The 229,565-nt window shown below is 65.7% G+C and carries 199 protein-coding genes, 2 tRNA genes and 5 pseudogenes (2 of these 206 only partly in view); 93 read left to right on the top strand and 113 right to left on the bottom strand.

Annotation, left to right across the window (positions count from 1 at the left end; all coding sequences use genetic code 11):
• From ACQR1E_RS28710 to ACQR1E_RS28690, 5 genes are all read right to left on the bottom strand, one after another.
• Positions 1-2,475, bottom strand: partial view of a strawberry notch-like NTP hydrolase domain-containing protein gene (locus ACQR1E_RS28710; protein ID WP_434885788.1) — the 5' portion only. Its footprint begins 1,833 nt before the window's first position; the window shows 2,475 of its 4,308 coding nt (coding positions 1-2,475); it begins with the start codon at positions 2,473-2,475; the stop codon falls past the left edge of the window.
• Between the two features lie 205 nt (positions 2,476-2,680).
• Complete coding sequence (locus ACQR1E_RS28705) at positions 2,681-4,804, bottom strand: ParB/RepB/Spo0J family partition protein (RefSeq protein WP_316165473.1); 2,124 nt, start codon at positions 4,802-4,804, stop codon at positions 2,681-2,683.
• A 110-nt stretch (positions 4,805-4,914) separates the two neighbouring features.
• Positions 4,915-5,871, bottom strand: a complete 957-nt coding sequence (locus ACQR1E_RS28700) for an ArdC family protein (RefSeq protein WP_316165474.1) — start codon at positions 5,869-5,871, stop codon at positions 4,915-4,917.
• 218 nt (positions 5,872-6,089) lie between these two features.
• Entirely contained in the window at positions 6,090-8,249 is a 2,160-nt protein-coding gene (locus tag ACQR1E_RS28695; RefSeq protein WP_316187180.1) for an exonuclease domain-containing protein, read from the bottom strand.
• A 386-nt stretch (positions 8,250-8,635) separates the two neighbouring features.
• The gene (locus tag ACQR1E_RS28690) at positions 8,636-11,986 is read right to left on the bottom strand and encodes an autotransporter outer membrane beta-barrel domain-containing protein (RefSeq protein ID WP_434885789.1); all 3,351 of its coding nucleotides are present in this window, start codon (positions 11,984-11,986) and stop codon (positions 8,636-8,638) included.
• A gap of 191 nt (positions 11,987-12,177) precedes the next feature.
• On the opposite strand from ACQR1E_RS28690, the gene tnpA reads away from it, so the two are divergent.
• From tnpA to ACQR1E_RS28665, 5 genes are all read left to right on the top strand, one after another.
• Entirely contained in the window at positions 12,178-12,654 is a 477-nt protein-coding gene (gene tnpA, locus ACQR1E_RS28685) for an IS66-like element accessory protein TnpA (RefSeq protein ID WP_410051294.1), read from the top strand.
• A complete protein-coding gene (gene tnpB / locus ACQR1E_RS28680; protein ID WP_315773810.1) occupies positions 12,651-13,004 on the top strand; it encodes an IS66 family insertion sequence element accessory protein TnpB in 354 nt (117 codons plus the stop codon). Before tnpA ends, tnpB begins: the two co-directional genes overlap by 4 nt.
• Before the next feature lie 50 nt (positions 13,005-13,054).
• Positions 13,055-14,569 carry an IS66 family transposase gene (gene tnpC, locus ACQR1E_RS28675; RefSeq protein ID WP_316170819.1) on the top strand — a complete coding sequence of 505 codons (1,515 nt, stop codon included), beginning with the start codon at positions 13,055-13,057 and terminating at the stop codon, positions 14,567-14,569.
• A 41-nt stretch (positions 14,570-14,610) separates the two neighbouring features.
• Positions 14,611-15,234 (top strand): UPF0149 family protein, encoded by a 624-nt coding sequence (locus ACQR1E_RS28670; protein ID WP_316192228.1) that lies wholly within the window; start codon positions 14,611-14,613, stop codon positions 15,232-15,234.
• Positions 15,235-16,020: 786 nt separating this feature from the next.
• Positions 16,021-16,515, top strand: a complete 495-nt coding sequence (locus ACQR1E_RS28665) for a UPF0149 family protein (protein WP_316170806.1) — start codon at positions 16,021-16,023, stop codon at positions 16,513-16,515.
• Between the two features lie 221 nt (positions 16,516-16,736).
• Here the strand turns inward: ACQR1E_RS28665 and ACQR1E_RS28660 are convergent, their stop codons facing one another.
• The 3 genes and pseudogenes from ACQR1E_RS28660 to ACQR1E_RS28650 form a co-directional block, all read right to left on the bottom strand.
• Positions 16,737-18,422 (bottom strand): recombinase family protein, encoded by a 1,686-nt coding sequence (locus ACQR1E_RS28660; protein ID WP_316187182.1) that lies wholly within the window; start codon positions 18,420-18,422, stop codon positions 16,737-16,739.
• Positions 18,423-18,913: 491 nt separating this feature from the next.
• The gene (locus ACQR1E_RS28655; protein ID WP_316170804.1) at positions 18,914-19,171 is read right to left on the bottom strand and encodes a TRCF domain-containing protein; all 258 of its coding nucleotides are present in this window, start codon (positions 19,169-19,171) and stop codon (positions 18,914-18,916) included.
• Positions 19,172-19,259: 88 nt separating this feature from the next.
• A pseudogene (locus ACQR1E_RS28650) lies at positions 19,260-19,382 on the bottom strand (hypothetical protein); the annotation flags it as partial.
• 567 nt (positions 19,383-19,949) lie between these two features.
• Here ACQR1E_RS28650 and ACQR1E_RS28645 point away from each other — a divergent pair.
• Together ACQR1E_RS28645 and ACQR1E_RS28640 are read left to right on the top strand one after the other, a co-directional pair.
• Positions 19,950-20,243 carry an excisionase family DNA-binding protein gene (locus ACQR1E_RS28645; RefSeq protein ID WP_316160999.1) on the top strand — a complete coding sequence of 98 codons (294 nt, stop codon included), beginning with the start codon at positions 19,950-19,952 and terminating at the stop codon, positions 20,241-20,243.
• Positions 20,244-20,375: 132 nt separating this feature from the next.
• Positions 20,376-21,087 (top strand): annotated as a pseudogene (locus ACQR1E_RS28640) (transposase); the annotation flags it as partial.
• A gap of 531 nt (positions 21,088-21,618) precedes the next feature.
• Here the strand turns inward: ACQR1E_RS28640 and ACQR1E_RS28635 are convergent.
• From ACQR1E_RS28635 to ACQR1E_RS28605, 7 genes are all read right to left on the bottom strand, one after another.
• Entirely contained in the window at positions 21,619-22,689 is a 1,071-nt protein-coding gene (locus ACQR1E_RS28635) for a hypothetical protein (protein WP_434897867.1), read from the bottom strand.
• A 10-nt stretch (positions 22,690-22,699) separates the two neighbouring features.
• On the bottom strand, positions 22,700-23,857 hold the full coding sequence (locus tag ACQR1E_RS28630) for a hypothetical protein (protein ID WP_434897866.1): 1,158 nt from the start codon (positions 23,855-23,857) through the stop codon (positions 22,700-22,702).
• A gap of 46 nt (positions 23,858-23,903) precedes the next feature.
• Complete coding sequence (locus ACQR1E_RS28625) at positions 23,904-24,152, bottom strand: hypothetical protein (RefSeq protein ID WP_315716235.1); 249 nt, start codon at positions 24,150-24,152, stop codon at positions 23,904-23,906.
• A gap of 91 nt (positions 24,153-24,243) precedes the next feature.
• Positions 24,244-25,260, bottom strand: coding sequence for a hypothetical protein (locus ACQR1E_RS28620; RefSeq protein ID WP_316202555.1), 1,017 nt, complete (start codon positions 25,258-25,260; stop codon positions 24,244-24,246).
• A 101-nt stretch (positions 25,261-25,361) separates the two neighbouring features.
• Complete coding sequence (locus ACQR1E_RS28615; protein ID WP_315736163.1) at positions 25,362-25,667, bottom strand: hypothetical protein; 306 nt, start codon at positions 25,665-25,667, stop codon at positions 25,362-25,364.
• 261 nt (positions 25,668-25,928) lie between these two features.
• Entirely contained in the window at positions 25,929-28,046 is a 2,118-nt protein-coding gene (locus ACQR1E_RS28610; protein ID WP_434897865.1) for a S8 family serine peptidase, read from the bottom strand.
• 17 nt (positions 28,047-28,063) lie between these two features.
• The gene (locus tag ACQR1E_RS28605) at positions 28,064-29,188 is read right to left on the bottom strand and encodes a phosphatase PAP2 family protein (RefSeq protein ID WP_315751494.1); all 1,125 of its coding nucleotides are present in this window, start codon (positions 29,186-29,188) and stop codon (positions 28,064-28,066) included.
• 230 nt (positions 29,189-29,418) lie between these two features.
• On the opposite strand from ACQR1E_RS28605, the gene ACQR1E_RS28600 reads away from it, so the two are divergent.
• From ACQR1E_RS28600 to ACQR1E_RS28515, 18 genes are all read left to right on the top strand, one after another.
• Positions 29,419-31,122, top strand: a complete 1,704-nt coding sequence (locus ACQR1E_RS28600; RefSeq protein WP_434897864.1) for a hypothetical protein — start codon at positions 29,419-29,421, stop codon at positions 31,120-31,122.
• 300 nt (positions 31,123-31,422) lie between these two features.
• Positions 31,423-32,922, top strand: a complete 1,500-nt coding sequence (locus tag ACQR1E_RS28595) for an AfsR/SARP family transcriptional regulator (protein WP_315751492.1) — start codon at positions 31,423-31,425, stop codon at positions 32,920-32,922.
• A 196-nt stretch (positions 32,923-33,118) separates the two neighbouring features.
• Positions 33,119-34,375 (top strand): cytochrome P450, encoded by a 1,257-nt coding sequence (locus ACQR1E_RS28590; protein ID WP_316226887.1) that lies wholly within the window; start codon positions 33,119-33,121, stop codon positions 34,373-34,375.
• A gap of 82 nt (positions 34,376-34,457) precedes the next feature.
• Positions 34,458-35,537 (top strand): PEP/pyruvate-binding domain-containing protein, encoded by a 1,080-nt coding sequence (locus ACQR1E_RS28585; protein ID WP_315751486.1) that lies wholly within the window; start codon positions 34,458-34,460, stop codon positions 35,535-35,537.
• 43 nt (positions 35,538-35,580) lie between these two features.
• Complete coding sequence (locus ACQR1E_RS28580; RefSeq protein WP_316165501.1) at positions 35,581-37,389, top strand: PEP-utilizing enzyme; 1,809 nt, start codon at positions 35,581-35,583, stop codon at positions 37,387-37,389.
• Between the two features lie 54 nt (positions 37,390-37,443).
• On the top strand, positions 37,444-38,046 hold the full coding sequence (locus ACQR1E_RS28575) for an HD domain-containing protein (RefSeq protein ID WP_316165503.1): 603 nt from the start codon (positions 37,444-37,446) through the stop codon (positions 38,044-38,046).
• Between the two features lie 16 nt (positions 38,047-38,062).
• Complete coding sequence (locus ACQR1E_RS28570) at positions 38,063-39,508, top strand: aldehyde dehydrogenase family protein (protein WP_434897863.1); 1,446 nt, start codon at positions 38,063-38,065, stop codon at positions 39,506-39,508.
• Positions 39,505-40,122 (top strand): HD domain-containing protein, encoded by a 618-nt coding sequence (locus tag ACQR1E_RS28565; protein WP_434897862.1) that lies wholly within the window; start codon positions 39,505-39,507, stop codon positions 40,120-40,122. Before ACQR1E_RS28570 ends, ACQR1E_RS28565 begins: the two co-directional genes overlap by 4 nt.
• A complete protein-coding gene (locus ACQR1E_RS28560; protein ID WP_434897861.1) occupies positions 40,119-40,880 on the top strand; it encodes an SDR family NAD(P)-dependent oxidoreductase in 762 nt (253 codons plus the stop codon). Before ACQR1E_RS28565 ends, ACQR1E_RS28560 begins: the two co-directional genes overlap by 4 nt.
• A 16-nt stretch (positions 40,881-40,896) precedes the next feature.
• Complete coding sequence (locus ACQR1E_RS28555) at positions 40,897-41,220, top strand: 2Fe-2S iron-sulfur cluster-binding protein (protein ID WP_434897860.1); 324 nt, start codon at positions 40,897-40,899, stop codon at positions 41,218-41,220.
• Positions 41,221-41,646: 426 nt separating this feature from the next.
• Complete coding sequence (locus ACQR1E_RS28550) at positions 41,647-43,131, top strand: aromatic/alkene/methane monooxygenase hydroxylase/oxygenase subunit alpha (RefSeq protein WP_434897859.1); 1,485 nt, start codon at positions 41,647-41,649, stop codon at positions 43,129-43,131.
• Between the two features lie 91 nt (positions 43,132-43,222).
• Positions 43,223-43,468 (top strand): toluene-4-monooxygenase system B family protein, encoded by a 246-nt coding sequence (locus ACQR1E_RS28545; protein WP_315716251.1) that lies wholly within the window; start codon positions 43,223-43,225, stop codon positions 43,466-43,468.
• Complete coding sequence (locus ACQR1E_RS28540; protein ID WP_434897858.1) at positions 43,461-43,841, top strand: Rieske 2Fe-2S domain-containing protein; 381 nt, start codon at positions 43,461-43,463, stop codon at positions 43,839-43,841. Before ACQR1E_RS28545 ends, ACQR1E_RS28540 begins: the two co-directional genes overlap by 8 nt.
• A 9-nt stretch (positions 43,842-43,850) precedes the next feature.
• Positions 43,851-44,150: an MmoB/DmpM family protein gene (locus ACQR1E_RS28535; protein WP_434897857.1), complete on the top strand. Its 300-nt coding sequence runs from the start codon at positions 43,851-43,853 to the stop codon at positions 44,148-44,150.
• A 21-nt stretch (positions 44,151-44,171) separates the two neighbouring features.
• On the top strand, positions 44,172-45,197 hold the full coding sequence (locus ACQR1E_RS28530) for an aromatic/alkene monooxygenase hydroxylase subunit beta (protein WP_434897856.1): 1,026 nt from the start codon (positions 44,172-44,174) through the stop codon (positions 45,195-45,197).
• Positions 45,198-45,254: 57 nt separating this feature from the next.
• Positions 45,255-46,244, top strand: a complete 990-nt coding sequence (locus ACQR1E_RS28525; protein ID WP_315826576.1) for a 2Fe-2S iron-sulfur cluster binding domain-containing protein — start codon at positions 45,255-45,257, stop codon at positions 46,242-46,244.
• A gap of 7 nt (positions 46,245-46,251) precedes the next feature.
• The gene (locus tag ACQR1E_RS28520; RefSeq protein WP_315826575.1) at positions 46,252-46,782 is read left to right on the top strand and encodes a luciferase family protein; all 531 of its coding nucleotides are present in this window, start codon (positions 46,252-46,254) and stop codon (positions 46,780-46,782) included.
• A gap of 21 nt (positions 46,783-46,803) precedes the next feature.
• Positions 46,804-47,301 carry a 2Fe-2S iron-sulfur cluster binding domain-containing protein gene (locus tag ACQR1E_RS28515; RefSeq protein WP_315716258.1) on the top strand — a complete coding sequence of 166 codons (498 nt, stop codon included), beginning with the start codon at positions 46,804-46,806 and terminating at the stop codon, positions 47,299-47,301.
• Between the two features lie 297 nt (positions 47,302-47,598).
• On the opposite strand, the gene ACQR1E_RS28510 is transcribed toward ACQR1E_RS28515, so the two are convergent.
• From ACQR1E_RS28510 to ACQR1E_RS28485, 6 genes are all read right to left on the bottom strand, one after another.
• Positions 47,599-50,703 (bottom strand): DEAD/DEAH box helicase, encoded by a 3,105-nt coding sequence (locus ACQR1E_RS28510; protein WP_315826743.1) that lies wholly within the window; start codon positions 50,701-50,703, stop codon positions 47,599-47,601.
• An 875-nt stretch (positions 50,704-51,578) separates the two neighbouring features.
• Complete coding sequence (locus ACQR1E_RS28505; protein WP_434897855.1) at positions 51,579-53,462, bottom strand: hypothetical protein; 1,884 nt, start codon at positions 53,460-53,462, stop codon at positions 51,579-51,581.
• Positions 53,455-59,124, bottom strand: a complete 5,670-nt coding sequence (locus tag ACQR1E_RS28500; RefSeq protein ID WP_434897854.1) for a hypothetical protein — start codon at positions 59,122-59,124, stop codon at positions 53,455-53,457. Before ACQR1E_RS28500 ends, ACQR1E_RS28505 begins: the two co-directional genes overlap by 8 nt.
• A 37-nt stretch (positions 59,125-59,161) precedes the next feature.
• A complete protein-coding gene (locus tag ACQR1E_RS28495) occupies positions 59,162-62,458 on the bottom strand; it encodes a hypothetical protein (protein ID WP_434897853.1) in 3,297 nt (1,098 codons plus the stop codon).
• A gap of 51 nt (positions 62,459-62,509) precedes the next feature.
• The gene (locus ACQR1E_RS28490) at positions 62,510-66,016 is read right to left on the bottom strand and encodes a DUF6603 domain-containing protein (protein ID WP_434897852.1); all 3,507 of its coding nucleotides are present in this window, start codon (positions 66,014-66,016) and stop codon (positions 62,510-62,512) included.
• Positions 66,009-68,525, bottom strand: a complete 2,517-nt coding sequence (locus ACQR1E_RS28485; RefSeq protein ID WP_316202545.1) for a M64 family metallopeptidase — start codon at positions 68,523-68,525, stop codon at positions 66,009-66,011. Before ACQR1E_RS28485 ends, ACQR1E_RS28490 begins: the two co-directional genes overlap by 8 nt.
• A gap of 1,273 nt (positions 68,526-69,798) precedes the next feature.
• Here ACQR1E_RS28485 and ACQR1E_RS28480 point away from each other — a divergent pair.
• Positions 69,799-70,041 carry a hypothetical protein gene (locus ACQR1E_RS28480; protein WP_315716267.1) on the top strand — a complete coding sequence of 81 codons (243 nt, stop codon included), beginning with the start codon at positions 69,799-69,801 and terminating at the stop codon, positions 70,039-70,041.
• Positions 70,042-70,155: 114 nt separating this feature from the next.
• Here the strand turns inward: ACQR1E_RS28480 and ACQR1E_RS28475 are convergent, their stop codons facing one another.
• The 5 genes from ACQR1E_RS28475 to ACQR1E_RS28455 form a co-directional block, all read right to left on the bottom strand.
• Positions 70,156-70,782: a hypothetical protein gene (locus ACQR1E_RS28475; RefSeq protein ID WP_315716268.1), complete on the bottom strand. Its 627-nt coding sequence runs from the start codon at positions 70,780-70,782 to the stop codon at positions 70,156-70,158.
• Between the two features lie 85 nt (positions 70,783-70,867).
• On the bottom strand, positions 70,868-71,089 hold the full coding sequence (locus tag ACQR1E_RS28470; protein WP_315716269.1) for a hypothetical protein: 222 nt from the start codon (positions 71,087-71,089) through the stop codon (positions 70,868-70,870).
• A gap of 126 nt (positions 71,090-71,215) precedes the next feature.
• A complete protein-coding gene (locus tag ACQR1E_RS28465) occupies positions 71,216-72,448 on the bottom strand; it encodes an MFS transporter (protein ID WP_315716270.1) in 1,233 nt (410 codons plus the stop codon).
• 100 nt (positions 72,449-72,548) lie between these two features.
• A complete protein-coding gene (locus ACQR1E_RS28460) occupies positions 72,549-73,238 on the bottom strand; it encodes a substrate-binding domain-containing protein (RefSeq protein WP_315826569.1) in 690 nt (229 codons plus the stop codon).
• A gap of 91 nt (positions 73,239-73,329) precedes the next feature.
• The gene (locus ACQR1E_RS28455; protein ID WP_434897851.1) at positions 73,330-75,369 is read right to left on the bottom strand and encodes an NAD(+) synthase; all 2,040 of its coding nucleotides are present in this window, start codon (positions 75,367-75,369) and stop codon (positions 73,330-73,332) included.
• 189 nt (positions 75,370-75,558) lie between these two features.
• Here ACQR1E_RS28455 and ACQR1E_RS28450 point away from each other — a divergent pair, with 189 nt between their 5' ends.
• Both ACQR1E_RS28450 and ACQR1E_RS28445 read left to right on the top strand, forming a co-directional pair.
• Positions 75,559-76,410, top strand: coding sequence for an NAD-dependent epimerase/dehydratase family protein (locus ACQR1E_RS28450; RefSeq protein ID WP_434897850.1), 852 nt, complete (start codon positions 75,559-75,561; stop codon positions 76,408-76,410).
• Positions 76,411-76,536: 126 nt separating this feature from the next.
• Entirely contained in the window at positions 76,537-77,016 is a 480-nt protein-coding gene (locus ACQR1E_RS28445; protein WP_434897849.1) for a hypothetical protein, read from the top strand.
• 95 nt (positions 77,017-77,111) lie between these two features.
• Here ACQR1E_RS28445 and ACQR1E_RS28440 read toward each other — a convergent pair whose 3' ends face one another.
• The 4 genes from ACQR1E_RS28440 to ACQR1E_RS28425 form a co-directional block, all read right to left on the bottom strand.
• Positions 77,112-77,738: a hypothetical protein gene (locus ACQR1E_RS28440; protein WP_434897874.1), complete on the bottom strand. Its 627-nt coding sequence runs from the start codon at positions 77,736-77,738 to the stop codon at positions 77,112-77,114.
• Positions 77,739-77,919: 181 nt separating this feature from the next.
• A complete protein-coding gene (locus ACQR1E_RS28435) occupies positions 77,920-78,186 on the bottom strand; it encodes a hypothetical protein (RefSeq protein ID WP_434897848.1) in 267 nt (88 codons plus the stop codon).
• 82 nt (positions 78,187-78,268) lie between these two features.
• Positions 78,269-79,240 (bottom strand): NAD(P)H-dependent flavin oxidoreductase, encoded by a 972-nt coding sequence (locus ACQR1E_RS28430; RefSeq protein ID WP_434897847.1) that lies wholly within the window; start codon positions 79,238-79,240, stop codon positions 78,269-78,271.
• A gap of 57 nt (positions 79,241-79,297) precedes the next feature.
• Positions 79,298-79,927: a hypothetical protein gene (locus ACQR1E_RS28425; protein WP_434897846.1), complete on the bottom strand. Its 630-nt coding sequence runs from the start codon at positions 79,925-79,927 to the stop codon at positions 79,298-79,300.
• 154 nt (positions 79,928-80,081) lie between these two features.
• On the opposite strand from ACQR1E_RS28425, the gene ACQR1E_RS28420 reads away from it, so the two are divergent.
• On the top strand, positions 80,082-81,644 hold the full coding sequence (locus ACQR1E_RS28420; RefSeq protein WP_434897845.1) for an AMP-binding protein: 1,563 nt from the start codon (positions 80,082-80,084) through the stop codon (positions 81,642-81,644).
• Between the two features lie 1,248 nt (positions 81,645-82,892).
• Here ACQR1E_RS28420 and ACQR1E_RS28415 read toward each other — a convergent pair.
• Together ACQR1E_RS28415 and ACQR1E_RS28410 are read right to left on the bottom strand one after the other, a co-directional pair.
• Entirely contained in the window at positions 82,893-83,909 is a 1,017-nt protein-coding gene (locus ACQR1E_RS28415; protein WP_434897844.1) for a hypothetical protein, read from the bottom strand.
• 547 nt (positions 83,910-84,456) lie between these two features.
• Positions 84,457-84,870: a DUF1801 domain-containing protein gene (locus ACQR1E_RS28410; RefSeq protein ID WP_316185446.1), complete on the bottom strand. Its 414-nt coding sequence runs from the start codon at positions 84,868-84,870 to the stop codon at positions 84,457-84,459.
• 112 nt (positions 84,871-84,982) lie between these two features.
• Between ACQR1E_RS28410 and ACQR1E_RS28405 the strand changes: the two are divergent.
• A pseudogene (locus ACQR1E_RS28405) lies at positions 84,983-85,156 on the top strand (methyl-accepting chemotaxis protein); the annotation flags it as partial.
• A 334-nt stretch (positions 85,157-85,490) separates the two neighbouring features.
• Here the strand turns inward: ACQR1E_RS28405 and ACQR1E_RS28400 are convergent.
• From ACQR1E_RS28400 to minC, 4 genes are read right to left on the bottom strand one after another with little or no spacing between them, the layout of a single operon-like run.
• Entirely contained in the window at positions 85,491-86,264 is a 774-nt protein-coding gene (locus ACQR1E_RS28400; RefSeq protein WP_315826564.1) for a thioesterase family protein, read from the bottom strand.
• 21 nt (positions 86,265-86,285) lie between these two features.
• Entirely contained in the window at positions 86,286-86,561 is a 276-nt protein-coding gene (gene minE / locus ACQR1E_RS28395) for a cell division topological specificity factor MinE (protein WP_315716282.1), read from the bottom strand.
• Positions 86,558-87,373: a septum site-determining protein MinD gene (gene minD, locus ACQR1E_RS28390; RefSeq protein ID WP_315716283.1), complete on the bottom strand. Its 816-nt coding sequence runs from the start codon at positions 87,371-87,373 to the stop codon at positions 86,558-86,560. The genes minE and minD overlap by 4 nt, the downstream gene beginning before the upstream one ends.
• Positions 87,374-87,393: 20 nt before the next feature.
• Positions 87,394-88,089, bottom strand: coding sequence for a septum site-determining protein MinC (gene minC / locus ACQR1E_RS28385; protein ID WP_315716284.1), 696 nt, complete (start codon positions 88,087-88,089; stop codon positions 87,394-87,396).
• Between the two features lie 520 nt (positions 88,090-88,609).
• On the opposite strand from minC, the gene ACQR1E_RS28380 reads away from it, so the two are divergent.
• From ACQR1E_RS28380 to ACQR1E_RS28365, 4 genes are all read left to right on the top strand, one after another.
• Complete coding sequence (locus tag ACQR1E_RS28380) at positions 88,610-89,245, top strand: hypothetical protein (protein ID WP_315716285.1); 636 nt, start codon at positions 88,610-88,612, stop codon at positions 89,243-89,245.
• Between the two features lie 44 nt (positions 89,246-89,289).
• Complete coding sequence (locus ACQR1E_RS28375; RefSeq protein WP_434842376.1) at positions 89,290-90,900, top strand: ABC transporter substrate-binding protein; 1,611 nt, start codon at positions 89,290-89,292, stop codon at positions 90,898-90,900.
• A gap of 131 nt (positions 90,901-91,031) precedes the next feature.
• Positions 91,032-92,564, top strand: coding sequence for an ABC transporter substrate-binding protein (locus tag ACQR1E_RS28370; RefSeq protein WP_434863068.1), 1,533 nt, complete (start codon positions 91,032-91,034; stop codon positions 92,562-92,564).
• A gap of 212 nt (positions 92,565-92,776) precedes the next feature.
• Positions 92,777-94,348, top strand: a complete 1,572-nt coding sequence (locus tag ACQR1E_RS28365) for an ABC transporter substrate-binding protein (RefSeq protein WP_315716288.1) — start codon at positions 92,777-92,779, stop codon at positions 94,346-94,348.
• 81 nt (positions 94,349-94,429) lie between these two features.
• On the opposite strand, the gene ACQR1E_RS28360 is transcribed toward ACQR1E_RS28365, so the two are convergent.
• The 5 genes from ACQR1E_RS28360 to ACQR1E_RS28340 form a co-directional block, all read right to left on the bottom strand.
• Entirely contained in the window at positions 94,430-95,398 is a 969-nt protein-coding gene (locus ACQR1E_RS28360; RefSeq protein ID WP_315716289.1) for an NAD(P)H-dependent flavin oxidoreductase, read from the bottom strand.
• A 143-nt stretch (positions 95,399-95,541) separates the two neighbouring features.
• On the bottom strand, positions 95,542-96,171 hold the full coding sequence (locus ACQR1E_RS28355) for a hypothetical protein (protein WP_434897843.1): 630 nt from the start codon (positions 96,169-96,171) through the stop codon (positions 95,542-95,544).
• Positions 96,171-96,752, bottom strand: coding sequence for a YqaA family protein (locus tag ACQR1E_RS28350; RefSeq protein ID WP_315716459.1), 582 nt, complete (start codon positions 96,750-96,752; stop codon positions 96,171-96,173). The genes ACQR1E_RS28355 and ACQR1E_RS28350 overlap by 1 nt, the downstream gene beginning before the upstream one ends.
• A 69-nt stretch (positions 96,753-96,821) precedes the next feature.
• Positions 96,822-97,223 carry a phosphoribosyl-ATP diphosphatase gene (hisE, locus tag ACQR1E_RS28345; protein ID WP_315716291.1) on the bottom strand — a complete coding sequence of 134 codons (402 nt, stop codon included), beginning with the start codon at positions 97,221-97,223 and terminating at the stop codon, positions 96,822-96,824.
• Between the two features lie 105 nt (positions 97,224-97,328).
• A complete protein-coding gene (locus ACQR1E_RS28340) occupies positions 97,329-97,730 on the bottom strand; it encodes a hypothetical protein (RefSeq protein ID WP_315716292.1) in 402 nt (133 codons plus the stop codon).
• Positions 97,731-98,006: 276 nt separating this feature from the next.
• On the opposite strand from ACQR1E_RS28340, the gene ACQR1E_RS28335 reads away from it, so the two are divergent.
• The 6 genes from ACQR1E_RS28335 (at position 98,007) to ACQR1E_RS28310 (ending at position 105,777) form a co-directional block, all read left to right on the top strand.
• Positions 98,007-99,062: an ABC transporter substrate-binding protein gene (locus tag ACQR1E_RS28335; protein ID WP_315751428.1), complete on the top strand. Its 1,056-nt coding sequence runs from the start codon at positions 98,007-98,009 to the stop codon at positions 99,060-99,062.
• Between the two features lie 85 nt (positions 99,063-99,147).
• Positions 99,148-100,938 (top strand): glucan ABC transporter ATP-binding protein/ permease, encoded by a 1,791-nt coding sequence (locus tag ACQR1E_RS28330; RefSeq protein WP_316170784.1) that lies wholly within the window; start codon positions 99,148-99,150, stop codon positions 100,936-100,938.
• Between the two features lie 173 nt (positions 100,939-101,111).
• Positions 101,112-102,527 (top strand): D-alanyl-D-alanine carboxypeptidase family protein, encoded by a 1,416-nt coding sequence (locus tag ACQR1E_RS28325; RefSeq protein WP_434897842.1) that lies wholly within the window; start codon positions 101,112-101,114, stop codon positions 102,525-102,527.
• A gap of 191 nt (positions 102,528-102,718) precedes the next feature.
• Complete coding sequence (locus ACQR1E_RS28320) at positions 102,719-104,410, top strand: long-chain fatty acid--CoA ligase (protein ID WP_316170782.1); 1,692 nt, start codon at positions 102,719-102,721, stop codon at positions 104,408-104,410.
• 144 nt (positions 104,411-104,554) lie between these two features.
• Positions 104,555-105,040 (top strand): peroxiredoxin, encoded by a 486-nt coding sequence (locus tag ACQR1E_RS28315; protein ID WP_315716297.1) that lies wholly within the window; start codon positions 104,555-104,557, stop codon positions 105,038-105,040.
• 263 nt (positions 105,041-105,303) lie between these two features.
• Positions 105,304-105,777, top strand: coding sequence for a YcxB family protein (locus tag ACQR1E_RS28310; protein WP_315826555.1), 474 nt, complete (start codon positions 105,304-105,306; stop codon positions 105,775-105,777).
• A gap of 124 nt (positions 105,778-105,901) precedes the next feature.
• On the opposite strand, the gene rnhA is transcribed toward ACQR1E_RS28310, so the two are convergent.
• From rnhA to ispH, 3 genes are all read right to left on the bottom strand, one after another.
• Positions 105,902-106,366, bottom strand: coding sequence for a ribonuclease HI (gene rnhA, locus ACQR1E_RS28305; protein ID WP_316165535.1), 465 nt, complete (start codon positions 106,364-106,366; stop codon positions 105,902-105,904).
• On the bottom strand, positions 106,363-107,337 hold the full coding sequence (locus ACQR1E_RS28300) for a homoserine kinase (protein ID WP_316165536.1): 975 nt from the start codon (positions 107,335-107,337) through the stop codon (positions 106,363-106,365). The genes rnhA and ACQR1E_RS28300 overlap by 4 nt, the downstream gene beginning before the upstream one ends.
• A gap of 147 nt (positions 107,338-107,484) precedes the next feature.
• On the bottom strand, positions 107,485-108,453 hold the full coding sequence (ispH, locus tag ACQR1E_RS28295) for a 4-hydroxy-3-methylbut-2-enyl diphosphate reductase (RefSeq protein ID WP_315716301.1): 969 nt from the start codon (positions 108,451-108,453) through the stop codon (positions 107,485-107,487).
• Between the two features lie 267 nt (positions 108,454-108,720).
• Between ispH and ACQR1E_RS28290 the strand changes: the two genes are divergently transcribed.
• Entirely contained in the window at positions 108,721-109,416 is a 696-nt protein-coding gene (locus tag ACQR1E_RS28290) for a DUF1013 domain-containing protein (protein ID WP_315716303.1), read from the top strand.
• 286 nt (positions 109,417-109,702) lie between these two features.
• Here ACQR1E_RS28290 and ACQR1E_RS28285 read toward each other — a convergent pair whose 3' ends face one another.
• The 5 genes from ACQR1E_RS28285 to ACQR1E_RS28265 all read right to left on the bottom strand — a co-directional run bounded on the left by ACQR1E_RS28285 (position 109,703) and on the right by ACQR1E_RS28265 (position 115,250).
• Positions 109,703-110,434, bottom strand: coding sequence for an OmpW/AlkL family protein (locus ACQR1E_RS28285; protein WP_315751420.1), 732 nt, complete (start codon positions 110,432-110,434; stop codon positions 109,703-109,705).
• Positions 110,435-110,617: 183 nt separating this feature from the next.
• Positions 110,618-110,890, bottom strand: a complete 273-nt coding sequence (locus tag ACQR1E_RS28280; protein ID WP_315716305.1) for a hypothetical protein — start codon at positions 110,888-110,890, stop codon at positions 110,618-110,620.
• A 98-nt stretch (positions 110,891-110,988) separates the two neighbouring features.
• Entirely contained in the window at positions 110,989-112,893 is a 1,905-nt protein-coding gene (locus ACQR1E_RS28275) for a propionyl-CoA synthetase (RefSeq protein WP_434897841.1), read from the bottom strand.
• Between the two features lie 123 nt (positions 112,894-113,016).
• Positions 113,017-114,399 (bottom strand): tetratricopeptide repeat protein, encoded by a 1,383-nt coding sequence (locus tag ACQR1E_RS28270; protein ID WP_434897873.1) that lies wholly within the window; start codon positions 114,397-114,399, stop codon positions 113,017-113,019.
• A gap of 101 nt (positions 114,400-114,500) precedes the next feature.
• Complete coding sequence (locus ACQR1E_RS28265; protein ID WP_434897872.1) at positions 114,501-115,250, bottom strand: tetratricopeptide repeat protein; 750 nt, start codon at positions 115,248-115,250, stop codon at positions 114,501-114,503.
• A 325-nt stretch (positions 115,251-115,575) separates the two neighbouring features.
• Between ACQR1E_RS28265 and ACQR1E_RS28260 the strand changes: the two genes are divergently transcribed.
• Complete coding sequence (locus tag ACQR1E_RS28260; protein WP_316175709.1) at positions 115,576-116,346, top strand: hypothetical protein; 771 nt, start codon at positions 115,576-115,578, stop codon at positions 116,344-116,346.
• A gap of 147 nt (positions 116,347-116,493) precedes the next feature.
• On the opposite strand, the gene ACQR1E_RS28255 is transcribed toward ACQR1E_RS28260, so the two are convergent.
• From ACQR1E_RS28255 to ACQR1E_RS28235, 5 genes are all read right to left on the bottom strand, one after another.
• A complete protein-coding gene (locus ACQR1E_RS28255) occupies positions 116,494-117,294 on the bottom strand; it encodes an SDR family NAD(P)-dependent oxidoreductase (protein WP_315716309.1) in 801 nt (266 codons plus the stop codon).
• Positions 117,295-117,317: 23 nt separating this feature from the next.
• On the bottom strand, positions 117,318-117,692 hold the full coding sequence (locus ACQR1E_RS28250; RefSeq protein ID WP_315716310.1) for a DUF1850 domain-containing protein: 375 nt from the start codon (positions 117,690-117,692) through the stop codon (positions 117,318-117,320).
• Positions 117,689-119,782, bottom strand: coding sequence for a TRAP transporter permease (locus tag ACQR1E_RS28245; protein ID WP_315826740.1), 2,094 nt, complete (start codon positions 119,780-119,782; stop codon positions 117,689-117,691). The genes ACQR1E_RS28250 and ACQR1E_RS28245 overlap by 4 nt, the downstream gene beginning before the upstream one ends.
• A 156-nt stretch (positions 119,783-119,938) precedes the next feature.
• Positions 119,939-120,901: a TAXI family TRAP transporter solute-binding subunit gene (locus ACQR1E_RS28240; RefSeq protein ID WP_315758862.1), complete on the bottom strand. Its 963-nt coding sequence runs from the start codon at positions 120,899-120,901 to the stop codon at positions 119,939-119,941.
• Positions 120,902-121,108: 207 nt separating this feature from the next.
• Entirely contained in the window at positions 121,109-121,585 is a 477-nt protein-coding gene (locus ACQR1E_RS28235; protein WP_315716312.1) for a hypothetical protein, read from the bottom strand.
• Positions 121,586-121,758: 173 nt separating this feature from the next.
• On the opposite strand from ACQR1E_RS28235, the gene ACQR1E_RS28230 reads away from it, so the two are divergent.
• Positions 121,759-122,061 (top strand): hypothetical protein, encoded by a 303-nt coding sequence (locus ACQR1E_RS28230; RefSeq protein ID WP_315716313.1) that lies wholly within the window; start codon positions 121,759-121,761, stop codon positions 122,059-122,061.
• Between the two features lie 18 nt (positions 122,062-122,079).
• On the opposite strand, the gene ACQR1E_RS28225 is transcribed toward ACQR1E_RS28230, so the two are convergent.
• A complete protein-coding gene (locus tag ACQR1E_RS28225) occupies positions 122,080-123,261 on the bottom strand; it encodes a hypothetical protein (protein ID WP_434871647.1) in 1,182 nt (393 codons plus the stop codon).
• Positions 123,262-123,286: 25 nt separating this feature from the next.
• Positions 123,287-123,916 (bottom strand): NUDIX hydrolase, encoded by a 630-nt coding sequence (locus ACQR1E_RS28220; protein WP_315751410.1) that lies wholly within the window; start codon positions 123,914-123,916, stop codon positions 123,287-123,289.
• Between the two features lie 80 nt (positions 123,917-123,996).
• Between ACQR1E_RS28220 and ACQR1E_RS28215 the strand changes: the two genes are divergently transcribed.
• From ACQR1E_RS28215 to ACQR1E_RS28205, 3 genes are all read left to right on the top strand, one after another.
• Positions 123,997-124,419 carry a PaaI family thioesterase gene (locus ACQR1E_RS28215; protein WP_315716316.1) on the top strand — a complete coding sequence of 141 codons (423 nt, stop codon included), beginning with the start codon at positions 123,997-123,999 and terminating at the stop codon, positions 124,417-124,419.
• Between the two features lie 158 nt (positions 124,420-124,577).
• Positions 124,578-125,588, top strand: a complete 1,011-nt coding sequence (locus ACQR1E_RS28210; RefSeq protein ID WP_434897840.1) for an aldo/keto reductase — start codon at positions 124,578-124,580, stop codon at positions 125,586-125,588.
• A gap of 2 nt (positions 125,589-125,590) precedes the next feature.
• Positions 125,591-126,904 carry a tetratricopeptide repeat protein gene (locus tag ACQR1E_RS28205; RefSeq protein ID WP_316165539.1) on the top strand — a complete coding sequence of 438 codons (1,314 nt, stop codon included), beginning with the start codon at positions 125,591-125,593 and terminating at the stop codon, positions 126,902-126,904.
• A 6-nt stretch (positions 126,905-126,910) separates the two neighbouring features.
• Here ACQR1E_RS28205 and ACQR1E_RS28200 read toward each other — a convergent pair whose 3' ends face one another.
• Positions 126,911-127,876: an NAD(P)-dependent oxidoreductase gene (locus ACQR1E_RS28200; RefSeq protein WP_315716320.1), complete on the bottom strand. Its 966-nt coding sequence runs from the start codon at positions 127,874-127,876 to the stop codon at positions 126,911-126,913.
• A gap of 155 nt (positions 127,877-128,031) precedes the next feature.
• A complete protein-coding gene (locus tag ACQR1E_RS28195; protein ID WP_315826546.1) occupies positions 128,032-129,333 on the bottom strand; it encodes a M24 family metallopeptidase in 1,302 nt (433 codons plus the stop codon).
• A gap of 122 nt (positions 129,334-129,455) precedes the next feature.
• Here ACQR1E_RS28195 and ACQR1E_RS28190 point away from each other — a divergent pair, with 122 nt between their 5' ends.
• Genes ACQR1E_RS28190 through ACQR1E_RS28180 form a run of 3 tightly spaced genes read left to right on the top strand, consistent with a single transcriptional unit; the run spans position 129,456 to position 132,139 of the window.
• Positions 129,456-130,517, top strand: coding sequence for a LacI family DNA-binding transcriptional regulator (locus ACQR1E_RS28190; protein ID WP_316226664.1), 1,062 nt, complete (start codon positions 129,456-129,458; stop codon positions 130,515-130,517).
• A gap of 57 nt (positions 130,518-130,574) precedes the next feature.
• A complete protein-coding gene (locus ACQR1E_RS28185) occupies positions 130,575-131,393 on the top strand; it encodes a CoA transferase subunit A (protein WP_434897839.1) in 819 nt (272 codons plus the stop codon).
• Complete coding sequence (locus tag ACQR1E_RS28180; RefSeq protein ID WP_315716324.1) at positions 131,390-132,139, top strand: CoA-transferase; 750 nt, start codon at positions 131,390-131,392, stop codon at positions 132,137-132,139. Before ACQR1E_RS28185 ends, ACQR1E_RS28180 begins: the two co-directional genes overlap by 4 nt.
• Positions 132,140-132,499: 360 nt before the next feature.
• On the opposite strand, the gene ACQR1E_RS28175 is transcribed toward ACQR1E_RS28180, so the two are convergent.
• Together ACQR1E_RS28175 and ACQR1E_RS28170 are read right to left on the bottom strand one after the other, a co-directional pair.
• Positions 132,500-132,958: a hypothetical protein gene (locus ACQR1E_RS28175; protein ID WP_315716325.1), complete on the bottom strand. Its 459-nt coding sequence runs from the start codon at positions 132,956-132,958 to the stop codon at positions 132,500-132,502.
• Positions 132,959-133,070: 112 nt separating this feature from the next.
• Positions 133,071-134,543, bottom strand: coding sequence for a radical SAM protein (locus tag ACQR1E_RS28170; protein WP_434897838.1), 1,473 nt, complete (start codon positions 134,541-134,543; stop codon positions 133,071-133,073).
• 79 nt (positions 134,544-134,622) lie between these two features.
• On the opposite strand from ACQR1E_RS28170, the gene ACQR1E_RS28165 reads away from it, so the two are divergent.
• The 4 genes from ACQR1E_RS28165 (at position 134,623) to ACQR1E_RS28150 (ending at position 137,008) form a co-directional block, all read left to right on the top strand.
• Positions 134,623-135,084, top strand: a complete 462-nt coding sequence (locus tag ACQR1E_RS28165; RefSeq protein WP_315716327.1) for a DUF1843 domain-containing protein — start codon at positions 134,623-134,625, stop codon at positions 135,082-135,084.
• 19 nt (positions 135,085-135,103) lie between these two features.
• Positions 135,104-135,574 carry a hypothetical protein gene (locus ACQR1E_RS28160; RefSeq protein WP_315751390.1) on the top strand — a complete coding sequence of 157 codons (471 nt, stop codon included), beginning with the start codon at positions 135,104-135,106 and terminating at the stop codon, positions 135,572-135,574.
• A 94-nt stretch (positions 135,575-135,668) separates the two neighbouring features.
• On the top strand, positions 135,669-136,097 hold the full coding sequence (locus ACQR1E_RS28155; protein WP_315826541.1) for a hypothetical protein: 429 nt from the start codon (positions 135,669-135,671) through the stop codon (positions 136,095-136,097).
• Complete coding sequence (locus ACQR1E_RS28150; RefSeq protein ID WP_434897837.1) at positions 135,986-137,008, top strand: caspase family protein; 1,023 nt, start codon at positions 135,986-135,988, stop codon at positions 137,006-137,008. The genes ACQR1E_RS28155 and ACQR1E_RS28150 overlap by 112 nt, the downstream gene beginning before the upstream one ends.
• A 5-nt stretch (positions 137,009-137,013) precedes the next feature.
• Here ACQR1E_RS28150 and ACQR1E_RS28145 read toward each other — a convergent pair whose 3' ends face one another.
• Positions 137,014-138,486 (bottom strand): N-acyl-D-amino-acid deacylase family protein, encoded by a 1,473-nt coding sequence (locus tag ACQR1E_RS28145; protein ID WP_316204437.1) that lies wholly within the window; start codon positions 138,484-138,486, stop codon positions 137,014-137,016.
• 255 nt (positions 138,487-138,741) lie between these two features.
• Here ACQR1E_RS28145 and ACQR1E_RS28140 point away from each other — a divergent pair, with 255 nt between their 5' ends.
• On the top strand, positions 138,742-139,779 hold the full coding sequence (locus ACQR1E_RS28140) for a zinc-dependent alcohol dehydrogenase family protein (RefSeq protein ID WP_315826538.1): 1,038 nt from the start codon (positions 138,742-138,744) through the stop codon (positions 139,777-139,779).
• A gap of 26 nt (positions 139,780-139,805) precedes the next feature.
• Here the strand turns inward: ACQR1E_RS28140 and glgA are convergent, their stop codons facing one another.
• The 10 genes from glgA to ACQR1E_RS28090 form a co-directional block, all read right to left on the bottom strand.
• On the bottom strand, positions 139,806-141,272 hold the full coding sequence (glgA, locus tag ACQR1E_RS28135) for a glycogen synthase GlgA (protein ID WP_315716333.1): 1,467 nt from the start codon (positions 141,270-141,272) through the stop codon (positions 139,806-139,808).
• Entirely contained in the window at positions 141,269-142,534 is a 1,266-nt protein-coding gene (glgC, locus tag ACQR1E_RS28130; RefSeq protein ID WP_315716334.1) for a glucose-1-phosphate adenylyltransferase, read from the bottom strand. Before glgC ends, glgA begins: the two co-directional genes overlap by 4 nt.
• A 144-nt stretch (positions 142,535-142,678) precedes the next feature.
• Complete coding sequence (locus ACQR1E_RS28125) at positions 142,679-143,626, bottom strand: carbohydrate kinase family protein (RefSeq protein WP_315716335.1); 948 nt, start codon at positions 143,624-143,626, stop codon at positions 142,679-142,681.
• Positions 143,626-145,275: an FGGY-family carbohydrate kinase gene (locus ACQR1E_RS28120; RefSeq protein WP_315716336.1), complete on the bottom strand. Its 1,650-nt coding sequence runs from the start codon at positions 145,273-145,275 to the stop codon at positions 143,626-143,628. Before ACQR1E_RS28120 ends, ACQR1E_RS28125 begins: the two co-directional genes overlap by 1 nt.
• 31 nt (positions 145,276-145,306) lie before the next feature.
• Positions 145,307-146,080 (bottom strand): SDR family NAD(P)-dependent oxidoreductase, encoded by a 774-nt coding sequence (locus ACQR1E_RS28115; RefSeq protein WP_315716337.1) that lies wholly within the window; start codon positions 146,078-146,080, stop codon positions 145,307-145,309.
• 47 nt (positions 146,081-146,127) lie between these two features.
• Complete coding sequence (locus ACQR1E_RS28110; protein WP_315716338.1) at positions 146,128-147,135, bottom strand: ABC transporter ATP-binding protein; 1,008 nt, start codon at positions 147,133-147,135, stop codon at positions 146,128-146,130.
• A gap of 14 nt (positions 147,136-147,149) precedes the next feature.
• Entirely contained in the window at positions 147,150-147,980 is an 831-nt protein-coding gene (locus ACQR1E_RS28105; protein ID WP_315716339.1) for a carbohydrate ABC transporter permease, read from the bottom strand.
• 2 nt (positions 147,981-147,982) lie between these two features.
• On the bottom strand, positions 147,983-148,855 hold the full coding sequence (locus tag ACQR1E_RS28100) for a carbohydrate ABC transporter permease (protein ID WP_315716340.1): 873 nt from the start codon (positions 148,853-148,855) through the stop codon (positions 147,983-147,985).
• Between the two features lie 304 nt (positions 148,856-149,159).
• Complete coding sequence (locus tag ACQR1E_RS28095; RefSeq protein ID WP_315716341.1) at positions 149,160-150,491, bottom strand: ABC transporter substrate-binding protein; 1,332 nt, start codon at positions 150,489-150,491, stop codon at positions 149,160-149,162.
• Positions 150,492-150,654: 163 nt separating this feature from the next.
• Positions 150,655-151,602: a sugar-binding transcriptional regulator gene (locus ACQR1E_RS28090; RefSeq protein WP_315716342.1), complete on the bottom strand. Its 948-nt coding sequence runs from the start codon at positions 151,600-151,602 to the stop codon at positions 150,655-150,657.
• Positions 151,603-151,888: 286 nt separating this feature from the next.
• Between ACQR1E_RS28090 and ACQR1E_RS28085 the strand changes: the two genes are divergently transcribed.
• Positions 151,889-152,224, top strand: coding sequence for a hypothetical protein (locus ACQR1E_RS28085; RefSeq protein WP_315716343.1), 336 nt, complete (start codon positions 151,889-151,891; stop codon positions 152,222-152,224).
• Between the two features lie 116 nt (positions 152,225-152,340).
• Positions 152,341-152,751 carry a flagellar basal body rod protein FlgC gene (locus ACQR1E_RS28080; RefSeq protein ID WP_434897836.1) on the top strand — a complete coding sequence of 137 codons (411 nt, stop codon included), beginning with the start codon at positions 152,341-152,343 and terminating at the stop codon, positions 152,749-152,751.
• Between the two features lie 27 nt (positions 152,752-152,778).
• Here ACQR1E_RS28080 and ACQR1E_RS28075 read toward each other — a convergent pair whose 3' ends face one another.
• A complete protein-coding gene (locus tag ACQR1E_RS28075) occupies positions 152,779-153,483 on the bottom strand; it encodes a hypothetical protein (RefSeq protein ID WP_434897835.1) in 705 nt (234 codons plus the stop codon).
• 134 nt (positions 153,484-153,617) lie between these two features.
• Positions 153,618-154,370 (bottom strand): aquaporin Z, encoded by a 753-nt coding sequence (gene aqpZ, locus ACQR1E_RS28070; RefSeq protein WP_316202928.1) that lies wholly within the window; start codon positions 154,368-154,370, stop codon positions 153,618-153,620.
• Between the two features lie 953 nt (positions 154,371-155,323).
• On the opposite strand from aqpZ, the gene ACQR1E_RS28065 reads away from it, so the two are divergent.
• Positions 155,324-155,707: a hypothetical protein gene (locus ACQR1E_RS28065; protein WP_316185491.1), complete on the top strand. Its 384-nt coding sequence runs from the start codon at positions 155,324-155,326 to the stop codon at positions 155,705-155,707.
• Between the two features lie 926 nt (positions 155,708-156,633).
• Here ACQR1E_RS28065 and ACQR1E_RS28060 read toward each other — a convergent pair.
• From ACQR1E_RS28060 to ACQR1E_RS28015, 10 genes are all read right to left on the bottom strand, one after another.
• A tRNA-Phe gene (locus ACQR1E_RS28060) sits at positions 156,634-156,709 on the bottom strand.
• A 174-nt stretch (positions 156,710-156,883) separates the two neighbouring features.
• Complete coding sequence (yacG, locus tag ACQR1E_RS28055) at positions 156,884-157,090, bottom strand: DNA gyrase inhibitor YacG (RefSeq protein WP_315717867.1); 207 nt, start codon at positions 157,088-157,090, stop codon at positions 156,884-156,886.
• Positions 157,091-157,141: 51 nt separating this feature from the next.
• Positions 157,142-157,771, bottom strand: a complete 630-nt coding sequence (locus ACQR1E_RS28050; RefSeq protein ID WP_006613056.1) for a Maf-like protein — start codon at positions 157,769-157,771, stop codon at positions 157,142-157,144.
• A gap of 181 nt (positions 157,772-157,952) precedes the next feature.
• Entirely contained in the window at positions 157,953-158,423 is a 471-nt protein-coding gene (locus ACQR1E_RS28045) for a low molecular weight phosphatase family protein (protein ID WP_316170749.1), read from the bottom strand.
• Positions 158,424-158,477: 54 nt separating this feature from the next.
• Entirely contained in the window at positions 158,478-158,984 is a 507-nt protein-coding gene (locus tag ACQR1E_RS28040) for a UPF0262 family protein (protein WP_315717869.1), read from the bottom strand.
• The gene (gene hisD / locus ACQR1E_RS28035; RefSeq protein WP_316202000.1) at positions 158,981-160,276 is read right to left on the bottom strand and encodes a histidinol dehydrogenase; all 1,296 of its coding nucleotides are present in this window, start codon (positions 160,274-160,276) and stop codon (positions 158,981-158,983) included. The genes ACQR1E_RS28040 and hisD overlap by 4 nt, the downstream gene beginning before the upstream one ends.
• Positions 160,277-160,363: 87 nt before the next feature.
• Positions 160,364-160,813 carry a DUF2948 family protein gene (locus ACQR1E_RS28030; RefSeq protein ID WP_316170747.1) on the bottom strand — a complete coding sequence of 150 codons (450 nt, stop codon included), beginning with the start codon at positions 160,811-160,813 and terminating at the stop codon, positions 160,364-160,366.
• Between the two features lie 24 nt (positions 160,814-160,837).
• Positions 160,838-162,127, bottom strand: a complete 1,290-nt coding sequence (murA, locus tag ACQR1E_RS28025; RefSeq protein WP_316170746.1) for a UDP-N-acetylglucosamine 1-carboxyvinyltransferase — start codon at positions 162,125-162,127, stop codon at positions 160,838-160,840.
• Positions 162,128-162,276: 149 nt separating this feature from the next.
• Entirely contained in the window at positions 162,277-163,977 is a 1,701-nt protein-coding gene (locus ACQR1E_RS28020; RefSeq protein WP_410051255.1) for an FAD-dependent oxidoreductase, read from the bottom strand.
• Positions 163,978-164,020: 43 nt separating this feature from the next.
• The gene (locus tag ACQR1E_RS28015) at positions 164,021-164,203 is read right to left on the bottom strand and encodes a hypothetical protein (RefSeq protein ID WP_316165560.1); all 183 of its coding nucleotides are present in this window, start codon (positions 164,201-164,203) and stop codon (positions 164,021-164,023) included.
• Between the two features lie 351 nt (positions 164,204-164,554).
• Here ACQR1E_RS28015 and ACQR1E_RS28010 point away from each other — a divergent pair.
• From ACQR1E_RS28010 to ACQR1E_RS27985, 6 genes and pseudogenes are all read left to right on the top strand, one after another.
• Positions 164,555-164,629: transfer RNA gene (locus ACQR1E_RS28010), tRNA-Thr, on the top strand.
• Positions 164,630-164,688: 59 nt separating this feature from the next.
• Positions 164,689-165,081 carry a hypothetical protein gene (locus tag ACQR1E_RS28005; protein ID WP_316201997.1) on the top strand — a complete coding sequence of 131 codons (393 nt, stop codon included), beginning with the start codon at positions 164,689-164,691 and terminating at the stop codon, positions 165,079-165,081.
• A 201-nt stretch (positions 165,082-165,282) separates the two neighbouring features.
• A pseudogene (locus ACQR1E_RS28000) lies at positions 165,283-165,456 on the top strand (nuclear transport factor 2 family protein); the annotation flags it as partial.
• 489 nt (positions 165,457-165,945) lie between these two features.
• Positions 165,946-166,680, top strand: coding sequence for a sensor histidine kinase (locus tag ACQR1E_RS27995; RefSeq protein ID WP_315751346.1), 735 nt, complete (start codon positions 165,946-165,948; stop codon positions 166,678-166,680).
• Positions 166,661-167,347: a response regulator transcription factor gene (locus ACQR1E_RS27990; RefSeq protein WP_315751344.1), complete on the top strand. Its 687-nt coding sequence runs from the start codon at positions 166,661-166,663 to the stop codon at positions 167,345-167,347. Before ACQR1E_RS27995 ends, ACQR1E_RS27990 begins: the two co-directional genes overlap by 20 nt.
• A gap of 196 nt (positions 167,348-167,543) precedes the next feature.
• A complete protein-coding gene (locus tag ACQR1E_RS27985; RefSeq protein ID WP_315717877.1) occupies positions 167,544-167,897 on the top strand; it encodes a response regulator in 354 nt (117 codons plus the stop codon).
• A 113-nt stretch (positions 167,898-168,010) separates the two neighbouring features.
• Here the strand turns inward: ACQR1E_RS27985 and ACQR1E_RS27980 are convergent, their stop codons facing one another.
• Positions 168,011-168,184, bottom strand: coding sequence for a hypothetical protein (locus tag ACQR1E_RS27980; protein ID WP_315717878.1), 174 nt, complete (start codon positions 168,182-168,184; stop codon positions 168,011-168,013).
• A gap of 164 nt (positions 168,185-168,348) precedes the next feature.
• On the opposite strand from ACQR1E_RS27980, the pseudogene ACQR1E_RS27975 reads away from it, so the two are divergent.
• Positions 168,349-169,018, top strand: a pseudogene (locus ACQR1E_RS27975) (IS3 family transposase); the annotation flags it as partial.
• A 342-nt stretch (positions 169,019-169,360) separates the two neighbouring features.
• Here the strand turns inward: ACQR1E_RS27975 and ACQR1E_RS27970 are convergent.
• From ACQR1E_RS27970 to ACQR1E_RS27960, 3 genes are all read right to left on the bottom strand, one after another.
• Positions 169,361-171,436, bottom strand: a complete 2,076-nt coding sequence (locus tag ACQR1E_RS27970; RefSeq protein ID WP_316172615.1) for a methyl-accepting chemotaxis protein — start codon at positions 171,434-171,436, stop codon at positions 169,361-169,363.
• A gap of 130 nt (positions 171,437-171,566) precedes the next feature.
• Positions 171,567-171,914, bottom strand: coding sequence for a hypothetical protein (locus ACQR1E_RS27965; protein WP_434897834.1), 348 nt, complete (start codon positions 171,912-171,914; stop codon positions 171,567-171,569).
• 16 nt (positions 171,915-171,930) lie between these two features.
• Entirely contained in the window at positions 171,931-172,659 is a 729-nt protein-coding gene (locus ACQR1E_RS27960) for an SDR family oxidoreductase (protein ID WP_315751340.1), read from the bottom strand.
• A gap of 120 nt (positions 172,660-172,779) precedes the next feature.
• Here ACQR1E_RS27960 and ACQR1E_RS27955 point away from each other — a divergent pair, with 120 nt between their 5' ends.
• The gene (locus ACQR1E_RS27955) at positions 172,780-174,063 is read left to right on the top strand and encodes a hypothetical protein (protein ID WP_434845124.1); all 1,284 of its coding nucleotides are present in this window, start codon (positions 172,780-172,782) and stop codon (positions 174,061-174,063) included.
• Positions 174,064-174,270: 207 nt separating this feature from the next.
• On the opposite strand, the gene ACQR1E_RS27950 is transcribed toward ACQR1E_RS27955, so the two are convergent.
• The gene (locus ACQR1E_RS27950) at positions 174,271-175,308 is read right to left on the bottom strand and encodes a magnesium and cobalt transport protein CorA (RefSeq protein WP_316170741.1); all 1,038 of its coding nucleotides are present in this window, start codon (positions 175,306-175,308) and stop codon (positions 174,271-174,273) included.
• Positions 175,309-175,565: 257 nt separating this feature from the next.
• On the opposite strand from ACQR1E_RS27950, the gene ACQR1E_RS27945 reads away from it, so the two are divergent.
• Positions 175,566-176,270 (top strand): SDR family oxidoreductase, encoded by a 705-nt coding sequence (locus ACQR1E_RS27945; protein ID WP_434897833.1) that lies wholly within the window; start codon positions 175,566-175,568, stop codon positions 176,268-176,270.
• Between the two features lie 15 nt (positions 176,271-176,285).
• Here ACQR1E_RS27945 and ACQR1E_RS27940 read toward each other — a convergent pair whose 3' ends face one another.
• Both ACQR1E_RS27940 and ACQR1E_RS27935 read right to left on the bottom strand, forming a co-directional pair.
• Positions 176,286-177,725 (bottom strand): glutamine synthetase family protein, encoded by a 1,440-nt coding sequence (locus tag ACQR1E_RS27940; protein ID WP_434897832.1) that lies wholly within the window; start codon positions 177,723-177,725, stop codon positions 176,286-176,288.
• Between the two features lie 193 nt (positions 177,726-177,918).
• On the bottom strand, positions 177,919-179,277 hold the full coding sequence (locus ACQR1E_RS27935; protein WP_434897831.1) for a Rieske 2Fe-2S domain-containing protein: 1,359 nt from the start codon (positions 179,275-179,277) through the stop codon (positions 177,919-177,921).
• A 211-nt stretch (positions 179,278-179,488) separates the two neighbouring features.
• Here ACQR1E_RS27935 and ACQR1E_RS27930 point away from each other — a divergent pair, with 211 nt between their 5' ends.
• The 3 genes from ACQR1E_RS27930 (at position 179,489) to ACQR1E_RS27920 (ending at position 182,161) form a co-directional block, all read left to right on the top strand.
• Positions 179,489-180,289 carry an IclR family transcriptional regulator domain-containing protein gene (locus ACQR1E_RS27930; protein WP_315751330.1) on the top strand — a complete coding sequence of 267 codons (801 nt, stop codon included), beginning with the start codon at positions 179,489-179,491 and terminating at the stop codon, positions 180,287-180,289.
• Between the two features lie 827 nt (positions 180,290-181,116).
• Entirely contained in the window at positions 181,117-181,818 is a 702-nt protein-coding gene (locus tag ACQR1E_RS27925; RefSeq protein ID WP_315751328.1) for an alpha/beta fold hydrolase, read from the top strand.
• Between the two features lie 46 nt (positions 181,819-181,864).
• Positions 181,865-182,161, top strand: coding sequence for a zinc-ribbon domain-containing protein (locus ACQR1E_RS27920; protein ID WP_315751326.1), 297 nt, complete (start codon positions 181,865-181,867; stop codon positions 182,159-182,161).
• A gap of 281 nt (positions 182,162-182,442) precedes the next feature.
• On the opposite strand, the gene ACQR1E_RS27915 is transcribed toward ACQR1E_RS27920, so the two are convergent.
• On the bottom strand, positions 182,443-183,033 hold the full coding sequence (locus ACQR1E_RS27915; protein WP_315751324.1) for a TetR/AcrR family transcriptional regulator: 591 nt from the start codon (positions 183,031-183,033) through the stop codon (positions 182,443-182,445).
• A 196-nt stretch (positions 183,034-183,229) separates the two neighbouring features.
• On the opposite strand from ACQR1E_RS27915, the gene ACQR1E_RS27910 reads away from it, so the two are divergent.
• The 3 genes from ACQR1E_RS27910 to ACQR1E_RS27900 are packed head-to-tail and all read left to right on the top strand — an operon-like array spanning position 183,230 to position 187,033.
• Positions 183,230-183,724: a (2Fe-2S)-binding protein gene (locus tag ACQR1E_RS27910; protein ID WP_315717890.1), complete on the top strand. Its 495-nt coding sequence runs from the start codon at positions 183,230-183,232 to the stop codon at positions 183,722-183,724.
• Positions 183,721-184,779 (top strand): FAD binding domain-containing protein, encoded by a 1,059-nt coding sequence (locus ACQR1E_RS27905; protein ID WP_434897830.1) that lies wholly within the window; start codon positions 183,721-183,723, stop codon positions 184,777-184,779. The genes ACQR1E_RS27910 and ACQR1E_RS27905 overlap by 4 nt, the downstream gene beginning before the upstream one ends.
• A complete protein-coding gene (locus tag ACQR1E_RS27900; RefSeq protein ID WP_434897829.1) occupies positions 184,769-187,033 on the top strand; it encodes a xanthine dehydrogenase family protein molybdopterin-binding subunit in 2,265 nt (754 codons plus the stop codon). Before ACQR1E_RS27905 ends, ACQR1E_RS27900 begins: the two co-directional genes overlap by 11 nt.
• Positions 187,034-187,114: 81 nt before the next feature.
• Here ACQR1E_RS27900 and ACQR1E_RS27895 read toward each other — a convergent pair whose 3' ends face one another.
• Complete coding sequence (locus tag ACQR1E_RS27895) at positions 187,115-189,103, bottom strand: methyl-accepting chemotaxis protein (RefSeq protein WP_315751316.1); 1,989 nt, start codon at positions 189,101-189,103, stop codon at positions 187,115-187,117.
• Between the two features lie 286 nt (positions 189,104-189,389).
• On the opposite strand from ACQR1E_RS27895, the gene ACQR1E_RS27890 reads away from it, so the two are divergent.
• The 6 genes from ACQR1E_RS27890 to ACQR1E_RS27865 all read left to right on the top strand — a co-directional run bounded on the left by ACQR1E_RS27890 (position 189,390) and on the right by ACQR1E_RS27865 (position 199,513).
• Positions 189,390-189,701: a hypothetical protein gene (locus ACQR1E_RS27890; RefSeq protein WP_315717894.1), complete on the top strand. Its 312-nt coding sequence runs from the start codon at positions 189,390-189,392 to the stop codon at positions 189,699-189,701.
• Positions 189,702-189,920: 219 nt separating this feature from the next.
• Positions 189,921-190,655, top strand: a complete 735-nt coding sequence (locus ACQR1E_RS27885; protein ID WP_315717895.1) for an outer membrane protein — start codon at positions 189,921-189,923, stop codon at positions 190,653-190,655.
• Between the two features lie 243 nt (positions 190,656-190,898).
• On the top strand, positions 190,899-193,037 hold the full coding sequence (locus ACQR1E_RS27880; RefSeq protein ID WP_434897828.1) for a methyl-accepting chemotaxis protein: 2,139 nt from the start codon (positions 190,899-190,901) through the stop codon (positions 193,035-193,037).
• Between the two features lie 191 nt (positions 193,038-193,228).
• Positions 193,229-194,287, top strand: a complete 1,059-nt coding sequence (locus tag ACQR1E_RS27875; protein WP_315717897.1) for an MBL fold metallo-hydrolase — start codon at positions 193,229-193,231, stop codon at positions 194,285-194,287.
• 209 nt (positions 194,288-194,496) lie between these two features.
• Positions 194,497-195,726, top strand: a complete 1,230-nt coding sequence (gene hemA, locus ACQR1E_RS27870) for a 5-aminolevulinate synthase (RefSeq protein WP_315717898.1) — start codon at positions 194,497-194,499, stop codon at positions 195,724-195,726.
• Between the two features lie 268 nt (positions 195,727-195,994).
• Complete coding sequence (locus ACQR1E_RS27865) at positions 195,995-199,513, top strand: PAS domain-containing hybrid sensor histidine kinase/response regulator (protein ID WP_434897827.1); 3,519 nt, start codon at positions 195,995-195,997, stop codon at positions 199,511-199,513.
• 14 nt (positions 199,514-199,527) lie between these two features.
• On the opposite strand, the gene ACQR1E_RS27860 is transcribed toward ACQR1E_RS27865, so the two are convergent.
• Positions 199,528-200,460, bottom strand: a complete 933-nt coding sequence (locus ACQR1E_RS27860; RefSeq protein ID WP_315717900.1) for a LysR family transcriptional regulator — start codon at positions 200,458-200,460, stop codon at positions 199,528-199,530.
• 103 nt (positions 200,461-200,563) lie between these two features.
• Here ACQR1E_RS27860 and ACQR1E_RS27855 point away from each other — a divergent pair, with 103 nt between their 5' ends.
• Positions 200,564-201,535: an alpha/beta fold hydrolase gene (locus tag ACQR1E_RS27855; RefSeq protein WP_315717901.1), complete on the top strand. Its 972-nt coding sequence runs from the start codon at positions 200,564-200,566 to the stop codon at positions 201,533-201,535.
• Positions 201,536-201,561: 26 nt separating this feature from the next.
• Complete coding sequence (locus ACQR1E_RS27850) at positions 201,562-201,936, top strand: alpha/beta fold hydrolase (protein WP_315717902.1); 375 nt, start codon at positions 201,562-201,564, stop codon at positions 201,934-201,936.
• Between the two features lie 1,106 nt (positions 201,937-203,042).
• Here ACQR1E_RS27850 and ACQR1E_RS27845 read toward each other — a convergent pair.
• Positions 203,043-203,717 carry a response regulator transcription factor gene (locus ACQR1E_RS27845; protein ID WP_315717903.1) on the bottom strand — a complete coding sequence of 225 codons (675 nt, stop codon included), beginning with the start codon at positions 203,715-203,717 and terminating at the stop codon, positions 203,043-203,045.
• Positions 203,718-204,069: 352 nt separating this feature from the next.
• Between ACQR1E_RS27845 and ACQR1E_RS27840 the strand changes: the two genes are divergently transcribed.
• A complete protein-coding gene (locus ACQR1E_RS27840) occupies positions 204,070-205,740 on the top strand; it encodes an MFS transporter (protein WP_315717904.1) in 1,671 nt (556 codons plus the stop codon).
• 108 nt (positions 205,741-205,848) lie between these two features.
• Here the strand turns inward: ACQR1E_RS27840 and ACQR1E_RS27835 are convergent, their stop codons facing one another.
• The 3 genes from ACQR1E_RS27835 to ACQR1E_RS27825 form a co-directional block, all read right to left on the bottom strand.
• Positions 205,849-206,316: a secondary thiamine-phosphate synthase enzyme YjbQ gene (locus ACQR1E_RS27835; RefSeq protein ID WP_315717905.1), complete on the bottom strand. Its 468-nt coding sequence runs from the start codon at positions 206,314-206,316 to the stop codon at positions 205,849-205,851.
• 24 nt (positions 206,317-206,340) lie between these two features.
• The gene (locus ACQR1E_RS27830; protein WP_315828027.1) at positions 206,341-206,907 is read right to left on the bottom strand and encodes a hypothetical protein; all 567 of its coding nucleotides are present in this window, start codon (positions 206,905-206,907) and stop codon (positions 206,341-206,343) included.
• 102 nt (positions 206,908-207,009) lie between these two features.
• The gene (locus ACQR1E_RS27825) at positions 207,010-207,633 is read right to left on the bottom strand and encodes a 2-hydroxychromene-2-carboxylate isomerase (RefSeq protein ID WP_316195045.1); all 624 of its coding nucleotides are present in this window, start codon (positions 207,631-207,633) and stop codon (positions 207,010-207,012) included.
• Positions 207,634-207,917: 284 nt separating this feature from the next.
• On the opposite strand from ACQR1E_RS27825, the gene ACQR1E_RS27820 reads away from it, so the two are divergent.
• From ACQR1E_RS27820 to ACQR1E_RS27800, 5 genes are all read left to right on the top strand, one after another.
• A complete protein-coding gene (locus ACQR1E_RS27820; protein ID WP_315717908.1) occupies positions 207,918-208,295 on the top strand; it encodes an AtpZ/AtpI family protein in 378 nt (125 codons plus the stop codon).
• Between the two features lie 87 nt (positions 208,296-208,382).
• Complete coding sequence (locus ACQR1E_RS27815) at positions 208,383-209,126, top strand: F0F1 ATP synthase subunit A (RefSeq protein ID WP_315735910.1); 744 nt, start codon at positions 208,383-208,385, stop codon at positions 209,124-209,126.
• Between the two features lie 40 nt (positions 209,127-209,166).
• Entirely contained in the window at positions 209,167-209,394 is a 228-nt protein-coding gene (locus tag ACQR1E_RS27810) for a F0F1 ATP synthase subunit C (RefSeq protein ID WP_006615622.1), read from the top strand.
• A gap of 28 nt (positions 209,395-209,422) precedes the next feature.
• Positions 209,423-209,998, top strand: coding sequence for a F0F1 ATP synthase subunit B family protein (locus tag ACQR1E_RS27805; protein ID WP_315717910.1), 576 nt, complete (start codon positions 209,423-209,425; stop codon positions 209,996-209,998).
• Complete coding sequence (locus ACQR1E_RS27800) at positions 209,998-210,489, top strand: F0F1 ATP synthase subunit B family protein (RefSeq protein WP_315717911.1); 492 nt, start codon at positions 209,998-210,000, stop codon at positions 210,487-210,489. The genes ACQR1E_RS27805 and ACQR1E_RS27800 overlap by 1 nt, the downstream gene beginning before the upstream one ends.
• 107 nt (positions 210,490-210,596) lie before the next feature.
• On the opposite strand, the gene ACQR1E_RS27795 is transcribed toward ACQR1E_RS27800, so the two are convergent.
• The 4 genes from ACQR1E_RS27795 to thrC form a co-directional block, all read right to left on the bottom strand.
• The gene (locus tag ACQR1E_RS27795; protein ID WP_315717956.1) at positions 210,597-211,214 is read right to left on the bottom strand and encodes a hypothetical protein; all 618 of its coding nucleotides are present in this window, start codon (positions 211,212-211,214) and stop codon (positions 210,597-210,599) included.
• 142 nt (positions 211,215-211,356) lie between these two features.
• Entirely contained in the window at positions 211,357-211,944 is a 588-nt protein-coding gene (locus ACQR1E_RS27790) for a GNAT family N-acetyltransferase (RefSeq protein ID WP_434897826.1), read from the bottom strand.
• A 114-nt stretch (positions 211,945-212,058) separates the two neighbouring features.
• A complete protein-coding gene (locus tag ACQR1E_RS27785; protein ID WP_315751523.1) occupies positions 212,059-213,348 on the bottom strand; it encodes a M16 family metallopeptidase in 1,290 nt (429 codons plus the stop codon).
• The gene (gene thrC / locus ACQR1E_RS27780; protein WP_316170726.1) at positions 213,348-214,763 is read right to left on the bottom strand and encodes a threonine synthase; all 1,416 of its coding nucleotides are present in this window, start codon (positions 214,761-214,763) and stop codon (positions 213,348-213,350) included. Before thrC ends, ACQR1E_RS27785 begins: the two co-directional genes overlap by 1 nt.
• Positions 214,764-215,543: 780 nt before the next feature.
• On the opposite strand from thrC, the gene ACQR1E_RS27775 reads away from it, so the two are divergent.
• The gene (locus ACQR1E_RS27775) at positions 215,544-215,786 is read left to right on the top strand and encodes a hypothetical protein (protein WP_434897825.1); all 243 of its coding nucleotides are present in this window, start codon (positions 215,544-215,546) and stop codon (positions 215,784-215,786) included.
• Between the two features lie 412 nt (positions 215,787-216,198).
• Here the strand turns inward: ACQR1E_RS27775 and ACQR1E_RS27770 are convergent, their stop codons facing one another.
• Positions 216,199-216,687: a hypothetical protein gene (locus ACQR1E_RS27770; RefSeq protein WP_315735897.1), complete on the bottom strand. Its 489-nt coding sequence runs from the start codon at positions 216,685-216,687 to the stop codon at positions 216,199-216,201.
• 242 nt (positions 216,688-216,929) lie between these two features.
• On the opposite strand from ACQR1E_RS27770, the gene ACQR1E_RS27765 reads away from it, so the two are divergent.
• From ACQR1E_RS27765 to ACQR1E_RS27750, 4 genes are all read left to right on the top strand, one after another.
• Positions 216,930-217,253 carry a heavy metal-binding domain-containing protein gene (locus tag ACQR1E_RS27765; protein WP_316204366.1) on the top strand — a complete coding sequence of 108 codons (324 nt, stop codon included), beginning with the start codon at positions 216,930-216,932 and terminating at the stop codon, positions 217,251-217,253.
• Entirely contained in the window at positions 217,250-217,477 is a 228-nt protein-coding gene (locus ACQR1E_RS27760) for a hypothetical protein (RefSeq protein WP_315735893.1), read from the top strand. Before ACQR1E_RS27765 ends, ACQR1E_RS27760 begins: the two co-directional genes overlap by 4 nt.
• Positions 217,478-217,744: 267 nt before the next feature.
• Entirely contained in the window at positions 217,745-218,578 is an 834-nt protein-coding gene (locus ACQR1E_RS27755) for a PhzF family phenazine biosynthesis protein (RefSeq protein WP_316172612.1), read from the top strand.
• 86 nt (positions 218,579-218,664) lie between these two features.
• Positions 218,665-219,252, top strand: a complete 588-nt coding sequence (locus ACQR1E_RS27750) for an NADPH-dependent FMN reductase (protein WP_316175751.1) — start codon at positions 218,665-218,667, stop codon at positions 219,250-219,252.
• 25 nt (positions 219,253-219,277) lie between these two features.
• Here ACQR1E_RS27750 and ACQR1E_RS27745 read toward each other — a convergent pair whose 3' ends face one another.
• The 10 genes from ACQR1E_RS27745 to coxB form a co-directional block, all read right to left on the bottom strand.
• Positions 219,278-219,682: a carboxymuconolactone decarboxylase family protein gene (locus ACQR1E_RS27745; protein WP_315827985.1), complete on the bottom strand. Its 405-nt coding sequence runs from the start codon at positions 219,680-219,682 to the stop codon at positions 219,278-219,280.
• The gene (locus ACQR1E_RS27740) at positions 219,621-220,100 is read right to left on the bottom strand and encodes a MerR family transcriptional regulator (protein WP_434897824.1); all 480 of its coding nucleotides are present in this window, start codon (positions 220,098-220,100) and stop codon (positions 219,621-219,623) included. The genes ACQR1E_RS27745 and ACQR1E_RS27740 overlap by 62 nt, the downstream gene beginning before the upstream one ends.
• 84 nt (positions 220,101-220,184) lie before the next feature.
• The gene (locus ACQR1E_RS27735; RefSeq protein WP_316165578.1) at positions 220,185-220,946 is read right to left on the bottom strand and encodes an SURF1 family protein; all 762 of its coding nucleotides are present in this window, start codon (positions 220,944-220,946) and stop codon (positions 220,185-220,187) included.
• Between the two features lie 205 nt (positions 220,947-221,151).
• Positions 221,152-221,541 carry a DUF983 domain-containing protein gene (locus ACQR1E_RS27730; RefSeq protein ID WP_315717920.1) on the bottom strand — a complete coding sequence of 130 codons (390 nt, stop codon included), beginning with the start codon at positions 221,539-221,541 and terminating at the stop codon, positions 221,152-221,154.
• A gap of 166 nt (positions 221,542-221,707) precedes the next feature.
• The gene (locus tag ACQR1E_RS27725) at positions 221,708-222,565 is read right to left on the bottom strand and encodes a cytochrome c oxidase subunit 3 (RefSeq protein ID WP_315751289.1); all 858 of its coding nucleotides are present in this window, start codon (positions 222,563-222,565) and stop codon (positions 221,708-221,710) included.
• An 87-nt stretch (positions 222,566-222,652) separates the two neighbouring features.
• Positions 222,653-223,312 (bottom strand): cytochrome c oxidase assembly protein, encoded by a 660-nt coding sequence (locus ACQR1E_RS27720; protein ID WP_409977986.1) that lies wholly within the window; start codon positions 223,310-223,312, stop codon positions 222,653-222,655.
• Between the two features lie 7 nt (positions 223,313-223,319).
• Positions 223,320-223,496: a CoxF protein gene (locus ACQR1E_RS27715; RefSeq protein WP_315717922.1), complete on the bottom strand. Its 177-nt coding sequence runs from the start codon at positions 223,494-223,496 to the stop codon at positions 223,320-223,322.
• Between the two features lie 20 nt (positions 223,497-223,516).
• Complete coding sequence (locus ACQR1E_RS27710) at positions 223,517-224,455, bottom strand: heme o synthase (RefSeq protein WP_315717923.1); 939 nt, start codon at positions 224,453-224,455, stop codon at positions 223,517-223,519.
• A gap of 147 nt (positions 224,456-224,602) precedes the next feature.
• Positions 224,603-226,216 carry a cytochrome c oxidase subunit I gene (gene ctaD, locus ACQR1E_RS27705; protein ID WP_315717924.1) on the bottom strand — a complete coding sequence of 538 codons (1,614 nt, stop codon included), beginning with the start codon at positions 226,214-226,216 and terminating at the stop codon, positions 224,603-224,605.
• A gap of 67 nt (positions 226,217-226,283) precedes the next feature.
• Complete coding sequence (gene coxB / locus ACQR1E_RS27700) at positions 226,284-227,120, bottom strand: cytochrome c oxidase subunit II (RefSeq protein WP_315717925.1); 837 nt, start codon at positions 227,118-227,120, stop codon at positions 226,284-226,286.
• 526 nt (positions 227,121-227,646) lie between these two features.
• Here coxB and ACQR1E_RS27695 point away from each other — a divergent pair.
• A complete protein-coding gene (locus ACQR1E_RS27695; protein ID WP_409999275.1) occupies positions 227,647-228,228 on the top strand; it encodes an invasion associated locus B family protein in 582 nt (193 codons plus the stop codon).
• Positions 228,229-228,312: 84 nt separating this feature from the next.
• Here the strand turns inward: ACQR1E_RS27695 and ACQR1E_RS27690 are convergent, their stop codons facing one another.
• A complete protein-coding gene (locus ACQR1E_RS27690) occupies positions 228,313-228,819 on the bottom strand; it encodes a GNAT family N-acetyltransferase (protein ID WP_434897871.1) in 507 nt (168 codons plus the stop codon).
• An 84-nt stretch (positions 228,820-228,903) separates the two neighbouring features.
• Here ACQR1E_RS27690 and tldD point away from each other — a divergent pair, with 84 nt between their 5' ends.
• On the top strand, positions 228,904-229,565 hold the 5' portion of the coding sequence (tldD, locus tag ACQR1E_RS27685) for a metalloprotease TldD (RefSeq protein WP_315717927.1). It continues 763 nt past the right edge of the window; 662 of the gene's 1,425 nt are visible here — the first part of the coding sequence; it begins with the start codon at positions 228,904-228,906; its stop codon lies off the right edge, out of view.

Below are 229,565 nucleotides of genomic sequence, written 5' to 3'. Positions count from 1 at the left end.
CAGCCGGCGCTCCATCAGGGCTTCACCTGTGGAGACGATCTGGACGACCGCGGCGTGGCCAGCATCGAGATCGCGCTTGATCGCCTGAATCAGCGTCGGCGTCTTCATCGAAGTCAGGAGGTGCCCGAAGAAGCGCTGCTTGGCCGACTCAAAGGCCGAGCGCGCGGCCGATTTGGCCTGGGCGTTGAGCGTGCCGGTTGCGCCGGTGATGTTGGTCGCCTGCATCGCGGCCTCGAGATTGTTGTGAATGACCGCGAACGCCTCGGCATAGGCGTCATAGATCCTGACCTGCTCGTCCGTGAGCCGGTGCTCGAGCGGCTCGTATTCGACGCCCTCGAAGGACAGCGAGCGCGCCGCATAAAGCCCGAGGGCCTTGAGATCGCGCGCCATCACCTCCATGGCCGCGACGCCGCCCTGCTCGATCGCCGCCACGAAGTCCGCCCGCGTCGCAAACGGGAAATCCGCGCCGCCCCACAGTCCCAGCCTCTGGGCATAAGCCAGATTGTGAACGGTGGTCGCGCCTGTCGCCGAGACGTAGACGATGCGGGCATTGGGCAGCGCATGCTGCAACCGCAATCCGGCGCGGCCCTGCTGTGAAGCCGCCTGATCGCCCCGATCGCCCTTGTGGCCTGCGGCGTTCTGCATCGCATGGCTCTCGTCGAAGATGATCACGCCATCGAAATTCCGTCCCACCCAGTCGACGATCTGGCGCACGCGGGAAAGCTTCTCGGCCTTCTCGTCGGTCCGCAGCGTGGCGTAGGTCGTGAAAAGGATGGCCTCATCGAGCCGGATCGGCGCCCCCTGGCGGAAGTGCGACAGCGGCGTGACCTGAAGCCGCTCCATGCCGAGCGCTGCCCAGTCGCGCTGCGCGTCCTCGATCAGCTTGTCGGACCTGCTGATCCAGACCGCCCGGCGCCGGCCCTTCAGCCAATTGTCGAGCAGGATGCCGGCGACCTGGCGGCCTTTTCCGGCGCCCGTGCCATCACCGAGGAACCAGCCGCGCCGGAAGCGGACCGCCGTCTCCGTGTCCTCGCCGACCGCACGGACCTGGTCGAAGGTCTCGTCGACCGTCCAAAAGCCGGCGAGGAATCCACCATGCGCTTCGCCGGCAAAGATGAGACTCTCGAGCTGCGCTCCGGACAGCACGCCTTCAGTGACGATCCTGGCCGGAAGATGCGGCCGATAGGACGGCTTTGGCGGTGCGACGGAGGCCATCGCCGCCGACTGCACGAGCTTCGTGGGATGAGGCTGCACGCCCGGAATCCGGATCGACTGCAACTGATACGTCTCATAGAGCGCGTCAGTCAGGCGAGTTCCTTCGTCGGAGACCTCATCCACGATGTCGTAGGCAAGCTCGCAGCCCTCAGGCTCACTGGACGTCGGCAACGGAGAGGAGCATGCGGGATCCAGATCCCGTCTCGAACGAATTTTTGCACGCTGACCCACCTGAGCGACAAACCGGCTGGCCATCGGCGGCCGCGGTGGCACGAGCGCCGTGATCCAGCCGAGCAAGGTCCTGACATCAGGTGCCACCCCGGCAGATTGCGGAAACACACGAGCGTCCGGAGCTGGGCGCTTGTCGATCACGAGCATCCGTGTGGCGGTCGTCGTGCCCTGCCGCGCATAGACAGTGCCATCGATCGCCGCGGAGAACACCAGACGACCGCGCTCCTGCAGATGCACGAAGGCATCCGTCCAGGTCGGATTGTCGGGCGCAAGGCCGGCGGCCGTGATTGCGACCAGTCGCCCACCGTCTCCAAGCCGTGCGAGGGCCGAAGACACATGGCGCAACGCCGTATCGGCCAGCGGACGGTCCACACTCGCGGTCGCCGAGAACGGGGGATTCATCAGAACCACGCTTGGAACGAAGGCCGCATCGAGATGATCATCGATCTGCGCGGCGTCGAAGCGGGTCACGGTCAGACCCGCGAACACCAGATCGAGCAAGGCTGCGCGACTTGCAGCGAGCTCATTGAGCAGAAGCGAGCCGCCAGCAAGCTCCGCAAAGACGGCCAGGATTCCTGTCCCCGCCGATGGCTCGAGCACCCGATCGACCGAAGTCACTTGCGCCGCCGCGGCCGCAGCGAACGCCAATGGCAGCGGGGTCGAGAACTGCTGAAGACTCTGGCTCTCGAGTGAGCGCCTGGTGTGGCTCGGCAGTAGGGCCGCGACCTTTGCGACCATCGGCAGCATGGCCGGGGGAGTGCCTTTGCTGGCCTTGATCATCGCTGGACCGTGCTTGACGAGGAATAGGACAGAGGCGATCTCACAGGCGTCGTAGGCCGTCTTCCAATCCCAGCTTCCATCGGCGTCACTGGCGCCAAATGCGGTCTGCATGGCCAGGCGCAGGCACCTGGCATCGATCCGCTCGCCCCGGGTAAGGCTTGGCAGCAGCAGCTCGGCTGCACGAAGGACGGCCTTGGCGCGCGCAAGCAGCGCGAAGGGCGCAGCCGGACAGTTCGTCTCGGTGATCATGTCGAGGAACCTTCAAGGAGAGCGGAACACGGAAGAGCTCCGCCGAACGCTCTCTCCGGTCCGGCGGACTCAATCGCGCTGCTCCGCCTCTCTCACTCTCGAGCTGCTCGACGCGACAGTGACCTCCATGAAAAAAGCCCGGCCGATCTGACCGGGCTTGCACTTCGGTTTCTTCAGGTTGGGATCGGCCGCGAAGGCAAGCTGATCATTCCGCGGCAACGATCTCCTCCACGTCATCAGCGCCTCCCGTCGCCTCCTCATCCTCACTGAGGAACGCCGGCAGGCTAGCGGAATCGACGCCATCGACCGCCCGCGTTACCTCGGCATCCGCGCCACGCAGCGGCTCGGGCAACCAGCGACTGCCTTCGAGCAACCGCTCGGCTTCGCGCGCCATATCCGGTTTCCTCAGATGCTCGATGAGCTGCGCCGACGCTTCGCCCTTCGCTTCTCGCACGGCCTGCAGGATGCGGTGCTTGGTGACGCGACCGAGATAGTTGGCGGCAGTTGGCTTCCAGCCGGCGCTGATCATGTCGAGCCCGACGGCGCGCGACAGATGGTCGGCCTGTCGGAGGCGCCCGCGGACGCCATGGGCGGACAGGCGGCCTTGATGCACGCGGTTGGCCGGCTCAAAGATCGCGTTCACCGCATGCGCGGCGCAATGGGCGAACAGCTCTGCCTGGGCCGCTCCGTCCATCGTCGTCAACGCTGCCCAGAGGTCCTTGTCGTTGGCCGGCAGCTTCGCCTTCCAGGCCGCATGACGCGCGGCGATCGCCTTTGCCGGAGCGCTGTCCTGCAGGCCCGGCGGCTGCGCCGGGAAGCTCGGGGTGCGCAGCGAGATCTCCAGGCAGTAGAAGACTGACCCGTAGGGATAGAAGGCCGCGAGCACGAAGGTGTGCAGCACCGCCTTGAAGGCGATGGATGGCTCTCGGCCGAGTGCCTCACGAAGGGCGAGCGTGCGATACGCCGAGAGCTCGCTGATCAACCGGTCGGGGAGCGGCCGCTCGACATCCTCCGCGTCGGCGGGCGCTTCCTGCTCGCCGTGACCGATGACGATTGTCGCCGCCGGCACCCCGCCCTCCATATCCGGAATGGCGGTCGCAGTGCCCCTGTCGTGACTAGCTTCGGTCTCCGGCTCATCTTCCGACACCACGGCCTCATCCTCGGGTCGGACGAAACCGCGGGCGACGCGCAGTCGGCCTTCCGAGTCGATGCTGACGAACGCGCCAGCGCGCGCCATCTCGGCTGCATCGAAAATCATCGGCCGCTCGTCAAAGGACTGCAGCGCCGCCTCGATCTCACCGAGACGCTGATCGATATCCTCAGGCAGTTCATCGGCCTGACCGTGTTCGGCCTCGAGCCTGGCCTGCTCAGTCCGCAGCGCTTCCATGGTCGCCCGCTCGTCGGCGGTGAGCTCTGCCGGCTGCCCATGAAGCTCGCGCAAGCCATGAGTATGCCCGAAAGGGAAGTCGACGGCGGCCGCGATCCACTTCCAGCCCTCAAGGCCAATCCGCTCCGCTTCCGCCTTCAGCTTCTCCGCCACGAGCCGGTCCAACAGCGCGACATCGTGGAGCCAGCCGCCATCGTCGGCCTCGAACAGATCCCGCAGCACAGCGCCACCGGCCGTCTCGTAGGCAGCCAGCCCTATGAACTGGACCCTGCGGTCGAACGCCCGAACCGTCTGCTCGGTGAGCTGCCGCCGGATCTGGTAGGGCGTATCGCCGCCGGAACGGCTGACCTTGTCCCAGACCTCCTGTTGGCGTGCATGATCCGACGTCACCGAAAACGCCATCAGCTGCTCCAGGGTCATGCCGTCGGCGGCATACACGTCCTGAAGCGCCGGCGAGACCGCGGCCAGCCGCAGCCGCTGCTTGACGACCGCAACGGTCACGAAGTGCCGCGCCGCGATCTCCTCCTCTCCCATGCCGCCGTCACGCAGGGCCTGGAACGCCTGAAATTGATCCAGGGGATGCAGGCCGACACGCTGGTCGTTCTCGGCGAGCGAGTCGTCCAGGGCCGAACCGGAATCGCGCACCACGCAAGGCACAGCTTGCGTTTTCGCCATTCGCTTCTGCTTCACCAGGAGCTCCAGCGCCCGGTAGCGCCTGCCGCCCGCGGGCACTTCGAACATCCCGGTCTCCCTGCCCTCGGCATCGAGGACAGCCCGAACGTTCAGGCTTTGCAGCAGCGTCCGCTCGGCGATGCTCTCGGCCAGTTGCTCGATCGAAACGCCGCCCTTGATCCGGCGCACGTTGGACTGGCTGAGCACGAGCTTGTTGAAAGGAATGTCGCGCGATGGCGACAGCGTGATCTTGTGAGCGGCCTTGGTCATGTCTTCGTTCTCCACGACGGGCGGCCCGGAGCCTCTCTCTCAGGCCTTCAACCCGTCGCAGAGCACCTCTCGCCCTCTCCCTCTCCTCTGTTCTCCCAAGCGTGCAGGGTTCACGCGGGTACGCGATCCGGAGCGCTCGGCTGAGCGAGGCCAGCAGCACTCGGTGCAAAGCCGAGGAGATAGTCGGCCACGCGGCTCGCCTGGCTTGCCGCCCGGACAATGGCGCGACTATCCTCGCGCAGGACGTCGAGCCAGAAGCCGAGATAGTCGGCATGGCGCACGGTCGGCACGATGCCGAGCGCGGCGCAGCTGAAGGCGGCTGCGATCTCGGCGATCAGCTCCTCGAAGGCGTATTTGCGGCTGCCGAACCGACCCGAGAGATCCCGATTCAGCCGCGAGGCATGACCGCTCGCATGGGCGAGCTCATGCAAAGCGGTGCGGTACCAGTTGATCGGCTCGAAGAACGCCGCTGGCAGTGGCACCTGCACGAAATCTTCGCCTGGCGCATAGAACGCACGATCACCCCCGATCCGGAAGTCGACGCCGCTGTTGACAATCAGGGTCTCGACCACAGGCTCCATGACACCCGGCGGCGGAAGCGGTGCCACGGTTGCGATATCATCTGGCAGACCATCGCATTGGTCGGTGTTGAATACAGTAAACCGCTTCAGGAACGGAATGGCTTGCGCCTCCTCGCCGACCTCGCGGGCACGCTGCCGTTCATCCGATGGCACAAAGCGGTCGGCGTAGACGACAGAGACGCCGCGCTCGCCCTTGCGGACATGACCGCCAAGCGAGAGAGCTTGCCGGAAGGTCAACCAGCTCTGGCCCGTCAACCCGCGCTCGATGACTGCCCCCCAGAGGATGAGAACGTTGATCCCCGAGTACGGCCGACCCGTAGCCCCATTCCGTGGCAAGGCCAGCTGAGCCTTCGCCGCTTGCGTCCCCCATGGCCGGACCCAGGGCACCCGGCCAGCCTCCAGCTCACCGATGATCTTGCTCGTGATCTCTTCATAGAGGCTCGCCCGGCTCTCGCCGGCGCGCGCACCAAGTCTCCGTCCCTGCATCGCGGATCTCCGCGACGGGCGCGGCGGAACCCTCTCGCCACTTCCAACCCGTCACGGCCAACCCGGCTGCACTCTTGCTCTCAACGAGCTTCACGCCCATCCAGGGCGGACGGCTCATGAATTCCCTCCGGAGCTTCCGGGAGGACATCGCCGTTTGACGTCCACCGGGATGATGAGCTGTAGGCGTGTATTGCCTCTCTGGGGACAGCGCCGCATCTTTAAGCGGCCTGTTCCTCCGCCAGCGGGCCCTCACTTTCGCGCTTCCTGTTGATCAGATTGAGCAGCTGGCCGGCAGCCTTCGCATCGCAGAGTGCGCGATGATGGCTCTCGAGTTCGATGTCGTAGATCTGGCACAGATTTCCGAGCCCGTAGGACTTATGGCCGGGATATCGCCGTCGCATTCCGGCGCAGGTGCAAAGCTTTGGAAAGCGGAACTTTCGATCGAGACGGCTGAACTCGTAAGCGATAAAGCCATAGTCGAAATTGACGTTGTGCGCGACGAAGACGCCGTCACCCATGAATTCGAGAAAGCTGTCTGCAACAGATGCGAAAACCGGAGCATCGCGAACCATCTCGTTTGTGATGCCCGTGAGCCGGGTGATATTTGCAGGAATGGGACGCTGAGGATTGAGCAGTGAGTGCCACTCATCGACAACCTGATGATTGCGGATCTTGACCGCGCCAATCTCGGTTATGCGGTCGCCAGAGGCCCAGCTCCCGGTCGTCTCGATATCGACAACAATGTAATCCTGCCCGGGGTCGAAGCAAAACTCGACCCTGCAGATCTCGGCCTGGAGCCCGGCTGATTGCAGTTGCCGCAGGCGGGTGAGCTGATTGCGGCGGATGACGTCACCCTCTGCCTTGATCTCCACGAATGAGACCGCGCCATCGCGAAGCAGCATCAGATCAGGGAATCCGTCGCGCATAGCGCGGAAATCCTCGCACATCGCGTGCAAGATCGCGGCAACCCCGTGAGGGCTGGCGTGATCGAGAAGCGTACGGACAGCCTCGATCTGAAAGCGATCCCAGTTGAAGATGCCATTGGGCCGCCCCCAGCGCGCAGCGAGCGCACGCAGGATCAGCGGAAGGGCATCACCCGATCGGACGGCGGCAAGCTTCACGTCCACCTGGGCCTTGAACAATCGGATGAACGTGCGATCTTTGAGACATTGAGGGACCCAGTCGAAGCCGCTGTGCAATTGACCGGATTCGAACAGCTCGTCCCAGAACAGAAGGCCGAACAGGGTGTGCCACAATGCGTTCTCGGCAAAGTATACCTGACTGCCCTGACGGCGCATGACCCCAGCGACACCGGCCTCCGGGTTGCCCCGATGTGTGTCGTCGACCGCGACGACGCGCCCCGAGCGCAGGAGTTCGGTGCAAAGCCCCGTTCGCTGACCGCCAAACTTGCGCGCATAGAAGTCGACCGCAAAAACGTGCTCTTCGTCGCTCGCCGGATCATCAATGATCCGGCGCAGAAGCGCTTCAGATTCGCTTTTCGCGCCCAGACTGTAGTGAAGGCGCACGAGGCGCTCGCGGCATTCGGGGGACGAACCGGCACGATAAAGTTGAAGCGCGAGCGCAGTATCGGCGCCCTTCTCGAAGAACTGGCCAAGCTTGAAGGCCGCGCGGCTTCTCAGATCCTGAGCGTAATCTGTCGGACCTGGCGGTCCGCCGAGCAGGTCGACCACTCCCTGGCGATAGATCGCCTCGGCTTCGGTTTCGAGTTGGTCGAGCAGGCTACTATAGTGAAAGCAGGCGTGGGCTTCATCGCCATCCGCAAAGCGTGCACTGAACGAGGTCGCACTGTTGGTGCGCATGATGCCGAGATCGCGTAGCGCGAAGGTCTTGAGATCCCGCTCCGTCTTGCCAAAATAGAGATAGAGCAGAAATTCGATCGGCCTCGTGTTGTGAAGCGCGATGAAGTTTTTCCCGCCACAATGCTGAGCAGCGACCTCAAAAGGAACATTGGCGAGAAAGTATTCGATGAGCTTGGACTTCGACCAGGATTTACGAATATCGGATCTTCCGGATGCATGCGCCGCCGTCACAAGGGTGTCTTTGGGCAAGCATGTTACGAAAGCGGCGTAATCGTCGACCTGCAGAACACGAGCATGGGCGCTGGCAAGCAGATGCCGAGCCGCGGCTTCAACATCTGCAATCTCTGGATATTTGAAGAGCGTGCGATTGAAGATCGCTCCCCGCCGATTGACCATGCGGACAAGAAGGCATTGTGCATCCCTGGGAAGACCGTCAAATTGCTCGATGAAGACATGGTGCTCCGGGGTCAGGACAGCACCGTAAGTCTTCTTCACGAAGCCGAGCATCTCCGTGAAATGATCGAGATAGTAATAGACAGGAAGAACTTGCGGCTTCATCCGGGGCGCTCTTTTCATGCCTTCTGTTGCGCAGCGTAGCGCGGTTCAGCCCTTCAAGCCTTCTGAGGTGAGGGTGGGCATTGGGCTCTCTTGACGGTGCGGCCACCCCGTTCTATTTTTGTTCTTTCATGCCCCGATTTGTCAAGTGAGTGCCGCTTGAGCCCTCGCCGTCATCGTGCGAATGCGCGCCCCTCCTGATCGACGGACCCATCGAGGAATCTGCGTCGGAATGACTAAATGGCGCGCCCGATTTTCATCTCGAGGCGAGCCAAGCACGACCCCTATTCGAAGGATCGTGAGCTTCCGCAGAGATATGACTCTGTCCCACTCGTTCCCGATGATCCCGCCGCTCGTGATGATTCTCATCGATTCTTGCGAAATCGCGGTCACCAGACATAGCGCATGGAGGCTCTACCGGAATAGGAACGTGTGGTGCTCGAGAACTCTCCATCGAGGGTGGCAGCCGCGGTCCAGCCATTGCTCCAATGTCGTTCGAGACCCAGAGTGGTCAACGCAGCGTCCGGCGCCGGCTGCGCGCCGCTGACGGTAAAGCTTGCCCCCGGCAGCGATTGGAAAGTTGCAGCGACGCTGCGATCCGGGTTGAAGTCATGAGCCCACGCGATACGGCCTCGCCAGTTGAGCACGCCATCCTTGTCCCCCAAGGACAAGCCGGTCCGAAGTCCTATTTCGGTCCGATAATCTGTCACCCGCTTGGCGGAATAGCTCAGGGCGAATACCGAGGCGCCAGCGACCGACTGCTCGGCGTATTGGGGCAGATCAAGATGGGCGGCCTGGCCTGCTGCATAGGGCGTCAGACTGAAATTGCGGATCAAGGGCACCGACAGACGATAGCCGGCTTCAACGCGTCCGGAATAGGCGTTCGCTTTGAACGACGCCTTCAACCGATCGACACCGGCTATGGTGCGATCTGTCGTTACATCCTGCCAACCGTAAGCCAGGGCGGCGCTCAGATAGGCCGGCCCTTGGACGTGTCGAACATAGGCGCCAGCCTGAAACAGATCAGATCTCCCTGTTCCGAGGGCGTTGACACTAAGACCTGTGCCGCCACCCGCGAGAGCGAATCCCGCGACCGTGGCCGGCGTCAACAAATAGTCTGCCCCGACCGCAGTGCCGTAGATGCGGCTGGTGGAGCGAGCTGATCCGGCCCCAGCGCTTCCATCCGTCGACTGCGACCCGCCAAATCCGTCAACCCAAACACTCCAGCGCGGCTCGAGCGATTCTGGTTGCCTGCTCATCGACGCAAACGCGTTCCCCGCCGGCCGGCTCGGTGTCCTGCCAGCCTCGGCATAGGCCAGCGGGGCAACTTCGCCAACGCCGTCGCGCCCGGCCTGACCGTGATCCCCGAGCAGGCTGACAAACTGCCCCATCGCATTGAACGTGGCCTGCTGCGGAGCTGACGCGAGCTCTCCCGATACTTGGGTCAGTCCCGAAGGCGAAAGTGTGCCAAACACGAGCGGAATACTGCCCGTCGTATCGAAGAACCGCGTCAGTGCGTTGGCAACATTCCGCTGGTTCGCGGACAGGCCGCCACCGTAGTTCGGCGCGCTTGCCGGAACGAAATCAAGCGATAGGTCGAGATAAGCAGCATTTGCGTCATAGCTGAGGGCGGATTTGAAACCAGCCGGGAGATTGGTATTCGCCAAGGAGGCAAACGTCCCGCTGACGCCGCCACCGGCGGTCAAGATCGTATAGCGCTTGGCGACGTAGCTGCCCGCAGCAAAGATTGCCTCGACCGTTGCCCCGCCCGCCGTCAGCGTGCCGCTGATACTGGCGAAACTCGAGGCTGTCGGATTGAGCTGAATGAGATAGATCGCGCCAGATTGAAATGCGAGATTCCCCACGATCGCCATCGAACTCCCGGCTGTACCGTTTCCGGGCGCGAGGACGGTGCCACTATTGATGCTGACCGTCAGGGGATCAATTGTCCCGGTGCCGGTTATCATCCCGGAATTCAGGTTGACTGCCGACGTCCCAGTGAGCGCTCCGTCCACCTGGAAAACGCCGCCGTTGATATTCGTTGCTCCGGTGTAGCTGGCCGTCCCCGCGAGGACGAACGTACCCGAGCCCGTTTTCGTGAGACCGCCGGCACCGCTGAGATCGAGGTTTGCAGTGCCGGATTGAACGACAAAGTCTGTATTGGATGCGATCACACCATTTCTGACCAACCCACCCGTCAGAAAGAAACCTCCATTTTGCGTCTGAGTGGTCCCGCCAAGGTCGAGGATTCCGCCTGCGACCGTCGTTGATCCGCTAGCCGCACCGAGCGTACCGCTGCCCGAAAGCCGCAAGGTCCCCGCGTTGACAACCGTTCCCCCGGTGTAGGCGTTGGCAGCAGCCAGCACCATCGTTCCGACGCCGTCGAACACCACCGTTCCAGCAGAACCTCCATCCGAGATCGTCCCCTGGATGGTCTGCGTCGTGCCTGCCGGCGCCGCAAAATGTCCACTCCCCGTGAGCTGAATCGCATTGCCGATTGCAAAGTCGGCCGTGTTCGCGAAAGAGAGGCTCGTTCCGTTCGCCATATTGAGCGTGCCGCTGCCCAAGGCGTTATTGTTGGCAATGACCAAAGAGCCGGCGTTCAGCTGGGTCCCTCCTGAATAGGTGTTGTTGCCGGACAAGATCAGCGCGCCACCTCCAACCTTCGTCAGACTGCCACCGGCCCCCGATATGACACCCGAAACCTCGGTGTCCGTATTCGACAGTCCGGTCGCCAAGGTTTTCGAGCCGAGAATAAAGTTGCCGGCGCCAGCAATTGATCCAACGCTTATCCCGCTGGATGTCAGCCCAGAAATGTCGACAGAGCCGCCGAGATTGGTCACGAGCTGAGCGGTGCCGCCGCTACTGGTGTCGGTAAAGCGCGTGACTCCGAAGGCGCCCGTGGTGATGACCGCGTCACCCGCCGTCGCCGAATTGGCAAACTGGAGCGTACCTAGATTGCCAGAGATTCCTGACACCATGAAGCTCGGGCGATTGCCGGACTGATCGTCAATCCCTGCCCCGCTGATCACCAGCGACGCGGCGCCGCCGGAATTGCCCGTCACGTTGAATGTATAGGCCGGTGCGCCGCTCAGAAAGCTCAAACCAGCCACCTGCGTTGCCTGCCTGACGTCGATTGCGGTGACAGTCGAGGCGCCGAACCGGGCGGTGTCTGTCGCAAGGGGGACCGATCCGACAGTCCAATTCGCTGCCGTGTTCCAATCGGAATTGATGGGTGTGGCAAGCCATCCGGGCGCGACGGAAACCACCGTCCGCGTCGCCGTAGCCACATCGTTCCAGTTGAACGTTGCCGTGGGATTGGTGCTCAGCCACATCTGAATCTGTTGCTGACTGGGCGTAGACCAATTCACCCAGATCCGCTCGAAATTCAGCTGCAGCAAGACATCGTAGGTGCCAAACCCGGGAACAACGTCCGGGACGGAGAAAATCACGCGACACTCCGCCGGCGTACAGTTCGTCCCAGACAAGCTCCCCAACGTGTAGTGAGCGGTCCCCAGCACGCCTCCTGCATCGATCGTGATATTCGCCCCGACCACATTGAACGTGGACGGCGAGCCAGCTGATACCGGAATGACGAAATTGGCCGGGTTGATCAGAAACTGCCCGCCGCCGCGCGAGGACGTAAAATCGAACTGCCAAAGATCGGTCGCCAAAGCTGGAAACGCTGGGCAGCAACCCAACGCGACCGCGATCGTTACGCGAGACAACACCTGACGCATGAACCACCCCCAGATACCAAATTATCTGAGGTTACCATTCGTGTCATCATGTTACCGGAGGTTTCCAACAATCCACCTGCTCTGCCGGCCCGGCCAGCCGACGAGCCGTAACCGGCATGAGTCCCCCACCTGGGCATCGCGCGACTGAGCTGCGATAGATCCTGGCATGAACTGCTTTTTGGAGGTGGACTATGTCAGAAGCCATGCATGAAGCCATGCTTGATGCCAGGCAGGAAGGCGGCTGCTATCGTCGCATCGAGGTGATCACGGGGCATCGTCGGCGACGGCAGTGGACGGCTGAGGAGAAGGCTCGGATCGTGGCGGAGAGCTTCGAGGAAGGGGCCAATATCTCCGAGGTCGCTCGGCGCCATGGCGTTGTCCGTGGGCTGCTCACGGTTTGGCGGCACAAGTTTGCGACGGCAGCGGTCCCTCAGGCACAAGGCTTCGTGCCGGTCCGGATCACTTCCGAGAGCGGTCAGGCGACGGCAGACGAGCCGGACCGGCTGGCTTCTACGCATAAGGAGGTGCCGCTGCAGATGGCACTGCCCCCAGGCAAGCCTGGCGGGGTGATCGAGATCGAGGTGAGAGGGGCACGCATCCGGGTTGAGCCGGGAGTGGAGCTGGCGACGCTTTCCACGGTGCTATCGGCGCTTCGGGGCATCCGTTGATTGCCTTACGGCCCGACCTCAAGGTGGTGCTGGCGGCACAGCCAGTCGACTTTCGTAAGTCGGTGCACACGCTGTCGGCGTTGGTGAGCGAAGCACTGCGCGCGAACCCATATTGCGGCGACGTCTTCGTGTTCCGCAGCAAGCGCGCGGACAGAGTGAAGCTTCTGGCATGGGATGGCAGCGGTATGGTTCTGGTGACGAAGTGGTTGCACCAGGGACACTTCACTTGGCCGCCAATCCGCGACGGAGTGGTGCATCTGAGCGCCACACAACTCGCGATGCTACTCGACGGGCTCGAGTGGACGCGTGTTTCACCCAAGCCTGTGAAGCAGCCGGCCGTTGTCGGCTGAGAGGCAACGATTTTGCTGGAGCCTGTGATGCGTGGATATATCGTTCGATCATGGCGATTCGCCCCGAAGCTCTCCCGACCGACGCAGCGGCTCTGACCGAGATGGCGCTCGCGCTCGACGCCCAGAACGAGAAGCTGCGTGTGGCGATGCAGACGCTCAAGGAGATGATCTTCGGCAAGCGCTCGGAGCGGCTGGCGGCGATCGTGGCCGAGCAGCTCGCGCTCGAACTGGACGATCTCGCGACCGGCGTCACACCACCTGCGCCAGCCAACGACGATGTGCCTGCGACGAAGCCGGCTGGGAAGCCGTGCAAGAAGGCAAGGCGCAACATCGGCGCGCTGCCCAAGCATCTGCCGCGCTGCGAGCAGGTGCTCGAGCCGGACACGACAGCGTGTCCGTGCTGCCAGGACGTTCTGCACCGGATCGGCGAGGACGTGAGCGAGGTGCTGGACGTAATTCCGGCGATCCTGCGCGTGCTACGCACGATCCGTCTCAAATATGGCTGCCGCGGCTGCACTGACGGAGTGGTCCAGGCGAAGGTGCTGCCGCGTCTGATCGAGGGCGGCATGGCCTCGACGGCGCTGGTGACCCACGTGGTGGTGTCGAAGTTTGCCTGGTATCTGCCGCTGTACCGGCAGGTGCAGATCCTGGCCGGTCAGGGCATTCATCTCGACCGCGCAACGCTTGCCGGCTGGGTGAAGCGTGCGGCATGGTGGCTCAAGAGCCTTTACGAGCTTCAGCTGCGGACGATCCAGGCTTCGCCGCGGCTGTTCTGCGACGAGACGCCGATGCCGGTGCTCGATCCCGGACGACATCGCACCCGTATCTGCCAGTTCTGGGCGCATGCGATGGATGATCGCCCATGGGGCGGCCCATCGCCGCCGGCGGTCGCCTATGTGTTTGCCGATGGCCGCGGCACCAAGGAGATCGCCGGGCAGCTGACCAGCTTCCCGGGCATTCTGCAGGTGGATGGCTATGCCGCCTACAAAGCGCTCGCCCGCGGTCATGGCGGTGCGATCCAACTGGCTTTTTGTCTCGCCCATGCCCGACGCAAATTCGTCGAGGTGTACAAGACGATGCAGTCGCCGTTCGCTCGCGAAGTGATCGAGCGCCTGCAGGCAGTCTACGCCATCGAGGCCGAGATCCGCGGCAGCGGCGCCGAACAGCGGCTTGCGGCCCGCCGCACCAGGACCGCACCATTGATGGAGGCGCTCAGGACACGGCTGACGGCAATGGTCGGCCAGCTGTTCTCCCAGTCGAAGCTGGTGGAGGCCATCAATTATGTGCTCAATCACTGGGACGGGCTGACGCTGTTTCTCCGCGACGGCCGCGTCGAGGTCGATACCAATACGGTCGAGCGTTCCATGCGCCCGACTGCAATGGGCCGCCGCAACTCATTGTTCAGCGGCAGCGAAGGCGGCGCCGAGAGCTGGGCGATCCTGGCCTCGCTCGTCAACACGGCAAAGCTCCACGAACTCGATCCGCAGGCCTATCTGGCCGACGTGCTGGAGCGCATCGTTTCCGGGCGGACTAAAAGCCACCAGTTGCACGAACTGCTGGCCTGAAACTGGAAGGCTGCCCACGCACGCACCGCGCAGGTGGCCGCATGAGCCGGCGTCGCCATTCGGCTTCGTCCTCGACCACGGCCGCCACTATGTCGCTCGCGGAACTCGATCGATGGCTGCAGGACCGCGCCGAGCGGCGTCCTGTCGTCATCAGCCTGCCGATGCTGGACGGCTACGTTGCCGCGATCGTGGCCGGGCCGGTGTCGATCAGTCCGCTCGATTGGATCTGTCCACTACTTGCCATCGACGCCGACGCCTTCAACCACGGCGGCACGGCGGAGTTCGCGGCGATCTCCGCCGTCGTGCAGCGCCACAACGCCATCAGCAATACCCTCTCGACCAACCCGAAGCAGTTCGAGCCGATCCATCCGCGCAAGCCGAACGGCGACGTCGATGCGCGTCCCTGGTGCCGGGGATTCCACGCCGCCATGCAGCCGCGACTACCGGCTTGGGCACCACTGCTCGACACCCGCAACATCAACCACGGCCTGCTGCTACCCATCCTGCTGCACTGTGTTGACGATCAGGGCCGTCCGCTGCTCGGACCGGCAAGGAAAGGCCGGGAGACCAAGGAATTTCTGCGCAACGCCCATACCGATATCCCGGCGGTTGTCGAAGCCATGCGCCAGTACTGGATGCCGACCCGCTACGCCCGTACTGGCTGATTGCTGCCTACGTGGACGCTCATGCCGGTTACTTACATTCCGCATGTCTCGAGGTGAATATCCGGGCAATTTCCGGGCCGCGGGACAGTCAGGATTCGCGGGCAGACCCGGCGTCGATCAATCGCCCAGTTTCATCCTCCCATGACTGCGATGGGATGGATCAAGGCCGCTGTGTTGCGCTCCCTGGCAAGTACCTCGAGCCGCAGTATGAGGGAGACCAATGCACTGGTCGACGGGCCATTGAACATGGCATGTGCGGATTTGCGATACGTTCCGCCTTACTTATTCTGTCGAACGGCCAGCAACTTGGTGTGCATTGGCGCGCCAGTCGCTTCCGGGGTGGGCAGAGGCGCGCCTTGGAGGGGCGCAGAGGCCTTGCAACCTGTGATGGCTTCCGGCAAATATGTTCTACCTGGGGCGACACCGCCGCCAGCGCCACAACGAGGGACTATAGCCATGAATACGAGGATGATGGTATTGGCCGTAGGGGTGCTTGCCACTCTCGCGACCGGCGGAAAAGCGTTGGCAGTAAATTGCAAGCTTAATGCACCGGAGAAGGAGTGTTGCGCTGATATTTTTTGCGACGGCAAACGCTTGCGTGTAAATATATCAGAACGGGATTGTAAACGTAAGGAAAAGGATGCCAAAAGCTGGCATGATAAACATAGTGGGGTATGTGTAAAGTTTTAGCCGGGTCAAAGCGGCTTGAACTGATTTTTGATCGCTGGGAGAGAAAAACGCAGTCTGTCCCCTATTCTGCTCGATCCACCTGACTGGATCTGCCCGTTGCTCGCTATCGGCGCCGACGCGTTCAATCACGGCGGCACGCAGGAGTTCGCCGCCATCTCCGCCGGCGCCATGCGGCACAACCACATAAGCGACACGCTCTCGGCCGCGCCCGACAAGTTCAGGCCCGTGCATCGGCGCAAGGCCAACGGCGACGCGCGCCCCTGGTGCCGAGGATTCTACGCGGCGATGCAGCTCAGGATGCCCGCCTGGGCGCGGCTCCTCAATCTCGCCGACATCAACCACGGCCTGCTGCTACCGATCCTCCTGCACTCAGTCGATGACCACGGCCGACCGCTCTTTGGACCGACCAAGAAAGGCCGCGAAGGCAAGGATTCCTGCGTAATGCCCACGCGGATATTCCGGCCGCCGTCGAGGCCATGCGCCAATACTGGACGCGAGCAGGTATTGCCGCAGATCCCGCCGCCGTGGTCTGCTCGCCCCGCTTACGACGAACCTCCATACCAAATCCGGCCCTCCTGCCTGAAACGGTGACCCCGGCCCTCGTGCGCACGCCGGATCAAATTCGAAAAAACAGAATTTCTGTCTTGCGCCGACGGGCAAATCAGTGGTTCATAGGGTGCTGACTCAACTAAGGGAGACAGCAATGGCTGACTACTCAGGTCCGAAGTCTGACCTCGTTCATATTTCGAAACTGAACGGCGACTTCCGACGAAACTATGGGCCGCTGCTCGGAGCGTATCTTTATCTTCGTTCTATCGACGCCGCCGGCCGGCGCCCTGTTCGTTGGTTGGGGTTTCTTTCAGTGCTCGGATCAGCGCTTGCGGCCGTGTTCGCCCGGTATGGTTCCGCGTGGTGACGAGACGAGCAACTGCACGAGCCAGGGCGCCCTCTGTCTTGAAGTACAAGACGCCATGATCCACGCGTCCCTGCTCCTGAAATCTGATCGTCAGACTGGCGTTAGCGACGGTCGGGAGAACAACATAATCCAGAATCGATCCGTTGCGCTCGCCAAGTCGGATGGCAATGATCAATCCCTCCGGCAGGTGCCGGCAAGATACTGTCCAAAATGGAGAAACACTTCGCCGACATGCTGCGGTCCAAAAGGCTATTCGGAAAAAGAGATGGCACTTGGACCCGACGACCAGATGGTGTTCCGGAGCAGAATAGACGTATCCTCTGACTTTGCCGAAGCGGACACTGATCCTCGACTTCCTTTTTATCTCCTCGCAGATGCGCGACGATAGCGTCACGAGGTCGCTTGACCAGGTGCGTCGCACATCGAAATAGTCGCAGCGCCGGCTTGACGTATATCCGACCAGTTCATATGCCCTTCTGAGAGACCCGAAGTGATCCAAGTATGTCTTGCAGCACGGCAGACCAATAGTTGAATTGATGATCGAGGGGCTGAGGCACCCCTTCTTCTTCAGTGTCTGTCGCAACCGGAGCAGCATTTCCTCCTCGGAAAGGTCGACCCGCCGTTCCGCTATGATCTTTTGCACCTGCCGGAAGAGATCTTGATCGATAGTCGGCTCAAGGGCGGCTTCGCCACGAACCCAATCCTCTGGCGGGTTGTAAACCGAGACACCGCCGAGCCTGCGAGAACGACGATTGTAGACGATGTTTCCCAGATAGTTCTCGTTGCGCAGAATCCTGCCCACCATCGCCCGATTCCAGACTCGGCCGTTGGCGGTGGGCGCCCCCCGGTCGTTGAGTTCGCGGGCAATCGCTGTTTCGGATCGCAACTCGATAAAGCGTCTGAAGATCCACGCGATCGCAGCACGATCATTCATTTCGCCCGGCCGCAGCCTGACGTGATCGGTCATCAGGTACTTTCGGTCTCCCCTGACCAACACCTTTTTCTGCTGCAGCTTCTCGTCGACGAGTACACGCTGAAGGCCGAACATCGTTTGGCCACCCAGCGCGAATCCCATCCGCGCAAACCTGCATGAACCGGCGTGAACCTTTTGCGAGAGCTCGCGACTATATTCCGCGGCCATAACCCTCTTCAGGTTCTTCACGATGTTGGACAGCATGCTGCCGTCATTGTCGAACTGCTCAGCGCAATAGCTGACCCTGATCCCTGCCTGCTTGCAGATGAACTCATAATGTGCGGCTTCGTCGACATCCTGAAAGCGCCCCCACCGGCTGATGTCATAGACCAGGATATGGTCAAAGTCGGCCCGCCTGTTGCTGACGTCTTCGATCAGCTTGGCGAGCCCCGGCCTGTTCTTGATCTTGAGACCGCTCTCGCCATGATCCGCATAGGTCTTGACGATCGAAAGCCCGTGGGCGTGAGCATAGGCCGCAATCACTGCAGCCTGATTCTGGATGGAGTAGCGCTGATAGTCCGTCGACATGCGAACGTATTGCGCTGCACGCCCGTTTGGTGATTGCGGAAGGTGGGTCTCGCGAACGATGAGCGCATTGACCATCATCATGCCCCCAGCAGCTGCGTCGGCAGGATCAAACGCCTCCTTTGGTGAGCTGACAAGAACAATTGCGTCATGATAGGGAGCTCTGCTGGAAGGCCCATCATCGCTATCCCGCTGTGAGCTCGGGCAATTGCTGGGAGTTGGCCGGAGGCCTAGATCTCCTCCCCATCCATTTCAATTTGGCCATCTAGCCGATTTGCCCGCCGGTACCGGGGAGATCGTCCTTCAAAGAGACGGATCGATACCTTGCAAAGGAAGATTTCCATCCAGCTTCGTTACGGGCGCGTCGAGCGCGGTTTGTCTCAATACCGAGCATCAGAGATGCCGTAGTGGCAACCGCTATTCATCCAGCAGATCCAAAAACTGTTCGATTCTTTTGCAAGACAGGCGCGCTGCTCCGCCCGGCATGATGACCCAAATGCCATCGCTGCAGCAACCGTGAGCACGACCTCCGGATCCGTCCCCCGGCAGCAGCATTGCCGCAATCGCTTCCGGCCTCACGTCAAGAGAGGCATGATCCCGCACTCTCTGCAACTCATCCTGAGCGTGGCAATTGCGAAAAAGTTGCTTGCCGCCGGCGGCAGCGGTCCGAAGCGGCGCTGCGTTTCGTCCTGCAGCTCCTCCAGCTCATCATCGGTCCGGCATCGAGCGGCGCGCGCGTAGATATCGAGCCTGACTGCTTGAGACTGCACATAATCTGAGGGAAGAAGCTCCGCGATCGGCAGGTTCAGCTCCGGAATCCAGAGAGCGGACATTCCGTCTCGATCGCCCTTGAGAGCAGATGACGAGCCCCAGATCGGCACAATTGATCTCCTTCGATGCGAGCGAAAGCGTCCCAACCACGACCTTGAGCTCACCGCTTCTCTGTCCCTCTCGCACCTTGCGCTCCTCGGCCGTCGAGGCGACCCGCGGCAGATTTCCGACCTCAATGCCGAGCGTCGCAAAGCGCTTGCGGAACGTCTCCACATGCTGCCGAGCCAACACCGTCGTCGGGACCACGATAGCGACCTGCTTTCCCGCCAGGACGGTAGCTGCGGCACGCTCTAAGTATCAGCCGGAGCGGAGCGAAGGCAGAGAAGGCACCCGTAGGAGGGTCGGCATGGCGGTCACTGCGCCAGCGGTGGGACCCGGGGCCGAGTGCAGTCGCGAGACCGGTTAACAAGGCACCCGCGTTCGGGGCAGTGACAGCGATGCCGCGAAGCGGGAGCCCCTAACGCGAGAGCCTCCGGCGAGCGACACCATATGTAGTCGGCCGTGTCCGGACGAATTCTGCGGGGTCAACTCGCCGGCCCCGCTTGTGTTCGAGGTCGTTGCAAAGGGCCAAAATGACTTAATTCTACGCCACCGTATCCGAAGCACACATCGAAGCATTGTCGCTCTTCCAAATTCGTACGGAGGCAAATTGACTGCATTCCGCAAGGCAGAAGGCGCTGCGAACTTCAAGCAGTCACGAGCGTCCCTGCCTGCGACGCGCGTGCACGATTACTCACATCGATATCGCGCAAAGCCCTCCAGGAGTGGAGCATCTGCAACGTGGTCAGAATCAATTTTCCTGTTCAAGCGTCGAATCCACTCGATCAAGGCACCTCAATTGGCAAAACCGATAACGACAACATCAAGCAGCGCCGTCTCGTCGAGTTCAAGGAAGGCTGCCGTTATGGCAAATTCGGCAAAACAAAGGCCTATGAACTGATCGCGCAGGGGCGGATCAGGGCGTACAAAATGGGAGGCAAGACACTCATCGACCTCGACAGCATTGATGAATATCACGCCGTGCTGCCGCGCGTTGAATCGCGGGCAGTGGTCGTGTCCGCGGAGGTGGTGTAGCTCGGTATAGCAAACCTGTCCGCACGCTCGCCCTCAAATAGCGCCGTAGCGGGCGGACGGGTTTGCAGTGGTCACCGGCGATTGCCCGGTAGGGTCGGAGTGCTGACCCCAACCTTTTTCCGGGGACCACCGATGATCGAAAAGATGATGCACCGTCGTGCGCTCGTGGAGAAGGCCCCGATGCCGATGTCCTGCGCGAGATGATCGGATTTGTCGCCCAGCGGCTGATGGAGATGGAGGTCGGCGATCTGACGGGCGCGGCCTATGGCAAGAAGAGCGCCGAGTGGCTGGCGCAGCGCTACAGCTACGCGAGCGGAGCTCGGAAACCCGGGTCGGCAAGGTCGAGCTGCGCATCCCCAAGCTGTGCAAGGGAAGCTAGTTCCCGAGCCTCCCGGAGCCGTCCATCCCACAAATAGGGTCAATCGCCGTCGACCGGACGGCTGAGAAAGGCTTTCACCCCCGCCTTCGCGGGGGCAGGCTCTTGTCGTAGATCTCCCCGCCGACGAGGGCGCGACGTGCTCGGCATAGACATCGGCCCGTCCGAGACCGAGACGTTCTGGACTGCGTTCCTGCGCAAGCTCGCCCGCCGGGGGCTTCGCGGCGTCAAGCTGGTGATCTCGGACGCTCACGAGGTCATCAAGGCCGCAGTCAGCAGGGTGCTCAATGTCACTTGGCAGCGCTGCCGTGTGCACTCATGGGCAACGTGCTGGCGCATGCCAGCAAAAGCGGGCGCCGCGTCGTCTCCGCCTTCATCACCACCGCCTTTGCCCATACCCGGGCCGCCAGGGCGCAGCGGCGCAGGGTCGCTGACCAACTCCGTCCCAAACTCCCTAAGCCCGCCGCTGGCGCGCGAGTGCGCGTCGGGGCCCGCAGTTTTTCATGCCCGCTATACCGGGTGTCATCTTGTTGGTATTTCTGTTGGTATCGAGAATAATTGGTACCGGAAAATACTTTATATTCAAATGCTTGCTTGTCTAGTGGACTATCGGCCAGGGGCACCATTTGGGCGTTCGCCCGCATCCGCCGACGTTCGTTTCCCCCTCAAAATCAAAGATCGACCGCCGTCTGCCCGTCGCCGGCGTCCGCCCGTTTTGTTGGTATCCGCCCCCTCTGCTGGTATCCTTGATGGTAGCGCGCGGGGGTCATGATATCGCGAGCCTTGGGTGGAATCGAACCTATGCCGGCCAAATCCGCCCCCTATTTCCGGCACCTGAAGCCGGCAACGAAAGACTACAAGCGCTCAAATGAAGGCGGGCTCTTCATGCTCGTCACCGCGACCGGATCGTAACTTTGGCGCTTCGCCTACTGCTACGACGGCATGCAGAAACCGCTCGGAAACTAACCTCCATAGGCTTCCTTCGCTGACAAGCGTGGGTCAGTCAGACGCTGGTGGAAGCCCCAACTCGGGAATCCTGTCGCGCTGCGGATCCTGGAAGTCGAACAGCATGCGGCCAGGGATCTTGCCAATCTCGAGATTTTCGATGAGGAACGCGCGAACACCGAAGTGGCCCTTGAAGTCCTGCCGCACCTTGTCCCAGTCCGAGAAGGCGCAGAACTTCTCCTTGGGAATGGTGCAGGGTTGGGTCGGTGGATTCTTCTGCGAGAAGCCGAGCGGATGCCAATCGCGGTAGAGGCCGCCGACGAGCTCCTTGGCGGCGTAGTGCCCGCAGAAGAAGGTCTGCGCCAGCTCGCAATAGTGCGGGTAGAACGGCTTGAAGTTGTCGATACGGTAGGTCTGAATGCCGGTGTCGCCGAACTCCTTGAGCTCCGCGTCGTGAAGCTTGCCGGGCTTGAGAAAGCGATCCTCCGGCGCAACCCCAGCCTCGACATTGCTGACGACCTGCAAAAGACCCCGCGCATTGGCCGGATAGAGATCGATCTGCAGGGGAAAGATCACGACTGATACACGGTATCCGGCGACGTAGCCGATGCCGAACAGGTCGAGCGCTTCCTTGACCGTATGACCCTTCAACTCCTCGTAGTCGGCGACGAAGGAATACTTCTGCCGGGGCGGACCGAGCTGGGTCAGCGCGTCGATGCCGAGGGCGGCATCGGAGGGGCTGCGCGAGATCATGCGGATGACATAGCGCACACGTCTGTTGCTGGCGAGATCGTCGATCGCTTCATTGACCGACTTCCTGCGAATCGGATCCTGCGACACGTAGAACAGCGCCAGCGACGGACCGGCCGCGGAGAACAGGATGCCACCAACCAGGCAAAGGAAGAACGCCGCCTTGAAGAACGGGGTGACCTCTTCCGGTTTTGACCTGAGCGCGATGCAGGCGAACACCGTGGTGATGAGCAGCAGGATCAGTCCGACCGCCAGCAGCGCTGCGGTCGAGGATGAGGCGAGCACGAAGCTCAGCACCTGAACGAAACCATCGATGGCCTTGTCCATATCATCTCCCTCCGTCGTGAAGCCGTAGAGCTTCCAGAACCCGGTCATGACTGCCAGCTCAGTCCTTGTCGGCGGTGCAGCGTCCGCCCGAGAAGCCAGCGAAGGCGGCACAGGTCTTGAAATTGAGCGAGAGCTTGTACAGGTCCGTTCGCTTGGCCGTCTCCTCGTTGCGCCCCTTCTGATAGGAGAAGGCGAGCGCGACGTTCGGGTTGATGTCGTATTTGATCGTGCTGTCGAGCCAGCTACCGCTCTGCCCGGAATAGACCTCGCGCCACCAGTGATAGGTGACGGCGCCGCTCAGGCCGGCGAGCGGCTCGGCCCAGGCCGGCAGCGCGGTGCCGAAGTCCGCAACGCGGAACAGAAACGTCGCTTCGGGGCCGATGCGCAGCGAGCGGCCGAGACCGGAGAAGCCGATCGGTACGACACCGCCCTGGCGCTCGTCATATTGCACCTTGAGGTCGGGACGGAAATTGGTGGTCACGAACGTGCCCGGAATCTGCCGGTTCACGCGCAGATACATCGGCATCCATTCGAGCTTGGCCTGCCCAGTGGTTCGGTTCAGAATACCATCGCGGGTTTCGAGCCAGCTGCCGCGGACATAGTCGGCGCCACCGATCGGGTTGATGAATCCGACCTCGGCGCTGCCGCCGACGGTGATCGCATCCCGGCTGTCGTCGCTTGCCGCGGCGGAATGCGCTTCCTTATCGACCTTCACATAGGACGCCAGGCTGGCACCGATGAAGCGCGAGTAGTCTTCGTTGAGATAGCTGTAGGCGAGACCGACCAGTCCATTGACCTGCCAGATCGTGTCGGCGGCCGTGTTGTTGCGCGCCCAGGACAATTCCGCACCCGTCGCCTTCTCATTGGACTGCGGCTTGCCGAACATGTCCACATCGGCGAAGTCCTTGCGCACGAACCAGATGAAGTCGCTGACCGGCTGGGGCCCGGGCGCCGTCTTCACCGCCAGCGCTACGGCTGCGGCCGACGCCCGCTGCGGGTACGGCGTGGCGGCGACGGGCCACTGCTGCCCGCAGCCTTGTTTCAGGCGCTTGTGCCCGTAGTCGCGCGCGATCGCCGTCCAGTCCGGCTCGGCCGCGGGGGCGGTCTTGTAGCACGCGAAGATGTCGTCAGCAGCTGCCGTCTCGGCTGCGGCCTGCGCCGCAAGGATGCCGCCCGCGACGGCGACGGTAAGACTGGCGAGGCTCATGCGCTTCATCGGTACCTTCCTTCATGTGGTGGACCGGATCCCGCCGGTGCCCGCCTCAGTTTCCGGCGGCGCGGACCTTCTGGTAGATCAGCGTCACGATATCCTTCACCAGTTCGCAGCCGGCGAACTCACTCGGCGTGTAGCTGGCGCGGCGCCACCCCCGCAGATGCCGACCGATGTCGTAGATGTCATAGGCATCCAGGCCGAGATCGCCGGCGAGCGAGGTGGCCTCGGTCGCCGAGGGCCACTGGCGATGGAAATAGTCGAGGACGTATTGCTCCACTCTGTCGCGCGTCGTCGTCATGGATTGCTCCGGGATTGAGGAATTGGGACCGCGCGCCGGCGGACGAAACCTGCAGGACGCGGCCCGCAGGTTTCATCTGCCGCTCGCCGCGTCACTTGCCGAACAGAGGACCGACGGACGGAAGGATGACCGCCGTGACCGTTCCCTTCGCGCCGTCCGCAGACGTATTGCCGAAGCCGAGGTTTGCAGGCGACGGGAAATTGCCTGGCGATCCTCCGCCTGTGCCCTTGCACCAGCCATTGGCCGGCGCGCCCTGGCCTCCGGGGCCCGGATTGCCCGGGCCGCCGCCCCGACCTGGGAGTCCGGCCCTCCCGCCGACATTGTTGATCCGCGAATAGCTCAGGACTTCGTAGGCAGGTCTGGTCGTGACGAAGACGAGGTCGGCGCCTTGTCCCCCAGCGCCAGCGTCACCGCCGCGTCCTCCGGGACCGGCAGCGCCTCCCGTCCCGCCGGGGCCGCCCCCCTCCTTGCAGTCGAACAGGCTCGTGGCCCCTTCCTTGCCGTTTCCGGCCCGGCCGCCGTTGCCGCCTTTCCCCCCGGTCCCACCATCGCCGCCGTCAATGCCGCGGAAGAGAAGGACGAGGTTGAGAAGACCGGCCGGGATCGGCCCTTTCGGATCGGAGAGCTCTCCGGCGACCAGATAGACGTCGGGCAGTTGCCGGGTCTGTCCGGCCACGGCAGGCCCGCCGGGGCCGCCGGGATAGCCTGGATTGCCGGTCCGGTTGGTCTCGCCGGGATTGTCGGCGCCATTGGGACCTGCGGGGCCGTCACTGCCGACGGCGGCCACGGCCTGCGGATCGCGCTGGATGATGCTGTAGGTGTCCGGGTTGGCGAACTTGATGCGTTGCGCGGCCACCACGATGTAGGGATAGTTCAATCCGGTCAGCGTCAGCTTTGCCCCCGCCGCGAAGGAAATCTCATCCGCCTTGATGATCTGCTGCGCGAATTTCTCCTCGCCGCTGATCGGAATCAGCGTCTGCGTCAGCGGAGCCGCCTTGATCGCGGCCGCGACGTCGGGCGGCAGTGAGCCTGTCGGAATCTGCTGTTGCGCCAGAGCGACGCTGGGCAACAGCATGGCGGAGCAGGCCATCAGTCGAAGACTCTTCATCTGCAATCTCCTCACGTCATCATGGATTGTTTGAACCAGCGGCCCGCTTTCGAGACGTCGCGCCTGGACGGCGAGCAGTCATCCATGTCGCCGAATAGCGCCTAGCGAGATCCCGGAATCGGGAAGCGGACGTTTCCCTCGGCGCTGTTCCGGGTCACGTTGCCGCCGAGCGAGACATCGCGGTTGACGTTGAGCCGCGGCTCGTTGGTGGAAGGATCACGGCTGATGTTCGGATAGTTGGTCGGAGGCGGGGCTGGAGCGTGGAAGTTCTGCAACCGCTCGCTGTCGGTCTGTTGATGCGGCTGATAGGTCGGCACCAGGTCCTTGAGGTTCTGACCGGAGGCCTGGGACATCAGCAAGGGCGAGATGATCAAGCCCATCACGATACGGATATTGGATCTGCGCATTGAATCCTCCTGTGTCTCGTTTGCACGGGAGGAACTATGCCGAGGTGGTGTGAGACGATCGTCAGGACATCGCAAGAGCATCGTCAAAAAATGCATCGGAACGACGCCATCTGCACTCACGCACTTGCGCTATCGCGCGCGTCGGCAAGGGCGCAGCGCAAGAGGCATCGGATCCGGGCTGGGAGTCGAGGCGCGCGCCTGTGCTGGCTCACTGTCTGCCAGCATGCTGCAATTGCGCGGCGGCGAACCAGGGAGTCGGGCTCAGCGCAAGTTTGGGCTGCGCGGATAGGTCCGCGGCGGCAGGCCGGGGTGGCCGCTCGCACGCAGGATGAAACTGCCGATGCGGGCATGGTCACACGGCGAAGCGGCCACCGCGTCCTGCTTGATCGGCTCGAGCACGGCGGCGCCCGGCGGCGGGACGTCGGAGCTGGCCACGGGACCGTCGGTCACCGCAAGCGACGCAAGCACCGGGCCCGGTTGCAGCGATGCGAGATAATCTGCGAGCCGACGCACGAGTTGCGGCGCTGCCACGCTGGTGCCGCGCATCGCCACCACCGAACCGCTCCGGGTACCGGCCGCGAGCACGCCCCAATGCGCGGGCCCCTGGTCGGCGATGGCAGCACAATCGGGCTCGGCGCGCCCCGGCGTCGGACCGCTCGCCGTATAATCCGTCGGCTGGCCCGCGGCATCGACGGCGCCGACCACGAGCGCGCCCGCACCGGTCGCGAGCGCCGACAGTGTGTCCTCGCGAGTCATGGGGCAGCCGCTGCTGTCCGGATCGCTGTAGCTGCCATCCAGCGCCGCACGCTGATAGCCCCCTGCATGATCGAAATAGGACTGACGTCCATGCTGCACGTAGCCCAGCGGGGTATCGTCGCGCTGGATGTAGAGATGTGCGGTCAGCGGCGCCTCCGATCCGTTGGTGACGGAAAGCCGCCAGCGTCCGGCCGGCGCTGGATGCCTCACGCTCCAGCGCGCGGTGGTCGGATTGACCGACAGATGAAAGCGGACGCGGTCGGGCTGGCCGGCCACCTTGGCCAGGTGGCCATTGATGGCGGCGATCGGCTTGCCGTCATCCTCCAGCACCTGCACATCGCCATCACCGAATCCATCGATCTTGCGCGGCACGTCGCCGGGCGGCGTCAGGCTGACGCCGAGGCGCGGCCATTGCTGCGCGATCGCTTCGCCGTCGAGCCAGATCTCGAGATGATTGGACGTACCGTCATCCGGCAGCATGATCCAATCGATCTGATCGGAGGCGCCGGGCTGCACAACCATCCGGCCCGTCGTCCGCTCGCGATAGCTGTTGCCGGCCGGCAGCACCAGATAGGTCGGGCCGCCGCGTTGGTTGCGACGCTCGATCATCCGCGACAGAGCCTGCTCGATCTCGTGGCTGCCGTTCTTGGGGCCGGCCGCGATGCCATAGCTGAAATTGATGACGAGCGGCAGCTTCGGGTTGATCCGGTCGGCCCATAGCATGATCTGGCGCGCCCCCTGCAGCACGTAGCTCGCCATGGTAACGCCAGTCGTATCGCCGGACACCGGCGACGGCAGCTGCACCGCCAAAAGAGGCCGCTTGCTGCCGATATCTTCCGCGGTCGGATCGTAGCCGCCGGAGAGATCGAGAATGTGTGTGCCGTGCGAGACGCGTTGCGCCAGCGGCTTGCGTTGTTCATTGCAGAAATCGGTCATGCCGAACGCGCGATAGATGTCGGCCTCGCTCGCATTCGCCGCAAACAGCGCGTCGAGCTCCTCGCCGGTGAGCCGCTGCCCGGCGGCGACGCCGAAATCCGTGGTCCGGCGCTCGACATCCTGCAGCCAGATCGCTCGGATGCGCGATCTGCCGCCCCTGCTGCGAAAACGGCGGTTGGCAAAGGCGATGCCGTCATCGATGACGCCGATAGCGACCTGCCGCGTCAAATCCGTCAACGGCTTGCCGAGATCGGTCGGCGCGGCGATGACGGAGTCGAAGCGCAGGCCTGGAATCGGCGGGCCGACATGGATCGCGGTGAAGAGACCGTTGGCGGCAGTGCGATTGGCGATGTCTTCGGGCCGGTAGATGAAGAACTGCACATCGCGCGGATCGTTCGGCGGCGGGACGCGACCGATGCGGATGTCGTCGATCAGCTTCGTCAGCAGATCGAATTCGTCGGCCGACATGCGGATGGTCAGCGCGTCAGCAGGCTCGTCCGGCTCGTGGCCGGCGGCCACGATGGCGGCCAACTGGCCGAGATGGGCCACATAGCTGCCGTTGGCCTCCGGCAGCAGTTGGATCTGCACGCTGCACCAGTCCAGCCTCTTGCCGAGTGGCCTGTTGCGCAACTCCCAGTCCAGATAGGGATTGGCTCGTTCGGCCCGATCTCCTCGCCAGCCTCTCATGCGCCTGTCCTTTCGTGTCAGCCGACGATCAGGCGGCACTCGGCAAGCGCCTGCGTCCAGAGATGCTGCAAGATCGGCGAGGCTGGAACGGTCGATGGCGTGCCGGCCTCGATGATCGCGCCGCCGCCACCCTGCTCGCTGGCGACGTTCGCAGCAGCCGATCGCCTGTAGGACATCGCCAGCACATCGTCGTAGCGGAAATCGTCGTTGAACCCCCGCCCGTCGAACTTGCGCATCGTGACCTGGCCGCAGCCAGAGCAGCGCGCAATGAACAGCTCCGCCAAGGTCCAGCCCAGCACCATACCGGCCACGCTGTCGACCGGAAAATGCACGCCGGCGACCGTCCGGTTGATGGCAATGCGCTCGGCGTGGCGCATCAGCTGCACGAACACTGGATCGGTCGCATCGACATCGTCCCGCCCCGTCCTCGCCTTGCGCATGAGCGCATTGATCACGAAGGCCGCGGCAAAGGATTCCGTGGCATGGCCGCTCGGCAGCGACCCATGCCCCGGCGTCTGGATCATCGGCTGTATCTGCGGTGAATATTCGATTGGGCGCCGGCAGGTGAGCGCATGCTTGACCCGCATTTCGATCGTGGTCGTCACCTGCAGGATCAGCGCCAGCAGCTCGGCGGTGTGCGGGCTGCGGCTCGGATTCCAGTATCCGACCAGGCCCAAGAAGCTGGTGAAATCGTGCAGCTCGGCCAGGATCTCGCTGCTGCGTTCCATCCGCAGCGCGGCATAGTTGAACACCCAAGCCGCTTGTTCGGCGAAGTCCGAGGCATTGGGACGGATCATGTGCACGATCGGCGTGAACGTCTCATCGCTGCGGCCACGGTACTGAAGCGAGATCGAGGTCTCGCCTTCGTCATAGACAAGGCCCGACAACAGCTCGCCAGCGAAGATGCGCAGTCGCACGTCGCGCGACCAGCGATCGAGCGCCTCTGGCCCGGCAGTATAGTGATCAGGCGTGTGTGACGGCTGGTTCCAGTAGCCGACGACGCCCTCCCGGCTGGTAATCAGCGCGCGTGCACGCGATGAGGCGCGGACACGGCGGCCCTCGCCGCTCTCACCGCTTTCGCCGCTTTCGCCGCTCTCACCACTTTCGCCGCTTTCTCCGCTCTCACCGCTTAGCCATGCCATCTGCCGCCTCCCTGCCTGGCCCGGCGGACTTGCTCCGCCCGTTACCACTGAATGGTCGTTTTGACGGCACGCGCGGTCAAGCCGCCGGCCTTCGAAATGACGGCGTTTCACGGATTTTTCACGTTGACAGCAAGGGTGTTGGAGACTTCACTACTCAATCATTGGTTTCCGTATTTTCACGACTGATTACATCATGGTTGTGGGCGACGAATGTGAGCTCAGATCCAAAATTGCTGATCAAGCTTCTTGGTCCGTTCCGCGTGGTCAAGGCTTCTGGCGAGGATTGCACGCCCAGGGGACGCAAGGCTTGCGCTCTCATTGCGATGTTGGCGCTGGCGCGTGAGCACAAGCGGTCGCGGGTCTGGATCCAGGACAAGCTCTGGGGGAGCCGCGGCAAGGAGCAAGGCGCGGCCAGCCTTCGCCAAAGCCTGACCGAAATCCGCAAGGCGCTGGCCGACTGCCGCTCCCTGCTGTGCGCCGACAGCTTCGTCATTTCGCTCGATCCAAAGCTATTTGAGACCGACATCGCCCGTTACGCTACCGCGTCACCACTGCAGGAGATGGCGCCTCCCCAAGGTGAGCTTCTTGAAGGCTTTGACATTGCAGAGGAGGAGTTCGAGGATTGGCTGCGCGAGGAGCGTGCGCGATTCCAGATGCACGTCGCGCCGTCGCCTGACCTCCGCCACGCCGCCAATCTCGCGACCGACCTTGCAGCGCACCTGCAGCCCGCCGATGAGCGGCCCTCGCGAAACCGAATCGTCCTGATCCCCGGCTGCCGGACAGGCCCGTCGGATACTGCGGTCGTGACGGACAGCCTCGTCGATTCCATCGCCAAGACGATCAAGGAACTGGGCGTAGCCACGATCCAAGACCGGCGCGACATGAGCGCGTCGGCGGCCTGGCCGGCGGACATTTTGCCTGGCGATGGCTCGATCGGTGACGATGGCTCCTCGGCCGGCACGCTCTCCCTGCGTTCTGATGTGTTCGGGTCTGACACGAGCAAGATCGTTCGGCTCGCGCTGTTGCAGCGCCCTGCCAACACGCTGGCATGGTCGTCGACATTGCAGATCAACGGCGAGGGTACGCTCGACCTGAACGACACCAATGTGATGAGAACCATCAACCTGGTGGTCAACTTCGCCGTCGATCAACTCGCTCATATCAAGGATGGCGCTCCGAGGTCTGCCTCCCATCTATGCTATGCTGGTATCCTGCGCCTGTTTCGACTTGGCAGAGCCAACTTCGAGTCCGCCGACAAGCTGTTCGCGGCTGCTTTCGCGGCCGAGCCACGCGGCATCTATCTCGCGTGGCGCGCCTATTTGCGCACCTTCATGCTCGCCGAGCGCCAATTCAACTGCCGCCAGACGCTTGAGGCGGAGGCTTTCGATCTGATGTACCGGGCGCTGGAGCTCGAACCCTACAACTCCTATGTTGCTGGCCTGAGCGCGCATGTCCATTCCATGATGCGACGCTCGTATGTTGCCGCCTATGAGCTGGCCGAGCGAGCCATTCAACTGAACCACGCCAACCCGATCGCCTGGGCCTGCCTGGGAATCGCAAAGAGCTATCTCGGCAAACCAGAGGACGGCTTCCAGCACACATTGCTTGCCCGTACGATCGCTGGTGCGGCACCTTTCCGTTTTCAGCTCGATGCCCTGAGCTGCATTGCGGGGACCATGGCGGGAGAACTCGACAAGGCCGTCCATCTTGCAGAAGCCAGCCATGCTCTTGCTCCGACCTTTGCTCCACCCTTGCGATATTTGTCAGCTCTCTATGCCCATAATGGGCACCGTGAGCTTTCTTTCGAGATGGTTCGCAAGCTGCAGACAACGGAGCCGGACTTCTCATATGACAAGCTGAGGGATAAAGCCTACCCCGCGGCTGGCCTCCATCGAACATCAATCATCAACTCGCTGCCAGCCCGACAGTTCTAGCGGCGTCACACTTCATCCGAGAGGTCAGGGAGCGGCGATCCACGAGCGCCTGACGGTCTAGAAGAGCCTCGCGTTGAGGCAATCAGCTCCGCTGGCGTGCTCAATCCGCATGTCGTTCCCGCAAACCCGAACATGCATCGTCGCTGGAAGCGATTCATTTCGCTGCCGCATTTCACGGCTTCTGGATCTCGCCAGCTTGCAGGAATGCTCGCGAAACAGGGCCTTGAAACCTTCCGGCGGCCGCTCTTAGACTACCTCCAGTCTGGCTAACTGCAATGGGGTTGCCTCGGGTGAGTACCCATGACCAAGAATAGTTGTGTCAACCTCGCGCTATTCGCGACGCAGCAAAAGCTTCTTTTTGCGGACTTCTTCAAGCTTTACCAGACTGTCGCACAGCCCTGCCGGATCTTCGTGATCGCGGCGGACGTCAACGCGGTCGCGCGGGTCGAGAAGCTCGCAAAGCGCATCAACAAGACCGGATTCGTCGAGGGCAAGAGCTTTGTCGAGATGGCGCTGCTGCGGGTGCCGATCTCGTTTCGAGATGTCGCAGGCCGAATCGAGAGGTGGGTGGCACCAACCCGCAAACAAGGTCCTGCCCTGCTCGTCGTCGACATGAGCTGGGGCCTCGAGACCAACTCGGCGACGGCCAATTTCGAGGGTTGGCCCGCACTTGCGGAAACGCTCACCCAGCAGTCCGAGGTCTCGATCGCCTCTCTCTATAACCGCCGGGTGCTGATCGACGAGCAGTTGCTCGTCGCGCTGCGCGGCCATCCGCAGATCCTCACCAGCGCCGGACTCGTGGACAATCCGCATTGGCTGCCGTCGCGGCTGCAGACGCGCGGCGCATTGCGCGAGCAGGTCGATTTCTGGCTCGGCGCGATCGCGCCGGAGTTGCGGATCGGGACATCGGTGGCCGCGCTGCACGCAGCCGAAGGCGCCGACCCCATGTGGCTGTTGCGACGATCGGCGGAAGAGCCCAGTACAGTTCATCTCGACAGCCGCGACCGCTGGAAGATCCGCTGCTTCGGACGCTTGCGGATCTATCGCAACGACGGCAGCCAGGTGAACTGGGACCCGCCCGGCGGAGCGACCCGCAAGACTAAGACCCTGTTCGCCTATCTGCTGCAGAAGGGCGGCCATGGCGCAGCCACCGACGAGCTTGCGGATCTGCTCTGGCCCAACGCCGAGGACATTGAGGCTGCGCGCAACCGCCTCTATCACACCGTGCGCTATCTGCGGCTGGCGCTCGGCCAGCCCAACGGACGCGACGAGACGCGCAACTATGTCCGGCGCGAGGGATCGCGCTACGTGCTGGTGCCCCCGGAGCGCAGCTGGCTCGACATCTCGACCTTCGAACAGCTCTGCCGCCAGTCCCAGGGTCACATCAAGGCCGGCGCCAGCGACGAGGCGCTGATCTGTCTGCAGGCGGCGGACCGTCTGTACACCGGAGACCTGTTCGAGGACATTCCGGTCGAGTACGCCGACGATGGCGAGCGCGACTGGTGCTGGAGCAAGCGCTATTGGCTGCGCGACATGTTCTTCAAGGTGCAACGCGACGCGGCACGGATCTATCTCGAACGCAACGACCACTCGGCCGCGCTCGCGCATTGCCAGAAGGCGCTGGCGATCGACCCCTTGTGCGAGATGGCGCATGCCGAGGCAATGCAGGTGTTCAAGGCGCAAGGCCGACGCGAGGCGATCGACCGCCAGTTCAAGCTGTACCTCGACTCGCTCAAGCATTTCGACAACCGGCCGAAGAGCGCCTCGCTTCAGGAGCTGCACCGCAAGCTCACGGCGTGAGGCCGCTCGTTCGCGACCGGCTCGGTCACACGACCTTTGCCGGCCAAGCCATGCGCCATGGGGGTGCCGCCGCCAGCAGAATTGACGATTTATCTCAATTTGCCATAGAGTTAGGGGCTAAAGAAAACCCAAAGGCCGCCGCTTAGAGTGAGCCCATGACAACGTCGCCGGCAAAGGCGGCGAATGGGAGGACGACATGCCAGGTTCGGCAGCTCAGCTGGCGCGGTGCCCCTATAGCGACGCCGCCAAAGACTTCGATCCCTTCGAGATGCGCGATCCGTTCCCGTTCTATGAATGGGCCCGCGCCGAGGCGCCGGTCTTCTTCTCCGACGAGCTGAAATACTACGTCGTCGCGCGCCACGCCGACATCAAGGCCGTGTTCGACGACTGGCGCACGTTCTCCTCGGAGAACGCCCAGGCGCCGCTCCGGCCGATGTGCGAGGAAGGCAAGCGCATCATGCGCGAGGGCGGCTTCACCGCCTATTCCGGCCTGTCGGCGCGGGTACCGCCCGATCACACCCGCATCCGCAAGCTGGTCCAGGGCTGCTTCGGACCGCGCCGGTTCAGGGCGATCGAGCCGGAGATCAAGGCGATCGTCAACCAGGCGATCGATGCCTTCGCCGACCGCGGACATGCCGACTTCTTCCGCGAGTTCGCTTATGATGTGCCGGCGCTGGTGCTGTTCAAGCTGGTCGGCATTCCCAATATGGACGTGCCGCGCGTAAAGTCCTGGGCGGTGAGCCGCGCGCTGCTGACCTGGGGCGACCTCAGCGACGACGAGCAGATCGTGCATGCGCGCAACATGGTCGAATACTGGACCTACTGCCGCGCGCTGGTGCGTCAGCGCCACGACGATCCGACCGACGATCTGCCGGGCGATCTGGTCCGACTGCAGAAGGACGGCGCCGAGATCAGCGACGAGGAGATCGCCGGCGTTCTCTACAGCGCACTGTTCGCCGGCCACGAGACCACGACGACCTTGATGGCCAACGGCATGCGCGAGCTGCTGCAGCGGCGCGACAACTGGGAAGCCATCATCGCCGAGCCGCAGCTCATTCCGAATGCGGTCGAGGAGTGCTTGCGCTTCAGCCCGTCGATCGTGGCCTGGCGCCGGCGCGCCCTGAAGGACACCCAGATCGGCGGCGTGCCGGTGCCGAAGGACTCCAATATCCTGCTGCTCATCGGCTCCGCCAATCGCGACGAGGCGGTGTTCTCCGCGCCGACCCGTTTCGACGTCCGGCGCACCGACGCGAGAAGCCATCTGGCCTTCGGCTACGGCATTCACACCTGCGTCGGCCAGCAGCTGGCCCGCATCGAGTTCGCGATCGCGCTCGGCGAGCTGACCCGCAGGCTTCCTGGCCTCCGGCTCGCTGCCGACCAGACCATCGACTTCGTTCACAACATCTCGTTCCGCGTGCCGACGGCGCTTCGGATCGAATGGGACGTGGCCTGACACGACGATCGTCATTGGACCGCGTTTCACAAGCAACAACAAGTCCGGAGCCGATCCGGGCCATAAGGTGGGGAACAGACGCATGGGCGCCAACGCAGCCGCATCCTTCATCGTGCCGTTCGAAGACGCACGCGAGGACGACTTCCCGCGCATCGGCGGCAAATGCGCGAGCCTGGCGCGCATGATCGCACAGGGCGTGCGCGTTCCTGCGGGATTTGCGGTCGCGACCGACGCCTACGCCCTTCATCTTCGAAGCAACGGACTCGAGGCGACGATCAGCGAGCGCCTGTCGCGGATCGTGCTCGACGATGTCGATGACGAAGAGAAGTTGTCGCACGAGATCCGCGACGCAATCATGGCGCAGCCGATGCCGGGCGCGGTCGAGCAGGCGATCCGCGAGGCGTATCGCCGGATGTCGCCCGACGGTCAGTTGCCGGTGGCGGTGCGCTCGTCGGCAACCGCCGAGGATCTGCCCGACGCCAGCTTCGCCGGCCAGCAGGATACCTATCTCTGGGTGGTCGGCGAGGACGCCGTGGTCGAGAAGGTCAAGGCGTGCTGGGCCAGCCTCTTCAACGCGCGCGCGATCTCCTACCGTGCCGAGAACGGGCTCGGCCAGATCGACGTGCTGATGTCGGTCGGCGTCCAGAAGATGGTCAACGCCGCCGCCGCGGGCGTGGCGATGACGCTGGATCCGATCAACGGCGACCGCACCAAGATCGTGATCGATTCCGCCTTCGGGCTCGGCGAGCCGGTGGTCTCCGGCGAAATCACGCCCGACAATTTCGTCGTCGAGAAGGTGCTTCTGCAGGTCATCAAGCACCGCATCGCCGAGAAGGATTTCGAACTCGTCGCCGATCGCGCCGAGCGCCGGACCGTCGAGCGCGTAATCGCGCCGGAGCGCCGCACCCTGCCCTCCCTGACCAATGCCCAGGTGCTCGCCGTCGCCAGGCTCGCCAAGTCGCTCGAGCGCAGCATGGGCTGTCCGCAGGACGTCGAATGGGCGATCGACGCCGATCTCCCTGAAGACGAGAACCTCGTGGCGCTGCAGAGCCGGCCGGAGACCGTCTGGAGCCAGAAGAAGAAGCAGTCGACCGCGATCTACGAGACCGGGATTGCGGGTGTACTTGGAACGCTGCTGGCCCCGGTCCAGGCCAAGCGGTGAGCATCACGACAACAAGCAACAGAGAAACCGAGGGGAAACGACAATGACGGCGCATGCGAAATTCCCAAGTCCCTATGACCTGAAGACGCCGGTCGGCGCCGAGGGCTGGGAGAAGCTCTATCCCTATTATCTCCAGTTCCAGAACAGCCTGCGCGACAAGGAGGACGGCAAGTTCTGGTTCTGCGACTCGCAGCACTGGCCGAGCCCGTTCAAGCCGTTCGACGCCGTCACCGTCGAGTTCGCGGTCAAGTGTCTCGGCCAGTACAACACGCGGCACTATCTGATCCCGCCGGCGAACGGCGTCGAGTACCGCATCCACAATGGCTATTGCTACATGAGCCCGGTGGCGGTGGCGCCCGAGCTGATCGCTGGTCGCGTACCGCATTTCATGGAGCGCGCCGGCTACTACTTCCAGAACTGGGACCGCCTGCTGGCGAACTGGGACAAGAAGGTCCGCGCCAACATCGCCGATCTCGAGGCGCTCAATTTCGAGCCGCTGCCCGAAGCCGTGCCGCTGGAGTGGATCACGGCCGGTGTCGGCCTCGACAACACCTACGCGCTGATGGAGACCTACGACCGGGCGATCCAGCTGCTCTACAAGACCTGGCAGTACCATTTCGAGTTCCTGAATCTCGGCTACGCGGCCTATCTCGACTTCTTCAGCTTCATGAAGGGGCAATTCCCCACCATTCCCGATCAGGCGATCGCCAAGATGGTGCAGGGCGTGGAAGTCGACCTGTTCCGTCCGGACGACGAGTTGAAGAAGCTCGCCAAGCTCGCCGTGAAGCTCGGTGTCGCCGATGCCCTGAAGAGCGGATCGGTCGACGAGGCGCTGGCTGCGGTCGGCCGTGCGCCGAACGGCGCCGAATGGCTGACGGCCTGGAACGAGGCGCAGGATCCCTGGTTCAACTTCACCTCCGGCAACGGCTTCTACTCGACCGACAAGTACTGGATCGAGCATCTCGACATCCCGCTCGGCTACATCAGGGACTACGTCGTCCGCGTGCAGCGGGGGGAGGAGATCGACCGGCCGACGGACGCCATTGCCAAAGAGCGCGACCGCATCACGTCCGAATATGCCGAGATGCTCGATGCCGACGCCCGCGCCGCCTTCGAGGGCAAGCTCGGGCTCGCCCGGACCGTGTTCCCCTATGTCGAGAACCACAATTTCTACATCGAGCATTGGTCGATGAGCGTATTCTGGCGCAAGATGCGTGAACTCGGCGCCATCTTCCGCGATGCCGGCTTCTGGAAGGACGCCGACGACCTGTTCTATCTGAACCGTCAGGAAGTCCGCGACGCGCTGTTCGACTACGGCAATGGCTGGGCCGTCGGCGCACCGGCGATCGGTCCGACCTATTGGCCGCCCGAGATCGAGCGGCGGAAAACGATCCTGGCTGCGCTCGCGACGACGCCGCCGCAGCCCGCGCTCAACAATCCGCCCGATGTCATCACCGAGCCGTTCACGATCATGCTGTGGGGCATCACCACGGAGAGCATCGGCCGCTGGCTCGATGGCGCCGCCAACACCACCAAGCTGTCCGGCATGGCCGCTTCCCCCGGCCTCGTCGAGGGCCGCGCCCGCGTGGTGCGCTCCGCCGATGAGCTCGGCCAGATCCAGCAGGGCGAAATCCTGGTCGCGCCGGTCACAGCGCCGAGCTGGGCGCCGATCTTCGGCAAGATCAACGCGATCGTCACCGACATCGGCGGCATGATGTCCCACGCCGCGATCGTGTGCCGCGAATACGGTCTGCCCGCCGTCACCGGCACGGGACGCGCCAGCTCCTCGATCAAGAACGGACAGATGCTGCGCGTCAACGGCTCGACCGGCGAAGTGACCATCCTGTCCTGACCCAATCGAGAGAGGCCGGCGGCGCCGGCCTCTCTCCGCATATGGAACATTGCAATGCTCGATAGGTCCGATGTCGGCAACCGCTATGACGAAGTCTGGCGCATCAGCGAGCCGTACATGCGCGCGCGCAAGAACGACGTCCACATTCCCCTGTCCTATGCGTATGCGCGCAAGCTGCTCGCTCAATATCCGGACGCAGACGAGGACATCGTTTCGCTCGCAATCATCCTGCACGACATCGGCTGGTACACGATCGACATGAAGGACATCATCGAGAAGGGATTCGGTCCCAACATGATGCAGTCCGATGTGCGCTTTCTCCACGAAAGCGAAGGCGTCCGCATGTCACGCGACGTCCTCGAACAGGCGGATTGGCCGGAAGACATCATCGTCGCGGTCGGCGAGATCATCGACGGTCACGACACTCGCCCCTACCCGCGCTCGCTGAACGACCGGATCGTGCGCGACGCCGACAAGCTGTGGCGCTACACGACCACCGGCGTTGCGGTGGCCTGCGACTGGTTCAAGATGACGCCGCGCCAATATGCGTCGCGCCTGACGACCCAGCTCGCCGTGCTCGAGACTGAAGCCGGACGACTCATGGCTGAGGAGGCGCTGGGCGAGACCCGGGCCGCGCTGATGCTCGACCTGATCTGAACGAGAGGTCGCGGACATGGACATGTTCATCGATGGCCGCTGGGTTGCAGCCCAAAGCGGAGCGACCTTCGACGTTGTCGATCCGGCAACGGGCGAGACGGTCGACAGCGTTCCGGAGGCCGGGCGCGCGGATGTCGATGCCGCCATCAACGCGGCCGACATCGCATTCCAATCGTGGAAAACGACGCCCGTGGCAGAGCGCGCCCGCCTGCAGAGGAACGCGGCGCGGCTGATGCGCGAGAGTGCCGATGAGCTCGGTCGCCTGCTGACCCGGGAGCTTGGCCGTCCGCTGGCGGGAGCCGTCAGCGAAATTCAGCGCTCGGCCGATCTGCTCGACGTCTATGCCGAGGAAGGCCTGCGCCTGCACGCCGAGATGCCGCTGACGGGTGTGGCCGGCGAAAAGATCATCATCACACGCGAGCCGGTCGGCGTCGTGGTCGCGATCACGCCCTTCAACTATCCGGTGACGCTGCTCTGCTTCAAGCTCGGCGCCGCGCTGATGGCCGGTTGCACCGTCGTCGCCAAGCCCGCCGAGGACACGCCGCTGTCGACCTTGCGGCTCGCCGAGATCTTCCATGCCGCCGGCTTTGCCCAGGGCTGCTTCAATGTCGTCACCGGCCGCGGCCCCGACCTCGGTATGCAGATGATCGAGCATCCGACGCCGCGCAAGATCGCCTTCACCGGCGGCACCCGGGCCGGAAAGGCGATCGCTGCTGCTGCAGCCAGAACGATGAAGCGCGTCACCCTCGAGCTCGGCGGCCAGTGCCCGGCCATCGTCTGCGCCGACGCCGATATCGGCGCAGCGGCTGCTGCGATCGCCCGTCACGCCTTCGCCAATTCCGGCCAGTTCTGCTACCGCGTCAACCGCGTCTATGTCGAGCGCCCCATCTACGCGGCCTTTCTCGCTGCGCTCGCCGACAAGGTCGCGCAGCTCGACGTCGGCAACGGCCTGACCTCGAATTGCGCGCTGGGACCTGTTGTCAACGAGAAGATCTACCGCAACAGCGAGCGGCAGATCGCCGATGCCCGTGCCAATGGCGCAACCGTGCTGACCGGCGGCGTCCGGTTGACGGGCGGACTCTACGACAAGGGCTGGTTCCTGCCGCCGACCGTGATCGCCGATGCGCCCCCCTCCGCGCTCGTCATGACCGAGGAAACGTTCGGCCCCGTGCTTGGTGTCGCCCCATTCGACGAACGCAGCCAGGCGCTGCGGCTCGCGAATGCGACGGTCTATGGGCTGGCCGCCTTCGTGTTCTCGCGCAACCTGGCGACAGGACTGACCCTGGCCGAGCGCCTCGAAGCCGGCTCCGTGTGGGTCAACGACATCCAGCGATCGAGCCAGCGCGCGCCGTTCGGCGGCATGAAGCAGAGCGGAATCGGCCGCGAGAAGGGCCGCTACGGCATCGAGGACTATCTCGAATACAAGACGATCTATCTCAGCTACGACGCGGAGCTGCGATGATGCATTTTCTGCGCGACCAGGATCTGCCGATCTGGCTTGAGGCGCGGCCGTGGCTGGACGTGCGCTCCAACGACGAGCATACGCTGATCTCCTATCGTCTCGGCCAGGCGCTGCTGCGGATCCATCCCGACGCGGACGCCGCCGTGGTGCTGCCGGCGATCCTCATGCACGACGTCGGCTGGAAGAAATTCCCGCCCGAGCAGCTCGCCGCCGCCGTCGGCCCCAATCCCAGATATCCCGAGCTGCAACGTGCCCACGAGATCGAGGGCGTGAAGATCGCAGCCGAGGCGTTCGCACGGCTGGCGATCCCCGGGCTAAGAGTCGAGACCATCCTGGCGATCATCGACGGCCACGACACCCGAAAGACGGCGATCTCGCATGAGGATGCGCTGATGAAGGACGCTGACAAGCTGTGGCGCTTCACCGGCCATGGGGTCGCGACGATCGGCGGCTGGTTCGATACGCCGCCGAAGGAGACGCTCGCGATGCTGGAAAGCTTCGTGCTGCCGTCGATGCTGACCGAGGCCGGCACCACCATGGCCCGAGCGCTGATCGCCGAGGGCACGGCGTCTGCGTTCATGGCGGATCTGCTGCACATCGAGGTTGCCACATGAGTCCGATCCAACTGCAAGGCAAGCGCGTCATCGTCACCGGCGCCGCCGGCGGGCTGGGCCGCGGATTCGCGCTCGCCTTTGCTGCAGCCGGTGCCGAGGTCGTCGCCGCCGACATCCGTCTCGGCGGCGCCGACGACACCGCGCGGCTGATCCGCGACCGCGGCGGCCGGGCGCACGCCGCGGAGGTCGACGTCGCGAACGAGACGTCCACCGCGGCGCTGGCGCAATTCGCGCTTGCGCGCATGAGCGGCCTCGACGTGCTGGTCAACAATGCCGCGATCTATGCCGGGCTCGAACGCCGCGGCTTCGAGGCAATCCCGGAGGCCGAGTGGGATCGGGTGATGCGCGTCAACATCAAGGGCGTATGGATGATGAGCAAGGCGGCCGCACCACTGCTGCGACGCGCCGGCGGTGGCGCGATCGTCAACGTCTCGTCGGCCACCGTCATGAGCGGCTCGCCGATGTGGCTGCACTACGTCTCGTCGAAAGGCGCCGTCATTGCGATGACGCGTGCGCTGGCGCGCGAGCTCGGCGGCGACAAGATCACGGTCAACGTCATCGCGCCCGGCTTCACGCTCACCGAGGCCAGCCTCGGCCTGATGGAGAACGCCGCCCAATATGGCGTGTCCCGCGGAGCCCTGAAGCGCGCGGCCGACGTCGACGACATGGTCGGCGGCGCGCTGTTCTTCGCGTCGCCGGCCGCGGCCTTCATCACCGGTCAGACCCTGATCATCGACGGCGGCCGGCAGTTCATCTAGGGACACGCAACGACCCATGCCCAGAATCACCTTCATCGAGACGGACGGCACCGTGCGCCTTGTCGAGGCCGAGCCCGGCGAGAGCGCCATGCAGGCGGCGAAGCGCAATGGTGTCGATGGCATCATCGGCGAATGCGGCGGGTCCTGCATCTGCGCCACGTGCCATTGCCACGTCGACAAGGCATGGCTGGAGCGCGTCGGCCCCGCCGGCGACATCGAGGCCGACCTGCTCGAGTTCGAGGCCGCGGACGTCCGGCCGGAGAGCCGCCTCGCGTGCCAGATCTCGATCACCGACGCGCTCGACGGTCTGGTGCTGCAGGTCGTCGGCCGCAGCCGCTGAACGGCCGGAGGGTTGCGCCGGTCTTTGATCACGCCGCACGCATCATCGGCAGTGGGACGATGACGGGCATCGAGCTGCTCGCTTGAACAGATCGACCCGCTTGGTCGATACGGCCGCGCCGATCCTCGCCGCCGCTTTCCCTTCGCATTGCATCATCTCGTCGCTTGCGCAGCAGCAGGAATGCGGTCGACTGCGCTCACGATCGCGCCCGAATACGCCGATGTTCATGCGCACCCGCGGCCTAAAGAAAAACCAAAGAATGCGGCCTACACTGGATCCTACAACATCGCGCGACGATCTATCAGGTCTAACCGCCTGACTCGTACGCCATCGCCACGCGCCGCACAACGTTCGCCCGTTCAAGGGCGGCAGCGGACCGCAACGAAGAGCAACGAACGCGATCACAGAGCTCGGGAGGAGCAACGCATGCCGAAGCTGCAGCGGCGGGACTATTACGACACGGCCCGCGACATGAACTGGGCCTTCTCCTATGTCAGCGAGGAGGAGGTCTTTCCCGAGGAGCTGTCCAAGAGCTTCGGCATCCACGGCGAGCAGTGGTGGGGCTGGGACGAGCCGTACAAGCTGACCTATCGCGAGTACGTCCACAATCAGGCCGGCAAGGACGACGGCATCTACTCGATCCGCTCGACGATTGCGCGCTCCAATTTGTATGACAATCTCGATGCCGGCTGGAAGTCGGCGATCAAGGCGCATTACGGCGCCATTCCGGTTCCGGAATATTTCGCCTCGATCGGCGAGGCGCGCATGGCCCGGTTCGGCCGCGCTGCTGCCTGGCGCAACATGGCCACCTTCGGCACCCTCGACGAATGCCGCCACGGCCAGGCGCAGATCTACTTCCCCTATTGCCTGCTCGGAAAGGACCCGCAATTCGACTGGGCCCACAAGGCGATGCACACCAACGAGTGGGGCGTGATCGCGGCGCGCAGCCTGTTCGACGACATGTTCACCGCCAATGATGCGGTGTCGACGGCGATCCAGCTGACCTTCACCTTCGAGACCGGCTTCACCAACCTGCAGTTCCTTGGCATGGCCTCGGATGCGCTGCATGTCGGCGACATCGAGTTCGGTGCGCTGATCTCCTCGATCCAGACCGACGAGGCGCGGCATTCGCAGCAGGGCGAGCCGACCTTGAAGATCATGATCAACAACGGCAAGAAGGCCGAGGCGCAGAAGATGGTCGACCAGATGTTCTGGCGGTCGTGGAAGCTGTTCGCGCTGCTGACCGGCATCTCCATGGACTACTACACGCCGCTGGAAAGCCGGACGATGTCGTTCAAGGAGTTCATGCAGGACTGGATCTGCCGGCAGTTCATGGACCAGTTCAAGGACCTCGGCATGAACGTGCCGTGGTATTGGGAAAAGCACTTCCTGCCCGAGCTCGACTGGGTCCATCACGCCTATCACATGGGCGTCTGGTTCTGGCGGCCGACGGTGTGGTGGAATCCCGATGCGGGCGTGTCCGCGGCCGAGCGCGACTGGCTCGAGCAGAAATATCCCGGCTGGAACGACCGCTTCGGCAAGCTGTGGGACGTGATCGGCGACAATGTCCGCACCGGCCAGATCGAAAAGACCTATCCGGCGACGCTGCCGGTCGTCTGCAACTGCTGCCACATTCCGATCTGCAGCCCGAGCATCGGCCAGGCGCCGCGGATCACCACGCACAACGGTCGCAAGCTGAACTTCTGCTGCGAAGTCTGCGAATGGGTGTGGAAGAGCCAGCCCGAGCGCTACGACACCCATCTCTCGATCGTGGACCGTTTCCTAGCCGGACACATCCAGCCGCCGAACCTGGAAGGCGCGCTGCAATATATGGGCATCACGCCCGATGTCGCCGGCAATGACGCGCAGAGCTACGCCTGGAATGGCGCGTCTCGCCTCGCGGCCGAATGATCCGCCCAGCATGAATTGACAGGCGCCGCTTACGAGCGATGCCCCCCACCCGACACGACCACAGATATAACAACAAATCTGGGAGGTAAGCGTGGCCCTGTTCCCGCTCCAAGCCAACTTCCGCGGCGACTTCGTCGTCCTGCTGATCCCCGTCGACGACGGCGATAGCATGAGCATCGTGGCCGACAAGGTCGCCCAGCACGCGGTCGGACTGCGCGTCGCCGAGAAGAACGCGTCGAAATGCGTCTACTACAACGGCCGCGAGCTGCCGTCCGCGATGACGGTGGCACAGTCCGGAATCCAGCCGATGGATTGGATCGAGGTGGCCTATGTCTGACGATGCCGGCGTGACGTGGAGGCAGGTCGCGACCTTGGACGACCTTTGGGAAGGTGATTTCATCGGCGTCGAGGTCGACGGCGAGGAAGTGATCGTGATGCACCTTCCTGGCGGCGAGCTGCGTTGCTTCCAGGGCATGTGCCCGCACCAGGAGATCCTGCTGGCGGACGGCAAGGTCGATTTCGAAGCCGGCACCATCACCTGCTCGGCCCATGAGTGGGAGTTCAGCATGGATGACGGCCGCGGCCTCAACCCGCGCGACTGCCGCCTCTTCCGCTACGCGGTGAAGAAGGACGGCGAAGCGATTCTGGTCGGCGTGCCCAACGACGGACGGCTGCGCCGCCTCCGCCACAAGACCGAGCAGGACGCATAGGACAAGCCCATGACCACGACAGCAGCACCGAAACTGGTCGGCCCCGTCATCAGGGGCGTCGACGAGGACATCATCGACGCCGTGATCGCGGCGAGCGAGCAGGACAATCCGGACGTCGAGATCGTCATCGAGGACCGCGGCGGCTATGTCCGCGTCCAGGCCGACCGGAATTTCCGCCTGACGCAGAAGAGCATGCAGGTGGCGCTGGGGCGGCCATTCCGGCTCGCCGAGATCGAGCCGAGCCTGGTGTCGTTCGGCGGACGGCTCGAGTCGATGGACGACGAATGGGTCTGGACCATCCACACATAACAAATTCCGGGAGGATACGTCATGACCGCGATGACCGCGAAGCCGGCTGCGCGCAAGCAGAAGAAGACCTGGAGCCTGTGGACCGAGCGCCGGCTGCCGTCGGAATACGAGGCCGTCACCTACAAGTTCCACAGCCACTTCCGCCGCGCGCCGGCACCGTTCGAGCTGTCCGAGAACTGGTCGATCAACCAGTTCTATCTCAGGAATCGCGAAGGCTCGAGGCTCACGCTGGACGATTGGGAGGGCTATCGCGATCCCCTCACCTACACCTATCGCCGCTATGTCACTGACCAGAAGGATCGCGAGGTCTATTGCGACAACCTGATCGACGAGTTCGAGCGCCAGGACAGCTATCGCAAGCTGTCTGCGCCGTGGCTCGACTTCCTCGGCCAGGCCTATCTGCCGGTGCGTTTCCCGGGACACGCGATGCAGATGAGCGCGGCCTATGTCGCGCAGATGGCGCCGTCGGCGTTCGTGACCAACACCTTCTACTTCCAGATGGGCAACGAGATGCGGCGGGTGCAGCGCCAGGCCTATCTGGCCAAGGCGCTCGCGCTCGACACCGGCCGCCCGGAGCTCGCCGACAGCAACATTGCCCGTACCGTCTGGACGCAGGCGCCGCAATGGCAGGGCCTGCGCGAGCTGATCGAGAAGCAGCTGATCGCCTACGATTGGGGCGAAGCGTTCGTCTCCCGCAATCTGGTGCTGCGGCCGATCTTCGATCACGCCTTCAACCGCGAGATCGCCGATCTGGCGCGCACGAACGACGATGACCTGCTGGCGCTGCTGCACGACGACTTCCGCAACTACGACGAAGCCTATGCCGTCGAGACCACCAAGGCCCTGGTGCGCTACGCCACCGGCAAGGTCCCGGAGCATGCGGTTCTGCTGCGGGAGTGGGTCGCGAAGTGGATGCCGCTCGGCGAGCGCGCCGCGCGCGGCCTCAGCGAGGCACTTTCGGCCGCGCCCGGTGCCGACGATGCACGGGCGATCCTGGAGCGGACCATGACGGCCCAGGCGAGGCTGATCGCGGATTGCGGCTTGTAGTCTGGCAGACGCGGTCGGCGTGCTGCGCCGACCGCCCAAGCCGAAAGGATGGCGTGGATGACCCGGCAACTCCGCATCGAGCCCGACGGTGTCGCGATCGACGCGGCCGGCCATGACACCATCCTTCAGGCAGCGCGACGCGGGGGCGTCGCGCTGCCTTACGAATGCGGCTGGGGCAGTTGCGGTGCCTGCAAGGTGACGCTCATCGATGGGCAGGTCGATCTGATCTTTCCCGGCGCGCCGGCGGTCAATCCGCGCGACGCACGACGCAACCGCATCCTGGCCTGTCAGTCCCGCGCGATCTCGGACGTCACGATCGCCCGCGGTCCCGGCGACTGGTCCGCGCCGACGCCGCGATGCGTCGAGCAACAGGCGACCCTGCGCGGCATCGACGATCTCGCGCCGGAGATCCGCCAATTCAGCTTCGAGACGGCCGAGCCGATCGACTTCCGGCCGGGGCAGTATGCGATCCTGCATCTCGGCAACGGGCTGCGGCGCTGCTACTCGATGTGCAACCTGCCGGGCAGCACCATCCTGCAGTTCATTGCGAAGCGCTACGATGGCGGCACAGGCAGCAACGCGCTCGCGGCGTTGGCTCCGGGGACGCGCATCACCATCGAGGCGCCGTTCGGCGTCTGCACGCTGCGTCGACAGCCGGGCCGCAAGGTGTTCGTGGCGGGGGGCACCGGCATCGCGCCGATCCTGGCGATGCTGCGCGAGGCCGCGGCTGCGCACCTCGATTTCGGATCGCCCGCGGACGTCATCTACGGCGCCCGCACGCCGGCGGATCTCGCCGCTGATGACATGCTGGCGGCGGCGATCACGCAAACTCCCCGGGCGCGCTACCTGCCCGTGGTCGAGCACGCGCCGTCCGGCTGGCCGCATGCGGCCGGCTTCGTCACCGATGTCATCCAGGGCGCAGTCCTGGATCCCGCGGCGGCCGAGTTCTACGTCGCCGGCCCGCCGGTCATGGTGAACGCGGTCAGGTCGCTGCTGCGCGCCGCCGATGTTCCGATCACGCAGGTTCATTATGACAGCTTCGGCTAGAGCAGGCGTGCGCGGTGCTGCACCCATCTGGGCGATGGCGCCTGGACTGCGCCGTCTCGCCACACGTCCCGGCAGCGCGCCGCGGCTCGCACCAACATGGCCCTGCCACCAGCTCGGCGACACCTCGCCCGCCGGATACGCCGCACAGCTCGTGTCCTGCGCCTGCGCGCTGGCTGGCGTCGAAGAGGTACCGGCGCCGATGAACGCCGCAGGCCGCGCCTTCGCGCTCGATGACATCCATGCCATGGGCCAGCCGGAGGCCTTCGTGTTCGCGCCGGTGTGGCTCATCGTTCGCCCCGACGGGTCGCTGCACCTGACCTTGCGGCCGGAATGGGCGCAGAAGGTGGCGGCCAAGGGCTGGGGCACGGTGCATCCGTTCGCACGCTACATGGCGGGCGCCGTGCCGCCGCAGAGCCTCGTGGTCTACGCGCCGCGCGATCAAAGCGAGCTGGCGGTTGCGGCGCGGATCATCGCGGCCGCGCACTGCTACGCGAGCGGCCGCATCGGCGACGTCGCATTGCCCGACAGCCGGTGGTGAGCGATGAGGGAGCTCTCGGCCATGACCAATGAAGGCGGCACCAGGCGGTTTCGCATACGGCTGGAACGTCCGGAGGGGACGTTCACATTCGACGCCATATCCGACGAATATCTGCTGTACAGCATGATCGACGCCGGCATCGAGACGCCCTACATCTGCGAGCAGGGCTGGTGCCTCGCATGCGCCGCGCGCTTGGTATCGGGCAACGTGGACCGCTCCGATGCGCTGACGGTCTACCCTCAGGACGCTGAAGCCGGCTTTCTGCTGCTGTGTTCGACCAAGCCCTGCTCGGATCTGGTCCTGATGCTCGACGAGCGCCAGACCCGACGGGACATGATGCAACACCGGATCGAGCACAATCAGTTGGCGCGAGCCTATCCGCCCGGCGCACGTCTCCGGTTTCGCCGCGGACGCGCTAAGGCGCGAGTCGACGCGTGCACCCGTTCAGCAACAGGGACTCGAACAGATGAGCCGGCGACATCCGCTCAGATGGGGCTGATTGGATCAAAACCAAAATAGCGTTCTTTTGCATAGTATGAGTTGGTGACCATCAAAGCCGCAGAAGGTGAAGCTGGTTCTATCACTGGCGCATTCGTTTGTTGGGTCCGGGCTGGGTCGGCCGCCAGCGCAGCTCTGAACTCGAACGATCCACGGCATCCGACGAGCTGCTTCAGAACAGCCTCGAACGATCGTCTCTGCGTCAGCGCAACACGGGTTCTCTCAATCGTCCTTGCCAAGGGTCAAGCGCCATCGCTTTCATTTCGGGGCCTGAGGAGATCACACAAGACCGCTTCAAGTTGAGTGGCGCATCCCTCGTCATTCGTCCAGCAGATCCAAGAACTGTTCGACCCGTCGTAAAGCAGGTTCATCGCTGCGCCCGGGATAGACGACGCGATCGCCCTCGCGCTGCAGTGACCGCGAGCGTAATTTACCGATCCTCCCTGCGAGCATCGTTGCAGCAATCGCATCCGGGCCGACATCGAGACGCATGATCCCCCGTTGCCTGCAACTTATCCTGAGCTTGGCGACAGCAAAGAAATTGCTGGCCTCGGATGGCAGCTTGCCGAATCGGCGGTGCGTTTCATCCTCGAGCTCCTCCAGTTCGTCATCACTCCGGCACCGGGCGGCTCGAGCGTAGATCTCCAGCCTGACCGCCTCCGATTGCACATAGCTCGAAGGAAGCAGCTCAGGAATGGGAAGATTCAACTCGGGGATCCAGAGGGCGGACATTCCATCGCGGTCTCCCTCCAGGGCAAGCGTAAGAAGGTGGCCGTAGAGCGTCGGTCCGAACACCTGCATGTGGCCGGATTGTCGATCGGAGCGCAGGTCGCCGCCGCCGCGGAGATCGAGGTCGCGAGCGCTGATCGCGAAGCCAGCGCCCGGACGGCTCAATTCCTCGAGAACGGAAAGCCGCTTTTCCGAGCGTTCGGAGCCGCCTTCCGTCAGGAAATGTGCAAACGCCCGGATGCCGCCCCGTCCTACTCGCCCCCTGAGCTGATGCAATTGTGCCAGGCCGAATTTTTCGGGCCAGCACACAACGATGGTGTTCGCACGTGGGATATCGAGGCCACTTTCCACGATGTTGGTCGCAAGTAGTACATCGGCACGGCCTTCGACGAACCCCATCAACCTCTCGTCAATCTCGTCCGTCGGCATCTTGCCGTGAATGGCAATGATACGTAGTTCCGGCGCCAGCGCATGGATCCTGGCGAGCATGGGATCGAGATCCTGGATCCGCGGACAAACGACAAAACTCTGACCGTTACGTCTGTGCTCACGAACCAGCGCAGCGGCGATAGCTATGTCCGAAAGCGGTGCGACCTTGGTGGCAACCGGAACACGATGGACCGGCGGGGTTGCGATCACGCTGAGATCCCTCAAGCCCGTCAAGCCGGCCGCAAGTGTGCGGGGGATCGGTGTCGCACTCATCCAGAGCCGGTGGCCGTTCTTATTGAGGCCCGACAGCATGGCTTTCTCGGCAGCGCCGAAATGCTGCTCCTCGTCAATGATGATCAGGCCAAGTTCGGCAAATCTCACTTCCTTGGATGCGAGCGCGAGGGTCCCGACGACGACCCTGAGTTCTCCGCTCTTGAGGCGCTCCCTTACCTCTCGCGCTTCGGCGGTCGAGGCAACCCGCGACAGGTTTCCAACATCGATGCCAAGAGGCGCAAAGCGCTTGCGGAAGGTTTCGACATGCTGTCGTGCCAGCACTGTCGTCGGCACGACGATAGCGACCTGCTTTCCGGCCAGCACGGCGGCTGCCGCTGCGCGCAGCGCCACCTCGGTTTTGCCAAAGCCGACGTCTCCACAGACGATCCGGTCCATCGGGTGCCCCGATGCAAGATCATCCAGAACGTCGCGGATGGCCTTCGCCTGATCGGAGGTGGTGAAATAGGGAAACCGCGCGACGAACTTCTCATAGACAGCAGGGCGCGGCACGAGCTTCGGAGCCGGGCGCCGCCGGCGCTGACTCATCTGCTTGGCCAGCTCCTTTGCGACCACGTGAATCTCCGTCTCGGCAGCAGCTCGCCGCGGCCGCCACGAGCTGCCGTCGGCCTTGTCCAGCGAGGTGTCTCCGAGCTCAGCGGCGTAGGGCCAGATCAGCGCCAATTCTGCGAGAGGGACGAGAACGGCGTCGTTTCCGGCAAATACCAACCTGACCATCTCGCGCGCCGAAAGATCTCCCGTGCCCATGGATCTCAGGCCGCCAAGGCGTGCGAGTCCACGTTGCAGATGAACGACCACGGATCCGAGTTCGGGGAGATCTCCCGAATCGAAGCCGGGCGTCCATGCCCAGTTCATCGGTTGCGGTTGGTGTGCCCTGCTGCCGAGCACGTCGGCAGCAGTGATGACCACGAGGGGCTTCTTTCCAGGAACGACAAAGCCCGCATCGAAGCCTGCCAACAATGCGGCCTGCTGCCTGCCCCTTGCGGTCGCCTGCGTCCAATCGGGCACGCATTCGGCCTTGATAGCGCTCATCCGGGCCATCACACGCAAATCCGCTTCGACGGCAGCGACGAAAAGCACACGTGCGCTTCCGCGCTGGGCTTCCTCGATAAATGCACGGAGCGCCTTCCGCGGAGAGGCTGCCTTGTAGAACTCTGGCGTCGCACGATACGGAGTGGTTGGCGGCAACACAGTGATCTTCCTGGCCGCCAGCTCCCATTCGCGTCGGCTGAGATAGGCACGGTCACGCTCACTGCGGGCGGCCGCATCCTCGATCGTGCTCAACCAGGTGTCGGCGTGCCTGGGCACGGTGCTGTCGGCGATCCATTTGGCGCGTGCACAATAGTCCAATAGGCTGGACCTTCTTCGAGCCCGGCCCGTGAACGCCAGCCGCTCGGACATCGGGTCAATCAGGAGTTCCTTCGTTTCGGAAATCACCTCCTGGTCTATCGGATTGATCGCTGCAATACGCCGGATTCTCCCTCCGGAATGCTCTATCCTAAAAGGTCCGAACGCGCCGGCCGGGAAGATCTCGAAGGTGTTGCCGTGAAACAAAACTCCACCGGGATAATCCGGACTGTCGTCCAGGTCGTACCCGAGAGCCTTCAGACGGGCCTCAAGGTCTTCCTCGGAAAAGACGGCCCCGGTCCGAAGGGGAAATCCGATACGAGACCAGTTCGCAGGCAACGGCAGGAGCTCCATTATGGCCTCCGCCGTCGCGATCAGCAGGATCGGCTTTTTTGCCCTGGCAAGGCGTCTCAAGACGGAGCTCCGCCGGCCCGCGATATCACGTGAAGGCTCAAGCTGATCGAACGGAAGCGTGTTCAAACGGGGATAGACGAGCACATCACAGGCCGGCTCGATAACTGGGATGATCGAACCCAACAGCTCGGCTCGGCTCTCATTTTCGGCGAGAAACACAAGTCCGCCCCGGCCCGAAGCACGCCATCGCGCGGTAAGATACAGCGCCAACATGCCCAGCGGCGACGAGGAGGAAATGCCAGTCCGAATCGGAGCCTTCGTCGTTGCCGCAACAGATGTCTTCTTCCGCGGGGCGGCCTTTGGTGACGCGGAGCGCTTTGCTGATGTGTTCTTGCGCGGCGTTGAGCCACGGGGCGTACGAAGAGCAGTGGTCACTGAATTCTCGTGCTGAATTGACGAATGCGAGGCAAGCCTGCGAATCTTTGTCGAGCTTTAGCGGATTCGACGGCTTCAAGGGATCCAAACTTCGGAGTGTCGATCACCGTTCTCCCCTTAAGTGCGACGGTGTCACCAACCAGCACCATCGTCGCGCTCCACGTGGCAGACTGAGGTGCATGACAACCATGACGCAGAGATTCGTTCTTGAATGACCATGGTACGAGCGCCGTGATAAGCGTGATTACCGCCTTGGTGACTGGGCTGCACAGAATTCATGAGCCCGGCTGAGACGGGCTGCGGTGGGACTACCCATCACCAGGTTTGAGCAGAGCCGGCGGTTGCCGTGCTATGAGCGATCCCGCGTGATCTCTGCCCTTATGGATATGGGCCTCTGCCGAAGATGCTCAAGCCGCAACGTACGATAACGCAGTGACCCTCGATTCGGCACAATCAAGGCGAACTTCTTCGCGCTCAATCTTGAACGGCGTTCCTCGTGCTCGCTCTCCGTTGCTCCTATGTCGTGAAGGAAGCGCTGAGGTTGAGAACGGATCTTCGGATATTCACACTTGCTGGCCGCTACGTAATCTTGGGGCGCCGGGCGTCTGCCGTCGCGCGAGAAATTCCCGACTTGGCAATGACGCGCGCCCGTTCAACCCTCAATCTCCGGCGGCCGCGCCACCGCTATATTTCGACGGTGACGTTTCATGCGTTCATGCCTTCCGCTTCGGAAGGATCGCGTCGAAAGCGAGCTTGCTCGACCGCTCGCCGCGATCGGTCTCCTTGCGGATGCCGAGCCAGACGAAAGTGCGGCCGTTGTACCAGCGCGTGCGCTGGAAGCTCTGGGTGACACGAATGCCCGCGCGCGGCACCTCCTCCTCATGAAGATTGTAGCCCTGCTGCTGCGGGAGGTCGAGACCGTGGCGCAGCAGATCGGTGCGAGGTTCGACGCGCACCGGCGGATCCGGGTCACGGTCGATGACCCGCAACATTGCAGCGCGACGCAGTTGGATCTCGCGGCTGTCGTTGTCGATGTGCACCGGGATGAATGGGATCCAGTTCTCCGGCATCTCGCTCATCAGCCGATAGCGGATCGCGGCGTCGTTCTCGATCGGCGGCGCAGGTGGTGGGTCCGGCGGCAGGCTCTCCTCCACCAGGCGACGGAAATAGCGGCGGGTGTCGAGCGCGGCGCTGCGCCCGCTCTTGCTGTCGCCCGAAGCCAACATCACCCGCGACTCGACACCCCACACCATGTTGGCCATCTCGTCGCGGAACAGTTCCACCGACTCCAGCGGCTCGCTCTCCTGGATCTTCGGCACGCTGGGCACGATGAACAGGCTGAGATCGGCGGGAATGTCGTCGCTCCCCTTCGTCGCCAGCGTAAACATCGACCAGCGTTGCCAATCGGCGTCCGTGCCCTTGCCCGCGGCTTCGACCCAGATCCGCTCGCCGAAGACGTTGGTCACGCTCATGCCGGCGACCCGGGTGATCGCCCCGGCCGGCACGGTGAACGGCATCAGGAACCAATCGTTGGCGTAGACGAGGCCGAATTCGATCAGCAGCAGCTTGTTGACGTCCGTCGTCTCCGGATCGATGTCGCCGAAATTCGTTCGTCCCTCCTCAAAGGTCCACCAGCGTGTGTTCGGCATGCCGTCGAACTGGATCGGCGCCGGGATGAACGACGCCGTAAAGGTCGTCTCGACGGCGGCCGGGGGCGGCGCGTCCGCCAGGTCACCGAGTCCTGCGCCGGAGGCGTCGACGTCGAAGTTGTACCAGTCGAGATGCCCCTGGAAGTATTCGTCGGCGACCACGAGCTTCTCGCCGCCCGCCTTGGGCGCCGACGCTGCAAAGGCGTATTCGAGGCGATCGGGCAGCCAGGCATCGGCGGCACCCGCGGCGGGCTGGTAGAACGCCTCCCGGTACCAGCCAAGGAATTCCGCCTCCGCCGTCTCGATCGCAGCGGTGCTGGCTGGATTGCCGAGCACGACGAGGTCGTGCGCGTGATTGCCGGGCGCGGCCGTCAGATGCTCGACGAGGTCGTAGCCGTCCATCGACCGGCCGGCCAGCGCCGCCATCGTCTGCCAGGCTTCGCGATGGGCGGCGACCGGCGCATCGGCCTTGAGCGCCGGATCTGGCATGGCGACCGGCAGCGCCGCGATGAATTGCTGGGCAAGCCCCGGCTCGATGCCGGCGACGAGCTTCAGCCAGCGCCGGCCCAGGGCGATGCGGAGATCGAACGCGATCTTCTGGCCGGCGAGACGGAACGGGATCGGCCGCCGCTCGACCTTGGCTTCGAGCGGCACGTCGTCCGCGAACGCTTCCGGCGGATTGCCGGCCGCGCGGTATTTCGTCAGTTCGGTGGTCTCGATGTGCACCTTGGCGACGACGGGCGAGCCGGCGTCGTCGCCCTGAAACTCGCCCATCTGCCACTGCTTCGTCAGCAGCCACAGCGGATCACGGACCTCGGCCTTGAGCGCGCGGTCGAAATCGTGCGTGCGTGGACGGCCCTCGAGCCTGTTCCACAACGTGATGGTGGGCAGCTTCACCTTGCCGGAGAACACGGCGGAGAGGTTCTGAACCGCGACATAGTCAGCCATTGCCCGTCTCCGTCTCGGCCAGCACCGCGGCGAGGTTGTTGTTGAAAGCGAAGTTGAGCGAGGCCGTGATCGGATGGAAGGCCACGGCGGACACCAGCGCCGGCAGGAAGCGGGCATAGGCGGTCGTGTCGACGTGGTCGGGCTCGATCGCGCGCTTCTTGGCGAGGTCCATCGTCTCGCGTACCGTGTCGACGAGATCCTGCCACTGCCACGAGCCGACAAATTTCGGCGGCAGCGCCAGCAGCAGAGTCTGCGGCGGTTCGGCGTTTGGCCGGTCGAAGTGGAACGCCAGACCGGTATCCTCGGTCGGGCGCGGGATCACTTCGGTCCACTCGTCGAGCAACAGCCCGAGTTGCCGCCGCGCCGGATCGAAGCTTTCGGCGAAATGCGCGGTATAGAGCAGCTTGTCCTCGTCGATCACGAACGGCTTTCCGTCGGCATCGGTCTCCGGGAATTCGAGTCCGAGCCACGGCAACTCGGGGCGATGCGGAAATTGCAGCGCCTGCAGCGCGACGCCCGCCCCCGTGAACGCGTCGGCGAGATGCTGCGAAGCTTCCAGATCGTGCAGCTTCGACCGCACCCGCGCGACACCCGTGAACCAGTCGTCGAGCGGAAAGCGGCGTCCGATCGTCGTCTTGAGGAACCCGAGAATGGTCTCGTCCGCCTGCGCCTCCGCGCCCCAGGCGTTGCTCCATTCACCGGCCTGCGCCGCTGGCAGACCGAAATCCGGAACGATCTTGAAATCTTCGCCGAACAGCAGCTTCGCCGCGGCGGTCAATGCCTCGATCTTGTTCTTCGCCTCCGCCGCGGCATCGTATTGATCGAGCCGGGCCTGGATCGCCGGCAGCCGCGTCGTCAGTTCGAGCGCGAGCGCGGCGGTGCGCTTCGCCATGTCCTCTGCGAGGGCGACGATCGCCGTGCGCTGTGCCGCGATGTCGATCGCCGCCGCGTCGAACGCGGCGTTCGCAGCCTTCGACGCCTCGATGCCGTCATGCAGGGCGGCGAGATCGGACGCATTGTCGTAGAGCATGATCAGAACGGCGCGCTGTCCAACGAAGGCGGCGCGCTTGCCGCTCATGAGATCGTCGCGGAAATCGTCCGGCTGCGCCGGTAGAGGGTCGGTCGCCGCGGTCGCGATCAGCTTTTCGGCCACCCGCAGCGCCAGGAACTTCGCCGCGTCCGGCGCGCCGGAATCAGCGTCGTAGGCGAGTATGCGTGCGTCGAACTCGGCGAGTTGCCTGGTCCATCGAGCGATGTAGCCGGCGAGTACGGCGTGCAACTGGGAGAAGATCCGCCGCCGGTCGGCGTAGACGGCACCGGTACCGGTCTGCAACGCCGCGAAGGGACCGAGACCCTGCATCACCGACACGAAGCCGGTGATCGTCTGCTCGATCTCCGTGGCGATCTGGGCCTCCTGCTTGGCGTCGAGGCGGGCCTGCAGCGCCGTACGGAAGGCGTCGAGATCCGCAAGCCGCGCGGCGAGCAGATCGCGCGGCAGCGTTGCCCGCTCGCGCGCGAGCGCCGCGTCGAGATCGACCGCCTCGTTCGCCTCGCCGGCCATCGCCATGTCGCTCGCCTTGAGCGGACGTGAACGCAGTAGCAGGCTTCTGAGATGCCGCACCAACGCCGACAGTTCGAACAGCGGCACATGCCCGGCGATCGCCGCAATCCTCTCGCGGTAGGCGATCGTCAGCATTGCGTCCGGGCGCGGTGCATGGACGGCGATCACATGCGCTTCGATCAGATCATCGAGCGCCTTGGCGGCTGGATCGTTGTCCGGATCGAGCAGATACAGCAGGTCGATCGGCAGCAGGCCGAGATCGGCCTGCGTCACGTTGTAGGTGACGGAGGAGAGATCGAGCGGGTCGGTGACCGTCACCGAGCAGGCGACTGCTGCCGGCGGCGGTAGAATGCCCGCGAGCCAGGCGTTGAGCGCTGGCTCCGCCTTCGCCCGCGGCGATGTCAGCGCGCCATCGTTCGGGTCGAGCCCGGCCTTGAGATGCAGCGCCACCCGATGGGTCAGCGTCACCCCCGACCGCGGCGTGCGCACCACGTCTGGGGTCGCCGGGAATTTTCCCTTGGAGTAGGTGTCGAGCACGGCGCCGGCGCGGTCGTAGTTGCCCTGCACCACCTGATGCACGCTCTCTGCCATCGCGAGGTCGGCGACCGCGTCGGCGATGTCGGCAATCCGCGCGGCCTCGGCGGTGATCGCCGCGGCCTGCTGCGGGCTCGCCGCCGGCAGGTCGGCATTGTGGCCGAACGGGTAGCTGCTCACGCCGCTGGTCTTGATGTGCTCGACCAAAGCAAGGCCGTCGATGACGTTGCGCGCCTCCACCCGGTTGATCCGCAGTCGCCGACCGAACGCGTCGAGCCGACCGGTACGCGTCGGAGTCAGCCGGTCGCCGACCAGCGGGAACACCTTGCGGAGGTCGTAGATGAACCCGTCCACTTCGACGTCGTGGCGGTCGTGCAGGCCGCGCTCGAACTGGTAGCCGAGCAGCGCGCCGAGGCTCTGCTCGCCCTTCATTCCCTCGATGATCGACAGCGCGATGCGGACTCGTTCCGAACTGAGATTGACGGCGAGGCTGCCGGAATTGTCGGGCGTGGCGTTCGACAGATAGCCGTTGCGCAGCACCGCGGCGGTCACCGCTTGGTTCAGCGACGGCGCGTGGATGTAGCCCTGGTTGCTGCGGTCGCGCATCAGCGGCGGCGCATCCGGATCGGCGAAGATCGCCGCGAGGTTTGCCGGCAGTTCGACCGCCGTCAGCTTCTTGAACTCCGGCTTGACGTTCTCGAGCCAGCCATAGGCGCCGAGATAGATCCCGGTCTTCGCCTCGCCGGCCGGTGCACCCGGCTGGGCGGTCCCCCGGCCGGCACCGTGCGGATAGCGCATCCGTTCCAGTTGGCGGCTCATGATGCCGCCGTACCAGGCGTCGAACCGGTAGGTGCAGAGGTCGAGATGCTCGGCGAACACCCGTTCCAGAACCGCTGTCGGGGACCTCTTCAGCCATTCGAGCGCATCGAGCTGGCGCTTGAGATACGCGGTGGCGACCATCGAGGTCAGCACCGTCGGGATGAACTCGCCGACCGTCCTCAGTCCCGTTCCGGTGACCGCGGCGTCGCTGCGGTGGAGATAGCGCCAGCGGCTGCCGCCGGCCGCAGCCGGCACGGCGAGGCTCGCCTCCTCGACCTGAAAGAACTTCGGCTCGCGCCGCGCCGCCTTCAGCTCGGTCTCGCCGATCAGCCCGGCATTGAAGAACAGGCGGATGCTGGTCTCGACGAAGCTCAGGTCGAGCGCGTGATGCAGCATGAGATACAGCAGCGCGTTCGGGCGCTGGGTGAAGCCCTGCTGCAGCCGCAGCGCATCGTGGGAGGTCGCCGCAGCCTTGATCAGCCAGCCGATGTAGTTGTCGCCGCCGGCGGTGTAGGCGCGGATCTGCTCGGTCTCCGACAACGGACGGTCGTCGATCAGCGGGCCCTTGAGCTGGTTGGGCGCCTTGAGAAAGAGTTTCTCGAGGATGTCCGGCCCCTCGATCCCCTCGGGCGGCGTGTAGCCGAGCTGCTTCAGCAGATCGAGCCCGCTTCCGACATAGCCCGCGGCGAGCAGGAGCGCGACCAAGGCGCCGCCCGCCCCCTGCATCGCGAGGCGGTTGTACAGTTCCTTGAAGCTTTCGGCGAAGCGCTGCTGGAATTCCACCGATCCGGCGTGCAGACCGAGGACATCGAGCAATATCTGATGACGGTCGCCGCCCGGCTTGCCGATGTAGGACACCCGCGACATCAGCGGCTCGAGGTCGGCCTCGACCTTGCGCAGCAACTGATACAACCGCGTCAGGAACGGCAATTCCGGATCGTCCGGCGCGTGCGCGGCCCCGACTGCGACGTTCGACCCCGCGAAGATCCACTGGATGCGCGAGCGCGGCGTCGCCGGCAGGATGCCGTAGGGCTGACGACCGACGCGGATTGTGGGCATCGGCCCGCGTGCCGACACGTGCCGGACGAAGAAGTCGCGGGTCCGCTCCACCGTCGAATCGTCGAAGACCGGATGAAGCATGCTCTCCATGAAGTAACCGAGCGTAGCCGGCCACAGTGCCGTGTTCATGGCGCGGGCGTCGTTGACGTCGTGGCGATGGTAGAAGGGGATCGCCGCCAGCGCGGCCGGATCGAGACCGAGCGTGGCGGCGAGGCAGCGTCCGTCTGTCCGCTCGAACCATCCGTCGGGGTCCAGGGGCGGAGTGCCGAAGTAGTGATCGAAGCTGACGTCGGAATCCTCGCGCCAGCTGTAGGCGGCGCCCTCGCCCTCGACGTTGTTGGTCGGCTGGCCCTGCGGAAGGATCGAGAACCCGGCCTTCGACTGATGATGATGGGCGAACAACTGCTCCAGCGCGACCCGGCCGGCGTCTGCATCGGCCCCGAGCCGCACACCGAGCACCATCAACTGATCGAAGCCGCGGCGGAAGGCGGGCGGCGTTAGCGGCACCCGGAATCCCATGCCGATCTCGACGGCGCGGTCGAAGTTGCGCACCCATTCGAGCTCCGGACCGAACGTGATGTCGTCGCCGTCGTGCGCGACCGACGCGTCGTCCGTTCCGGTCGGCGACGGCGTGACCGGCAGCGGCGACGGAATCGGTTTTCCGAGTTGCTCGAGTTCGAGCGTTCCGCCGTTGTAGCCGAGCAGGACGAGGCGATCAGGCAAGGTCCGCGCGGTCGCCGGCTGCGACCAACCGGTCTCGCGCATCGGCGTGGCGTCCGCGGCGGGAAACTCCAGATACGCGGCGATGACCGTGGTGGTCGCGCGGTCCGCGCCCTCGGGCGGCGCGTCGGCGAGATTCCGCGGCCGGTACGCCTCACGGACCGCCGCGGCGCGCTCGGCCCCGAGCGCGTTATCGAGCGCGGCGATCGCGTCCGTCTGCGCGGCCACATCCGTGCCGGCGCGCCACAGCGCGGTCCAGAATGCGCTGACCGCACCTCGCTCGGAATCGGCCAGCGGCGCGCTGGTCACCACCGTCAGGATCACGGTCGGCACGCCTTCCACCCTGGCCGGTCGCGCCGCCTCGTTGAGCGGGCGATGAGTCTGGGTCACGTAGTAGGACCGCCCCGAGCCCTGTCCGCTCACGAGCGTTCGCCAGGCGGCCCGCTCCCCGGCGGGGTCGTGGTTCGCCCGCCAGACGTCGGCCCAATAGGCCTGGGCGCGCTTCACCTCGTCTTCCGACAACGCCTCCTCGAAGCTGTCGACGGCGATGTCGTCCGGATAAACCCGGACCCACAGCTCGTCGCGGTCGCCGCCGAATTCCGCCGCCTGCTTGAAGCGCGTTTCGATCCGCAGCGGCATCAGCAGGATCGGCGTCTGATCGGACAGCAGGCCGATGTTGCGGCGTGGGTCGGTGAAGTTCGCGAACAGCCCGCTATTGCGGACCACTTCGTCCTTCGCCGCCTTCAGCGCACCGCCCAGCCGCTCGATCTCGGAGGCCGCCGCCTTGGTCTCCTTGTCGATCGCCGCCAGCGCCAGATCATCGGCGCCCTTGCTGACGCGCTCGGCCCGTGCGCGGTCGCGGATCAGCCGCGCGCGGGTGTGGCGAATCCGGCCGATCTCGCGCGACGTCGCATCGGCCGCGGCGCGCGACGCTTCCAGCTCCTTGCGGATATCATCGAACTCGGACATTTCGCCTCCGCCGCCCCCTGTCGTGTCCGCTGCGCGATCAGTTCGGCAGCATCTCGCTGCCGTGCACCGCGACCAGCACGGGAACCTGGTAGAGGATGTAGGCGAGCTCCGCGGAGTTGCTGTCCGGATGCCAGCGTAGCGCCTTGTCCTCGTCGTACTGTTGTTTCTTCTCCTGCAGCTCCGGCGCCACCGGATCGTCCAGGGTGAGGGTCGGCCCGCCCGGCCTGATCTGCAGAAAGCCCTTGTCGGCGTCGGACAGCACGTCAGGCCAGGCGAGGTCGTTCCAGACGTTGAGCGGCCCGTCGCGAGAAATATCGAGGCCGAAGCGCGGCTCGCCGGGCCGCTCCTTGATGACGAAGAACCAGCCCGGCGCCGTCGAATTGCCGCGGCCGGTGCCTCCCTTTGCCTCCTTCGAGGTCAGGTCGAAGCCAATGAAGGTGATGTCGGGATCGACCTTGGCTTCGTAGAGCGGCGTGCGCAGGCGGTCTTCCACCGGACCGTCGGTCTCCAGCACCCGCTCGACGCGGGGATTGATCGCGCCGCCGTCGTCGCGCTGCCAGCGCGCCTTCTGGGCGTAGATCACCGCGGTGGGATATTTCTTCAGCAGCTCACCGCGGATGACGAGGACGACTTCCTCCTCGTTCTCGCCCGGCTTCTCGCGATGGTCGTGATCGCCGAGCTTGGAGAACAGCGACCAGGTGTGGAGCGGCGGAATATCGCGGAGCTTTTCGCGCAGTTCGTCCTTCGACAGGCCCTCCCGGTCGATCACGCCGCTCGGGTCCCAGAACTGGCGGAAGCAGCTGCCGCGCTGGTCGGTGGGATATTCGCGCCACAGCAGCTCGCGGGCGAATTCATGGTTGAGGCCGACCATGTAGGCCTCGATGAAACGCTGATTGGTCTCGAGCAGCGTGATCGTGTTCTGCGGAATCTTGTCGATGTTCGGCAGGAAGTGCTCGTCGGACAGACCGAGAAGCGGCTTGTACATCGGCAGGTCGATTTCCGGATATGCCATCACAGGCTTGAACACTTCCGGCTGCAGCAGCGTCGCGATCCCGTTGATGGCCAGCACTCGCGGCGGAATGGTGATCGAGGAAAAGGTGAAGGCGGGCACCGTCTTGTCGGGATCAATCGCAGCGAAAGTCGACGCTCCGAGCGCGGCGATGTCGATCGGCTTGCGCAACGGCGGCTTGCCGAGATCGGCGCTGACCGTGAGCAGCCGGTTGAGATCCTTGAGGGCCAGTTTGAAGCGCGCCGCCTCCGGGCTGTCGGCGGACGAAGCGCCGCCGACGGGCTCAGGCGCCGCGGGATCGGGATCGCGGATGGTGAACGACGGAAAGCCCGGCAGCGCGTCGATGATCTCGGGCGAAGCCCCTTGCGGCAACACGCCGGTCGCGATGCCGGCCTGCTTCTCCAGCCGCACCAGCCATCGGAACAGCGCCAGCGCCGCTGCCGCGACCACGATCGCGAGCGGGACGGCGACGGCCAGCAGCAGCACGGCGAGCAGCAGCAGAACGACCAGTAGGACCCACTTCGCCCAGCGGTGCTTGGTGAGCCAGTTGGTCAGCTCCGCGGGCAGCGACTTCGGCTGAAGCTGCGCGGCGACATCCTCCACCACCGGCAAGGCTTCCGGGGTGACCCGCGGCGGCGCCGCGCTGACCTCGCCGCGATTGACCTTCTCCAGCAGCTCTTCGGCGCCTTTCGGCGAGTCGAAGCCGAGCGTCGCCGCGAGCTGGTCGCGCGGCCGGACCGCGCGCCGGAACGGCGCGGACAGCGCCGCGCGGGGCACCGTGCTTTCCTTGAGCCGATGGCGCAGCGTGAAGCCGTCGGCGATCACCCGGCGCTGCACCGGCGCCATCATTGTCAGCCCGCGTTCCGCACTGAGATCCTTCAGCGGCCCGAGATGGCGCGCATGCCAGATCGCGGCTGCGGCCTTGGCGAATTGCGCCAGCCTGATCCGCCGGTTCGCCGCAAGGATGTCGCCGACCTGGTCCCAGGCGGCGTCCATATAGGCCTCCTGATTCTTCTGCACGACCGCCGTGCCGAACGCGGCGGGAACGCGAAACCGCGGGTCCAGATTGAGCTCGTGCACCCAGTTGCGCGGCTGCGGCGCGTCGCTGCCGTCTGCCTCCTCAAGCAGCCGTTCGGTGAGCGCGTGCCAGCGGCCGTACAGCGGCGGCGTGATCACCGGGTCGGGCGCGCCTTCGCGGGCATAGTCGTCGGTCAGGTTGACGAAGCCCGCCAGCGCCTTCTCGAATTCGTGCGCGTAGGGTTCGTCCCAGCCCTCGTAGGCCGCGGCTTCCGCCTCCTGCGCGCCGGTCAGCGCCTCGTCCGGCACCTTGAGCGCGCCGCCGAGCCGCAGCACCCCGTGGAGCCCGGCGACCGCGATGGGCGGCATCCCGGAGCCGGGCGTCTGCGTGTCCATGTCGCGGCGGCCGAGCCGCGAGTCCGGCGGACGCGGCTTCAACAGGCGGACGAGGTACTCGAAATCGCCCACCGTCCCAGTCTTGAAGTACCACCGCTTGTACACCGGATGCAGCGTCGGGAACGGCCGGTCGGTATAGTCCGCCCAGGCCGACAGGGTGGCGAAGAGTGCGGGATTCGCCGCCGGCGCGATTCCGAGGCCGGCGAGACGGCCGCTCTCGAAGGTCGGCACCACGAACGCATGGTAGGACGTATTCGGCTTCAACTGACGTGGCGACAGGACGCGCGAATAGGCGTAGTCCGGATTGCTGGCCAGCAGGCTCTCCAGTCGCGCCCTCGCCTGGTCCGCATTGGTCGATTCCACCACGCCGTCCTGCTGGATCAGGTCGCGGTTGACGTGGACGTGCGCCCAGGCCCAAAGCTGGTCGGCGGGCGGAAATACCGAGGCCGGATCGCCCGTCACCTCGATCGCCGGCAGCGGCCGCGCCGACGACACCGCGACTTCCTTGAACTCCTCCACCTCGAGCACCAGAAGTGCGAGCCACGGGCGCAGCCGGTGGCGCGATTCGTCCGGCGCCGCTGGCGTGTAGCGCCACGGAAAATCCTCGTCGTAGAACTCAACGAAGGGCAGGTAGTTCGGCTCGAAATTGGTGATCCAGTCGCGCGGCTCCACCTTCACCACCGCCATCGGATCGATGCCGACGATGTCCCCGGGACCATAGAGCGCGACATCGCGCGAAATCGTCGCCGTCAGATCCGTGTCGCCCTGGACCGGCCGCCCGGCCAGCGACAAGTCGACCTTGATCGTCGCGCGCAGCGCCACCGAGTTGTCGTTGTCGAACGCCGTGATGCTGTTCGCCACGCCGAGCCGCAGCCAGGGCAGGAAGGAATAGGTGCCGATCGTGTCGCTCATCCCGCTCCTCCCCGCCGCCTCGCCGGATCGCCCGCCATCATCGTGCCTCCGCTACGCCGCGCGCTTCATCTCGTGCGGGCGCACGATATGGGCCTCGCTTGCGAAGTTCGGATTGCGCCGCGTCTCCGCCGCCATGAATTCGCCGGCGCTGGCGCGCGATTGGAACGACGCAGGCGCGCCGGCGATCGGCGAATTGTCGGCCAGGCTCACCACCACATAGGACGTCTGATCGACCGCGATCTTGTCGTCGAATACGTGCTTCAGATCGCGCGACTTCGCCGAGATCTCGGACCGCGCCACGGCGTTGTTGGCCAGGAAGTGCGTGAACAGCCCGGAGATGAGCGTGACGAAGCGCCGGCGGGCCCGCTTGAAATTGTTGTCGACGATGATCTCTTCGTAGCGGGCGATGCGCTTGGTGACATAGCTGGTCTTTGCCTGGTTGCCAGTGACCGACAGCTCCAGCCCCGCCTCCTCGGCCTCGTAGTCGGACGCGCTGAGCTTCTCGCCGTCCTTGAGGTCCTTGAACTGGGCGATCGCGAACGACTCCCGGATGGTGGCGCGCTTCTCGATGCCCGACGTCGCGGTCGCGACCGAGAAGTAATTGGCGTCGTCCGGGCGCTGCGCGCCGATCTTGTCGAGGGTGATGCCGAGCGGGATCGCACGCTGGGTGATCTTGAGCGACCCGACCGGATGCAGGACAAGATCGGAGCCCGCGTCCACGGTCTTGAGCGTCACCAACAGCCTGCTGCTGTTCTGCAGCGCGGCAGTCCAATTCTCCGCCTTCGAGTATTCCGCCACCAGCAGGGGCAGCACGGAGACCGGCGGCAGGCTGGTGTCCTCCTTGTCGCCCCAGGTGTGGGAGAAGTCGACGTCGACGTCCCAGAACAGCAGCGAGATGCTCCCGGTGCCCTCGACGTGCCAGGGCGATGTGCCTTCGAGCGAGCCGCGGAAGCGGATACTGAACAGCCCCGCGCCGAACAGCTTCACCGACAGCGAGGCAGAGATCGTGATGATGAAATAGAACGGCGAGAACTGGAACAGCGCGTCGAAGGCGAGATGGCCCTCGATGTTGGCGATCGAGACGCCGAAATACAGCTCCGCATGTGCGCCGAACTGCACGGTGTTCGACGTCACCGCGAAATAGGCGTCGACCCGGATGCGGGCCACCGGCGTGTTGAGAATGTTGATCGCGATCCGGGGGATCGGCGGGAACGGCAGCGCCGGTGGATTGTAGGCCGGGTGGAAGCCGCCGACGGAGACGATGAAAGTGGCGTCGCCGCCGAACGACGCGAGCACGCCCATGCCGCCGTCGAGCGGCATGAAGATCACGCGGGATTCGTACAGGATGGCGAAGAACCAGCCGCGCTTCTTGTCGAATTCGATGGCGCCCATGAAGGCGACCTGGATGATGATGAGCGGCAGCCGCTCGTCCGGGATCGCCACCGTCAGCTTGCCGATGATGGCTATGTTGCCGGGAATCTCGATGATGATCCCGAGCGACAGGCTGATCAGCGTCGGCGTGCCCCAGCCGAACTTCGCCATCGGGCCGATGAGGAAGGTCCCCTGCTCTGGCGGGAAGAAGGTGCGGAGGTCGGAGATGATCCGGTGCGCGTTGGCGACGACGTCGTGCGGGAACAGCACCGAGTCCAGCGAGCCGGCGCGCACGCCGTTGACTAGCGCGTCGAGGTCCATCGAGCGGTTGAGCCCGACCAGTCCGCCGACTCCCAGCAGGGTGAAGCCGAAACCGAGCTGCAATCCGGGATTGAACTCGACCGTGATGATGGCGATGAAGGAAAAGCCCTTTGACCCGTCCGGCATCTTGGTGGTGATGACGCCAATTGCCGTCACCGAGAGGAAGTCGAGGATCTTCAGTTCCAGCGCGCCGGCATATTCGCCGCGGTCCGGATCGATGAAGAGATAGCCGCCGCCCTTCACCGCCCCGGCATCGATCGACAGCCCGACGCCGTTCGGTGGCTTGAAGCCGAAGGATAGATCGATCGGGCCGAGGTTGCCGCCGCTCCCCGGAAAAGCGAGATCGGTCCGCAGCCCGATGTTTTCCACCACCGCGACCAGCGGACCGAGCGCCGCCTTCAGCGTCGCGCCGATATCGATCGGGAGGCCGTCAGCCGACGGTGTCACCGCGAGCGTCAGTCCCTGCACCTGGATCGGACCGAGGTCGATATGCGCTGGGATCTGGATCTCGAGATGCGAGGTGCCGCGGAAATACACGCCGCGCGGATAGGCGACGCCGAGGCCGAGATCGAACTCGAACCGCGTCGAGATGCCCGACAGGATGGTCGAGATGAAGCCGTCCGAGCCGGACGCGTCGAGGACGAAAGCGAGGCCCTTGAGGTCCGCCTCGGCGAACACCTCGACGTCCTTGCCCGCCACCAGCGTGAAACCGCCGGCACCGCTCACCGATTGGTATTCGAGCCGCGTGCCCTCGCCGGTGCCGAGAACGATGGTCGGGCTGCCGGAGGCGGCGGAGTATTCCACTTCGACGCGCGCGGTGCCCTTGGCCGACGTCGGCGCGCCGCTGCCTGCGAAGCCGATCACCATGTCGATGCCGCTGCCCGGCCGCACCATCAGGCCGACACCGCCGGTGAGATCGAGGTCGCTCGAGATCGTCACCGCGATCGTCGGACCGAGCTGCATCCGCACCGACAGCAGCCCGCTGAACGACGGCAGCAGCGCGAAGCCCGGCTTCTTGCTCCCGGACTTTGGCAGCGGGAACAGTCCGAGCTCGGCCGATAGCCGTCCCGCGTCGCGCGCCCGCTCGAAGAACACCAAGCGGAGCCGCTTGCGCACGGCGGCACGCCCGATCGGAGGGCCGCCTTCGAGGGCGCGCGCGGCCCGATCCGGCACCTCCACCATCCGGACGTCGAGCCCGAGCCCGGCCGCGAGGCTGTCGATCTGCCGCGCGAAGCTGGAGAAGTCGAAGCTGTCGGTGCCCCAGCCGAAGGCGTTCTCGAACAGTGTCACCGGGTCGGAGACGATCTTCGGCAGGTCCGGGAAGCTGAACCTGTAGTCGATGTAGTCCGGGCGGTTGCCGGCGGGCGCGGTATAGCGGGTGCGGATGACGCCGAGCGCCTGCAGCGCGAAACCGATGCCCGGATGATGGTTGCGCAGATAGGTGATGAAGAGATAGCCGACGAGCTGCCCCGGAAACTCGCCCTTGAAATTATCGGCGTTCAGCGTCGCCGAAAATGCACCGCCGGGCGCCGAGACGAGGTCGTCGATCGCCTGAACGACGCCGGCGATCGCCTCGATGGTCTTGAAGGCGTCTTCGAGCGAGCCGGACACGACCGTCGTCTCGCCGTCGGACGCCACTTCGCCGTCGAGCGACAGCCCGCCGCCGACCAGCGCCTGGAGCCGATCGAACAGCAGCTGCAAGTCGACCGCGAGATCGGCGATCGGCTTCGGAATCACGTCGGAATCCCAGCCCAGCTTGAGCAGCAGGCCCTGGAACGCGGCCGGCGACTCCACCGCCGCCCGCAGCGGCAGCAGCAGCTTGCCGATCTCGGCGACGATCGTTTCGAGGGCACCCGGTTCAGCCATTTTTCTTGGCCTCCGGATAGAATTCGCGGTCGACGACGTCGTGCAGCGCGGGATCGACGCGGTTGGTGATCAGCCATTTGCAGACATGGCAAAAGGTGCCGCTGTTGTTCCGCATCTTGCAGTCGCCAGCCGGACGATAGACCAGCCCGGTGAAGTTGTATGCGCCTTCGTACAGGCCGACCAGCCGCTGCGCCTTGCATGGCGGCTTGAAATTCGGGATGTCCTTCGGGTCGTCGCCCTCGTCGTTCACATGAGCGAAGTCGGGATCCTTGTTGAGCGGCAGATGGTTGCCTGCGATGAAGTCGCGCACCTTCTTTTCCACCACATAGACCAGCGCGTCCGCATCGTCGCGGCGCGGCACGAACAGCAGCGAGCCTTTCGGAAACACGGGAAACGGCGCCGGCGGCAATTCCAGCCCGCCGAGCCGGATCGAGCCGAGGTTCTGGTCGATGTCGCCGATGTCGAGTCTGACGAGATAATCGGAATCGGTGAACGTGAGCGGCAGTTGCCGGCCGATCGCCGTGATCTGGATGCGGCGGAGAAACGCCTGGCGGCCGGCCGCCTTCGCCTGCACCCAGCGCGGGATCTGGCGCGGGTCGATCCTGACCTCGATCGAGCCACCCTGCTGGGTCGAAGCCTGGGTCAGCCTGGCCGAAAGCTGGACCCTGAGAAGTTCGAACCATTTCACCTTGGACGGATCGACCAGACGGGAGTGATTGGCGGCGTAGCTCGGATCCTGAAAGATGTCGGCGAGCGCGACGATGTTGTCCTGCTCGCTCGAAGCGGTCGCATTGTCTTCGGCGCTCGTCTCGTATTCGTCGCCGAGATTGAAGGAATGGCCGAATTCGTGCGCGACCGTGTCGATGATATCGGTGAGGTCGGCGTCGATGTCGCTGGCAGGCTTGCGCCGCATCACCTTCTTCGTCGCCGTGTTGGTCGCCGGATATTCGAAGTCGAGCGTCTTCAGGCTCTGCAACGAATTGGCGGTCACGGTCGACTGGTTGAAATTGGTGCCGCCGATCATGTCCTCGTTCGTGATCATGGCGATCAGGCCGCGGCTGCGCTTGAAGGTGCCGTCCGGTATCCACTCGGCGCCGAGCGCGGTATGCGGCGACGACCCGAGCCGCAGTCCGGACAGGTAGGCCATGATCGGCGCCGCAACGTTCGCGCGGCCGTTCCGAGCGAGCTCCGGCGGATGCCGGCGCGGATCCGGGGCAAGGTGCCGGGTGACGCTGGCCGGCTTGAAGAACTGATAGGCGCGGGCGATCAGTGGCGCGAGGTTGGCATCGCCCGCCGCATCCGCCGCCGGCATCGTCAAAGCGGCCCCGGACTTCGCCGACCGGTCGCCCCAGCGGGAGCCGAGCATCAGGCCGTAGAAAGTGTCACGTGCCTCCAGGAGGCCGAGCGATTTCTGCTTCCTCCACGCTTCGATCAGGGTGTCGTTGACCTTCGCCGCATCGTAGTTGGGCAGCGACTGACCCGCCCAGCGCGCCTTCAATTGCGCCGGCGTCGCAGTCTCGTTGCGGAGCGGCAGGCCGACGCGGGCCACGAGCTCGTCGACCTCGTAGATGCTCTTGTCGTCCGAAACGCTGTAATTCCACGGAATCGGTCCGCCCCTGCTAAGCTCCGAGGTCTCCTCGTCGTTGACGCGCCAGCCGCAGGTCACCGCCTGCTCTTCCGACGCCTGGAACGCCTTGAATACGTTGAAACTGCCCGCGAGCGTGCCGTAGGGCTCGTGGCGCTTCTGCGAGAACAGACCGTCCGCCGCTTCCTGCACGATCTTGTCGAACTTGTCCTTCTCGGACGCGCGAAAGCCTTCGGCGAGGAACAGGATGTTGTGCATCTCGGCGGCATTGGCGAGGTCGCCGGCGCGCACCGTTGAGATGTTGTCGCGGATCTTGGCGTAGTCGACCACCTTCACCGGCAGGCTCTGGTTGACACCGAGGAAGCTGCCGTCGAGCTGGGCCGCCCCCTCGCTCACGCCCCTCAACCGTCCCTCATTGTTCGTATTTGCCACCACGAAGGTACCGGGACTTGCCGAGCTGAGCGTGACGAAGCCGTGCCCGGTGATGTCGCCGACGAGATCGGTCCCGGTCGGATCGTCGCTGAACAGCGCGCACAGCGTCGGCTGGCTGTGGGCGACCGTCGGATGCAGCGCCGTGGTGATCGAGGAGTTGCCGAACCACCAGCCGAGCACATCGTCGTGCACCTGGATACGCGCGACGATGTAGCCGGGGCCGTATTCGATCACCACGAGGTTGGTGCCGACGTCGTCGCCGGTGATGGTGCGCGCCGCAGGATCGATCGTCACGAAGCTGGTCAGCCGGGACCCGACCGGGTTGTACGGCGCCAGGATTCGAAAATTGCAGTCCGCGGTGACGTCGGTCAGCGTGTAGGTCGTCGAGCCGTTCGGCAGATCCTGGTCGAACACGCGGAACGGCAGCACCTTGGTCGCGGGCTTCTTCAGCGCGACGTGCATGTCGCAATGCGGATAGACGATGAGAGGCATGCCGGCACAACCCTCTCAGCCAGCAGAACTATTGGGAAGCCCGTCGTTCCCATCGGAAATCTGGCATCACGAAGATTGTACACCCAAGCCTTCTCAATACAACCTCAACGTGATACTGTTTCGATATCCTTCTGCAATCGTCGTTTGCCGAGTGGAGCTCTCCATCACTGGGGCCAATCCTGCTGCATATGCCGGCGGCGTAGAGCATCTCGTTGTCATCGTTCACAGATGAACACGAACGCTCCGTGGTTTCCGATGAGAAGCGATTGGAAGGCGCTGGGTTCGTCGCTGTCCCCGCGGGGTACGAGACCGATGCGTGACCCGGTTTCTGACCGCGTCACGCCTCTTGAGACGCACTGCGACTGACCGCGTCTCCTATCCATGGGTTCGGCCCGACGCTGCTCGGCGTTGTCACGGGCGCCGACAGGCATCGTCACGTCACTCAGATGTCAAACAGCCACTTGCGGTCGGTTCAGGCGTGCGCGCGCGGTCTCGCGGCTCGATGAGTCCGAGGAATGCGTTGGTCGCGCGCGTCTCGAAACACGAGAGGCGCAGGGAGAACCGGACCTCGACTGAGGCCCGTGGCCCGCCTGCGAAAAAAAATGCAGGCGGCAGGTACCACAGGTCCAGCCGGACGACCCGGCCCTCCCTGCGCGATCAGTTTTAACGGTGTCCTTCGTGCTCTCCTTGGGGACCGGGCTTTCTTGCCCCCATCGCCCGCGTGACGCTTGCGCATCAACAGCAGGCTTGACCTCAGCATCGGGAGGCCGGGACCACACGACTTCGCCGTCCGCGACGCAAGCGCTCGTCTGGCGCAGCATCCACGTCCATCGCAGCCCACCTCCACGTATCGTGACGACGCGTACGCCCTCTGCATGAGGCGGGATGAACGGAGTAAAGCATGATTTCCGATAAAAAGAACGAGGGATTTTTGGCCAGCGTCGAGCGGCCCGGCGATCGCATCCAAGAACCCGGGTTTCCGCCCAGATATCTTTCCACCGTCATAGCCTGGCTCCGTCCCGGCCATTCACTTCGACCAACATGATTGAACGACGTGCATGCCCGAGCCTTCGCCGAGTCGAGGCGGTTGCGGCCGCGCAGGAAGGACGGAGCCCGGTATGACAAGCAACTCATTCGCAGATTCTCTTGGTGCACCGCGCGTGAACCCCGTGTATCACGCCGCAGCATTGCCAATCTCATCGATTGAGCGCAGGCTCCCCTTCCTAAGCGCGCAAGTCGCATTACGGCACCAGCCGCATCAGGGGAGAGACGCATGAAGGAACCGGGCCTCGACGGCCGCCACCGCGACAAGGATGGCGAGATCAGCAGGAAGCATGGCAACACGCTGGTCGGCACGTTGCGCAAGATCTACGGAAAGTCGTTCGCGGCCGGTTATCCGGATTCGACCAAACTCAGCGACGTGCTGCTTCAGCTCAACGAGACCTCGCTGAGCCAGCTGCGTAGGGATCACGGCACCGGGCATCTGGAGCACAAGATCAAGGAGGCGTCGAAATGATCGGCAGCGTGCATCGCACGTTGCCGTCACCTGCTGGACCCACGCAAGATGGGGGATGCTGACCGAGACTGACGGCACATCGCCGACCAGTGCCTCGCCCTTGACCGTCAAACCTCAGTCAGCCGACCTCAGGACGTCGGCGAACTGCTGCTCGAACCTTTTCTGCTGTCCCGTGCTCGGAAAATAGACCGGGCGGCCGGCGTTGATCACGTTGAAGCCGTCCTTTGTCAGTCGAGGCTCCAGAATCCGGCAGACGTTTGCCTTGATCAAGATCAGGGGAACGCCGCGATCCGACACAAGGCTGGATAGGTCCGCGACGAGCAGCGGGTAATCGTCTTCGATCAACGCATTCCTATCCTGACTCGCGTCTTTCGGCAGCTTGTCCACTTGCTGGTAGGTCGCATCGACCAGCACCCATCCCTTGCGCTGAAATTGTCGCAGCCCCTCTTCTTTCGTCGCAGGGGTGGCTCCCATCTGGCGCATGAGGGCCGTGAACAACGGCTCGCTGATCGAGCCGGCCGAGTCATAGAAGTATTTTCCTGAGGCCGGCGGCGATTCCGCGACGATGACAAGCTTGGCGACGTCCGGCTCATAGCGGCGTCTCAGCCCGAGATAATAATCTCGCCCCCTCGCCAACATCGACGATGCACCTCCACCGCACGAATTCGCAACACGGCGATCACTGACGTCACTGAACGTTCGTTTAGCATCAAGCGCCAACGATGGCAGCAAGGTCTGCAACACGCCGTCTGGAAAAGAATGCTGTCCAGCGGCGACGGGAAGGCCAGCGCTGCTTTCCCGTCGCTGAACGAAAGTGCCCGGCTTGTTACTTCCCCATGCTTCCCGCCTGGTTCGTGCCCGGGCCGACATTGCCCTGGCTCGACGAGGTGGAATCGCGGCCGGACTTCATGTTGCTGCCGGTGGTCTGCGACGAGGTGGTCGACGTCGCGGCGTTGTGCTTCTTGTGGTGCTTCGCTTGCGCGGCGAGCGGGACGGCGGCGAGGGTGGCGGCGACGAGGGTGGCAATGGCAAGCTGGGTCTTCTTCATGGATCCGATCTCCATCCGGTTGAACTCCACGCCGCCCAACCCGGCTGCGACATCACAGTTCCTGCCGGGGGATCAAGCGTTGTTGTTCGATTCCGACGGCGCGCGTGAAGGTGCGATGCAGCAGCGTCAGGCCGGCGCTTGCATGGGCACGGCGCCAGGCTGCGACACCGGCTTGGGAAACGGCCGGAAGGTCATCATCATCATGACAGCGCCGAGGCCCATCACCCACGAGCCGACATAGAGCCAAGTGTAGCTCGCAAAGCTGTCGTAGATCAGGCCGCCGGCCAGGGGGCCGGTCGCCATGCCGAGGCTGCCGGCCATCGCCGTGCCGCCGATCACCGTGCCCATGATGCCTTGCGGAAAATTGTCACGCGCGATCGCGGCGTAGAGCGGCATGGTGCCGGCATAGAGGAAGCCGAAGGTGGCCGCGACCGCATAGAACGCGGCGAGGTCGCGCACGACCACATAGGAGAGCGCGCCGAACGCCTGCGCGAGCAGGCCGAGAACGAGCACGCGCTTGGCGCCGAAGCGGTCGCCGAGCAGGCCGAAGGCGATGCGGCCGCCGAGCCCGGCGAGCCCCTCGATGCTGTAGATCGTCACCGCCGCCATCAGCGGGATGCCGCAGGTGACGGCATAGCTCACGGTGTGGATGATGGGGCCGGAATGCGTGGCGCAGCAGAAGAAGTTGGTGGCGAGCAGGATCAGGAACTGCGGCGAGCGCAGCGCCGCCGATCGCGTCATCTCGGCCGGCCCGGCGGCGGGACCCGACGCGACGGCGTCGCCGGGCGCGGACGATGGCGGACGTCCCACGAGCAGCGACGTGGGAATCATGATGGCGGCCACGATCGCGGCGATGCACTGCATCGCGGTCCGCCAGTCGTAGCTGGAGACGAGCCAGGCCGCGAGCGGCGACATCGTCATCGGCGCCACGCCCATGCCGGCCGAGACCAGCGACACCGCGAGGCTGCGATGGGTGTCGAACCAGCCGGTGACGGTCGCCATGACCGGCGGGAAGATCGCCGCCGTCGCGATGCCTGCGATCAGGCCGAACAGCAGTTGGAACGCCAACAGCGAGGATGTCAGGCTTGCCAGCAGCAGGCTGACGGCGAGCAGGATCGATCCGATCAGCAGCACGGGACGCGGGCCGATGCGGTCGGACAGCGTGCCCCAGCCCATGCTGGTGACGGCCATCGCCAGGAAGCCGATCGTCATCGCGGTGGAGATCCCCGCGACCGACCATCCGGTCTCGGCGGCCATCGGCTTGAGGAACACCGGCAGCGAGAACAGGCCGCCGACGGCGACGCAGCCGAGCACGCCCCCGGCCGCCACGATCACCCAGCGATAGTACGATGTGCTCATCCGCCGTCTCCTTCCCGATTGTTCGGTTGGAAGACGATCGGGACAAGGCCGAGACGACACGCGGCGATCGGATTTTTTCGCGGGCTGTGGGGCCGGCGCCTCACACCGGCGTCATGCCGTGCTGGCGCTTGGTTTCGGCGGTCTCCTCCGAGACCAGATATTCGATGAAGGCCCGCGCCGCCTCGGTATGCGCGCCGGCCTTGCACAACGCCGCCGCGAACACGGTGCCGGGCTGCAGCGACGCGGGCAGCAGGCCGACGATATCGATGCCGGGCGCGCCGAGCATCTCGCTGAGCTGCTGGAAGCCGACGTCGACCTCGCCATCGGCGAGCAGCCTGGCGACGGGAATGCCGGGCTTGGCCTGGACCAGGCGCGAAGTGCCCTCGCTCTCCAGGCCCCAGTCGCGGGCGAGCTTCTGCACATACGTGCCGCTCGGGCCGGTGGAGATGCCGATCGCCCTGGCGTTCTCCATCGCCCTGCGCACGGCGGCCTCGTCGAGCGGATCGGGCTTGGGGCTGCCGGCGCGCACCGCCATCGCCATCGGCGATTCCGCGATTTCGATGATGCTGCCGGGAACGAGATGGCCGTCGCTTTCAAGCTTCTGCAGCGCATCGGAGGCGAGCACGGCGAAGTCGAACGCTTCGCCGGCGCGGATGCGCTTGGCGGCATCGACGCCGCCGACGGATTCGATCGTGATCACCTCGCCGGTCGCCTCCTCATAGGCGGCGGCGAGCTCAGCGAGGATCTGCCTCGTCGCCATCGAGGAAATGCCGGCGGCGGTCACGCTCATGATCTGCTCCGTTCAACGATGTCGATGACGCCGCAAAGGCGGACGCGCACGTCTCGGATATGGCAAGCGCGGCGGCGGAGCAAGATGGTCGTCACTTCGGCACGTTGCGCTCCAGGTCCTCCAGCCACGCGGTGGCGTTGCCGTCGGACGGGGCACGCCAGTCGCCGCGCGGCGACAGGGCGCCGCCGGCCACCACCTTCGGGCCGTTCGGCATCGCCGAGCGCTTGAACTGGCTGAAGGCGAAGAAGCGCTTGAGGAACACCTCCAGCCACTTCCTGATCTCGGGAAGCGTATAGGCGTGGCGCTTGTCGGCAGGGAAATGCGGCGGCCAGGCGCCGTCGCCGACATTCTTCCAGGCGTGATGCGCCATGAAGGCGATCTTCGACGGGCGCATGCCGTAGCGCAGCGTGTAGAACAAATTGAAGTCCTGCAGCTCATAGGGGCCGATCGTGGCCTGCGTGCTCTGCGGCGTCTCGCCCTCCTTCACCGGGACCAGCTCCGGCGAGATCTCGGCCGACAGCACCGCCTCGAGCGTGCGGTCGACATCGGCCGAGAACTGATGCGAGGCGATGACCCAGCGGATGAGATGCTGGATCAGGGTCTTCGGCACGCCGGCATTGACGTTGTAGTGCGCCATCTGATCGCCGACGCCATAGGTGCACCAGCCCAGCGCCAGCTCGGAGAGATCGCCGGTGCCGAGCACGAGGCCGCCGCGATCGTTGGCGAGGCGGAACAGATAGTCGGTGCGCAGCCCGGCCTGCACGTTCTCGAAGGTGACGTCGTAGACCTGTTCGCCGCGGCTGAAGGGATGGCCGATGTCCTTCAGCATCTGCGTCGCCGCGGGGCGGATGTCGAGTTCGGCGGCGCTGACTTGAAGCGACGACATCAGCGCATGCGCGTAGGACTTGCTCTGCGCGCCCGTGGCGAAGCCGGGCATCGTATAGGCCAGGATGTTGGTGCGGGGAAGGCCGAGCAGGTCGATCGCCTTCGCCGCGACGATCAGCGCATGCGTGGAATCGAGCCCGCCGGAGACGCCGATCACGATGCGCTTGGTGCCGGTGGCGCGCAGCCGCTGCGTCAGGCCGGCGACCTGGATGTTGTAGGCCTCGTAGCAGTCCTGATCGAGCCGCGCGGCATCGCTCGGCACGAACGGAAAGCGCTCGATGCTGCGCATGAAGCCGATGTCGCCCTCGGCCGGCTGCAGCTCGAAGCCGATGCGGCGCCAGTGCATGCCGGCGCGTTGCGCACGCGCATTGTCGTCGAACGTGCCCATCAGCGCCCGCTCCTGGCGCAGCAGATCCAGATCGACGTCGGCGAAGATGGTCTGTCCGGTCTGGCGGAAGCGCTCGCTCTCGGCCAGCAGCACGCCATTCTCGAAGATCGAGGTCTGGCCGTCCCAGGCGAGATCCGTGGTGGATTCGCCCACACCGGCCGCCGCGTAGATGTAGGCGGCGAGGCAGCGCGCCGAGGTGGAACGACAGAGCAGCGAGCGCGATTCGGCGCGGCCGACCGTGATCGGGCTGCCGGAGAGATTGGCGAGCACGGTGGCGCCGGCGAGCGCGAGCTCGGACGCCGGCGTCACCGGGATCCACATGTCCTCGCAGATCTCGACGCCGATGACGAGGCCGGCGACATCCGCGGCGGCGAACAGAAGGTCGGTGCCGAACGGCGCCATGGTCTCGGCGACCTCGATCATCTCGCCGCGGATGCCGGCGCCGGAGGCGAAGTGGCGGCCTTCGTAGAATTCGCGATAGGTCGGCAGGTAGCTCTTGGGAATGACGCCGAGCACCTCGCCGCGGTGGATCACGACGGCACAATTGTAGACGCGATGCGCAAAGCGCAGCGGCGCACCGACGATCAGGACAGGCATCAGGTCGTGCGAGGCTTCGACGAGGGTGAGCAGCCCGCGCTGGACGGCATCGAGCAGCGGGTCCTGCTTGACAAGGTCCTCGATCGCGTAGCCGGACAGACAGAGCTCCGGAAACACCGCGACCGCCGCGCCCTGGTCATGGCAGGCGCGCGCCGCGGCCAGGATCGCCGCCGCATTGGCGGTCGGGTTGGCGACGCTCGAGGCGGTGACGCAGGCAGCGACGCGGGCAAAGCCGTGGCGGTAGATCGAATGGAAATTCATCGTGGCAGTCCATCTCCTGTCGCCTGATCATACGACATGGACCATGACGGGAGCCATAACAAGCGCGGCAGGTCAGCACCGCCCCGTCCGCAGGCTGACTCCGCGCGCGTCATTTGAATTGCGCGGGCCACCCGGTGCCGGGTAACTCGAAAGCTCGCTCCTTCGCGCAAGTCCAGGTGAACGGCATCCATGAACCTCTTCGTCATCGGCTTCGGCTACACCGCCCAGCGCTTCGTCGAGCTGCACCGTGGCGCGTTCGCCCGCATCGGCGGCACGGTCCGCAGCGCCGACAAGCGCGCGCGATTGGCGCATGATGACATCGACCTGTTCGACGGCACGGCCCCCGCGGCCGCGACGCTGGCGAAGGCGGCGGACGCCGACGTCGTGCTGATCTCGGTGCCGCCGGGAGGAGGCGACGACCCGGTGCTGGCCGCATTCGGCGACGCCATCACGGCGGGGCGCGCGCGGCACGTGGTCTACCTCTCGACCGTCGGCGTCTATGGCGACCATCAGGGCGGCTGGATCGACGAGGACACGCCGCTGGCGCCCGAGCACGACCGGGTGCAGGCCCGGGTCCGCGTCGAGCAGGACTGGCGCGCGCGGATCGGTGACCGGCTCGCGGTGCTCCGGCTCGGCGGCATCTACGGGCCGGGCCGCAACGCGCTGGTCGAGCTGCGGGCCGGGCGGGCGCGGCGCATCGTCAAGCCGGGACAGGTTTTCAACCGCATCCATGTCGATGACGCGGCCAGCGCGATCATGGGCGCGATCCAACGCGGGTCAGGCGGAGCCTGGAACATCGTCGACGACGAGCCGGCGCCGCCGCAGGACGTCATCGCCTATGCCGCTGCGTTGATGGGCATCGCCCCGCCGCCGGAACTGCCGTTCGACCGCGCCGAGCTGTCGCCGATGGCGCGCAGCTTCTATGCCAGCAACCGGCGCATCCGGAATATCCGCGCCAGGCAGGAACTCGGCGTCGGCTTCGCCTACCCGACCTATCGCTCCGGGCTCGAGGCGCTATGGGCCGCCGGCGAAGGGCGCTGACGCGAGATTTCCGCCGCCGGGCGGGAAACCTTTCACGCCACTGACGATTGCAACGAACAGAGATTGTCATGCGGGTTTGACGCGACTGCACGTCGCGCAGCCCTCACGGATCAAAGGATGTTCGACATGCAAGGCGATCAACCCATCAGCTGGCTGATGTTCTTCACGCTCGCGGCCGCGATCATCATCGCCGCCGGCGCGTTCCTGGCCTTCCTGCGGTCGCGGCACAACCGAGAGATCGCGGCGGTGGCGCTCGAGGGAGACGGCCGGGGCCGCGGCGTGGCCCCGTCAGGTGCCCTGCCCGAGCTCGGCGGCCTGTTCGTGCTCGCGCTGGTGGTCGCCGGCCTGCTGGTTGCCGGCTATCAGAGCGGCGGCGCGACGCGCTTCGCCGGCGGCGACAAGCCGACGCCAGTGCCGTCAGCGCCGACCAACACCGACCGCGGCACTACGGTCGGCGCCGGCGCCGCGATCACCCCGCCGGAAGCCCCGACCATGACCCAGCCGGCACGGCCCGGCCCGGACCTGCGTACCGCGCCCGCATCGTCGCCGACGGGAGCCGGCCCCGAGAGCGGCGGGCATCCGGAGGCCAATTCCCCGGCGAGGTGAAAAAGCGCCTCTCGAAAGCAAGAAGGCCGCGCAATGCGCGGCCTTCTTGATGTTCACTCCAAGTTTGATGTTCACGCCAGGAGGATCCCCCCCGATCAGATCGCGGCTGCGACCTTGTCGAGGCCGATGGTGCGCGCAAGCCGCCGCACTTCGTCCTTCTGATCCTCGCGCAACTGCCATAGCAGCGGCATCGCGGCTGACTTCAGCTGTTGCACCTCATCCGAATCCGGATCGAGCGCCACCGCGCCCGGCTTCGCCGCGCCCTGGCGTCCGGCGTGGATCTTGCGGGCGACGGCGCGCAGCGCCGTCTCGACCGCCGGCCAATAATATTCCTGGCTCGACGAGAGCCGCAGCCGTTCCTTGATGCCTGCGATCTGGCCGTCCGACAGCAGCGAATAGGCCTTCTGCACCTCTGGCTTCAGCGGCGCCGGGGCCGGCTCGCTCCTGGCGAGAATCTTGGACTTCGGCACCACCGGCTCGGCAGCGACGACCGCGGCGGCCGACGCCTTTGCCATCTCCGGCTCGGACGGCGCATAGGCATAGGCCTGACGCAGCGTCGCCTTCGACGGGGCGCTCGGCTGCTGCACCTCGGGGGCCGCAAGTGTGACCATCGCCAGGCGGTCGCCCTTGGCTTCACGGTTGGAGAGCGGGCTCCTCGCCACCACCGGCGGCATCATCGCACCAGCCGAAGGCACGCTGTCCTGCATCAGGACGCTCGTCACGGCCGCGCCTGCAATCAGCACGCCCAGCAAAGCGACAAAAGCGATCGACTTCGTCACGCAATTCTCCGTATCCCGGCGGAAAGCCGCACTTTGCCGAAAAGTGGGAGTTAATTAAGGCTTTACGATGCCACAGAAACACAGAGGCCACCATTCTGCCCTGTGAACATGACGGACATTTTTTTCACGCCGCCGAAGACAGCTCGGCCGGGATCAGCAGATCGTACGCGGCCTGGATGTCGGCAACGATGTCGGAGGCTTCCCAAAGCGCGGCCGGTTCCACCGAATGCAGGCTGATGGTCCAGTTCCCGCCGCGGGCGGTGCGGGGAACGCTCATGATGTCGAACTGGACGTTGCGGCACAGCGGATGCCGCTGCAGAGCATGCCCGACGCGGATCCGGATCTCCTCGAGCGTCACCCGCTCTTTGTCCTGCCGTAGCCCGATGCCCATCGCACGATTCCGCCAAGTTCAAGCTCCGCGGATTGTGGGACCCGATGGTTAATGGTGCCTTAAGGACACACATCACGTTTTCTCATGGCCGGAGACCGCCCGCGCCGCCGTACTCATCAGCCGTGCGCGCCACCAGCACGGCGACCGACGGGACGTCGGTGACCCCCGAGGTCGCGTGCCCGGCGCTCCAGATGTCGCGCCAGCGTTTCGGCCGCGCCTCGCGCGCAGCGATGTCGATGTCACTGCCGATCTCGATCGCGCCGCGCGCCGGCAAGGCTTCGGGATCGAGCCCGGCCGCGACGATCGACGGCCGGAGCATGCTGGTCGGCAGGCCGGTGAAGGCCGAGGTGAGCAGCACGTCGTCGGCCGAGCTGTCGACCAGCATCGACTTGTAGCGGTCATCGGCCAGGCTTTCGCGCGTGGCGATGAACTTCGTGCCCATGTAGGCGAGATCGCAGCCGAGCACCTCGGCCGCCCGCAACGCCACGCCGTCGCTGACGCCGCCGGCGAGCACGATCGGCCCGGCGAAGAACGCCCTGACCGCGCGCACGAAGGCAAATGGATTGAGCCAGCCGGTCTGGCCGCCCGCCCCGGCCGTGAGCAGCACCAGGCCATCTGCGCCGGCCTCGACCGCGCGCTCTGCATGACGGATCGAGGCGACGTCAGCGAACACCAGCGCGCCCGCATCATGCAAGGGCGCAACAACCTTTGCCGGCGAGCCGACCGAGGTAATCACGATCTCCGGGCGGCGCCGCAACAGCACCGCGAGATCGTCCTGCAGCCGCGCGTTTGATTGATGCACGATCAGATTCGGGCAGACCGGCGCAGCCGCAGCGCCGCTCGCATCGCTGCTGCGCGCAAGCCGATCGGCAATCTGGAGCAGCCAGGCGTCGAGCTCGTCGGGGGTTCGACAATTGACCGTCGGGAACGCGCCGATCACGCCGTTGGTGCAGGCCGTGCTCACCAGCTCGATTCCCGACACCAGGAACATCGGCGCTGCGATCAGCGGCAGGCGCAGCCGCGCCCGCAGCCCGTCCCATCGAGTGTCCTGCACGGCGCGTCCCTCCCTGATCCTTGTTGGGCTCAGGGATAACGGCGCCGCCGCGTGCGATCAATCGTCGCCGAAGAAGCTGAAGCGCGGCCCCTCCATGCCGACCGGCTGCGCCGCATAGGCGCGCGGCGTCGTATCCTCACGCACGGCCTGCTCGACCGCGCGCAGATCCTGCTCGCGGCGCTGGCGCCGGCGCTCGACATATTGCCGGTGCCGCTCGGTGCGGCGCTGCTCCGCGACGCGCTTGCGCTCCGCCCCGCGCGCCTTGAGATCCGCGTCCTCGGCCTTCGCTGCGGCCTTGTCCTGTCCCTTCTCCTGAACGTCCTCGGCGGTACCGGCCTGCGTGCTGGCCGGCGCCGAAGAGGCGGCGGGCACAGCCGTCGCGTCCGGCACAGCAGCCTGCGGCGGGGGCGAGGGATTGGGCGATACCGGCGTCGCCGGCCCCGTCTCCGCTGCTGCGGGCGCCACCTTGATCGGCGTGGTCGCGGCCGCCTGCGTTGCCGCAAGATACGAGGTGGTCGTCGGACTTGGCGACGGCGTCTCCGGCACGGAACGCGCGAGCTTGGCCTGCTCGAACGCCTGCGAACTCGGATGCATGCCCTCCGCGATCATGAGCCCGCCGCCGAGACCGGCCGCGACGGCGATGGCGACCGTTCCGGCTCCCGCGAAAAAAGCTGTCGAGGTGCGCATGGCCTTGCTCCGCTATTGTTCGGCCGGGCAACGCGGCGCGCGCAGCGATGTTCCGAGGACGACAAGCGCGCCTTGAGCGCGATGGGCTTTCTGATAGCGTCGGCAACAAGCCCCGCGACGCCACAACGATCGCGGCATCTCGGGAGGATCGTCCATGAGCCCACAGCTTCATTCGTTTCCGGTCGTCTGCGAGCAGACCCTGCTCACGCTGTCGCGTCATCCGTCGCGCACCGCCTTCAGCTGGCCGGACGGATCGCTGACCTATCAGGGCGCGATCGACCTGATCGGCCGCATGCAGAACGTGTTCATGCGGCTCGGCCTGCCGCCGGGAACACGCGTCGCGTTCCTCAGCGCGAACCGCGCCGATGCCTGGTGCGCCGGCACGGCGGCGCAGCTGTCGCGGCTCGCCATCACCTGGCTGCATCCGCTGGGCTCGCTCGACGATCAGCTGTTCCAGCTCGCCGATTCCGAATCGCAGGTGCTGGTGATCGATGCCGCCGCGTTCCACGACCGCGGCGGCGAACTGGCCGCGCGCTCGGGCGGCCTGCGCCACGTGTTCACGCTGGGCGCAGCCGGCTATGGCGTCGACCTCCTCGCCGCGATCGAGCAGTCAGGCCACGCCAGCGCGCGCAACTTCGCCACGCCCGAGGACATCGCGACCTTGAACTACACCGGCGGCACCACCGGAAAGTCGAAGGGCGCGCTGCGCCATCACCGGGAATATGGCGGCTTCGCCACCGCGATCCTCGCCGATTTCGAGATCCCGGAGCGCGCCCGCTATCTGACGGTCGCCCCGATCAGCCATGTCGCCGGCACCAAGGTGCTGCCGACCCTGATGCGCGGCGGCACCGTGCACATGCTGAAGGGATTTGATCCTGAGGCCGTGCTGGCGACCATCGCGCGCGAGCACATCAACTTCACGCTGTTCGTGCCGACGATGATCTACGTGCTGCTCGATCATCCCGCGTTAGCTAAGACAGATCTCTCCTCGCTCGAGCTCGTGCTGTACGGCGCCTCGGCGATGTCGCCGACGCGGCTGGTCGAAGGCATCGAGCGCATCGGCCCGGTGTTCTCGCAGCTCTATGGCCAGACCGAATGCTATCCCGTCTCGGTGCTGCGGAAGGCCGATCATGATCCGAAGCAGCCGGAGCTTTTCCTGTCCTGCGGCTTCCCGATCGCGGCCTGCGAGGTCAAGATTCTCGATGACCATGATCAGGAGGTCGCGCTGGGCGAGGCCGGCGAGATCTGCGTGCGCGCACCGCATGTGATGGCGGAGTATTGGCAGCGGCCGGACATCACCGCCGAGACCTTGAAGAACGGCTGGCTGCACACCGGCGACATCGCCCGCCGCGACGAGCGCGGCTACATGTACATCCTCGACCGCAAGAAGGACATGATCGTCTCCGGCGGCTTCAACATCTTCCCGCGCGAGATCGAGGACGTGCTGACGCAGCACGCCGACGTGGCGATGTGCGCGGTGGTGGGCGTGCCCGACGACAAATGGGGCGAGGCGGTCACCGCGATCGTGGTGCCGCGCGCCGGCGCGCAGATCGACGCTGCCGAGCTGATCGAGCTCGTGAAGGCGCGCAAGGGCTCGGCCCATGCGCCCAAGAGCATCTCGTTCGTCAAGGAGCTGCCGATGACCGGCGTCGGCAAGGTCGACAAGAAGGTGCTGCGCGCACGGTTCTGGGAGGGCCGCGGGCGGATGGTGGGGTAGCGGCATCATCAGCTCCCTCGATCGCCACCGTCATTGCTCTTGCGCCGAAGCAATCCAGGGCCGCGGATGAGGCCCTGGATTGCTTCGCTCCGCTCGCAACGACGGCAATCCAGACTCGCGGCTTTGCAATGCCGATGGAAGCTCTCGCCCGTAGCCGCCGCGCTCCGCTGTCGTCCCGGGCAAGCGAAGCGCGACCCGGGATCCATAACCACAGGGCAGCGTCGTAAGCGCTGACGTAGCGACCCGCGTGCCTCGACCATCGTCTTATGATCATGGGTCCCGGCGTTCGCCGGGACGACAGCCTTTGTGTGGCGCGATACTCGCCACGCGATCCGCTGTATCCAAACAACACTGAATGCGCTGCCCCCATTGCAGACATGACATTGCTGCCTCGCGGCGCATCTGCGTCCGAGTCTTGCTGGTGTCGTTCCCCTCCAACTCACGGAGGGTGCAGGGAAGGCCAGGCCTCGACCGAGGCCTGCGGTCCGCGTGCAGCAAAAAAGCACGCGGCAGAACCACAGGTTCGGCCGGATAGACCCGGCCTTCCCTGCGCGATGGCTTTACGATTTATACGCAGTCTCCTCGGTGACCGGCTTGTTTGCCACCGTGGCGACAACGCGTTTCACGCGTTGCGCGGACCTCAGCTTCGGGAGGCCAGGACCCTGCGACTTCACCGTCCGCGACGTGGCGTACGTCGGCATGCCCAAAGCATGCTGCGCCCCATCGCGGCCACCGCATCCCACCCCAACGCATCGTGACGTTCGCGAAGCGCCCCTCGTCAGTGAAGCGGGATGCGGAGAAGAGACCATGGATTTCTGAAAATGCAAAGTCGAATATTTTTCGCTCCGCATCTGGACAGCCCAAATCAGCTTGATCGCGCGAGCGAATTTCGTCTTTGCGCGCGCCGCTGCGGACGCCCGACCTGCGCCGGAAAGTATCGATGGGGAAGCAAGCCTGCTCGTCGGCCAAATCAACCTCGCTGCGGCACAACAAATCCCAGGCGACGCGCGACAGAGGGCCCAACGAAAAGCCGGTCTGCACTCCGACCCGCTGTCGTGCCGAACAAGCGAAGCCGGACGATGTGCAGGCATCGTCGCGTTCGCGCGACCCAGGACCGAGACCCCAGGACGTGGCGAGCCCGGATGCATCAATGCGCGTGCCTCGAATATGGCCCTGGGTTATGGGGTCCCGGCGTTCGCCGGGACGACATTGATTTTGTCGGACGAGCGTCCAGACACGACAACCATCTCACAACGCCGCGAACGCAGCGCGCGACGGTGCGAGCGGCAACCAGTCCGGGATGCGGCGCTTGGCGAGCCAATACGGCCGCCACAGCATTCGCCATGTGGTGAGATCCACAGGGGCCTGGCGCCATTTCATTCGACCGGTCTCGATCTGCGACAGATCGTGCAGGTGCAGCCAGCGCCGCGCGATCCACCAGAGCTCGCGGGCGACGTCAGCATTCCCCCGTCCCTTGAGCTGGACGATGCCCAACAACGGATCAGGAAAACGGACGGCGACCTCCAGCGTCGCGACGCGTTCGCCCAGGTGCCGGACGCTCCACAGCCGAGAGCGATTGTGGGCGATGTCGGAGCCATAGGTGCGGACACAATTGCGCATAGTCATCGCTTCGTCGACCAGATCCGGGATGTCATCCAGCGGCCGAAACTCATAGTCCCCGACGCGACCGGGATGGAGCCACATGTCGCGGATTGGCCGTTGACCGAGATTGAGATGCAGCGAGACTTTCCCTCGCCAAGCGAGGGCAGCCGTCATTGCGGCATCGAGCTTCATGGCTGGCGTCCACGGCCTTTCGACGAGCTCGCGGCCGAAGCCGGCGGGCTGCCCCGAGAACCAGATCCACAGACCGAGCAGATGCATGCGGTCGCGCTTCAGCACCAGCCGCGCCCGCAGATACTCACGGGCGATCCACACCGCGGCCGGCTCATGCGCCAGCGCCGCCATCTCCGCCACGAGCTGCAGCCAGGTCGGCATCAGCTTCGGCGAGCGCGGCAAATGGTTGCCGATCTGCCGCCGGAACAGCTCGCCGTCCGGCAATGGTGGGATCGGACGGACGAATGCCTCCGGTGGCAGCTTGCGCAGCCAGAGCGGCAGACCGGCCGCGGCCGCCGCCTCGGCCAGCGGACGCCCCGCGATCACGCACGCGATCGCCCGCTCCGGATCGACATCCGGGCGCGGCACTGCCAGCGCGAACAGCAGCGCCGGAAAGCTCAACGCGAGGTCGGCGAGATTAGGATGTCGCATCGCGCATGCGCGCACGCGGGATTGCAGACGAGACGAATAGCGCCGCAGCCGGCGTTCGCGCAGGTCGGAACGCTCCGGCTCCCGGCTGGGAGTCAGCAAGAGATTTGATGTCATGACACGACGGTTCAAGCGCAGGCCACGAGGGCCGCGGGCTTTTCGATGAGATGCGAAAGGGTCAAATCATGGCCGGGACAATCATCCCGGTCGGCCGCGTCAATGATCGCGCAGCGAGCCCGGGAAGCGCGTGAGTCTGAACATCGTCGCCTCCTGCGTTGAAGTTGGGATGCGCTGAACTAGCGTGTTTCTCGGCAGAGCGCAACCATGGCCGCCGCCTCCTCCCACCTCGATGCACACGGGTCATCCTTGCGAAAGGTTGTCGGCGACCGGCACACCGCCGGCGCGAGCCCCCGAAACGACGAGGCGATCCAGGCCTTCCAGACAGATGATTCGACTTGGCCCTGGATTGCTTCGCTGCGCTCGCGACGACGTGGTGAGTGAGCAGCGACCTGGATCGTTGATACTGACTGCGCGGAGCGATGCACCAGCCCTACCGCTTCCCCTTCGTCATGTTCAGCGCCACCGCGGCGCGGATCAGCGCCATGAACGCAGTCTCATCGATCACGTCGCCTTCATGAAGGTCGATCGCCCGGCGGGTATTGCCGTCGAGGCTGGCGTTGAACAGGCCGGAAGGGTCCGGCAGCGATGCACCCTTGGCGAAGGTCAGCTTCACCGCGGCCTTGTAGGTCTCGCCGGTGCAGACGATGCCGGCATGCGACCATACGGGAACGCCACGCCACTTCCACTCTTCGACGATATCGGGATCGGCCCGTTTGATGAGATCGCGGACGTAGCTGAGCATGACGCCGCGCCAATCCCCGAGCTCCTTGATCCGGGCGTCGATCAGCTCCGACGGAGACTGGTTCCCCTCGCCGACGCTCGTAGCCTTCGTTGGTTTCGCCATGACGCTTATTCCCATCCACCTGCTTGTCGTTTCACCTGCGTGTAGTCCGCGTCGTAGTTATACGACCATCTTGGCCTGCTCAAGTTTATAGCAATATTGATAACTCCACGGCCAAGCGGCACAGTGCACCAACGAGGTGTCGTCCAACATCACCGAGGTGCAGCACGACGCCAGCGAAACCGGCTCGGCCTCGTCCCAGGTGCTGTCGGCGGCGCAGTCGCTGTCACAGGACAGCAACCGGCTGAAGCTGGAGGTGGGACGATTCTTGAACACGGTGCGGGCGGCTCAAGAGCGAAATCGTTCGTCGTTGAACTCGTTCACTCGCGACAACGGCAGTTTGTTCCCTCTCCCGCTTGCGGGGGAGGGCTAGGGAGGGGGCCGCTCCAGCGGCGGTGTGCGTGGCGCCCCCTCTCCAACTCTCCCCCGCAAGCGGGGGAGAGGGCACAGCGGAGCTTGGCGCGGGGTTGATCGGTTCACCGGAAACGAAGCAGGCAACTGCCGATCACCGGCCCAACTTAATAACACCTCGCCGCAGCACGCCGTTGGAAACGAGGCAGCGCCGGTGCGGTGATCAGTTCGCCAACTCGCCGTGAACGCAATCCGGACGGCTGACCGCCCCCTCACCGCTTTTCGATCACCAGGCTCTGCACCACCCGGCCGAAATAGCCCCTGACATCGCCCAGCCGCGCCATCGCCAGACCCGCGCCGTCCGGGCCGATCCAGCTTTCGGCGTCGAGCAGGATCCAGTCGCCGACCGGCTCGCGGGCCATGTTCACGGTGAGGTCGGCATTGAGGAACGTATAGCTGTGGAAGTCGAGCGCGGCGGAGGTGCCGTTGCAGAAGTCGCTCGCGACCACGGCGCGCATCGCCTGCGACACGGCGTGGCCTTCGACCAGCGGCCAGTCGACGCGGTACCAGATCGCGCCGGGACCCTTGACGCCGAACCGGCCGCGCGCGGCGCGCAGCGTCATGCCACGCACGAACGGGCTGGTCGAGAAATCAGCCGGCTCCGGCAGCGCATCGTCAGGGCCGACCAGATCGACCGGCAGCTCGCGGACATCGTCCGGCAGCGGCACCGCGTCCTGCCTGATCTTGAGCACCGTCGCCGTGACGACCACCGTGTCGCCGGCGCGCAAGCGCACGGCGCAGAGCTGGATCTTGCGCCCCTCGCGCAGCACCTCGGTCTCGATGAGGAGCTCTGCGAGCGGCACCGGGCGCATCAGGTCGATGGTGACGCGGGCGATGCGCATCGGCGACTTCGTCGGAATGCGCTCGGCCGCCCAGACGGCCAGCGCCGATGGCGCAGACCCATGTTGCATGGTCGGATCCCAGGGTCCCGCAGCATCGGAGCCGACGGCGACCCGATTGTCCGCGATGCGGAAGATCGGCCGCATCAGCGCGCGCCTCGCCACGTCTCAGCCGGCGCTGGCAAAGGCGCGGTCGGCGCCATTGGGCAGTTCGATGTCGACCTCGAGCGTCGAGACATGCTTTCCCCGGTCCATGCGAACGATGACCTTGTCCGGATCAAGTACCACATGGCGCGAAACCACGGCGAGGATTTCCTCGCGCAGCTGCATCAGGAGATCGGGCTGTCCACGCAGACTGCGCTCGTGCGCGAGCAGGATCTGCAGCCGTTCCCGCGCGACGGGCGCGGAGGCTGCACGCCCCGTAAAGAGCCGCAGCACACTCATGCAGCCCTCCGTCCCAAGAGCAGGTTCATCAGGCCCTTGCGCTCGGTCGGGATCTGCATCTCGACCTCCTCGCCGAGCAGCCGGCGCATCGCATCGTGATAGGCGCGTGCGGGGGCGCTCGCCGGGCTGTTGAGCGTCACCGGGCAGCCGACATTGGAGGCGCGCAACACGTCCTGGCTCTCCGGCACGATGCCGAGCAACGGCGTCGCCAGGATTTCCAGCACGTCATCGATCGACAGCATCTCGCCGCGCGCGGCGCGGCCGGCATCGTACCGGGTGATGAGAATGTGCTTCTCGACGCGCTCGCCGTTCTCGGCGCGCACGGTCTTGGAGTCGAGCATGCCGATGATGCGGTCGGAATCGCGCACCGACGACACTTCCGGATTGGTGACGATGAGAGCCTCGTCGGCATAGCGCATCGCCAGCATGGCGCCGCGCTCGATGCCGGCCGGGCTGTCGCAGATCACCCAGTCGAAGGTCTTGCGCAGCTCAGCGATGACGCGGCCGACGCCGTCCTCGGTCAGCGCGTCCTTGTCCTTGGTCTGCGACGCCGGCAGCAGCCAGAGATTCTCCAGCCGCTTGTCGCGGATCAGAGCCTGCGGCAGCTTGGCGACGCCATGGACCACGTTGATGAGATCGAACACCACGCGGCGTTCCGCGCCCATCACCAGATCGAGGTTGCGCAGGCCGACGTCGAAATCGACGACGACGACCTTCTCGCCGGCCTGCGCCAGCGCCGCGCCCATCGCCGCCGTCGTGGTGGTCTTGCCGACGCCACCCTTGCCCGACGTCACTACGAGTACTTTCGACATGTCACGGATCCTCCTGCTACTCAGTTCAATGCAACGATCTTCATGGAATGACCTTCGAGCCGCGCCTGCACGGCCCGGCCGCGCAACGCGGCGTCGATCTGCTCGGCGGTCTGGTAGTAGCCGTCGATCGCGACCAGCTCGGCCTCGATCTTCTGGCAATAGATGCGCGCCGCCGCGTTGCCGTTGATGCCGGCCATCGCGCGGCCGCGCAGCGCGCCGTAGACGTGGATCGAGCCGCCGGCGACGATCTCGGCGCCCGACGACACCGCGCCGAGCACGGTGACGTCGCCGTCGGGAAACACGATCGACTGGCCCGAGCGTACGGGCTGGTCGAGCAGCAGCGAGGTCGGCTGCTGCAGCGACGGCTTCTCCGGCTCGATCTCCTGCACGGCGCAGTGACGGCCGCCCGACAACAAGGGAGGCATGCCGAGCGACAGCCGCCCCTGCTCGACGCCTTCGAGTCCGAGCACGCGGATGTTGCGCGACTCGATGCTCTTGATGAGATGGGTGATGGCGAGCGGGCTCAGATCCAGCGCTGAGAGATCGAGCACGATCGGCTTGCCGACGAAGAAGCCGGGCGAGCCCGCGAGCGTTGCGTCGAGCTCAGCCAGCCAATCGGCAATCGGCACAACCGGCGAAAACACGAAGGCGACGTAGGAGCGCCCGCGCAGACGAATAACAGGACGCACCGTTTCAGCGCTGGCACTCATGACCATCCGACCCAACCCTTCTTAGTGATTGGTTAACTGTCGGCGCCAGATGGTTAACGGATGGTTAAATCGACGCTAAGCCGCTCAAAAATCGACAGCGGCCTGCCCGACATAGTTCGATGATGATCGAATCAAGGCGCAATCTTGGCATCAATGAGACGCAATTCATGAGCATCTGCGTCAAGACCTGTCACGCCTCATTTTAATCACATCATGATGATAACTTTAACGTACATATAATTCGGAACCGACGACTTTAAGAGGTTCCGATCGATTGACACTCGTCAGGGGGCGGGGCATGGGATCGATAGAGGCGCCCAAGGCACGGCAAACGTGCCACGGCGCCTTGCAGGAAGGGACCGCTGGCGTGCGATCGCTGATCGACGCGAAACGTCTGATTCTGCGAGTGATTCCGTGTGGACTGAAGTGGCAGACCAGCTCCCGCTCTTCGTTTGAAACTAGCTCTCATACGACCGTGGCAGAAGCGTATCAGTTTTACCGGAATCGAGCGTCAGAGGAGTAGCGTATGAGTTCGTTGAGTGAACAGAATCCGATGAACCCGCAGGACCCGCTGCATTACGCACCGCGGTGGCTGCGCGAACGTCCGGAAGCCGCGCGTCTATCTCTCGTCGGTGACAATGCCAAGGCAGCGGAGGCGGCCGAGCGTCCCGCTTCGGGACAGCAAGGACCGCTCGATGCTCGCCTGGAGACCGCCGTGTTCGAATCCCTTCGCCAGTCGCTGAATCCGCAAGTCATGCGCGAGCCGCCGGATCTGGAGCGTGAGCGCGACCGCCGGTCGGTCGTGTTCAAGGTGGCCGGCCGCTTCGCCGCCGCAACCGGCGTCGCCGCCGTCGTCGCGCTGTTCTTCGTCAACATCGTGCCGGTGTGGCGCCAGCCCGACGCCAGCTCGTCCTTCGTCGCAGCCGTGCAGTCGATGAAGACGCTGCCGCCGGTCGCCGCCGACGTGCAGGACGCCAAGGCGGACCAGACCAGCGCGCTGCCCGAGCGGGTCGAGCCGCAGGCTCCGGCGCTGTCGCAGTTCAAATCGCTGCTCGCGGACGCTCCGGCGCCGACGGCAGAGACCGACACTCCAGAAAAGCCCATGCTGCAGCAGTTCATGCAGTGGAACCAGAAGACGGGTCAGATGGAGCGGGTTCGCTAACCCTCTGCACGACTGATCCGACTTCCAACACATCACAGGCGACGATGATCGACGTCCTACCGCAGAAAGCGGCAGCACGCCGTCCGCTGGCTCACGCCCGTATGGCAGCCATCCTGCTCGCGTCCCTCATGGCCGGCGAGGCCGCTGCTGCGCCCGGCGAGAGTGTGAGCGTGGCGCGCCAGCTCGGCAGCCGCGTCGGCCCGATCATTGGCGCCGCGCTCGCGTGCCGCGACATCGCCCGGCCGCGCATCCAGGCCATCATCGAGAAATTCCAGCTCGTCATCCGCGAGGCCGCCTCCAGCGAGGCCGATCGTGACGAGCTGACGCGCCTGCTGGACCGCTATGTCGCCGAAGGTCGCAGCCTCGTCACGTCGGGCCGGCTGGATTGCGGCGGCGCCAATCGGCAGCTTGCCGATCTCGAACAATCCATCGCAGCGCCGCCTCCGGCGCGCGCGAACCTGTCTGCCGTGAGCATCGGACCTGCGACGGCGCAGGCCGCGACTGTACCGGCGCAACTGCTGCCGCCGGCCGGCAACGTGCGCGGGGTGACGCAGAGCGAGATCAAGCTCGGCATGGTCATTCCCTACAGCGGACCGGTGAAGGAGAGCGGGCGACTGCTCAAGATCGGCGTCGAGACGGCGTTCAATCGCGCCAACGAGGCCGGCGGCGTCAACGGCCGCATGCTGAAGCTCGTCACCGCCGATGACGGCTACGATCCCGCGCGCACGCTGGATGCGATGAAGCTGCTCTACGAGAAGGAGCAGGTGTTCGGCTATATCAGCAATTTCGGCTCGGCCACCGCCGCGGTCGCCATCCCCTACGCGCTCGAGCGCCGCACGCTGTTCTTCGCGCCCTATACCGGCGCCAACGTCGTGCGCCACGATCCGCCCGACCGCTACGTCTTCAACTACCGGCCGAGCTATGCCGAGGAGACCGACGCGCTGGTCCATTATCTCGTGAAGATGCGAAGGCTGCATCCGCGCCAGATCGTCGTGTTCGCGCAGAACGATGCCTTCGGCGACGCCGGCTTCGCCGGGGTGGCCAGGGCGTTCCGCACGCTCGGCGTCAGCGACAATTCGATCGTGCGGGTCAACTATCCGCGCAACACGGTCGAGGTCGACGACGCCATCAATCAGCTGAAGCTGCTGAAGACCCCGGTCAAGGCGGTGGTGATGCTGGCGACGACGCGCGCCGCAGCCAAGTTCATCGAGAAGGCCCAGGGCGTATTTCCGGGCGTCATCTTCGCCAACATCTCCGCGGTTGCTGGCTCGGCGCTCGCCAGCGAGCTGATGCTGCTCGGACCGCGCTACGCCGAGGGCGTGATCGTCAGCCAGACCGTGCCCGGCGTTTCCGGCTATTCGAGCCTGGTGCTCGAATACAAGACCGCACTTGCGAAATATGCCCCGGGCGAGCCGGCCGACTACACCTCGCTCGAGGGCTACATCGCCGCGAGCATCCTGATCGAGGGACTGAAGCGCGCCGGTCCGAACTTCGATACCGAGCAACTGGTCGAAACGCTCGAGAACATGCGCAACATCGATCTCGGCCTCGGCACGCAGCTCGGCTTCGGCCGCGCCGAACACCAGGCTTCGCACAAGATCTGGGGCACGGCACTGGACGACAGCGGCACCTACCAACCCGTCGAACTTGAATAGGATACCGCTAGAGGCGCGACGGCCTCAACTACCAGGACAAAAGAGCGACAGAGAAACCCGACATTAATTCGAAATGCCACGAATAGTAGAACGAAGAGGGTTTGAAACAAGCTGAGCAGGTGGAAGGTTCGATGGCCGTGCGTTGGTCCGCGTTGATCATCGGGAGTGTTTTCGTAGCTCCCTTCAGCCCCGCTTTGGCGGCGGCTCCCGACGTCGTCAGGGAGCTTGGCGGCCGTGTCGGACCGATCGTGGGACAGGCGTCCGCGTGCCCCGACATCGCGCAGGGCCGGGTCCAGAGCATCGTCGACAAATTCCGCGAAGCCATCCGCCAGGCGACGAGCAATGACGGCGAGCGCGATCAGCTGACCCGCAGCTTCAATGGCTACATCGCCGAGGGCCGTAGTCGTACGGGCGCCTCGCAGGCGACCTGCGCCGCCGCGGAGCGGCAACTGACGGAGCTCGAACGCTCGCTCGACCAGCCGGCTGCGGCGACGGCCCCGATCACACCGGTCAAGGCCGAAACGACGACTGGCGCCGTCACCGCGAGCCCCGTGCGCGGCATCACCGACCGCGAGATCCGCTTCGGCATGGTCCTGCCGTTCTCCGGCATCCGCAAGGAGACCGGGCGTCAGATGCGCCAGGGCATCGAGGCCGCGTTCGCACGCACCAACGACGCCGGCGGCGTCAACGGGCGCATGCTCCGTCTCGTGGCGGCGGACGACGGCTACGATCCGGGCCGCACGCTGGCGGCGATGACGCAGCTCTACGACAGGGAGCAGGTGTTCGGCTTCATCGGCAACGTCGGCACCGCCAACTCGCAGGTGGCGATCCCCTATGCGCTGGAGCGGCGCACGCTGTTCTTTGCACCGAACACCGGCGCAGCAGTGGTGCGACGCGATCCGCCGGATCGCTACGTCTTCAACTATCGGGCGAGTTACGCCGAGGAGACGGCCGCGCTGGTGCGCTACCTGATCAACATGAAGCGCGTCTCGCCCAGGCAGATCGCGGTGTTCACCCAGCAGGACCCATTCGGCGACGACGGTTTCGCCGGTGTCGCGAAGGCCTACCGGCAGTTGAACATCGGCGATGCCGTAACGCGCATCAACTATCCGCGCGCGACGATGGACGTGGAAGAGGCGGTCAATCAGGTCAAGGCGCACAAGCCGGGACTCAAGGCGGTCATCATGGTAGCCACCGATCGCGCCGCCGCGAAGTTCATCGAGAAGACGCGCGACGCGGTACCGGGCCTGATCTACGCCAACGTGTCCGCCGTCGGCTCGACCTCGCTCGCGACCGAGCTCAAGCTGCTCGGCCCGCGCTTCACCAACGGCGTCATCGTGACGCAGGGCGTGCCGGCGGTTTCGGGCTATTCGAGCCTCGTGCTCGACTACAAGAACGCCCTGGCCAAATACGCGCCCGGCGAGGCGCCGGACTATACGTCTCTCGAAGGCTATATCGCGGCGACGATTTTGATCCAGGCGCTGAAGCAGACCAATCCGCTCGACACCGAGCGACTGGTCGACACGCTCGAATCGATGCGCAGCCTCGATCTCGGCCTCGGCACGACGCTCGCATTTGGACGCGCGGAGCACCAGGCCTCACACAAGATCTGGGGCACCGCCCTCGACGAAACCGGCACGTATCAGGCAATCGAACTTGAGTAGAATTAGCTTCTAAGGGGAAGAACTGGTGAAGACGTTTCGTTAGCAGGTCCTAAAGTATGATCGGAAAAAGGCGTGTCGGGTTACCGAAATGGTCATGCTCTTAGGAAAGGCTGGTCTGTGCATGGTGACGGTCTTATGTCTTCTCCGTCGCAGACACGGCGTCAATTCACCAGGCGGAAGACCTGGATGGGGTCCAAAGTGGGATAGTGGCAATGAACTTTCGTTGTAGCGTGTTCTTGGTTGCGGCATTGCTCGCAACGCCCGCCAGCGCGGCGGGCACCAATGCGGATGTGGTGCGTAATCTTGCGAGCCGGGTCGGGCCGATCGTGGGAGCAGCATCCGCCTGTCAGGCGATCGACCAGGGCCGCGTTCAGGCCATTGTCGACAAGTTTCGCGAGGTGATCCGGGAGGCCTCCACCGGCGGCTCGGATCGTGACGAGCTCACCCGCGTCTTCAACGGCTACGTCGCCGATGGACGCAACCGCGTCGGGGCGGCTCAGACCGACTGTAACTCCGCGGGCCGCCAGCTCGCCGAGCTCGAGCGCTCGCTCGGGCAAAGCGCGCCGAGCCAGACCGCCACCAGCCTCGCCGGGGTGATCGCCCCGTCCGCGGCCGTGGCTGCGACGGCACCGACCGCGACGCTGCCGCCGGCGTCCACCTCCAACGTCCAGGGCGTCACCGCCAACGAGATCCGCTTCGGCATCGCCGCTCCGTTCTCGGGCGCTGCCAAGGAGCTCGGCCGGCAGATGAAGATGGGCATCGAGGCCGCCTTCAACCGCGCCAACGACGCCGGCGGCATCGCCGGGCGCTCGCTGCGGCTCTATTCGGCCGACGACGGCTACGAGCCGTCGCGGACGCTGGACGCGATGAAGCAGCTCTACGAGAAGGACAAGGTGTTCGGCTTCGTCGGCAATGTCGGTACCCCGACGTCTGCCGTGGCGATGCCCTACGCCCTGCAGCGCCGCGTGCTGTTCTACGGCGCGTTCACCGGCGCCAACCTCCTGCGCAACGATCCGCCGGATCGGTACGTGTTCAACTATCGCGCCAGCTACGCCGAAGAGACCGACACCGTCGTTCGCTATCTGGTCAAGCTGCGCCGCCTGCCGGCCAAGGACATCGCCGTGTTCGCGCAGCAGGACGCCTATGGTGATGCCGGCTTCTCCGGTGTGGCCAAGGCCTTCCGCTCGCTCGGCCTTGCCGACACGTCCATCTTGCGCCTCAACTACAAGCGCAACACGGTCGATGTGGACGACGCGGTCAACCAGCTGCGGGCGTTGAAGAACCCGCCCAAGGCGATCGTCATGGTCGCAACCTATCGCGCCGCCGCGAAGTTCATCGAGAAGACGCGCGATCTGTTCCCGCACATGATCTACACCAACGTCTCCTTCGTGGGCTCGACCGAGCTCTCGGACGAGCTGATGCTGCTCGGCCCGCGCTATGCCAGCGGCGTCATCGTCACCCAGGTGGTGCCGGCCGTCGGCGGCTATTCGAGCGCCGTGCTCGAATACAAGAGCGCGCTCGAGAAGTACTTCCCGGGCGAGGCACCGTCCTACGTGTCGTTCGAAGGCTACGTCTCGGCCAACGTGCTGGTCCAGGCGCTGCGCCGGGTCGGCCCGCAGCTCGACACCGAGGCGCTGATCGACACGCTGGAGAACATGCGTGACATCGATCTCGGTCTCGGCGCCAAGCTCGGCTTCGGCCGCGCCGAACACCAGGCCTCGCACAAGATCTGGGGCACGGCGCTCGACGAGCGCGGCAAGTTCCAGGCGATCGAGCTGGAATAGCCCGCCCGCTTGTTGCGACCTCAACAAAAAAGCGCGACAGCCCTGGCTGCCGCGCTTTTCTTTTGTCCGTCGCGGAGCCGCTTAGAGCGGCGGATCGATTGCCTCGTCATATTCCTTCTTGAAGCGCGCGATCAGCTCGGCGGCGGGCAGCACGTCCTTGATGGCGCCGATGCCCTGCCCTGAGCCCCAGATCTCCTTCCATGCCTTCGGCTTGGCGCGCTCGCCCGAGGCATCGGTGCCGAAGCTCATCTTCGACGGATCGGAGGTCGGGAGATTGTCCGGATCGAGGCCGGCGGCGACGATCGACGGCTTCAAATAGTTGCCGTGCACGCCGGTGAACAGGTTCGAATAGACGATGTCGTCGGCGCCCGAGCTGGTGATCATCTGCTTGTAGCCTTCGACCGCATTCGCCTCCTTGGTGGCGATGAAGGCCGAGCCGATATAGGCGAAGTCGGCGCCGAGCACGCGCGCGGCACGGATGGCGCGGCCGTTCCCGATCGCGCCCGACAGCGCGATCGGGCCATCGAACCAGCTCCGCGTCTCCGCCACGAAGGCAAACGGCGAGATCGTGCCGGCATGTCCACCGGCGCCCGCCGCGACCAGGATCAAGCCGTCGGCGCCCTTCTCGATCGCCTTGTGCGCGAAGGTCTGGTTGATGACGTCGTGGAAGACGATGCCGCCCCAGCCATGCGCCGCCCGGTTCAGCTCCTCGCGCGCGCCGAGCGAGGTGATCATCATCGGCACCTTGTACTTCTCGCACAGCGCGAGATCCTGCTCGAGCCGGTTGTTGGAACGGTGCACGATCTGGTTGACGGCGAACGGCGCCGACGGGCGTTCCGGATGCGCCCGGTCATAGGCGGCGAGCTCCTCCGTGATGCGCGCCAGCCATTCGTCGAGCAGCGCGGCCGGCCGCGCGTTGAGCGCCGGAAACGAACCGACCACGCCGGCCTTGCACTGCGCGATCACCAGGTCGGGCACGGAGATGATGAACAGCGGCGAGCCGATCACCGGGATCGTCAGGCGGCCCTTGAACAAGGCGGGCATGGACATGGATGGGAATTCCTCTTGCGTTGAAATGCGGAAACACTCGTGATCGCGAGCATGCCCGACATCATGCCGTGATGGCAATTCGCTCGCAGAGGGACCGGAAAAGCCGGACCAGGGTCTTGCGTTGAGACGCTGGCGTGCCGGCGTCATTGGCAGAGCGCCGAGGTCACGTAGGTGTCCGTCCGGCAATCGCCCGGCTTGCGCTCGCGACCGGGGATCAGCACCCGCGCCGAGCAGGTCTCCGCAGAATCGGTGTTGAGGCTCTTGCCTTCCTTGTAACCCTTGCCCTGGCACAACCGGTCGGCGCCGAGCTTGCAATCCGGCGTGCCGTTGGCGGCGATCGGGCAGACCGAGCGGCCGGAGATCATGCTCGAGGGCTGGGCGAGGCGCGACAAGGTCTCGCCGGTCTCCTTCAGCACGTCGGCGCCGCCCTTCGGCGCGACCGGGCCACCGGGCTGCACCGGTGTCGCAGCGGGCTGATCCGCGGCAGCGCCGGTGGGATCGCTGCCGGCCGCCGGCGGCTCGGCGCGGGCATCGCCCGAAGGCTTCAGCGGAATGATCGACATCTTCTCGAACAGCTTGCCGAGCTCCTCCACCAGACCCGGACTGGAGGGCGGCGCAGGCTGGACGGCAGGCGCCTGCTGCGGTGGCTGTTGCGTCGCTTCTCGCAGCCCCAAGGAAGGCGTCGTTTGCGCCCATGCTGCGGCGGCGGAGAGAACCGAGACGACGGCGAGCAGCGCCGCGCCTGCCCCCAGCCCCGGGCGCAGCGGCCGCATCAGATCAGCTTCACGGCGATGACGAATCCGGCCACCAGCACGGCCGCGCCGATCGCCACCCACAGGCCGAGATGCTTCTCGATGCGCACCCTGATCCATTCGCCATAGCGGTTGAGCAATATCGCGGCGATGAAGAAGCGGCCGCCGCGCGCGATGATCGAGCAGACGACGAACAGAAAGAGATTGTAGCCGGCGAAGCCCGACGTGATCGTGACCAGCTTGTAGGGAATCGGCGTCAATCCCTTCACCAGGATGATGACGGCGCCCCACTCGGCGTAGGAGGCACGGAACGCCTCGACCTTGTCGCCGAGGCCGTAGAGCTGGATCAGCCAATGGCCGAGGGAGTCGTAGAGCAGCGCGCCGATGGCATAACCGACCAGGCCGCCCGCCACCGAGGCCGCGGTGCAGACGCCGGCGAACAGCCACGCCCGCTGCGGCTTCGCCAGCGACATCGGGATCAGCATCACATCCGGTGGCACCGGAAAGAACGAGCTTTCGGCGAAGGCAACCGCGGCCATGATCCACATGGCATGCGGCTTGTGGGCGGCGTCGATACACCAGTCGTAGATCCGTCTGAGCATGCTGGCGATGAAGCAAACCGGGCAGGATTTGTCCATGGCCCATATGTCGGCCCGAATCGGACCGCCACACTAGTGCCGCTTGCGGATGGTCCGGCTTTCGGCCGCGACGATCGGTCGCCCCGCCACCCGTCCGGGCGCGGCCTTGGCGACCTTCACCGGCGATTTCGGCAGCTTCTCGGCGATGCCGAGCATCAGCTCGCGCCGTTCCATCTCGCGCCAGACGTCCTCGGGCTGGACATCGAGCTCGGCCCACAGCACGGCCAGATTGTAGATCAGGTCGGCGCTTTCGCGCACCACGGCCTGGGCGTCGCCGCCGACGGCATCGATCGCAACCTCGATCGCCTCCTCGGCGAGCTTCTTGGCCATCTTGGCCGTGCCCTGCTGCATCAGCTTGGCCGTGCGCGATCGCGCGGGGTCGAGATCCCTGGCCGCCAGGACAGCGCGATAGAGCCGATCGATCGAATCAGTCATCTCGCCACAATAGTTAAATTCGATGGTCCGCATATTAACGTTCGCGGCAGGCAAGAAAAAATCCGCCGGCACGGCGGCCGGCGGATCGTTTCGTCCGATCTCACATCACCAATGCGGGTGATGGTAATAGCCGCCACCGTAATAGGGGCCGCCGCCGTAATACTGATAGCGCGGTCCGTAGCCATAATAGGCCGGCCGGCCATAGTAATAGTTGTCCTCGTAGTAGGAGCGGCGGTTCTGCGTCGCCGCGATGGCAAGTCCGGTGCCGACGATCCCGGCGAACGCCGCCGCAGCCGCCGCGCCACCATTGCCGCGATAGTGGCGCCGGCGCGCGCTGACATCGGTCAGGCCGCCATCATTGGCCGTCTTGGCGACGACGCCCTTCTCGGCCGGCGCGGAGCCGGCAAAGGCGAGTGTCGGCTGCACGGCCGTCAAAGTCACCGCGGCCACCGTCGCCAGGACGGTAGCACGGCCAAAGCGTGAAAAACTTCCGCGCTGTGCGATCATGTGGATCCTCCGTACGATCTAATCTCGGGTACCAACTCGCGAACTGCGCCCACAGTTCCCCTCGCGAAACCCGGAGTCGAAGCCGCAAATCGCCGCAGGCCTTGCTCATGGACCGTTCACATTCGATCCGACATGATCAGGCACCGCCGGCCCCGAGCGGCAGCGACACCGCGACGCTGTCACGAAATTGACATCTCGATCCCGCGATGGCCGGCGAACTGATTAGAATACCGGCGTGACAAGACCGGTACGGCCTGCGAATACCGGCGTGACATGATGCGCATGCGACGACCCGTCACCCTGCTTGCCTTGGCGCTCCTCGCCGCCTTCGTCGTGCCCTCATGCCTGTCGAGAGAGGAAGCCGCAGCGGAGGAGCCGAAACGTCCGGTCGCCGTCATGTTCGCGCTGGATCGGCCGCTCGATGGCAGCATGGCGCCACTGGTCCTCGCCGCCAGCCGCGGGCTGTTCGCCACCGAGGGCGTGACCGTCACCATCACCACGGCCAAGGGCTCTCCCGATGCGATCGCGCGGGTGGCCTCCGGCGAGACCGACATGGCGCTCGCCGACATCAACGAGCTGATCCGCTATCGCGACGCGTCGAACAGCCAGCCGGTCAAGGCCGTGTTCGTGCTGTTCAACAGGGCGCCTTATGCGATCATCGCGCGCAGGAGTCGCGGCATCAACGGGCTCGGCGACATCGAAGGCAAGACGCTCGGCGTCGCCGAGGGCGATCTCTCGATCCGGCTGTGGCCGGCGGTCGTGAGGCACAACCATCTCAGGCCCGAGACCATCAAGCTGTCGCGCGTTGGCGCGGCCGTGCGCGAGCCGATCCTGTCCGCCGGCCAGGTCGATGCCGTCAGCGGCTTCTCGTATCTCTCGGCGATCAATCTGCGCGACCGCGGCGTGCCCGCCGCCGATCTCGCGGTGCTGCGCTTCGCTGATTATGGCTGCGAGGCCTATGGCCATGCGGTGATCGTCAATCCCGGCTTTGCGGCCAAGCAGCCGGCGGCGGTGAAGGGCTTCCTGCGCGCGCTGACATCGGGGCTCCAGCTTGCCATCAAGGACCCTGCCGGCGCGATCGCCGACGTGGTGAGCCGGATGGATGACGGCTCCCGCGAGCTCGAGCTGCAGCGACTGCAGAGCGTGCTCGTCGACAACGTGCTGACGCCGGACGTCCGCCGCGATGGCATCGGCAGCATCGAGCCCGCCCGGTTCGAGCGGGCCCTCGACCAGCTCGCGGAGGACGGCAAATTCCACCACAAGCGTCCGCAACCCGCCGACATCTTCGACGACAGCTTCCTGCCGCCCGCCGACAGCCGGCTCGTCAACTGAGCGCTCGCCGCGGCGGCCGTTCCCTTGCTAACATGGTGCCGCGCGCCCAGCGCTGATTCCAACTGCCGACACGAAGCGCCCCGCCATGTCCCTGCTCCGCATCTATGCCCGCGTGCTCCATCTGCTCGGAAAGGAGGCGCGGCTCGGCTGGTTTCTCGCGATCGCCAACCTGGCGCTGGCGGTGGCGCAGTTCGCCGACCCGGTGCTGTTCGGACGCATTGTCGACTCGCTCTCCGGCAAGGCCTCGGCCAGCACCGCCTGGCCGCTGCTCGCGGCCTGGGCCGGATTCGGCCTGTTCACGATTCTGGCCAGCGCCTGGGTCGCGCTGCAGGCCGACCGGCTGGCGCACCGGCAGCGCCATGCGGTGCTGACGAGCTATTTCGAGCACATTTTGCAGCTGCCGCTGACGTTCCATTCCGGCACCCATTCCGGCCGGCTGATGAAGGTGATGATCAACGGCACCGACGCGCTGTGGAAGCTGTGGCTGTCGTTCTTCCGCGAGCACTTCGCCGCGATCATGTCGGTGCTGGTGCTGCTGCCGCTGTCGCTCTATCTGAACTGGCGGCTCGCGATCCTCTTGTTCGTGCTGTGCGTCGTGTTCACCGTGCTGACGACCCTGGTCGTGCGCAAGACCTACGGCATGCAGAGCGAGGTCGAGGAGCATTACAGCGACCTGTCGGCGCGTGCCTCCGACGCGCTCGGCAACGTCGCGCTGGTGCAGAGCTTCGTGCGCATCGATGCCGAGGTGCAGGGCCTGCGCACCGTCGCCGGACAATTGCTGTCGGTGCAGATGCCGGTGCTCGGCTGGTGGGCGCTGGTGACGGTCATCACGCGTGCCTCGACCACCATCACCGTGCTCGCGATCTTCACACTCGGCATCGCCCTGCATCAGGCCGGGCTGACGTCGGTGGGCGAGATCGTGATGTTCGTGTCGTTCGCGACCATGCTGATCCAGAAGCTGGAGCAGGTCGTGTCCTTCATCAACAACGTGTTCATGGAGGCGCCCCGGCTGGCCGAGTTCTTCACCGTGCTCGATGCCGTGCCGGCCGTGCGCGACCGCCCCGACGCGATCGAGGTCGGCCGACTCTCGGGCCTGGTCGAATTCAACGATGTGTCGTTCTCCTACGACGGCAAGCGGCCGGCGGTGGAGGACCTCACTTTCACCGCGCTGCCCGGCCAAACCATCGCGCTGGTCGGCCCGACCGGCGCCGGCAAGTCGACGGCGATCGCGCTCCTGCATCGCGCCTTCGACCCGCAGTCGGGCTTCATCAAGATCGACGGCATGGATGTGCGCGGATTGAAGCTCGCGGCGCTGCGCCGGAACATCGGCGTCGTGTTCCAGGAGGCGCTCCTGTTCAACCGCTCGATCCGCGAGAACCTTTTGGTCGGCAAGCCCGACGCGACCGACGAGGAGTTGCGCACCGCCGCCGCGCGCGCCCAGGCGCTCGACTTCATCGATCGTGCCGACCAGGGTTTCGATACCAACGCGGGCGAGCGCGGCCGCATGCTGTCCGGTGGCGAGCGCCAGCGGCTCTCGATCGCGCGTGCCCTCTTGAAGGATCCACCGATCCTGATTCTCGACGAGGCGACCTCCGCGCTCGATGCCGTCACCGAGGCCAAGCTCAACGCGGCGCTCGACGAGGTGATGAGGGGACGCACGACCTTCGTGATCGCACACCGGCTCTCGACCATCCGCAACGCGACGCGAATCCTGGTGTTCGAGAACGGACGCGTGATCGAAAGCGGAACGTTCGATGAACTCGTCGCCAAGGGCGGCCACTTCGCGGAACTCGCGAAGGCCCAGTTCATGGTGCAGGAGAGCGCGCGCGCGACTCTCGCAGCGCCCGACAGCGACGGCACCATCGTCAAGACCTGATCGCGGGACGCTTTCATCGTGGAATTGAATGGCTGGCCTCTGTTCGCCAGCGTCGAGCCGGTATAGGTTCGCGGCCTGCCGCAACCAAAGCGGCGCCGGACACGCTTGAAACCCGAAAGCCCGCTTGCCCACCTCGCCGCGCGAGGCGGGTCTCAAAGGACCGGACCAGACCAGTGCAGACGCTTCGCCTGTTGTTCCGCTACGCCCCGATCAAGATCATCGCTCTCGCTGCCGCTCTCGTGCTCGCGCCGCGCTGGGCCCATGCCGAGGCGCTGCTGCTCGTCGAAGCCGACACCGGCAAGGTGCTGGAGGCGCAGAACGCGACCTATCCGTGGTATCCTGCATCGGTCACCAAGCTGATGACGGCCTATGTCACCTTGAAGGCGGTCAAGGACGGCAGGATCACGCTCGACACGCTGTTCACGGTCTCACCGACCGCGGCATCACAGTCGCCGTCGAAGATGGGCTATCGGCCCGGCACGCAGGTCACCGTCGACAACGCACTGAAGATGATGCTGGTGAAGTCCGCCAATGACATGGCGGTGGTCTTGGCCGAGGGCGTCGGCGGCTCCATCGACGGCTTCTCGGCGATGATGAACGACACCGCCCGCAAGCTCGGCATGACGCAGACCAGCTACGTGAATCCGAACGGACTGCCTGCCGACGGCCAGATCACCTCGGCGCGTGATCTCGCGATCCTGGCGCGCGCCATCATCCGCGATCTTCCGGAGTACGAATATTTCGTCCACATCCCGTCGATCCGCTACGGCCGCCGCGTGGTGCAGAACTTCAACAAGCTGATCGGGCGCTATCCCGGCGCCGACGGTTTCAAGACCGGCTTCATCTGCGCCTCCGGCTACAATCTCGTGGCGTCGGCGACCCGCAACGGCAAGCGCCTGATCGCGGTGGTGCTCGGCGCCTCCTCGGGACAGATGCGCGCCGTGCGCGCGATCCAGATGCTGGACCGCGGCTTCAACGGCAACCAGTTGAGCTGGCTGAAGTCGCCGCTGGGCACGGTCGATCAGCTGGCCCCCGTCGACGCGACGCCGCCCAACCTGCGCGACGACATGTGCAACGGCCGCCGCCACCGACCAGCCAGCGACGACGACGAGGACACCATTGCCGGTGCGGACGGCGAAGCGACCGGCGGCACCCTGCTCGCCGGCCTGCAGACGCCGACCGTGAAGCCGTCCGAGCTGCTGGCGGCGGCGCCCGCCCCGTCCGAGCCGGTGCTGGTCTACACCGGCCCGACGCGCACCGGCGCGGCGCTGATCGCCGCCGTCGCCGCCGATGCCGACGCGCAGACCGCGACCAAGCACCGCGGCAAGAAGGCGCATGCCGCCGCCCGGAAGGACGCCAAGGCGGCGACCCGGACCGCCGCCAAGACCGATGCGGATGCGAAGGCCGCTGCGAAGCCGCAGGCCAAGCCGGCTGAGGCCAAGCCGGGCGCGGCCCGCCACGTCGCCGCCAAGCACGAAGCCGGCGGAAAAACGGCGGAAAAAACCGGCTCCGACGCGCCCAAGCCCGCCAAACCCAAGGCTGCCGCAAAGCCGAAGACGGACGGCAAGCCCGCGCCGAAGGACGGCTGATCCCGCGCGGCGCATACGGCCGCAGCCAGCAATTGGCACGGACCCCCGGCCGAATCGCCCGTCCCCTCCCCTTTCGTCGCCGCGCCGGCCGCTTGCCTTGAACGGCCGGAAATTCGATATTGGCGCCGCCGGCCCGAGCGAGGCCGGCGGCTGCCGATAGACGAACAAGAGACGATCAGAGAGGAAGGGTCATGGAGCGCATCTGGCTCAAGCACTATCCGGCCGGCGTTCCCGCCGATATCGATCCGGGCAAATACCCGTCGCTCGTCGACCTGTTGGAAGAGAGCTTCAGGAAATTCGCCGATCGCCGGGCCTTCATCTGCATGGACAAGGCGATCAGCTATCGCGAGCTCGACGATATGTCGGTCGCGATGGGCGCTTATCTGCAGGGCCTGGGGCTGGCAAAGGGCGCGCGCGTCGCGCTGATGATGCCGAACGTGCTGCAATATCCGATCGCGATCTCCGCGGTGCTGCGCGCGGGCTACGCGGTCGTCAACGTCAACCCGCTCTACACGCCGCGCGAGCTCGAGCACCAGCTCAAGGATTCTGGCGCCGAGGCGATCATCGTGCTGGAGAACTTTGCCCACACGGTGCAGCAGGTGGTCGGCCACACCCAGGTCAAGCACATCGTCGTCGCCAGCATGGGCGACCTGCTCGGCTTCAAGGGCGTGATCGTCAACCTCGTCGTCCGCCGCCTGAAGAAGATGGTGCCGGCGTTCTCGCTGCCGGGCGCGGTCCCCTTCAACGATGCGCTCGCCGCCGGACGCGGCAAGCGCTTCCAGAAGCCCACCATCGGTCCGGACGACGTCGCCTTCCTGCAATATACCGGCGGCACCACCGGCGTCTCCAAGGGCGCCACGCTGCTCCACCGCAACGTCGTCGCCAACGTGCTGCAGAACGATGCGTGGCTGCAGCCGGTGATGGACAAGCCGCCGCATGTCGATCAGCTGCTGATCGTCTGCGCGCTGCCGCTCTACCACATCTTCGCGCTGACCTGCTGCTTCCTGCTCGCGGTGCGCGCGGGCGGCGCCAATCTCTTGATCCCCAATCCGCGCGACATCCCCGGCTTCATCAAGGAGCTCATGAAGTATCAGGTCACCACCTTCCCGGCCGTCAACACGCTCTACAACGGCCTGCTGCATCATCCTGACTTCCGCAAGATCGATTTCTCCAAGCTGAAGGTCTCCAACGGTGGCGGCATGGCCGTGCAGCGCCCGGTGGCCGAGCAGTGGAAGCAGGTGACGGGCTGCAGCATCGCCGAAGGCTACGGCCTGTCGGAGACCGCACCGGTGCTGACATGCAACGTGCCGACCTCGACGGAATTCACCGGCACCATCGGCCTGCCGCTGCCATCGACCTGGCTCTCGATCCGCGACGACGACGGCAACGAAGTGCCGCTGGGACAACCCGGCGAGATCTGCGCCAAGGGCCCGCAGGTGATGGCAGGCTACTGGAATCGTCCCGACGAGACCGCCAAGGTGATGACGGCGGACGGCTTCTTCCGCACCGGAGACGTCGGCGTCATGGCCGCGGACGGATCGGTCAAGATCGTGGACCGCAAGAAGGACATGATCCTGGTTTCCGGCTTCAACGTCTATCCGAACGAGGTCGAAGAGGTCATCGCGACCCATCCGGGCGTGCTGGAGACCGCCGTGATCGGGCTGCCGGACGAGAAGACCGGCGAGGTCGTCAAGGCGTTCGTGGTGAAGAAGGACCCCAACCTCACGTCCGAGGACATCATCAAGCACTGCCACGAGCAGCTCACGAACTACAAGGTGCCGAAGCAGATCGAGTTCAGGACCGAGCTGCCGAAGACCAATGTCGGCAAGATCCTGCGCCGCGAGCTGCGCGACGAGAAGAAGAAGCCGGCAGCAGCGGCCTGAGTCCATTGGCGCCGCAAGCCCCGGCGCGCGATGAGGGACGTGCGATGACGGATACGTGATCACGGCGGGCCGTTGCCGTTTCCGGCCCGCCGAATAGTGTAGCGCGCACCGCGCAAGACACATCCAGGGGAAGGAGTAACTCGAATGACCATCCAGGTTGGCGACAAGCTGCCGCAGGCCCAATTCCGCGTCATGACCGGCGAAGGCCCGCAGGTCAAAACCACCGACGACATCTTCAAGGGCAAGAAGGTCGCGCTGTTCGCGGTGCCCGGCGCCTACACCGGCACGTGCCACAAGATGCATCTGCCCAGCATCTTCCTCAATGCCTATGCGTTGAAGGACAAGGGCGTCGACACCATCGCGATCGTCTCGGTCAACGACGCCTTCGTCATGAACGCCTGGAAGCGCGACACCGACCAGCGCGACGAGGCCGTGTTCCTGGCCGACGGCAATGCCGAGTTCACCAAGGCGATCGGCATGGAGCTCGACGCCTCCGGCGCCGGCCTCGGCATCCGCTCCAAGCGCTATTCGATGCTGGTCGAGGACGGCGTGGTCAAGAAGCTGAACCTCGAAGCCGCGCCGGGCAAGGTCGAGGTCTCCGGCGGCGACACGCTGCTCGGGCAGCTGTAAAGCCGCGCCGGCCTCCGATACGAGGCACACCGCCTCCCGACTCACCAGTGTCATTCCCCGCGAAAGCGGGGAATCCAGTAAGCCTCGGCCTATCGCCAGAACACGACGGCCGGTGAGTGCTGGATCGCCCGGTCAAGCCGGGCGATGACGGTTGAATAATAAGACTAACGGGTGGGATTGAGCGCCGGTGCAGCTCATCGACGATATCACCGACGAACATCTGCGCCAGCCCGCCCCGCCTCTCGCCAGCGTCGAAAGTTCAGATGGCCGTCACGCTGAAATACGCCAGTACTCGGGCTGAGGTCTGGGATTGGTATTGGCGCGCCTGGCGCAAGAAACTCTGGGTGCTGCACGCATATTCCGCTCTTTTCTTCATTGCGCTCGCACTCATTTGGGATGGCCATTGGCCACCGCATGATTACGCAAAACTGCTTTATGGCCTGCTTGCCGCTGGCGTTTTCGTGGCGTTTCTCGTCGCTTTCCCACAGCTGATGTTCAAGCCGCAGCACCGAGAGCTCACAGCCAGCGAAGATGGCCTTTACACCAAGATCGGCAACAAGAGCCGTGCATGGAGCTGGAGAGAGATATCCACGATCGAAGAGACGCCTGAGCTAGTCACAATCACCGGGAAGAACGGAAATGCCCTCTTGATTCCGCGCCGAGCATTCGACTCGGAGGAACATAAGCGGCTCTTCGCAGCGGCAGTTGAGACCTGGCATCGGCGCGGTGCAAATTAGGGGCCCGCCCTGATTCATATCCAGTACGCCGATTGAACACGACCGGTGGTGAGTACTGGATCGCCCGGTCTCGAGCCGGGCGACGAAAGTCGAGTGTGGGGCGATGATTCGGTTAACCAACCCGTCAGCCCCGCACGTTCTTCTGCATCCTGGCCATAGCCACGCCGTCGCGAGCGAGCTGATCGGCGCGCTCGTTTTCGGCGTGCCCGGCGTGGCCCTTGACCCAGTGCCAGTTGACCTTGTGCGGCTTCAGCGCCGCGTCGAGCCGCTGCCACAGCTCGGCGTTCTTGACCGGCTTCTTGTCGGCGGTCTTCCAGCCGTTGCGCTTCCAGCCGTGGATCCATCCGGTGATGCCCTGCCGGACATATTGGCTGTCAGTGTAGAGCTCGACCTGACACGACTTCTTCAGCGCCTCCAGCGCCGAGATCGCGGCCATCAGCTCCATGCGGTTGTTGGTCGTGTGTGGCTCGCCGCCCTTGAGCTCTTTTTCGTTGTCGCCGAAGCGCAGGATCGCGCCCCAGCCGCCCGGCCCCGGATTCCCCGAGCAGGCGCCGTCGGTGTAGATGCTGACGACCGGATGCTCGCTCACGCCAATGCTCCGCCGATGCCGTAGTCGCGCACGCTGGTCACCGCCTGGTGGAAGCGCAGCTTGCGGACATATTCGAGCGGGTCCTTGGGCCTGACCAGCGCCCCCGCCGGCACGTTGAGCCAGTCCACCAGCCGCGTCAGCAGGAAGCGGATCGCGGCGCCGCGCGCCAGCAGCGGCAGCGCCTCCAGCTCGGCGTCCGACAGCGGCCGGACGCGGCCATAGGCGTTGAAGAAGGCGCGCGCCTTGGTGACGTTCAGCGAATGATCGGCCTCGAAGCACCAGGCGTTGAGGCAGATCGCGACGTCATACGCCAGAATGTCGTTGCAGGAGAACGGGAAGTCGATCAGCCCCGAGAGCTTGTCGCCGAGGAAGAACACGTTGTCCGGGAACAGGTCGGCGTGGATGACGCCTTCCGGCAGATGCGTCGGCCAGGAGCGCCCGAGATGATCGAGCTCGGCGGAGAGCAGCGCGGAGAGGCCGGCCTGCACCGTGTCGGCGCGGTCGGCGGCCTGCGCGAACAACGACCGCCAGCCGGCGACCGAGAGCGGATTCTTGCGCACCAGCGGGAAGTCGCGTCCGGCCAGATGCATCTGCGCCAGCGCCGCGCCGACGCCGGCGCAGTGGGTGACGTTCGGCTTGCGCGGCCACATGCCTTCCAGGAAGTTGATGATCGCCGCGGGCCGGCCGGACAGGCTCGAATACACCGCCCCGTCGCGGTTGCGGGCGGGCTGCGGACAGCTCACGCCGCGCTCGGCGAGGTGGGCCATCAGGCCCAGAAAATACGGCAGGTCATCCACCGCCACGCGCTTCTCGTACAGCGTGAGGATGAAGGAGCCCTTGGTGGTGTGGAGCAGGAAGTTGGAGTTTTCGACCCCTTCGGCGATGCCCTTGTAAGAGAGCAGCTCGCCGATGTCGTAGGTCTTGATGAAATCCGCAAGCTCGTCGGCGGCGACGTCGGTATAGACCGCCATGCGCTATCCCAGTTATCGAAGTTCGCCTGCCCCCGCCTCTCCGATGCGAACTTCGTCACCGAACAGGCCCGTAGCGCCCTTCATCGCGCATGCGGGCGCCGGGTTCAAGGCCGAGAGGCCGCCGAGGGCGGAAAAGAACCGGCCGACTTACTCGGCTGCCGCTTCCGGCCGGAGCGAGCGCGGCAGCGGGAAGAATTCGTTCTCTTCCGCCGCAGAGACCGTCTCGACATGGAGCACGTAGCGCTCGGCAAAGGCGCCCATGATCTCCTCGACGATCACCTCCGGCGCCGAGGCGCCGGCTGTGATGCCGAGGCTCTTGATGCCCTCGAAGCGCGCCCAGTCGATGTCCGAGGCGCGCTGCGCCAGCACGGCAATCGGGCAGCCCTCGCGCTCGGCGACCTCGCGCAGGCGCTGCGAGTTCGACGAGTTCGGCGCACCGACCACGATCAGCGCATCGACCACCGGGGCCACCTTCTTGACCGCCAGCTGGCGGTTGGTGGTGGCGTAACAGATGTCTTCCTTGTGCGGGCCCGAGATGTTCGGGAAACGGCCCTTGAGGATCGCGACGATATCCTTGGTGTCGTCGATCGACAGCGTGGTCTGGGTGACGAAAGCGAGGTTGTTGGGGTCTTTCGGGGTGAAGGTCGCCGCGTCCTCGGCGGTCTCGATCAGCGTCACGGCGCCGGCCGGAAGCTGGCCGACGGTGCCGACCACCTCCGGATGGTGCGAATGGCCGATCAGCAGGATCTCGCGGCCGCGCTTGAAGTGGATCGCCGCCTCGCGGTGGACCTTGGTCACCAGCGGGCAGGTCGCGTCCAGGGAGAAGAAGTTGCGCGCCTGGGCCTCGGCCGGAACCGATTTCGGCACGCCATGGGCCGAGAACACCACCGGTGCATTGGTACTGTCGGGAATCTCCGCCAGTTCCTCGACGAAGATGGCGCCCTTGGTCTTCAGGCTGTCGACGACGTATTTGTTGTGCACGATCTCGTGTCGGACATAGACCGGGGCGCCATAGATGGCGAGCGCCCGTTCCACGGTGTCGATGGCGCGCACCACGCCGGCGCAGAAGCCGCGCGGCGAGCAAAGCACGATTTTGAGGTCTGGTTTGGCTGCCATGGGGCTGGTCTGAGCTGATCTATGCGGGCTGGTTTCGGCGACCACGGACCCCCGGGCCGGCAAGCGGGGGCGGTCGATACGCGAAGAACTTGGGTCTGACACTCGTTTGGGTAGGACTTGGGACTGCTTTCGAGCGCTGTCAAGGCCGTTTTCTCCAGGCCATTGCGCCCTGCCCCCGGGACGGCTTATATAGGGCCAATTCCCGTCATCGCCGATGACCGCAGGTTTCGCCTCCAGGGCCGGGGCGGAGCACAAAGGAGATTTGCCATGAGCAACGCCCCGCTGATGCCGAAGGCAACTGCCGTGTGGCTGGTCGACAATACCGCCTTGACCTTCGACCAGGTCGCCGATTTCACCAAGATGCACCCGCTGGAGGTGCGCGCCATTGCCGACGGGGACGCCGCCCAGGGCATCAAGGGCATGGATCCGATCTCGACCGGGCAGCTCACCCGCGAGGAGATCGAGAAAGCCGAGCGCGACCCGAATTACCGGCTCCGGCTGCAGGAGAGCAAGGTGGTGCTGCCGCCGCAGCCCAAGCGCAAGGGCCCCCGCTACACCCCGGTCTCGCGCCGCCACGAGCGCCCGAGCGCCATTCTCTGGCTGGTGCGGAACCATCCCGAGCTCAAGGACGCCCAGATCATGCGCCTGGTCGGCACCACCAAGACCACGATCGCGAGCGTGCGCGACCGCACCCATTGGAACGCGCAGACGCTGACGCCGATGGATCCGGTGACGCTCGGCCTGTGCTCGCAGATCGAGCTCGACTTCGAGGTCCAGCGTGCCGCCAAGGAAAAGCCGCTCGACGCCAATTACAGCGGCGCCACCCTGCTCCCGGCCTCCGAGACCACGCGCAAGGACGAGTACGAGCCGGCGGGCCGCGATGAGGACGATCTCAACGTCGACGCCGTGTTCGCCAAGCTCAAGACCATCGGCGGCAAGAAGCAGGACGACGAGGAGGAGTAGGACGGGCACCTCCTGTCCTCGGGTCAATTCACGCGCGACTGCCCCACCATCGGTGTCGTCCCTGCGAACGCAGGGACCCAAAACCACAGGATTGCGTGACGGCCCAAGCTGGCTGTAACTCAGCGCGTCTTTCCTCACTCCCGCTGCGGCGTATGGGTCCCGGCTCAAGGCCGGGACGACACCTGTTTTACAGGCCCGAGCCCGAGCTTCGCGACCCGCAAACAGTCCAAAAAAAATGGCGCCGGGAATGCCGGCGCCATGACAGTCTTGGGAGGAACTGAAAAAATCAGAACTTGTAGGTGACGCCGACGCCGACCAGCCACGGATCGATGTTGGCGCGGCCGGTGACCGGAATTGCGCCGTTGACGGTCGCCGAGTAGTTCGGCTGCAGCCACAGCTTCTTGACGTCGACGTTCAGGCCCCAGTGCCTGTCGAGCATGTAGTCGAAGCCGAACTGGACCGCGGCGCCCCACTGGTTGGAGATGTGCAGGTTGGTGACGGCAAGACCGTTCCACACCTGGTTCGCGGCGCTCTGGTTGAAGAAGACCGTGTAGTTCACACCCGCGCCGACATACGGCTTGAACGCGCCGAAATCGGTGAAGTGATACTGCAGCGTCAGCGTCGGCGGCAGCAGCCAGGCCTTGCCCATGTTGAGACCGTCGAGCGAGCCGGTGCCGCCGATGGAATGCCGGGTGACGCCGAGGATCAGCTCGGCCGCGATGTTCTTGGTGAAGAAGTAGCTGATGTCGAGCTCGGGCACGACCGAGTTGGAGATCGACAGGCCGGAGTTCGGCGACGACAGCGCCGGCACGCCGGTCACGTTCACGGTGGAGCCGCCAGCATCCGGCAGCACGCCGAGCGCGCGCACACGAAGCATCCACGGATTCCACGCCTCGACCACCGGCGCCTTGGTGTAGACCGGCGCCGCCTGCAGGTCGGCCGCTTGCGCCGAGCCCATGGCTCCGCAGATCGCCGCCAGCACCAGCAGCGACGACGAGAGTTTCAACATCCTGTTCATCGAGATCCCCATAGCCACCCTTGAGCAACATCTGCGCGGGCACGGCCGCGCCTTGCGGTCACAGATGTGGCAGGGACGCCATGGAGTTGGATTTGATCTCAATCAATCGGCATTGTTGCAGCGCCGATGTCACGCAACTGTTGCATCGAAGTCACGCGCCATGAGAGGCGCTTGCACTGGCGCTCAGGGCCGGTCGGGGTGGTTCATCATGTATTCGCCGAGATCGCGCTGCCGGCGGTCGGCACGTGCCTCGGCGCGCTGCCGCTGCACGTCGCGGTCCTTGCGGCAGGCGACATATTCGGCGGAGCCCGGCGCGACCTTGCCACCGGCCTGACAGACCGCATCATCGTCGTCATTGCCGAGCGCCACCGCCGGACCCTGGTTGCGGGAGGCGCAGGCCGAGAGCGAAAATACGGCCATCAGCACCAGGGCCAGGCGGGCGGAGGTCTGTCGCATCGAACGTTCCATTCTCGTCAATCGGGCTGGTCTGACGCCGTTGCTTGACGAGAATGGGCGCCCGGGTCAAGCCCGGGTCACTTTTCAGCGGCGTCGTGTCAGACGCGGCTCTTCAGCGCCTCGCCGATTTCCTCGAGCACCTTGGGATCCTCGATCGTGGCCGGCATGCTCCATTGCTCGCCGTCGGCGATCTTCTTGATCGTGCCGCGCAGGATCTTGCCGGAGCGCGTCTTCGGCAACCGGCCGACGGTGATGGCGAGCTTGAACGCAGCGACCGGTCCGAGCTTGTCGCGTACCAGCGCCACGATCTCCTTTTCGATCTGCGACGGGCTGCGCAAGACACCGGCCTTGAGCACGATGAAGCCGCACGGCACCTCGCCCTTGATCGCATCCTTGATGCCGAGCACGGCGCATTCCGCGACGTCGGGATGCGAGGCCAATATCTCTTCCATGCCGCCGGTCGACAGCCTGTGGCCGGCGACATTGATGATGTCGTCGGTGCGGCCCATCACGAAGACATAGCCGTCCTCATCCTTGTAGCCGGCGTCTGAGGTCTTGTAGTAGCCGGGGAATTCGCTGAGATAGGATTCCTTGAAGCGGTCCTCCTGCTGCCACAGGGTCGGCAGGCAGCCGGGCGGCATTGGCAGCTTGATCACGATCGAGCCCATGGTGTTGGCGGGCACCGGCTTGGCGGCCTCGTCGACGATGTCGACCTGGTAGCCCGGCATCGGCACCGTCGGCGAGCCGTGCTTCACGGGCAACAGGCCAAGGCCGACCGGATTGCCGGCGATGCACCAGCCGGTCTCGGTCTGCCACCAATGATCGATCACCGGCACCTTCAATTGCTGCTCGGCCCATTCCACCGTCGGCGGATCGGCGCGCTCGCCGGCCAGGAACAGGGTGCGGAAATGCGATAGATCGTATTTGCGCAAGAAAGTACCTTCCGGATCCTCCTTGCGGATGGCGCGGAATGCCGTGGGCGCGGTAAACAGAGCGACCGCCTTATGATCGCTGATGACGCGCCAGAACGCGCCGGCATCGGGCGTTCCGACCGGCTTGCCCTCATACATCACCGAGGTCGCGCCATGGATCAGCGGGCCGTAGATGATGTAGCTGTGGCCAACCACCCAGCCGATGTCGGAGGCACACCACCAGACCTCACCCGGCTTGATGCCGTAGAGATTCTCCATCGACCATTTCAGCGCGACGAGGTGCCCGCCATTGTCCCGCACCACGCCCTTCGGCTTGCCGGTCGTGCCGGAGGTATAGAGGATGTAGAGCGGATCGGTCGCCAGCACCGGCACGCACGGCGCCAGCTTGCCATTGGCGAGCGCAGATTTGCGCAGCGCCGCCCAGTCGTAATCGCGGCCGGGCTTCAGCTCGCAGACATGCTCGGGACGCTGCAGGACGATGCAGGCCTTGGGCCTGTTGTCGGCGAGCTCGATCGCCTGATCGAGCAGAGGCTTGTATTGCACGATGCGGCCGGGCTCGATGCCGCAGCTCGCCGACAGCACGAGCTTCGGCGTGGCGTCGTCGATGCGGGTCGCGAGCTCCTTGGCCGCGAAGCCGCCGAACACCACCGAATGCACCGCGCCGATGCGCGCGCAGGCCAGCATCGCGACCATCGCCTCGGGCACCATCGGCATATACAGGATGACGCGGTCGCCCTTGCCAACGCCGAAATCCTGCATGATCGCGGCGAGCGTCTGCACCTCCTTCAGCATCTCGGCATAGGTGAGCTTCGTGACCGAGCTGGTGAGCGGCGAATCGTGGATCAGCGCCAGTTGATCGCCGCGGCCGGCGGCGACGTGGCGGTCGAGCGCGTTGTAGCAGGTGTTGACGACGGCGCCGGAAAACCAGCGGCCGTAGGCGCCCATCGCGGGATCGAAGATGGTCTTGGCCGGCTCGATCCAGTCGATCGCGCGGGCGGCCTCGGCCCAGAACCCTTCCGGGTCCTGCAGCGATCGTGCATGGACCTCGTGATAGCGGCTCGCAGCGCTCATGACGTTTCCCCAAGATCTGTGTTTATTCCCGAGTATTGTCACGGGACAAAGCGACAGTTCAAGCCGTCATGAATTGATCCAGATCAGGCAGACCCGGACGTTCGCGCCATTTTCCGGGCCGGATCAATGCGCTCCATCGCGGAGGGTATCCAGGCGACGCTGCAGGGCTAGACGAAGGTCGTAGCCGGGCTTGCCGAACCGGGCATTGCGCTCCGCGATGAAGTCACGCTGCGTTCCGCGCAGCTCGGCAGCGGCGCGGCCGCGGGAGGACTTCAAGCGCCGGGCATAGCTTTCGGAAATGCCGAGATCGAGCACCGAGAGCTGCGGATCGGCGCAGATGACCTTCTCGACCTCGCGCGCGGCCGTGGCGCAATCGAACGACGGACCGCTTCGCTCCGACGGCGCGTTCAACGGACGCGGCGGCTCGGCGCCGAACTTCTTGATCTCGGCCAGCATGACGCGCCGGCCGGCGATGGCATTGTCGTTGCCGGGATCCAGCCGCAGCGCGGCCTCGTAGTCGGCCAGCGCCTTGGCGCGCTCGCCCATCTTCTTGTACAGCACCGCCCGGTTGTTGTAGGCGAGCGCGAAATTCGGATCGAGCCGCAGCGCGGCGTCGTAGTCGCTGAGCGCCGCGCCGAGCTCGCCCTTGAACTGATGGGAATCGCCGCGGTTGGTGAAGAAATTTGCCCGCTGCTCCATCCTGATCGCCTGATCATAATCGGCGATCGCCTTGTCGTACTCCTTCATGGCGGCGTAGGTGAGGCCACGATTGTCGTAATATTCCGACACCTTCGGATCGCGCCGGATCGCCTCGTCGTCATCGGCCAGCGCCTTGTCCAACTGGCCGAGCTTCTTGTAGGCCGCGGCACGGTTGGTGAATGTGCGCGGCCGTTTCGGGTCGAGCCGGATCGCCTCATCATAGTCGCGCACGGCCTTCTCGTTGTCGCCGCGCAGGTAGAAGGCGACGCCGCGGTCGGCAAAGGCCTGCGCGTAGTCGGGCTTCAGCCGGATCGCCTGGTCGTAGTCGGCCAGAGCGCGATCGAGACGGCGCTGCTCGGTATAGACAACGCCACGCAGCTCATAGGCTTCGGCGTCATTCGGATCGAGCGAGATCGCCATGCTCAGATCGGCCGCCGCCTTGCCGGCATCGCCACCGGCTTCGCGCATCAGGTCGCCACGCAGCCGATAGGCGCGCGCATTCTTGCCGTCGAGCGCGATGGCACGGTCGAGGTCCTTCAGGGCCTGGGTCAGGCCGCCCGAGGTACGCGCGCGGGCGTCGGCGCGGGCAACCAGGGCGATGGATTGATCCTTCGGCGAACTCGATGCCTGCTCGATTGCGGTCGAGCAGGCGGTGATGAGCTCGGACGGGGGCGCCTTGCTGCCCAAAGCGCATTCGGGGTCCGCGGCGAATGCAGGCTGGGCCCCGAGGCCAAGGACAAGACCGGCTGCAAGACCCAGCGCGAGGTAGGATGAGCAGGATGAAATCGAACGAATGAAAGCGTGCATCGGCATGGACTCGGCTCGAATTTCGACTGTTGCTGGTGAGACGCTGATCTCCCCCGTTGTCGTCTCCGGCCGGAACCCGGTTCAAGCGGCCACGCCGATGGTTAATAGCCGTCGACGCCGTTCAGCCGCCGCAGGCGGTCCTGCATCGCCTTCTTGAGATCGTAGCCGGGCTTGCCAAAGCCGGCGTTGCGCCGCGCGATGAACGCGTCCTGCTCGCGCTGCAGGGCGCGGGCTGCGGCGGGGCCGGCCGCCTCGCGAACGACGCGGGCCTGCGCGCCGTCGATCTCGCGATCGAGATTGGCGAGCTCCGGATCGGCGCAGATCGCCTTCTCCACGGCGCGACGCGCCGTGGCGCAATTGAAGCTCGGCCGGCCCGCGACGGCCATCTGCGCGCCCAGGCGCTCGAGCTCCACTGCGAGTGCGTGGTAGTTGCTGCGGGCGCTGGCGTGATCCGGATTGAGCCGCAGCGCCGCGGCGAAATCGGCCAGCGCCTTCGGACGGTCGCCCTTCTTGCGATGCAGTTCGCCGCGCGCGTTGAAGATGCTGGCGAGCGTCGGGTTGAGCTGCAAGGTCACGCCGTAATCGGCGATGGCGCGATCGATCTCACCCCTGGTGATGAAGATCGAGGCGCGCGCGATCAGTGCGTTGATGCGATCGACCCTCGCGGCCTTGGGATTGTCGATCACGGCGCCACATTCGGTGAGCACCTTGTCGCCATCGTGCGCCTCCGAGGCCGCCATGCAGGCACCAGCATCCACCGCCGGCTCCTTGCCGGGCTCGGCCGCGCCGACCGCATGGGCCTGGGTCGAGACCAGCCATCCGAGCGTGACCAGCGCGGCCAGGCGCAGCACCCCATCCCGGCGATCGGCAGCAGCCCATGAGGAGACGGAAGCGGTCAAGGCAGATGGCTCTCTCAGGTCGTGGGCGATCCGGCACGGCGCGCGGGGGGCGCAATCGCCGCCGCGGCACTTCAACTATACAGCGGCAGCAGCGGTGCGACAGTCCCTTTCCGGGAGAAGGCGACCCTTGCGAACGGGCGCTCGCGAGCGGATTGCGGCCCCGACTGAAATGCGCGTGATCGTGCCGCGCATTTCCCTCAAGATGTTGTGGATGCGCACCCCGGCGACGTCCTCGGTCGCCATTTGAACCTGTTGCGGTCCCCGCAGACACAACCGCATGACTATTCTGACCGACAATTCGCGCGCACGCGGCGTCGTTGCGTCCCCTGCGCGCTATTTCTATTTCAACATGGCTCTGGCCTGCATGGCCATTGCGATCATCGGCTTCGCACCGACCTACTGGCTGCCACTGGCCCGCCGCTCATTCTCCGGCGCGCCCGTGATTCATTTCCATGGCTTCCTGTTCTTCGCCTGGACTCTGTATTTCGCGCTGCAGAGCTGGCTTGCCGCATCCGGACGCACGGCGCGGCACCGCTCGCTCGGCATCTTCGGCGTATCGCTCGCCACGGCGATGACGATCTTTGGCTTCCTCGTTGCCATCGAGGCGATGAAGCGCTCCGCGGCGATGGGTCAGGCCAACGAGGGCATCGCCTTTGCCATCGTGCCCCTCAGCGGCATCGCCTTCTTCGCCGTGGTCTTTGCGCTCGCGGTTGTCCATCTGCGCCGGCCGGAAACGCACAAGCGGCTGATGCTGCTCGCCGGCATCTCGCTGCTCGACGCCGCCGTGGCGCGCTGGTTCCTGACATTCCTGGCGCCGCCCGGCCCGCTCGGCCCGCCGCCGGTGTTCGTGACGATCCCACCGGCCTTCGTCGCCTACCTGCTGCTCGTCGTCGCGATCGTCCACGACCGCCGCACGTTCGGACGCGTCCACCCGGTCTACGTCTATGGCGGGCTGGCGCTGATCGCCGTGAAGCTCCTGAACTGGCCGATCAGCATGACCTCGACGTGGCATGCGATTGCAGGCGGCATGCTGGCGATGGCGCAATAGCCGCAGCGCTGATCTCTCCTGTAACACGCGTCATTGCGAGGAGCCGAAGGCGACGAAGCAATCCAGGGCTTCCTGGAGACTTCCGCCTTCGCTCTTCGAGCGACGGCGGACACATCGCGTTGCTCGCAATGACGCGCGCGGCGAGACCTAACTCCGGCAGGTCAGCCCGCCATCCACCACCAGCATGGTGCCGGTGACATAGCGCGACTCGTCGGAGGCGAGGAACAAGGCGGCATTGGCGACGTCGAAGGCGTCGCCCATGTGCCCCATCGGCACCTGCGCATCACGCTTGCGCCACATCTCCTCGACATCGCCCTTGGCGTAGCTCGCGGCCAGCCCCGCTGAGTGCTCGACCATCGGCGTCTTCATGAGCCCGGGCAGGATCGCATTGACGCGGACGTGCTTCGGCGCGAACTCGACCGCGGTCGTGCGCGTCATCTGGTTCATCGCCGCCTTGCTGGCGCCATAGCTGACATAGGAGATGCCGACCTGGCGGATCGAGGCGACAGAAGAGATGTTGATGATGGAGCCGCCGCCCTGCCCGATCATCACCGGAATGACGTGCTTCATGGCGAGATAGGCGCTCTTGAGGTTGACCGCGAACACGCGATCCCACTCGGCCTCCTCGACATCGACGACGCTGCCCATCTCGGCGATGCCGACATTGTTGTCGAGCACGTCGATACGGCCATAGGCGGCAACGCAAGCCTTCACCATCGCCTCGACCTCGACGGCCTTCGAGACGTCGGCGGTGAACGCCTCGGCCTGCCCGCCTTCGCCTGAAATGATCGAGGCGGTCTCCGCGGCGGCGTCCTTGTTGCGGTCGACGCAGAACACCTTGGCGCCCTGCCGCGCAAAGGTCACGGCCGTGGCCTTGCCGTTGCCCCAGCCCGGCCCGATCGAGCCCGCACCGACCACCAGCGCCACCTTGCCCCTGAGACGATCCATCGTGTTCTCCCGTCGCTTATTCGTTATTCGGTACAGGCGCTCATCGTGATGGTCGCTGCGCCGATGTCATGGCCGAAGATGTCCGACAGCGTCCGGCATTGCCCGTCCGCGCAGATGCGCCACTCGCCGGCCGCGCCGGAATTGGCGAGCACGATCCGCGACAGCGGCCCCCGCTGGGTCTGCCACTGGAACCAGCCGTCGACCAGCCGCGCCTCCGGCGGCGGCTCCATGCCCGCGCCGGAGCCCTTGACGCGCGCCTGCACCAGTTCGAGACCGTCAGACGTGACGCGCCAGTCCTCCTGCCACGCGGTCTTCTCGACCGAGTGGGTCCAGGCCAAGGTGAAGCCGGCGAGGGTCAGCGCCTTCACCACACCTGATGAGGCGAGGCAGAGGCTCAAGCGGACGCCGCCACGGCAGCCGGCGGCCGCTGCCGCCACTGCCACGCCACGATCACCACCGCCAGGGCAAATCCCAGCACGTCACTGTAGGGAAATTCGCCGAGTAGGCAGACGGACGCGACAAACGCCAGCAGGCGCTCGACCAGGGTCATGCGCACGTACAGGAAGCCGATCGCCACCATGCCGAACAGGCCGATCGAGATCAGCGCCTTGACGGAAGCATACGCCACCGCGCCGATGAAGCCGAGTTGCGTCTCCATCGGGTCACCCGGCTGCAGCATCAGCGCGGGCGAGTAGACGAACAGGAACGGAATGACGTAGCCGGCGAGCGCGATCCGCATCGCCTCCCAGCCGATCTTGTCGGGATTCTCCTTGGCGATCGGGGCGGCCGCCAGCGCGGCCAGCGCGACCGGCGGCGAAAGGTCGGCCATGATGCCGTAGTAGAACGCGAACATGTGGCTCGCGATCAGGGGCACGCCCAGCTTGGCGAGCGCGGGGGCCGCCAGTGCCGCGGTGATGATGTAGGTCGGGATGGTCGGGATGCCGGTGCCGAGCAGGATCGACAGCAGCATGGTCATGATCAGCGCCGCGAACAGGCTGGTCTTGCCGAGGCCGATCACCCAGCTTCCGAAGATCGAGCCGACGCCGGTCTGCGTCATCATGCCGATGATGACGCCGACGATCGCGCAGGCCATGCCGACGGTCAGCGCCGACTTCGCACTTTCAGCCAGAGAATCGCGGCAGGCGTGCAAGGTGCCCATTCCGCCGCGCACGAAGCCGGTGATGACGATGAGCGCAACGACGACGGAGGCGACGGGAATGATCTGCAGGCCGTTGCGCGACAGCGCGCCGACGACGAGCGCGAGCCCGATCCAGAAGACGTAGCGCAGCACCTGGTTGGAGAAGCCCATGGTGATCGAGGTGCCCAGGATCAGCGCCACCGTCAGCGCGAGTCCCATCGAGCCCGCATACAGCGGCGTGAAACCCTCGAACAGCATGTAGACCAGCGCGGCGAGCGGCAGCACGAGATACCAGCGCGCCACCAGCGCCTTCCAGGCGCTCGGGATCTCCGACGGCTTCATGCCGGTCAGGCCGTGCTTGCCGGCCTCCAGATGCACCATCCAGAACGCCGAGGCGAAATAGAGAATGGCTGGAATGACCGCCGCCTTGACGATCACCGAGTAGTCGACGCCCAGGGTTTCGGCCATGATGAAGGCGACCGCGCCCATCACGGGCGGCATGATCTGTCCGCCCATCGACGCGGTGGCTTCGACGCCGGCCGCAAAGGCGCGGCGGTAGCCGAACCGGATCATCAGCGGAATCGTGAACTGGCCGACAGTGACGACATTGGCGACGCCCGAGCCGGAGATCGTGCCCATCATGCCGGAGGCGAACACCGCGACCTTGGCAGGACCGCCGCGGGTGCGACCGAACAGGCCGAGCGAGACGTCGGTGAACAGCTGGATCATGCCGGCATGCTCGAGGAACGAGCCGAACAGGATGAACAGGAAGATGTAGGTCGCCGAGACGTAGATCGGCACGCCGTAGAAGCCCTCGGTGCCGAAGGAGAGGTGTGTAATCACCTGATCGAAATCATAGCCGCGATGGTTGAGCGGCGCCGGCAGATACTGGCCGAAGAACCAGTACAACAGGCAGGCGCCGCACATCAGCGGCAGCGCGAGTCCCATCAGCCGGCGCGTGCCCTCGAAGATCAGTACCGCCAGCAGGGTTCCGACCACGAGATCGGTGCGCGTCGGATCGCCGTCGCGCGCGATCAGGTCGGCATAGAAAATCCACTGATAGAGGCCGCACAGGAAGCCGATGGCGCCGATGGTCCAGCCCGCGATGCGCCCGGCGTCGGTCCTGGCGGTGAAGTTGCCGATCAGGCCGAAGGTCAGCAGCAGTAGGAAGCCGACATGGACGCCGCGCACGACCTGGCTCGGCAGATAGTTGAAGGCGGCGACGTAGAGCTGGAATATCGCAAAGGCGAGCCCGATGCCGTAGGCGAGATAGCCCCAGCGGCCGGGGCCGAAGCCTTCCGGAAAGCCGTGCTCGAAATTGTCGAACTCGACCTTGACCGGCGTTTCCATGTTCACGGCTTCGATCGTCATGATCCCCCCAACGCGCCCATCAGGCGCTGCTGACCATGGCCGCAATCACCTGAACGACAAGACTGCGCGGAATGTTTCCCACGCAGCCGGTTGCGAATGATCCGGCCTACAAGGCAGGCCGGGCGAGCAGCGTCCTTATTTCAGGATGCCCTTTTCCTTGTAGTAGCGGATCGCGCCGGGGTGCAGCGGCACCGGGCTGTCCTGCGCCGCCGTCTCCAGCTTGATCTCCTTGCCGGCGGCATGCGCATTGGCGAGCTCCGGCAGCGACTCGAAGATCAGCTTGGTCATCTGGTAGGCGAGATCGTCGGATACCGCCGAGCTGGTGACGAGATAGTTGATCACGGCCGCGGTCGGTACGTCCTTGTCCTGGCCGGTATAGGTGTTGGCCGGGATGGTCGCCGCGACGAACGGGGGCCCGATCTTGTCGACGACCTCCTTCGGCACCGACACCACGGTGATCGGCGACGAGGTCGATAGATCCTTCAACGATGCGACGCCAAGGCCAGCCGACTGCAAGGTGGCGCCGAGCTGCCGGTTCTTCATCAGGTCGACCGATTCGGCGAACGGCAGATACTCCACCTTGCCGAGATCCTTGTAGCTCATGCCGGCGGCGGCGAGGATCGCGCGCGAGTTGAGCTCGGTGCCGGACTTCGGCGCGCCGACCGACAGACTCTTGCCCTTGAGATCCGCCAGCGTCTTGATGCCGGACTCTGCCGTCGCGACGATCTGGATGTAGTTCGGATAGATCGCGCCGATCGTGCGCAGCTTGTCCAGCTTGGACTTGAAACCGGCCTCCTCCTCGCCGTTCCAGGCGGCCTTCAGGGAGTCGCCGAGCGCGAAGGCGAGTTCGCCGCGTCCCTGCTGCAGCAGGATCAGGTTCTCGACGGAGGCCTTGGTCGCCTGCACCTGGGTTTTCACATTGGGGATCTTGTCGCCGTAGATCTTCCCGATCGCGACACCGAGCGGATAGTAGACGCCCGACGTGCCGCCGGTGAGCACGTTGATGAAGCTCTGGGCCTGCGCCGCTGGCGCCGCGAGCAGGCAGGCGGCTGCCAGAATGAAACCGGTTGCAGTGCCAGAGATTTTCGAGAAGCGCATGGATCCTCCCATTGATTTTGCCGCAAATTGGACGGCTGCGGGCGCGGGGTCAACCCATCCGAAAGACTGGCGCACCAGCCTCTCCGCTCCCACGGCGCGAGGCCGGGACCGATGCGCCCCGCGTTCAATCTTACATTGACAGTATCACCAGCTTGAACCGCAGGTGCAGCCCAGAGGGGCGGACCGCCTCGCTCGCAAGGCCGCCGGTCACTGGAACGTCATGTCGAGGCACTTGGAGATGTCCGAGCCGAGCCCGGACGAGATCGTCATGCAGCCGCGCACCTTCTGCTGGGTCGTATCCGCCACCCAGATCGAATAGCCGCCATTGCCGAAGAAGGAGTTGGTGTTCGCCGGTTCGGTCTCGGTGGCATCGAACTCATATTTGGAATCGGTGTCGAACACGCGCGGCTTCCTGGTGCAGCCGCCGTCGGTCTGGACGTTGATGACTTCCTTGTTGTCCCGGGTCAGCGACAGTGAGACCTGGCAGCGGAAATATTCCGAGGTCTTCACGTTGAAGAGGTAGGCGTAGGACTTGCAGACGGCCGTATTGAGCTTGCCGGCGGAGAGACCGCGGCTGCAGGCGATGCGCTGGTTGTTGGACAGCTTGAAGTCGTCGGCCCGGGCGGATGCCAACGTCACCAGCGACAACGCCGCAACCCAACCGATCTTCGTGACAAGGCTCATCCGAATCATCCCCAAATTGTTTTCTTGGCCTATGTTTCTAAACCACGCTGCAGGATAATCGCGAGATCGGCGAATGGAAAATCCGCCCAACGATCACTGCACTGCGACGGGGCGACGTTGACGTCGCGTCAGCGTTCGTGATTTGTTCGAGACGACATCGATTGGAGGAGGACATGAAGAGCTTGGTTCTGAAAGCCCTGATCGCCCTCGGTGCGCTGGGTGCACTGACCAGCGCGGTGCGCGCGGCACCACCGGAGCCGTGGGAGCTGAAGCCCGACATGGGCTACGCCTATGGCAAGGATGGCCGGACGCTCGCCTACAAGATGGGCACCAAGAACGCCGACATGTTGCTCAAGGGCGCCAAGAAGGTACCGAAGGGCACGCTGTTCTTCGTCGGCCAGAACGGTCAGCTCTACATGCGGACGGCCCCCTATCTCGACGGCGACGGCAGCTTCTCGTTCGGCGCGGATGAGTAAGGGCGAGCGAGCGCAGCCTCAGAACGCGGCCGCCAGCTCCTTGGCGCCGGGCAGGCTGCTGAGCGAGTCCATCCTGGAATCCGTCACCGCAAGCAGCTTCGCCACGGTGTTGTGGCGAACGGCGACCGGATTGCGCTCGTAGCCGCCGCGCTGGAAGAAGTTGGCGGTCGGAACCTGATCGCGCATCTCGAGCGGCATCGTCACCATGTCGAAGCCCGTGCCGTCGCCGGTGAGATTCATCATCTCGAGCTCGGCGGCCGAAAGCGGCCGCGTGTAGCCCTTGGCGCGTGCGAACAGCACCGAGGTCAAGAGCTTGTGGGTCTGCAGCATCGGCCCGACGTCGATGTCGAGCACCATCGCATGCATGGCCCAGCCTTGCGGCGTGTTGCCGATCTTCTCATGCGCCGACCAGTCGTCCGGCACGGAGCGCGCAATCGCGACCATCTTCTTCAGGACCGCGAGTTTGTGCTCCATCGCGCCGCGTGCCGGGCCGGACGTCCGAGCCACGCGTTCGCCGAGCAGGCGGATGAACAGCGGCCCCTGCTCGGCCAGCAGCTCGACGCTGTTGGTGGTCAAGAGCTGATTGTAGCCGATCGCGGTCGAGATCGCGCGGTTGCCCTTGAAGCCCGATTGCGAGTCGTGCTTGCCGTTGCCGCCGGTCTCGAAGGCATAGACGCGCACCGCCTGCTCGCGCGTCAGTCCCGACGCCGCGGCGAAGCGCGCATAGGCGCGTTTGAAATCGATGTCGTTGGCAGGGCGCTGCGGCGACCATTGGAAATGCTCCTGTGCCGCCTTCACGAGGTCGGCGACCACGGGGATGTACTTGCGCTCGCGCGGCTCGCCCTCAGGTTCCGGCTCGGGGTTCACCGGCCGCTTCGGCCCCGTGTAGACCGGCGGCTGCTCCAGCACATAGTCGTCGAGCCCGATCGGCTGGCGGTCGCGACGCTTGGCGTTGCGGATGCGGCGCTTGTCCGAGATCGCCTTCCAATAGGCGCCCGCCTCCTGGTCGAACACCGCCCGCGCCTGCTGATATTCGGCGAGCCTGCGTTGGTACTCCGCGATCGCGGCGGGCGAGGCCATCTGGGCCAAGGCATCGCGCGGTGCAACCGGTGAGCCGGGTTCCGCGGCGAGCAAAGGCGGCGCGCCCGAAACGGCGCAGGCGAGAATCAGGACAAGCGTGCGAATCGGCTGATGAAGCATGCCGCCCTTGTAGCCGAAACGGCGGCTACTTCCAGGCAAACACCGGCTGTTCCAGCTCATGCACCCGGGTGTCGCGGCCGGACAGCACCTCGCGGAACTGATAGATCAGCGCTGCGGTGGGCGCGTGAATGAGGCCCTCGCGGGCGTGAAAGCGGATCACGCGCCGCGTGCTCTCTGGGATCACGGTGAAGTCGAACGCGTCGTCCGCCGTGATCGCATCCAGGCCGATCCGGTGCACCGAGGAGACCTCGTCCGGATTCGGTCGCAGCGTGCGGCCATCGCCCGCCCATACCACGACCGGGGTAATCAGATAGCCCGACCGTGTCGGGTAGTCGTCGAGCAGGCCCAGCACCGCGTCCGGCGCCAGGATCAGCCCGAGCTCCTCTGCGAGCTCGCGCAGGGCGGCCTCGACCGTCGTTTCGCCGGCGTCGCAGCGTCCGCCCGGCAGCGCCCATTGCCCGCCATGGCTGCGCAGCCCTGCGGCACGCAGAGTGAGCAGCAGCGCCGTGTTGCCGGTCTCGTGGTGGGGGGCCAGCGCGATCACCACCGCCGCGCGCTTCAGCGAGGCCGCCGCCGCAGTCGCCTCCAGCCGCACGAAGCCCGCGCAGCAGCTTGCGATTTTCCGCCTGGTGGCATCGTCGAACGGCATCGGCATGCAGCTTGACTACACCAGGCCGGCGACAGATGAAACGACCTCCAGGCCGGCTCGGGCCACAACGGGAAGGGTCTTCAGCGATGACGAAATCGGCCGCGGCCAGGATGACGTCCGACGGCTGGGAGATCGTCGACACCTCCGGTTTCCTGCATCTGATCGGCCCGCTGTGGCAGCGGGTCGTCGGCGGTGTCCACGAGTACGCCATCGTCACCGAGGACAAGCACCACAACCGCCGCGGCCTGGTCCAGGGCGGCGTGATCATGACGCTGGCCGACCGCAGTTGCGGCATGACGGCCCGCTACGCCGCAGGCAAGGAGCACATGGCGACGATCCAGTTCGACACGCATTTCGTCGAGTCCGGCAAGATCGGCGAGACCCTGGTGTCGCGGCCGCATGTGGTGCGGATCACCCGCAGCCTGGTGTTCATCACCACCGAGGTCACGGCCGGACCTCGCGTGATCGCGATGGCCTCGGGCGTGTTCAAGATCTTGAAGAGCGAATAGGGGTCACTCGCTCCGCCGTCATTGCGAGGAGCGCAGCGACGAAGCAATCCAGGGTGGCGGAAGGGACTCTGGATTGCTTCGCTGCGCTCGCAAAGACGCGTTGATGGGTTTATCGTCCTATCAAACCCATGCGCGCGTGTGGCAAGAATGAGGCATCAATGGACTATCGCCAGCTCGGCCGTTCCGGCCTGAAAGTGTCGCCGATCTGCCTGGGCACGATGATGTTCGGCGGTCCCACCGACGAGCCGGCATCCGCCCGCATCATCGCCAAAGCGCGCGACGCCGGCGTCAACTTCATCGACACCGCGGATGCCTACAACAAGGGCGTCTCGGAAGAGGTGGTCGGCCGCGCCATCGCGCGCGAGCGCGACCGCTGGATCGTCGCCACCAAGCTCGCCAACCCGATGGGCGACGATCCCAACCGCGCCGGCCTGTCGCGGCGCTGGGTGCTGCAGGCTGCCGACGAAAGCCTGCGGCGGCTCGGCACCGGTCACATCGACATCTACTACCTGCACAAGGAAGATCACGCGACGCCGCTCGAGGAAACCGTGCGCGCGATCGGCGATCTCATGCGTGCCGGCAAGATCCGCTATTTCGGCGTCTCCAACTACCGCGCCTGGCGGCTCGCCGAGATCTGCAATCTCTGCGACGCCATCGGCATCGACCGCCCTGTCGTCAGCCAGCCGTACTACAATGCGATGAACCGGATGCCGGAGGTCGAGCACCTGCCGGCCTGCGGCTATTACGGCCTCGGCGTCGTGCCCTACAGCCCGCTGGCGCGCGGCGTGCTCACCGGAAAGTACAGCCCCGATGCGCCGCCGGACATGGACACCCGCGCCGGCCGCAACGATACGCGAATGATGCAGACCGAGTGGCGGCCCGAATCGTTGAAGCTGGCGCAGGAGATCAAGCGTCACGCCGAGACGAAGGGCTTCACGCCGGGACAGTTCGCCGTGTCCTGGGTGCTCAACTCCGCCTTCATCAGCTCCGTGATCGCGGGTCCGCGCACCGAGGCGCAATGGGACGATTACATCCGCGCGCTCGACTATCCCTTTGCCGCCGACGACGAGGCGCTGATCGACCGGCTGGTCGTGACCGGTCACGCCTCGACGCCGGGCTACAACGATCCGGCCTATCCGATCGAGGGCCGCAGGCCGCGGGTGGGCTAAAGATGGAGGAGGATCGCTACGGCCTGCCACTGTCGACCGCCTCCACTGACGCGGCCGCAGCCTATCGCGAGGGCATGGATCTGCTGCTCGCATTCTGGCCCGGGGCCATTGACGCGTTCGAGCGGGCGATCATGCTCGATCCGGAGTTCGCGCTGGCGCACGCGGCGCGTGCTCGCATCCACGCGATCTACATGCAGCGCGAGGCGGCGCTGCAGACCATCGCACGCGCCCGCGATCTCGCTGCCAAGCGCGGCACCCCGCGCGAGCAGAGCCATGTCGCGACCCTGGTGCTCGCCATCGAGGGACGCGGCACTGACGCGCTGACATCGACCCTGGCGCATCTGGCGAACTGGCCGCGGGACGCCATGATCATGGCGCTCCCGCTCGGCGCTTTCGGCCTGCTCGCCTTCTCCGGCCGCGCCGATCACGATGCCGCCCGCCGCGACCTCTGCGACCGCTTCGCCGCTGATTATGGCGAGGACTGGTGGTTCATGTCCAACCATGGCTGGGCCCTGACCGAGGCCGGCGAGTTGGCGAAGGGCCGCGCCGTCACCGAGCGCAGCTTCGCGCTGCGCCGGCACAACGCCTATGCCGTGCATGCGCTGCTGCATGCGATGTTCGAGGAAGGCGCGGTGGACGAGGCCGATGCGCTCGTCGAGGGGTGGATCGGCGACTATGACCGCACGGGAATGCTGCATGGCCATATCTGCTGGCACCAGGCGCTCGGCGCGCTGGACCGGGGCGATACCGACAAGGCGCGGGCGGTCTATACCGACGTGCTGGTGCCGACGATGGACTCGGCGCCCCCGCTCAACACCCTGTCCGACTGCGCCTCGCTGCTGTGGCGGCTGATGGCTGACGAGCAACCGGTGCCGCCCAACGCATGGGCCGACACGGCGGCCTATGCGAGCACGCGCTTCACGGGTTCGACCCTCGCCTTCGCCGAGATGCATCTGGTGATGATCGCGGCAGCAACGCATGACAGCGCCGCGCTCAAGGGACGCCTTGCCGCGATCGAGCGGCGGCAGGCCGAGGGCAGGCTGCCGGCCGGGCGCATCGTGCCGCACATGTTGCGGGCACTGCGTGCGTTCGCCGATGACAATTGGCGCGGATGCGCGCGCGAGCTTGCGCCCGTCATCGGCGACCTCCCCCGCATCGGCGGCAGCCACGCCCAGCGCGAGGTGATCGAGGACACCTACATCCTGGCACTGATCCGCAGCGGCGCGCTGGCTCAGGCGCGAGACCTGCTCGATGCCCGCCTGCACCGCCGCCCCTCCGCGCGCGACACCCGCTGGCGGGCGCTCACCGCGAGCTGAGCCGGATTATCCCTCGGTCTCCAGCCCGGTCGGCATCGGCACGTTCTCCGGCGCCAGCTTGACGCCCGCCGCCAGCGCCACGGTCTCCAGCAGCGCCGCAAAATCCTTCTCCAGATAGGCGGCAGGATCGGCCTGCAGCGAGGCCGCGCCGACATGGGCCTGCAATGCCTCGCGTGTCGCGGCCGTCACCGGCATCGCGACGTCGAGCTGGCGCGCCGCCGACAGGCCGAGATCGAGATCCTTGCGCAGCAGCGGCGGCGTGAAGGTCGTGGTCCAGTCGAGATTGACCAGCGCGTTGCTCTTGTACTTCGTGAAAGTCGAGCCCATGACGCTGGCGTTCATGAAGTTCAGGAAGGCATGGCGCGGCACGCCGGCCTTCTGCGCCAGGATGGTGATCTCGGCGAGGTTCTGGATCACGACGCCGAGGAAGACATTGTGCGCGATCTTGCAGATGCGCGCGAGCTCGCCCTCGCCGACATAGGACACGCCGGAGACAGCGATCTTCGCCAGATAGGGTGCGATGACCTCGAATGCGGCCTTGGGGCCGGAGACGACCGACGACAGCTTGCCGGCCTTGACGCATTTGCCGTTGCCGGACACCGGCGCGCGCACGAACTCACAGCCCAGTCGAACGAGCCTGGCGGCGATTGCCTCCGACTGCTCGATGCCGATCGAGGAGCAGTCCACCAGGATCCGGGGACGCGATCCGGAACTGGCAGCCACCAGGCCGTTGTCGCCGAAATAGACCTGCTCGAGATCCTTGCCCGTCGACACCATCGTGAACACGATGTCGCACGCGGCGAGATCGCGGGGATGATCGACGATCACGCCCCCTTTCGCCGCCAGCGGCTCGGCCTTGGCGCGGGTGCGATTGTAGATCGACACCTTGTGGCCGGCCTTGAGCAGGCGCTCGGCCATGGGATAGCCCATGCGCCCCATGCCGATCCAGCCGAGCGAATGCGTCGTGGTCATTGTCGTCTCCTCGTCCTACTTATCACGGATGCGGTCATTGCGAGGAGCGAAGCGACGAAGCAATCCAGAGTCACGGCTGCCGCCCTGGATTGCTTCGCTTCGCTCGCAATGACGAAAACACGAAGACCACTCTCCTGGTCGCACCGTTCGTTCGCTCAATAGCGGTTGGCGATCGGCAATTCCTCGGCCGGGAACAGCGTGATCACCTGACAGCCCTTGTCGGTGACCACGACCTCCTCCTCGATCCGCGCGGCCGAGAAGCCGTCGGTCGCCGGACAGTAGGTCTCGAGCGCGAACACCATGCCGGTCTTGATCTCCATCGGATTGTCCAGCGAGACCAGCCGCGAGATGATCGGGCGCTCATGCAGCGCGAGCCCGAGGCCGTGGCCGAACTGCAGGCCGAAGGCGGCCATCTCCGAGGGAAAGCCGAACTCCTCGGCCTTAGGCCAGACCTTGGCGACGGTGTCGGTCGAGACGCCCGGCTTGATCAGCGCGATCGCATGATCGAGCCATTCGCGGCACTGCTTGTAGGCGTCGTGCTGCGCCGGCGTGGCGCGGCCGACGTTGAAAGTGCGGTAGTAGCAGGTCCGGTAGCCCTGATAGGACTGCAGGATGTCGAAGAACGCCTGGTCGCCCGGACGCAGGATGCGGTCGGTGAAATTGTGCGGATGCGGATTGCAGCGCTCACCGGAGATGGCATTGATCGCCTCGACGTCGTCGGAGCCCATCTCATAGAGCATCTTGTTGGCGAGCGCGACGATGTCGTTCTCACGCACGCCCGGCTTCAGGTGTTCGTAGATCGAATGATAGACACCGTCGACCATGGCCGCGGCCTGATTCAACAGCATGATCTCGTCGATGTTCTTGATCTCGCGCGCGTCCAGCATGACCTGCTGGCCGTCGACCACCTTCATGCCGGCCTTCTGCAGCTCGAAGAACATCGCGGTCTCGGCGAGGTCGACGCCGACCGGCATGTCGGCAACGCCGGCCGACCGCAACAGGCTCATCACCTCCTCGGCATGCGCCTTCATCAGTCCGACCGCCGGCGGCACGGTGCCGCGCATGCCGAGCATGCCGGCGCGGCAGTTCTCCGGCGCCAGCCAGTCGCAGAACAGACGATGGTGGACGGCTGCCGAACCGAAATCCCACACGATCGGCTCGCCGTCGCCGGCCAGCAGCGCGAAACGGCACAGCTTGTCGCGCTCCCATTCGCCGATCTTGGTGCCGGACACGTAGCGAATGTTGTTGACGTCGAACAGCAGCAGCGCACCATAGCCCGACGCCTTCAGCGCCGCGCGCGCCCGCGCCAGTCGGTAGCGCCGCAACCTGTCGAAATCGACGCGGCGCTCGAAATCCACCGAGACATGGCCATGCGACGGAATCGCCCGCCCCCAGCGCCAATGCGGATCGAGATGCTCCGGGCTGACCAGATGCGGCTTCAGCGCGCTGGCTGTCATGTGGGCGTTTCCCATTGTGCTATTGCAATCGATTGCAGAGCCGGATTTATTGCACGCACGCAAAATGTGTCAAGGTACCGCGCGATCAAAACGTCGCTGCGCTGCGGCATCGGGGAGCGGAGATGAAACGGACGTCGCCATCGACAAGGAGCCCGCGCGCAACGGCGTCCTCACGCCCGACGATCAAGGATGTCGCCGCGCGCTGCGACGTGCATCCCTCCACGGTGTCGCGCGCGCTCAGCCCGGCCATGAAGCATCTGGTGGCGGGCGATGTCGTGGAGCGGATCCAGGCCGCCGCCAACGCGCTCGGCTATCGGCTGAACATGGCCGCCAAGGGCCTGCGCACCGGGCGCAGCGGCCTGATCGGTGTGCTCGCGCCCGATATCGCCGATCCCGGCTTCCCGCCCGTGCTGTCCGGCATCGCCGATCGTCTCAACGCCGAGGGCTATGCGACGATCGTCGTCGACGTCGGCAGCAAGGGGTCGGAGCAGGATCTGGTCGACCGGCTGATTGCCCGCGGCGTCGACGGTCTGGTGCTGGCGACGGTGAGCTTGCGCGACGATGTCGTGAAGCACTGCCTGGACGCGGCGCTACCGGTGGTGCTGGTCAATCGCGTCGATGCCGCCGGACTCCTGCCCTCAGCAGCCAGCGACGATGCCGCCGGCATGCGTCTCGCCGTCCAGCATCTCGTCGCGCTCGGCCACCGCCGCATCGGTCACGTCGCGGGCCCGCAGCACGTCTCGACCGGCGCGCACCGCCGCGCCGGCTTCGAGGCCAGCATCAGGGTCGCGGGACTGTCCGCCCGCCATGCGCCGGTCGAAGCCGTCGAAGCCTATACGCGGGCGGCGGGTCGCGAGGCTGCGCTGCGCCTGCTCGCGCGGCGGACGCGCCCGACCGCAATCGTCGCCGCCAATGATCTGCTGGCGCTCGGCGTCTATGACGCGATCGCCGCGCGCGGCCTGACCTGCCCCGGCGATGTCTCCGTGGTCGGCCACAACGACATGCCGTTCGTCGACATGGTCGCGCCGCCGCTGACCACGGTGCGGATCGCCCAGCGGGACATGGGGGAAGCCGCGGCGCGGTTGCTGCTCGACCGCCTTGCCGGGCGCGAGGCAGCGACCGACCACATCGTCCTGGCGCCGGAGCTCATCATCCGCGGCTCGACGATCGCATACGAGCACTGACAGGTCCGCGGGGCATCGCTACACTGCGCGGCAGAGCAACAACGGGAGGATACGCCGATGGCGGAGATTGTCGGCCTAGAGGCGCTCGTCGCATCCATCGCACCGGGGCAATCGATCGCGATCCCGGTCGACCGTGCCGGCGTCTCGATGGCGGCGACGGCGGCCATGATCGAGGCCGGCCTCACCGGACTGCATCTCGTCTGCGTGCCGATATCGGGCCTCCAGGCCGATCTGCTGATCGGCGCCGGCGTGGCCGCGGTGGTGGAAACCAGCGCCGTCTCGCTCGGCGAGGCCGGCGGCGCACCGCGCTTCGTCTCGGCCGTGCGCGACGGCAGCATCCGCCTGCGCGATGCCACCTGCCCTGCGATCCATGCCGGCCTGCTGGCCGGGCAGAAGGGCGTGCCGTTCATGCCGATCGCCGGCATCATCGGCAGCGATCTGCTGCAGGTCCGCCCCGATTGGAACGTGATCGACAGTCCGGTCGGCGAGCCCGGCAAGGTGGTCGTGGTGCCGGCGATCACGCCCGACGTGGCGCTGTTTCATGCGCCTGAGGCCGACCGCTTCGGCAATGTCCGCATCGGTCGCTACCGCGAGCTGGCGACGATGGCCTATGCGGCGAAGCGCACGCTGGTCACCGTCGAACGCATCGTCGATCGCGATTTGATGGCGACCGAAGACTCGGCGGCCGGCGTGCTGCCGGCGCTGTATGTCGATGCCATCGCGGTGGCGGCGAACGGGGCCTGGCCGCTGCCGCTGTGGGACGAATACGAGACCGATGGCGCCGAGCTGGCGCGCTACGCCGCGATGGCGCGCACCGACGAGGGCTTTCGCAGCTATCTCTCCGCCTTCCTGGCCCGCAGCAAGCAGGTGGCATGACCATGCACGATGAACGCGCGCGCAAGGAGCTGCTGATCACCACCATCGCCGACCTGCTCGATGGCATCCGCCATGTCGCCGTCGGCGCCTCGTCGCCGATCCCGGCGGCCGGCGCGATGCTGCTGCGCGCACGGAACGCGCAAGCGGGCAAGCCGCCGGTCCGCATCTCGATCCTCGGCTCGAGCCGGCACAATTTCTTCACCAATGGCGGCGTCGAGCTGTTCGACTGCGCCGCGCAGGGCCGCGTCGACGCGTTCTTTCTCGGCGGCGGTCAGATCGACGGCAGCGGCAACATCAACCTGGTCGGCACCGGCGACTATCCGCGGATGGATGTGCGCTGGCCGGGCTCGTTCGGCTCGGCCTATCTCTACCATCTCATTCCGCGGGTGATCCTGTTTCGCGAGGAGCATTCGCCGCGCGTGTTGGTGCCGAAGGTGGATTTCGTCAGCGCCGCCGCGACCACGCCGGAGGTGAAGCGGCGCGGCGGCCCGCAGGCGCTGCTGACCAATCTGGCGCTGTTCGATTTCGACCGCGAGCGCGGCGGCTTCCGGCTGCGCTCGGTGCACCCGGGCTACTCCGCCGACGACGTGCGCGATCGCACCGGATTCGATTATGCGGTGCCGGAGATCGTGCCGCCCACGCCCGCGCCGGACCGGGCGACGGTCGAGCTGATCCGCGGCCGGATCCTCGACGAGCTCGCCGAATGCTATCCGGAATTCGCGCGCGCGATGGCTGCAGCGGCTTAGCTAGCGATCCAGGCTACGCCTGTCCATGCTGGTGCCGACGCCAAAATTGGATCGCCAATTGGATGGATAGGCCACCGCGCGCCGCGGGGCGGGCATTTTGAACTCGGCAAATCCGCCAAGGCTCAAATGGACGAACGAGTAAGAAAACTCAGGCCCATCGCCATTCCGCGGAGCTATGCTGCGACCGGAACGGTTTGCCGCCACTGGTAGCGGCGGGTCTGGCGAACGCGCCGTCCACGATGCCCGGGGGGCCAAAGCCGCCCGTCGACTCGGTCGGCATCATGCGATGCCCCGCGCCGGTGAAACCGGCGCACGGGCAAGCCGCGCGCCGCCTTCAGCGTTGATCAGTTTCACCGTTGATCAGTGACGTGCCGCCGCAGCACCGGCATAGACACCGGCAATGAAGGCCGCCGCCGCTCCGGCAACGGGCGCCAGCGCCGGAACGAACTTCGCGCCTGCCGCAGTATCGATGATCTGCTGCAGCGCATTGCCGTCCTTGGCCTGGGCGGACTCCTGGTAGATGCGCGTTGCGGCTGCTTCGATCTCGGCGAAGGTCGCCGTGCAGATCACCTTGTCGATGCCCTGATACGATACAGGTCCGGCTTTGCTGTCGTGAAGGTATTGGTGCGTGAGTTGCAGGCCACCACCGATGATCGCTCCTGCGGCTGCAGCGCCGAGCGCCAGCACGGCGGGCGCGATCTTCGGACCGAATTCCTTCGCGCCCGCTGCTCCTGCTTCAGCGAACGCCAGAGCCGGCATGTGCAGCCAGGACACGGGAATGTTCGCCAGCGCGGCTCTGACGTCTTCATTTGCATTCATGGGATACTCTCCTCGGTTGGGTTTGATTGGACCAGACGACTTTCGCCAGCGCCTTCCCGCGGCCGCAGGTACCGACGAACGACTCCGCTCAACCTGCGGAGGCGCCCTTCGGTCAGGCGGGCGCCGCGATACGGCGCAGGATTTGTTCGATCTCGTTGTGGTGCTGCATGACGCGTTGCACGACCCGCACCTGATCATCGGCACTGTTCGTTGCGTCCGCGCCTGCGTGGCAATGCGGGCATTCCGGCTCTCCCTGATAGAAGAAGTGCTTGCAGGACTCGCAGAGCAGCAGCTGGTCCAGCCTCGCCGCCGCGTCAGGCGCGAGATCCTGGAACTCGTCGCTCGCGTACACTTCCTGGCCGTATCGGCCGCCGTGGGCGTCCTCGATCATGATGTCGAAGCAGCCATGGTCGAACGGCTGTCGTCCCGATGGCCTCGTCCGCTGCACGATCACCTCGCGCCAGCCGCGTTCGGCCAGCCGCAATACCCGGTAGTGGCAGAACGGATTGTTGCCAGGCCGTCCCGACAGCACGTGCGTGGTCCAACTGCACCCGGCGCGGCACATCGGACCGTAGTAGCACTTGGCGCAGAACCCCCAGCGGCGCCCGCGGCTCTCGTCGAGATCGCGCATGAAACGCAGTTCGGCGCTGTCGTTCCAGATGTCGGTAAATGATCGATCGCGGATATTGCCGCCGACATAGGCGGCCGTAGGGAGCGACGGGCAGCCCTTGATGGCGCCGTCAGCCTCGATTCCCAGGCCAGCCCGTCCGGCCTGGCAGCCGCCGTAGTATTCGAATCGTCCGGAGGTACTGCGCCAAGCCGCTTCGTATGGGCCAAAATACCCGATGTTGTTACCGGGCATAAGCTGCAGGCCGCGATCGAGGCCCTCTTCGAACAGGGCAAACAGCTCCGGCATCAGCGCAGCGAGATCGAAGGGCTGCAGCAGCATGGATGGAGCATCGGCCGCATTGCCCATGGGCACGGTGAGCTGAATCTGCCAGGCGGAGGCCCCGGCGTCGATGATCGTATCGAAAATGTCGCGCAGGCCGCCCAGGGTAAGACGATTGACCTGCGAGTTGGCGGTCGCCATCAGCCCATGCTTTCGCGCGTTCCGGATCGCGGCCACCGCTTGGCCGTGGCTGCCCTTGATACCGCGGAGCCGATCATGTGTAGCGGCCGGGCCGTCGATGGAAACGCCGACGGTCTTGAGTCCGGCGCGCGCGGCCGCTTCGATCTTCGCTTCCGTGAGTGCCCGGGCGCCGGTCTGCAGGCCGCAGACAATGCCGTTACGAGTGATCTCCTCGACGAGGACCAGCCAATCGGGGCGGAGGTAAGCTTCGCCGCCGATCAGAACGATCTCCTTGGTGCCAGCGCGCGCAAGTTCGCCAATCAGAGCGATGCATTCCGCGGTGGTCAGCTCGTCATTGCGAGGTGCGCCGGCCCGGGACCCGCAATGGCTGCACTTCAGGTTGCAGAGGAGCGTGATCTCCCAGACCACATAGCGCGGTTGAGCGGTAGGCAAGCCGCCGGAAGGGATTGATCGGACCGGCATCTCGGTATCGGCGTGGGGTACACGAGAGAACATGAAATTTGCCGCGACATCGTTGACGATTGGTATCGTAAAATACTAACCTTAGATTGTATAGAGGACGAGGGAGGCGAATTTGGCGAAGGAAGGCGTTCCAGGCGGAGTGGTGCCTCTGTACGGCCTTGCGATCGGCAATGCGCTCGCAAGTGGCGGTATCACTCTGGACGAGTTGGTCACATTGCGCTCGCACGCGAAGGCGATCGTCGACGCTCAAGGCGATCTGGTTTCTGCGGTGAACGCGCTCGACGAGGAAATCGTCAAGCGCGGCGGACAGGCGGCCGCCAAGGGCGCGGCGCCTGCCGAGGTGGTGCCATCCGAACGCTTCACCGTGCAGATCACCGGCCTTCCGATCGAGCCACAGGCGAGACAGAGCATCGAGCAGGCCGTCAATAATGCGGTGAAGGCTGCCATTGCCGCTCACGACAGCGGCGGCGACCTGAAGATCACGGCGTTGTCTCAAATCCAATCGTTCGGGGGAACGCACGGCGGCGCCACTGCGGGTCTGATCGCCACGATCGATCTTCAGTCAGCGCCTTGAAGGTTTGGAGGGCGACATCATGACCGAGAAGAGTACAGCTGGCGGAATCGCATCCTTCGCCGGTGGAGCAATCATGGTCTATGGCGTTGCCATTGGCAACGCGTTGGCGGCGGCCGTCAAAGGGCCCGCATCCATCGACGATCTGGTGTCGTTGCGCGACCATGCGCGCCAGATCGTCGGCGTCCAGGGTGATCTTGTTGCGGCGCTGGCCGCTTTGGACGCTGAGATTGCGAAGCGTGGAGGCGCCAAGGCGGCGCCCGCGCCGGAGATGGAGCGCTTCGTCGCTCAGATCGATGGCGGTCCGCTCTCCGGCCAGTTGAAGTCTGAGATCGAGCAAGCCATTCAGAAGGCGGTGACGGCTGAAATCGCAAAGCTCGATACGCGCGGCGACATGGTTGCGACGCCGCTGTCGCAGATCAAGGCGTTCGGAGCGGGACCTGGCTCCCACATTTACGGAGCTGTCTATCGACCGAAGCTGGATAATCCCTGAGTGCGGTCGAATGCCCGGCACACGTTCGGATCACGGCGATGTCCAGACCAAGCAAGCCGGGCGAGGCGAGAGCTAATCGAGAGGCGTTCAGGCGATGTCCGATGCAGCATCCGTGAAACCGAAGTCGGTGCCGATGTGCCCGAGTTCGCGCTGCGCCGACGGCAACACGCTGCTCGGCATCGTCAATGCCGAGGGCCGGATCGATTTCATTCCCGAGCGCTTCGAGGTCGACGCCGCCTTCGTCGCGATCGCCCGGCAGGGACGTCCGCCGGAACAGCGCTTCCGCTTCTCGTCGCCGTGCCTCGCGCGCGGCTGCGGAAAGTGGGACGGCAAGCGCTGTGGCGTCGCCAAGATCCTGAACGAGCACGGGCTGGAGCTCCTGCCGAATGAGCGGACCGTGGCGCTGCCGCGGTGTTCGATCCGTGCGAACTGCCGTTGGCACGGCGACTACGGCGATGCGATCTGCGCGGTCTGCGCCTGGGTGGTCACGGAAAGCGGCAATCGGCTCGAACCGCCGGCTTGATGTTTGCGAGCCGAGACATCAGGGGGACGGAAATGGCCAAGGGCATTTCGCTGCATATCGGTCTCAATCGGCTGGATCCGAAGCACTATGCTGGGTGGGACGGCAAGCTGAACGCCTGTGAGAATGATGCGCGCGCGATGGAGGCGATTGCGAAGACGGCGGGCTATCGGACCGGCATTCTGCTCAGCGAGCAGGCCACGCGCGGCGCCGTGACCGACATGCTGACGATGGCCGCCCGCGACTTGAACAGCGGAGACATTCTGCTGCTGACCTATTCGGGCCACGGCAGTCAGGTTCCGGACCTCGATGGTGACGAGATCGACGCACTCGATGAGACCTGGTGCCTCTATGACGGACAGATGATCGATGATGAACTCTATCGCGTGTACGGCGCGATCGCCGACGGCGTTCGTGTTCTGATTCTCTCCGATTCCTGCCATAGCGGCACTGTGGCCAAGGTGAGCTACTACGAGATGGCGCAGGCCGCCGGCTTCGCCGGGAATTTGGATATCGCCGTGGCCGGCAGGGCCGCGACGAAAGGGATCAGCTATGCGCCCAAGTTCTTGCCGCAGGATATCGCCCTTCGTACGTATGAGCAGAACCGCGCATTTTATGAAGCCATCGGCCGGGCCGCAAAGGGCGCGCCGGGTGCGGAGTCGAGCGATGTCGCCAAGGCCAGCATCCGTCTGATCTCGGGCTGCCAGGACAATCAGGTGTCATTCGATGGCGCCATCAACAGCGTCTTCACCGCGGCGCTGCTGCTGGTCTGGGCGAACGGTCAATTCAAGGGCAACTACAACGATTTTCACCTTCAGATTCAGCGCAAGATGCTGCCGACGCAATCGCCGAACCATTACAGGACCGGCAAGGAAGATCGTGAGTACGACAGCCAGCGCCCGTTCACGATCTAGCTAGATCACCGCCGTGATCCGCGCGTGATCACCTGCCCCGCACGCGCCTTCTGGTGCGTGCCCTGCCACCAGGTCAGCGCGCCATTGACGATGACGGCCTCGATGCCGGCGGCCGGCACGCAGGGGGCATCATAGGTCGCGCTGTCCCGGACGCTGGCGGCATCGAAGATCGTGATGTCGGCATGGTTGCCGACCGCGATCGTGCCGCGTCCCTCGACGCCGAAATTCTGCGCGGTCAGCCCGCTCATCTTCCACACCGCGGTCTCCAGCGAGAACAGCTCGAGCTCGCGGCAGTAGTAGCCGAGCACGCGCGGGAACGTGCCCCAGAGCCGCGGATGCGGACGCTCGCCGAACGGCAGGCCGTCGGAGCCGATCATGGTCGGCTCGAAGGCGAGGATGGTCTGCACGTCGGCCTCGTCCATCGCGAAGTAGATCGCCGACGCCGGCTGCAGCCGCTTGGCGGCTTCGAGCCGGTCGACGCCCCAGCCAGCGGCGATGTCGGCGAGATCCCGACCCGCCATTTCCGGATGGGGTCCGGAGGCCGCGACGACGACCTTGACCTGCAGCTTGGCCGGGTCGGTGTGCAGCATGGTCGACGAGGCGTTGTAGGGATAGCAGTCGAGTGCGACGCATTGGCAGCTCATCGCCTTCGTGATCAGCGGCAGCGTCTCCCTGGTGCGGCCGAAATTCGCTGGCCCCACCACCTTGTGATGCGAGATCACGACCTGGACGTCGAGCGCCTTGCCGATGGCAAAGCTCTCCTCCAGCGACTGGATCACCTCGTTCGCCTCGTTGCGCATATGCGTGGCATAGACGCCGCCGCTGCCTGTGAGCGGACGGCACACCTCGATGATCTCCTCGGTCGGCGCCGCCTCCGCCGGCGGATAGAACGTCCCGGTCGAGACGCCGATGGCGCCGGCGTCGAGCGCCTCCTGCACATGCGCGCGCATCTCGGCGATCTCCACGTCCGTCGCGGCCCGGCCGAGGTCGCTCACGACCGACGCACGCAGCGCGGTGTGGCCGACCATGGGCGCCACGTTGACCGCCGCGGGCGCCGTGCGCAGCGCGGCGACGTAGTCGGCGAACGCGGCATACTCGACCACCTGTCCCTCGCTTGGCGATAGCAAGCCGAGCGGCATCGGCCGCGGCGAGCCCGGCTTCAGCGGCGCGATGCTGACGCCGCAATTGCCGGTCACGACGGAGGTCACCCCCTGCGAGACCTTGCATGTCATGTCGGGATCGACCAGCACGGCGCTGTCGTCATGGGTGTGGGAGTCGATGAAGCCCGGCGCAACGATGAGGCCGGTGGCATCGATCTCCCGCGTGGCTCGCCGGCCGTCAAGCCCGCCGATGGCGACGATGCGGCCGTCCTTGATGCCGACATCCGCCTCGAAGCGTGGCGCACGCGTGCCGTCGATGACGGTGCCGCCGCGGATGATCAGGTCGAAAGACTCGGACGGAGGCTGGTTGTCGGTCATGAAATCTCACGCGGAATTGTAGGAAGCCGGGAGACTATCCGCGAGCCGCACCGATGCGTCCAGAGCGATGCGCATGTGATCCGAGCCGGGCTGGACTGCATTGGAGGCGCGACGCGCGTCCGCCGTCGCCTTTCGTCCTGGCCACCCGGAACACACGATAGTGATAGGGACTCTGGCCAGGATTGATACGCCTCAACGGCGCGCGACCTCTCTGGCGCCATCCATCCTCCGGGAAGCAACCTGCGGAGGTACGTCATGAAAGCCCTGGTCTATCATGGTCCCGGCCAGAAATCTCTCGACGAGCGCCCGAAGCCGACCATCATCGAGCCTGGCGATGCGGTGGTCAAAATCCTGAAGACGACGATCTGCGGCACCGACCTTCACATTCTCAAGGGTGACGTGCCGACATGTACACCGGGCCGCATTCTCGGCCACGAGGGCGTCGGCGTGGTCGACGCGGTTGGCAGCGCCGTGCGCGCGTTCAAGCCGGGCGACCACGTCATCATCTCCTGCATCTCGGCCTGCGGAACCTGCGACTATTGCCGGCGCGGCATGTATTCGCATTGCCGCCATGGCGGCTGGATCCTCGGCAACAAGATCGACGGCACGCAGGCCGAGTATGTTCGCACGCCTCACGCCGACACCAGCCTCTACCACGTGCCGCCTGGGACTGAGGAGGATGCGCTGGTGATGTTGAGCGACATCCTGCCGACCGGTTTCGAATGCGGCGTGCTCAACGGCAAGGTCGAGCCGGGATCGGCGGTGGCGATCGTCGGCGCCGGCCCGATCGGATTGGCGGCGCTGCTGACGGCACAGTTCTATTCGCCGGCCGAGATCATCATGATCGACCTCGACGACAACCGGCTCGAGGTCGCCACCCGCTTCGGCGCCACCAGCGTCGTCAACAACGCCGACGGCAAGGCCGTCGAGAAGGTCCTGGCGCTGACGAATGGCCGCGGCGTCGACACCGCGATCGAGGCAGTCGGCATGCCCGCCACGTTCGTGACCTGCGAGGACATCATCGCCCCCGGCGGCACCATTGCCAATGTCGGCGTGCATGGGGTCAAGGCCGACCTGCATCTGGAGAAGCTGTGGGACCGCAACATCGCGATCACGACGCGGCTGGTCGATACGGTGACGACGCCGATGCTGCTGAAGACGGTGCAGTCGCGCAAGCTCGAACCGAAGCGGCTGATCACCCATCGCTTCAGGCTTGATCAGATCCTCGATGCCTACGAGACGTTCGGCGCCGCGGCCAAGACCCATGCGTTGAAGGTTCTCATCGAGGCATAGGCCTCCCGACCCGTACGCCGCGGCGCTCAGCCTGCCGGACGCCGCTGCGCGACGATCTGCCGGTAGAGTTCGGCATAGCGGCCGGCGCGGTGGCGCCAGGAGACGTCGGTCAGCATCGCATTGAGCTGCATGCGGGTCCAGTTCGAGGCGTTGCTGCGCGCGGCGTAGAAGGCCGCAGCGGCGCGGCGCAGGGTCTGATCGAGCGCCTCCGCTGTCACGGACGCGCACTTGAACCCGGTTGCGGCGACGCCGGCCTCGGTCTCGTCAATGACGGTGTCGGCAAGACCGCCCACCGCAGTGACGATCGGCAGCGCGCCGTAGCGCAGGGCGCAGAGCTGCGTCAGCCCGCACGGCTCGAACCGTGACGGCACGACCAGCGCATCGCAGCCGGCCTGGATGAGATGCGCCAAGCCCTCGTCGTAGCCGATGACGACGCCGATCTTTGCGGGATCGTTCGCGGCCGCGGCACGGAACGCGTCGCGCAGCTCGGCCTCGCCGTCGCCGAGCAGCGCCAGCTGGATGCCGCTACTGGTCAAGGTCGGCAGGCAGGACAGCAGCAGGTCGAGCCCCTTCTGCGAGGTCAACCGGCTGACGACGCCGAGCAGGAACGTCTCCGGCGCCACCTGCAGGCCCATGCGCGTCTGCAGCGCCGCCTTGTTGGGTGCCCGCGCCTCGATCCGGTCGATGCCGAAATGCGAGGCGATCGCCGGATCGCTGCCGGGATCCCACACCGCCGTGTCGATCCCGTTCAGGATGCCGACGAGGTCGGACGCACGCTGACGCAGCAGGCCGCCGAGGCCCATGCCCTGCTCGTCGCTCTGGATTTCCCGCGCATAGGTCGGCGACACCGTCGTGATCTTGTCGGCGAATTGCAGTCCCGCCTTGAGGAAGCTGATGTCGCCGTAATATTCGAGGCCGTAGATCGAGAAGGATTCCGGCGGCAGGCCGAGCGGCGGCAGGAAGTGGCGCGGAAAGCGGCCCTGGAACGCCAGATTGTGCACGGTCACGACCGTGCCGGGATGCGGCCGGTGGCTGTACAGCAGATAGGCCGGCACCAGCCCAGCCTGCCAGTCGTGGCCGTGGACGACATCGGGCACGAAGGCCGGCACCGCGCCGAGGCCGATATAGGACGCCGCGCGGGCCAGTGCCGCGAAGCGGAACGCATTGTCCGGCCAGTCCTTGCCGTCGGGCCCCAGATAGGGGTTGCCCTCGCGGTCGTAGAGATGCGGTGCGTCGAGCACGAACAGGTCGAGCGCGCCATGGCTGCCGCCGAGCAGCCGGGCGTTGCCGCCGAAGAAGTTCGGCAGCGAGCTGATCTCGCTGGCCTGCTCCAGCGCCTTCATGACCGCGGGATAGCCGGGAATCAGCGTGCGGACCTCGACATCCTCCGCCAGCAGCGCCCACGGCAGGGCGCCGACGACATCGGCGAGGCCGCCCGTCTTGACGATGGGATAGACCTCCGAGGCAACCGACAGAACGCGCAGTGGCGTCATGAATTGAGCCCGTCGATCATCGGCTGGGTAATCAAGGTCACGCCGTTCTCCGTGGTCCTGAACCGCTTGGCGTCGAACTCCGGATCCTCGCCGACCACGAGCCCCTCCGGAATCTGCACGCCGCGATCGACCACCACGTTGGTCAGGCGCGCATGGCGCGCGACGTTGACGTAGGGCAGCAGCACCGCGTTCTGCAGCTTGGCGTAGGAATGCAGATGCGCTCCCGTGAACAGCAGCGAGCGCTGCACCTGGGCGCCGGAGACGATGCAGCCCCCGGACACCAGGGAGCAGGTCGCCTCGCCGCGGCGTCCATCCGTGTCATGGACGAACTTGGCCGGCGGCGTGATCTCAGAATAGGTCCAGAGCGGCCAGGAGCGATCGTAGAGATCGAGCTCGGGCACGACGTCCGTCAGATCCAGATTGGCCGCCCAATAGGCGTCCACCGTTCCAACGTCGCGCCAGTAGCTGCCCTGATCGTGGGCGGCGCGGACACAGGAGCGCGAGAACTGGTGCGCCACGGCGCGGCCGTTCCTGACGATGTAGGGAATGATGTCGCGGCCGAAATCGTGGTTGGAATTCGGTTCCGCTGCGTCGCGCTTCAGCTCCTCGAACAGGAATTTGGCGTCGAACACGTAGATGCCCATGCTCGCGAGCGACTTGTCGGGCTTGCCCGGCATCGGCGGCGGATCGGCCGGCTTCTCGATGAAGTCGCGGATCGTGTCGTCCTCATTGATGTGCATGACGCCGAAGCCTGAGGAGTCCTCGCGCGGCATCTCCAGGCAGCCGACGGTGACGTCGGCGCGCTGGTCGACATGCTGCTGCAGCATCAGCTCGTAGTCCATCTTGTAGATGTGGTCGCCGGCCAGCACGACGATGTATTTCGTGTTGTAGGTCTCGAGAATGTCGATGTTCTGGTACACGGCGTCGGCCGTGCCGACGTACCACATCGTCTCGGAGACGCGCTGGCTCGCCGGCAGGATGTCGAAGCTCTCGTTGCGCTCGGGGCGGAAGAAGTTCCAGCCCATCTGCAGATGGCGGATCAGGCTGTGCGCCTTGTACTGTGTCGCCACGGCGATGCGCCGGATGCCGGAATTGACGGCGTTCGACAGCGCGAAATCGATGATGCGCGACTTGCCGCCGAAATAGACGGCGGGCTTGGCGCGCCGGTCGGTCAGCTCCAGCAGCCGGCTGCCGCGTCCGCCAGCCAACACGAAGGCCAGCGCGTGACGGGACAGCGGCTCGGTCCGTGCGGCGGGTGCCATGGTTCTCCTCCCTGCAACTCTTTGTCGCGTCAAGATTTCCGCGGCCCGGGCAGAGGAGTCTCGCGATCGCGCTTCCTCGTCCGGTACTCACATATGACGGGGGAACAGCCAACCAGTTCCCAATGACGAGTGCAATGGGGAGCTTCAGCCCAGGCGATCCCAGGTTGCAGCCACGTCGTCCCAGCGCGGCGGGTCGGCGCCCTCGCGGGTGCAGGTGACGGCCGCACAGGCTGCGGCAAAGGCGAGCGCCTTGCGCATTTCGGTCTGGCTCAATCCTCTCAGGGCCTCCCGGTCGATGCGGCCGAGCTTGCGCAGCGCGAACAACAGCCCCGCCTGGAAGGAGTCGCCGGCGCCGATCGTATCGACCACCTCGATCGCGGGGACCGCGACCTCGACCGCGCCGGCCTGCGCATGCCAGCCGAGCGCCCCCTTGGGACCCCGCGTGACGACGATCAGGCTGGCGCCGCGCGCCAGCAGCGCGTCCGCCCGCGCAGCGTAGTCGTCGTGGCCATGCAGATAGTCGAAATCGACATCCGACATCTTGATCAGGTCGGCGCTCGCGGCGAACCCATCCATCTCAGCGCGGTAGCCAGCCTTATCAGTCACCAGATTCGGACGGCAGTTCGGGTCGAAGGAGATCGTCACCGCGCCCTGCGTGGCGGCGATCAGCGCACGGGTCTCCGCGGCACCGAGATCGTGGATCAACGTGGTCGATCCGACATGGATGGCGTCGATGTCTGCAAAGGCAATACTGCCCGGCCGGAACGTCCACTTCCGCGCGGCGGTCTCGGCGTCGTAGAAGGCATACTGCGCCTCGCTGCCGACATGGCGCACGAAAGCGAGCGTGGTCTGGTCCGGGCTGCGCGCGGCGTAGCCGAGGTCGACGTGCGAGCCTTGGGCATGCGCCGCGATCATGGTGCCGAACAGGTCGGTCGAGATGCCACCGACGAAGCCCGTGGGCGCGCCGAGCCGCGCCACGCCGACGGCGACGTTCAGGCAGGAGCCGCCGACCACTGGCCGCAAGGCATCGCGCCCGTCGGCCAATCTGGCCGGGACGAAATCGATCAACGCGTCGCCGCAGCTCAGGATCATCAGCGTGCCTCCTCATCGGCACCATGCATCACGGAACGGCTCTCGCGATCAAGCGCTCGCAGCAAGCCGTGGATGCGCCGCTTGCGGCGATGGAAGGCCGCGATGTTCGGATCGGTCGGGTCGCTGAGACGCCCGAGCGAGGACATCGAGGCCATCGTATCGCCGATCGAGCGGAAAGCGCCGCTGGCGACCGCGCCGAGCATGGCCGCACCGAGCAGCACCGGCTCCTGGGTGCCCGGCAGCGCCACCGTCAATCCCGTCGTATCGGCCATGATCTGGCGTACCAGCGGGCTGCGTGAGGCGCCACCCGCCATGACCAGCGTCCGGCTGGTAACGCCGTTGGCGGCGAAGGCATCGATGACGTCGGCAAGGCCATAGGCGAGCCCGCACAACCCGGCCATGAACAGCCGCTCCATCGCGGAGACATCGGCATCGAGATCAAGGCCGGCAATGACGGCGCGCGAGTCCGGATCGGCATAGGGCGAGCGGTTGCCGAGAAATTCCGGGAGAATGTGAAGATCTCGCGCCAGCAGCGCCGCGCTGCCGGCATTCGGCACCCGCGCCATGATCCGTTTTTCGAGCAGGGTGATCAGGTCGAGCCCTTCCGCGCGCGCCGCAGCGGTCGCCTCGGCCGCGGCCGGGTGCGAGCGCAGCAGATGATCGATCGCCGCCCCCGCGGCAGACTGGCCACCCTCGTTGAGCCAGAACCCAGGCACCATGCCCTGATAATACGGTCCCCACACGCCGGACACGAAGGACGGCACCCGCGTCGTCGCCATGATGCAGGCCGAAGTCCCCATGATGTAGGCGAGCCGGTCGCAGACATCGACCTCCCCGCCGTCAGCCGCGCGGCCACCGATGGCGCCGATGCCGCCGGCATGGGCATCGATCAGCGCGGCTCCGACCGGCGTACCCGCGACGAGCCCGAGTTGTTCGGCCGCGTCCTGCGACAGCCCACGGCCGAGCGGCGTACCGGGCGCGACGATCTCGGTGCCGATCCGCGCGTAATCCTCGCGGACGAAATCCTCCAGCCCGATACGGCGAAAAAAGGCCGCGCTCCAGCACGTCTCGTGCGCCAGATAATTCCATTTACAGGTGACCGTGCACATCGAGCGTGCCAGAGAGCCTGACGCACGCCAGGTGAGGAAGTCGGCGAGATCGAAGAAATGGCCGGCCGCATCGAAACTCTTGCGCAGATGCCGCTTCAGCCACAGCAGCTTCGGCATCTCCATTTCCGGCGAGATCGAGCCGCCGACATAGCGCAGCACCTCGTCTTCGGTGGCATTGATGTCGCGCGCCTCCGTCAGCGCGCGATGATCCATCCACACGATGACATTGCGGCTGGCGTCGCCGGAGCCGCTGACGGTGACCGGCGCGCCCTGGCGGTCCAGCACCACCAGCGAGCAGGTGGCATCGAAGCCGATCCCCTTGATCAGCTCCGGCGCGATCGCGGCCTCCGCTAGCGCGGCTTTGACCGACGCGCAGCACGCACGCCAGATGTCGTCGGACGACTGCTCGACGACATCACCGGCCTCGTGCCAAGTCTGGATCGGATGCCGCGCCGCGGCAAGCAGCCGGCCGTTGCCGTCAAAAATCCCGGCGCGCGTGCTGGTTGTGCCGACATCGACACCGATGAACGCCTGCCGCATGTTTCGCTCCCGTCAATTCTTTGACGCGAGCTTACCAGCAAGTGTAGCCGCCATCGACAACGACGACGCTGCCGGTCATCAAACTTGCGGCTTCCGAGGCCAGGAACAGCACCACCGAGGCGATCTCCTCGACCTGCCCCATCCGTGCCATCGGGGTTCCACCGATCCAGGCGTCGTACATCCGCGGATTGCTCTTCACGAAGGCGTTCAGCGGAGTCTCGATATAGGTCGGCGCGACCGCGTTGACGCGGATGCCCCGCGCGCCCCATTCGGCCGCCAGCGACTTGGTCAGATGGTGCACCGCAGCCTTGGACGCGTTGTAGAAGCACTGCTCCTGCGGCTTGTTGACGATGAAGCCGGACATCGAGCCGATGTTGACGATGGCGCCACTGTTGGCCGCCAGCATGTGCTTGCCGAAGGCGCGGCAGCACCAGAAGGTGCCGTTGAGATTGACGTCCAGCACGTTCAGCCAGTGCTCGTCGGTGACGGTCTCGGCCGGCGTCTCGCTGCGCGCGATGCCGGCATTGTTGACGAGGATGTCGATGCCGCCGTAGCGCGCGACCAGATCGTCGGCCACCTCGTTGACCTGAGCCGAGTTGGTGACGTCCATCAGCGCGGTCTCGGTGTCATAGCCCTTGGCCTTCATCGCCGCCTGCCCGTCCGCCGCCGCCTTGGCGTCGCGATCGGCGATCACGACATGCGCGCCCGCCTCCGCCAGCGCCTCGACGCAGGCCAGGCCAATGCCCTGCCCGCCGCCGGTGACCAACGCGGTCTTGCCGTTCAGTTTGAATTTTTCGAGATACATCGTCGTGGTCCGTTGTTGTCGTTGACGCCCGGAGGGGACGTCACCTCTCATGCGAAGATCGAATTGCCGCTCTCGTCGAAGCGGTAGATGCGGCTGGGCTCGGGCCGCAGCGTCACAGTGTCGCCGGCACCGAGTCGTTTCTCGCCGACGACGCGCACGGTGAGCGTCCCGAGCGCGCCGGCATCGACGTAGAGAAAGGTGTCGCTGCCGAGATGCTCGGCGATCACCACCTTGCCGGGCCAGCCCTCGCCGCCGTCGTCGACGACCGCGACATGCTCGGGCCGCACGCCGATCGTGGTCGCATGGTGTTTGTCCGCTTCCGCGCCGGTGATGAGGTTCATCTTCGGCGAGCCGATGAAGCTGGCGACGAACAGATTGGCGGGGCGCTGATAGAGCTCGATCGGCGAGCCATATTGCTCGATGCGGCCGGCGTTCAGCACCACGATCTTGTCGGCCATGGTCATGGCCTCGACCTGGTCGTGCGTCACGTAGATCGCGGTGGTGCCGAGCTGCTTCTGCAGCCGCGTCACCTCGAGCCGCATCTGCACGCGCAGCGCGGCATCGAGATTGGACAGCGGTTCGTCGAACAGGAACGCTTTGGGCTCGCGCACGATGGCGCGGCCGATCGCGACACGCTGGCGCTGGCCGCCGGACAGCTCGCGCGGCTTTCGATCGAGATAGGGCGTGAGGTTCAAGGTGGCCGCGGCCGCCTCGACCTTCTGGTTGATCTCGGCCTTGGGCAGCCCGGCCATCTTCAGGCCGAAGGCGATGTTGCCGCGCACGCTCATATGCGGATACAGCGCGTAGGACTGGAACACCATCGACAGGCCGCGCTTGGCCGGCGGCACATCGACGACATTGTTGCCGTCGATCAGGATCCGTCCGCCGGAGACGTCCTCGAGCCCCGCGATCAGCCGCAGCAGCGTGGTCTTGCCGCAACCGGAGGGGCCGACGAACACCACGAAGGCGCCGTCGGGAATGTCGAGATCGGCGCCCTTGATGATGTGGACCGGCCCGAACGATTTCTGCACACCTTCCAGCGTGATCCGTCCCATGGTCAGCCCTTTCGTTACTTCACTGCGCCGAAGGTCAGCCCGCGCACGAGCTGCTTCTGGCTGAACCAGCCGATGATCAGGATCGGCGCGATCGCGAGCGTGGAGGCCGCCGACAGCCGCGCCCAGAACAGGCCTTCCGGGCTCGAATAGGACGCGATGAAGGTCGTCAGCGGCGCCGCATTCAGGGTCGACAGGTTCAAGGTCCAGAACGCCTCGTTCCAGGCCAGGATCAGGTTCAGGAGAAGGGTCGAGGCCAGCCCCGGGATCGCCATCGGCGTCAGCACGTAGATCAGCTCGCGCCCGATCGTGGCGCCGTCCATCCGCGCTGCTTCCAGGATGTCCTTCGGGATCTCCTTGAAGTAGGTGAACAGCATCCAGATCACGATCGGCAAATTGCCGAGGCACAGGATGAAGACCAGCCCGGTGCGGGTGTCGAGCAGACCGAAGTTCTTGTAGATGAGATAGATCGGCACGAGCACGCCGACCGGCGGCATCATCTTGGTCGAGAGCATCCAGAGCAGGATGTCCTTGGTGCGCTTGGTCGGCGCAAACGCCATCGACCACGCCGCAGGGATCGCGATCAGCATCGCGATCAGGGTCGAACCGCCGGCGACGATCAGCGAGTTCAGCGCGTGGTGCAGATAGTCGCTGCGCTCCTGCACGGTGACGTAGTTCTCGGTGGTCCAGTGGAAGAACAGGAACGACGGCGGCGTCGCGAACGCCTCCAGCTCGGTCTTGAAGCTCGCCAGCACCATCCACAGGATCGGGAAGAAGATCACGAAGCCGGCGAGCCAGGCGGCTAGCGTCGCGATCGCGACATGACGTCCGGTGACCTTGCGCGCCATGGTCAGGCCTCCAGATTGCGGCCGACGATGCGGACCAGGAAGAAGGCGACGATGTTGGCGATGACCACCGCGACGAGGCCGCCGGCCGAGGCGGTGCCGACGTCGAACTGGATCAGCGCCTGAGAATAGACCAGGAAGGCGATATTGGTGGTCTGCAACCCCGGCCCGCCGCCGGTGGTGACGAAGATCTCGGCGAACACCGTGAGCAGGAAGATGGTCTCGATCAGGATCACCACCGTGATCGGGCGCGCCAGATGCGGCACGGTCAGATAGATGAAGCGCGACAGCGCGCCGGCGCCATCCATCTCGGCGGCCTCCTTCTGCTCCTCGTCGAGCGACTGCAGCGCGGTCAGCAGGATCAGGGTCGCGAACGGCAGCCACTGCCACGCGACGATGAAGATGACCGCGAGCAGCGGCGCGTCGGTGAACCAGTCGATCGGCGTCAGCCCCAGCGAGGTCGCGATCCAGGCGAACAGGCCGGACACCGGGTGCATCAGCAGGTTCTTCCAGACCAGCGCACTGACCGTCGGCATCACGAAGAACGGCGCGATCACCATCAGACGGATGATGTTGCGGCCGATCACGGGCTGGTCGAGCAGGATCGCGAGGGGAATGCCGAGACCGATGGTCAGCAGCAGCACCGAGCCGACCAGCACCAGCGTATTCCGCAGCGAGGCGAGGAAGGCGGGATCGGTGAGGAAGTAGGTGAAGTTCTCGAAGCCGACGAAGCTCTCCGAGCCGGGATCGAGCAGGCTGTAATGCAAGGTCGAGAAATAGACCGTCAGCGCCAGCGGCACGATCATCCAGATGAACAGCAGGATGACCGCCGGCGACAGCAGCGCGCGGGCGAGGAGTTGCGTCTGTCTGGTGGCCATTGCCGCTGTCCATTTGCTCGATGAACACTGCCGTCATTGCGAGCGACGCGAAGCAATCCACAATCACGGGGGGACTCTGGATTGCTTCGTCGCCTTCGGCTCCTCGCAATGACCACGCCGCCGTGAGAATAAAAGCCTCGGGCTCGGTGCACCTCGCCCCGCCTGCGGGGAGAGGGAGCGCACCGTCGTCCGGGCGAGAGCTCGAACAACGTTGGAGAGAAAAAGCGGCCATCCCTGTGGGGAGGGATGGCCGCCAGTGATCAGCTCGGGAGGAGTTTCGTGTCGAGCTGATAACTTTACGCGCCTATTTGATGTAGCCGGCGCGCTTCATCTCGCGTTCGGTGGAGGACTGTGCCGCCGCGAGCGCCGCATCGACGGTCATTGAGCCGGCCAGTGCCGCCGAGAACTGCTGCCCCACCGCGGTGCCGATGCCCTGGAATTCAGGAATCGCAGCGTATTGCACGCCGACGTAAGGCACCGGCTTGACCGTCGGCTTGTTCGGATCGGCGGCATCGATCGAGGCCAGGGTCAGCTTGGCGAACGGCGCGACCTTCAGGTACTCCTCGTTCTTGTAAAGCGAGGTGCGCGTGCCCGGCGGCACGTTGGCCCAGCCATCCTTCGACGCGACGAGCTTCAGATAGTCCTTGCTGGTCGCCCAGGCGATGAACTTCTCCGCCGCCTCGACCTTCTGCGAGCCGGCGGGCACCGCGAGGCTCCACGCCCACAGCCAGTTGGCGTTCTTGCCGAGGCCGGTGTTCGGCGCCAGCGCGAAGCCGACCTTGTCGGCGACCTTCGACTCCTTCGGGTTGGTCACGAACGAGGCCGCCACGGTCGCGTCGATCCACATCGCGCATTTGCCGGAGTTGAACAGCGCGAGGTTCTCGTTGAAGCCGTTCGAACTGGCGCCGGGAGGGCCTGCCTCCTTCATCAGCTCGACATACGTCGTCAGCGTCTTCTTCCATTCCGGCGTGTTGAACTGCGGCTGCCATTTCTCGTCGAACCAGCGCGCGCCGAACGAATTCGACATCGCGGTCAGGAACGCCATGTTCTCGCCCCAGCCGGCCTTTCCGCGCAGGCAGATGCCGTACACGCCGCCCTGCTTGTCGGTGAGCTTCTTGGCGGCGTCGACGACGAAGTCCCAGGTCGGGCTCTCCGGCATCTTCAGCCCGGCCTTGTCGAACAGGTCGGTGCGGTACATCACGAACGAGCTCTCGCCGTAGAACGGCGCTGCATAGAGCTTGCCGTCGACCGATACCGCGTCCTTGATCTTGGGCAGGATGTCGCCCGCGTCATAGTCGGCGCCGAGCTTGTCGAGCGGCACCAGCCAGTTCTTCTTGGCCCAGATCGGCACCTCATAGGTGCCGATGGTGAGGATGTCGAACTGGCCGCCCTTGGTGGCGATGTCCGTCGTCACGCGCTGGCGCAGCACGTTCTCTTCCAGCGTCACCCATTTCACGGAGATGTCGGGGTTGGCCTTGGTGAACTCGCTGGTAAGGCCCTGCATCCGGATCATGTCACCGTTGTTGACGGTGGCGATCGTCAGACTCGTCTCCGCCAGTGCGGGCGCATGTGTCAGCAGCGTGGCGGCGCCCAGCAGGGCGGCAAGCGTGCTCGTCCGAGTGAAGATGGTCTTCACGGTCTCCTCCCATTCCCGCGGTTATTGAATATATGCTCACGGGCTGAGCTGATGTTCACAACACTGATCGGGCTTTGTCAAGCATGCGCCGGCGCCCACAGGTTGTGCGACGCGACAGGGATCCGACCTTTGATAGAACAATGCGCAGCAGCGCCGCGGGCATTCACGCCAGGATGGCGCGCGCCGTGGCCTCGTCGGTGATCAGGCCGTTGATGAGCCGCCCGGTCAGCGCGGCGCGGATGGCCGGGATCTTCGCCGGTCCCAGCGCCGCCGCGATCGTCATCGCGCGGGCCGGCACCTCGGGCGGAATGCTGGTGAGCCTGCGGTTGGTGCCGCCGGCGATCACCCTTCCGTTGGCGTCATAGGCCCACCCGGTGATCTCGCCGATGGCCCCGAGCCGCATCATCTCGGTGAGCTCGTCGCGGGTGACGAAGCCGTCGACATGCATCTGCGCCTTCTGGTCCATCTGGCCGATGCCGACCAGCTTGAGGTCGGCCTTGTCGGCGACCGCCTTGACCTTGGCGATGGCATCGAGCCGGACCATGCGGTCGCGCTCGTCCTCGGTGCCCATCAGGAACGGCAGCGGCATCGGATAGTGCCGCGCGCCGGTGCGGTCGGCGAGCCGGCCGACGGTGTCGAAGAAGCTGGCGGAGCCGTCGGCCAGGATGTTGCCGACCAGCGAGACGATCTGGTGCTCGGGCCGGTCGACCGGCGAGACGCGCTCGACGGCGGCGCGCACCGCCCGGCCCGTGCCGAGCGCGATGATGACCGGCGTCTCGGCGCGCAGCGTCGTCTCCAGCAGGTTGGCGCAACGTTCGGCGATCCCCGCCGCGCCGGCCGGCGCGGCCGGATCGGTCGGGACCACCTCGCAGTGCACAAGCGCGAAGCGCTCCTTGAGCTGCGCGGCCAGCGCCATGCACGAGGCGATCGGATGCTCGAGCCGGAACGTGATCAGCCGCTCGGCGAGGCACAGCGACACCAGCCGCTGCGCCGAGGCGCGCGACACCTGCAGCATCCGGGCGATCTCGTCCTGGGTATGGCCCGCGATGAAGTACAGCCAGCCGGCGCGAGCGGCATCGTCGAGCCGTGATTTGTCGCTGTCGCCCGCCATGACGCCGAGCCGGCCTCCCTTTCAGAACACGTCTTCCCGGCCGAGCGCGGCCCGACGCTGATCGGCCTGCACTATGCCACGGCGCTCACGGCGCCGGGAACCGAGGCGCGCCACCATCCCCAGGAGGAACGCGGCAGGGTCATCCAGACGAGATCATATGCTCTGATCGTGGGCAATAGCCCAATCTCGGCAGGTTGCGCCCAGCGTCGCGGAACCTCGCTCGGCGCACGACGGCTGCGCATCCCCGAGGGATGCGGCGGCTCGGCCGGCCGCTTAGCTCGGAAGCATGGCCCTCCCCTCTCTCGTCCGCCCCCACCGCGCCGCTCCGGTGTTCGTCTGCCGCAATTGCCTGAAGCGCAGCGATGACCCCAAAGCATTGAACAAGGCCTTGAAGAAGGCCCTCAAGCACGCGCTGGAATCCCACGACAGCCCCGGCAGCCGCGCAGGCGAGAAGCCCGCCCGCGTCATCGCGACGAGCTGCTTCGGCCTCTGCCCGAAGCGGGCGGTCGTGGTCACCGGCGGCGTCCACGCGGCACGCGGCGAATATGTGCTCGTCTCGGCAGCCGGGGATGTGCCCAGCGCCTTGGCGCTGCTGCGCGACGATCCAGACCGGCCGCGTTGAGTTCGTGATGGTGAACAAAACCTTGAGCCGGACGCTCGAGTCTCATCGGCGGTCTTGACACTTGCTTGGTGCGCCGCGGGCTTAGCTGGCGCGTCACGTCATCAGCAAGCGCCGCCATGAGTCCCACCGCCACCATCGCCGTCTCCGGCATGCAAGCCGCCTCGCGCCGGCTCGAGGTGTCCGCCTCGAACGTCGCCAATGCCAGGAGCACGGGCGCGCTGCCCAATGCCGACGGCACGCTGCCGGCCGGCGCGCCGAAGGCCTACGACCCGCTCGAGCTGGTGCAGAGCAACGTCGCCGGCGGCGGCACGCAGACGACCATCACGCGTTCGAGCTCGGGTACGTCCGCGAGCTACGATCCCACCGCGCCGTTCGCCAACAAGGATGGCCTCGTCGCCGCGCCCAATGTCGATCTCGCGCAGGAGATGATCAGCCAGCTCGTCGCCAAATACAGCTTCGCCGCGAACGCGAAAGTGCTGAAGGCGAGCGACGAGATGAGCCGCACCGTGATCGACATGAAGGTGTGAGCGCGACCCGTCTCCGGACAGGATCGCTCAGGCGATGGCTTCACCGGGTTCAGCCAGCACCTGCGGCTCCACCAGCAGCCCCTGCCGCTCATAGCGCCCGCGCGTCCGGCTGAAGCGCACCACGACCGCATGGCGTTTGCTCTTCGCCTTGGCCCGCCGCGACAGCAGCGCGTTGCCGGCGGGCAGAAACACGAGATCGCCGAGACCGACGCATGAGAGACACGCCGGACCGCCATCCTCCATCATGAGGAAATCGCCGGTCCCGCCGCAGCGATGACAGCTCCAGCCGTCCCGCGCCGGCACGATCGCCACCAGCTCCGGCGCCCGGCTCGCCTTCGCTGCCACACGCTCGCGCTTCTTCTCGGAGAGCGCCGGCGAGACCCAATGCGTCCGGAACAGCTCTTCAAGTTGCGGATCATTGCTGCGGCTGAACCGCAGCGGCTGCCGGCTTGGCGTCTGTGCGACATAGGCGGTCTCGCTCGGGCTCAGCCCCTTGGCGAGCGCCCAGGCACGAACATGCGTCATCGCCTCCCTGATGCGCGGGAGACCGGAGCGTGTGACCTCCTCCAGCGACCCAACCTGCCCACGCCGCCACTGCTCCAGCAGCGACGCATCGAGCCAGCCGAGGCCACAGAACAGGTCGGCGACGCTGACGTAATGCTGGTCGGCCAGCAGCGCCTCGGCCGCCCTGGCGACCCGATCGGACAGCGGCTCGTTGTTCCTCCGGCTCATCACGACACCTGCAAGATCGTGCACGCTGACAAGGCGCGCATTATCCAACAGAGCCGGCGGCGATCAAGAGCGGCGCGACCGCGGCATCGGCCACGCCGTGACGCGACCCGATCCAACCGCGTGAGGAGATCTTCCTAGGCGCTTTTCGCGACCGCGCCCTGCCCCGTCCGCTCGCCGGTCACCTCGCCGGCCGGCTCCGGGCTCAGCCAACGATAGATGAAGCCGCCGGCCGCGCCGCCGAGCAGCGGCGCCACCCAGAACAGCCAGAGCTGCGCCAGCGCCCAGCCGCCGACGAACAGCGCCGGCCCGGTGCTGCGCGCCGGGTTCACCGAGGTGTTGGTGACGTGGATGCTGATCAGGTGAATGAGCGTCAGCGCAAGCCCGATCGCCAGCGGCGCAAATCCGGCCGGCGCCTTGCCATGGGTCGCGCCCATGATCACGAACAGGAACATCATCGTCAGCACGACCTCGCTGAGCAGGCAGGCCCCGAGCCCATATCTGCCGGGCGAATGCTCCGCATAGCCATTGGCGGCAAAGCCGCTCGCCGTGCTGAAGTCCGGCGCCCCGCTGGCGATCGCATACAGCACGGCCGCGCCAACGATGGCGCCGACCACCTGCGCGATGATGTAGGGCACGATCAAGCTGGTCGGGAACCGCCCGCCGCACGCCAGCCCCACCGTCACGGCCGGGTTGAGATGGCAGCCCGAGATGTGCCCGATCGCATAGGCCATGGTCACCACGGTGAGCCCGAACGCCAGCGCCACGCCGAGCATGCCGATCCCGACATCCGGCACGCCGGCCGCGATCACCGCACTGCCGCAACCGCCGAACGTGAGCCAGAACGTCCCGATCGCCTCCGCCACGAGCTTGTTGTTGTTGCCGTTCATCATCGCCTCCCTGGGTGCGTGTGATTGGCTGGAGCCTGCCTCTCCCGTCAATGGAGAAGATGATCACTTCGACAACCTGGAGTCAAAGGCGGATTCGCGGTCGGCCGTGGGATGCCTGAGACTTTGAGTCAGAAAGAGTCCGACCGTTCGTAGTTCGTAGGGCGGATGAGCGAAGCGTCATCCGCCAGCTTACGCTGCTTGCCAACAGTCGTCGGCGCTCATTCCTGGCGGAAGCTCGTTCCTGCCGTGAACCAGCTTGATCGGCGAGGGGTTGCTCATCGAGCTTGCGGCCGACGGTCCAGGCCGACATCGATGATCCCGCATAGCGGATGACGCTCCGCTCATCCGCCACGTGCTATCGATTCTGCCGACACGCCGGCGAGAGCATCGGCACGTTCGCCCACGGCCAATTGTGCCAGCGCCCATCTTCGCCGACGCAAGCGGAGGATGTCGGAGGCGGGTTCGTTGTCGCATCCGCGGATGCGTCAAGCGCGGCAAACCGGTGGTCGACATAGGTCGTGGACACGTACCCCGCGACGGTCACCACCAGAACGACCGCAAATCCCTTGGCTGAGTCACTCCAGCGCATGTCATCACCTCGCGTGTTCGGCGTGCCAGGACCACATGGGAATACTTTGACGCGCAATCGTGCAGCGGGCTGTGAGAGAGGTCACATCGACATCAAGCCGCTCTTTCGGCTCCTGAGTATCGGCCGGCCTGTCCGCGAGGGGTGGGCCTCGGTATGCCGGATGCCTCGGCGTTAGTGGGGCGTCACCGTAATCCTACGAGCCGCGCGCAATGAAGTATCCGTGGCCCCGCTGGAGATTCAAAACTCATCATCGAAAATATTTCCAACAATCCTTACAATTTCGATTGACATGTAAAGATGTTTGGGATACACATTTATCACGCTACGGACCGGCCGAGCGATTTCAGAACGAAAGGAATATCGAATGGATTTTGACCCCAGGTATCAGGACGAGAAGAATGGTCCCTTGAAAAAGGAAGTACGTGATCGACTGAGACGCTTCCGCAGCCTCTTCACGCTGGCTGAGATTGGCGAAACCCTCAAATTCAGTGGGCCGTTCGTCAGCCAATTGCTGAACGAGAAGAACCCTGCGCGCGTGGACAGCAAGCATATTGAGCGCATCGTCCGCGCTATCGAGGAAGGCGAAGTGAAGCACGCGAAAAAGCTGGGACTGAACAAGCCCCCGCCTCAAAATGGCTCAGCGCCACACGCCCCTGCTTCTGACGAAAAGCAGACGCTAGACTACCACCTTGCCGCAATTGACGCGCTTGGATGGAAAATTACCGGACTTCAGCGCAAAGAAGTTTAAGCACCTAACAAACGCGGCGGGTTCACATTAAGAGCCCGCCGTTTTCGTTGCAGACTGCCGGCGAGTGATACATTTCGCGACCTGCCCATTTCTGAAGGACGACAAAGTACGTCTTGTAGCTTTGCCCGACACGCTGAGGACTACGGTGACGCTGCGGTTTTCTCGCCGCGTGGCGAGCACCAAGCGATGATTCGTCGCGCTCGGGCAGCAGCACCATCCGTACGCTCTACGTCCGGCGATCGATTTGCGAGGCAAGACAGCACGCGAGCCAAAAATTCTGAATACCAGAATATTTATTGACACCGTCCCCAAATCAGTGATTTTATCCCGCCATCCTGCTTCGCCGAGAGGGGCGTATCGCGATCGTCACGGCACGTGAGGCGGGGATGCGGTGGCCGCTACTTCGTCTGGCGCTTTTTGCGCGACGACTGATGAGGTGCGGACGGCGAAGTCGCGTGGTCCTGGCGCCCCGATGCTGGCGTCAAGGTCGCGGCGTTCATGACGAGCGCAGCGGGCGACGGGGGCAACACAGCCGGTCCCCGGGGAGATCGCGTATAAGCCGTAAAGCCATCGCGCGGGGAAGGCCGGATGTTCGGCCGTACCTGTGGTTCTGCCGCGTGCTTTCTTGCTGCACGCGGACCGCGGGTGCGACCAGCACCCGGCCTTCCCCGCGCCCTCTCGTCTGACGAGGACGCCAACTGCAGCAGAGCTCGGGCCGACACGGCCGCGGGATCGCGGCGGCATGGCCGTGAGCAAGGCTGCGGCGAGCGGCAGGCTGTTTGACAGGTTGATTGGGATCGGAGAGCGGGCAAACGGGGCTCAAACGCCCGGCTTCGCCAAGTGGCTTCGCCGGGCACGCTTCACCGCTTTGCGGGTCATGGAGCGTAGTTCGGCAGCGCCACGCGTAGCCGCAAAGCGGCGAAGCGTGGTGCCCAGGGGCGGAATCGAACCACCGACACTGCGATTTTCAGTCGCATGCTCTACCAACTGAGCTACCTGGGCAGGTCTCGTGAAGGGCAAAAAAGCCCGGCGAGCCGGCGGGTTATAGTCAGAGCGGGCGGCGCTGTCTACCGCCCTGAGGCGAAGTTTTCACATTCCTTTCGCAGTTGCGCGGAAGGCCCCGGGACCGCCGCCGGACGGCCGGCTGCGCTGGGGCAAAGCCATGAAAACACGGCCCTATTCGACGTCGTCCTCGTCGCCCTCGGTGGCCGGGATGACGTAGGAGCCGCTGAGCCAGCGATGCAGGTCGACGTCGCGGCAGCGCGGCGAGCAGAATGGGCGGACGGCCTCGGCTGCGGGCCGGCGGCAGATCGGACAGCGGCCGGCGGGCTTGGCGGAGGCGGCGGATGGGGAACTGGTCGAACGGGTCGATTCTTGGGACATGGCCGCTATCTAGGCGCCCGCGACGCGCGATGCACCTCCTCAAGGATGGCGTCAGACGCCGACGGTGTTGAGCCAGCCGAAGCGGATCGGAAACCCCTCGCCGGCGAGCAGCGTCGTGGTCTCGTACAGCGGCAGGCCGACGACGTTGGTGTAGGAGCCGACCATCTTGACCACGAACGAGCCGGCGATGCCCTGCACGGCATAGCCGCCGGCCTTACCCCGCCATTCGCCGGAGCCGATATAGGCCTGGATGTCGTCCTCGCTGAGCCGCTTGAAGCGGACGCGGGTCTCGACCAGGCGCTGGCGGAACGCCTCCTTCGGCGTCACCAGGGTGATCGCGGTGTAGACGCGGTGGTTGCGGCCGGACAGGAGGCGCAGGCACTGCGAGGCCTCGTCGACCAGATTGGCCTTCGGCAGGATGCGGCGGCCGACGGCGACCACCGTGTCGGCGGAGATGATGAAGGCGCCGCGCAGCTCGTCGTCGAGCTGGACCGATTTGAGCGCGGCATCGGCCTTGGCGCGGGCCAGCCGATTGGCGCAGGCGCGCGGCAGCTCGCCACGCTTTGGCGTCTCGTCGACGTCGGCGGGGCGCAGCGCGTCGGGCTCGATGCCGGCCTGGTTGAGCAGCGCCAGACGCCGCGGCGAGCCGGATGCAAGAACGATTTTGGGACGGCCGAGCATGCTGATTTCGCTGGGGGATTCGGAAGCGGCGGGGCGTGCGCGCGGAACCTATCGGAAGGGCTGTCATTCCACAACCCGAAGGCTGCGACAAGGCTGCGACGGGCCTGCTCTACGGCGCGAATTTGAGCGGGGGACGACGTTGGTATTTCGGTTCGATGACACCTGCGGGGGAGCCGGGAACCTACAAGCCCGCCGGACCGGGCTTGCCGAAACGCTTGCGGATCCGCGTGAACAGCCCGTCGCAGACCTCGCGATAGGCCGCGAGCTTCTGCTCGCGATTGCCGTCGGTGCCGGTCGGGTCGGGCGTCGGCCAGTATTCGACGTCGGCGGCGATGGTGCGGGTCAGCTCCAGAGCCTTGTGATGGGCCTCGGGCGAGAGGGTGACGATGAGGTCGAAATTCAGCCCCTCCCAGTCCTCGAGCTCCTCGAAGGTGGTCGGCTTGTGCTGCGAGATGTCCTGGCCGAGTTCGGCCATGACCGACACCGCGAACGGGTCGAGCTCACCCTTCTTGACGCCGGCGGAGCGGACATAGAGCGCCTGCGGATACATCTGGCGCAGCAGGCTCTCGGCCATCGGCGAGCGGACGCTGTTCTGGCCGCAGGCGAACAGCACCGCCTGCGGCTGGCGCGCGCGCGGCGGCCCCTCGGCCATGCGCCTAGGCGCCCTTGGCCGAAAGCTGGGACGCGCGCGTGGCGGCCCGCGGCATCACTGGCCCTCGCCCTTCCAGTGCAGCACCGTGATCAAAGTGAACAGCCGGCGCGAGGTCTCGAAATCGACCCGCACCTTGCCCTTCAGCCGCTCCTGAAGGGTGCGCGAGCCCTCGTCATGGATGCCGCGGCGGCCCATGTCGATGGCCTCGATCTTGTCCGGCGTCGCGGTGCGGATCGCCTGGTAGTAGCTGTCGCAGATCATGAAGTAGTCCTTCACGATCCGCCGGAACGGCGACAGCGACAACAGATGCGTCACGACAGGCGTGCCGTCCTCCTTGCGGATGTCGAACATCAGCCGGTTGGCGGTGATGCCGAGATGCAGGGTGAAGGGACCGGCGCCGTCGGCGCCCTCGGGCGCGAACAGGTTCTCCTCGACCAGGTCGTAGATCGCGATCGCCCGCTCATGCTCGATGTCCGGACCGGAGCGGCCGATCGACTCCTCGTCGAGCGTCACCGCCACGATGCGATTGGTCCGGTCGTCGCCTGGCGGGTGCTGGGTCATGGCAGATTGAGGCGTATTCCCACGGAGCGTGAATGGGCGTCGAGACCCTCGGCCTTGCCCAGAGTCATCGCCGCTGGCCCCAGCGCGCGCAACTGCTCGGGGCCGCATTTCAACAGCGACGTGCGCTTCATGAAGTCGAGCACGCCGAGACCGGAGGAGAACCGCGCCGAGCGCGCGGTCGGCAGCACGTGATTGGAGCCGCCGACATAGTCGCCGATCGCCTCGGGCGTGTGCGCACCCAGGAAGATGGCGCCGGCATTGCGGACACGGGCCGCGAACGCGTCGGGATCGGCGGTCATGATCTCCAGATGCTCGGCGGCGATGGCGTCCGCCAGCGGCACGGCCTGGTCGAGATGCTCGACCTCGATGATGGCGCCGAAATCGGCCCAGGACGCGCCGGCGATCGCGGCACGCGGCAGGGTCCTGAGCTGGCCCTCGACGGCGCGGGCGACATCATCGGCCAGGCGGCGGCTGTCGGTGATCAGGATCGATTGCGCGCTGGCGTCATGCTCGGCCTGGGCGAGCAGATCGGCGGCGATCCAGTCGGCATTGCCGCTGTCGTCGGCGATGACAAGCACCTCGGAGGGGCCGGCGATCATGTCGATGCCGACCTTGCCGAACACCAGCCGCTTGGCGGCGGCGACATAGGCGTTGCCCGGGCCGACGATCTTGGCGACCGGAGCGATCGTCGCGGTGCCATGCGCCAGCGCGGCCACCGCCTGGGCGCCGCCGACGCGGTAGATCTCGGACACGCCGCCGAGATGGGCGGCCGCCAGCACCAGCGGATTGAGCTTGCCGTCCGGCGCCGGCACCACCATCACGAGCCGGCCGACGCCGGCGACCTTGGCGGGAATGGCATTCATCAGCACCGAGGACGGATAGGCCGCGGTGCCGCCGGGGACATAGAGCCCGGCGGATTCGATCGCGCTCCAGCGCCAGCCGAGCTCGACGCCGGCTTCGTCGGTGAAACGCTGGTCGGCCGGCAGCTGCTTGAGATGAAACGCCTCGATGCGGTCGCGGGCGAATTTCAGCGCATCCAAGGTCGCGGCGTCACAGGCCTTGAAGGCGGCCTCGATCTCGGCGGCCGTCACGCGCAGCGAGGAGGCATCGAGCTCCAGCCGGTCGAACTTGCGCGTTGCCTCGAGCAGCGCCGCATCGCCGCGCCGGGCGACGTCGTCGACGATGGCGCGGGCGGCGGCTTCGACGTCGGCGGAGGTCTCGCGCTTGGCGGCGAGAAACTGCCGAAACTGAGTGTCGAAATCGGTGCTGGCGCGGGACAGGCGAATGGGCATCTCTGGCACTTTCCGAAGGGGTGGCTGCCCCCGACCCCCTGCTCAATGGCGCGGCAGCGCGGGGCCGTCAACCCTTTGAACCGGCGCCTACCCGGTCAGCGGCGGACCGCCATCGATATCGCTGGTGCCGAGATCGTCCTCGCCAAGATCGGTCAGCTCGCATTCGAGACATTCGACATCGAGCCGCAATGCGCCGCCATGGGAGAACAGCAGCAACGCGCTGCCGGCGGGCGGCTCGCCGCCGGCATGGAATTCGATGCCGATCAGCTCCAGCACGGCGTCAGGCGCGGCGAGGTCGATGCGACGCGACTTGCAGGCCAGCACCCGGTCGAACCGCAACGCCGCGAGCAGCCGGCGCGGCTCGCTCTCACCATGCAGCGCCTGATCCCAGTCGAGCCGGTTCATGCCGATCACCAGCCGCTTCTCGGCCTGGCGCCAGATGATGTCGGCCGCCTGCACCCGCGCGTCCTGCACATGGGCGGAGATGACGGCGAGATCGTCGGCATCGAGCGCGATCAGTTTGAGCCGGTCGGTCACGGTCTCATCCTCTTGGCAGCGCCTTCACTCGCGGATGCGCTCGATCGTGGCGCCGCAGGCCTTCAGCTTGTCCTCCAGCCGCTCGAAGCCGCGATCGAGATGGTAGACGCGATTGATCATGGTTTCGCCTTCCGCAGCAAGCCCGGCAATGACCAGCGACACCGAGGCGCGCAGATCGGTCGCCATCACGGGCGCGCCGCGCAAATGAGAGGTGCCCTCGATCCGCGCGGTCTCGCCGTCGAGACTGATACGCGCGCCGAACCGTGCGAGTTCCTGCACATGCATGAATCGGTTCTCGAAGATGGTCTCGGTGATTGCCGAGGCGCCCTGCGCGCAGACCATCAGCGCCATCAGCTGGGCCTGCAGGTCGGTCGGAAAGCCGGGGAACGGCGCGGTCGCCACCTGCACCGGGCGGATGCCGTGGCCGTTTCTGGCGACGCGGATGCCCTCGGCGTCGCTCGTGATCTCGGCGCCGGCCTCGGTCAGCACGTCGAGCGCGGACTGCAACAGCTCCGGCCGCGCGCCGGCGAGCCGGACATCGCCGCCGGTCATCGCCGCGGCGATCGCATAGGTGCCGGCCTCGATGCGGTCGGGCAGCACGGTGTGACGCGCGCCGTGCAGAGACGCCACGCCCTCGATCTCGATGCGTGGCGTGCCGGCACCGGTGATGCGCGCGCCCATCTTGTTGAGGCAGTCGGCGAGATCGGTGATCTCCGGCTCGCAGGCGGCGTTGGCGATGACGGTCGTGCCCTTGGCGAGCGCCGCGGCCATGACCGCGACATGGGTGCCGCCGACGGTGACCTTGGGGAAATCGATCGTGCCGCCGCGCAGGCCGCCCGGCGCCTTGGCGACGACATAGCCGGCATCGATCTCGATGCTGGCGCCGAGCTTCTCCAGCGCCATGATCAGGAGATCGACCGGACGGGTGCCGATGGCGCAGCCGCCGGGCAGGGACACCCGCGCCTCGTGCATGCGCGCGAGCAGCGGCGCGATCACCCAGAAGCTGGCGCGCATCCGCGACACCAGCTCATACGGCGCCGTGGTGTCGATGATGTTGGCCGCCGAGATCTGCAGCGTCTGGCCCTGATACTGGCCGTCACCGGGACGCTTGCCGACGGCCATGATGTCCACGCCGTGATTGCCGAGAATGCGCTGCAGTTGCGCGACGTCGGCCAGCCGGGGGACGTTGTCCAGGATCAGCGTCTCCGGCGTCAAAAGACCCGCGATCATCAGCGGCAGGGCGGCGTTCTTCGCGCCCGAAATCGGGATGGTGCCGCGAAGCGGGGTGCCGCCGACGATGCGAATGCGATCCATGCTGGTCCTGTGGGGCTGGCCGGGAAATTGGGCTAAGGTCGGCGCAACAGGACCGACATTACGGCGATTTGATGAGTTCGCAACGGCAGGTCGCAGCCGCCGGGAATTCATCCCCTGACGGTACGGCCCCCGCGGCGGAAAGGCGCGAATCAGACCGGCGGGACCAGCGCATCGGCCAGAAACCCGTGCAGCGCGGCGACGACCTGGGCCCCCTCGCCGATGGCGCCGCCGACGCGCTTGACCGAGCCGGAGCGGACGTCGCCGACCGCATAGACGCCGGGCACCGAGGTCTCGAGCGGCGACACCATCCGCCCGGCATTCTGCTCCGACTGCGCCCCGGTGACGACGAAGCCGGCGCGATCGAGCGTGATGCCGCAGCCGTCGAGCCAGCCGGTGGCGGGATCGGCGCCGACGAACAGAAACAGATTGCTGATGTCGGCCGGCGTCTCTTCGCCGGACAGCCGGCTCTTCAAGGTGATGCGTTCGAGGCCGGTGTCGGCGCCGCCATCGAGCGCGACGACCTCGGTGTTGAACAACAGCTCGATGTTCGGCGTCGCCTCGATGCGCTCGATGAGATAGCGCGACATCGACGCGGCCAACCCGCCGCCACGGATGATCATCCGCACCTTCTTGACGTGCCCCGACAGAAACACCGCGGCCTGCCCCGCGGAATTGCCGCCGCCGACGAGGGCGACCTCCTGCCCCGCGCACAGCCGCGCCTCGATCGGCGAGGCCCAGTACCACACGCCGCGCCCCTCGAACTCCTTGAGCCGGGCAAGATCAGGCCGGCGATAGCGCGCGCCGCTGGCGACCACCACCGAGCGCGCCCGCACCTCGTCGCCGCCCTCGAGCGCCAGCACGAAGGCGCCGGCCTTGCGCTCGCAGTCGAGCGCATTGACCGACACCGGGATCATGATCTCGGCGCCGAACTTCTGCGCCTGGTTGAAGGCGCGCGCGGTCAGCGCGAGGCCGGTGATGCCGGTCGGGAAGCCGAAATAGTTCTCGATGCGCGCGCTGGCGCCGGCCTGGCCGCCGAACGCACGCGAGTCCAGCACCGCGACGGAAAGACCTTCGGAGGCGCCATACACCGCCGTGGCAAGGCCCGCCGGCCCGCAGCCGACGACCGCGACATCGTAGACCTTCTCGCCGCGCGGACCGCCGATCATCCCCACGGCACGCGCCAGCTCGGTCTCGCTGGGATTGCGCAGCACGCTGCCGTCGGACACCACCACCAGCGGCAGCTCGGCCGGGGTCGGCGAATAGCGCGCGATCAGGTCGGCGGCGTCGTGATCGACGGCGGGATCGAGCAGATGGTGCGGAAAGCCGTTGCGGGTGAGGAAGCTCTGCAGCCGCGCGATCGCGGCCGATTGCGGCGGGCCGATCATGACCGGGCCGCCGGCGCCGCCCTGAATGAGATTCACACGGCGCAGGATCAGCGCCCGCATGATGCGCTCACCGAGCTCGGCCTCGGCGATCAACAGCGCGCGCAACCGTTCGGGGCGAATCAGGATGACCTCGACGTCGCCCTCGGCATGGCCATCGACCAGCGCGACGCGGCCGGAGAGCTGGGCGATCTCGGCCAGAAACTGCCCTGGCCCCTGGTCGATCACCGGGGTGACGTGACCGAGGCCGTCACGCTGGGTGATCGCGACATGGCCTTTGAGGATGACGAACATGCCGGGGCCGGGCTTGCCGGTCTCGAACAGCAGCTCGCCGTCACGATAGGTCTGGATCTCGCCGAAGCCGCGCAGGCGCGCGATCTCCTGGGGCGTCAGCTCCGGAAAAGTCTGGTCGAAGCGCGGCAGCGTCTTCGCGAGCTCCGCCCGTTGTGCCGCCGCATCCGCCGTCATCCCTTCATCCGCTGCCATCACGCCCACCCCGCCTGCCATCTGCTCAATGCTTCGAATCGTCCCGGCCGTCGGCAGCGGCCTCGTCCAAGCCGTCCTTCTCGACCGTCACCGCCTGGCTGCGCTCGCGGCTCTGCGCCTTGCGCCGCTTCAGGTTCTCGCGCAGCGCCTGCTTCAGCCGCTCCTCGCGCGCGCCCTTCGGCGCCGCCTTCCCGGTCTTATCCGTCATCCCTTCCCCCGGTCACCCCATACCAGAGGCACAATTGGGGCCGCAGGTGCGAAAGCCAAGAGGCGTTGGCGACGCAGACGCTAGGTTCCGCCCGGCCGGCCGTCGCCTGCCCGGATGGGGAGTTGCCGCCGCGGCTGCGGCCAGTTGGGCACCTCGAGCGGCAAACCGCGAGAATCCGCCGCGAACGGGCGATTTCACTCCGATTCGAAGGTCTTTCGCTCCCTTTCGATGCATCACGCGGACGTCTTTCCCGGAAAACCAGGCGAGCCGCGCTTGCGCAGGCGGGGACCTTGTGGCAAGAACCGCCCGCGTTCGGTCGCGGCTTTCGGGCCGGTCCCCGCCAGTCCCTTTGCTGCCGTAGCTCAGTGGTAGAGCACTCCCTTGGTAAGGGAGAGGTCGACAGTTCAATCCTGTCCGGCAGCACCAGGGCGTTCTTCCCCAAACATGATCTTTGGCGACGCCTCGGGACCACAGGCCACGCGCAGATGCACGTCGTCGGCCTCGCGGCGCAATTTGCGTCCGAGCTTTGCTGGGAGACCGCCCTCTTCGATACAGAGGGCGCAGAGAAGGCCGGGCGCTGGCCGCGCCCGTGGCCCGCCTGCAGAAAAAGAATGCAGGCGGCAGTCACCACAGGTCTGGCCGAACACACCCGGCCCTCCCTGCGCGATGGGCTTACGATTTATACGCGCTCTCCCTGGGGACCGGGCTTTGTTGCCCCCATCACCCGCGATGCACTGACGCACATCAGCGAGCTTGACCTCAGCATCGGGAGGCCAGGACCACGCGACTTCATCGTCCGTATCGAAGTTGTTCGTCCGCTCGCGAATGCGCGCTGCAACTCCGACCCGGCCACCGCATCCCACACCCAACGCTCGTGACGACTCGCGAACGCCCCTCTTCGATGAGCACGGGACGGCCGAAAATGTGCAGGTGATTTGCCCGACGGCACAAGGGGAATGGGTGCGGCAGAGTGGCACGACGGGCAGTTTCAGCAGAGCTGGGATACGGGCGGCGGAGGGGGCTTTGTTTGGTGCAGCGTCACCTTAATCCCAGCGTCACCGTAATCCCCGGACGGGACCGTCCTCGACCGCGCCGGCTTCCTGCGGCAAGTCGCCCGGAAGTCGCCGGTCACCGAGATTTCCGGCAGCGACATCCAGATCAGGGTCCTTGGAGACATCGGTGTCGTGAATGCACGCACGCACTTCACCAAACCCGACGGAAGCCGGGGGACTGGCTGCTACACGGACGTCTAATGGAAGCGTGGCGACCGCTGGCGTTGCATTTCCGTTTCGCGCAACTGACGTGGAAGCACGGCGGTCGTACCTTGCGGTCGGGCGCCCGCGAGACAGATCGAGATTGGTTTGATCTTGCCTGTCATGAGATTGCCTCAACAGAGTTGCCGAGGCGATCAATCATGAATGAGGATAAACCCGCTGCCCGCTATTCAACGCCTGTGAGACCTTCACCTCACGTCCACATTTCATGCGTATGGAAGCTGCAAGGCTCAGCGTCCACTGACTCATGCTAGCGTCGGGAAAGACGGCGAATGGCGGCGCGGTGTTCTCCGTCGACGCGATGAGCTTCATCGACGCCCTGCCGATCGACAATTACAACGGTGCGGCGCGTAGCTTTAATGTACATAAAGTTATGCGGTTTAAATCGATCTTTGAAGTTGACTCGATCATACTGCTGATACATCCTAAGGGTGTATCTTAGTCACGAGAAAACCTGGCTGGTCTTCGATGCAACGGGAGCAGATCGAAGCCATAACTCGCGATATTGGGCAACAAGAAATTCTTGAACGTGAAATTCTTGCGATTGCCTCTCGCGAGAGACAGCGCATTGGGCGTGAACTCCACGACGGGCTCTGCCAATCGCTCGCCGGCTTAGCGGCGCTAGCTGCGGCTTTGTGGCGAAGTTTGGCGGCGAGCGGCCAACCGGGTCCCGCCGCGGCCGCGGCCGAACTCGTACGATTGCTGAACGAGACCATCGGCGAGGCGCGTGACCTCGCTCGTGGGCTCAGCTCGATCGGTCTGAATAGCGCGGATCTTGTCGGCTCCCTTGAGAGCCTCGCCCGCAACGTCAGCGCCGCTCATGGCGCCTTTTGTGCGTTTGTGGAAGATACCCCTTGTCCCGATCTTGGCCGCGAAACCACGAGCCACCTCGTGCGTATCGCCCAAGAAGCCGTCCGCAATGCGGTCAGCCACGGCCGAGCCGACGAAATCGAGATCCGTCTGGCGTGCACTGCAGGCTCGGGACTATTGAGCATCCGGGACAACGGTGTCGGGCTTCCCGAAAAATGGCGCGATCATGACGGCATCGGGCTTTATACCATGGACTACCGCGCGCGGGCGATCGGCGGTTCTCTTACTGTGGAGCCGCAGGCCCGTCGCGGCGTCATGGTTGCGTGCGCGTTTCCGCTGTTATCGAATTACGAACGGCAGGAAAGTATCGGCGATGCCCACTTGCCTGGCTGAAGCCGCGGACGCGGTGCGGAAGAGGCTGCTTGTCGTCGACGATCATCCCGTGCTGTGCCGCGGGTTGATCGCCCTCATCGAGGCGGAAAACGGCCTCGCCGTTCACGGCGCGGTCGGTACGCGCGTGGCCGCGCTCAAGACCATCGCGATCAGTCGCCCTGATCTGGTGATCGTAGACCTTGCTCTCGGCGACGAGGACGGCCTAGATCTCGTCAAGGAAATCAAAGCGCGTCATCCCGGCGTTCGCTCGCTGGTGCTTTCGATGTACGACGAAGAGGTGTTCGCCGAGCGCGCGCTTTGCGCCGGCGCCCTCGGCTATGTCACCAAACAACAGCTCGAATCGACCGTGATCGCTGCCATTCGTCGGGTGCTTGCAGGCGAGACCTACATGAGCGAGGCTCTGCAGCGGCGGCTGGCTGAACGATGCGTCGGCGCGCGACCGCTCGAGACCGCCTCGCCGGTGCGCACGCTGAGCGATCGGGAATTGCAGGTATTTCGGCTCGTTGGTCAGGGCCGAACCACGCGGCAGATCGCTGGTCTACTGAACCGCAGCGTCAAAACGGTAGAATCCCATCTTGAGCACATCAAGAATAAGCTGGCGATCGAATCGGCTGCTGAACTCGCCCGACGCGCGGCTCAATGGGTTACAATCGGCCGATTGGGTTGAGTCATAAAGTTCGCCCAAGTGCGCGGCTAGTGTCATACACGTCTGCCATGCCGCCGATGACTTCTCGACCAAGCAGGCACAGCCCCTCTCCGGCAAGCGCGACGGCCGAACACGCGGTCTGGGCCATGGTGCTAAAGCGGACTGCGCAATCAGCACGGCGCACGCGGCGTCTGCTCATTGTGGACAGTCACCCCCGATGCGGCGCAGGCTGACCGCGCTGATCAATGCTGAGCCCGGTCTTGTCGTATGTGCCTTGGCGGCCACCCAACGGGATGCGCTCGTGGCCATCGCGGCCACGAAACCCGATCTAGGGATCGTCGATCTGTTCCTTGGCGATAGCAATGGTTTGGATCTGGTGAGAGACGTTCGCGCGCGCTTTGTTCGTCTGCCGCTACCTGGATTGAGCAGGCATGATTCGCCGCAATACGTCCGCCGCGCTTTCGAATCCGGCACCGACGACTACGTCGCCAAGCAGGAGATGACAGAAGACCTTCTGGTGGCGATCCGCAGCGTGCTGCTCGGCGACCCTTACGGCGCACCGGCGCCTTGATCCATGCCCGTCTGCGTCCGGCAAGTTGACGCGTGCGAAGCTGGGCGGCCCATGGGGGATTCTCCCAATGCGAAAACGGGGTGCGACCCCGATGTCAGTTTAAGTCTCCAGCGTTAGCATTGGTAGCTACCAATGCCGTGCCCGCTTTGACGACTGAAATGCTGGTCGAGCCCTTCGCTTATCGGCTCGATCGAGACCATCACCGCTTCAAATGGGAAAAAACGATGAGAAATATCTGCACCGCCGCCGCAATAGTCGCGATTGTTTTCATTCCTTGGACCGTCCATGCGGGCACCTGCTACAAAAACTTAGGTTGCAAGGGCGCTACGTCGACCACTTCTTGCAAGACATGTCTCGGAAACCCCTCAAAGGGAGAGGGTTGGAAGCAAAACTCAAAGAGCACCTGTATCGGAAACTTCAACCATTGTCCGGCGGTCCGTTAACGGTACTGGCGCTGGTCCCGCGCCCCGGCACCAGCAAGGCCGCCTCCGGCCACAAGATCCATCCCTATCTGCTGCGCGGCGTCAGCATCACCGATGCCCAATCACGTCTGGGCGGCCGACATCACCTACATTCCGATGGCGCAGGGGTTCCTGTATCTGGTGGCGATCATCGACTGGGCCACCCGGGCGGTGCTGGCGTGGCGCTTGTCGAACACGATGAATACGGGCTTTTGCATCGCTGCGCTCGACGAGGCGATGGCGCGTCACGGCCGGCCTAAGATCTTCAACACCGATCAGGGCGCGCAGTTCACCAGCTCAGCCTTCACCGGCAGGCTGGAGGCTGCAGGCATTGCGATTTCGATGGACGGACGCGGCCGTTTCATGGACAACATCTTCATCGAACGATTGTGGCGCTCGATCAAGTATGAGGAAGTGCATCTGAAAGCCTATGCTGACGGGCGCGAAGCGCGAGACGGCATCGGCTCATGGATGACCTTTTATAATCATCGCCGCCCGCACCAGGCGATGAACAATCAGTTTCCCATGGCGGCATGGCGCGCCGGCATGGATGTGATCGAGGCGGCCCAGACTGTGGATATGCCGCTTCGCTTGGACAACGCAAACGCGTTGCCCACATACCCACAGCAGGCCCAGACGCAGCAGCAGGAAGCTGCTTGATTTGAACGACAGGGCAGGCGCGATCACACCTTAATTTTCGGCGATCCATGGTCCCGTGCGTGGGGTCCACTTCAGTTGAACGTGTCTCGCAAGCTAACATCCGCCTGGGGTTATGGATTCCCGCGTTCGCGGGAGAACGGGGCAGCCGAGAAGAACAAAGGGCGCGATCGGTCCGATCGCGGAGCATCGGCAGCAGCGCAGATCTGAGTAGCTGTAGCCCGGATGAGCGGCACCGATATCTGAGGGGGCTGGCCCCGCATGTCGCTTGCGCTCATGCGGGCTATAGCTGCTGCGATCGGGTGGCGATGCGCGGCCCTCGTCGAGGCCACGCATAATGCACCCTCACGCCGCGCGCACCGAGTCGAGGAAGCGGCTGACCTCGTCGCGGAGGCGGCTGCTCTGGCCGGACAGCGACTTCGCGGCGGACAGAACCTGCGAGGAGGCCGAGCCGGTCTCGTCGGCGCCATGCCGGACGCTGGCGATGTTCGCCGACACCTGCTGGGTGCCATGCGCCGCCTGCTGGACGTTGCGCGAGATCTCGCGCGTCGCCGAGCTCTGCTCCTCGACGGCGGAAGCGATGGCGGACGCGATCTCCGACATCCGGGCGATGGTCTCGCCGATCTCCTTGATCGAGCCGACCGACTCCTGGGTCGCGGCCTGGATGCCGCCGATCTGCTGGCCGATCTCGCCGGTCGCCTTGGCGGTCTGCTCGGCGAGCGCCTTCACCTCCGAGGCGACCACCGCGAAGCCGCGGCCGGCCTCGCCGGCGCGGGCGGCCTCGATGGTGGCATTGAGCGCGAGCAGGTTGGTCTGGCCGGCGATCGCGTTGATCAGCTCGACGACGTCGCCGATCCGCGCCGCAGCCTTGGCGAGCTCGGCGACGTTGTCGTTGGTCTTGCGCGCCTGCGCCAGCGCCTCGTTGGCGATGCGCGCGGAGTCCTGCACCTGGCGGCTGATCTCGTTGACCGACGAGCTCATCTCCTCGGCGGCCGCGGCGACCGAATGCACGTTGGTCGAGGCCTCCTCGGAGGCCGAGGTCACCACGGTGGCGAGCTCCAGCGAGCGGCCGGCGGTCGTCGTCAGCGTGGCGGCGGAGCGCTCCAGATCGGCCGACGCCGATGACACGACGCCGACGACCTCGCCGATCGCCATCTCGAACTCGCGCGTGAAGCGCTCGACACGCTGGCCGCGCTCGATCTTGGCCTGCGCGTCGGCCGCGGCCGCCTGCTCGGCGCGCTTCTTCTCCAGCAGCGCCTCCTTGAAGGTCTGCAGCGAGCCGGTCATCGCGGCGATCTCGTCGTCGCGATTGATCGTCGGGATCGCCACGTCGTCATGGCCGGCCGCCATCTCGCCGATCAGGCCGGTCAGGTTCACGATCGGGTTGATCACGCGGCGGCGCAGCAGCATGGTGACGAACACGAGAATGCCGGCGAGGGCCGCGACCACCGCCGTCGCCAGCGCGAGCATCAGATAGGCTGCATCGCGCGCCGCGACGGCGCGTTCGCGGGCCTCGGCGATCGCGGCGTCGCGCACGACGAAGAACTTCTGCACGGCCGGGACGACCGCCTCGGCCAGGCTGTCGGCGGTGAGTGTGTAGTTGAGATCGCCGAGCCCGGCTGCGATGTCCTTGTCGACGATCGGAACGGCGCGCCCGAAATAGCCGTCACGGGCCTCCTTGAACGCCGTGAGCAGCCGCTCCGGATTGCCGAGCTGGTCGATGCCGGCGTCCAGGCGCTCGCGGTCGGCTTCGGTGCGGCCCTGGGCGCGGTCCATCGCCGCCTTCTCGGCCGGTGCCACGGCGCGGCGGGCGCTGAGCGCCGGCGACAGCGCGGCAGCCCGGCCGCCGGCGGTCACGCGCAGGTCCTGCGCGGTGCGGGCGACGTCGAGCAGCGTCGTCAGCGACGCGTCGGCATTGGCGATGCGGTTCTGCAGCTGGTTCAGGATCGGCTCGATTGCCAGGGCGACCTGGGTGACCCCGGGGAGAAAGCTCTTGATGACGGCCGGATCGCGCGCGTTCAGCGGCGCGGTCAGCGCGGGGTCCACCTTGGCGAGGATCTCGTTCAGCTTGGACGAGGCCTGGTCCAGGCTGCGCGTGATCGCCTCGCCGTTGGAGACGTTCGCCAGCTGCGCGCGCGCCCTGGCGAAGGATGCGTCGGCGGACTGCCTGATCTTGCGCACGCCTTCGAGCTGCGCGGGCGTGGCGGGAGTATCCTGGAAGATCGGCGTGATGTAGGGGGCGCGATGGCCGACCACGTCCTGCGCGTAGAGCAGCACGGCGCCGAACGCCTCGACCGTCTTGATCGCCTCGGCCTTGTCGCTGACAGCCCTGACCTGCTCGATCACGACTTGAGCAGCAGGCAGGACGGCCAAAGCCGTCACCGACAGCATGGAAATTGCGAAAAGTCGGCCGATCTTCATTATTGCCCCCGGATTGCGCGGGCTCACGCTAGGTTCCTTATGATTAAGGTTGCGCTTAATTCGACCCCCGTAGTTTCCCGGACTCATCGTCATACGCGGACGCTGTGAAGGCGGCAGCCTGGAACGGCCGTCAACCCGGCCATCGCAACAGACTGTCCGAGCGAGCCAGAAGGCTTCGGCAACGGCTGTCTGCCACGTCGCGCGCCCAGCGCTGCGCGTCATCGATCGCCCCCTGCAGGTCGATCAGCGCTTGCGCCTGCCAGTGCTCGCGGTCGCGGCCAAGCGGGAGCGCGTCCGTTTCGGAGTCGATTCCAACCAGGGGAAGAATGTCGACATCGGTCTCGAGCAGCGCAGTGAAGCGAAGCCTTGCGATGCTTCGCGCGCCCTCGATCGGAGACACGGCACCGGACAGGACATCCCGCGCCGCTTGAAGGATGTCCTGACGCGCGGCGATGACTTGAGGCTGATTCCAGCTCATGAAAATTTGGATGTCCCTACAAATCGAAGTTCGTCGGCAGCATCACGACGTCGCGGATGGTCATGCCGCGCGGACGGGTCAGCATGAACATGATCACCTCGGCGACCTCCGAGGGCTCCAGCAGGCTGCCGGACTCGCGTGCCTCCTTCAGCTTCTCGGCCGGCCAGTCGGCGATCAGCGCGGTGATCACCGGGCCTGGCGAGATCGCGCCGACGCGGATGCCGTGCTTGAACACCTGGCGGCGCACCGTCTGCACGAAGCAGTCGATCGCCCATTTCGACGACGCATAGACCGGCTCCCACGGCGTCGGGTAATGGGCGGCGAGCGAGCTGGTGACGATGATGTCGCCCGAGCCGCGCGCGATCATGTGCGGGAGCACGTCGCGCACGTTCTTCATGACGACGTTGACGTTGAGGTTCAGCATGCGGTCGATCGCGTCCGTCCTGGCGTCGACGAGATCGCCGCCGAGATAGCTGCCGGCATTGGCGTGAAGGATGTCGAGCCGGCCGGCCGCATCGAGGACGCGCGGCAGCAGGGTGGCGCAATCCGTGGGATCGAGCAGGTCGATCACCACGGGGATCACGGCCTCGCCGTGCCGCTCGCGCAGGCTCGCCAGCGCCGCGGCATCACGGTCGATCATGACGACGCGCGCGCCGGCGGCCAGCATCGCCGCGCTGCTGGCGAGGCCGATGCCCGACGCCGCCCCGGTGACCGCCGCCACCTTGCCTTCGAGTTCCCTGCCCATTCATCTCCTCCTTGTCCGGCCAGACTACAGCAAACCGCGCGGCATTGCCGCACTCCGTTGGACCCATCGCAATCCCTGCGCGTTGCATACCGGCCGCCCGCATCACCCGTGAAGAGCCCGATGGAGACGATCGAAGCCTATCTCGCCCGCAAGCATCAGGAGCTGCAGCTCCTGAATTGCTGCCTGCGGAGACCGCATGCGCTGCCGGCGCCGCGCTCCGTAATGGAGGTCATCCGGCGCAAGTTTCAGCTCACGGCCGCGCTGAAGGCCGAGCACGCACTCAGCGACTGGACCGCGACCGAGACGGCCTGGGCGGATGCGGACGATCATCGCGCCGGCCCGTTCGCCTTCAGCTACGACTATCAGCGCGCCGATCTCGACGTGCGCGGGCCGTCGTTCTATGCGGCGGGCGAGAGCCGTCATGACACCATCTACACCATCTCCGGCATGGCGGCGATCGCGGCACTGCTGCTGGCGACGCGGCCCGTTCTCGGTACGGCGGACCTGCTGATGCTGCCGGGTTCCTATGGCGAGACGCAGGAGCTGGTCGCGGCGCATGCGCGGCACCTGCGCCCGGTGACGCTGACCAGCGACCTTGCCGCGGCGCTGGCGCAGCCCTCGCTGGCGCCGCGGCTGCTGCTGATCGATTCCAGCGCAACCGCGCCGCGCTTCGAAGCCGTGCTGAGTTGCGACCGTCCGGTGATCGATCTCCTGATCTTCGACACCACCTGCTTTGCCAACGGCTCCGGTCGCGTTCGCCGCGTGCTGGCCTGGGCGCGACGCTGGGACGTGCCGGTCGTGATGGTGCGCAGCCACACCAAGCTCGACTCGCTCGGCGCCGAATACGGCCGGCTCGGCTCGGTCGCCTTCATCGATTGGAGCAAGGCCGCCGCCGCGGGCCGCGTTGTGCTTCAGACGCTGCCGGACGAGACGCGCAATGCCGTCAGGCTGCTCGGCGGCGCGGCGCTGCCGGCGCATTTCCCGCCTTATGTCGGCCTGCCCGCCTATCGCGAACTGACCGCGCGGCGCGTCGCCGCCATCCTGCGCAACAGCCGGCGCGCGCGGCGTCAATTCGCGACCGCGCTGCACGGCCTGACCGCGGAGCTCGACTTCGCGCACGGGCTCTACGTCACGCTCGCCGGCCGCGCGCCGCTCGACGAGGCCACCGCGCGGCAAGCCGCAACCGCCATGAGCGACGATCTCCGGCGCGCCGGGCTGCCGATCCGCCACGCCGGCAGCTTCGGCTTCGATTTCGCTGCGACGGAATGGTTTCACGACGCCACCACGGATCGCTACAGCGTGCGCGTCGCCGTGCCCGACCTGCCGACCGCGACCTGGGACGAACTGACGGACGCGATCGCCGCGTGGTGGTCCGCACATCCTGGGCGATCCGCCGCGGCGTGACCGCTGCGCCACGGCACGCCTTGCCTCCTCAACGGCAAACGATTTCGATGTCACACGCGCCACGTCGTGGCCGGCGGTCGCGGCGCCACCGCACTCAGCGCCCTGGCACCGCGCCTCGCTTGGGCGCAGGGGATTTGGAGCAACGCCTTCGCGCCGCTCGCAAGTGGCTGAACCCGCTTCGCGAGCAGGGACCGACGGCCCCTCCCCTCACAGCCATCCGCGCCGGTGGAACTGCCAGTACAGCACGCTGCACACGGTGGCGATGAAGCCCAGCACGGCGTAGTAGCCGTATTGCCATTTCAGCTCCGGCATGTGCTCGAAGTTCATGCCGTAGATGCCGGCGACGGCCGTCGGCACCGCGAGGATCGCGGCCCAGGCCGTGAGCCGACGGGCGATGTCGGTCTGCTGCGCCTGGCCGGCCATCATGCTGGCCTCGAACACGAAGGCGAGGATCTCGCGCAAGGAATCCGCATCCTCCTCGGCGCGCTTGGCGTGGTCGAGCACGTCGCGAAACAGCGGCGCCATCTCGGCGTCGATCGCGACGTTGTCGACATGCTCGAGCCGCTTGCAGACGTCGACCACGGGGCCGACGGCGCGGCGCAGCCGCAGCAGGTCGCGCCGCAGGCGATACAGAAGGTCGACCTCGTGGCGCGCGAGCGGCCGCTGCAGCACCACCTCCTCCAGCGTCTCGACCTCGGCCATGATGCTCTCGGTCACCGGCCGGTAGTTGTCGACGATGAAATCGAGGATCGCATAGAGGATGTAGTCCTCGCCCTTGGCGAGCGAGCCCGGACAGCTCTCGCAGCGCTCGCGCACCGCGCCATAGGAGGTCGAGGCGCCGTGGCGCACCGAGACCACGAAGCCGGGGCCGACAAAGATGTGGGTCTCGCCGAACACGATGTGCTCCTTGACGAGCTGCGCGGTGCGGGCGACGACGAACAGCGCATCGCCGTAGCGCTCGACCTTGGGCTGCTGATGCGCCTTCGACGCATCCTCGATCGCGAGCTCGTGCAGCCCGAACTGATCCGCGACGCGCTGCAGCAGCGCCGCATCAGGCTCATGCAGCCCGATCCATACGACATGACCCGGCCGCCTGCTCCAGGCGCCGGCCTCCTCGATCGCGATGTCGGCGACGCGGCGGCCATCGGCATAGGCGCCAGCCGCAACCACGCCGGGCTCGCGCGACGCGCCGCGAACCTGAACGGCCGGTGTATCGGCCGGTGTCTGCGTCGTCACGTGGCGCATCGTGCCTCCCTGCTGTCCGGTCTCAACGGATCCACGCGGTGGCGCGTTCCCGTTGCACCGGCCTGTTTCCGATTTTCGGCGCGTTGCAGCCGCCGGTCAAGCAACGCGCCGGATCAGATCGGTGCCGATACGGCTTGTTGATGATCTGTCGCTCGCCGTCATGGCGACCGGCGCGTTCCTGTGTTTTGCTCGACGCCACCGGGAGAACAGCGCTACATGATCGCCGTCGTCATCCGTGAAAGGCAGGAGTCATCGTCATGGCCACACAACGTGTCGCACTGGTCACCGCGGGCGGCAGCGGCATGGGCGCAGCGGCCGCGCGCCGGCTTGCCGCTGATGGATTCCACGTCGCGATCCTGTCGTCGTCGGGCAAGGGCGAGGCGCTGGCGGCCGAGCTCGGCGGCCTCGGCATCACCGGCTCCAACACGTCCAGCGACGATCTGAAACGCCTCGTCGACGGCGCGATGGACCGCTGGGGCCACATCGATGTGCTCGTCAACAGCGCCGGCCACGGCCCGCGAGCGCCGATCCTGGAGCTGACCGACGAGCAGTGGCACACGGGCCTCGATACCTATCTGCTGAACGTCATCCGCCCGACACGCCTGGTGACACCGGTCATGCAGGCGCATAAGGGCGGCGCGATCATCAACATCTCGACCGCCTGGACCTTCGAACCGTCTTCGATGTTCCCGACCTCGGCGGTGTTCCGCGCCGGGCTCGCATCCTTCACCAAGATCTTCACCGACACCTACGCGGCCGACAACATCCGCATGAACAACGTGCTGCCGGGCTGGATCGACAGCCTGCCGGCGACGGAGGAGCGCCGTAAGACGGTGCCGATGGGCCGCTACGGCAAGTCCGAGGAGATCGCCGCGACCATCGCCTTCCTGGCCTCCGAGGGTGCCGCCTACATCACCGGCCAGAACATCCGCGTCGACGGCGGGCTGACGCGCAGCGTGTGAGGGGCCACCGCGCCGTCAGAACATCTCGAAATATTCGCGCTGCTCCCAGTCGGAGACCTCCTGCTGGAAGCGCTCGAACTCGGCGTTCTTGATGAAGGTGTAGTAGTCGATGAAGGTCGAACCGAACGCCTCGCGGAAGAACGCGTCGTCCTTCAGCGCATCCACCGCCTCGCGCAACGATTTCGGCAGCAGGCTCGCCTTGGTCTCATAGGGCACATCCGCCGACGGTCCCGGATCGAGCTTGCGGTCGATGCCGTCGAGGCCGGCTGATATCTGCGAGGCCATGTAGAGATAGGGATTGGCGGCCGGCTCGCCGATGCGGTTCTCCAGCCGGGTGGCGCGATCGCCGGGGCCGCCGAGCACGCGGATCATGACGCCTCTGTTGTCGCGGCCCCAGATCGCGCGGTCCGGCGCCAGCGAATAGGCGCGGTAGCGCCGGTAGCCGTTGATCGTCGGCGTCGAAAACAGTGCGGAGGCGCGCGCATGCGCGAGCAGACCCGCCATGTAGTGGCGGCCGAGCGCGGACAGACCTTCGGCATCCTCCGTCATGAAGGCGTTGCTGCCGTCGCGCGCCACCAGCGACTGGTGCAGATGCCAGCCCGACGACATCACGTTGGGGATGCGCGGCCGGCACATGAAGGTGGCGTGATAGCCGTGGCGCTGGCAGATCTGCTTCACGGCGCTGCGGAACAGCACCATCGTATCCGCAGGCGCCAGCCCGATGCCCGGCTGCAGCACGAATTCGCACTGGCTCGGCCCGTATTCGAGCTCGATCGAGCGCAACGGCAGGCCCAGCGCGACGAGGTTCGCCCGGATGATCTCGAGCGCCGGCTCCATCTGATCGAAGCGCTGCTCGGTGAGATATTGATAGCCCTGGGTCAGCAGGCTGACCGTCGGCGGCACGCCGGGCTGACCGGGCGAGCCGGCATCACCGGGCGCGAGCCTGGGATCCTCGACCTTGAAGATGTGGCACTCGACCTCGAGGCCGGCCATGAACTGATAGCCACGCTGTTCGAGCGTCGCCAATGCCGACCGATAGAGATTGCGCGTGGCGAACGGGACCGGAGCACCGTTGGCGAAATACAGATCACACAGCACCCAGCCGGTGCCGGGCGCCCAGGGCAGCACCCGGAACGTGGTCGGATCGGCCACCATCAGCGCGTCGCTGCCGCCCTGCATCTCGGCCATGCCGAAGCCGCCGCCGGCGGTGAACACCGGAAACACGGTGCGATGCGAGGTGTCCTTGGCGAGCAGGGTCGTCGTGATCGAGCAGCCGTCCTCGAGCGAGGACAAAGCAGCATCGACAGTGAGTGTCTTGCCGCGCAGGATGCCATGCTGGTCCGGGAACGAGAAGCGGATGGTGGTGAGGCCGTGCTCCTCAGCGAGGCGGCGCATGCGCATTGCGGCCTCGGCCTGCTCGACGCTCCACAACTGATGCTTGTCGACGAAACTCAACGATGGCTCCTCGAATCGTAGGACGGGCAAAGGCGCGTTCGCGGCGCTGCCTCCGCTGTTGCGCCGGTGGACACTGCGAACGCGACGCGCGCACCGCCGCGACGGTGCGCGTGAATGGTGGGCGCGCCGTCGGACGGCACGCTGCGCCGGTCCGCCGGCTTTGCCCACCCTACGGCAGCTCGGAGCAAAGGAGCTACTCCGCCGCGCTCAGATGCGGGGCCCGCCGCACGATATCCGCGGGCACCGGCGGGGCCCAGGGGGCGTTGCGGCGGCGGCGGACGTCGACTTCCATCCAATAGGTCTCCCAGCCGCGCGTCGGACCGATGCCGTCCATCGTCGCCGGGCCCTGCACGCTGCGGGCCTCAGCGTCATCGAGGAACAGCATCGGCGGCTCGCCGCTCGCGACCTTCTCGATCTGCTCGCGCAGCAGCCGGCGATATTGGATGATCGCCTTGTCGGATTGGCCCAGATGCTCGCGGGTGCGGTCCTGGATCCGGCCCATCGACTCCACCGCCCACTGGTCGTGCACGTTGATGTCGTTGCCCATGCCGGTGTAGGTCGCGGTCGCCTGCTCCCGTGGATCGAAGCCGTAGTCGTTGCTCTTGTTCTTGCGCGAGCGATAGTCGGGCAGCTCATAGAGCTCGAGCCGCTGCGCCCGCATCTTCGCCCGGTCGACCGGCGCGCCATAGCTGGTGAAGATCGCGTACCAATAGCAGCTCTCGTCATCGACCGGCACGTGCCACTGCGTGATCGTCATCTCCGTGCTCATCGGAATCACGAAGGCATGCGGGAACAGCTGATTGGTGACGCGCACGTGGGTGCGTTCGGCATCGATCTCACGCAGCGCGATGATGCGCAGGCCGTATTCGGTCCCCTCGACATTGATGATCGGACGATCGTATTCGCGCAGCACCTTGGTCATCGGCAGCTCGCTGTCGGCGGAGGCGCCGCGGAACTGCTTGCCATAGGCGGTCGACGTATCCTCGTCCTCGAAGAAGCGGTGCAGGAACGAGGCATGCGCGGGGTCGATGCCGACCTCCAGCGCTTGCAGCCAGTTGCACTCGATCAGGCCCTTGAAGGCGAAGGTGTAGGCGTCTGGCGCGGTGAAGCAGTCGAGATCCGGGAACGCCGGGGCGGCGCCCTCGCCCAGCCAGGCCCAGAGGATGCCGCCCTTCTCGACCACGGGATAGGCGCGCTGCTTGACGTTCTTGCACAGCGGCGAGCCCGCCGGTTCGGCCGGCGTCTCCAGACAATTGCCGTCGGCGTCGAACAGCCAGCCATGGAAGGCGCAACGCAACCCGCCGTTCTCCAGCCGTCCGAAGGCGAGATCTGCGCCGCGATGCGGACAATCGCGATCAAGTAGTCCGTAGCGGCCCTGCGCATCCTTGAAGAGCACGAAGTCCTGGCCGAGCAGCTTCACCGCGCGCACCGGCCGCTCGCCCACGAGCTCATCGACCAGCGCGGCCGGCTGCCAGTACATCCTCATTAGTTTACCGGCGGGCGCGCCGGGTCCGACGCGCGTGATCAGGTCGTTCTGCTCCTGGCTCATCATGATGGCCGTCTCTCCTGTTCCGTCGCAAGTCGGGCGTTGAGCGTCACGCGATCATCTAATAATGTTCGCTAGACGAACACATGTTCGCCCAGATTAGATTCGCTTTAAGTGGGGAGAAGCGCAAGTGAAAAAGCTACAACCGAAGCCGAGGGGCCAACGGACTGCAGCTTCACTGCGGCCGAAAACAACAACAGCGGATCATGTCAGGCCGATGCCGAAACTGAAGCGCACTGATGAGGAGAAGAAGCAGGCTCGGGGCGACGGCCCCGAGTTCGTGGAAGCGCTCGATCGCGGCCTGCGGGTGATACAAGCCTTCAGCCGCGAGGGCCGGCCGATGACGCTGAGCAAGGCCGCGGAACTCACCGGCCTCGCCCGCGCCACGGTGCGACGGATTCTGCTGACCCTGAAGGCCTCCGGCTTCGTCCATGGCGACGACCGGCTGTTCTCGCTGACGCCGCGCGTGCTGCTGCTGGCCTCCAGCTATCTCGCCTCCAACCAGATCAACAGCGTGATGCAGCCGTTGATGGACAGCATGGCCGGCGAGGCGCGCGAGGTCTGCTCGCTCGCCGTCCTCGACGGCGAGTCGGTCGTCTTCATCGCGCGCGCGACCTCGACGCGGATGTTCTCGACCGGGCTCGAAATCGGCTATCGGCTGCCGGCGTTCTGCACGTCGGTCGGCCGCGTGTTGCTGAGCCGGATGCCGGACGATCAGTTGCGCCAGGCCGTCGAGCGCATGACTCTGACCGAGATGACGCCGCAGACGATCACCGACAAGGAAGCATTGCTCGCGTCGATCATCGCCGTCCGCGACGACGGTTACTCGCTCGTCGACGGTGAGGCGGAGCAGGGTTTCCGCTCGATTTCAGTGCCGATTCGCCGATATGACGGCGGCATCATCGCCGCCGCCAACATCGGCGGCCACGTCGATCGCATCGGCGTCGACGAGATGAAGGAGCGCTTCCTGCCGCTGCTGAAGAAGCTCGCGGCGACGGCGCAGCCTCTGCTCGTCTGATCGTCGGGGAGAGGCCTCGGCCGCCGGCGCGCGCTGGCTCTCGCTCGCGCATCAGGTCACGCCACCGCAACCTTCGCATCGAACTCGCGTCGCATCGAACTCGCGGCCACGAGCGCCGCTGCTCCATCCGGCAGCGACATCGCCGGGAGGCATCGTCGCGCCGCTGATCGAGCACGTCGTCCCGCCCCTCGCTGCATCGCGGATCGGCGCACTCGCCGTTCTCGTGAGAGCCGGACTTCGCGCGACACTCGTTCCGATGTCATCACCGACAGCGCGGTGCTACCAACTTATCTCCGCAGCAGCACGAGAGAGCCGGCCATCGCCGGCCACGTGAAGTTACCGGCCGCGCGAACTAATCGTTGTGGTCGCAGGCCTTGCGACGCCGCGGCCCACGCCCATTACGTGATATTATCGTGACGCCCGACCCTGTTTGCCACGATTGATGGTCCGTCCAGGTATCATCGCGCTGCATGCGATGGTGGCATGATCCGGAGCGGAAGTAGTTCGATCTCCGATCTCACGCGCGAATTGCGGACGACGCCACCAGATTGCCGCGAATGGCGCCGCAATCACGAAAGCCGAAGGCGCCGCGGCCCAAGCAGCATCGCGGGCAACCCGATCACCGCGATCATCCGACCGGCCCCCCCGCTGCCGCGAAGAGGCGCAGGAGGAGCCAGGACTCGGCTGGGGACGAGGTTGTCGGCCTGGGGCGGCGGGCGCGAGCCGCAGCACATCGTTGGACATCGGCCGCTTCTCGCGCGTAAATGGCATGCCGGGCGGACAACACCCGGACCTGCAGGTGAATGCCGTTTCCGGGGGGAAGACCCATGACTGATGCGCTGCCGCTCGTGCTGGTGCCTGGCCTGATCTCGTCGCCCCGCATCTATGCGCCTGTCATCCCGGCGCTGTGGCGGCTCGGGCCGGTGATGGTGGCCAACCACATCCGCGATGACAGCATGGCCGCGATCGCGCGCCGCATCCTGGCCGAGGCGCCGCCGCGCTTCGCGCTCGCGGGACATTCGATGGGCGGCTACATCGCGCTCGAGATCATGCGCCAGGCGCCAGAACGCGTGGGTCGGCTGGCGCTGATCAACACCCAGGCGCGGCCCGACACGCCGGAGGCGAGCGCCCGCCGCCGCACCATGATCACCCGCGCCAAGGAGGGCGACTATCACGGCGTGGTCGACGAGCTGTTCTCGGGCTTCGTGCATCCGTCGCGCCAGGATGATCCGCGGCTGCGCCAGCTCGTGCACGACATGGCCGAGGAGGTCGGCGTCATCGGCTTCATCCGGCAGCTGACGGCCATCATGTCGCGTCCGGACTCGCGGCCGACCTTGACCGCGATCCGCTGCCCGACCCTGGTGCTGACCGGCGACACCGACAACACCATCCCGAACAGCCTGTCGAAGGAAATGGCCGACGGCATCGACGGCAGCTGGCTGGTCGTGCTGGAGAATTGCGGTCACCTGCCGCAGCCCGAGCAGCCGGAGGAAACGGCGCAGGCGCTGATGGAATGGTTGCGGGGGTGAGATGGCCATCACAGTATATTGCTGGCGTTGTGGCATCGAGGTGCCCATGCTCGATGAGAAGGAGTGGGTGGAGATCGAGCCTCTCCTGAGGAAACCGATCGACGACATCAAAGACTACCGGCGGTTGAATGAATGTACTCTCGGGCAAGCCGCCGCTGCGGTCGATAGCAAAGCGGGCGTGCTGCAGCGCTACCGTGAACTGACCGGCTTTGACGAGACGAATGCCCTTGCGATCTGGCACCATCGACGAAGTGATTTCGGTCCGGCGTGCACGTCGTGTGGAAAGCCGTTGAGAACACCCCGCGCGAAATTCTGCGCCGCCTGCGGGACGCCGGTTTCATAGCATCACCCCACGCCAACTTCGTCATTCCGGGGCATTCGCGCAGCGAATGAGCCCGGAATCCATACTCACAGGTCTTGGTTGTGGAGCGAGAGGGCCGTACAGAGGCACTGCGAATTTCAGCAACAGAACGTGGTTATGGATTCCGGGCTCGCGCTTCGCGCGCCCCGGAATGACGATGGAGGGAGCATCCGGATCTACGGAGTATCGCCCGGACGAGAGTGCCGTCGGACGTGTCGGCCCGGGCAAGTCAATGAGCGGCTAATACGCAGCGTGAGGCAATCTCACGCCCGCCCCTTCCCCACCCGCAGCCCATCCACGAACACATCCAACAGCCGCAGCACGCTCTGCTGCCAGCCGGTCTGGTCGTGCATGTAGCACATGCCGATCAGCGCGCGCAGGACGTCGTCGGCGCTGATGTCGCTGCGGATCTCGCCGGCCGCGACGGCACGCGCCAGCAGCGCGCCGATCGAGCGGGTGAGGTGGCCGTGCGAATAGGCCGCGAGCTCAGAGTTCGCGTTCATGACGATCGCGAGCGCGGCCATCATGCCCTTCTTGGTGGCGACGAACTGCACCGTCGAGCGCAGCCAGCGGCGGAGCGCCTCGACCGCCGACTGCTCGCTCTTCAGCTCTTCCGCAAGCTCGGCGAGCTGCTCGACCTCGCGCCGGTACACCGCTTCGAACAGATCCTCGCGGGTGGGGAAATGGCGATACAGCGTGCCGATGCCGACGCCGGCCTGGCGCGCCACCGCCTCCAGGCTGGCCTCGGCGCCGCCGACGCTGAACACCGCCTTGGCCGCCTCGAGCACGCGCTCGCGATTGCGCTGCGCATCGGCGCGCGGCTTGCGATGGCGGTCTTGTGGTTTCGTCTCCATCTCACCAGCTCTTGATGACGGACCGTTCATGTCCCCTTGCTAAACGGAGGAACCCTCCGTATAAATAGACCTGCCACCCGGGACAGCCAACCTTCCTCAGCTGTCGTCCCGCGGTCGCTGGATCTGGACGGACATTCGCCCGTAAGGCGGTGTCCGCTGCGATCCGATTAGGCCATCGCTTCGATCGGAACAACGCATGAATTGGACTGTCAGACTCACCGTCAACGGTGAGCCGCGAACGCTTGCGCTCGACGACCCCAGGGTCACCCTGCTCGACCTGCTGCGCGAGCGCCTCCACCTCACCGGCACCAAGAAGGGCTGCGACCGCGGCCAGTGCGGCGCCTGCACCGTCCTGGTCGACGGCCGCCGCATCAATTCCTGCCTGACGCTGGCCGTCAGCCTCGACGGCGCGGCGATCACCACCATCGAAGGACTCGCTCAAGGCGACCAGCTCCATCCGGTGCAGGTAGCTTTCATCGCCCACGATGCCCTGCAATGCGGCTTCTGCACGCCCGGCCAGATCATGAGCGCGGTCGGGCTCATCAACGAAGGTCACGCCGGCGGCGATCCGGAGCGCGTGCGCGAAGGCATGAGCGGCAATCTGTGCCGCTGCAGCGCCTATGTCGGCATCGTCGAGGCGGTGCTCGACGCCCAGGCGACGCTCGCCGAGGACAAGGAGCGCGCGGCATGAACCGGTTCGACTATGTGAAGCCGTCGACGGTCGCGGAGGCGGTCGCAGCGGCCAGCGCGCCCGGTGCGGCCTATCTCGCTTCGGGCACCAACCTGCTCGATCTGATGAAGGGCAATGTCATCAGGCCGGCGCGGCTCGTCGACATCTCGCAGATCAAGGAGCTGACGCGGATCGAGACTTCAGGCAATGGCGACGTCCGGATCGGCGCGCTGGTGCGCAATGCGGACCTTGCGCATGACGCGGCCTTCGCGTGCGATTTCCCGGCGGTCGCCGAAGCGCTGCTGTCGGGCGCCTCGGCACAGTTGCGCAATGCGGCCACCGTCGGCGGCAATCTGCTGCAGCGGACACGCTGCGCGTATTTCTATGATCCGGCCTCGGCCTGCAACAAACGCACGCCCGGCGCGGGCTGCGACGCGCGCGGGGGCGACACCCATCAGCACGCCGTGCTCGGCTGGAGCGAGGCCTGCATCGCCACCAACCCCTCAGACTTCTGCGTGCCGCTCGCCGCGCTCGATGCGATCGTCGAGATCGAAGGCGGCTCCGGCCGGCGCGAGGTCGCGCTGGAGGCGCTGCATCTGCTCCCCGGCACCACGCCGGAGCGCGAGACCGTGCTCGCGCCGGGCGAGATGATCGTCGCGGTCCGGCTGCCCGCGGCGGCGCGGGCGTTCGCAAGGCACGCGCGCTATCTGAAGGTGCGCGAGCGCAATTCCTATGCGTTCGCCGTCGTCTCCGCCGCGGCCGGTCTCGTGATCGAGAACGGCGCAATCAAGCACGCACGTCTGGCGCTCGGCGGCGTCGCTGCCAAGCCGTGGCGCGCCCACCAGGCCGAAGCACTGCTCGCAGGCCAGCCGGCTATGCCGCACACATTCCAGCAGGCTGCCGACATCGCGCTGCGCGATGCAAAGCCATCCGGCGACAACGCCCACAAGATCCCTCTCGCGCGCAGCCTGATCATGCGCGCGCTTGCCGCCGCTGCGCAAGGCACGCCGTCGCGCGTGCCGGCGCTGCCGGCCTCTCCCTTCTCCGCCGTTCCAGGAGCACTTCATGACGCCTGAGCTCAATCTCTCCCGCGATCCCGCCCATGTCAGACACGGCTCCAACATCGGCCAGCCGCTGTCGCGCGTCGATGGCCGTGCCAAGGTCACCGGCACGGCGCGCTATGCCGCCGACAACAATCCGCCCGGCCTGCTCTATGCCGTGCTCGCCGTCTCCAGCATCGCGCGCGGCCGCGTCGTCGCGCTCGACGTCGAAGCCGCCAAGGCGCATCCCGGCGTGGTCGAGGTGATGACCTCCGCCAACCGGCCGCCGCTGCACGCCGATCCCGACGGCAAGCCGAACCCGTTCGCATTCCGCTTCGAGGCGCTGCAGAACGACCGTGTGCGCTACGCCAACCAGCCGATCGCGCTGGTCATTGCCGAAAGCCTGGAAGCCGCGACCGAGGGCGCCGCGCTGCTGTCGCCGCGCTACGAGGCCGAGCCGGCCCGCATCGGTCTCGATGCCGCCGACGCCTATGTGCCGCCTGTCGTCGGCATGGGTTTTCCCGCCGAGAGCCATCACGGCGATGTCGAGGCCGCGCTGGCGGGCAGCGACAAGCAGATCACCGCGATCTACGAGACCCCGCCGCATTATCACAACGCAATGGAGCCGCACGCGATCGTCGCCGAGTGGCAGGGCGACAGGCTCATCATCGACACGCCGACCCAGGGCCTGGTGATGATGCGCGGCCGCCTTGCCGAGCTGTTCGGCATCGCGCCTGAGAACATCCTGATCCGCAGCCCCTATCTCGGCGGCGGCTTCGGCGGCAAGGGCCTGATGGCCGGGCCGCAGGTCCTCGGCATTCTCGCCGCCAAGATGGTCGGCCGCCCGGTGAAGCTGGTGGCGCGTCGCGAGCAGCTCTACGGCCCGTTCGGCCATCGCTCGCCGACCCGGCAGACGCTGCAGCTCGGCGCCAGCAGCACCGGACAATTGTCGGCGATCCGTCACCACGCGAGGATCGCGACCTCGAGCTTCGAGGACTTCTACGAAGCGGCGGCGCATGTGACGCACACGCTGTATGCCGCGCCGGCGATCGCGACGACCTATGACGCGGTACGCATGGACACGGGCACGCCGCTGTTCGTGCGCGCCCCCGGAATCGCGCCAGGATCGATCGCGCTGGAGAGCGCCGTCGACGAAATGGCGGAAGCCTGCGGCCTCGATCCGCTCGCCTTCCGGGTCAAGAACTACGCCGAGGTCGAGCCGGCCACGGGCAAACCGTTCTCGTCCAAGGCGCTGCGCGAGTGCTACACGCAAGGCGCCGAGCGGTTCGGCTGGTGGGAGCGGCCGCTGAAGCCGCGGATGATGCGCGACAAGGACGGCTTCCTGGTCGGCTGGGGCATGGGCACGGCGACGTTCCATGCGCTGATGTTCGCGGGCCAGGCCCGCGCGGTGATCCGGCGCGACGGCACCGGCGTCGTCGAGAGCGGCGCGCACGACATGGGCCAGGGCGCCTTGACCGCCTTCGCACAGATCGCGGCAGACTCGCTCGCGCTCGAACTGGACCGGGTGACGTTCAAGGCCGGCACCTCCGACCTGCCGGATGCCGGCATCGCCGGCGGCTCGGCACATACGGCGACGGTCGGTACTGCGATCCACAATGCGGGCGCCGCCGTCATCGCCAGGCTCGCCGAGTTCGCGACATCAGACCAGCGCTCGCCGCTGTTCGGCGCCGGCAACGCCGGCGTGATCGCGCGCAACGGTCGGCTGCTTCGGCGCGACGACGAGGGCCGCGGCGAGAGCTACGCCGACATCCTCGCCCGCGCCGGCCTCGACCAGGTCGAGGGCTCCGGCAGCGGCATGCCGGACCCTGCGGCCAACGAGCAATATGCGATGCATTCACATGGCGCTGTCTTTGCGGAGGTGAAGGTCGATCCCGATCTCGGCCAGGTCAGGGTGACCCGCATGGTCGGCGCATTCGCGGCGGGGCGGATCATCAATCCGAAGCTGGTGAAGAGCCAGCTCGTCGGCGGCATGATCTGGGGCATCTCGCTGGCGCTGCACGAGGAGGCGGTCACCGATCGCCGCACCGGGCGGATCATGAATGCCAATCTCGGCGAGTATCATGTGCCGGTGAATGCCGACGTTCCGGCGATCGAGGCCTTCACGGTCGAGGAGCACGATCCGTTCGTCAACCCGCTCGGGGTCAAGGGCGTCGGCGAGATCGGCATCACCGGCTCTGCCGGGGCGGTCGCCAACGCGGTGGCGCACGCGACCGGCATTCGGATCAGGCGCTTTCCGGTGCGGATCAGCGATCTGGTCTCGCGCCAATGACATTGGCGCGTTGACGAAGCCCGTTCGAAGCAATGCCTCCGTTCTCCTGACCGAGAGCGGAGGCAGGCGACCTCGCTCCGTCTAGGCCGCCTGCCGTGCGAAGGTCCGCCTGAACCATGCCAGGAACGCCTCGCGATTTTGGCCGGGGTCGAACTCGACATGCAGCGCGTCCTTTTCACGGGCGCGAACCCGATACGGCACGCTTCCGTCGAAGCCGCTGAATTCCATGACGCCGCGATCGCCGATGCCCGGCTCGGGGTCGAACCGGAACCAGGCGCCGCCTTCGGAAATGTCCACCAGATCGGCCTTCACCGCGCCCCTGCGATCGTCGACGACCTTGATCGACAGGCTCGACTTCAACCGCGGCGACTGACGGCGATCGGCTTCGGCGGTCGCCGTCCTGACGGCCTTCACCAGCGTGGCACGGAGCGAGGTCAGGCCCGTTGCCACGGAGCCGATGGCGTTGCGCACCTCGGCGGCCCGATCATTGACCATGCCGGCGTCCCTGCCGACATTGCCGATCTTGGACGACACGTCGCGCGCCGCGCTGGCCGATGACTGGACCGAGCGGCTGATCTCCTGGGTCGCCGCGTGCTGCTCCTCCATCGCCGCGGCGATCGAGGCTGCGACCTCGTCGATCTCGGAAATCTGGCTGCCGATGCCTTCGACGACGTCGACGGTCGCCTGCGTGGTGGTCTGCACCTCGCCGATCAGGCGCGAGATCTCCTCGGTCGATTTGGCGGTCTGATCCGACAGCGACTTGACCTCGGCCGCAACCACGGCAAAGCCGCGACCGGCATCGCCGGCGCGCGCGGCCTCGATGGTGGCATTGAGCGCCAAAAGGTTGGTCTGCTCGGCAATGCCGCCGATCAGGTTGGAGACCTCGGCGATCTTGTCCACGGCCGTGGACAAGGAGAGCATCGTGTTCTTCGCCTTCTCGCGCTCGGTCACCGCCGATTTGGTGATCGTGCTGGCGCGCGCCACCTGGCTCGAGATCTCGCGGATCGCCGAGCTCAGTTGCTCGGCTGCCGACGAGACCGTCTGGGCATTGGAGAGCGACTTCTCCGAGGCTGCGGCCACCGATTGCGCATCGGTCGACAGTTCCTCGGCCAGTTTCGAGAGGCCTGCGGCGACGGCCTCGACCTGGCGCGATGCGCCGGCCGCAGCTTCGACGGACGTCTCGGTCTCGCGCTCGATCACGTCGGCCATGTCGAGCATGGCGCGCTTCTTATGCTCCTCGGCGGCCGCACGATCGCGCTCCTGCCTGTCGCGGAGGCTCGCGTTCTCGAGCGCGTTGGTCTTGAAGATGCTCAGCGCGCCCGCCATCGCGCCGATCTCATCGCCGCGTTCCGAATAGGAAATGTCGGCCGACAGATCGCCCTCGGCGATCCGCCGCATCAGCCCGGTCATGCGCGACAGCGGACGGACGACGCCGATCACCAGCCCCGACATGCCGGCGACGACCAGAGCCAGAACGATGCCGGACACGGTCCACACAATGATGGAGATGCTGCGATCCTGGGTCGCCGCCGTCGCCTCCATGTCCGAATTCAGCTTGTTCGCCTTGTCGACCAGCGTATCGATCACCGCGCGGTGGGCGGCGTAGGCTTCGGCCAGCCGGGCATAGGCGGCATCGGCCTTCGCCATGTCGCCGGAGCGCAGCGCCGGGATCAACTCGGCCTCCAGGGCCTGCCAGAATTTCCGGACCTCGCCGTCCGATCGTTCGACCAGCAGCGATTTCAGATCGGACTGCAGCGCCGAGCCGGTCCAGAACGTCTTGCGATCCTCATAGTCCTTCTTCAGTTGCGCCAGCTTCGTGACGTGCGTGTCGAGATCGTTCGGCGTCCGGAGTGCGAGGGTCGCCTCGAGATAGGCCTCGAGCACATATTCAGGTGGCGGCAGGATGTCGGCCACCAGATCATTGCCGAGCTTGATCTTGTCGTAGAGGGGCCCGCCGACCTTGAGCTCGCGAAGCGCATAGGCGCTGGTCAGCACGACCGCACCGAAGCCGAGTGCGAGCACAAGGCCAAAAGCCGCAATGAACGTGGAAATGGAGAGACGCATCTTCATGTCGGCGGCACATTCGCTGGAGGGTGGACTGCACCCGCCGTCGCCCCGCCGGAGCCCTCTCCGCTCGCTTGCATGGAGCTGGTCCGTCCGGAACGACCGGCATCGAGTCGTTAATTTGATCCAGCGTGCACAACCTTTTCTCAGGGAAGGTAAATTTCCGCCTCCGTAGAAATGCGGTCCAGCCCGTTTCGGCCGAGGATGCAGGCGCTCCTCCCACTATGACCTGGCGCAAGGCGGCGGGAGGCGGATCTGCGAACATTCATGCATCGTCGCTTCAGGAGCCACCATGTCGAAACCCATCCCGGACAAGGCCGAGATCGCGCTCGAATATCCCGACAAGTTCTATGCCGGCACGTTCGAGCATTCCTCGCGGTTCGAAGCCCATCTCGAATCATCCGGCCTGGCATTGACCCTGGAGCGGCCCGGCCCAGAGGACGTCCGCAAGTCGATCCATATGCACCTGAACTTCGGACTGCTCGCCGCGATTCTGCACGAGCTCGCCGCCGGCATCGCTTCGATGCCCAAGGACGACATCGTTCATCGCGAGCAGCTGCGCGACGCAGTCGCGGCTCTGCATCGAGCTCTTAACGCGCCTTAACCGGTTGTGCCGCGGCGGCACAAAGGGGCCCGGCGTTAACTCCCGGTTCAGCCTTCGTTAGTGCATTACTAACTACGCCAGAACCTTTGCCCGGAGAAGGTCGGGTTGGAGGCCGGTGTGCTGCGGGAGTGACAGCATTTTATTCAAAAGCGATCTATCTCCGATGCATCGACGGCGCGCGATGCGCGAGCCTTGTTAGTTGAGTATCGGAGACCCGCCATGAAGAAGATCCTGTTCGCAACCGTTGCCGTCGCCGCGCTGGCTTCGGCCCAGTCCGCTGTCGCCGCCGATCTCGGCGCCCGGACCTATCCTTACGCCACCAAGGCGCCGCCGGCTTACGCCGCCCCGATCTACAACTGGACCGGCTTCTATCTCGGCGCCCATCTCGGCGGCGCGTTCTCGAGCGACAACAACTTCTCCGGCCTCGCCACCGGCAACAACTCCAACGGCCGCTTCCTGGGCGGCTTGCAGGTCGGCGCCGACTGGCAGTTCGCACCGACCTGGGTGATCGGCGCCGAGGGCCAGTACAGCTGGCTGAGCGGCAGCGTCGGCGCCGCCTTCCCCGGCGGCCTCGTCTACACCAACAGCCAGCGCGGCCTCGGCTCGATCACCGGCCGCTTCGGCTACACCTGGGGTCCGGGCCTGCTCTACGTGAAGGGCGGCTACGCCTATTCCGACAACAACGAGAAGGTGACGTTCGCCGGCACGCCGGTCGGCTTCGCGACCAATGGCGACCATCGCAACGGCTGGACCGTCGGCGGCGGACTCGAATACATGTTCGCGCCGAACTGGTCGGCCAAGGCCGAGTATCAGTACTACAATTTCGGCAGCGCCACCTTCACGGCGCCCGCCGCGCTGGTGCCGACCGGCAGCTTCACCACCGACGACCACACCTTCAAGGCTGGCGTGAACTACCGCTTCAACTGGGGCGCTCCGCTCGCGGCCCGCTACTGATCCGCAGGCGTCAAATAACAACAAACGACGGGAAGGCCGGCAGCGATGCCGGCCTTTTCTGTCATAGGTTATCGAAAGCGCGGCCCAACAATCCCTTCCGTCCCGTTAAATGCCGCACGGTGAAATGCGAAAATGCGAGAAAACTCAGCACTGCCCGAGTAGTTTCCCGGATTTGTTAACCGCCCGCCGCGATACTGCCTGCAAGCAACAGCTCCAAGTAGTGCATATCGGGGGACACCAGAGATGGCGATACGGTTCAGCTTCAGCAGGGTGCTCGGAGTCCTGCGACCCAGGTGGGGCGTGCGCGGCAGCCTGTTCGTAGCCTTCGCAGTGATCGCGGGCATGGCGATCGCGATCAGCGTCGCTGCGGGACTGATGCTGCGACACGTCGGCGGCACCATGGTCGAACTCTCGGGCCGCGAGATTCCGCGCCTGACCTCGAGCCTGCAATTGCTGGCGCAGAGCTCCGGCCTGGCCAGCCTCGGCCCGGCGCTGCTGCAGTCCCAGAGCGAGGACGCGCTCAACGAGCGCCTGAAGAAGATGCAGGAGATCCAGAAGACCACGCAGGAGCGCCTGAGCGAGATCAGCGCGCTCGGCGCCGCGAAGAGCGTGGTGGCGCCGCTCGCCGAGACCATCAAGAACATCAACGAGGCCAATCAGAGCCTGGTGTCCGCCGCACGCGAGCGTCTCGAAGTCGCGGCCCTGCACAACAAGCAGTACGACGCGTTGCGCAAGGCGCAGGCGGACTTCACTGCCGCCGCCAACGAGCCGATGCTGGATGCCCAGACGCAGCTCAACGCCGTGCTCGGCGCAGCCGAGGTGTCGGCAGACGACGCGACGGCGGCCGCACGGTTCGTCGAGCAGCTCGGCAACGTGATCGCGTCCGGCAACCTGCTGGTGGCGCAGATGGCCGCCGCGCTATCGGCCAACGACAGCGACACGCTGGAGACGATCGAGCGACAGTTCAAGGAGGCGCTGGCGCAGCTCAAATCCAATCTCGAATTGCTGCCGACCGGCCGCAGCACCAAGGCAATCCACGATGCCGCGCTGAAGCTCGCCGCACTCGGCGAGGGCAAGGCCCGCGTGTTCAAGACGCGCGAGAAGGAGCTCGACGCCAACGACTACGGGCAGACCGTGCTGGAGGAGACGCGCAAGCTCAATGTCGGTCTCGACATCAGCGTGCAGCAGCTCGTCGAAGGCGTGCGCAAGTCGACCGAAAGCACCACCGGCACGGCGGGCCGTGACATCGAGCTGGCAACGCTCGGCATGGCCGGTGCCGGCGCAGCCACGCTGCTCGGCTCGGTGCTGTTCGTCTGGCTCTATGTCGGCGGCAACATCCTGCGCCGGATCAAGCGGCTGCAGCAGGCGATGCAGACGCTGTCGAGCGGCGATCTCGACACCGAGATTGCGGCCTCGAAGCAGCGCGACGAGATCGGCACGATGGTCGACACCCTGCAGGTGTTCCGCGAGAACATGGTCCGTGCCCGCACCCTGGCCGCTGAGCAGGACCGCGAGAATGCCGCCAAGGCCGAGCGCGCCGCGCGCATGGAGGCCCAGATCGCCACGTTCGAGGCGACGGTGCGCAGCGCCCTCGGCACGCTGCAGAACTCCGCCACGGCCATGCAGGCGACCGCGCAGAGCATGTCGCAGACCGCCGACCAGTCCAACTCGCTGGTCAATGCGGTCGCGGCGGCTGCCGAGGAGACCTCGGTCAACGTCCAGACCGTGTCGGCCGGCACCGAGCAATTGTCGTCGTCGATCGCGGAGATCAGCCGCCAGGTCGTGACCTCGGCCCAGATCGCCAAGAAGGCGGTCGAGGAAGCCGGCGCCACCGATTCGACGATGCAGGGGCTCGCCGACAACGCGAGCCGCGTCAGCGTCGTCGTCGACCTGATCCAGGCGATCGCCTCGCAGACCAACCTGCTCGCGCTCAACGCCACCATCGAGGCGGCGCGCGCCGGCGAGGCCGGCCGCGGCTTCGCGGTGGTCGCGCAGGAGGTGAAGAGCCTGGCGAGCCAGACCGCCAAGGCCACCGACGAGATCCGCACCCAGATCGCGGGCATGCAGCAGGTCGCCTCGTCGGCGGTGTCGGCGATCCGCAACATCGGCGAGACCATCGCCGAGATCGACAACGTCACCACCGCGATCGCCGCCGCCGTGGAGCAGCAGGGCACCGCGACGCACGAGATCGCCCGCAACATCCAGCAGGCGGCCTCCGGCACCACCGAGGTCTCCAACAACATCACAGGCGTCTCCAGCGCCTCAGCCCAGGCCGGCACCTCCGCCAACGAGGTGCTCAGTGCCTCCGAAGCGCTGCGGCGCGAGGCCGACACCCTGCGCGCCGAGGTCGATGCGTTCCTGACCAACATCCGAGCGGCGTAGTTGCTACTCGCCGGTCATTCCGGGTTCGAGGCCTGCGGCCTCGCCCCGGAATGACGGGGGCGTGGCGAAGCAGAAGGCGTCGAGGCAGGTCATGCTGGCGCGACCCGACGCAGCTTCCGTACCCCGGAATGCCGTCCAGCCATGTGTTTTTCGGCTGGCGCTCGCGCGCGGCGGCCGTTAATCGATGAGGCATGACGAAGACAGACACCGTTCACTCCTCCGCCGAAGCCCTGCGCTATCCCTGGGAGCAGCATCCCGGTGAGGATCAGGTCGTCGAGGTCGCGCCCGGCGTGCTGTGGCTGCGCCTGAAGCTGCCGTTCCGCCTCAACCATGTGAACATCTATCTGCTCGCCGATGGCGATGGCTGGGTCGCGGTGGACTCCGGCTTCGGCAACGAGGAGTCGATCGCCGCCTGGACGCGGCTGCTCGATGGCCCGCTCAAGCACGTCAAGATCAGCCGGCTGATCGTGACGCATTCGCATCCCGACCATGTCGGGCTCGCCGGCTGGATCGTCGAGCGCTTCAATTGCCCGCTGGTGATGTCGCAGGTCGAGTACCTGCAGTCGGTCTATCACCAGAACCGCGGCACCGAGGAGCGCCGCAATGCCCAGCGGCTGTTCTTCCGCCGCCACGGCATGGACGAGACCCTGACCGACAAGCTGCTCGGCCGCGGCCAGGAATATCTGCAGCGCGTCTCGGTGCTGCCGGCCTCCTACCGCCGCATCTCCCATGGCGACGAGATCCAAATCGGCAGCCGGCGCTTCAAGGTCATCACCGGCGGCGGGCACGCGCTCGACCAGGTCATGCTGTACTGCGCCGCCGACAAGCTGTTCCTGTCCGCCGACCAGGTGCTGAGCAAGATCTCGCCCAATGTCAGCGTCTGGGCGGTCGAGCCCGACCAGAACTCGCTCGGCGAATATCTGGCCTCGCTGGCGAGCCTCACCACCACCCTGCCCTATGACGTGCTGGTGCTGCCAGGCCATGGCGTGCCGTTCTACGGGCTGAAGACGCGCATCAAGCAGCTCGCCGACCACCACGAGGAGCGCTGCCGGATGATCGCCGACGCCTGCCGCGACGAGCCGAAGACCTCGGCGCAGCTCGTGCCGGTCGTGTTCCACAAGCACGTGCTCGACCCGCACCAGATGGGCTTCGCCGCCGGCGAGCTGATCGCCCATGTCAACTACATGCTGGTCGAGGGCCGCCTGACCAGCCAGACCATCGACGGCGTGCTGCATTATCGCACCACCTGAGGCTGCGGGGCCGCGACGCCGCCGCGTCGCCGCAATCCCGGCGCCGTTCGGCCGAGATCACTCCCCCCTTGGACAAATCGCCCAATTCCCGCCTTGGGATTCCGGCTCGACAGCCGCTCTGGAAACGCTCTAAGAAGACCTTACGCCACGCATGCCGCGAGGTTTTCGCTTCAGGTGCTGCACTGCAGCGCGCCAGTTCGGGTTTCGTGATGGACTACAGCCAGTACTTCAGTGCCGCCCTCGGTCGCCTGCATGATGAGCGTCGCTACCGAGTCTTCGCCGATCTCGAACGCATCGCCGGCCGGTTCCCGCACGCGACCTGGCACTCGCCGAGCGGACCGCGCAATGTCGTGATCTGGTGCTCCAACGACTATCTCGGCATGGGCCAGCACCCGAAGGTGGTCGGCGCGATGGTCGAGACCGCAACCCGCGTCGGCACCGGCGCCGGCGGCACCCGCAACATCGCCGGAACCCATCATCCCCTGGTGCAGCTCGAGGCCGAGCTCGCCGACCTCCACGGCAAGGAAGCGGCGCTGCTGTTCACCTCCGGCTACGTGTCGAACCAGACCGGCATCGCCACGCTCGCCAAGCTGATTCCCGACTGCCTGATCCTGTCGGACGCGCTGAACCACAATTCGATGATCGAGGGCGTGCGCCAGTCCGGCTGCGAGCGCCAGATCTGGCGCCACAACGATCTCGCCCATCTCGAACAGCTCCTGATCGCCGCCGGTCCTAACAGGCCGAAGCTGATCGCCTGCGAGAGCCTGTATTCGATGGACGGCGACGTGGCGCCGCTGGCTGCGATCTGCGATCTCGCCGAGCGCTACAATGCGATGACCTATGTCGACGAGGTGCACGCGGTCGGCATGTACGGCCCGCGCGGCGGCGGCATCGCCGAGCGCGATGGCGTCATGCACCGCATCGACATCCTCGAAGGCACGCTGGCGAAGGCGTTCGGCTGCCTCGGCGGCTACATCGCCGCGAAGGGCGAGATCATCGATGCGGTTCGCTCGTACGCGCCGGGCTTCATCTTCACGACCGCGCTGCCGCCGCCGATCTGCTCGGCCGCCACGGCTGCGATCAAGCACCTGAAATCGTCGAGCTGGGAGCGCGAGCGCCACCAGGACCGCGCCGCACGGGTGAAGGCGGTCCTCAACGCCGCCGGCCTGCCGGTGATGACCAACGACACCCACATCGTGCCGCTGTTCGTCGGCGATCCCGAGAAGTGCAAGCAGGCCTCCGATCTCCTGCTCGAAGAGCACGGCATCTACATCCAGCCGATCAACTACCCGACGGTCGCCAAGGGCACCGAGCGCCTGCGCATCACGCCCTCGCCCTATCACGACGACGGCCTGATCGATCGCCTGGCCGAGGCCCTGCTGCAGGTCTGGGAACGGCTCGGCCTGGCGCTGCACAAGAAGCCGCTGGCGGCGGAGTAGTTCCCTCTCTCCGTCATTCCGGGGCGTGCGAAGCACGAGCCCGGAATCCATCGGGCAGCACGGCATCAGGCGACATGGATTCCGGGCTCGCCCTGCGGGCGCTCCGGAATGACGGCGGAGACTGCGGGGTCTCCCGCGCTAACGATGACTCCAGCTCCGCGCTCTCTCGGCAAGATCGCTATCGCCCTGCCTCCAGCAACGGGCTAGATTTCCCGGACAACGGGATCAGCCCGGAGCCTTCGAGGAAGACGTCGGAGACGCGTAGGAGATGCTGCACGACTGGGGCGTGATCCTGGCCGCGTTCGGCTATATCGGGTTCCTGTTCCTGGTCGCCAGCCGCGGCAACCGGGCCGGCGAACGGCGGCCGGCAGAGAGCCGCGGTCGGCTGGCCGGGCTGATCTACCCGCTGTCGCTGGCGATCTACTGCACGTCCTGGACCTTCTTCGGCTCGGTCGGCTTTGCCTCCCGCACCAGCGTCGACTTCCTCGCGATCTATCTCGGGCCGATCCTGATGGTCGGCGCCTGCACGCCGCTGCTGCGCCGGGTGATCCGGCTCGCCAAGTCGCAGAACATCACCTCCGTCGCCGACCTGATCGGCGCCCGCTACGGCAAGAGCCAGGCGGTGGCGGCCACCGTGGCGCTGATCGCGATCATCGGCTCGGTGCCCTACATCGCGCTGCAGCTCAAGGCCGTCGCCTCGTCGCTGCAGACCATCCTGATCGACGACCGCGCCTTCGCCCACATTCCGATCGTCGGCGACATGGCGCTGATGGTCACCTTGGCGATGGCTGTCTTCGCGGTGCTGTTCGGAACGCGGCAGACCGACGCCACCGAGCACCAGCACGGCCTGATGCTGGCGGTCGCGACCGAGTCGATCATCAAGCTGGTCGCCTTCATCGCCGCCGGCGCCTTCGTCACCTTCTGGATGTTCTCGCCGGTCGAGCTGATCGAGCGGGCCATGAAATCGCCGGAGGCCGAGCGCGCGCTGGAATATGTGCCGGGCATCGGCAATTTCCTCACCATGACCCTGCTGTCGTTCTGCGCCGCGATGCTGCTGCCGCGCCAGTTCCATGTCAGCGTGGTCGAGAACGCCGACGATGCCGAGGTGTCGCGTGCGCGCTGGCTGTTTCCGCTCTATCTGATCGCGATCAATCTGTTCGTGATCCCGATCGCTCTCGCCGGCCTCATCACCTTCCCGTTCGGCGCCGTCGACAGCGACATGTACGTGCTGGCGCTGCCGATCGAAGCCAATTCGCAATGGCTGTCGATCCTGGTCTTCGTCGGCGGCCTGTCGGCGGCGACCGCGATGGTGATCGTCGAATGCGTGGCGCTGTCGATCATGGTGTGCAACGACATCGTCGTGCCCCTGGTGCTGCAGCGCCAGGAGCAGCGCGAGATCGGCCGCGACTTCGCCGGCTTCCTGCTCGGCACCCGCCGCATCGCGATCTTCGCCATCATGGTGATGGCCTATTTCTACTACCGCGCGCTTGGCAACACCCAGCTCGCCGCGATCGGCCTGCTGTCGTTCGCCGCCATCGCGCAGCTCGCACCGAGCTTCTTCGGCGGTCTGTTCTGGCGGCGCGCGACCGCGCGCGGCGCAATGGGCGGCATGCTGGTCGGCTTCGCCGTCTGGCTCTACACGCTGTTCATCCCGAGCTTCCTCGACACCTCCACCGCCGGCATCCTGTTCCTGCAGCACGGTCCGTTCGGCTTCGAGCCGCTGCGGCCGCAGGCGCTGCTCGGCACCGATTTGCCGCCGCTGCTGCACGGCGTGCTGTGGAGCCTGTCGCTCAATCTCTTGACCTACGTCGTGCTGTCGCTGGCGCGGCAGCCGTCGTCGATCGAGCTGTTGCAGGCCGACATCTTCGTGCCGGCCGAGCTGACGCCGAGTGCGCCGAGCTTCCGGCGCTGGCGCTCGACCGTGACGGTGCAGGACATCCAGAGCACGGTCGGCCAATATCTCGGTCCCGACCGTGCCCGCGCCTCGTTCGAGGCGTTCGCCGCCCAGCGCAACCTCCCGCTCGATCCGGCCGCGCCGGCCGATTTCGAGCTGCTGCGCCATGCCGAGCACCTGATCGCCTCGTCGATCGGCGCGGCGTCGTCGCGCCTCGTGATGTCGCTGCTCCTGCGCAAGCGCACGGTGTCCGCCAAGGCCGCGCTCAAGCTGCTCGACGATTCCCATGCCGCGCTGCATTTCAACCGCGAGATCCTGCAGACCGCGCTGAACCATGTGCGCCAGGGCATCGCGGTGTTCGACGCCGACCTGCAACTGATCTGCTCCAACGGCCAGTTCGTCGACCTGCTCGGGCTGCCGCCGGATCTGGTGCAGATCGGCAGTCCGTTGAAGGAGATCCTCGAATTCATGGGCACGATCGGCGCGCCCACCTATGAGGACGGCGAGGCGCTGCTGGCGCGGCGGCTCGCCGCCTACACCACCGAAGGCGAGCCCTATCTGGAACGCCTCGCCGACCGCCACATGGTGATCGAGGTCCGCACCAACCGCATGCCGGATGGCGGCCTCGTCATCACCTTCACCGACGTCACGCCCTCGTTCGAAGCCGCCGAGGCACTGGAGCGCGCCAATGCGACGCTGGAGAAGCGCGTCCGCGACCGCACCGAGGAGCTGACGCGGCTGAATTCGGAGCTGGCGCTGGCCAAGAGCGCCGCCGAGGACGCCAACATCTCCAAGACGCGCTTCCTTGCGGCGGCCAGCCACGACATCCTGCAGCCGCTGAACGCGGCGCGGCTCTACGTGACGAGCCTCGTCGAGCGGCAGACGGCCGGCGAGGATTCGCGCCTGGTCGAGAACATCGACGACTCGCTCGAGGCGATCGAGGAGATTCTCGGCGCGCTGCTCGACATCTCCCGGCTCGATGCCGGCGCGATGACGCCGCAGGTCTCGAGCTTCAAGATGGCCGACCTGATGCGCTCGCTGGAGATCGAGTTCGCGCCCGCCGCGCGCGCCAAGGGTCTGGAGCTGGTGTTCGTGCCGTCGTCGCTGCCGGTCGAGTCCGACCGTCTGCTGTTGCGCCGGCTGCTGCAGAACTTCATCTCCAACGCCATCAAGTACACCCCCAAGGGCCGCGTGCTGGTCGGCTGCCGCCGCCACGGCCAGTCGCTGCAGATCGGCGTCTACGACACCGGCGTCGGCATCCCCCCGGTCAAGCGCGGCGAGATCTTCAAGGAATTCCACCGCCTCGAGCAGGGCGCGCGGATCGCGCGCGGCCTCGGCCTGGGGCTGTCGATCGTCGAGCGCATCGCGCGCGTGCTGAACCACGGCATTGCGCTGGACTCGCGGCCCGGCCGCGGCTCGGTGTTCTCAGTGACGGTGCCGATCGCCAAGGCGATCAACCACACCGCCGCCGTCACCACCGCGACCCCGCTGGCGACGACGCCGATTGCGGGCGCCCTGATCGTCTGCATCGAGAACGATCCGGCGATCCTCGACGGCATGAAGACCCTGCTGACGGCGTGGGACGCCGAGGTGATCGCCGTCCCTGATCCGGAGTCCGCGATGGAGGCGATCGCGGCGCGCGACGGCGCCGTCACCGGCCTGCTCGTCGACTACCATCTCGACCGCGGCAACGGCATCGCCGCCATCCGCGACATCCGCCGCCGCTTCAACGAGGCGCTGCCCGCGATCCTGATCACCGCCGACCGCAGCCCCCACGTCCGCGCTGCCGCCCGCGACGACAACATCGCCGTGCTCAACAAGCCGCTGAAGCCGGCGTCGCTGCGGGCGTTGTTGGGACAGTGGCGGATTCAGCAGATGGTGGCGGCGGAGTAAGGGCGGCTGCCAAGTCACGACCCTCGCCGCGTTGCTGCCTTGCCGGGACTGTCCCCCATCCGCTCGACCAGATAGTCCACGAACACCCGAACACGCGCGGGCGTGTTGGCGCCGCCGACGAAGACGGCGTGAAAGACCTCCCTGTCGCCGGGATTGAACGCTTCGAGCAGCGGCACCAGCCGCCCCTCTGCGATCGCGTTGCCGAGGCTGAAATCGCCGACGCGGGCGATGCCGACGCCATCGAGCGCGAGCTGGCTGAGCGTGTCGCCGCTGTTGGCTTCGACGGCGCCGCGCACCTTCAGCGCATAGTCGACGCCATCGCGGCGGAACGGCCACACCGGCTCGGCGCGGCGAAAGCTGAAGTTCAGGCAATTGTGGTTGTAGAGGTCTTCCGGCGCCTCCGGCACGCCCCAGCGCGCCAGGTAGTCGGGCGAGGCGACGATGGTGCGGCCGTTGTCGCCGAGGCGGCGCGCGGTGAGCGCGCTGTCGGGCAGCGGACCGCCGCGAATCGCGACGTCCGCCTGCCCCGCCGCCACGTCGACGAGCCCGTCGCTCAGATTGATGTCGACCAGGATGTTCGGATAGCGCCGCACGAACTCGCCGAGCAGAGGGACGATGCAGACGCGGCCGTGCGAGAGGGCGGCGCTGACCCGGATGCGCCCGCGCGGCGCGCCCTGGTCTGCGATCGCCTGCTCGGCCTCGTCGAGGTCGGCGAGAATGCGACGGGCGGCCGCGAGATAGGACTGCCCCTCGGCGGTCAGCGTCAGCGCCCGCGTGCTTCGCAACAGCAGCCGCGCGCCAAGCCGCGCCTCGATGCGGTCGAGCGTCCGGCTCACAGCCGATGGCGTCAGCCCGAGACTGCGACCAGCGGCCGAGAAGCTGCCGCTGCCGGCGACGGCGCAGAACACTTCGAGATCCCTGGCACGATCCGCGCTGGCCAGTACCATCTTTGCGTCTCGATCAAAAATCCTTGGCGCGGCTACCCTCTAATACCGCGCACCTCCCTCGTCTAGCTTTGCGTGCATCAACACGCCCAATGAGGAGATCGCCATGACCCTTCCCCGCCTGCTGCAACGAACCGCCCTCGCCGCCAGCGCGCTCACGATGCTGACCAGCGCCGCCCTCGCCGACGCAACCGACGCGCCCGGCAATTTCCCGAAGACCTTCCGCACCCAGGAGATCCCGACCAACGGCACCACGATCCATGTCCGCGTCGGCGGCAGCGGACCGGCGGTCGTCCTGCTGCACGGCTATGGCGACACCGGCGACATGTGGGTGCCGCTCGCCGCTAAGCTCGCCGAGAACCACACCGTGATCGTGCCCGACCTGCGCGGGCTCGGCCTGTCCGCCCGCGCCGACAGGGGCTTTGAGAAGGCCAACCAGGCCGAGGACATCACCGGCGTCATGGACGCGCTGGGCGCGCGCACCGCCGAGGTCGTGGCGCACGACATCGGCAACATGGTCGCCTATGCGCTGGCGGCGCGGCACGCCGACCGCGTGACCAAGCTGGTGCTGATGGATGCGCCGGTGCCGGGCATCGGCCCGTGGGAGGAGATCCTGAAGAACCCGCTGCTGTGGCACTTCCGCTTCGGCGGCCCCGACATGGAGCGCCTGGTGGAGGGGCGCGAGCGCATCTATCTCGACCGCTTCTGGAACGAGTTCTCGGCTAACCCTGCCCACTTCCCGGAGGCCGCGCGCGTCCATTACGCGCAGCTCTATGCCGGCCCGGGGCGGATGCATGCGGGCTTCAGCCAGTTCGCCGCCTTCGATCAGGACGCGATCGACAACCGCGCCTGGCTCGCGGCGCATGGCAAGCTGACGATGCCGGTGCTGGCGATCGGTGGCGCGGCGTCCTTCGGCCCGACCATGGCGGTGGTGGCACGGGCCGGCGCGTCCAACGTGCAGGAGCAGGTCATCCCCGGCTCCGGCCATTGGCTGATGGAGGAGCAGCCGGCCGCGACGGTCGCTGCGATCGACGCCTTCCTCAACGGGCAGTCCGCCGCCACGCCGCCGCGCAACTGATCCAACGCAGCAGAAGGGCGCCGATCATGTCGACCCACACATGCGATGATGCGATCGGCGGGGCCAACGCCTCGCAAAGGCGCGCGATCATCTTCATCCACGGCCTGTGGCTGAAGCCCGGCTCGTGGGATCGGTGGGTCGAGCTGTTCGACGCCGCCGGCTACGCCGGGTTGGCGCCCGGCTGGCCGGCGGAGATGGGTGGCGCCGCCGCGCCCGAAACCATCGGCGAGGTAGCGGCGCACTTCGCCGCGATCGCGGGCGCACTCGACCGGCGCCCCGCCCTCATCGGCCATTCCTTCGGCGGCCTGATCGCGCAGATCCTCGTACGCAAAGGCAGTTGCTTCGGACGACAGGTTCAAGGCTCCCAATGTGGAATGGGACTTCGTTGCAATATCGAATAGCTTGACTCGCGACGCCGAAATTGAGACGCGCCAGACTGGCAAAGCACGCGGCTTAGTGGCCGAGTATGACGAGCCGAAGGTTCGAGTTTGGGTAAAGACCTGGGGTCAGATAATCTCGGAATCCGAAGGTCGCCTAACATTTTACAAGCGACGCCTGGAGTACAAGGCCAATGACGTAGAAGCACTTCGATATCTGCGAACGGTCAATCCCAATTATCTTAGCGACGAAGTGAGGGAGGAGATTGCTACACTCGATCTCAAAGATCAGGTCTAGCCGACCGGATTGATGTACGGACCAACAAGGCGTCACTTGCTCCACAAGACTGGAAGGCCTCGGTAACAGTCCAACAAAACTCAACGTCGCAAACCTCGCGGCAGGGCGCCTCGGCACACCTGCGGAATCTTACCGTGGCTTTGGGGAGACTTGCACGGAGATGGGCCTAAGCGAAGCTTGCGCACTTTGCTCTGCGTCCCCCTAGATACAGACTTTCTTTTTCCCCGAAATCGTGCTACCCCTTGAGTCGTCCCGTGCTCGTCATGAGGGGCGCTTCGCGATCGTCACGAACGTGGGGTGCGGGACGCGGTGGGCGCGTCGGGTCGCAGCGTGATCATTCATGCCGACGAACGATCCGGCGCGCACGGTCAAGCCGTGTGGTCCTGGCATCCCGGTGCTGATGCCAAGTCGGTGACGACGATGTTGCCGACGACGGGGGCAAGAACGCCGGTCCCCGGGGAGAGCTCGGAGCAGCCGTCAAAACCATCGCGCAGGGAGGGCCGGGTGTGTTCGGCCAGACCTGTGGTGACTGCCGCCTGCTTTTTTCTGCAGGCGGGCCACGGGCGCGGCCAGCGCCCGGCCTTCCCTGCGCCCTCTGTTCAAGAGGGTGGATGATCGGCAAAGCTCGGACGCGCGATGCGCCGCGAGGCCGTGAAGGTGTGTCGCGAGTGAAGCAGAAGGCGTGCGGAATGGACGCTGTCCACATACACTGCAAGACGGCATCAAGCGCCGGCCAATGGCGCCTCCGGCAGACAGCTGCGGGGTGTCGTCATTCCGGGGCGGCTCGCAGAGCCGAACCCGGAATGACGACTCATCCAGATTTTCCCGTCGCTTACTTCCCCGTCGGCGCGTCCTGCCGCCAGGCGCTGCCCGCGATCTTCGCCGCCGCAATCACCGCCTGCGTCCGGCTCTCGACACCGAGCTTCTGCAGGATGGCCGACACATGCGCCTTGATGGTCGCCTCGGAGACACCGAGCTCGTAGGCGATCTGCTTGTTGAGCAGCCCCTGCGACAGCATCATCAGCACCCGCACCTGCTGCGGGGTCAGCGTCACCAGACGGTCGCGCAGCCTGGTCATCTCCGGATCGGCGCCGGCCGCCAAGTCCGTGTCGGGCGGCACCCAGACGTCGCCGTCCATCACCTTCTTGATGGCATCGCGCAGCGTGTCGACGCCGAACCGCTTCGGGATGAAGCCGGAGGCGCCGAAATCGAGCGAGCGGCGGATCGTCGCGCCATCGTCGCTCGCCGACACGATGACGACCGGGATCGCCGGATATTGCGCGCGCAGATAGATCAGGCCCGAGAAGCCGGAGATGCCGGGCATGGTGAGGTCGAGAAGTACGAGATCGACCTCGGAATCCTTTTCCAGCAGCGCGGTGAGGTCCTCGAACGAACCGGCCTCGTCGACCACGGCCTCCGCGAGCACGCTCGCGACCGCCTGCCGCAAAGCGTTGCGGAACAGCGGGTGATCATCGGCAATGACGAGATGGGTGCTGGCAGCCGCCATGAATCCAGACTTGACCTTGCGAGACCGACGACGTGCTGCAACTGCACGCGCCCGGTTTTCCGGAAATACTCGCCCGGCCACCGGTTGCATGCAAGCGTCCAATTCCACTTGCAGGGAAGGCGGTTAATCCGAACCTTGTGCAACGCAACATCGGTAGCGCGACGGCCGCTCACCGAACTTGATCCGGCGCAATGTCCCCATCTTTCCCGCGCGCCGCAGAGGGCAGAGCCGAAAGTCGTATTGGGGCGGGTTTCACTGCAATGTTACTGAAGAGCAAGGTCTCCGCGACCTGCGCCGTCCAAGTCCGGCATGCGGAGGCGAAAGCCATCATCACAACAATCATGGGGAGCGAATGCCGATGTCAACAATGGTAGCCACACAAGCGAGATCGGGAGGCATGACGAAGGACGAACGCTTCGTCATTCTGGCCTCCTCTCTCGGCACCGTCTTCGAGTGGTACGACTTCTATCTTTACGGGTCGCTGGCCTCGATCATCGGCGCGCAGTTCTTCAGCGGCTATCCGGCAGCCACCCGCGACATTTTCGCACTGCTCGCGTTCGCCGCGGGCTTCCTGGTCCGCCCGTTCGGCGCGATCGTGTTCGGCCGCATCGGCGACATCGTCGGCCGCAAATACACCTTCCTGGTCACGATCCTGATCATGGGCCTGTCGACCTTCATCGTCGGCCTGCTGCCGAACGCCGAGACCATCGGCTTCGCGGCACCGGTGATCCTGATCGGCCTGCGCCTGCTGCAGGGCCTCGCGCTCGGCGGCGAGTATGGCGGCGCCGCGACCTATGTCGCCGAGCACGCCCCGATGGGCAAGCGCGGCTACTACACCTCCTTCATCCAGACGACGGCGACGATGGGCCTGTTCCTGTCGCTGCTGGTCATCCTGTTCACCCGCACCATCATCGGCGAGGCCGACTTCGCCAAATGGGGCTGGCGCATTCCGTTCCTGGTCTCCGTGCTGCTGCTCGGCGTCTCCGTCTGGATCCGTCTGCGCCTGAACGAATCGCCCGTGTTCCAGAAGATGAAGGACGAGGGCAAGAGCTCGAAGGCGCCGCTGACGGAAGCGTTCGCGAACTGGGGCAACGCCAAGATCGTGTTGCTGGCGCTGATCGGCGCCACGATGGGCCAGGGCGTGGTCTGGTACACCGGCCAGTTCTACGCGCTGTTCTTCCTGCAATCGATCCTGAAGGTCGATGGCTACACCGCCAACCTGCTGATCGCCTGGTCGCTGCTGCTCGGCACCGGCTTCTTCATCGTGTTCGGCATGCTGTCCGACAAGATCGGCCGCAAGCCGATCATCATGGGCGGCTGCCTGATCGCGGCACTGACCTTCTTCCCGATCTTCAAGATGATCACCACCAACGCCAATCCGGCGCTGGAGAAGGCGATCGAGGCGACGAAGGTGGAAGTGGTGGCTGATCCCGCCGGCTGCGGCGATCTGTTCAACCCGGTCGGCACCCGCGTCTTCACCGCGCCTTGCGACACCGCCCGCGCCTTCCTGGCCCAGTCCTCGGTCAGGTACTCGACCGTTTATGGCCCGGCCGGCTCCGGCGTGAAGGTCACCTTCAACGGCAAGGAAGTGCCCTACACCGATGCGAAGACCAGCAACCCGGCGCTGACGGCCGCGATCGGCGAGGCCGGCTATCCGAAGGCGGGTGACGCCGGGATCGTCAAGATGGCGCATCCGTTCGACATCTTCCGTCCGCAGGTGGCCGCCATCATCGGTCTGCTGTTCATCCTGGTGATCTTCGTCACCATGGTGTACGGCCCGATCGCCGCGATGCTGGTCGAGCTGTTCCCGACCAAGATCCGCTACACCTCGATGTCGCTGCCGTATCACATCGGCAACGGCTGGTTCGGCGGCCTCCTGCCCGCAACCGCCTTCGCGATCGTGGCCTCGACCGGCGATATCTATGCCGGCCTGTGGTACCCGATCTTCTTCGCCGTGATCACTGCGGTGGTCGGCTTCCTGTTCCTGCCGGAAACCAAGGACGTCGACATCCAGGCCAATTGATCACGAGGCGAGCGGCACCCCGCTCGCATCTGCCTCCAACGACGAGCGGCCGCGGATCACTCCGCGGCCGTTCCGCATTTCAGACCCGCGGGTTTTCTCTTTATGGCCTCAGGCCGCGCCGATGAACTGCAATACCACCTCGCGCCGATGCGGACGCGCACGATGCTCGATCAGATAGAGCGCCTGCCAGGTGCCGAGCATCATGCGTCCGTCCTGCACCGGCACCTGCAGCGAGACCGCGCTCAGCATGGTCTTGACGTGTGCCGGCATGTCGTCCGGCCCCTCGGTGTCATGCATCCAGCCGGCATCCTCCGGCGCCAGCCGCGCCAGCGCCGTGGTGAGATCGTGCAGCACGGTGGGATCGGCATTCTCCTGGATCGTCAGCGACGCCGAGGTGTGGCGAACGAACAGGGTCACCGCGCCTTCCCTGGCGGATACTTCACGCAGAAACGCCTCGACCTCGCGCGTGAGATCGGTGAAGCCGCGGCCCGAAGTCTGCGCCGTCAGGATCGACGTCGCCACCGTATCGATCGCGACGACCGAAAGTGCCGTGCGCGAGGCCGATCGTGCCGACATGGATACAGCCTCCTCGAAGCGGTCTCAGATCCTGCCCGAGACGTCCTTCTGCACCCGTGTTGCCATGTCGAGCAGCCGGCGCCAGGCCTGCTCGAGGAACCCCATCATGCGGTCCATGTCCTGGTCGCTGGGCAGCGGGATCTCGAGCTTGCGCGTTCCATCGGAGGATTTCGATTCACCCGGCTTGTCCCCCGTCCTGGGTTCGGCTTTCCTCAACTGATCGGACTTGGGCAGCGCCTGATCTTTCGGCAGCGGCTCATCAATCTTGCCGGAGATGCTCTGATCGCGCGACGCGAGCTGGCCCTTGAGCTTTTCATTCTCCGCCTGCAGACGGCCGATCTCGGCGTCCAGCGCGGCGCGCTCATCAGGCACCGCGTAACAAGCAAAGCCCGATCCACTGCTGTTGTTGCACATCGAGACCGCACCGGTCTTGGTATCGAGCCGGATCACGCCGTCCGATGTCGTCGACATCGTATAGCGTCCCTTGTCGCCGTCAGGCGCGGTGTCCTCGACCGCAAACGCCTCTCCGCCCAGGCAGCTCAACGCCAGCAGCGCGAGGAGGGACGGCCGGTACGGCTTCGTGAGACTCATGGCTGGCTCTCCAAGGCGCATTCGCAACCGCCGCCATGCACGCCGACATTGTGTCGCGGCCATGACGTTGCCTCAGGTGCGATCCCCTGCCACAGGCCGCACCTATGCTTCGGACGTATAGGCGGAGCGACCGGATTTCAACGCGTCCGCCAGCAGCTCGAGGCGGTCCTGCCCCCAGAAGATCTCGCCGTCCAGCACATAGGCCGGCGAGCCGAACACGTCGGCCCCGATCGCGTCCTGCCGGTTCTGCTCGTAGGCCGCCCCGACCACGTCCGTCGCCGCCTGCGCCACGAGATCGCGGCCCGGCAGCCCGGCTGCATCGGCCAAGCCGGCGATCACCTCGGCATCCGCAAGATTGAGCTGCTGCTCCCAGATGGCCGGGAAGGCGCGCTGCAGATAGGGCTCGGGATCGAGGCCGGCCTGCTGCGCCGCGATGACGACGCCGTCGGCGAGCCGGGCGTTGAAGGGCCAGTTGCTCGGCTGGATGTGGAAATCGAGACCGCGCTTGTCGCGCCACCGCTTCAGCTCGACGATGCGATAGCGCTGCCGCGCCGGATGGCGCTTGGCCAGCGGAAGCCCGCCGGTCTCGGCGAACAGATCCACCAGCATGACCGGTTTGAGGTTGACGGTCGCGCCGTGGCTCGCGGCGATGTCGCGGAACAGCCGGTGGCCGATATAGGCCCATGGCGACTGCAGCGAGAAATAGTAATCGATCTGGCGCGACATGCGGGTTCCCGTGCCGGTTGGAGGTCAGCGACATCGGATCAGAGGGCACTGACAGGTGCAAGATCGCAGCCGCACACAACACTGTTGATGCGGCGCGGTGACACGCGCGACCGATCTGACGAAAAAGCCGAGAAAACGTGTAAATTCAGGCATCTAACAGTTCAACACGCAATCTTGACTTGGGGGGATGCGGTCAGTATGGTCCGCCCGGCTTTAAAGGGCGATGGGGCGCTAATTCCTGAAACTCGCGGCCGGGTCGGGTCTCCACACGTGGCGGATGGCACATGGCGGATGACACGAACGAGAGCAGCGGACACAAGGATCGCGACAAGTCGCCCGATGAGGTTGCGCTTTCCGCAAGGCTCGGAAGTCTCGACCAACGGTTGTCCGAAATTCGCGACGGCCGCTCGATCGGGACTGATCAACCTGGAATCGGCAGCGGTGACACTGCAGCCAGGGCTTCGGCCATGGCGCGTGGCCTGCGACTGTCGTCCGAGTTGATTGCCGGTGTCCTCGTCGGCGCGGTGCTTGGATGGGGCTTCGACCGCTTGCTGTCGACATCGCCCTTCGGATTCATCGTGTTTTTCCTGCTCGGCTTCGCCGCCGGCGTGTTGAACGTGGTGAGATCCGCAGGCATAGCTCCCGACAGGCCCCGCCAGTGAGGCATGCGCGGAAGACCTCGGCGCGGAAGACCAACGAGTGAATTGCAAAGCGCCGGCGTGGCCGGTGAACAATGAGACGCCACGCGGATGATCGATCCGATCCATCAATTCCACCTCAACAAGATCTTCACGATCGGCCATATCGGCAATCAGGAGATCACCTTCACCAACTCGTCCGCGTACATGCTGCTCGCGGTCGTGCTGATCGCCGTCATGATGATGGCCGCCGGGCGTGCGCTCGTGCCGGGCCGGTTCCAGTCGGTGGTCGAGCTGTCCTACGAATTCGTCGCCAACACCATCAGAACCAGCGCCGGCTCGCACGGCATGACGTTCTTCCCGCTGGTGTTCTCGCTGTTCATGTTCATCTTCGTCTCGAACATCGTCGGCATCATACCCTACACCTTCACCGTCTCCAGCCACATCATCGTCACCTTCTCGCTGGCGCTCTTGGTGTTCCTGACGGTCATCATCTACGGCTTCTACAAGAACGGCCTGAAGTTCTTTAAGCTGTTCGTGCCGTCCGGCATCCCCGCGGTGATCCTGCCGCTGGTGGTCGTGATCGAAATCATCTCTTTCTTCTCCCGCCCGATCTCGCACAGCGTCCGTCTGTTCGCCAACATGCTGGCCGGCCACGTCACCCTGAAGGTGTTCGCGAGCTTCGTGACCATGCTCGGCGCGCTCGGCTTCGTCGGCAAGGTCGGCGCGCTGCTGCCGCTCGGCCTCACGGTCGCGCTGACCGGCCTCGAGCTGATGGTCGCGTTCCTCCAGGCCTACGTGTTCACGATCCTCACCTGCATCTATCTCAACGATGCTATCCATCCGGGCCACTGATCCGGCCCTCTCTACCAAACCCCTCAAAGGAGTTCGTTTCATGGATCCGGTTGCAGCGAAGTACATTGGCGCGGGCATTGCCTGCATCGGCATGGGTGGCGCGGGTGCCGGCATCGGCATCATCTTCGGCAACTACCTGTCGGCCGCTCTGCGCAATCCGTCGGCCGCTCAGGGCCAGTTCGGCAACCTGATTTTCGGCTTCGCGGTGACCGAAGCGCTCGGCATCTTCTCGCTGCTGATCGCCCTGCTCCTGCTGTACGCCGTCTAAGACGGCCTGAGCCGGACAGGAGAAGCCCGTGGCTGAAAGTCATGGCGAGGCCAAGGGCGGCGAGGCCAAGGGCACCGCAAGCGCCCATACTGAGGCCGATGGCGGGCATGGTTTCCCTCCCTTCCAGAAGGAAACCTTTCCCTCCCAGATCGTCTCCCTGGTGATCGCCTTCGTGGCGCTGTACGTGATCGTTTCGCGTGTGGCGCTGCCGAAGGTCGGGGCCGTCATCGACGCCCGCCAGAAGTCGATCGACGGCGATCTGGCTGAAGCGCAGCGGCTGAAGGATGAATCCGAAGCCGCGATGAAGGCGTATGAGAGCGAGCTGGCGACGGCTCGTGCCCGTGCCCAGGCGATCGGAGCGGAGACCCGCGAGAAGCTCGCGGCTTCTTCGGACGCCGAGCGCAAGGCGCTGGAAGACAGCCTCGCGGCCAAGCTCGCGGCGGCTGAGAAGTCCATCGCCACCACGCGCACGACCGCAATGAGCAATGTCCGCGGCATCGCCGCAGACGCAGCCAGCGCGATCGTGAAGCAGCTCACCGGCAAGGCCCCCGCGGCCAAGACGGTCGAGGCTGCGGTCGATGCATCGTTGAAGGGAACAGCCTGATGCATTTGCTCGCTGATCCGGAAACCTGGGTTGCGATTGCCTTCGTGATCCTGATGGGCCTGTTCGCCTATCTCGGTGTCCATCGCACGGTCCTGAAGGCGCTCGACAATCGCTCCGAGCGCATCAGATCCGAGCTAGCGGAGGCCAAGCGGCTCAAGGAAGAGGCGGCCAAAGTGCTCGCCGATTACAAGTCCCGCCGCGCCAGCGCCGAACGCGAGGCCGAGGAGATCGTCACCAGCGCGAAGGCGGAAGCCGAGCGCATCGCGGCGGAGGCCAAGGCCAAGATGGAAGACTTCGTCGCCCGTCGCACCAAGGCCGCCGAGGGCAAGATCGCCCTCGCCGAGGCCCAGGCTCTCGCCGACGTCAGGTCCGCTGCGGCGGAGGCCGCCGTCCAGGCCGCCGCGACCGTGCTGTCGCAGTCGGTCAAGGGCGCTCTTGGCGAAGACCTCGTCGCCAAAGGCATCGCGGAAGTCGGCCGCAAGCTGAACTGAGCGGCAGTCCGTCTCCATCCATCAACTTCAAAAGGCCGGTGCGATCCCATCGCACCGGCCTTTTGCTGTTCACGCTCTCCGGCGACCGCCTCGCGCTACGGCAATCGTCACCGCCGCTTCTTGCCGTGCGGCCGCTCCGGGGTCAGCGCCTGCGGGTCGAAGCCGATGTAGAAGACGTAATTGTCGGCATTGGCGCCGGGCGGCGGCACCGGATAGACCATGTCCTCGGCGACGATCGTGAACGGCACGCTGCCGTCCTCGGTCATCTGCACCGTGGTGCGATACGACTTGGTCGCGATCACCTTCTCGCCGATGCCGCCCTGGACCACGGCGATGCGCATCGGAATGTCGACGCTCGCCGGCGCGCCCGCGGGGCCGGCAACGATGCGGCCCTGGATGCCGATCTTGGCGGTGATTTCGGCCCCGTTGAGACTGCATTCGCGCGCGGTCTTGGTGATCGACGCCTGGAACCGGACGTCGTTGCCAACGGCCTGCTTGCCGGGCGCGGCCACGGCGTAGGTCGAGGCGCCGGCGCGAATGCTGACCGGCGGACAGGTCAGGCCCTCGGTCGGATCGACCGGCGGTCCGCCGCTGGCGGGCAGGTTCTCCTGCCCCTTGTTGTCGGAGCCGCCGCCGAACAGGCTCTTGAAGCGGTCGGTCAGCGATTGGGCGGCTGCCGGCGGCGCCGCGCCGGCGGCTCCCAAGGCCAGCAGCACGGCTGCCAACGTTCCAGCCCTGATCACGCTCGTCTCTCGCATCGTCTGATATCCCCGGCAACTCGGTCGCCCAGCCCAGGCGTCTATACCCATTTCAGAGGCCGGAACCAGCCCCGATCGGCCTCTCCCGCGGCGATCCCGATCACGATTGCTACCCCCGGAAATCCTCGTGCAACAGGCCGTAGAGGTAATGGTCCTGCCAGACCCCGTTGATGCAGAGGTAGCGACGCGCCAGGCCCTCGCGGGTGAAGCCGCATTTCTCCAGCACGCGAATCGACGGCGTATTGGTCGGGATGCAGGCCGCCTCGACCCGGTGCAGATTGAGCTCGCCGAACAAGGTCGGCAGCAGCAGCCGCAGCGCCGCCGTCATGTAGCCATGATGCGCGAACGGCTGCCCCATCCAGTAGCCGACGGTGCCGGCCTGAACGATGCCGCGGCGGACATTGGCGAGCGTGATGCCGCCGAGCATGGCGCCATCCTGCTCGCGGAAGACGATGAACGGATAGGAGCGGTCGGCCGAGATGTCCTCGGCATAGCGGCGCAGCCGGCGGCGGAAGCCGGAGCGCGTCAGGTCATCAGATGGCCAGATCGGCTCCCACGGCGTGAGATAGTCGCGGCTGATCTCGCGCAGCCGCGCCCACTGCGCATAATCGGCCATCTGCGGCGCGCGCAACAGCAGGCCCTGGCCGCGCGGAGCCAGCGCAGCCGGTCCGTTGGATGGCAAGCGAAACAGGGCCATCTGTGATGCTCCCCCTGCTCTTTCCGGGTCGAAGCCTGCTCCGACCCACCCCAGATCTCCGATGCCGAGCGCTGGCGGATTGCAATGCGCGGACCGCACCGAGCCGCACCACGTTCAGTGCAGTTGGGCTTTCGATCTCGAACCGGTCAGACCTTCGGCGAAAGTGACCGCCGTGTCCAGACCCCTGCCGGTGCCGAGCGCGACGACCGCCGGCTTGCTGCGTGCGAGCAGCGCCCGCGCCGCATCGCGCGTGCTCTCGACGCTGACCGCCTCGATCTTGGCGACCATCTCCTGCAACGTCTGCGGCCGGCCATAGGCCAGGATATGCCGCGCCAATTGCTCGGCACGGGCGCTACAGCTCTCGAGCGCCATCAACAGCCCGGCCTTCATCTGCGCCTTGGCGCGGGCGACCTCGGCCTCGCTCAAGGTCTCCACCGCATTGCCGATGATGTCGACCACGACCTCCATCATCTCGGGCGCGTCGGCCGGATCGGTCCCGGTGTAGAGGCCGAAGAATCCCGTGTCGCTATAGGGCGCGTGGAACGTGTAGACGGAGTAGCAGAGCCCCCGGTTCTCGCGCACCTCCTGGAACAGCCGGGACGACATGCCGCCGCCGAGGATGTTGGTGAACACCTGCAGCGAGAACAGCGACGGGTCGGCCTGCGGCACGCCTTCGAGCGCGAGCGTCAGATGCGCCTGCTCGAGATCGCGATGCACGACGCGCGAGCCGCCCTTGCCGAATGCCGCCGGCAGCGGCTTCGGCGCCGGCCCGCCATTGAAGCTGGCAAATCGTTTCGTCACGTCTTCGACCACGCGCTGATGATCGACGGCGCCGGCCGCGGCGACCACCATGTCGGGGCCGCGGTAGTGCGTCGACAGATAGCCGTGCAGCTTGTCGCGATCGAACGCCTCCAGCGTCTTGGCGGTGCCGAGCAGCGAGCGGCCCATCGGCTGGTCCGGAAAGCACAGCTCGTTGAGGTGCTCGAACACGACGTCGTCGGGCGTATCCTGTGCCGCGCCGATCTCCTGCACGATCACGTTCTTCTCGCGCTCCAGCTCCTCCGGCACGAAGGACGGATTGGCGAGAATGTCGGAGAGTACGTCGAGCGCCATCGGCACGTCGGCCTTCAGCACGCGGGCGTAATAGGCCGTGGTCTCGGTCGAGGTGCCGGCATTGAGATCGCCGCCGACCGCCTCGACGGTCTCGACGATCTCACGGGCGCTGCGCGTGGTCGTGCCCTTGAACGCCATGTGCTCGAGCAGATGCGAGATGCCGTGCTCGTCCGGCTTCTCGTCGCGGCCGCCGACGCCGGCCCAGACCCCGAGCGCCGCCGTCTCCAGATGCGGCATCGTGTCGGTGACGACCGTCAACCCCGTCGGCAGCTTGGTGACTTCCACACCCATTATGCAATTCCCTGCTTGGCGGCCCGGCTGACCGAGCGGATGAACTTCTCCACCTCGGCCTGGTCGTTCCGCATGATCCTGATGTCCTCGCGCCTGCTCATCAGCCCTTCGAGCCACACCGGCAAATGCGGCCGCATCCCGCAGGCGGCCTCGACCGCATCGGGGAATTTGGCGGGATGCGCGGTCGACAGAACGATGTTCGGCACCGACAGATCGGTGCCGTCGCGATCGGCCACCGCCAGCGCCACCGCCGTGTGCGGATCGACGAGATCGCCGGCCTCGCGGAAGGCGGCGCGGATCGCCGCCGCCGTCTCGGTCTCGTCGGCGCGGCCGGCATCGAAATCGGCGCGGATCGCCGCCAGCATGGCATCCGGCAGCACGAACCGGCCGGACTGCTTGAGGCCGTCCATCAGCCGCCGCACGGTGCCGGCGTCGCGGCCGCCGGCTTCGAACAACAACCGCTCGAAATTCGACGACACCTGGATGTCCATCGAGGGCGAAGCCGTCGCATGCACTTCGCGCACCTCGTAGATGCCGGTCGTCAGCGTCCGGGCGAGGATGTCGTTGACGTTGGTCGCGACGCGCAACGTGCGCACCGGCAGGCCCATGCGCTTGGCGACATAGCCGGCGAAGACGTCGCCGAAATTGCCGGTGGGCACGGTGAAGTCGACGGCGCGGTGGGGTGCCCCGATCGCGACCGCCGAGGTGAAGTAGTAGACCACCTGGGCGACGACGCGCGCCCAGTTGATCGAGTTGACGCCCGACAGCCTGACCGAATCGCGGAAGCCGTGATGGTTGAACAGGCCCTTCACGATCGCCTGGCAGTCATCGAAATGACCTTCGATCGCCAGCGCATGGACGTTGGCCGCGCCCGACGTCGTCATCATCCGCCGCTGCACCTCGGAGATGCGGCCATGCGGGAACAGCACGATGAGGTCGGCATTGTCGCGGCCGGCGAAGGCCTCGACCGCCGCGCCACCCGTATCGCCTGATGTCGCCACGACGATGGTGGTGCGCTCGCCGCGCTTGGCCAGCACGTGGTCCATCAGCCGCGAGATCAGCTGCATCGCCACGTCCTTGAACGCCAAGGTCGGGCCGTGGAACAGCTCCAGCACGAACTGATGCGGCGCGATCTGGTCGAGCGGCACCACGGCGGGGTGACGGAACGTCGCATAGGCCTCGTTGGCCATGCGGCCGAGTTCTTCGTCGGAAATCTCGCCGGCGACGAACGGCTTGATGACCTCGACGGCGACCTCCCAATAGGGCCGGCCGAAAAACGACGCGATCGTCGCGGGCGTCAGCTGCGGCCAGGTCTCGGGCACGTACAGGCCGCCGTCACGGGCGAGCCCGGTCAGCATCACATCGCAGAAGGTGAGCGCGGGGGCTTCCCCGCGGGTCGAAACATAGCGCGTCAAACCGCTCTCCTGACCTGCGTCACCAGGCCATAACCCGTTGATTGAATTCGAAATCGGAACCGCCCGGCGGCAACATGGTCCGGCACCATAATGGTTTTGACCTTGTTGCGAAACCGGTTGTTGCCGCAGCGATGGTCACGGCTGCGGGTTACGGCGGCGTTACGGAGCATGGGTCAGGGGGCATCGGTTACGGGACTGGGGTCGCAACGGCTGACCCGGGCCGGTCCAGCGGACCATCCGCCCCACCGCTTTCATCCCCGGTTCAACCGGGCGATCCCGTACGCCGCGGCGGCCGCGGTCGACCGCACCGCCGCGGCGTCCTGGATCCCCGCCTTCGCGGGGATGACGGCGGTGGATGTGGCGATCAACCGGGCCGCATTCGCGACTGCCCGACGAAAACATCGGTCGTTCCTCCGTCATTGCGAGCGAAGCGAAGCAATCCAGGGGTGGGGGGCGGAACTCTGGATTGCTTCGTCGCTCTGCTCCTCGCAATGACGTGGAGAGAGCCGACGGCTTCACAGATCGCCCGCCCGCGGAACCGTCTGATCCCGGTCCGCGCAGCTTTGCCTTCTCGCGGCGCGATCGGCGCCCGAGCTCTGCAAGAAATTCTCCCTCCATGAAGCAGAGGGCGCAGGGAAGACCGGATGCCGGCTGGCACCCGCGGCCCCCGTGCGAACAAGAATGCACGGGGCAGGAACCACAGGTTCAGCCAGAGCGACCCGGCCTTCCCTGCGCGATGGCTTACGACTTATACGCGCTCTCCTCGGTGCACCGGGCTTGTTGGCCACCGTCATCGACGCGATGCATGGGCACCAGCGCCAACTTGATACCAGCGTCGGGGTATCAGGACCACGCGACTTCACCGTCCGTGCCGGCCGCACTCGTCAACGAGGCGGGATAGACAAAGACAACCACGATTTCGGAAAATATGAAAGAGGAATTTTCGCGCAGACTGGACTGGATTGGCTGATGGCGTTGGACCTGCTCGCCAAAAGAAAGTTTCGGAGCAGCCAGGCGTATTAGTTCGCGGTGCGCTCGGGCCTAGATCCTGGCAGCCCGTCGGGCGACTCAGACGAGTGCGGCAGGCGCTGCTCCGCAATGCAGACCGCAGAGCAGCTTCACTCCCGGTGTCGTCCCGTGGAAGCCCGACGACGCGCATGCATCGACGGATGCCGACCAGGGACGACAGCGGAGTTTTGGGGGCGCTGGTCAGTAGCCCGCATGAGCGCAGCGACATGCCGGGTTACGCGCCCAGGTGAGTAAGACGCAGTCGGCAGCCGTCATTGCGAGCCATCCGGTCGCGCATCGCGCGGCCGGATGAACGAAACAACCCGGCTCCATCCACAGATTGCGTCGGCGCAACGATGCCTCGCAATGGCGGGGATAGAGGTCTCCTGACGCTCTCGGTCTGCAGTCATCCGCAGGCCGAGCGGGCTTAGCGCGTCAACTCTCTGTAGCACTCGCGGATTTCGTCCGACTGATCCTCGGCGCTCGGACATGGCTCGATGCGAAAGCATGCGATCCTTTCACGCGACTTATAAATGACGAGCCTCACGCGCTCGGCCGTGTCAGTCGATTTCCCGGCGAGCGCTATGCCAAGTCCCGAATCGTCGCCCGACAGCGCCAACCCATCTGCTTCAAAGGAAACACCGGCTACGCACTCCGCCGGAACATCTGTCCACCCTCCGCCATGCTCGATGCGCATCGATCTTTCCACGCTTGCGCCAAGCTTCTCCGGATTTCGGTTGCAGTTGGGCTTGAGGGCGCGCAGCTCGATCCTTGCGAGATCGTGCCCCTGTTGGTTCTTGAAGCTCAGGATTGCAGCGTCAGGCCTGCACCACGGACCAGAGTTCGCGCGGCATGCCATCGAACTGGAGAGCAGGAGACACAGGGCTCCGGCGAGCGCGATCATCTTCATCGGCATGAGCTATGATCCGTCATCGATTCCAATAAGGCAGTGAGAGCCTAGCGGCCTGCATGCCTTGCGTTCGACGGAACGAATACGCCCAAACTCAGTGTTAACAAAGCTCAACAGTTTATGGGCTGTAACACCGTCTGGCCGTGGCGCCCTGGCAAGGCTTGTGGCTCCCTTGAACCGGAACCGTGGCTGGGTTGTCAAATCCAAGCGCCCCTGCCCGAGCGGGCCAGTATCAGATGGAGCCCCCCATGATCGTCGTGACGACGGAAAACGTGACCGGCTACCGCACGGTGCGGATGCTGGGGCAGTGTTTTGGGGTGGTGGTGCGCAGCCGCGGGCTCGGGGGCAATCTGGTGGCCAGCCTGCGCTCGATCGTCGGGGGCGAGATCCACGAGTACACGCAGATGCTGGAGGAGGCGCGGCGCCATGCGCTCGACCGGCTCGTCTCCAACGCCACGTCGATGGGCGCCAACGCCATTCTGATGATGCGTTTCGATAGCGCCGAGATCGGCCAGACCATGAGCGAGATCGTCGCCTATGGCACCGCCGCCGTCATCGAACCCGCGCCGTGATCGATCTCGTGCTCTGGCTCGCGGTCATATCAGCGGTCGTCCTGGTGTGGTTCGTCTTCCGCCAGGGAGGCTACAAGCGCGATGCGCTCTCGGCGCCGCCAGGCCCGGACTGGATCAAGACCGAGGAGCGCTTCGTCGATCCCACCAGCGGCGAGACGCTGGACGTGTGGTTTCATCCGCGGACCGGCGAGCGGGCGTATGTGAGGGCGGGCCGATCCGTGTAGACCGCGGTCGAACGCGGGAGACCATCGCACCGACGACACAGGGAAGCCGCGTCACATTCCGCCGTCGTCCCTGCGAACGCAGGGACCCATAACCACCGGCTTCGGTGGGACGACGACTGGCAGTTGCGCTTCACCGATAGATTCCGCGGTATGGGTCCCTGCGTTCGCAGGGACGACAGCGGTGCGTGGAGTCACGTCTTGCACATCTTCACTTGCGAGCGCTGAAAGCCTAGCATCGCCAACACAGAGATCGAGCGCGAGACCTCCATGATCATCCAGCACATCGCAGCCTTCACCGACGGCCCACGCGGCGGCAATCCGGCCGGGGTCGTCATCTGCGAGGCGCTGCCCGAGGCCGCCACCATGCAGGCGACGGCGGCGGAGATCGGCTATTCGGAGACGGCGTTCGCGGCGCCCATCGGCGACAAATGGCGGGTGCGCTATTTCGCGCCGCAGGCCGAGGTGGATTTCTGCGGCCACGCGACGATTGCGCTCGGCGCGGCGCTGGCGAGGCACGAGCGCTCCGGCACGTTCGCACTGACGCTCAACCATGCCGAAATCACTGTCGACGGGCATCATTCGGCGACCGACTGGAGCGCGGCGTTTCGATCGCCGCCGACGCTGACCCGGGCCCTGCCATCTGCGGCGCTCGACAAGATCCTGGCGCTGTTCGGGCTGTCGCAAGACGAACTCGACGAGCGGATCCCGCCGGTGATCGCTCACGCCGGCATGGATCATCCAGTGATTGCCCTGCGCGACCGCAGCCGCCTGGCTGCCATCAGCTACGACTTCGCTCGAGGCCAGGTGCTGGCACAGCGTGAGCGCTTCTGCACCTTCGCCCTCGTGCACGCCGAGACGCCGCAGCTGTTTCACGCCCGCAATCCGTTTCCGTTCGGCGGCGTCTACGAGGACCCGGCGACGGGCGCGGCGGCCGCGGCGCTTGCCGGCTATCTGCGCGAGCTCGCCTGGGCGACCGAGCGGCCGATCGTGATCCGCCAGGGCGAGGACATGGGCGTGCCCTGCTGCCTGCAGGTCGATCTCGACGGCCCTCCGGGCGCGCCGGTCCGGGTGTCCGGGCGAGCCCGGTTGATCCACGCGTGATTTGATTTGAAATCCCGGGGCGCTTGGCTGCCATAGTGCGCGGGCTGCAAGAACGAGCGCTTCGTTCGCCAGCGGAGCACGCCGTGATGATGTCGACCGAGATGCAGCAGGACACATCGCTCATCGTTCTGATCAGCGGCAGCCTGCGCGCCCGCTCGGCCTGCCGTGCAGTGATCGTCGCCGCGGCCGAGCTGGCGCCAGCGGATGTCACGCCGGCGATCTACGTCGGGCTGAGCGAGCTGCCGCACTTCAATCCCGACCACGATTGCGATCCCTTGCCCGAGCCGGTCATTCGCTTGCGCAAGCTGCTCGGCGACGCCCGCGCCGTCATGCTGTCGACCCCGGAATATGCGGGCTCGCTGCCGGGCAGCTTCAAGAACATGATCGATTGGACCGTCAGTGCCGGCAGCCTCTATCGACGGCCGATCGGCTGGATCAACTGCTCGGCCCATGGTGGCGCGCACGACGCCCATGCCGACCTGCGCAGGGTGCTGGAGCGCGCGGGCGCGACGATCGTCGATGAGGCTTGCGTCGCCGTACCGGTGCCGCCGACGGCGATGACCGCAGATGGTCGCATCGCGGCCCCCGACATGCGTGCGGCCATCGCGGATGCAATCGCCGCACTGGCCTTGGCCGCGTCCGCAGGCGATGAGAACACACAGCCATCGTCATGACTGTGCTCACCGCGGGCGCCCGAATTCATGCGGGCTTCGCGTCCGCTTCCGCGAACACCGCCTTGGCCGCGAACAGGCCGTTGAGCGCGGCGGGGAAGCCGGCATAGACCGCCATCTGCATGATCACCTCGGTGATTTCCGCGCGGCTGAGGCCGACATTGAGGCCCGCATGGATGTGCACCTTGAGCTGAGGGGTGGCATTGCCGAGCGCGGTCAGGGACGCGATGGTCGCGATCTCGCGGCTGCGCAGATCGAGGCCGGGGCGCGAATAGATGTCGCCGAACGGAAACTCGATCACGTAGGTCGCGAAATCCGGCGCGATGTCGGCGAGCGCCGCGATCACATTGCGGCCGGCCTCGCCGTCGATGCTATCGAGCGCGCGCCGGCCGCGCGCCAGCCGATCCTGATCGTTGTTGGCGCCGGATGGCATGCCGCCCGGCATCGGGCTCGTCGTCGTGGCCTGGTTGGGCGTGGATCGCGTCATCATCGTTCGTCCTCTCGCTGCTGCCGGCATAGCCGGCGATCTTGCCGTCGAGAACGAGAAGGCAGTCCTGCAGGCTGGCGACGCGCGCCCGGACCGCGTCGCGATGCCGCTCCAGGAGCCGGCGTCGTTCCGGCTCCGTGGCAGCGCCGCCCGCACGCAGCTCGGCGTAGCGCAGCATGTCCCGGATCGGCATTCCCGTGGCCTTCATCCGGCCGAGGAATTCGATCCAGGTCAGGATCGATGCGTCGTAGTCCCGCTGGCGGGCATGATCGCGATCGGCCCTGGGCAGCAGCTCGATCCGCTCGTAGTAGCGGATCGTATGGGGCGTCAGCCCCGACTGCCTGGCCAGCTCGCCGATCTTCATGCGCCCCTATCTCCATTCACGACGCCACGCAGGCTACGGGTTCGAGTGCGCTCTAAGTCAAGCGACGTTTCGCGGGCTACGGGCTCATCGGTTCGCTGCGCGCCGACCCCGCGCCCACACCGCGAACGCGACGATCAACGCGGCGGCCAGAGAGAACCACGTGATCGCGTATTGCATGTGCTCGTCGCGCAGATGCGGCGACAGCGGGCCGGGCTTGGGAATGCCATTGTCGGGCACCGGCGATTCCAGATCGATGTAGAACGGCGCGACCTCGCCCCAGCCGAGCGTCTTGGCCATCGCGCGATGGTCGCGCGTGAACCACAGCCGCTTTTCGCGGCTCTCGGCCGCGGTGAGCAAACCGGCAGCCTCGGGAAAGCGCAGATAGCCGGTCAGGGTCACGGGCTCGCCGGTGACGAGCTTGGCGGTGGCGCGGTCCTGCACCGCGCGTTCCTGCATCGTGTTGGCGACGAAGCCGGCGTCGATCACGACGGTCTCGCCGGACGGCAAGCGCGCAGGGAGGAACGCCCAGGTGCCCGGCCCGGAGACGTCCTCGCGCACGGCGGAGCCGGCGCTGTAGACCATTGCGTCCGGCAGTCTGGTGTAGGTGGCAGTGAAGCTGACACGGCGAAATTCGTCGCGCTCCGGCGTCAGCATGCGCCATTCCGTCTGTGGCGGCAGCGGTTCGGGCGCAGCAGCAACGCGATCGGTGAGCGCTGCGATCAGCGCGTGCTTTTCCGCACGGCGCTGCAATTGCCAGATGCCGAGGCCTGCGAACAGCGCGACCATGACGACGGTGAAGGCGGCGAAGGCGCGGGAGGACGTTTTGCGGCTGGAAGCACTCGTCATTGCGGAGATGTCCGCGGCGAGGTGAACGCTTTGCCGGAGCGAACGGTGCGCTCCCCTCCCCCTTGCGGGGAGGGGTTGGGGGTGGGGGTGGCCCAACAAAGACTGCCGCTGGGGCTACCCCCCTCCCCGGCCCTCCCCCACAAGGGGGGAGGGAGCACACCTTCGGCGCCGCTCAGATGTGCGACTCGCACGCGCAGGCGCCAGCTCATCGCGGCGTCTTGTCCACCAGGCGGCCGGGGGCGGCCTTGTGGTGGAATTGCAGGGCGATGAGCAGCGACTTCATCGCGCGCAACGGCAGCAGCGTCGTCACCAGGATCAGCGGTCCCCAGAGCGCGGCATGGACCCAGAACGGCGGCTGATACTTCACCTCGACGATCAGCGCGGCGCCGACCACGATGGCGCCGGCGAGCATCATGATGAAGATCGCCGGACCGTCGCCGGTGTCGATGAAGGCGTAGTCGAGATCGCAGGCTTCGCAGCGCTTGCGCAGGTTGAGGAAGCCGTCGAACAGCTTGCCCTGGCCACAGCGCGGGCAGCGGCAGGCGAGCCCGCGCAGGACGGTCTGGGCCAAAGTGACGGGCGGATGGGTGGTCATGGTGTCTTGCCCCCTAGGCGGCCGCGCGACGCCTCATGGTGATACAGCCGGAGGCGACGAGAGCGGATCACATTTCGATCAACCGCCGGGCGCCGCTGCAACGAGAAAGGGCGGCCCGACGGCCGCCCCTTCTTAGCACGTTCGACGGAACCGGTGCGCGCCGGCTTCAGTGCGCGCCGTGGGCCATCGCCTCGGCGCCGTGGCCCCAGACGTAGATGCAGATGAACAGGAACAGCCAGACCACGTCGACGAAGTGCCAGTACCAGGCGGCGAACTCGAAACCGAGATGCTGCTTGGGCGTGAAGTGGCCGGCATAGGCGCGCGCCAGGCAGACGGTCAGGAAGATCGTGCCGACCAGGACGTGGAAGCCGTGGAAGCCGGTCGCCATGAAGAAGGTCGAGCCGTAGACGTGGCCGGCGAACGAGAACGTTGCGTGGCTGTACTCATAGGCCTGCACGCAGGTGAAGGTGGCACCCAGGAGGATGGTGAGGATCAGGCCATATTTCAGGCCCTTGCGGTCGCCCTCGAGCAGCGCGTGGTGCGCCCAGGTCACCGTGGTGCCCGAGGTCAGCAGGATCAGCGTGTTGAGCAGCGGCAGGTGCCAGGGATCGAAGGTCTCGATGCCCTTGGGCGGCCAGACGCCGCCGAACAGGGCCTCGCGGGTGGCCTGCACCTCGAAGTTCGGATACAGCGCGGCATTGAAATAGGCCCAGAACCAGGCGACGAAGAACATCACCTCGGAGGCGATGAACAGGATCATGCCGTAGCGGTGATGGAGCTGCACCACGCGGGTGTGGTCGCCCTTGTATTGCGCTTCCTTGATGACGTCGCCCCACCAGCTCGCCATGGTGTAGAGCACGCCGATGGTGCCGATGCCGAACACGATCGGCGCGGCGCCGAACATCTTGTGCATCCAGCCGATCGCACCGAACGCCATGATGAAGGCCGAAACCGAGCCGACGAACGGCCAAGGGCTCGGATCGACGAGATGGTAGTCGTGATGCTTGGCGTGCGCCTCAGCCATGGCAAGTCTCTCCCCAGATCGATGCCGGTCGCGCCGGCACGGTGTCGTTCAACAGCGATGGTCCCCGAATATCGGACGTCCGCGCGGTCATAGGCTGCCCCGCGGTTTGTCCGGCTCGCCCGCCGCGACCGGCTTCGGTGCGTCGCGGACGGGATAGAAGGTGTAAGACAGCGTGATCGTCTTCAAACTGTCGTTCTCGTGATCGGCTGTTATCGCCGGGTCGACGTAGAACACCACCGGCATCTCGCGGGTCTCGCCCGGCGCCATGGTCTGCTCGGTAAAGCAGAAGCAGTTGATCTTCTGGAAGTAGGCGCCCGATGTCAGCGGCGACACATTGTAGGCCGCCTGCGCCATGGTGGTGCGCGCCGACTGGTTGGTGACCGTGTAGTAGACCGTGACCACCTCGCCGATCGCGACCTCGATCTCGGTCTTCTCCGGCTCAAACTTCCAGGGCAAACCGCCGGCGACATTGGAGTCGAAGCGCACGGAGATCCGGCGCGCCAGCGGCGCCGAGGATGGCGCTGATGTCGCCACCTGCGTGGTGCCGTTGAAGCCGGTGGCGCGGCAGAACCAGTTGTAGAACGGCACGGCGGCATAGGACGCGCCGACCATCAGCACCACGACGGCGCCGCAGATGCCGCCGACCAGCGCATCGCGGCTGAGGCCGCGGCGCGGCGCGGCCGGCGCGGTCGCCGGAACGATCTGGTCGGTTGTCTCCATCGCGGTCTGCTTCGTCCCGTCCTGCATCACGTCTCTACATCGGCCGATTCAGCACCGCGGGACCCTTCACCATGGTCACCGCGAAGAACAGCACCACCAGCACGCCGAGCGCGAGCGCAATCGCGATCGAGCGGCGACGGCGGCTGCGCAGCTGCGCCTCGGTGAGGACGATGCCCTCTTGCTCGTTCGGATCTGCCATCGTGGTCGCCATGTTTTCCAGTCTCGCGCCTCTTACCAGATCAGCGGCGCGATCATGCGCGCGACCGCTTCGAGTCCGAGCGTAGCGAACAGCACGAACAGATAAAGGATCGAGAAGGCGAACAGCTTGCGGTTGGCGCGTAGCGAGGCGCTGCGCTCGCGCTTGCGGAACACCTCGACCGCGAGCCACAGCATGCCCGTGCCGAGCGCCAGCGAGACGACACCGTAGACGGCATCGAAATAGCCGAGCGGCCACGGCGCGGCGGCGATCGCCACCAGGACGATGGTGTAGAGCAGGATCTGCAGCCGGGTCGCATCGGGGCCGGCGACCACCGGCAGCATCGGCACGCCGGCGCGGGCGTAGTCATCGCTGCGGAACAGCGCCAGCGCCCAGAAATGCGGCGGGGTCCAGAAGAAGATGATCAGGAACAGCCAGAGCGGCTCCGGCGCGATCGAGCCGGTGGCGGACACCCAGGCGACCACCGGCGGCAAGGCGCCGGCGGCGCCGCCGATGACGATGTTCTGCGCGGTCCAGCGCTTCAGCCACAGCGTGTAGATGACGACGTAGAAGAAGATGGTGAAGGCGAGCAGCGCGCCGGCGAACCAGTTGACGAGGATGCCGAGCGTCAGCACCGAGAAGAACGACAGCGTGATGCCGAAGGCGAGCGCCTCCTGGCGGGTGACGCGGCCGCGCGGAATCGGGCGGTTGGCGGTGCGCGACATCAGCGCGTCGATGTCGCCTTCCAGCGCCATGTTGAGCGCGCCGGAGGCGCCGGCCCCGACCGCAATACACAGCAGCGAGGTGATGGCGAGCACCGGGTGGAAATGGCCCGGAGCGATCAGCAGGCCGATCAGCGCCGTGAAGATCACGAGCGACATCACCCGCGGTTTCAGGAGCGCGAGATAATCGCCGACATCGGCCTCGGAAATCCGCGGGCCGACGGCAATGGCGTTCTGATCGATGACCGACACGGCGAATCCAGACTTCAATTCACAGACTTCAATTCAAAAGGCTCTGGGGAAAGGGAGTGCCAGAACCGCGCTTCCGGCGCGGCACCAGGCGCGCCACCGGCAGAGATCGACGCGGCGCCGGATGGCGCCGCGTCGGAGAGATCAGGCTCACTGCACCTTCGGCAGCACCTCGAACTGGTGGAACGGCGGCGGTGAGGACAAGGTCCATTCCAGCGTCGTCGCACCCGGTCCCCACGGATTGTTCGCGGCCTGCTGCTTGCGCATGAAGGCGTCGACCACCCCATAGATGAAGATCAGGACGCCGAAGGCCGAGATGTAGGAGCCGATCGACGAGACCAGGTTCCAGCCGGCATAGGCATCGGGATAGTCGATGTAGCGGCGCGGCATGCCCGACAGGCCGAGGAAGTGCTGCGGGAAGAACACCAAGTTGACGCCGACGAAGGTGACCCAGAAATGCGCCTTCGCGATCGTCTCGTTGTACATGTAGCCGAACATCTTCGGGAACCAGTAGTACCAGCCGGCGAAGATGGCGAACACGGCGCCGAGCGACAGCACGTAGTGGAAGTGCGCGACGACGTAATAGGTGTCCTGCAGCACACGGTCGACGCCGGCGTTCGCCAGCACGACGCCGGTGACGCCGCCGACCGTGAACAGGAAGATGAAGCCCACGGCCCATAGCATCGGCGCGCGGAACTCGATCGAGCCGCCCCACATCGTGGCGATCCAAGAGAAGATCTTCACGCCGGTCGGCACCGCGATCACCATGGTGGCGGCGACGAAATAGGCCTGCGTCGCCGAGGACATGCCGACCGTGTACATGTGGTGCGCCCACACCACGAAGCCGATGCCGCCGATCGCGACCATGGCGTAGGCCATGCCGAGATAGCCGAACACCGGCTTGCGCGAGAAGGTCGACACGATCTGGCTGATCATGCCGAAGCCGGGCAGGATCAGGATATACACTTCCGGATGGCCGAAGAACCAGAACAGGTGCTGGAACAGCACCGGGTCACCGCCACCGGCCGGATCGAAGAAGGTGGTGCCGAAATTGCGGTCGGTCAGCATCATCGTGATGGCGCCGGCGAGCACCGGCAGCGACAGCAGCAGCAGGAACACCGTCACCAGGATCGACCACACGAACAGCGGCATCTTGTGCAGGGTCATGCCCGGCGCGCGCATGTTGAAGATGGTGGTGATGAAGTTGATCGAGCCGAGGATCGACGACGCACCGGCAAGGTGCAGCGACAGGATCGCGAAATCCACCGCCGGTCCGGGATGGCCCGAGGTCGACAGCGGCACATACATCGTCCAGCCGGCGCCGACGCCGTTGGCGCCGGGCTCGCCCTCGACGAAGGTCGAGGTCAAAAGCAGCGCGAACGAGGCGGGCAGCAGCCAGAACGAGATGTTGTTCATGCGCGGGAACGCCATGTCCGGCGCGCCGATCATCAGCGGCACCATCCAGTTGCCGAAGCCGCCGATCATCGCCGGCATGACCATGAAGAAGATCATGATCAGGCCGTGCGAGGTCACGAACACGTTGTAGGTGTGGTTCTCGTGGAACAGCTGCACACCCGGATACATCAGCTCGATGCGGATCGCGACCGACATGGCGAGGCCGATGATGCCGGCGCACACCGCGAAGATCAGATACATCGTGCCGATGTCTTTGTGGTTGGTCGAATAGATCCAGCGCCGCCATCCGGTCGGATGGTCGTGCGCGTGATCGTCATGGCCGGTCAGGGTCGTCGCGTTCGTCGCCATTGTCCAATCCTCAGTGTCCCCGTGGACCGCCAAGGCGGCCCTCAATCTCAGCGTTCATCCCGCTCGGCTACTGCGACACGCCCGCAGCCGACGCATAGGTGCTCGTGGGCGCGCTGGCGTACTTCTTCTTGGCGTCCTCGACCCAGGCGGTGAATTCCTGGTCGCTCACGACGCGCACCGCGATCGGCATGTAGGCGTGGTCCTTGCCGCACAGCTCGGAGCACTGGCCGTAATACATGCCGACCTTGGTCGCCTTGAACCAGGTCTCGTTGAGGCGGCCGGGAATGGCGTCGATCTTGACGCCGAACGACGGGATCGCCCAGGAGTGGATCACGTCGGCGCCGGTGGTCTGGACGCGAATCACCTTGTTGACCGGGACGACCATCTCGTTGTCGACGGCGAGCAGCCGCGGCTGCTTGTCCTGCGCCAGCAGCGAGTCGAACTCGAACTTGCCGTTGTCGGGATAGGCGTAGCTCCAGTACCACTGCTTGCCGGTGGCCTTGATGGTCATATCAGCCTTCGGCACATCCAGCTCGAGGAACAGCAGCCGGAACGACGGCACCGCGATCATGACCAGGATCAGCACCGGGATCAGCGTCCAAGCCACCTCGATCAGCGTGTTGTGCGTCGTCCGCGACGGCACCGGGTTGGCGCGCGCGTTGAACTTGACCACCACGGCGACCAGCAGCGCCAGCACGAACAGCGTGATGATGGTGATGATCGTCAGCAGCAGGCCGTGGAACCAGGTGATGTTCTCCATCACCGGCGTCGCAGCCTCCTGCAGCTTGACTTCCCATGGCGCCGGCTGGCCCGTTTCCGCAAACGCCGCTCCACCCGACACGAGCGTCATGCCCGTTACAGCCAACCCCAGCAAGGCGCTCAATTGGCCTCTCGACATCTTCATGCCGTCGCGCTCCCTTCAGAACTTTCCCCCTCAGCGCACCGCCCGCTTCACGCAGCGGCGCGCCGTTCGATCCGCTCTCCTGACAAATGGCCTTCGGGCGGATGCATAGAAAAGCACCTGGGCCAGTTCACTGGAATGACGAAATCTTTCTTCTCAAACCATAATTCTTGATCTATCGCAATGCAGTCTTGCGCCGGATATCGCGCGCGGCGCTGTTCGTCGCGACAAGCGTATTTTCCGGGAGATTGCCGCATGCCGCGATTTTGCGGGCAACGGGCGCTTGACAGGCGTGCGGCGCGATGTAGGCAAACGGGACACGGCCGTTTGCGAGGCTGATTCGGCGAGGCGCAGCGGCAGCTGCCCACCAGGGTGCGGCCATATTTGGTATCGTTTCGTGCCGTACGCCGGTGACGCTGTCCTCAAGACGCCATCATTGCCGTATCATGGCGTCGGACGCGCAGATCACCCACAGGAAATTGTCATGGCACCGACCCGGATCAGGGTTTCAACGGACAGGACAGCTGACATGTCGACCCCAGCTGCGAATGACTCGCGCCGTTTGTACCGATTCAGCGCGGTGCGTGCGCGACTCGCGCGTGTTGCCGCGATGACCTCCGCGGCGACCGCGGTCGCGATGATCGCTGCGACGGTGATCGGCCTGCCGCACGCCGCATTGGCGCAGGGCGCGGTGCGCTCGGTGCATGGCGACTGGCAGATCCGCTGCGACACGCCGCCCGGCGCGCAGAGCGAGCAGTGCGCGCTGATCCAGAGCGTCGTGGCCGAGGACCGTTCCAATGCCGGCCTCACCGTGATCATGCTGAAGACCGCAGACCAGAAGAGCCGGCTGATGCGCGTGGTGGCGCCGCTCGGCGTGCTGCTGCCGTCCGGCCTCGGCCTGAAGCTCGACAACCAGGACGTCGGCCGCGCCGGCTTCGTGCGCTGCCTGCCCAATGGCTGCGTCGCCGAGGTGGTGCTGGAGGACAAGCTGCTCGGCCAGCTCAAGACGGCGAAGACGGCGACCTTCATCATCTTCGAGACGCCGGAGGAAGGCATCGGCTTCCCGCTGAGCCTCAACGGCCTCGCCGAAGGCTTCGACAAGCTGCCCTGACGTCGGCCGCGATTGACAGGCCCTTCGCAGCACGATGCCGTGATCGAGCCGTGAGTTCGCGCGTCTGAATGCGCGCCCGCGGCCTCAGCGCCGCCCGTCGAGCGCCAGCGCCAGCGCCATCACCAGCAGGGTCTTGTCGAACCCGTCATCGCCGGGCTCCCGCGGCTGCACCGCCTTGAGCAGGAATCCGGCCTTCTGGTACAGCCTGATGGCGTTGGTGTTGCTGCGGTAAACCGTGAGCTCGACACGCGAGAAGCCGGCCGCCCGCGCCGCCTCGAGCGCCGCCGCCATCAGTCGTCTGCCCAGGCCCTGGTGCCGGAACTGCGGCATTAGGCCCATGCCGAGCACCCCGATCCGGGCATCGATTGGCCCCGATTTGGGCGTCACATCGCACCAGCCGACCACCTCCCCGGCAGAGAGAGCGACGAATTGCGGATATCCCTCGTGGATGTTGTTCAGAATGAAGGCGCGCGTCGACTCCAGCGGCGGCGCCTGCACGAACGACAGATAGCGCCGTTCGCGCGCGACGTAATCGAGCGTGCGGTGGAAGCTCTCGATGTGAGCGGACGTGATGGGAACGATCTCAACCATGTCAGTTCGGTAATCATCCAGCCCCTCGCGCCCCGGCGTCAAAACAACTATCTTGGAATGAACGCTCCGACAACGGATTGACCCATGACTGCTCCCACCACTTCCCTGCTCGAACGCGCCAATCTGGACCGTGATGCGGTCCGGAGCGAGGTCGCGCGTGGCCTGGCCGGCGCCGATGACGGCGAATTGTTCTTCGAATACAGCCAGACCGAAGCGCTGACCTTCGACAATGGCCGGCTGAAGCAGGCGACCTATGACACCAGCCAGGGATTCGGCCTGCGCGCGGTGAAGGACGATGCAGTCGGCTATGCCCATTCCTCCGACGTCTCGCTGCCGGCGCTGATGCGCGCCGCCGATGCCGTCAGCGCCGTGCGCGGCGGCTATTCCGGCACGTTCGCGAGCCCGCCGCCGCACACCAACGTCCGGCTCTATGGCGACGATAATCCGCTGGACGCTCCCGGATTCGAAAGCAAGGTCAAGCTGCTCGGCGAGATCGACGCTTACTTGCGCGACAAGGATCCGCGCGTGCGCCAGGTGACCGTGAGCCTCGGCGCGACCTGGCAGGTCGTGGAGATCCTGCGGCCCGACGGCGAGAGCTATCGCGACATCCGCCCGCTGGTGCGCGTGAACGTCTCGGTGGTCGCCGGCCAGGGTGATCGCCAGGAGACCGGCAGCAAGGGTTATGGCGGCCGCGAGGCCTATGCCCGCTTCATCGAGACCAAGGCGTGGCGCGAGGCCGCCGACGG

This window comes from Bradyrhizobium sp. HKCCYLRH1030 (assembly GCF_051168395.1).
GTDB lineage: Bacteria > Pseudomonadota > Alphaproteobacteria > Rhizobiales > Xanthobacteraceae > Bradyrhizobium.
The sequence above is the reverse complement of the archived record's forward strand: the minus strand, read 5'-3'. Positions and strand labels throughout refer to the sequence as shown.

Excerpts from the sequence above, each read along its gene's own strand:
- ACQR1E_RS27720 (WP_409977986.1), bottom strand. The coding sequence starts at position 223,312 with ATGCAGGACGGGACGAAGCAGACCGCGATGGAGACAACCGACCAGATC.
- ACQR1E_RS28560 (WP_434897861.1), top strand. The coding sequence starts at position 40,119 with ATGAGTCCGATCCAACTGCAAGGCAAGCGCGTCATCGTCACCGGCGCC.
- ctaD (WP_315717924.1), bottom strand. The coding sequence starts at position 226,216 with ATGGCGACGAACGCGACGACCCTGACCGGCCATGACGATCACGCGCAC.
- ACQR1E_RS28340 (WP_315716292.1), bottom strand. The coding sequence starts at position 97,730 with ATGATCGCACAGCGCGGAAGTTTTTCACGCTTTGGCCGTGCTACCGTC.
- tnpA (WP_410051294.1), top strand. The coding sequence starts at position 12,178 with ATGTCAGAAGCCATGCATGAAGCCATGCTTGATGCCAGGCAGGAAGGC.
- ACQR1E_RS28605 (WP_315751494.1), bottom strand. The coding sequence starts at position 29,188 with ATGGCATGGCTAAGCGGTGAGAGCGGAGAAAGCGGCGAAAGTGGTGAG.
- ACQR1E_RS28670 (WP_316192228.1), top strand. The coding sequence starts at position 14,611 with ATGAGCCGGCGTCGCCATTCGGCTTCGTCCTCGACCACGGCCGCCACT.
- ACQR1E_RS28275 (WP_434897841.1), bottom strand. The coding sequence starts at position 112,893 with ATGAGCGCTGCGAGCCGCTATCACGAGGTCCATGCACGATCGCTGCAG.
- ACQR1E_RS27900 (WP_434897829.1), top strand. The coding sequence starts at position 184,769 with ATGACGCCTGAGCTCAATCTCTCCCGCGATCCCGCCCATGTCAGACAC.
- ACQR1E_RS28585 (WP_315751486.1), top strand. The coding sequence starts at position 34,458 with ATGGGCGCCAACGCAGCCGCATCCTTCATCGTGCCGTTCGAAGACGCA.
- ACQR1E_RS28490 (WP_434897852.1), bottom strand. The coding sequence starts at position 66,016 with ATGGCTGAACCGGGTGCCCTCGAAACGATCGTCGCCGAGATCGGCAAG.
- ACQR1E_RS27690 (WP_434897871.1), bottom strand. The coding sequence starts at position 228,819 with ATGGTTGAGATCGTTCCCATCACGTCCGCTCACATCGAGAGCTTCCAC.
- ACQR1E_RS28255 (WP_315716309.1), bottom strand. The coding sequence starts at position 117,294 with ATGGATCGTCTCAGGGGCAAGGTGGCGCTGGTGGTCGGTGCGGGCTCG.
- ACQR1E_RS28105 (WP_315716339.1), bottom strand. The coding sequence starts at position 147,980 with ATGGCGCGCAAGGTCACCGGACGTCATGTCGCGATCGCGACGCTAGCC.
- ACQR1E_RS28550 (WP_434897859.1), top strand. The coding sequence starts at position 41,647 with ATGCCGAAGCTGCAGCGGCGGGACTATTACGACACGGCCCGCGACATG.
- ACQR1E_RS28590 (WP_316226887.1), top strand. The coding sequence starts at position 33,119 with ATGCCAGGTTCGGCAGCTCAGCTGGCGCGGTGCCCCTATAGCGACGCC.
- hemA (WP_315717898.1), top strand. The coding sequence starts at position 194,497 with ATGGACTACAGCCAGTACTTCAGTGCCGCCCTCGGTCGCCTGCATGAT.
- ACQR1E_RS27935 (WP_434897831.1), bottom strand. The coding sequence starts at position 179,277 with ATGATGAGCCAGGAGCAGAACGACCTGATCACGCGCGTCGGACCCGGC.
- ACQR1E_RS28515 (WP_315716258.1), top strand. The coding sequence starts at position 46,804 with ATGACCAATGAAGGCGGCACCAGGCGGTTTCGCATACGGCTGGAACGT.
- ACQR1E_RS28350 (WP_315716459.1), bottom strand. The coding sequence starts at position 96,752 with ATGCTCAGACGGATCTACGACTGGTGTATCGACGCCGCCCACAAGCCG.
- ACQR1E_RS28485 (WP_316202545.1), bottom strand. The coding sequence starts at position 68,525 with ATGCCTCTCATCGTCTATCCGCATTGCGACATGCACGTCGCGCTGAAG.
- ACQR1E_RS28580 (WP_316165501.1), top strand. The coding sequence starts at position 35,581 with ATGACGGCGCATGCGAAATTCCCAAGTCCCTATGACCTGAAGACGCCG.
- ACQR1E_RS28260 (WP_316175709.1), top strand. The coding sequence starts at position 115,576 with ATGACTATTCTGACCGACAATTCGCGCGCACGCGGCGTCGTTGCGTCC.
- glgC (WP_315716334.1), bottom strand. The coding sequence starts at position 142,534 with ATGGCACCCGCCGCACGGACCGAGCCGCTGTCCCGTCACGCGCTGGCC.
- ACQR1E_RS28615 (WP_315736163.1), bottom strand. The coding sequence starts at position 25,667 with ATGCGCAGATCCAATATCCGTATCGTGATGGGCTTGATCATCTCGCCC.
- ACQR1E_RS28565 (WP_434897862.1), top strand. The coding sequence starts at position 39,505 with ATGATGCATTTTCTGCGCGACCAGGATCTGCCGATCTGGCTTGAGGCG.
- ACQR1E_RS28425 (WP_434897846.1), bottom strand. The coding sequence starts at position 79,927 with ATGCGCACCTCGACAGCTTTTTTCGCGGGAGCCGGAACGGTCGCCATC.
- ACQR1E_RS27920 (WP_315751326.1), top strand. The coding sequence starts at position 181,865 with ATGCTCGATGAGAAGGAGTGGGTGGAGATCGAGCCTCTCCTGAGGAAA.
- ACQR1E_RS27930 (WP_315751330.1), top strand. The coding sequence starts at position 179,489 with ATGCCGAAACTGAAGCGCACTGATGAGGAGAAGAAGCAGGCTCGGGGC.
- ACQR1E_RS28660 (WP_316187182.1), bottom strand. The coding sequence starts at position 18,422 with ATGATGATGGTCAATGCGCTCATCGTTCGCGAGACCCACCTTCCGCAA.
- ACQR1E_RS27850 (WP_315717902.1), top strand. The coding sequence starts at position 201,562 with ATGTCGACCCACACATGCGATGATGCGATCGGCGGGGCCAACGCCTCG.
- coxB (WP_315717925.1), bottom strand. The coding sequence starts at position 227,120 with ATGAAGATGTCGAGAGGCCAATTGAGCGCCTTGCTGGGGTTGGCTGTA.
- ACQR1E_RS27875 (WP_315717897.1), top strand. The coding sequence starts at position 193,229 with ATGACGAAGACAGACACCGTTCACTCCTCCGCCGAAGCCCTGCGCTAT.
- ACQR1E_RS27895 (WP_315751316.1), bottom strand. The coding sequence starts at position 189,103 with ATGAAGATGCGTCTCTCCATTTCCACGTTCATTGCGGCTTTTGGCCTT.
- ACQR1E_RS28230 (WP_315716313.1), top strand. The coding sequence starts at position 121,759 with ATGAAGAGCTTGGTTCTGAAAGCCCTGATCGCCCTCGGTGCGCTGGGT.
- ACQR1E_RS27840 (WP_315717904.1), top strand. The coding sequence starts at position 204,070 with ATGCCGATGTCAACAATGGTAGCCACACAAGCGAGATCGGGAGGCATG.
- ACQR1E_RS27905 (WP_434897830.1), top strand. The coding sequence starts at position 183,721 with ATGAACCGGTTCGACTATGTGAAGCCGTCGACGGTCGCGGAGGCGGTC.
- ACQR1E_RS27950 (WP_316170741.1), bottom strand. The coding sequence starts at position 175,308 with ATGCGCCACGTGACGACGCAGACACCGGCCGATACACCGGCCGTTCAG.
- ACQR1E_RS27730 (WP_315717920.1), bottom strand. The coding sequence starts at position 221,541 with ATGACCACCCATCCGCCCGTCACTTTGGCCCAGACCGTCCTGCGCGGG.
- ACQR1E_RS28400 (WP_315826564.1), bottom strand. The coding sequence starts at position 86,264 with ATGCGGCCGATCTTCCGCATCGCGGACAATCGGGTCGCCGTCGGCTCC.
- ACQR1E_RS28690 (WP_434885789.1), bottom strand. The coding sequence starts at position 11,986 with ATGCGTCAGGTGTTGTCTCGCGTAACGATCGCGGTCGCGTTGGGTTGC.
- ACQR1E_RS28445 (WP_434897849.1), top strand. The coding sequence starts at position 76,537 with ATGCAAGGCGATCAACCCATCAGCTGGCTGATGTTCTTCACGCTCGCG.
- ACQR1E_RS27960 (WP_315751340.1), bottom strand. The coding sequence starts at position 172,659 with ATGGGCAGGGAACTCGAAGGCAAGGTGGCGGCGGTCACCGGGGCGGCG.
- ACQR1E_RS28555 (WP_434897860.1), top strand. The coding sequence starts at position 40,897 with ATGCCCAGAATCACCTTCATCGAGACGGACGGCACCGTGCGCCTTGTC.
- ACQR1E_RS28245 (WP_315826740.1), bottom strand. The coding sequence starts at position 119,782 with ATGGAAACGCCGGTCAAGGTCGAGTTCGACAATTTCGAGCACGGCTTT.
- ACQR1E_RS28630 (WP_434897866.1), bottom strand. The coding sequence starts at position 23,857 with ATGAAGCGCATGAGCCTCGCCAGTCTTACCGTCGCCGTCGCGGGCGGC.
- ACQR1E_RS28075 (WP_434897835.1), bottom strand. The coding sequence starts at position 153,483 with ATGAGCCGGAGGAACAACGAGCCGCTGTCCGATCGGGTCGCCAGGGCG.
- ACQR1E_RS28040 (WP_315717869.1), bottom strand. The coding sequence starts at position 158,984 with ATGACCCAGCACCCGCCAGGCGACGACCGGACCAATCGCATCGTGGCG.
- ACQR1E_RS28005 (WP_316201997.1), top strand. The coding sequence starts at position 164,689 with ATGCACGTCGTCGGCCTCGCGGCGCAATTTGCGTCCGAGCTTTGCTGG.
- ACQR1E_RS28595 (WP_315751492.1), top strand. The coding sequence starts at position 31,423 with ATGACCAAGAATAGTTGTGTCAACCTCGCGCTATTCGCGACGCAGCAA.
- ACQR1E_RS28115 (WP_315716337.1), bottom strand. The coding sequence starts at position 146,080 with ATGTATCTCGAAAAATTCAAACTGAACGGCAAGACCGCGTTGGTCACC.
- ACQR1E_RS28315 (WP_315716297.1), top strand. The coding sequence starts at position 104,555 with ATGACCATCCAGGTTGGCGACAAGCTGCCGCAGGCCCAATTCCGCGTC.
- aqpZ (WP_316202928.1), bottom strand. The coding sequence starts at position 154,370 with ATGAACGGCAACAACAACAAGCTCGTGGCGGAGGCGATCGGGACGTTC.
- ACQR1E_RS27740 (WP_434897824.1), bottom strand. The coding sequence starts at position 220,100 with ATGAAGATCGGCGAGCTGGCCAGGCAGTCGGGGCTGACGCCCCATACG.
- ACQR1E_RS28360 (WP_315716289.1), bottom strand. The coding sequence starts at position 95,398 with ATGTCCATGCCCGCCTTGTTCAAGGGCCGCCTGACGATCCCGGTGATC.
- ACQR1E_RS27925 (WP_315751328.1), top strand. The coding sequence starts at position 181,117 with ATGACTGATGCGCTGCCGCTCGTGCTGGTGCCTGGCCTGATCTCGTCG.
- ACQR1E_RS28085 (WP_315716343.1), top strand. The coding sequence starts at position 151,889 with ATGGCCCTCCCCTCTCTCGTCCGCCCCCACCGCGCCGCTCCGGTGTTC.
- ACQR1E_RS28270 (WP_434897873.1), bottom strand. The coding sequence starts at position 114,399 with ATGCACGCTTTCATTCGTTCGATTTCATCCTGCTCATCCTACCTCGCG.
- ACQR1E_RS28180 (WP_315716324.1), top strand. The coding sequence starts at position 131,390 with ATGACCATGCACGATGAACGCGCGCGCAAGGAGCTGCTGATCACCACC.
- ACQR1E_RS28225 (WP_434871647.1), bottom strand. The coding sequence starts at position 123,261 with ATGCTTCATCAGCCGATTCGCACGCTTGTCCTGATTCTCGCCTGCGCC.
- ACQR1E_RS28415 (WP_434897844.1), bottom strand. The coding sequence starts at position 83,909 with ATGCGACATCCTAATCTCGCCGACCTCGCGTTGAGCTTTCCGGCGCTG.
- ACQR1E_RS28290 (WP_315716303.1), top strand. The coding sequence starts at position 108,721 with ATGAGCAACGCCCCGCTGATGCCGAAGGCAACTGCCGTGTGGCTGGTC.
- ACQR1E_RS27845 (WP_315717903.1), bottom strand. The coding sequence starts at position 203,717 with ATGGCGGCTGCCAGCACCCATCTCGTCATTGCCGATGATCACCCGCTG.
- ACQR1E_RS28285 (WP_315751420.1), bottom strand. The coding sequence starts at position 110,434 with ATGAACAGGATGTTGAAACTCTCGTCGTCGCTGCTGGTGCTGGCGGCG.
- ACQR1E_RS27825 (WP_316195045.1), bottom strand. The coding sequence starts at position 207,633 with ATGTCGCGCCAGATCGATTACTATTTCTCGCTGCAGTCGCCATGGGCC.
- ACQR1E_RS28300 (WP_316165536.1), bottom strand. The coding sequence starts at position 107,337 with ATGGCGGTCTATACCGACGTCGCCGCCGACGAGCTTGCGGATTTCATC.
- ACQR1E_RS28125 (WP_315716335.1), bottom strand. The coding sequence starts at position 143,626 with ATGATCCTGAGCTGCGGCGACGCGTTGATCGATTTCGTCCCGGCCAGA.
- ACQR1E_RS27945 (WP_434897833.1), top strand. The coding sequence starts at position 175,566 with ATGGCCACACAACGTGTCGCACTGGTCACCGCGGGCGGCAGCGGCATG.
- ACQR1E_RS27970 (WP_316172615.1), bottom strand. The coding sequence starts at position 171,436 with ATGAAGATCGGCCGACTTTTCGCAATTTCCATGCTGTCGGTGACGGCT.
- ACQR1E_RS28015 (WP_316165560.1), bottom strand. The coding sequence starts at position 164,203 with ATGACGGATAAGACCGGGAAGGCGGCGCCGAAGGGCGCGCGCGAGGAG.
- minC (WP_315716284.1), bottom strand. The coding sequence starts at position 88,089 with ATGGTCATGAGTGCCAGCGCTGAAACGGTGCGTCCTGTTATTCGTCTG.
- ACQR1E_RS28480 (WP_315716267.1), top strand. The coding sequence starts at position 69,799 with ATGAAGGAACCGGGCCTCGACGGCCGCCACCGCGACAAGGATGGCGAG.
- ACQR1E_RS28110 (WP_315716338.1), bottom strand. The coding sequence starts at position 147,135 with ATGGGACGGATCACGCTGGAAGGTGTGCAGAAATCGTTCGGGCCGGTC.
- tnpC (WP_316170819.1), top strand. The coding sequence starts at position 13,055 with ATGGCGATTCGCCCCGAAGCTCTCCCGACCGACGCAGCGGCTCTGACC.
- ACQR1E_RS28370 (WP_434863068.1), top strand. The coding sequence starts at position 91,032 with ATGGCCGTGCGTTGGTCCGCGTTGATCATCGGGAGTGTTTTCGTAGCT.
- ACQR1E_RS28635 (WP_434897867.1), bottom strand. The coding sequence starts at position 22,689 with ATGACCGGGTTCTGGAAGCTCTACGGCTTCACGACGGAGGGAGATGAT.
- ACQR1E_RS27990 (WP_315751344.1), top strand. The coding sequence starts at position 166,661 with ATGCCCACTTGCCTGGCTGAAGCCGCGGACGCGGTGCGGAAGAGGCTG.
- ACQR1E_RS28525 (WP_315826576.1), top strand. The coding sequence starts at position 45,255 with ATGACCCGGCAACTCCGCATCGAGCCCGACGGTGTCGCGATCGACGCG.
- ACQR1E_RS27695 (WP_409999275.1), top strand. The coding sequence starts at position 227,647 with ATGTCGACCCCAGCTGCGAATGACTCGCGCCGTTTGTACCGATTCAGC.
- ACQR1E_RS28195 (WP_315826546.1), bottom strand. The coding sequence starts at position 129,333 with ATGACAGCCAGCGCGCTGAAGCCGCATCTGGTCAGCCCGGAGCATCTC.
- hisD (WP_316202000.1), bottom strand. The coding sequence starts at position 160,276 with ATGCCCATTCGCCTGTCCCGCGCCAGCACCGATTTCGACACTCAGTTT.
- ACQR1E_RS27770 (WP_315735897.1), bottom strand. The coding sequence starts at position 216,687 with ATGCCGATGAAGATGATCGCGCTCGCCGGAGCCCTGTGTCTCCTGCTC.
- ACQR1E_RS28450 (WP_434897850.1), top strand. The coding sequence starts at position 75,559 with ATGAACCTCTTCGTCATCGGCTTCGGCTACACCGCCCAGCGCTTCGTC.
- ACQR1E_RS28355 (WP_434897843.1), bottom strand. The coding sequence starts at position 96,171 with ATGCGGCCGCTGCGCCCGGGGCTGGGGGCAGGCGCGGCGCTGCTCGCC.
- ACQR1E_RS27890 (WP_315717894.1), top strand. The coding sequence starts at position 189,390 with ATGTCGAAACCCATCCCGGACAAGGCCGAGATCGCGCTCGAATATCCC.
- ACQR1E_RS28460 (WP_315826569.1), bottom strand. The coding sequence starts at position 73,238 with ATGAGCGTGACCGCCGCCGGCATTTCCTCGATGGCGACGAGGCAGATC.
- ACQR1E_RS27790 (WP_434897826.1), bottom strand. The coding sequence starts at position 211,944 with ATGGCCCTGTTTCGCTTGCCATCCAACGGACCGGCTGCGCTGGCTCCG.
- ACQR1E_RS28375 (WP_434842376.1), top strand. The coding sequence starts at position 89,290 with ATGATCGACGTCCTACCGCAGAAAGCGGCAGCACGCCGTCCGCTGGCT.
- ACQR1E_RS28080 (WP_434897836.1), top strand. The coding sequence starts at position 152,341 with ATGAGTCCCACCGCCACCATCGCCGTCTCCGGCATGCAAGCCGCCTCG.
- ACQR1E_RS28625 (WP_315716235.1), bottom strand. The coding sequence starts at position 24,152 with ATGACGACGACGCGCGACAGAGTGGAGCAATACGTCCTCGACTATTTC.
- ACQR1E_RS27855 (WP_315717901.1), top strand. The coding sequence starts at position 200,564 with ATGACCCTTCCCCGCCTGCTGCAACGAACCGCCCTCGCCGCCAGCGCG.
- ACQR1E_RS27880 (WP_434897828.1), top strand. The coding sequence starts at position 190,899 with ATGGCGATACGGTTCAGCTTCAGCAGGGTGCTCGGAGTCCTGCGACCC.
- ACQR1E_RS27910 (WP_315717890.1), top strand. The coding sequence starts at position 183,230 with ATGAATTGGACTGTCAGACTCACCGTCAACGGTGAGCCGCGAACGCTT.
- ACQR1E_RS28535 (WP_434897857.1), top strand. The coding sequence starts at position 43,851 with ATGACCACGACAGCAGCACCGAAACTGGTCGGCCCCGTCATCAGGGGC.
- glgA (WP_315716333.1), bottom strand. The coding sequence starts at position 141,272 with ATGACGCCACTGCGCGTTCTGTCGGTTGCCTCGGAGGTCTATCCCATC.
- ACQR1E_RS28100 (WP_315716340.1), bottom strand. The coding sequence starts at position 148,855 with ATGGCCACCAGACAGACGCAACTCCTCGCCCGCGCGCTGCTGTCGCCG.
- ACQR1E_RS28175 (WP_315716325.1), bottom strand. The coding sequence starts at position 132,958 with ATGAATGCAAATGAAGACGTCAGAGCCGCGCTGGCGAACATTCCCGTG.
- ACQR1E_RS28570 (WP_434897863.1), top strand. The coding sequence starts at position 38,063 with ATGGACATGTTCATCGATGGCCGCTGGGTTGCAGCCCAAAGCGGAGCG.
- ACQR1E_RS28435 (WP_434897848.1), bottom strand. The coding sequence starts at position 78,186 with ATGGGCATCGGGCTACGGCAGGACAAAGAGCGGGTGACGCTCGAGGAG.
- ACQR1E_RS28190 (WP_316226664.1), top strand. The coding sequence starts at position 129,456 with ATGAAACGGACGTCGCCATCGACAAGGAGCCCGCGCGCAACGGCGTCC.
- ACQR1E_RS28705 (WP_316165473.1), bottom strand. The coding sequence starts at position 4,804 with ATGACCAAGGCCGCTCACAAGATCACGCTGTCGCCATCGCGCGACATT.
- ACQR1E_RS28500 (WP_434897854.1), bottom strand. The coding sequence starts at position 59,124 with ATGTCCGAGTTCGATGATATCCGCAAGGAGCTGGAAGCGTCGCGCGCC.
- ACQR1E_RS27955 (WP_434845124.1), top strand. The coding sequence starts at position 172,780 with ATGGAGACGATCGAAGCCTATCTCGCCCGCAAGCATCAGGAGCTGCAG.
- ACQR1E_RS27715 (WP_315717922.1), bottom strand. The coding sequence starts at position 223,496 with ATGGCGACCACGATGGCAGATCCGAACGAGCAAGAGGGCATCGTCCTC.
- ACQR1E_RS28335 (WP_315751428.1), top strand. The coding sequence starts at position 98,007 with ATGCGCATGCGACGACCCGTCACCCTGCTTGCCTTGGCGCTCCTCGCC.
- ACQR1E_RS28320 (WP_316170782.1), top strand. The coding sequence starts at position 102,719 with ATGGAGCGCATCTGGCTCAAGCACTATCCGGCCGGCGTTCCCGCCGAT.
- ACQR1E_RS28655 (WP_316170804.1), bottom strand. The coding sequence starts at position 19,171 with ATGTCCGCTCTCTGGATTCCGGAGCTGAACCTGCCGATCGCGGAGCTT.
- ACQR1E_RS28700 (WP_316165474.1), bottom strand. The coding sequence starts at position 5,871 with ATGCAGGGACGGAGACTTGGTGCGCGCGCCGGCGAGAGCCGGGCGAGC.
- ACQR1E_RS28280 (WP_315716305.1), bottom strand. The coding sequence starts at position 110,890 with ATGCGACAGACCTCCGCCCGCCTGGCCCTGGTGCTGATGGCCGTATTT.
- minD (WP_315716283.1), bottom strand. The coding sequence starts at position 87,373 with ATGTCGAAAGTACTCGTAGTGACGTCGGGCAAGGGTGGCGTCGGCAAG.
- ACQR1E_RS27995 (WP_315751346.1), top strand. The coding sequence starts at position 165,946 with ATGCAACGGGAGCAGATCGAAGCCATAACTCGCGATATTGGGCAACAA.
- ACQR1E_RS28205 (WP_316165539.1), top strand. The coding sequence starts at position 125,591 with ATGGAGGAGGATCGCTACGGCCTGCCACTGTCGACCGCCTCCACTGAC.
- ACQR1E_RS27725 (WP_315751289.1), bottom strand. The coding sequence starts at position 222,565 with ATGGCTGAGGCGCACGCCAAGCATCACGACTACCATCTCGTCGATCCG.
- yacG (WP_315717867.1), bottom strand. The coding sequence starts at position 157,090 with ATGTCCCAAGAATCGACCCGTTCGACCAGTTCCCCATCCGCCGCCTCC.
- ACQR1E_RS27820 (WP_315717908.1), top strand. The coding sequence starts at position 207,918 with ATGGCGGATGACACGAACGAGAGCAGCGGACACAAGGATCGCGACAAG.
- ACQR1E_RS27745 (WP_315827985.1), bottom strand. The coding sequence starts at position 219,682 with ATGCCATCCGGCGCCAACAACGATCAGGATCGGCTGGCGCGCGGCCGG.
- ACQR1E_RS28380 (WP_315716285.1), top strand. The coding sequence starts at position 88,610 with ATGAGTTCGTTGAGTGAACAGAATCCGATGAACCCGCAGGACCCGCTG.
- ACQR1E_RS27980 (WP_315717878.1), bottom strand. The coding sequence starts at position 168,184 with ATGGACGGTCCAAGGAATGAAAACAATCGCGACTATTGCGGCGGCGGT.
- ACQR1E_RS28065 (WP_316185491.1), top strand. The coding sequence starts at position 155,324 with ATGGATTTTGACCCCAGGTATCAGGACGAGAAGAATGGTCCCTTGAAA.
- ACQR1E_RS27810 (WP_006615622.1), top strand. The coding sequence starts at position 209,167 with ATGGATCCGGTTGCAGCGAAGTACATTGGCGCGGGCATTGCCTGCATC.
- ACQR1E_RS28020 (WP_410051255.1), bottom strand. The coding sequence starts at position 163,977 with ATGACGGCGGATGCGGCGGCACAACGGGCGGAGCTCGCGAAGACGCTG.
- ACQR1E_RS28200 (WP_315716320.1), bottom strand. The coding sequence starts at position 127,876 with ATGACCACGACGCATTCGCTCGGCTGGATCGGCATGGGGCGCATGGGC.
- ACQR1E_RS27785 (WP_315751523.1), bottom strand. The coding sequence starts at position 213,348 with ATGGGTGTGGAAGTCACCAAGCTGCCGACGGGGTTGACGGTCGTCACC.
- ACQR1E_RS28160 (WP_315751390.1), top strand. The coding sequence starts at position 135,104 with ATGACCGAGAAGAGTACAGCTGGCGGAATCGCATCCTTCGCCGGTGGA.
- minE (WP_315716282.1), bottom strand. The coding sequence starts at position 86,561 with ATGAGTGTGCTGCGGCTCTTTACGGGGCGTGCAGCCTCCGCGCCCGTC.
- ACQR1E_RS28365 (WP_315716288.1), top strand. The coding sequence starts at position 92,777 with ATGAACTTTCGTTGTAGCGTGTTCTTGGTTGCGGCATTGCTCGCAACG.
- ACQR1E_RS28215 (WP_315716316.1), top strand. The coding sequence starts at position 123,997 with ATGACGAAATCGGCCGCGGCCAGGATGACGTCCGACGGCTGGGAGATC.
- ACQR1E_RS28210 (WP_434897840.1), top strand. The coding sequence starts at position 124,578 with ATGGACTATCGCCAGCTCGGCCGTTCCGGCCTGAAAGTGTCGCCGATC.
- ACQR1E_RS28330 (WP_316170784.1), top strand. The coding sequence starts at position 99,148 with ATGTCCCTGCTCCGCATCTATGCCCGCGTGCTCCATCTGCTCGGAAAG.
- murA (WP_316170746.1), bottom strand. The coding sequence starts at position 162,127 with ATGGATCGCATTCGCATCGTCGGCGGCACCCCGCTTCGCGGCACCATC.
- ispH (WP_315716301.1), bottom strand. The coding sequence starts at position 108,453 with ATGGCAGCCAAACCAGACCTCAAAATCGTGCTTTGCTCGCCGCGCGGC.
- ACQR1E_RS27735 (WP_316165578.1), bottom strand. The coding sequence starts at position 220,946 with ATGACGAGTGCTTCCAGCCGCAAAACGTCCTCCCGCGCCTTCGCCGCC.
- ACQR1E_RS27765 (WP_316204366.1), top strand. The coding sequence starts at position 216,930 with ATGATCGTCGTGACGACGGAAAACGTGACCGGCTACCGCACGGTGCGG.
- ACQR1E_RS27755 (WP_316172612.1), top strand. The coding sequence starts at position 217,745 with ATGATCATCCAGCACATCGCAGCCTTCACCGACGGCCCACGCGGCGGC.
- ACQR1E_RS28235 (WP_315716312.1), bottom strand. The coding sequence starts at position 121,585 with ATGAGCCTTGTCACGAAGATCGGTTGGGTTGCGGCGTTGTCGCTGGTG.
- ACQR1E_RS27800 (WP_315717911.1), top strand. The coding sequence starts at position 209,998 with ATGCATTTGCTCGCTGATCCGGAAACCTGGGTTGCGATTGCCTTCGTG.
- ACQR1E_RS27985 (WP_315717877.1), top strand. The coding sequence starts at position 167,544 with ATGCGGCGCAGGCTGACCGCGCTGATCAATGCTGAGCCCGGTCTTGTC.
- ACQR1E_RS28470 (WP_315716269.1), bottom strand. The coding sequence starts at position 71,089 with ATGAAGAAGACCCAGCTTGCCATTGCCACCCTCGTCGCCGCCACCCTC.
- ACQR1E_RS28220 (WP_315751410.1), bottom strand. The coding sequence starts at position 123,916 with ATGCCGATGCCGTTCGACGATGCCACCAGGCGGAAAATCGCAAGCTGC.
- ACQR1E_RS28410 (WP_316185446.1), bottom strand. The coding sequence starts at position 84,870 with ATGGCGAAACCAACGAAGGCTACGAGCGTCGGCGAGGGGAACCAGTCT.
- ACQR1E_RS28505 (WP_434897855.1), bottom strand. The coding sequence starts at position 53,462 with ATGGCTGACTATGTCGCGGTTCAGAACCTCTCCGCCGTGTTCTCCGGC.
- ACQR1E_RS28695 (WP_316187180.1), bottom strand. The coding sequence starts at position 8,249 with ATGAAGCCGCAAGTTCTTCCTGTCTATTACTATCTCGATCATTTCACG.
- ACQR1E_RS28495 (WP_434897853.1), bottom strand. The coding sequence starts at position 62,458 with ATGAGCGACACGATCGGCACCTATTCCTTCCTGCCCTGGCTGCGGCTC.
- ACQR1E_RS27830 (WP_315828027.1), bottom strand. The coding sequence starts at position 206,907 with ATGAGTCTCACGAAGCCGTACCGGCCGTCCCTCCTCGCGCTGCTGGCG.
- ACQR1E_RS28155 (WP_315826541.1), top strand. The coding sequence starts at position 135,669 with ATGTCCGATGCAGCATCCGTGAAACCGAAGTCGGTGCCGATGTGCCCG.
- ACQR1E_RS28575 (WP_316165503.1), top strand. The coding sequence starts at position 37,444 with ATGCTCGATAGGTCCGATGTCGGCAACCGCTATGACGAAGTCTGGCGC.
- ACQR1E_RS28170 (WP_434897838.1), bottom strand. The coding sequence starts at position 134,543 with ATGTTCTCTCGTGTACCCCACGCCGATACCGAGATGCCGGTCCGATCA.
- ACQR1E_RS28045 (WP_316170749.1), bottom strand. The coding sequence starts at position 158,423 with ATGGCCGAGGGGCCGCCGCGCGCGCGCCAGCCGCAGGCGGTGCTGTTC.
- ACQR1E_RS28510 (WP_315826743.1), bottom strand. The coding sequence starts at position 50,703 with ATGTTGGCGCTGTATCTTACCGCGCGATGGCGTGCTTCGGGCCGGGGC.
- ACQR1E_RS27835 (WP_315717905.1), bottom strand. The coding sequence starts at position 206,316 with ATGTCGGCACGATCGGCCTCGCGCACGGCACTTTCGGTCGTCGCGATC.
- ACQR1E_RS28090 (WP_315716342.1), bottom strand. The coding sequence starts at position 151,602 with ATGGCGGGCGACAGCGACAAATCACGGCTCGACGATGCCGCTCGCGCC.
- ACQR1E_RS27865 (WP_434897827.1), top strand. The coding sequence starts at position 195,995 with ATGCTGCACGACTGGGGCGTGATCCTGGCCGCGTTCGGCTATATCGGG.
- ACQR1E_RS28120 (WP_315716336.1), bottom strand. The coding sequence starts at position 145,275 with ATGCGGCAGGCGTTCATCGGTGTCGATGTCGGCACAACCAGCACGCGC.
- ACQR1E_RS28050 (WP_006613056.1), bottom strand. The coding sequence starts at position 157,771 with ATGCTCGGCCGTCCCAAAATCGTTCTTGCATCCGGCTCGCCGCGGCGT.
- ACQR1E_RS28465 (WP_315716270.1), bottom strand. The coding sequence starts at position 72,448 with ATGAGCACATCGTACTATCGCTGGGTGATCGTGGCGGCCGGGGGCGTG.
- ACQR1E_RS28620 (WP_316202555.1), bottom strand. The coding sequence starts at position 25,260 with ATGAAGAGTCTTCGACTGATGGCCTGCTCCGCCATGCTGTTGCCCAGC.
- ACQR1E_RS28185 (WP_434897839.1), top strand. The coding sequence starts at position 130,575 with ATGGCGGAGATTGTCGGCCTAGAGGCGCTCGTCGCATCCATCGCACCG.
- ACQR1E_RS27965 (WP_434897834.1), bottom strand. The coding sequence starts at position 171,914 with ATGAGCTGGAATCAGCCTCAAGTCATCGCCGCGCGTCAGGACATCCTT.
- hisE (WP_315716291.1), bottom strand. The coding sequence starts at position 97,223 with ATGACTGATTCGATCGATCGGCTCTATCGCGCTGTCCTGGCGGCCAGG.
- ACQR1E_RS27860 (WP_315717900.1), bottom strand. The coding sequence starts at position 200,460 with ATGGTACTGGCCAGCGCGGATCGTGCCAGGGATCTCGAAGTGTTCTGC.
- ACQR1E_RS28310 (WP_315826555.1), top strand. The coding sequence starts at position 105,304 with ATGGCCGTCACGCTGAAATACGCCAGTACTCGGGCTGAGGTCTGGGAT.
- ACQR1E_RS27815 (WP_315735910.1), top strand. The coding sequence starts at position 208,383 with ATGATCGATCCGATCCATCAATTCCACCTCAACAAGATCTTCACGATC.
- ACQR1E_RS28240 (WP_315758862.1), bottom strand. The coding sequence starts at position 120,901 with ATGCGCTTCTCGAAAATCTCTGGCACTGCAACCGGTTTCATTCTGGCA.
- ACQR1E_RS27750 (WP_316175751.1), top strand. The coding sequence starts at position 218,665 with ATGATGTCGACCGAGATGCAGCAGGACACATCGCTCATCGTTCTGATC.
- ACQR1E_RS27915 (WP_315751324.1), bottom strand. The coding sequence starts at position 183,033 with ATGGAGACGAAACCACAAGACCGCCATCGCAAGCCGCGCGCCGATGCG.
- ACQR1E_RS28530 (WP_434897856.1), top strand. The coding sequence starts at position 44,172 with ATGACCGCGATGACCGCGAAGCCGGCTGCGCGCAAGCAGAAGAAGACC.
- ACQR1E_RS28610 (WP_434897865.1), bottom strand. The coding sequence starts at position 28,046 with ATGAGAGGCTGGCGAGGAGATCGGGCCGAACGAGCCAATCCCTATCTG.
- ACQR1E_RS28140 (WP_315826538.1), top strand. The coding sequence starts at position 138,742 with ATGAAAGCCCTGGTCTATCATGGTCCCGGCCAGAAATCTCTCGACGAG.
- ACQR1E_RS28540 (WP_434897858.1), top strand. The coding sequence starts at position 43,461 with ATGTCTGACGATGCCGGCGTGACGTGGAGGCAGGTCGCGACCTTGGAC.
- ACQR1E_RS28420 (WP_434897845.1), top strand. The coding sequence starts at position 80,082 with ATGAGCCCACAGCTTCATTCGTTTCCGGTCGTCTGCGAGCAGACCCTG.
- ACQR1E_RS27885 (WP_315717895.1), top strand. The coding sequence starts at position 189,921 with ATGAAGAAGATCCTGTTCGCAACCGTTGCCGTCGCCGCGCTGGCTTCG.
- ACQR1E_RS28145 (WP_316204437.1), bottom strand. The coding sequence starts at position 138,486 with ATGACCGACAACCAGCCTCCGTCCGAGTCTTTCGACCTGATCATCCGC.
- ACQR1E_RS28455 (WP_434897851.1), bottom strand. The coding sequence starts at position 75,369 with ATGAATTTCCATTCGATCTACCGCCACGGCTTTGCCCGCGTCGCTGCC.